This window comes from Paraburkholderia sp. BR14374, from assembly GCF_040948685.1.
Lineage (GTDB): Bacteria > Pseudomonadota > Gammaproteobacteria > Burkholderiales > Burkholderiaceae > Paraburkholderia > Paraburkholderia youngii.
Genome location: NZ_JBFPKF010000009.1, coordinates 57,672 through 259,174, shown reverse-complemented (window position 1 = coordinate 259,174; position 201,503 = coordinate 57,672). Strand labels below are relative to the sequence as shown.

172 protein-coding genes and 10 pseudogenes are annotated in these 201,503 nt (G+C 62.6%); 97 read left to right on the top strand and 85 right to left on the bottom strand.

What is annotated here, in order from left to right; genetic code table 11:
- From AB3X86_RS22550 to paaK, 4 genes are all read left to right on the top strand, one after another.
- On the top strand, positions 1–905 hold a 905-nt coding region (locus AB3X86_RS22550), incomplete at its 5' end, for a 2Fe-2S iron-sulfur cluster-binding protein (protein WP_368597707.1).
- 188 nt (positions 906–1,093) lie between these two features.
- Positions 1,094–2,296: a 3-oxoadipyl-CoA thiolase gene (gene pcaF, locus AB3X86_RS22545; RefSeq protein ID WP_368597706.1), complete on the top strand. Its 1,203-nt coding sequence runs from the start codon at positions 1,094–1,096 to the stop codon at positions 2,294–2,296.
- A gap of 14 nt (positions 2,297–2,310) precedes the next feature.
- Complete coding sequence (gene paaH / locus AB3X86_RS22540; RefSeq protein ID WP_368597705.1) at positions 2,311–3,870, top strand: 3-hydroxyacyl-CoA dehydrogenase PaaH; 1,560 nt, start codon at positions 2,311–2,313, stop codon at positions 3,868–3,870.
- Between the two features lie 37 nt (positions 3,871–3,907).
- Complete coding sequence (gene paaK, locus AB3X86_RS22535; protein ID WP_368597704.1) at positions 3,908–5,233, top strand: phenylacetate--CoA ligase PaaK; 1,326 nt, start codon at positions 3,908–3,910, stop codon at positions 5,231–5,233.
- Positions 5,234–5,311: 78 nt separating this feature from the next.
- On the opposite strand, the gene AB3X86_RS22530 is transcribed toward paaK, so the two are convergent.
- Positions 5,312–6,067, bottom strand: coding sequence for a TetR/AcrR family transcriptional regulator (locus tag AB3X86_RS22530; protein ID WP_368597703.1), 756 nt, complete (start codon positions 6,065–6,067; stop codon positions 5,312–5,314).
- Positions 6,068–6,183: 116 nt separating this feature from the next.
- On the opposite strand from AB3X86_RS22530, the gene AB3X86_RS22525 reads away from it, so the two are divergent.
- The 8 genes from AB3X86_RS22525 to AB3X86_RS22490 all read left to right on the top strand — a co-directional run bounded on the left by AB3X86_RS22525 (position 6,184) and on the right by AB3X86_RS22490 (position 13,937).
- The gene (locus AB3X86_RS22525; RefSeq protein ID WP_368597702.1) at positions 6,184–7,239 is read left to right on the top strand and encodes a VOC family protein; all 1,056 of its coding nucleotides are present in this window, start codon (positions 6,184–6,186) and stop codon (positions 7,237–7,239) included.
- A gap of 53 nt (positions 7,240–7,292) precedes the next feature.
- Positions 7,293–8,147 (top strand): 2-hydroxy-6-oxo-6-phenylhexa-2,4-dienoate hydrolase, encoded by an 855-nt coding sequence (gene bphD / locus AB3X86_RS22520; RefSeq protein WP_176111910.1) that lies wholly within the window; start codon positions 7,293–7,295, stop codon positions 8,145–8,147.
- A 107-nt stretch (positions 8,148–8,254) separates the two neighbouring features.
- Positions 8,255–9,793, top strand: coding sequence for a bifunctional 3-(3-hydroxy-phenyl)propionate/3-hydroxycinnamic acid hydroxylase (locus AB3X86_RS22515; RefSeq protein ID WP_368597701.1), 1,539 nt, complete (start codon positions 8,255–8,257; stop codon positions 9,791–9,793).
- Between the two features lie 29 nt (positions 9,794–9,822).
- Positions 9,823–10,626: a fumarylacetoacetate hydrolase family protein gene (locus tag AB3X86_RS22510; RefSeq protein WP_368597717.1), complete on the top strand. Its 804-nt coding sequence runs from the start codon at positions 9,823–9,825 to the stop codon at positions 10,624–10,626.
- A gap of 13 nt (positions 10,627–10,639) precedes the next feature.
- On the top strand, positions 10,640–11,590 hold the full coding sequence (locus tag AB3X86_RS22505; RefSeq protein WP_368597700.1) for an acetaldehyde dehydrogenase (acetylating): 951 nt from the start codon (positions 10,640–10,642) through the stop codon (positions 11,588–11,590).
- A gap of 13 nt (positions 11,591–11,603) precedes the next feature.
- Complete coding sequence (gene dmpG / locus AB3X86_RS22500; RefSeq protein ID WP_184227784.1) at positions 11,604–12,620, top strand: 4-hydroxy-2-oxovalerate aldolase; 1,017 nt, start codon at positions 11,604–11,606, stop codon at positions 12,618–12,620.
- 69 nt (positions 12,621–12,689) lie between these two features.
- Positions 12,690–13,781, top strand: coding sequence for a porin (locus AB3X86_RS22495; RefSeq protein WP_368597699.1), 1,092 nt, complete (start codon positions 12,690–12,692; stop codon positions 13,779–13,781).
- A gap of 30 nt (positions 13,782–13,811) precedes the next feature.
- On the top strand, positions 13,812–13,937 hold the full coding sequence (locus tag AB3X86_RS22490) for a hypothetical protein (protein WP_368597698.1): 126 nt from the start codon (positions 13,812–13,814) through the stop codon (positions 13,935–13,937).
- A gap of 15 nt (positions 13,938–13,952) precedes the next feature.
- Here the strand turns inward: AB3X86_RS22490 and AB3X86_RS22485 are convergent, their stop codons facing one another.
- From AB3X86_RS22485 to AB3X86_RS22455, 7 genes are all read right to left on the bottom strand, one after another.
- Positions 13,953–14,645, bottom strand: a complete 693-nt coding sequence (locus AB3X86_RS22485; protein ID WP_368597697.1) for a phosphatase PAP2 family protein — start codon at positions 14,643–14,645, stop codon at positions 13,953–13,955.
- Positions 14,646–14,894: 249 nt separating this feature from the next.
- On the bottom strand, positions 14,895–16,463 hold the full coding sequence (locus tag AB3X86_RS22480; protein WP_368597696.1) for a hypothetical protein: 1,569 nt from the start codon (positions 16,461–16,463) through the stop codon (positions 14,895–14,897).
- 522 nt (positions 16,464–16,985) lie between these two features.
- On the bottom strand, positions 16,986–18,305 hold the full coding sequence (locus AB3X86_RS22475) for an MFS transporter (RefSeq protein ID WP_176125537.1): 1,320 nt from the start codon (positions 18,303–18,305) through the stop codon (positions 16,986–16,988).
- A gap of 45 nt (positions 18,306–18,350) precedes the next feature.
- Positions 18,351–19,568 (bottom strand): tricarballylate utilization 4Fe-4S protein TcuB, encoded by a 1,218-nt coding sequence (gene tcuB, locus AB3X86_RS22470; RefSeq protein WP_368597695.1) that lies wholly within the window; start codon positions 19,566–19,568, stop codon positions 18,351–18,353.
- The gene (tcuA, locus tag AB3X86_RS22465; protein ID WP_368597694.1) at positions 19,555–20,964 is read right to left on the bottom strand and encodes an FAD-dependent tricarballylate dehydrogenase TcuA; all 1,410 of its coding nucleotides are present in this window, start codon (positions 20,962–20,964) and stop codon (positions 19,555–19,557) included. The genes tcuB and tcuA overlap by 14 nt, the downstream gene beginning before the upstream one ends.
- A gap of 52 nt (positions 20,965–21,016) precedes the next feature.
- Positions 21,017–21,982 carry a LysR family transcriptional regulator gene (locus AB3X86_RS22460; protein ID WP_176111901.1) on the bottom strand — a complete coding sequence of 322 codons (966 nt, stop codon included), beginning with the start codon at positions 21,980–21,982 and terminating at the stop codon, positions 21,017–21,019.
- Positions 21,983–22,107: 125 nt separating this feature from the next.
- Positions 22,108–24,156, bottom strand: coding sequence for an ATP-binding protein (locus AB3X86_RS22455; protein WP_368597693.1), 2,049 nt, complete (start codon positions 24,154–24,156; stop codon positions 22,108–22,110).
- A gap of 300 nt (positions 24,157–24,456) precedes the next feature.
- On the opposite strand from AB3X86_RS22455, the gene AB3X86_RS22450 reads away from it, so the two are divergent.
- Positions 24,457–25,575, top strand: a complete 1,119-nt coding sequence (locus AB3X86_RS22450) for a patatin-like phospholipase family protein (RefSeq protein WP_368597692.1) — start codon at positions 24,457–24,459, stop codon at positions 25,573–25,575.
- A 64-nt stretch (positions 25,576–25,639) separates the two neighbouring features.
- Here AB3X86_RS22450 and AB3X86_RS22445 read toward each other — a convergent pair whose 3' ends face one another.
- The 3 genes from AB3X86_RS22445 to hppD form a co-directional block, all read right to left on the bottom strand.
- On the bottom strand, positions 25,640–26,845 hold the full coding sequence (locus AB3X86_RS22445; RefSeq protein ID WP_368597691.1) for an amino acid aminotransferase: 1,206 nt from the start codon (positions 26,843–26,845) through the stop codon (positions 25,640–25,642).
- Between the two features lie 43 nt (positions 26,846–26,888).
- Positions 26,889–28,274: an amino acid permease gene (locus AB3X86_RS22440; protein WP_368597716.1), complete on the bottom strand. Its 1,386-nt coding sequence runs from the start codon at positions 28,272–28,274 to the stop codon at positions 26,889–26,891.
- 173 nt (positions 28,275–28,447) lie between these two features.
- A complete protein-coding gene (gene hppD, locus AB3X86_RS22435; RefSeq protein ID WP_368597690.1) occupies positions 28,448–29,521 on the bottom strand; it encodes a 4-hydroxyphenylpyruvate dioxygenase in 1,074 nt (357 codons plus the stop codon).
- A gap of 287 nt (positions 29,522–29,808) precedes the next feature.
- Between hppD and AB3X86_RS22430 the strand changes: the two genes are divergently transcribed.
- Positions 29,809–30,285, top strand: coding sequence for an Lrp/AsnC family transcriptional regulator (locus AB3X86_RS22430; protein ID WP_176383365.1), 477 nt, complete (start codon positions 29,809–29,811; stop codon positions 30,283–30,285).
- Positions 30,286–30,431: 146 nt separating this feature from the next.
- Here AB3X86_RS22430 and AB3X86_RS22425 read toward each other — a convergent pair whose 3' ends face one another.
- From AB3X86_RS22425 to AB3X86_RS22410, 4 genes are all read right to left on the bottom strand, one after another.
- Positions 30,432–31,184 carry a dTMP kinase gene (locus tag AB3X86_RS22425; RefSeq protein WP_368597689.1) on the bottom strand — a complete coding sequence of 251 codons (753 nt, stop codon included), beginning with the start codon at positions 31,182–31,184 and terminating at the stop codon, positions 30,432–30,434.
- 9 nt (positions 31,185–31,193) lie between these two features.
- Positions 31,194–32,621: a tryptophanase gene (locus tag AB3X86_RS22420; protein WP_368597688.1), complete on the bottom strand. Its 1,428-nt coding sequence runs from the start codon at positions 32,619–32,621 to the stop codon at positions 31,194–31,196.
- Between the two features lie 68 nt (positions 32,622–32,689).
- On the bottom strand, positions 32,690–34,222 hold the full coding sequence (locus AB3X86_RS22415; protein ID WP_368597687.1) for a radical SAM protein: 1,533 nt from the start codon (positions 34,220–34,222) through the stop codon (positions 32,690–32,692).
- A gap of 71 nt (positions 34,223–34,293) precedes the next feature.
- Positions 34,294–35,403 (bottom strand): hypothetical protein, encoded by a 1,110-nt coding sequence (locus AB3X86_RS22410; protein WP_368597686.1) that lies wholly within the window; start codon positions 35,401–35,403, stop codon positions 34,294–34,296.
- A gap of 526 nt (positions 35,404–35,929) precedes the next feature.
- Here AB3X86_RS22410 and AB3X86_RS22405 point away from each other — a divergent pair.
- From AB3X86_RS22405 to AB3X86_RS22355, 11 genes are read left to right on the top strand one after another with little or no spacing between them, the layout of a single operon-like run.
- Positions 35,930–36,700 carry a Coq4 family protein gene (locus AB3X86_RS22405; protein WP_368597685.1) on the top strand — a complete coding sequence of 257 codons (771 nt, stop codon included), beginning with the start codon at positions 35,930–35,932 and terminating at the stop codon, positions 36,698–36,700.
- Positions 36,701–36,717: 17 nt separating this feature from the next.
- Complete coding sequence (locus AB3X86_RS22400; protein WP_368597684.1) at positions 36,718–37,047, top strand: acyl carrier protein; 330 nt, start codon at positions 36,718–36,720, stop codon at positions 37,045–37,047.
- A complete protein-coding gene (locus AB3X86_RS22395) occupies positions 37,044–37,961 on the top strand; it encodes a hypothetical protein (protein ID WP_368597683.1) in 918 nt (305 codons plus the stop codon). The genes AB3X86_RS22400 and AB3X86_RS22395 overlap by 4 nt, the downstream gene beginning before the upstream one ends.
- Positions 37,962–37,987: 26 nt before the next feature.
- Entirely contained in the window at positions 37,988–39,070 is a 1,083-nt protein-coding gene (locus AB3X86_RS22390; RefSeq protein WP_368597682.1) for an SDR family oxidoreductase, read from the top strand.
- An 18-nt stretch (positions 39,071–39,088) separates the two neighbouring features.
- Complete coding sequence (locus AB3X86_RS22385; protein WP_368597681.1) at positions 39,089–40,750, top strand: nucleotidyltransferase domain-containing protein; 1,662 nt, start codon at positions 39,089–39,091, stop codon at positions 40,748–40,750.
- Between the two features lie 15 nt (positions 40,751–40,765).
- Positions 40,766–43,543: a phosphoenolpyruvate synthase gene (locus AB3X86_RS22380; RefSeq protein WP_368597680.1), complete on the top strand. Its 2,778-nt coding sequence runs from the start codon at positions 40,766–40,768 to the stop codon at positions 43,541–43,543.
- A gap of 55 nt (positions 43,544–43,598) precedes the next feature.
- Positions 43,599–44,603 carry a fatty acid desaturase gene (locus AB3X86_RS22375; protein WP_368597679.1) on the top strand — a complete coding sequence of 335 codons (1,005 nt, stop codon included), beginning with the start codon at positions 43,599–43,601 and terminating at the stop codon, positions 44,601–44,603.
- Positions 44,604–44,619: 16 nt separating this feature from the next.
- Positions 44,620–46,290, top strand: a complete 1,671-nt coding sequence (locus AB3X86_RS22370) for a fatty acyl-AMP ligase (protein WP_368597678.1) — start codon at positions 44,620–44,622, stop codon at positions 46,288–46,290.
- 2 nt (positions 46,291–46,292) lie between these two features.
- The gene (locus tag AB3X86_RS22365) at positions 46,293–47,399 is read left to right on the top strand and encodes an efflux RND transporter periplasmic adaptor subunit (protein WP_368597715.1); all 1,107 of its coding nucleotides are present in this window, start codon (positions 46,293–46,295) and stop codon (positions 47,397–47,399) included.
- Positions 47,396–50,641, top strand: coding sequence for an efflux RND transporter permease subunit (locus AB3X86_RS22360; RefSeq protein WP_368597677.1), 3,246 nt, complete (start codon positions 47,396–47,398; stop codon positions 50,639–50,641). Before AB3X86_RS22365 ends, AB3X86_RS22360 begins: the two co-directional genes overlap by 4 nt.
- A gap of 2 nt (positions 50,642–50,643) precedes the next feature.
- A complete protein-coding gene (locus AB3X86_RS22355; protein ID WP_368597676.1) occupies positions 50,644–52,197 on the top strand; it encodes an efflux transporter outer membrane subunit in 1,554 nt (517 codons plus the stop codon).
- On the opposite strand, the gene AB3X86_RS22350 is transcribed toward AB3X86_RS22355, so the two are convergent.
- Entirely contained in the window at positions 52,134–53,021 is an 888-nt protein-coding gene (locus tag AB3X86_RS22350; protein ID WP_368597675.1) for a class I SAM-dependent methyltransferase, read from the bottom strand. The genes AB3X86_RS22355 and AB3X86_RS22350 overlap by 64 nt on opposite strands.
- Before the next feature lie 231 nt (positions 53,022–53,252).
- On the opposite strand from AB3X86_RS22350, the gene AB3X86_RS22345 reads away from it, so the two are divergent.
- The gene (locus AB3X86_RS22345) at positions 53,253–53,609 is read left to right on the top strand and encodes a CPBP family intramembrane glutamic endopeptidase (RefSeq protein WP_176383344.1); all 357 of its coding nucleotides are present in this window, start codon (positions 53,253–53,255) and stop codon (positions 53,607–53,609) included.
- Between the two features lie 20 nt (positions 53,610–53,629).
- Here AB3X86_RS22345 and AB3X86_RS22340 read toward each other — a convergent pair whose 3' ends face one another.
- Entirely contained in the window at positions 53,630–56,923 is a 3,294-nt protein-coding gene (locus AB3X86_RS22340; RefSeq protein ID WP_368597674.1) for an adenylate/guanylate cyclase domain-containing protein, read from the bottom strand.
- A gap of 248 nt (positions 56,924–57,171) precedes the next feature.
- Here AB3X86_RS22340 and AB3X86_RS22335 point away from each other — a divergent pair, with 248 nt between their 5' ends.
- Positions 57,172–59,400, top strand: coding sequence for a SulP family inorganic anion transporter (locus AB3X86_RS22335; RefSeq protein WP_368597673.1), 2,229 nt, complete (start codon positions 57,172–57,174; stop codon positions 59,398–59,400).
- Positions 59,401–59,436: 36 nt separating this feature from the next.
- Here AB3X86_RS22335 and AB3X86_RS22330 read toward each other — a convergent pair whose 3' ends face one another.
- Positions 59,437–59,736, bottom strand: a complete 300-nt coding sequence (locus AB3X86_RS22330; protein WP_368597720.1) for a hypothetical protein — start codon at positions 59,734–59,736, stop codon at positions 59,437–59,439.
- Positions 59,737–60,035: 299 nt separating this feature from the next.
- Here AB3X86_RS22330 and AB3X86_RS22325 point away from each other — a divergent pair, with 299 nt between their 5' ends.
- Complete coding sequence (locus AB3X86_RS22325) at positions 60,036–62,642, top strand: PAS domain-containing protein (protein ID WP_368597672.1); 2,607 nt, start codon at positions 60,036–60,038, stop codon at positions 62,640–62,642.
- A gap of 43 nt (positions 62,643–62,685) precedes the next feature.
- On the opposite strand, the gene AB3X86_RS22320 is transcribed toward AB3X86_RS22325, so the two are convergent.
- The 15 genes from AB3X86_RS22320 to AB3X86_RS22250 form a co-directional block, all read right to left on the bottom strand.
- A complete protein-coding gene (locus AB3X86_RS22320; RefSeq protein WP_368597671.1) occupies positions 62,686–63,807 on the bottom strand; it encodes an asparaginase in 1,122 nt (373 codons plus the stop codon).
- Between the two features lie 74 nt (positions 63,808–63,881).
- The gene (gene aspA, locus AB3X86_RS22315) at positions 63,882–65,300 is read right to left on the bottom strand and encodes an aspartate ammonia-lyase (protein ID WP_368597670.1); all 1,419 of its coding nucleotides are present in this window, start codon (positions 65,298–65,300) and stop codon (positions 63,882–63,884) included.
- 95 nt (positions 65,301–65,395) lie between these two features.
- A complete protein-coding gene (locus tag AB3X86_RS22310) occupies positions 65,396–66,862 on the bottom strand; it encodes an aspartate/glutamate racemase family protein (RefSeq protein ID WP_368597669.1) in 1,467 nt (488 codons plus the stop codon).
- Positions 66,859–68,154, bottom strand: a complete 1,296-nt coding sequence (locus tag AB3X86_RS22305) for a dicarboxylate/amino acid:cation symporter (RefSeq protein ID WP_368597668.1) — start codon at positions 68,152–68,154, stop codon at positions 66,859–66,861. Before AB3X86_RS22305 ends, AB3X86_RS22310 begins: the two co-directional genes overlap by 4 nt.
- A 187-nt stretch (positions 68,155–68,341) precedes the next feature.
- Positions 68,342–69,262, bottom strand: coding sequence for a LysR substrate-binding domain-containing protein (locus AB3X86_RS22300; RefSeq protein ID WP_368597667.1), 921 nt, complete (start codon positions 69,260–69,262; stop codon positions 68,342–68,344).
- A 94-nt stretch (positions 69,263–69,356) separates the two neighbouring features.
- Entirely contained in the window at positions 69,357–70,817 is a 1,461-nt protein-coding gene (locus AB3X86_RS22295) for an NAD-dependent succinate-semialdehyde dehydrogenase (protein WP_368597666.1), read from the bottom strand.
- Between the two features lie 36 nt (positions 70,818–70,853).
- Complete coding sequence (locus tag AB3X86_RS22290) at positions 70,854–71,561, bottom strand: GntR family transcriptional regulator (RefSeq protein WP_368597665.1); 708 nt, start codon at positions 71,559–71,561, stop codon at positions 70,854–70,856.
- Between the two features lie 11 nt (positions 71,562–71,572).
- The gene (locus tag AB3X86_RS22285) at positions 71,573–72,661 is read right to left on the bottom strand and encodes an ABC transporter ATP-binding protein (RefSeq protein WP_368597664.1); all 1,089 of its coding nucleotides are present in this window, start codon (positions 72,659–72,661) and stop codon (positions 71,573–71,575) included.
- A 28-nt stretch (positions 72,662–72,689) separates the two neighbouring features.
- Positions 72,690–73,484: an ABC transporter permease gene (locus tag AB3X86_RS22280; protein WP_176111870.1), complete on the bottom strand. Its 795-nt coding sequence runs from the start codon at positions 73,482–73,484 to the stop codon at positions 72,690–72,692.
- A 1-nt stretch (position 73,485) separates the two neighbouring features.
- The gene (locus tag AB3X86_RS22275; RefSeq protein WP_176111869.1) at positions 73,486–74,370 is read right to left on the bottom strand and encodes an ABC transporter permease; all 885 of its coding nucleotides are present in this window, start codon (positions 74,368–74,370) and stop codon (positions 73,486–73,488) included.
- A 74-nt stretch (positions 74,371–74,444) separates the two neighbouring features.
- A complete protein-coding gene (locus AB3X86_RS22270) occupies positions 74,445–75,476 on the bottom strand; it encodes an ABC transporter substrate-binding protein (protein ID WP_176111868.1) in 1,032 nt (343 codons plus the stop codon).
- Positions 75,477–75,586: 110 nt separating this feature from the next.
- Positions 75,587–76,555 (bottom strand): flavin reductase, encoded by a 969-nt coding sequence (locus AB3X86_RS22265; protein ID WP_368597663.1) that lies wholly within the window; start codon positions 76,553–76,555, stop codon positions 75,587–75,589.
- Entirely contained in the window at positions 76,548–77,471 is a 924-nt protein-coding gene (locus AB3X86_RS22260) for an alpha/beta fold hydrolase (protein ID WP_368597662.1), read from the bottom strand. Before AB3X86_RS22260 ends, AB3X86_RS22265 begins: the two co-directional genes overlap by 8 nt.
- Positions 77,472–77,720: 249 nt before the next feature.
- Entirely contained in the window at positions 77,721–78,407 is a 687-nt protein-coding gene (locus AB3X86_RS22255) for a GntR family transcriptional regulator (RefSeq protein ID WP_368597661.1), read from the bottom strand.
- Between the two features lie 102 nt (positions 78,408–78,509).
- Complete coding sequence (locus AB3X86_RS22250; protein ID WP_368597660.1) at positions 78,510–78,800, bottom strand: DUF1330 domain-containing protein; 291 nt, start codon at positions 78,798–78,800, stop codon at positions 78,510–78,512.
- A 173-nt stretch (positions 78,801–78,973) separates the two neighbouring features.
- Here AB3X86_RS22250 and AB3X86_RS22245 point away from each other — a divergent pair, with 173 nt between their 5' ends.
- From AB3X86_RS22245 to AB3X86_RS22230, 4 genes are all read left to right on the top strand, one after another.
- A complete protein-coding gene (locus AB3X86_RS22245) occupies positions 78,974–79,576 on the top strand; it encodes an amino acid synthesis family protein (protein WP_176125497.1) in 603 nt (200 codons plus the stop codon).
- Entirely contained in the window at positions 79,545–79,769 is a 225-nt protein-coding gene (locus AB3X86_RS22240; RefSeq protein WP_368597659.1) for an alpha/beta fold hydrolase, read from the top strand. Before AB3X86_RS22245 ends, AB3X86_RS22240 begins: the two co-directional genes overlap by 32 nt.
- 73 nt (positions 79,770–79,842) lie before the next feature.
- Entirely contained in the window at positions 79,843–80,880 is a 1,038-nt protein-coding gene (locus tag AB3X86_RS22235; RefSeq protein WP_176111862.1) for an LLM class flavin-dependent oxidoreductase, read from the top strand.
- A 12-nt stretch (positions 80,881–80,892) separates the two neighbouring features.
- Positions 80,893–82,362 (top strand): aldehyde dehydrogenase, encoded by a 1,470-nt coding sequence (locus tag AB3X86_RS22230; protein ID WP_368597658.1) that lies wholly within the window; start codon positions 80,893–80,895, stop codon positions 82,360–82,362.
- Between the two features lie 155 nt (positions 82,363–82,517).
- Here the strand turns inward: AB3X86_RS22230 and AB3X86_RS22225 are convergent, their stop codons facing one another.
- The 6 genes from AB3X86_RS22225 to AB3X86_RS22200 form a co-directional block, all read right to left on the bottom strand.
- The gene (locus AB3X86_RS22225; RefSeq protein ID WP_368597657.1) at positions 82,518–83,924 is read right to left on the bottom strand and encodes a DNA-binding protein; all 1,407 of its coding nucleotides are present in this window, start codon (positions 83,922–83,924) and stop codon (positions 82,518–82,520) included.
- 149 nt (positions 83,925–84,073) lie between these two features.
- Positions 84,074–85,054, bottom strand: a complete 981-nt coding sequence (gene lipA / locus AB3X86_RS22220) for a lipoyl synthase (RefSeq protein ID WP_368597656.1) — start codon at positions 85,052–85,054, stop codon at positions 84,074–84,076.
- Positions 85,055–85,059: 5 nt separating this feature from the next.
- The gene (locus AB3X86_RS22215) at positions 85,060–86,169 is read right to left on the bottom strand and encodes an acetoin dehydrogenase dihydrolipoyllysine-residue acetyltransferase subunit (RefSeq protein ID WP_368597655.1); all 1,110 of its coding nucleotides are present in this window, start codon (positions 86,167–86,169) and stop codon (positions 85,060–85,062) included.
- 3 nt (positions 86,170–86,172) lie between these two features.
- Positions 86,173–87,177 (bottom strand): alpha-ketoacid dehydrogenase subunit beta, encoded by a 1,005-nt coding sequence (locus tag AB3X86_RS22210; protein ID WP_184227749.1) that lies wholly within the window; start codon positions 87,175–87,177, stop codon positions 86,173–86,175.
- 33 nt (positions 87,178–87,210) lie between these two features.
- Positions 87,211–88,194, bottom strand: coding sequence for a thiamine pyrophosphate-dependent dehydrogenase E1 component subunit alpha (locus AB3X86_RS22205; RefSeq protein WP_176111856.1), 984 nt, complete (start codon positions 88,192–88,194; stop codon positions 87,211–87,213).
- Positions 88,195–88,276: 82 nt separating this feature from the next.
- Complete coding sequence (locus AB3X86_RS22200) at positions 88,277–89,332, bottom strand: ATP-NAD kinase family protein (protein WP_368597654.1); 1,056 nt, start codon at positions 89,330–89,332, stop codon at positions 88,277–88,279.
- Positions 89,333–89,772: 440 nt separating this feature from the next.
- On the opposite strand from AB3X86_RS22200, the gene AB3X86_RS22195 reads away from it, so the two are divergent.
- Positions 89,773–91,713 (top strand): sigma-54-dependent Fis family transcriptional regulator, encoded by a 1,941-nt coding sequence (locus AB3X86_RS22195; protein WP_368597653.1) that lies wholly within the window; start codon positions 89,773–89,775, stop codon positions 91,711–91,713.
- Positions 91,714–92,036: 323 nt separating this feature from the next.
- Here the strand turns inward: AB3X86_RS22195 and AB3X86_RS22190 are convergent, their stop codons facing one another.
- Complete coding sequence (locus tag AB3X86_RS22190; RefSeq protein ID WP_368597652.1) at positions 92,037–92,396, bottom strand: hypothetical protein; 360 nt, start codon at positions 92,394–92,396, stop codon at positions 92,037–92,039.
- Here AB3X86_RS22190 and AB3X86_RS22185 point away from each other — a divergent pair.
- Positions 92,278–93,819 (top strand): hypothetical protein, encoded by a 1,542-nt coding sequence (locus tag AB3X86_RS22185; RefSeq protein WP_368597651.1) that lies wholly within the window; start codon positions 92,278–92,280, stop codon positions 93,817–93,819. The genes AB3X86_RS22190 and AB3X86_RS22185 overlap by 119 nt on opposite strands.
- 32 nt (positions 93,820–93,851) lie before the next feature.
- Here the strand turns inward: AB3X86_RS22185 and AB3X86_RS22180 are convergent, their stop codons facing one another.
- The 3 genes from AB3X86_RS22180 to AB3X86_RS22170 form a co-directional block, all read right to left on the bottom strand.
- Positions 93,852–94,142 carry a hypothetical protein gene (locus AB3X86_RS22180; protein ID WP_368597650.1) on the bottom strand — a complete coding sequence of 97 codons (291 nt, stop codon included), beginning with the start codon at positions 94,140–94,142 and terminating at the stop codon, positions 93,852–93,854.
- A gap of 219 nt (positions 94,143–94,361) precedes the next feature.
- Positions 94,362–95,774, bottom strand: a complete 1,413-nt coding sequence (locus AB3X86_RS22175; RefSeq protein ID WP_368597649.1) for an ammonium transporter — start codon at positions 95,772–95,774, stop codon at positions 94,362–94,364.
- 25 nt (positions 95,775–95,799) lie between these two features.
- Entirely contained in the window at positions 95,800–96,138 is a 339-nt protein-coding gene (locus tag AB3X86_RS22170; RefSeq protein WP_013094289.1) for a P-II family nitrogen regulator, read from the bottom strand.
- A gap of 442 nt (positions 96,139–96,580) precedes the next feature.
- Here AB3X86_RS22170 and AB3X86_RS22165 point away from each other — a divergent pair, with 442 nt between their 5' ends.
- Positions 96,581–96,979 (top strand): VOC family protein, encoded by a 399-nt coding sequence (locus AB3X86_RS22165; RefSeq protein ID WP_368597648.1) that lies wholly within the window; start codon positions 96,581–96,583, stop codon positions 96,977–96,979.
- Between the two features lie 79 nt (positions 96,980–97,058).
- Here the strand turns inward: AB3X86_RS22165 and AB3X86_RS22160 are convergent, their stop codons facing one another.
- The gene (locus AB3X86_RS22160) at positions 97,059–98,186 is read right to left on the bottom strand and encodes an aminotransferase class V-fold PLP-dependent enzyme (protein ID WP_368597714.1); all 1,128 of its coding nucleotides are present in this window, start codon (positions 98,184–98,186) and stop codon (positions 97,059–97,061) included.
- A 130-nt stretch (positions 98,187–98,316) separates the two neighbouring features.
- Positions 98,317–98,826 (bottom strand): DUF1269 domain-containing protein, encoded by a 510-nt coding sequence (locus AB3X86_RS22155; RefSeq protein WP_368597647.1) that lies wholly within the window; start codon positions 98,824–98,826, stop codon positions 98,317–98,319.
- A 238-nt stretch (positions 98,827–99,064) separates the two neighbouring features.
- Here AB3X86_RS22155 and AB3X86_RS22150 point away from each other — a divergent pair, with 238 nt between their 5' ends.
- The 21 genes from AB3X86_RS22150 (at position 99,065) to AB3X86_RS22050 (ending at position 117,545) form a co-directional block, all read left to right on the top strand.
- Positions 99,065–99,727: a dihydrofolate reductase family protein gene (locus tag AB3X86_RS22150; RefSeq protein WP_368597646.1), complete on the top strand. Its 663-nt coding sequence runs from the start codon at positions 99,065–99,067 to the stop codon at positions 99,725–99,727.
- Between the two features lie 50 nt (positions 99,728–99,777).
- A complete protein-coding gene (locus AB3X86_RS22145; RefSeq protein ID WP_368597645.1) occupies positions 99,778–100,725 on the top strand; it encodes a pseudouridine-5'-phosphate glycosidase in 948 nt (315 codons plus the stop codon).
- A gap of 48 nt (positions 100,726–100,773) precedes the next feature.
- Positions 100,774–101,136 carry a hypothetical protein gene (locus AB3X86_RS22140; RefSeq protein ID WP_368597644.1) on the top strand — a complete coding sequence of 121 codons (363 nt, stop codon included), beginning with the start codon at positions 100,774–100,776 and terminating at the stop codon, positions 101,134–101,136.
- Entirely contained in the window at positions 101,034–101,411 is a 378-nt protein-coding gene (locus AB3X86_RS22135) for a pyridoxal-dependent decarboxylase (RefSeq protein WP_368597643.1), read from the top strand. The genes AB3X86_RS22140 and AB3X86_RS22135 overlap by 103 nt, the downstream gene beginning before the upstream one ends.
- The gene (locus tag AB3X86_RS22130; RefSeq protein WP_368597642.1) at positions 101,408–101,818 is read left to right on the top strand and encodes a BON domain-containing protein; all 411 of its coding nucleotides are present in this window, start codon (positions 101,408–101,410) and stop codon (positions 101,816–101,818) included. Before AB3X86_RS22135 ends, AB3X86_RS22130 begins: the two co-directional genes overlap by 4 nt.
- A gap of 453 nt (positions 101,819–102,271) precedes the next feature.
- Positions 102,272–102,694 carry a hypothetical protein gene (locus AB3X86_RS22125; RefSeq protein ID WP_368597641.1) on the top strand — a complete coding sequence of 141 codons (423 nt, stop codon included), beginning with the start codon at positions 102,272–102,274 and terminating at the stop codon, positions 102,692–102,694.
- 39 nt (positions 102,695–102,733) lie between these two features.
- Entirely contained in the window at positions 102,734–103,444 is a 711-nt protein-coding gene (locus tag AB3X86_RS22120; RefSeq protein ID WP_368597640.1) for a M35 family metallo-endopeptidase, read from the top strand.
- On the top strand, positions 103,441–103,947 hold the full coding sequence (locus AB3X86_RS22115; protein ID WP_368597639.1) for a hypothetical protein: 507 nt from the start codon (positions 103,441–103,443) through the stop codon (positions 103,945–103,947). Before AB3X86_RS22120 ends, AB3X86_RS22115 begins: the two co-directional genes overlap by 4 nt.
- A gap of 238 nt (positions 103,948–104,185) precedes the next feature.
- Positions 104,186–104,386 carry a M35 family metallo-endopeptidase gene (locus AB3X86_RS22110; protein ID WP_368597638.1) on the top strand — a complete coding sequence of 67 codons (201 nt, stop codon included), beginning with the start codon at positions 104,186–104,188 and terminating at the stop codon, positions 104,384–104,386.
- Entirely contained in the window at positions 104,383–104,877 is a 495-nt protein-coding gene (locus AB3X86_RS22105; protein ID WP_368597637.1) for a hypothetical protein, read from the top strand. The genes AB3X86_RS22110 and AB3X86_RS22105 overlap by 4 nt, the downstream gene beginning before the upstream one ends.
- Positions 104,878–105,611: 734 nt before the next feature.
- Positions 105,612–105,875 (top strand): hypothetical protein, encoded by a 264-nt coding sequence (locus AB3X86_RS22100; RefSeq protein WP_368597636.1) that lies wholly within the window; start codon positions 105,612–105,614, stop codon positions 105,873–105,875.
- The gene (locus AB3X86_RS22095; RefSeq protein ID WP_368597635.1) at positions 105,865–106,686 is read left to right on the top strand and encodes a DeoR/GlpR family DNA-binding transcription regulator; all 822 of its coding nucleotides are present in this window, start codon (positions 105,865–105,867) and stop codon (positions 106,684–106,686) included. Before AB3X86_RS22100 ends, AB3X86_RS22095 begins: the two co-directional genes overlap by 11 nt.
- Before the next feature lies 1 nt (position 106,687).
- Complete coding sequence (locus AB3X86_RS22090) at positions 106,688–107,539, top strand: EamA family transporter (RefSeq protein WP_368597634.1); 852 nt, start codon at positions 106,688–106,690, stop codon at positions 107,537–107,539.
- Positions 107,540–107,820: 281 nt separating this feature from the next.
- Positions 107,821–108,978, top strand: a complete 1,158-nt coding sequence (locus tag AB3X86_RS22085) for a 2-aminoethylphosphonate--pyruvate transaminase (protein ID WP_184227735.1) — start codon at positions 107,821–107,823, stop codon at positions 108,976–108,978.
- Positions 108,979–108,989: 11 nt separating this feature from the next.
- Entirely contained in the window at positions 108,990–110,261 is a 1,272-nt protein-coding gene (gene phnA, locus AB3X86_RS22080; protein WP_368597633.1) for a phosphonoacetate hydrolase, read from the top strand.
- Between the two features lie 80 nt (positions 110,262–110,341).
- Positions 110,342–111,790, top strand: a complete 1,449-nt coding sequence (gene phnY / locus AB3X86_RS22075) for a phosphonoacetaldehyde dehydrogenase (protein WP_368597632.1) — start codon at positions 110,342–110,344, stop codon at positions 111,788–111,790.
- 61 nt (positions 111,791–111,851) lie between these two features.
- Positions 111,852–112,883 carry a 2-aminoethylphosphonate ABC transporter substrate-binding protein gene (locus AB3X86_RS22070; protein WP_176383923.1) on the top strand — a complete coding sequence of 344 codons (1,032 nt, stop codon included), beginning with the start codon at positions 111,852–111,854 and terminating at the stop codon, positions 112,881–112,883.
- A 22-nt stretch (positions 112,884–112,905) separates the two neighbouring features.
- Positions 112,906–114,081 (top strand): ABC transporter ATP-binding protein, encoded by a 1,176-nt coding sequence (locus tag AB3X86_RS22065; protein ID WP_368597631.1) that lies wholly within the window; start codon positions 112,906–112,908, stop codon positions 114,079–114,081.
- A complete protein-coding gene (locus tag AB3X86_RS22060; RefSeq protein ID WP_368597630.1) occupies positions 114,074–114,958 on the top strand; it encodes a 2-aminoethylphosphonate ABC transporter permease subunit in 885 nt (294 codons plus the stop codon). The genes AB3X86_RS22065 and AB3X86_RS22060 overlap by 8 nt, the downstream gene beginning before the upstream one ends.
- On the top strand, positions 114,942–115,742 hold the full coding sequence (locus AB3X86_RS22055; RefSeq protein ID WP_176123549.1) for an ABC transporter permease subunit: 801 nt from the start codon (positions 114,942–114,944) through the stop codon (positions 115,740–115,742). The genes AB3X86_RS22060 and AB3X86_RS22055 overlap by 17 nt, the downstream gene beginning before the upstream one ends.
- A gap of 165 nt (positions 115,743–115,907) precedes the next feature.
- On the top strand, positions 115,908–117,545 hold the full coding sequence (locus AB3X86_RS22050; protein WP_368597629.1) for a Na/Pi cotransporter family protein: 1,638 nt from the start codon (positions 115,908–115,910) through the stop codon (positions 117,543–117,545).
- Positions 117,546–117,575: 30 nt separating this feature from the next.
- On the opposite strand, the gene AB3X86_RS22045 is transcribed toward AB3X86_RS22050, so the two are convergent.
- Complete coding sequence (locus AB3X86_RS22045; protein ID WP_368597628.1) at positions 117,576–118,493, bottom strand: AraC family transcriptional regulator; 918 nt, start codon at positions 118,491–118,493, stop codon at positions 117,576–117,578.
- Positions 118,494–118,592: 99 nt separating this feature from the next.
- On the opposite strand from AB3X86_RS22045, the gene AB3X86_RS22040 reads away from it, so the two are divergent.
- Entirely contained in the window at positions 118,593–119,342 is a 750-nt protein-coding gene (locus tag AB3X86_RS22040; protein WP_368597627.1) for an SDR family oxidoreductase, read from the top strand.
- 38 nt (positions 119,343–119,380) lie between these two features.
- Here AB3X86_RS22040 and AB3X86_RS22035 read toward each other — a convergent pair whose 3' ends face one another.
- Positions 119,381–120,121 carry an SDR family NAD(P)-dependent oxidoreductase gene (locus AB3X86_RS22035; RefSeq protein ID WP_368597713.1) on the bottom strand — a complete coding sequence of 247 codons (741 nt, stop codon included), beginning with the start codon at positions 120,119–120,121 and terminating at the stop codon, positions 119,381–119,383.
- 121 nt (positions 120,122–120,242) lie between these two features.
- On the opposite strand from AB3X86_RS22035, the gene AB3X86_RS22030 reads away from it, so the two are divergent.
- Entirely contained in the window at positions 120,243–121,133 is an 891-nt protein-coding gene (locus AB3X86_RS22030; protein WP_176123553.1) for a LysR family transcriptional regulator, read from the top strand.
- Positions 121,134–121,166: 33 nt separating this feature from the next.
- On the opposite strand, the gene AB3X86_RS22025 is transcribed toward AB3X86_RS22030, so the two are convergent.
- Complete coding sequence (locus AB3X86_RS22025) at positions 121,167–122,057, bottom strand: LysR substrate-binding domain-containing protein (protein ID WP_368597626.1); 891 nt, start codon at positions 122,055–122,057, stop codon at positions 121,167–121,169.
- 101 nt (positions 122,058–122,158) lie between these two features.
- Between AB3X86_RS22025 and AB3X86_RS22020 the strand changes: the two genes are divergently transcribed.
- Positions 122,159–122,749 (top strand): LysE family translocator, encoded by a 591-nt coding sequence (locus AB3X86_RS22020; protein WP_176111831.1) that lies wholly within the window; start codon positions 122,159–122,161, stop codon positions 122,747–122,749.
- Positions 122,750–122,827: 78 nt separating this feature from the next.
- On the opposite strand, the gene AB3X86_RS22015 is transcribed toward AB3X86_RS22020, so the two are convergent.
- The 4 genes from AB3X86_RS22015 to AB3X86_RS22000 form a co-directional block, all read right to left on the bottom strand.
- The gene (locus AB3X86_RS22015; RefSeq protein WP_368597625.1) at positions 122,828–123,928 is read right to left on the bottom strand and encodes an NADH:flavin oxidoreductase/NADH oxidase; all 1,101 of its coding nucleotides are present in this window, start codon (positions 123,926–123,928) and stop codon (positions 122,828–122,830) included.
- 254 nt (positions 123,929–124,182) lie between these two features.
- Positions 124,183–124,380: a hypothetical protein gene (locus tag AB3X86_RS22010; RefSeq protein WP_176111829.1), complete on the bottom strand. Its 198-nt coding sequence runs from the start codon at positions 124,378–124,380 to the stop codon at positions 124,183–124,185.
- Between the two features lie 86 nt (positions 124,381–124,466).
- The gene (locus AB3X86_RS22005; RefSeq protein WP_368597624.1) at positions 124,467–125,816 is read right to left on the bottom strand and encodes an NAD(P)/FAD-dependent oxidoreductase; all 1,350 of its coding nucleotides are present in this window, start codon (positions 125,814–125,816) and stop codon (positions 124,467–124,469) included.
- 383 nt (positions 125,817–126,199) lie between these two features.
- Positions 126,200–126,670: a ribonuclease gene (locus tag AB3X86_RS22000; RefSeq protein WP_368597623.1), complete on the bottom strand. Its 471-nt coding sequence runs from the start codon at positions 126,668–126,670 to the stop codon at positions 126,200–126,202.
- Between the two features lie 247 nt (positions 126,671–126,917).
- On the opposite strand from AB3X86_RS22000, the gene AB3X86_RS21995 reads away from it, so the two are divergent.
- The 3 genes from AB3X86_RS21995 to AB3X86_RS21985 all read left to right on the top strand — a co-directional run bounded on the left by AB3X86_RS21995 (position 126,918) and on the right by AB3X86_RS21985 (position 129,910).
- Entirely contained in the window at positions 126,918–127,313 is a 396-nt protein-coding gene (locus AB3X86_RS21995) for an NnrS family protein (RefSeq protein ID WP_368597622.1), read from the top strand.
- A gap of 731 nt (positions 127,314–128,044) precedes the next feature.
- Positions 128,045–128,788, top strand: a complete 744-nt coding sequence (phbB, locus tag AB3X86_RS21990; protein WP_368597621.1) for an acetoacetyl-CoA reductase — start codon at positions 128,045–128,047, stop codon at positions 128,786–128,788.
- Between the two features lie 702 nt (positions 128,789–129,490).
- Positions 129,491–129,910: a DUF1810 domain-containing protein gene (locus AB3X86_RS21985; RefSeq protein ID WP_368597620.1), complete on the top strand. Its 420-nt coding sequence runs from the start codon at positions 129,491–129,493 to the stop codon at positions 129,908–129,910.
- A 72-nt stretch (positions 129,911–129,982) separates the two neighbouring features.
- Here AB3X86_RS21985 and AB3X86_RS21980 read toward each other — a convergent pair whose 3' ends face one another.
- Positions 129,983–131,029, bottom strand: a complete 1,047-nt coding sequence (locus AB3X86_RS21980) for a lyase (protein ID WP_368597619.1) — start codon at positions 131,027–131,029, stop codon at positions 129,983–129,985.
- 103 nt (positions 131,030–131,132) lie between these two features.
- Positions 131,133–131,249 (bottom strand): annotated as a pseudogene (locus AB3X86_RS21975) (quinone oxidoreductase); the annotation flags it as partial.
- Between the two features lie 233 nt (positions 131,250–131,482).
- Here AB3X86_RS21975 and AB3X86_RS21970 point away from each other — a divergent pair.
- The 4 genes from AB3X86_RS21970 (at position 131,483) to AB3X86_RS21955 (ending at position 134,306) form a co-directional block, all read left to right on the top strand.
- On the top strand, positions 131,483–131,842 hold the full coding sequence (locus tag AB3X86_RS21970) for a hypothetical protein (protein ID WP_368597618.1): 360 nt from the start codon (positions 131,483–131,485) through the stop codon (positions 131,840–131,842).
- Between the two features lie 237 nt (positions 131,843–132,079).
- Positions 132,080–132,349 carry a hypothetical protein gene (locus AB3X86_RS21965; RefSeq protein ID WP_368597617.1) on the top strand — a complete coding sequence of 90 codons (270 nt, stop codon included), beginning with the start codon at positions 132,080–132,082 and terminating at the stop codon, positions 132,347–132,349.
- A 74-nt stretch (positions 132,350–132,423) separates the two neighbouring features.
- Positions 132,424–134,109 carry an FAD-dependent oxidoreductase gene (locus AB3X86_RS21960; protein ID WP_368597616.1) on the top strand — a complete coding sequence of 562 codons (1,686 nt, stop codon included), beginning with the start codon at positions 132,424–132,426 and terminating at the stop codon, positions 134,107–134,109.
- Between the two features lie 5 nt (positions 134,110–134,114).
- Positions 134,115–134,306 carry a DUF2783 domain-containing protein gene (locus tag AB3X86_RS21955; protein WP_013094246.1) on the top strand — a complete coding sequence of 64 codons (192 nt, stop codon included), beginning with the start codon at positions 134,115–134,117 and terminating at the stop codon, positions 134,304–134,306.
- A gap of 7 nt (positions 134,307–134,313) precedes the next feature.
- Here the strand turns inward: AB3X86_RS21955 and AB3X86_RS21950 are convergent, their stop codons facing one another.
- Together AB3X86_RS21950 and AB3X86_RS21945 are read right to left on the bottom strand one after the other, a co-directional pair.
- A complete protein-coding gene (locus AB3X86_RS21950) occupies positions 134,314–135,168 on the bottom strand; it encodes an IclR family transcriptional regulator (RefSeq protein ID WP_176383904.1) in 855 nt (284 codons plus the stop codon).
- Positions 135,169–135,173: 5 nt separating this feature from the next.
- Positions 135,174–135,977, bottom strand: a complete 804-nt coding sequence (locus AB3X86_RS21945) for an IclR family transcriptional regulator (RefSeq protein ID WP_368597615.1) — start codon at positions 135,975–135,977, stop codon at positions 135,174–135,176.
- Positions 135,978–136,182: 205 nt separating this feature from the next.
- Here AB3X86_RS21945 and AB3X86_RS21940 point away from each other — a divergent pair, with 205 nt between their 5' ends.
- From AB3X86_RS21940 to AB3X86_RS21915, 6 genes are all read left to right on the top strand, one after another.
- A complete protein-coding gene (locus AB3X86_RS21940) occupies positions 136,183–137,142 on the top strand; it encodes an MBL fold metallo-hydrolase (protein WP_176383900.1) in 960 nt (319 codons plus the stop codon).
- 125 nt (positions 137,143–137,267) lie between these two features.
- Complete coding sequence (locus tag AB3X86_RS21935) at positions 137,268–138,593, top strand: MFS transporter (RefSeq protein ID WP_368597614.1); 1,326 nt, start codon at positions 137,268–137,270, stop codon at positions 138,591–138,593.
- A 301-nt stretch (positions 138,594–138,894) separates the two neighbouring features.
- Positions 138,895–140,757 carry an extracellular solute-binding protein gene (locus AB3X86_RS21930; protein WP_368597613.1) on the top strand — a complete coding sequence of 621 codons (1,863 nt, stop codon included), beginning with the start codon at positions 138,895–138,897 and terminating at the stop codon, positions 140,755–140,757.
- 16 nt (positions 140,758–140,773) lie between these two features.
- A complete protein-coding gene (locus tag AB3X86_RS21925; RefSeq protein ID WP_176383895.1) occupies positions 140,774–140,983 on the top strand; it encodes a hypothetical protein in 210 nt (69 codons plus the stop codon).
- Between the two features lie 128 nt (positions 140,984–141,111).
- Positions 141,112–143,007, top strand: a complete 1,896-nt coding sequence (locus AB3X86_RS21920; RefSeq protein ID WP_368597612.1) for an FAD-binding monooxygenase — start codon at positions 141,112–141,114, stop codon at positions 143,005–143,007.
- A 27-nt stretch (positions 143,008–143,034) separates the two neighbouring features.
- Entirely contained in the window at positions 143,035–143,475 is a 441-nt protein-coding gene (locus AB3X86_RS21915) for a MarR family winged helix-turn-helix transcriptional regulator (RefSeq protein ID WP_176123576.1), read from the top strand.
- Positions 143,476–143,515: 40 nt separating this feature from the next.
- Here the strand turns inward: AB3X86_RS21915 and AB3X86_RS21910 are convergent, their stop codons facing one another.
- The 3 genes from AB3X86_RS21910 to AB3X86_RS21900 form a co-directional block, all read right to left on the bottom strand.
- The gene (locus AB3X86_RS21910; RefSeq protein WP_368597611.1) at positions 143,516–144,139 is read right to left on the bottom strand and encodes a c-type cytochrome; all 624 of its coding nucleotides are present in this window, start codon (positions 144,137–144,139) and stop codon (positions 143,516–143,518) included.
- Positions 144,132–145,421, bottom strand: coding sequence for a sulfite dehydrogenase (gene soxC, locus AB3X86_RS21905; protein WP_368597610.1), 1,290 nt, complete (start codon positions 145,419–145,421; stop codon positions 144,132–144,134). The genes AB3X86_RS21910 and soxC overlap by 8 nt, the downstream gene beginning before the upstream one ends.
- 140 nt (positions 145,422–145,561) lie before the next feature.
- Complete coding sequence (locus AB3X86_RS21900; RefSeq protein ID WP_176111807.1) at positions 145,562–145,762, bottom strand: hypothetical protein; 201 nt, start codon at positions 145,760–145,762, stop codon at positions 145,562–145,564.
- 232 nt (positions 145,763–145,994) lie between these two features.
- On the opposite strand from AB3X86_RS21900, the gene AB3X86_RS21895 reads away from it, so the two are divergent.
- Both AB3X86_RS21895 and AB3X86_RS21890 read left to right on the top strand, forming a co-directional pair.
- Entirely contained in the window at positions 145,995–146,822 is an 828-nt protein-coding gene (locus tag AB3X86_RS21895) for a MetQ/NlpA family ABC transporter substrate-binding protein (protein WP_368597609.1), read from the top strand.
- A 104-nt stretch (positions 146,823–146,926) separates the two neighbouring features.
- Positions 146,927–147,892 carry a sulfonate ABC transporter substrate-binding protein gene (locus AB3X86_RS21890; RefSeq protein WP_368597608.1) on the top strand — a complete coding sequence of 322 codons (966 nt, stop codon included), beginning with the start codon at positions 146,927–146,929 and terminating at the stop codon, positions 147,890–147,892.
- A gap of 33 nt (positions 147,893–147,925) precedes the next feature.
- Here the strand turns inward: AB3X86_RS21890 and AB3X86_RS21885 are convergent, their stop codons facing one another.
- Complete coding sequence (locus tag AB3X86_RS21885; RefSeq protein WP_368597607.1) at positions 147,926–149,326, bottom strand: MFS transporter; 1,401 nt, start codon at positions 149,324–149,326, stop codon at positions 147,926–147,928.
- 239 nt (positions 149,327–149,565) lie between these two features.
- On the opposite strand from AB3X86_RS21885, the gene AB3X86_RS21880 reads away from it, so the two are divergent.
- From AB3X86_RS21880 to AB3X86_RS21855, 6 genes and pseudogenes are all read left to right on the top strand, one after another.
- A complete protein-coding gene (locus AB3X86_RS21880) occupies positions 149,566–150,114 on the top strand; it encodes a DUF488 family protein (RefSeq protein ID WP_368597606.1) in 549 nt (182 codons plus the stop codon).
- 45 nt (positions 150,115–150,159) lie between these two features.
- Entirely contained in the window at positions 150,160–150,786 is a 627-nt protein-coding gene (locus AB3X86_RS21875) for a uracil-DNA glycosylase family protein (protein WP_176366794.1), read from the top strand.
- Between the two features lie 387 nt (positions 150,787–151,173).
- On the top strand, positions 151,174–152,283 hold the full coding sequence (locus AB3X86_RS21870; protein WP_368597605.1) for a sugar ABC transporter substrate-binding protein: 1,110 nt from the start codon (positions 151,174–151,176) through the stop codon (positions 152,281–152,283).
- Positions 152,283–153,293 carry an ABC transporter permease gene (locus AB3X86_RS21865; RefSeq protein ID WP_368597604.1) on the top strand — a complete coding sequence of 337 codons (1,011 nt, stop codon included), beginning with the start codon at positions 152,283–152,285 and terminating at the stop codon, positions 153,291–153,293. The genes AB3X86_RS21870 and AB3X86_RS21865 overlap by 1 nt, the downstream gene beginning before the upstream one ends.
- The gene (locus AB3X86_RS21860; protein ID WP_368597603.1) at positions 153,293–154,123 is read left to right on the top strand and encodes an ATP-binding cassette domain-containing protein; all 831 of its coding nucleotides are present in this window, start codon (positions 153,293–153,295) and stop codon (positions 154,121–154,123) included. The genes AB3X86_RS21865 and AB3X86_RS21860 overlap by 1 nt, the downstream gene beginning before the upstream one ends.
- A gap of 303 nt (positions 154,124–154,426) precedes the next feature.
- Positions 154,427–154,747, top strand: a pseudogene (locus AB3X86_RS21855) (IS30 family transposase); the annotation flags it as partial.
- Between the two features lie 902 nt (positions 154,748–155,649).
- Here AB3X86_RS21855 and AB3X86_RS21850 read toward each other — a convergent pair.
- The 5 genes from AB3X86_RS21850 to AB3X86_RS21830 all read right to left on the bottom strand — a co-directional run bounded on the left by AB3X86_RS21850 (position 155,650) and on the right by AB3X86_RS21830 (position 162,722).
- The gene (locus tag AB3X86_RS21850) at positions 155,650–157,080 is read right to left on the bottom strand and encodes a mannose-1-phosphate guanylyltransferase/mannose-6-phosphate isomerase (RefSeq protein WP_368597602.1); all 1,431 of its coding nucleotides are present in this window, start codon (positions 157,078–157,080) and stop codon (positions 155,650–155,652) included.
- A 180-nt stretch (positions 157,081–157,260) separates the two neighbouring features.
- A complete protein-coding gene (locus AB3X86_RS21845; RefSeq protein WP_368597601.1) occupies positions 157,261–159,114 on the bottom strand; it encodes an alpha/beta fold hydrolase in 1,854 nt (617 codons plus the stop codon).
- 575 nt (positions 159,115–159,689) lie between these two features.
- A complete protein-coding gene (locus AB3X86_RS21840; RefSeq protein WP_368597600.1) occupies positions 159,690–160,694 on the bottom strand; it encodes a glycoside hydrolase family 26 protein in 1,005 nt (334 codons plus the stop codon).
- The gene (locus AB3X86_RS21835) at positions 160,695–161,885 is read right to left on the bottom strand and encodes a hypothetical protein (protein WP_368597599.1); all 1,191 of its coding nucleotides are present in this window, start codon (positions 161,883–161,885) and stop codon (positions 160,695–160,697) included. It lies immediately after the preceding gene.
- Between the two features lie 117 nt (positions 161,886–162,002).
- Positions 162,003–162,722, bottom strand: coding sequence for a polysaccharide deacetylase family protein (locus AB3X86_RS21830; protein ID WP_368597598.1), 720 nt, complete (start codon positions 162,720–162,722; stop codon positions 162,003–162,005).
- Between the two features lie 196 nt (positions 162,723–162,918).
- On the opposite strand from AB3X86_RS21830, the gene AB3X86_RS21825 reads away from it, so the two are divergent.
- Complete coding sequence (locus AB3X86_RS21825) at positions 162,919–164,094, top strand: glycosyltransferase (protein ID WP_368597597.1); 1,176 nt, start codon at positions 162,919–162,921, stop codon at positions 164,092–164,094.
- Between the two features lie 150 nt (positions 164,095–164,244).
- On the opposite strand, the gene AB3X86_RS21820 is transcribed toward AB3X86_RS21825, so the two are convergent.
- The 3 genes from AB3X86_RS21820 to AB3X86_RS21810 all read right to left on the bottom strand — a co-directional run bounded on the left by AB3X86_RS21820 (position 164,245) and on the right by AB3X86_RS21810 (position 167,310).
- Positions 164,245–164,688: a hypothetical protein gene (locus AB3X86_RS21820; RefSeq protein ID WP_176383863.1), complete on the bottom strand. Its 444-nt coding sequence runs from the start codon at positions 164,686–164,688 to the stop codon at positions 164,245–164,247.
- On the bottom strand, positions 164,688–166,595 hold the full coding sequence (locus AB3X86_RS21815; protein ID WP_368597712.1) for an RICIN domain-containing protein: 1,908 nt from the start codon (positions 166,593–166,595) through the stop codon (positions 164,688–164,690). The genes AB3X86_RS21820 and AB3X86_RS21815 overlap by 1 nt, the downstream gene beginning before the upstream one ends.
- A gap of 76 nt (positions 166,596–166,671) precedes the next feature.
- A complete protein-coding gene (locus AB3X86_RS21810; protein WP_368597596.1) occupies positions 166,672–167,310 on the bottom strand; it encodes an SCO family protein in 639 nt (212 codons plus the stop codon).
- A gap of 373 nt (positions 167,311–167,683) precedes the next feature.
- Between AB3X86_RS21810 and AB3X86_RS21805 the strand changes: the two are divergent.
- A pseudogene (locus AB3X86_RS21805) lies at positions 167,684–167,932 on the top strand (DUF6788 family protein); the annotation flags it as partial.
- A gap of 163 nt (positions 167,933–168,095) precedes the next feature.
- The gene (locus AB3X86_RS21800; RefSeq protein WP_368597595.1) at positions 168,096–168,497 is read left to right on the top strand and encodes a recombinase family protein; all 402 of its coding nucleotides are present in this window, start codon (positions 168,096–168,098) and stop codon (positions 168,495–168,497) included.
- Between the two features lie 720 nt (positions 168,498–169,217).
- Here the strand turns inward: AB3X86_RS21800 and AB3X86_RS21795 are convergent.
- The 4 genes from AB3X86_RS21795 to AB3X86_RS21780 form a co-directional block, all read right to left on the bottom strand.
- Positions 169,218–171,416, bottom strand: a complete 2,199-nt coding sequence (locus tag AB3X86_RS21795; protein ID WP_368597594.1) for a polysaccharide biosynthesis tyrosine autokinase — start codon at positions 171,414–171,416, stop codon at positions 169,218–169,220.
- Positions 171,417–171,925: 509 nt separating this feature from the next.
- Positions 171,926–173,386, bottom strand: coding sequence for an oligosaccharide flippase family protein (locus AB3X86_RS21790; RefSeq protein WP_368597593.1), 1,461 nt, complete (start codon positions 173,384–173,386; stop codon positions 171,926–171,928).
- Positions 173,383–174,678, bottom strand: coding sequence for a glycosyltransferase family 4 protein (locus AB3X86_RS21785; protein WP_368597592.1), 1,296 nt, complete (start codon positions 174,676–174,678; stop codon positions 173,383–173,385). The genes AB3X86_RS21790 and AB3X86_RS21785 overlap by 4 nt, the downstream gene beginning before the upstream one ends.
- The gene (locus AB3X86_RS21780) at positions 174,675–175,787 is read right to left on the bottom strand and encodes a glycosyltransferase (RefSeq protein ID WP_368597591.1); all 1,113 of its coding nucleotides are present in this window, start codon (positions 175,785–175,787) and stop codon (positions 174,675–174,677) included. Before AB3X86_RS21780 ends, AB3X86_RS21785 begins: the two co-directional genes overlap by 4 nt.
- A 1,130-nt stretch (positions 175,788–176,917) precedes the next feature.
- On the opposite strand from AB3X86_RS21780, the gene AB3X86_RS21775 reads away from it, so the two are divergent.
- Entirely contained in the window at positions 176,918–177,583 is a 666-nt protein-coding gene (locus AB3X86_RS21775; protein WP_368597590.1) for a transposase, read from the top strand.
- A 388-nt stretch (positions 177,584–177,971) separates the two neighbouring features.
- Positions 177,972–178,109: a hypothetical protein gene (locus tag AB3X86_RS21770; RefSeq protein ID WP_368597719.1), complete on the top strand. Its 138-nt coding sequence runs from the start codon at positions 177,972–177,974 to the stop codon at positions 178,107–178,109.
- A 110-nt stretch (positions 178,110–178,219) separates the two neighbouring features.
- Here AB3X86_RS21770 and AB3X86_RS21765 read toward each other — a convergent pair.
- Both AB3X86_RS21765 and AB3X86_RS21760 read right to left on the bottom strand, forming a co-directional pair.
- Positions 178,220–178,367 (bottom strand): annotated as a pseudogene (locus tag AB3X86_RS21765) (IS5/IS1182 family transposase); the annotation flags it as partial.
- A gap of 42 nt (positions 178,368–178,409) precedes the next feature.
- A complete protein-coding gene (locus tag AB3X86_RS21760; protein ID WP_368597589.1) occupies positions 178,410–179,636 on the bottom strand; it encodes a glycoside hydrolase family 26 protein in 1,227 nt (408 codons plus the stop codon).
- A 633-nt stretch (positions 179,637–180,269) separates the two neighbouring features.
- Here AB3X86_RS21760 and AB3X86_RS21755 point away from each other — a divergent pair.
- A pseudogene (locus tag AB3X86_RS21755) lies at positions 180,270–181,068 on the top strand (IS5 family transposase).
- Between the two features lie 780 nt (positions 181,069–181,848).
- On the opposite strand, the pseudogene AB3X86_RS21750 reads toward AB3X86_RS21755, so the two are convergent.
- The 5 genes and pseudogenes from AB3X86_RS21750 to AB3X86_RS21730 all read right to left on the bottom strand — a co-directional run.
- Positions 181,849–182,121, bottom strand: a pseudogene (locus AB3X86_RS21750) (IS110 family transposase); the annotation flags it as partial.
- Positions 182,122–182,159: 38 nt separating this feature from the next.
- Complete coding sequence (locus tag AB3X86_RS21745; protein WP_368597588.1) at positions 182,160–183,734, bottom strand: transposase family protein; 1,575 nt, start codon at positions 183,732–183,734, stop codon at positions 182,160–182,162.
- A gap of 658 nt (positions 183,735–184,392) precedes the next feature.
- Positions 184,393–184,689: pseudogene (locus AB3X86_RS21740) on the bottom strand (DDE-type integrase/transposase/recombinase); the annotation flags it as partial.
- Between the two features lie 43 nt (positions 184,690–184,732).
- Positions 184,733–185,170, bottom strand: a pseudogene (locus AB3X86_RS21735) (galactose oxidase); the annotation flags it as partial.
- Between the two features lie 179 nt (positions 185,171–185,349).
- Complete coding sequence (locus tag AB3X86_RS21730) at positions 185,350–185,478, bottom strand: RICIN domain-containing protein (RefSeq protein WP_368597711.1); 129 nt, start codon at positions 185,476–185,478, stop codon at positions 185,350–185,352.
- Between AB3X86_RS21730 and AB3X86_RS21725 the strand changes: the two genes are divergently transcribed.
- Positions 185,441–185,659 (top strand): hypothetical protein, encoded by a 219-nt coding sequence (locus AB3X86_RS21725; protein WP_368597718.1) that lies wholly within the window; start codon positions 185,441–185,443, stop codon positions 185,657–185,659. The two genes, AB3X86_RS21730 and AB3X86_RS21725, sit on opposite strands and share 38 nt — an antisense overlap.
- A 1-nt stretch (position 185,660) precedes the next feature.
- Here AB3X86_RS21725 and AB3X86_RS21720 read toward each other — a convergent pair whose 3' ends face one another.
- Positions 185,661–186,305 carry an SCO family protein gene (locus tag AB3X86_RS21720; protein WP_368597710.1) on the bottom strand — a complete coding sequence of 215 codons (645 nt, stop codon included), beginning with the start codon at positions 186,303–186,305 and terminating at the stop codon, positions 185,661–185,663.
- A gap of 1,271 nt (positions 186,306–187,576) precedes the next feature.
- Between AB3X86_RS21720 and AB3X86_RS21715 the strand changes: the two are divergent.
- From AB3X86_RS21715 to AB3X86_RS21695, 5 genes and pseudogenes are all read left to right on the top strand, one after another.
- Positions 187,577–187,765 (top strand): annotated as a pseudogene (locus AB3X86_RS21715) (IS110 family transposase); the annotation flags it as partial.
- Between the two features lie 280 nt (positions 187,766–188,045).
- Positions 188,046–188,399 (top strand): transposase, encoded by a 354-nt coding sequence (locus tag AB3X86_RS21710; RefSeq protein WP_368597709.1) that lies wholly within the window; start codon positions 188,046–188,048, stop codon positions 188,397–188,399.
- A 12-nt stretch (positions 188,400–188,411) separates the two neighbouring features.
- A pseudogene (locus AB3X86_RS21705) lies at positions 188,412–188,684 on the top strand (IS3 family transposase); the annotation flags it as partial.
- Between the two features lie 50 nt (positions 188,685–188,734).
- A complete protein-coding gene (locus AB3X86_RS21700; protein ID WP_368597587.1) occupies positions 188,735–189,697 on the top strand; it encodes a glycosyl hydrolase in 963 nt (320 codons plus the stop codon).
- Positions 189,698–189,736: 39 nt separating this feature from the next.
- On the top strand, positions 189,737–190,069 hold the full coding sequence (locus AB3X86_RS21695) for a hypothetical protein (RefSeq protein ID WP_368597586.1): 333 nt from the start codon (positions 189,737–189,739) through the stop codon (positions 190,067–190,069).
- A 13-nt stretch (positions 190,070–190,082) separates the two neighbouring features.
- Here AB3X86_RS21695 and AB3X86_RS21690 read toward each other — a convergent pair whose 3' ends face one another.
- On the bottom strand, positions 190,083–190,868 hold the full coding sequence (locus AB3X86_RS21690; RefSeq protein WP_368597585.1) for a hypothetical protein: 786 nt from the start codon (positions 190,866–190,868) through the stop codon (positions 190,083–190,085).
- Positions 190,869–190,958: 90 nt separating this feature from the next.
- Positions 190,959–191,831, bottom strand: a complete 873-nt coding sequence (locus AB3X86_RS21685; RefSeq protein WP_368597584.1) for an endonuclease/exonuclease/phosphatase family protein — start codon at positions 191,829–191,831, stop codon at positions 190,959–190,961.
- Between the two features lie 244 nt (positions 191,832–192,075).
- On the opposite strand from AB3X86_RS21685, the gene AB3X86_RS21680 reads away from it, so the two are divergent.
- Positions 192,076–192,768: a phosphatase PAP2 family protein gene (locus AB3X86_RS21680; RefSeq protein WP_368597583.1), complete on the top strand. Its 693-nt coding sequence runs from the start codon at positions 192,076–192,078 to the stop codon at positions 192,766–192,768.
- On the opposite strand, the gene AB3X86_RS21675 is transcribed toward AB3X86_RS21680, so the two are convergent.
- A complete protein-coding gene (locus AB3X86_RS21675; RefSeq protein WP_368597582.1) occupies positions 192,763–193,656 on the bottom strand; it encodes an SDR family oxidoreductase in 894 nt (297 codons plus the stop codon). The genes AB3X86_RS21680 and AB3X86_RS21675 overlap by 6 nt on opposite strands.
- Before the next feature lie 102 nt (positions 193,657–193,758).
- Here AB3X86_RS21675 and AB3X86_RS21670 point away from each other — a divergent pair, with 102 nt between their 5' ends.
- Together AB3X86_RS21670 and AB3X86_RS21665 are read left to right on the top strand one after the other, a co-directional pair.
- A complete protein-coding gene (locus AB3X86_RS21670; protein ID WP_368597581.1) occupies positions 193,759–194,616 on the top strand; it encodes a helix-turn-helix transcriptional regulator in 858 nt (285 codons plus the stop codon).
- A gap of 87 nt (positions 194,617–194,703) precedes the next feature.
- A complete protein-coding gene (locus AB3X86_RS21665) occupies positions 194,704–196,620 on the top strand; it encodes a potassium transporter Kup (protein ID WP_368597580.1) in 1,917 nt (638 codons plus the stop codon).
- 20 nt (positions 196,621–196,640) lie between these two features.
- Here the strand turns inward: AB3X86_RS21665 and AB3X86_RS21660 are convergent, their stop codons facing one another.
- Positions 196,641–198,227, bottom strand: a complete 1,587-nt coding sequence (locus tag AB3X86_RS21660; RefSeq protein WP_368597579.1) for an alpha-amylase family glycosyl hydrolase — start codon at positions 198,225–198,227, stop codon at positions 196,641–196,643.
- 48 nt (positions 198,228–198,275) lie between these two features.
- Between AB3X86_RS21660 and AB3X86_RS21655 the strand changes: the two genes are divergently transcribed.
- The gene (locus tag AB3X86_RS21655; RefSeq protein WP_368597578.1) at positions 198,276–199,940 is read left to right on the top strand and encodes an alpha-amylase family protein; all 1,665 of its coding nucleotides are present in this window, start codon (positions 198,276–198,278) and stop codon (positions 199,938–199,940) included.
- Positions 199,941–200,070: 130 nt separating this feature from the next.
- Positions 200,071–201,084: a Gfo/Idh/MocA family protein gene (locus tag AB3X86_RS21650; RefSeq protein ID WP_368597577.1), complete on the top strand. Its 1,014-nt coding sequence runs from the start codon at positions 200,071–200,073 to the stop codon at positions 201,082–201,084.
- Between the two features lie 62 nt (positions 201,085–201,146).
- Here AB3X86_RS21650 and AB3X86_RS21645 read toward each other — a convergent pair whose 3' ends face one another.
- A complete protein-coding gene (locus tag AB3X86_RS21645) occupies positions 201,147–201,494 on the bottom strand; it encodes a hypothetical protein (RefSeq protein ID WP_176123610.1) in 348 nt (115 codons plus the stop codon).
- Positions 201,495–201,503 lie beyond the last annotated feature (9 nt).

Below are 201,503 nucleotides of genomic sequence, written 5' to 3'. Positions count from 1 at the left end.
GCGTGGGCGTCACCGACTACGACCGCGACGGCGAGTTGCGCATCGGCATCAAGCGCGTGCGCGGCGGGCGTTTCTCGAACTTCGCGTTCGACACGCTGCAGCCCGGCCACACGATCGACGTGATGACCCCGGACGGCCGCTTCTTCACGCACCTGAACGCCGAACAGGGCCAGCAGTACCTCGCGTTCTCGGGCGGCTCGGGCATCACGCCGGTGCTCGCGATCATCAAGACGACGCTCGAAGTCGAGCCGCGCAGCACGTTCACGCTGGTGTACGGCAACCGCAGCGTCGACCAGATCATGTTCGCCGAGGAGCTCGAGGATCTGAAGAACCGCTTCATGAACCGCTTCGTGCTGTATCACGTGCTGTCGGACGACCTGCAGGACGTCGAGCTGTTCAACGGCGTGCTCGACCAGGAAAAGTGCGCGGCGTTCCTCGACCAGCTGCTGCCGGCCGACGCGATCGACGAGGCGTTCATCTGCGGCCCCGCGCCGATGATGGACGCGGCCGAGGCGGCGCTGAAGGCCGCCGGCGTGCCGCCCGCGAAGGTGCACGTCGAGCGCTTCGGCACGCCGCTGCCGCAGGCGGGCGTGCCGCCCGTCGAGATCACCGCGGACACCCCGGCGGCCGACCTCGAGATCGTGCTGGACGGCAAGCGGCGCAGGCTGCGCCTGCCGTATCAGGGCGTGAGCGTGCTCGACGTCGGGCTGCGCGCCGGTCTCGCGCTGCCGTATGCGTGCAAGGGTGGCGTGTGCTGCACGTGTCGCGCGAAGGTGCTCGAGGGCGAAGTGAAGATGGAAAAGAACTACACGCTCGAAGAACACGAGGTCCGCGACGGGTTCGTGCTGACGTGCCAGTGTCATCCGGTGAGCGACAGGGTCGTCGTCAGTTACGACGAACGATAAGCGCCAGCGCATCACACCCCCGTCTTCGATCAAAGTTCCATCTCATGTGTCATTCACTGTTCAACAAGCACCGACGGTAGGTACGGCGTCACGTGCCGCCGCGCGAAGCCGCTCATGTCTGATCGCACCGCGCAACCCTGTTGCGGATGCAAAGCCTGAATCGTTCAATTTCTCTACCGGAAAACACCATGACCGAAGCCTTTATCTGTGATGCCATTCGCACTCCGTTCGGACGTTATGCAGGCGTACTGAAGGATGTTCGCGCGGACGACCTCGGCGCCGTGCCGATTCACGCGCTGATGCAGCGCAATCCGTCGGTGGACTGGCAGCAGGTCGCGGACGTCCTCTACGGATGCGCGAACCAGGCCGGCGAGGACAATCGAAACGTCGCCCGCATGTCCGCTTTGCTCGCGGGCTTGCCGATCGACGTCCCCGGCTCCACGATAAACCGCCTGTGCGGCTCGGGGATGGACGCGGTGGGCAGCGCCGCGCGCGCGATCCGCGCGGGCGATGCCGACCTTTACATTGCGGGCGGCGTCGAAAGCATGACGCGCGCACCTTTCGTGGTCGGCAAGTCGGCGACGGCGTTCTCGCGCTCCGCCGAAATCCATGACACGACGATCGGCTGGCGCTTCGTCAATTCGCTGATGCGCAGCCAGTACGGCGTCGACTCGATGCCCGAAACGGCGGAAAACGTGGCCGACGACTTCGGCGTGGACCGCGACTCGCAAGACCGCTTTGCGCTGCGCAGCCAGCAACGCGCCGCGCGCGCTCAGGCGGACGGTACGCTGGCCCAGGAAATCACCGCGGTGCGCATTCCCCAAAAGAAGGGCGAACCCCTCGTGGTCGATCGCGACGAACATCCGCGCGAGACCTCGCTCGAGGCGCTGGCGAAACTCAAAGGTGTGGTGCGCCCCGACGGCACGGTGACGGCGGGTAACGCTTCGGGTGTCAACGACGGCGCTTGCGCGCTGCTGATCGCAGGCGAAGAGGCAGCGAAGCGCAACCATTTGACGCCGCGTGCCCGCATCCTGGGCATGGCTACGGCTGGCGTCGAGCCGCGCATCATGGGCATCGGACCCGCACCGGCCACCGAGAAGCTGCTTGCGCGCCTCGGCATGACGCTCGACCAGTTCGACGTGATCGAGCTGAACGAAGCGTTCGCGTCGCAGGGTATCGCGGTGCTGCGCCGTCTCGGCGTCGCGCAAGACGATCCCCGCGTCAATCCGAACGGCGGTGCGATCGCGTTGGGCCATCCGCTCGGCGCTTCGGGTGCCCGGCTGGTCACGACGGCGACCTACGAACTCGAACGCCGCAATGCACGCTTCGCGCTTTGCACGATGTGCATCGGCGTTGGCCAGGGCATCGCGATTGCGATCGAGCGCGTTTGAGCGGAGCCACTCGCATGTCGAACGTATTGAAGACTTCCACGATCGTCGGCATCGTCGGCGCGGGCGCGATGGGTGCGGGTATCGCCCAGGTGGCCGCGCTCGCCGGACACCGGGTCGCCCTGTTCGATCTCGATGCCGCTACGGTCGCAAAGGCCATCCAGGGCATCGCCGCGAATCTCACGAGGCTCGTCGACAAAGGCCGCCTCGACGCGACGGCTGCCGCTCAAGCGAACGGAAGGCTGTTTGCGGTCGACCAGTTGGCCGCGATGCGCGATGCGGGGCTCGTCATCGAAGCCGTCGCCGAACGGCTGGAAGTGAAGCGCAAGATTATTGCCGAGCTCGAAGAGCACGTGGACGACGCCTGCATTCTCGCGACCAACACTTCGTCGATTTCCGTCACGGCGATCGGTGCGACGCTGAAGATTCCGTCGCGCCTCGTGGGCATGCACTTCTTCAATCCCGCGCCCGTGATGGCGCTGGTCGAAGTGGTCAGCGGCCTCGCCACATCGCCGGACGTCGCGACCTGCGTGTACGAGACGGCCGCCGCGTGGGGCAAGACGCCCGTCTACGCGCGCTCGACGCCCGGCTTCATCGTGAACCGCGTGGCACGTCCGTTTTACGCCGAAGGTCTGCGGCTTTTGAACGAGCAGGCAGCGAGTGCCGCGTCGATCGACGAGGTGATCCGCGAGGCGGGTGGCTTCCGGATGGGACCGTTCGAGCTGATGGACCTGATCGGACACGACGTCAATTTCGCGGTCACCGAGTCGGTGTTTCGCGCGTATTTCAACGATCCCCGGTTCACGCCGTCATTGATCCAGCAGGAGCTGATCAATGCGGGTTTTCTCGGCCGCAAATCGGGACGTGGTTTCTACGAATATGGTCCGAACGCCGCGCGCCCGAGCCCGCGGCTTGCGCCACCCGCGGATTCTCCGCGGGTCGTCAAACTGTTTGCGCAGTCCGGCGTGATCGCGCTGCTTCAACAAAGGCTGCTGGATGCCGGGCTCGTTACCGCGACGATGCCAGAAACCGAACGCGCCGACGGTGTGGTCGCGCAAATCGACGACGCGCTGCTGCGACTGACCGACGGGCGCACGGCAACTCAATGCGCTCGCGACATGGATCACGACAACTTGGTGCTCGTCGACCTCGCACTCGACTACGCCGGCTGCAGCACGGTCGCGCTCGCCCGTGCGCGGCAATGCAGTGATTCGGCCTATGCGGCCGTCGTCGGCGCGATGCAGGCGGCCGGCTACTCGGTCGTGCCGATGGCCGATGTGGCCGGCATGATCGTGATGCGGACCGTCGCGATGCTGGTGAACGAAGCGGCCGATGCAGTCAATCAGGGCGTGTGCACGGCTGCGGATCTCGACCTGGCGATGGAAAAAGGCGTCAACTATCCATTGGGCCCGCTGAAGTGGGCGGATAACGCGGGCGTCGCTCTGTTCTCTACGGTACTGAGCAATCTCTGCACCCATTACGGTGAAGACCGGTACCGCATTTCACCGCTACTAGCCGCACTTTCGTGGTCGCGTGCGTCATGGCATGCCCGCGCTGCCATCGACAGCGCAGCCTGACTCGAATCAATCCAATTCCAGTATTCCGGAGACTCCCATGGTCCGACGCACCCCTCAATCCGACGAACTCGAACCGATCGAACGCGCCAGCCGCGACGAGCTGCAGGCTCTGCAACTGACTCGCCTCAAATGGTCGGTACGCCATGCCTACGACAACGTGGCGCATTACCGCAAGGCGTTCGATGCCGCTGGCGTGCATCCGGACGATCTGCAGGAACTGTCCGATCTGGCCAGGTTTCCGACCATGATGAAGAAGGACCTGCGCGACAACTATCCGTTCGGTCTTTTCGCGGTACCGCGCGACCAGGTGGTGCGTGTGCATGCATCGAGCGGGACCACGGGCAAGCCGACGGTCGTGGGCTACACCGCACGCGACATCGATACCTGGGCCGACATCGTCGCGCGTTCGATCCGCGCTGCCGGCGGCCGTCGCGGCGACACGCTGCACAACGCGTTCGGCTATGGCCTGTTCACGGGCGGGCTGGGCATTCACTACGGCGCGGAGCGGCTCGGCTGCACGGTGGTGCCGATGTCCGGCGGCCAGACGGAAAAGCAGGTTCAGCTGATCCGCGATTTCGAACCATCGATCATTCTGGTCACGCCGTCGTACATGCTTAACCTGATCGACGAGATGACGCGCCAAGGGATGAATCCGGCCGAATCGTCGCTGAAGGTGGGTGTCTTCGGCGGCGAGCCCTGGACCCAGGCCATGCGTAGCGAAATCGAAACACGGGCGGGAATCGACGCGGTCGACATTTACGGCCTCTCAGAAGTGATGGGCCCCGGCGTCGCGGCGGAGTGCATCGAAAGCAAGGACGGTCCGGTGATCTGGGAAGACCACTTCTACCCGGAAATCATCGATCCCGTTACCGGCGAGGTGCTGCCGGATGGAAGCGAAGGCGAACTGGTCTTTACTTCGCTGACGAAGGAAGCCATGCCGGTCATCCGCTATCGCACGCGCGATCTGACCTCGCTGTTGCCTCCGACTTCCCGCGCGATGCGCCGGCTCGCGAAGATCACCGGACGCTCGGACGACATGCTGATCATCCGGGGCGTCAACGTGTTTCCGAGCCAGATCGAAGAGCTGATTCTCGCGATTCCCAAGCTGAGCGCGCAATATCAATTGACGGTCAAACGCGACGGGCATCTGGATTCTCTGGCGGTGTGCGTCGAAGCGCGGCCGGAGGTCGGCGAGTCGTTGAGCGACCACGATCGGACAGCGCTCGCGCGCGAACTGCAGCATCGCATCAAGACGATGGTCGGCGTCTCGACGACGGTCTCGGTCGCGCTTGCCGGACATATTCCAATGACCGGCACCGGCAAGGCGAAACGCGTCGTCGATCTGCGGGGCGCGAACCTCTAAGCATCGATCAGAGGCGCTGCGCGCGGGGACTCGCGCAACGCCCGCTCTGCCCGTTCAACGTGGCCGCGCGAGGCTGAGTTAGCCAGCGATGCCGCCCTTTTGCACCGCTTTGCTTTTCGGCCGCTTCTCCGCCAGCAGGACAGAGTCCTTCGCCGGTTTAGCGTCGCGCTTGCGGCCCGCTGCCCGTGTCGCTTCCCGGAACGACGCGGCACGCGCCTCGCCTAGCGCAATCAGCGCATCGGTGAGCTGCGCCATATGCGTTTCCATCGATCTGTTGTCGCCAGATTGAAAGGAGACGAAAGCGCCGTCGAAGCCGAGCATGCCGAAATACGCCAGTTCGTCGGCGACCGCTGACGCCGCGGCGTCGCCTTCAGCGCTGAACGCGCTGCGGATCATCTCGCGCATATAGTCGCGGCCTTCGTTGCGCACCTCGATCACCGTCTGGATCGCCTCCGGCTCCGCGGCCTCGTTGCTCATCACCATGACGACCAACAGGCGCAGGAAGTTCTCGCGGTGCTGGAATACCTCCCCCGTCTTCTTCAGATACCAGCCCAGACGCTCGCGCGACGTGCCGCCCTCCGGGGCATTCTGGTGAGCTTCACGCATCGCGGCGAAGAAGCCCCGCGCGCCTTGGGCCATCACCTCCGCCAACAGCCCGGCCTTGGAGCCGAAATGATGATAAATCGCGCTCTTCGGGATTCCGGTTGCTTCGACCAGCGCCGACATCGAGGTGCCGGTGTAGCCATAGGCCGACATCACGCGGGCGGCCGCGTCGAGGATTTCCTGGCGCGATCTCTGGCCGCGTCGATTGCCAATTTGCTGTGTGGTTTCCATTCTAAAAGTATACCGCTTCGCCCCCTTTTCTAGCTTATTGGACCGATCGGTTCATTACTGGTTTGCCCTGGCTGTTCGCGATTGGACCGATCGGTACACTAATTCCAACTGTGGGAATGAGCCAGACCAGCATCCGGATCGGGCGTTGTTCCTCATCGCCCGATCCGGACACGAGCACGCACCGGAGAGTGCTTCGCAACATTTCCGGGCCAATGGCCCGTCAACAGAACTTGAACATAAGGAGAGCTATGCACAGCGTGTCGACACTGGGGTATATGGTCCTTGGCGTAAGCGACCTGGCGGCATGGGAGGGGTTCGCCGTCAACGTACTGGGTTTGCAGGTGGGCAGGCGCGTCGCCGGCGAATCGCTCGGCCTGCGTATGGATGATTACGAGCAGCGCTTCCTGTTGGTCAAGAGCGAGCTCGACGACTTCCTCGCCGCCGGCTGGGAATTCGAAACGGATGCGCAGCTCGACGCGTTCGTCGATCAGGCGCGTGCCCGCGGAGCCGGGATCGTCGAGGCGGATCGTGAAATCGCCGAGCAGCGCCGCGTAGCCCGCCTGTTCGTGTGCCACGATCCCGACGGCATCAGCCACGAGTTCTATAGCTGCGCGTACCGCGCTCACACGCGCGACGCATTCCGCTCCTCGGTACTGCGCGGAGCATTCAGCACAGGACGCCTGGGTGCTGGCCACTTCGTCACGGTGCCCAAGCAGAGTGCGCGCGCCAAAGCGTTTTGCCAGGACGTGCTCGGCCTGAAGCTCAGCGACTCCATCACTGGCGAAGCCGCACCGGGCGTGAACCTCGACGTCACGTTCTTCCACGCTCGCAGCGGACGTCACCACTCGATGGCGGTCGCGGAGGTGCCGTTCCCGGTCCCCAAACGTATCCACCACATCATGGTCGAGTGCACCGACGCCAACGACGTCGGCCTCGCCTACGACCGCTGCAAGCAGGCCGGCGTGCCGATCCTGATGGAACTGGGCCATCACCCCAACGACCAGATGTTTTCGTTCTACATGATCTCGCCGTCCGGTTTCGCGATCGAATTCGGCGCGGGCGGCATCGTGGTGAACGACGACACATGGGAAATCAAGCGCTACTCCGAACTCAGCGACTGGGGACACAAACTGAATCCGCCGCCCGGCGCGCCCGCCCCCAACGCGCATTGAATCCCGACTCATCACATAGCTTGACTGCAAGACCATATTCCTGGAGCCACAGTATGACCTTGACCGAAGCCAGCACCAGCAAGTTCGTGACGATCAACGAACCTGGTCTCGAGAACTTCACCATCCATTTCAACGACGCCGGCCACGGCCCTGCCGTCGCCATGCTGCACGGCGGCGGGCCCGGCGCAAGCGGCTGGAGCAACTACTACCGCAATGTCGACGCGCTTGTGAACGCGGGATTTCGAGTGCTGCTCATCGACAGCCCCGGCTTCAACAAATCAGGCGAGATCGTCAGCGACGTGCCCCGCAACCTGCTGAACGCGCGCGCGACCAAAGGGGTGCTCGATGCGCTTGGCATCGCCAACGTGCATCTGGTCGGCAACTCGATGGGCGGAGCATCGGCATTGAGCTTCGCGCTGGAGTATCCGGAACGCCTCGATCGCATGGTGTTGATGGGACCTGGCGCTCAGGGTCCGAGCATCCTCCAGCCTCAGCCGGGCGAAGGCATCAAACGCATGTTCAAGCTCTATGCAGAACCCACCTATGAGAACTTCGAGGCCATGCTCGAAGTGTTCGTGTACTGGCCTGGCGCAATCACCGAGGAGTTGCGTCGCGGACGCTGGAACAACATCGAGTCGAACCTGAACCACCTGAAGAACTTCATCGCGAGTTCGAAGCTTTGCCCCGTGACCACATGGGACCTGTCCGCACGCTTTCCGCAAATCGCTCACAAGACGCTGATCACGTGGGGCCGCGACGACCGCTTCGTGCCTCTCGATCACGGCCTGCGCATGATCAATACCTTGCAGGATGCGCGACTCCATATCCTGCCGCAGTGCGGCCACTGGGCTCAGTGGGAACACGCCGACGAGTTCAACCGCCTCGTCATCGATTTCCTGAACAACTGAGAGACGGGCGACGGCGGCGGTCGCCGTCATCGCGCTGGCCCTTGCGCTGCGAATACGCGCATCCCGCTGCCACGTTGAACATCCAGAATATCTAGTGGAGACAAGATATGACCAATGAGTACGACGCCGAGGTTGCCATCGTCGGCTATGGGCCAACCGGCGTGATCGCCGCGCTGACCCTCGCGAAACACGGCATTTCCACCATCGCGTTCGAGCAACACAAAGACATTTACCAGCGTGCGCGCGCAGTCACCGTCAACGACTGGACGATGCGCATCTTCCAGAATCTCGGCGTCGACGAACCGGTGCTCAAGCAGATCGATCCGCAACGCGCGCTACGCTGGATGCGCTATGACGGCACCGAGATTTTGCGCATCGAGCACCCGCCTTCGACACTCGGCATCAAGCCGCGCTTTTTCAACATCTATCAACCGACGATGGAGTCCACACTGCGCGAATGCGCGGCGAAGCGCGCCGAATACATCGACGTGCGCTACGGCTTCGAAGTCGTGTCGCTGGAGCAGGATGAAACCGGCGTCACGGTGACCGCAAGGGACCTCGCGACTGGCGAAACGGAACAGACCCGCGTGCGCTACGTGATCGGCTGCGATGGCGGCAGCAGTGCCACGCGCGGCAGGCTCGGCGTCAAGCTGCTGGGCGATACGCTCGACGTGCAGTGGATCGTGATCGACTGCCGCGTCAAGCGCTGGTGGCCGGACCGCAACCTGCTGACGTTCTGGTCCGACAAGGAACGGCCGGTGGTGGACATCGCGCTGTCTGGCGGCAACCACCGCTGGGAACTGCCGCTGAAGCCTACCGAGTCGGAAGCGGACTTCGCGACGAACGAGGACGTCTGGCCGCTGCTGAAAGCACTTGGTGTCACCGAGGACGACGTCGAAATCCACCAGTATGCGTTCTATCGCCACCATACGCGGATGGCCGACAAGTGGCGTGTCGGGCGCGTGTTTCTCGCGGGCGACGCGGCGCATCTGATGCCGCCCTGGGCAGGCGCGGGCATGCAAACCGGCATGCGCGACGCGTTCGATCTGGGCTGGAAGCTCGCGGGCGTGCTCAAGGGCACGCTGCCCGAGCAGTTCCTCGACACCTATGAAGCGGAACGTCGGCCCAATGCGGCGTTCTACACCGGCCTTGCCGTGCAACTCGGCCGCATCATCAAACAGGAACTCTCCGAAGAAGAACAAGCCGCGCTCAATGCACCGCCTCCGCCCGACGCGCCGGAGCAGCCGCTCATCGCGCCGCCGGTGCTGGAAGCCGGCTGGCTGCGCGGTCCGCTCGCTCACGACAGCATCGTGGGCCGCATGGTCCCGCAACCCGTCGTGGGCGATAACCGCGGGGTGATGGCACGGCTGGACGACCTGCTCGGCGACGGCTTCGTGCTGCTCGGCGACGACGTCGACCCCGCCACGCTGCTCACGCCCGATGAAAAAGCGGCGTGGGACCAGCTCGGCGCCCGCTACATCGCGCTGCGCCAACAGGATCAGCACACCAAGGGCTGCGACGAATTCGTCGACCTCGACGGCGTACTGCGCCCATGGTTGCGCAAGTACGGTGCGCGCGCAGTCGCACTGCGCCCCGATCGCTTCGTCGCCTCCGCCGACGTCAGCGGTCTTGCGGTACCTACCTGACACGTCTCAAACCAGGGAGAAACATGAACATGCATGACGCCAACGTCGTCAACGCGCTGGCCTCGCGCCTGCGCGATGCGGAAGCGATGCGCCAGACCGTCTCGCCCGTACGCGGCGACATCGCTGCGGGCGGCATCCCGCTCGACGACGTCGCCACCGCCTACGCAGTGCAGCAGGCGAACGTCGATCTGCGCGTCGCGAACGGCGAGCGCATCGTCGGCCGCAAGATCGGTCTGACGTCCGTTGCCGTGCAGAAGCAGCTTGGCGTCGATCAGCCCGACTTCGGCGCGCTGTTCGCCGGCATGGCCTACGGCGACAGCGAACCGATGCCGCTGTCGAAACTGATCCAGCCGAAGGTCGAAGCCGAAATCGCGCTGGTGCTCGAACACGACCTCACGCACGACAAGCACACGTTCGTCGACATCCTGCGCGCCAGTGCGTACGCATTGGCCGCGATCGAGGTTGTCGACAGCCGCATCGAAAACTGGGACATCCGCTTCGTCGATACGGTCGCGGACAACGCGTCGAGCGCGCTGTTCGTGCTCGGCAGCCGGCCGGTGCCGCTGTCGCGGATCGACCTCGCCGCGTGCGCGATGACGCTGTCGCGCGACGGCGAAGTGCTCTCACACGGCAGCGGCACGGCGTGTCTCGGCAATCCGCTGAACGCCGCCGTGTGGCTCGCGGATCGCATGGTCCAGCTCGGCACGCCGCTGCGCGCCGGCGGCGTCGTGCTGACCGGCGCGCTCGGCCCGATGGTCGCCGTCAAGGAGCCGGGCACTTACTGCGCGCAGATCGAAGGCCTCGGCAGCGTGCGTGCCACGTTTATCGCTTGAATCAGGACTTTATATGGCTTCCGAAAAACTGAAGGTCGCGATCATCGGCTCGGGCAACATCGGCACCGATCTGATGATCAAGATCATGCGCAACAGCCGGCATCTCGAGATGGCGGCGATGGTCGGCATCGATCCGAACTCGGACGGTCTCGCGCGCGCCGCGCGGCTTGGCGTCGCGACCACGCATGAAGGCGTCGAAGGTCTGACACGTCTGCCGGTATTCAATGACATCGACTTCGTGTTCGACGCGACCTCGGCCGGCGCACACGTGAAGAACGATGCGCTATTGCGAAAGCTGAAGCCTTCGATTCGCGTGATCGATCTGACGCCGGCCGCGATCGGGCCGTACTGCGTGCCGGTCGTCAATCTCGACGCGCATATCGGCGCGCCCAACGTGAACATGGTGACCTGCGGCGGACAGGCGACCATCCCGATGGTCGCGGCCGTGTCGCGCGTGGCGAAGGTGCATTACGCGGAGATCGTCGCGTCGATCAGCAGCAAGTCGGCCGGTCCCGGCACGCGCGCGAATATCGATGAATTCACCGAGACCACGTCGAAGGCGATCGAAGCGGTCGGCGGCGCAGTGAAGGGCAAGGCGATCATCGTGCTCAATCCGGCCGAGCCGCCGGTGATGATGCGCGACACCGTCTATACGCTGTCGGAGATGGCCGACCTCGACAAGGTCGAAGCGTCGATCGAGCAGATGGCCGCCGCGGTTCAGGCGTACGTGCCCGGCTATCGTCTGAAGCAGAAGGTGCAGTTCGACGAAATTCCCGCGAACGCGCCACTCAACATTCCGGGCCTCGGCCGCTTTAGCGGCCTGAAGACGTCGGTCTTCATCGAGGTCGAAGGCGCCGCGCATTACCTGCCAGCCTATGCCGGCAATCTCGACATCATGACTTCGGCCGCGCTCGCGACCGCCGAGCGTATGGCGCAGGCGCTCGTGCAGGCATCAGAGGCTTAAGGAGACTCCCCGCATGGACAAGAAACTGTATATCTCCGACGTGACGCTGCGCGATGGCAGCCACGCGATTCGTCACCAGTACTCGATCCAGAACGTGCAGGACATCGCACGCGCATTGGACCGCGCGAAAGTGGACAGCATCGAAGTCGCGCACGGCGACGGCCTGCAAGGTTCGAGCTTCAACTACGGCTTCGGCGCGCATAGCGACCTCGAATGGATCGAAGCGGTCGCGGATGTCGTCGAGCACGCGCAGATCGCGACGCTGCTGCTGCCCGGCATTGGCACGATTCACGACCTGAAGGCTGCATATAACGCGGGCGCACGCGTGGTGCGCGTGGCGACCCACTGCACGGAAGCGGACATTTCGAAGCAGCACATCGAATACGCGCGCGAACTCGGCATGGACACCGTCGGCTTCCTGATGATGAGCCACATGACCACGCCGGAGAACCTCGCCATCGAAGCGAAGAAGATGGAGAGCTACGGCGCGACCTGCATTTACGTAGTCGATTCGGGCGGCGCACTGACGATGAACGATGTGCGCGACCGCTTCCGCGCGGTGAAGGCCGTGCTGAAACCCGAAACGCAGACGGGCATGCACGCGCACCACAACCTGTCGCTCGGCGTGGCGAATTCGATCGTCGCCGTGGAAGAAGGCTGCGACCGCATCGACGCATCGCTCGCGGGCATGGGCGCGGGCGCGGGCAACGCGCCGCTCGAAGTGTTCATCGCGGCAGCGGAGCGCATGGGCTGGAATCACGGCACCGACCTCTACACGCTGATGGACGCCGCCGACGACATCGTGCGTCCGCTGCAGGACCGGCCGGTGCGCGTGGACCGCGAAACGCTCGCGCTCGGCTATGCGGGCGTGTATTCGAGCTTCCTGCGTCATTCGGAAGTGGCCGCGAAGAAGTACGGTCTGAAGACCGTCGACATTCTGGTCGAGCTGGGCAAGCGCCGCATGGTCGGCGGCCAGGAAGACATGATCGTCGATGTCGCGCTCGACTTGAAGCAGGCACGCCAGGCTTGAAGCGCGCGGACTAGCAGCCTCATTGAAGCTGCACAAAAGATCGATCAAATAAACTATCTGGAGACTGGAATGAAAAAACATTCCATTGCAATTCTTTTTGGATTCCTGCCTGTCGGATACGCGTTCGCCCAGAGCAACGTCACGCTGTACGGCCTGATTGACGGGGGCGTCTCCTATGTGACGAACCAGGGGGGGCATTCGGTCACGAAGTTCGACGACGGCATCTATACGCCGAACCTGTTCGGGTTGCAGGGCGCCGAAGATATCGGCGGTGGAAACAAGGTCATTTTCAAGTTGGAGAACCAGTTTCAGCTCGGTACGGGCGCGACGGTGCAGCCGGGCATCTTCGGGCGGAATGCTTACGTCGGTCTGGATAGTGCCAGCTTCGGCAAGCTGACTTTCGGCAATGTCTTAGATTTCATGACGACGTCGCTGACCGAGGCGGGCAATGCTCCTGCCGTGTTCACTGGCGGCTTGTACAACTTCGCGGCCGGCCCGTTCCAGAAACTGAACATTCCGCAAAACCCGACCGGCTGGTTCGACTGGAGCCGCATGAGCGGCATCCCGGCGGCCAATTCGATCAAGTATCAATCACCGGTGTTTGCGGGCTTGTCCGCTGGGGCAATGTATTCGCTCGGCGGAGTGGCTGGTTCGTTCGGGTCGAATTCAACCATGAGCTTCGGGTTGAATTACGGTGCCGGTCCATTCGGAGTCGGCGCCGCCTACACGAAAGCGAAATATCCCGGATCCAGCAACGGCTCGCCGCAGATTCCAATCACGAACTGGGGTTTCGGCGCTCACTATGTAATCGGACCCGTCTACACGGTCGCGAACTTCACGAGCGTGCGCAACTCGTTCAACGGCGCCGCGGCCTTTGCCGCACAAGTCGGCGCCAGTTGGCAGATCACTCCCGCGTGGTCGTTCGGCGGGAACTATATGTACCTGAAAGGTAACGAGGAACTCAACAACAACCACGCGCATCAGCTTGGTGCAACGCTGAACTATTCGCTCTCCAAGCGGAGCATGGTTTATGCGGAGGGGGTTTATCAGAAGGCGAGCGCAGGCTCGCAGGCTGCCATCAACGGCATCATGGGTCCCAACGGATCGTCTAGCACGACGTCGCAAGCCATTGCACGAGTTGGCCTTCGCACCGCGTTCTGATATCCGGCTGTTCTGGGCTGGAGGTGGCGATTGGCAACGCTTGCGGGCGGTGGCTCCGTCGTAGCCGCTTTCAACTCGATGCTGCTCGCCACACTGCACGACGCCTGCTACTACGCCGACGATTGCTCTGCCAGTTTCAAACGCATTGCCGATTGAATCAGGACGGGTAATTCATAGGTGTCTGATCACACTGCCGGCCAGCTTGCGCAGTTCGTCGAACTGCGTGGCGAGTTCGAGGCACAGCATGAACGCCAGCGATGCTGACGGTCCCGGGTAACGGTCCATCCAACGCAGCGCCGGAGTAGCGTAGCGCACGCGAATCGCATCTCGCGTCATTAGATAGGTGATTCCGGCGCCGATGAGCGCGCCCACCAACAAGTCGGACGGATAGTGAAAGCCGAGATAGGCGCGCGGCACGCAAATGACCAGCACCGCATAGATAAGCACCAGCACACCGACGGCCCGCCACACGAGGAAGATGCCAGTCGCGATCGCCATCCATAGCATTGCGTGATCGCTTGGGAAGGAACTCCATGTCGACAGCTGTGCGTCGTCGATGACGCGACCCGCGAAGCGCAGATGCAACTCGCTGCTAAAGACGGGACGCACTCGGAACGGCAACCAGTGAGTCAGCAGCCTTCCGATGAAGAGCGCCAGGAGGCCGCTGAGAAGCGTTGCGAGCACCATTTCCCGCCGCCATTCGCGGCGATCGCCACGCTGAAACCACATCCACCACAGCAACGGTATGAGTACGAGCCCTTTGAACGTGTAGAGGTCTGCAATGACCTCTATGGTTTGGGTCGTGAGATTCCCGAAGTGGATGTTGGATAGATATGTTTCGATAGATGAATCGATGCTGTTCATTGTCTTGTAAGAATATCGAGCTGGTCCCATCGGAAATCAGCATGGTCCATTGGATGTGCCACATTTCACGACGCTTACTTTCACCGACAACTTCTACTGCACAATTCCATCGCAAACTTTTGAGGACGGTCTACTACCTGAAGAGATCAACGAACAACGATAGTCTGCTCGATGCAACCCGTCGTATGATGCCTGGTAGAGATCGTATAACGCTCATGCGTCGTGGTAGCCTGCCGTCAAGATTCGAGCTCAGCGGGGGCGCAATTCATAGAGCCGATGTTCCGGCAAAGTCGCAACCAGTTGCCAACCATCAAGCGTCTCGGGTAGACGCCGGTACGGGTCGAGCACCGCAAGATAGACCGTCGTGAACCGGCTTTGAAGGTCCGGGAAACGATCCAGCAGTTCAGTCGACCAGGCGCGCAGCATCTCGCCATCTGCTAAGACATTCGGTTTCCGGGTGGAGCTGTCGTCCTGGAACTCCCTCAATGCTACGTTCTCGCTCCGGTAAAGCACGGGTTGCTGCCCCGGTTTGAGATACAAATCCGGCACCAGAACGCCATTCACCGTTGCGAGCGCCACCACCTTGTCCAGATATGGATTCCAGCGGTGGGGGTCTTTCCATGGAGACCGGTCGGCGGTGTCCTGCTTGTACTGGAACAACACCGAACCGGCCTTCAGCGAAGCGAACGTATTGCGGTAAGCCTCAATGACAGGCCTGTCGCCGCGCCAGTCTTCAGTCACCGTCAAGATCCGGAAAACAAAGACAAGCGTGAGCGCGACTGCGCCGATACGTTGAAAACGTGGCGCCACCGAGGGCCGTATGCCAAACAACGCAGTCAGCAAAAACGCGAAGCTGATCGCACATCGCTCGATCACACCGTAGGAAGCAAATGCGTCAAACGGTGCGAGTATGACTACCAGTGGAAGTGAAAACACGGTTATCCGGAACTCTGGCTCGCACGTCCACCATTTCAGAACGAGACCAATGGCCACGAACAGGCTCAACCCCGCCACGATCGCCACATCGCCCGCGCGATTGCCCACCGAGAAGACATTGATGCATAAAGCGAGCTTCGAAAGTACGTGGAGAAGGCCGAAGTGAGTTGACCCGTGAAGGCCACTGGTGCTGCTGCGGACCAACAGTGCAAGCGGAAGCAGCAACGGAACGACGCTCGCGGCCGCGTGGCGAGCCATTGATTGACTCGAGATCTTCCCCTCGCGAAGAAGACAGCCAAGTTCCCACGTGCCTATCACCAGAGCGAAAACGGCGAGTGGAAACAGATGGCAAAAGTAAATAACGAGGGCACTGCAGCACGAGACCACGATCCGTGCGAGGGTGGCTCTGCGCAACGCCACATGCGCGGCCATCGCCCAAAAGGAAATGCCAAGACCGAACAGAAAGTTATCGTAGCCGCGGATGAGTATCCAGTTATAGAGCAGCAGGAAGCTGACAAGCGGCAACCATGACCAGCGACCATTGGCAACACGGCTCAACACCAGGCAGCCCGACGTCAATAGTCCCAGTTCAGCGAGGGTAAATAGCCAGGCGGCCCATTCTACCGGTATGAGCTTCGTGAACCACGGGAGGGTCAAGTCCATGGCGAGGTCAGGCACGGCATCCCAATGAACCACAAAGTTTCTCGCATACGAAGCCGGATGAGAAAGGATATCGACCCTGACGATATTGTAAAAGTGTTGCCCAAGAGGCGGATATAGCGTGACGAGGAATGGCACCGACGCAACCACGGTCGCAACAAGCCACACACCCCACAGACGCACTAGCGAAATGCCAGTGTTCATCCGGTCGCTGACAGTCATCGAAACCTCGGAAGGTTGATTTGGAATTTGGAACCCTCCACGCAAGGTATTCTCGAATTGTTCTGTTCACCGAAATTTACGTTTCTCAAGGAAGCTGTCGCGCAGCTCTATTCGAGGACGCTTTCGGTCTCATAGTGCTATATATGTCATTTTTTTTACAAGCATACGCGCGCGCCAACGTAGCCATTTGTACGTCACCTCACACAAAGGCGAGGACATTCCTTCGGGTCTCGCTGACGAAGGCACCCGTGAGATTCCTGGACAGACGCAGCGCAGATGGAATGAAGCGATAAAGCAGACGAAATCGCTTTGTTACGATGAACGGCCCGACGTCGATACCGACCTCTGCACGTAATCCCGTTTCAGCAGGAATGCCTGGCTGCTAAGTAGATGTTCAAGGAAAGCACCGAGGGCTGGGATCGGATCGATCCGTTTTATCGGGAATGAGCGAGAGGGCGCCGCCAACCGTGGCGGCGCCCTCTCCATACAGCTCAGCACGTCAACGGCAACGCGCTAACAGCCTTACGCCGACGAACCAGTAGAAGCCGCCCGCTCCGCTCGCCGCCGATAGAGCCCAAGCGTCGCGCCAAGCCCGCACAGCGCGGCGAAACTTAGCCAGTAGCCGGGCGCGGCCTTGTCGTGTGTGGTTTCGATCAGGAAGGTCGACACGGCCGGCGTGAAGCCGCCGAACAGCGCCGTCGCGAGACTGAACGCCAGCGAAAAACCCGCGACGCGCACCTCCGCCGGCATGACCTCGGTGAGCGCGGCGACCATCGCGCCGTTATACATGCCGAAGAAGAACGAGAACCACAGCAGCACGCTCAGCATGCGGCCGAAGCTCGGCGCCGCGGCGAGCCACGACAGCGCCGGATACGCGGTGAAGATCGCCAGCACGGCAATGGCGAGCAGAATCGGCTTGCGGCCGATCCGGTCCGACAGCGCGCCGCCGATCGGCAGCCAGATGAAGTTCGACACGCCCACCAGCAACGTCACCATCAGGCTATCCGATGTCGACAGTTTGAGAACGGATTTGCCGAAGGTTGGCGTGTAGACGGTGATCAGATAGAACGTGGTCGTCGTCATCGCGGTGAGCAGCATGCCCGCGATCACCGTGCGCCAGTTGCTGAGCAGCATCGCGAAGATTTCGCGCGTCTGCGGATGATGCCGGCGCGCCTCGAACGCGGCGGTTTCCTGCAGCGAGCGGCGCAGCATGAACAGGAACGGCACGATCGCGCAGCCGATGAAGAACGGAATGCGCCAGCCCCACGCGCCGATCTGCTGCGCGCTCATCCAGTGATTCAATCCGTAGCCGAGCGCCGCCGCCATCACAATCGCGACCTGCTGGCTGGCCGACTGCCAGCTCGTGTAGAAACCCCTTGCGCCGGGCGTGGCCATTTCCGCGAGATACACCGACACGCCGCCCAGCTCCGCGCCCGCCGAGAAGCCCTGCAACAGCCGCCCGAGCAGAACGAGCGCGGGCGCGAGCAGGCCGATGGTCGCGTAACCCGGCACGCACGCGATCAGGATCGTGCCGCTCGCCATGATCGACAGCGTGACGATCAGGCCGGTACGCCGCCCCACCTTGTCGATATAGGCGCCGAGAAAGATCGCGCCCAACGGACGCATCAGAAAGCCCGCGCCGAACACGGCGAAGGTCAGCATCAGCGACGCGAACTCGCTCGACGCCGGAAAGAAAATCTTCGAGATCGACGTGGCGTAGAAGCCGAACAAAAAGAAGTCGAACTGCTCAAGGAAGTTGCCGCTCGTCACGCGCAGTACGGCCGCGGCTTTGGACGAGCGTGCCCCGACCGGCGTGCCGGCTAGTGGTTCGGTAGCGTTCATGAATATGTCCCCTGTTGTTATGCCAATATGCGGCGCGTGTCGCGCCTAGTCCGAGCCGAGACCCAAGGTATTGGGCTGGCGCTTTTCGATTGACGATTTGAGTAGCGCCGCCGAGCGGAAAATGCCGTGCGCGAACTTGCCGTACGGAAGCGTCGCGAACAAGGCGATCACGATGCCAAGATGCACCGCCAGCAGCCACGGCATCGCCGCCGTTTCGCGCAAAGCCAGCAGCCCGAGGCCCGACGCGCTGGTGAGCAACAGCAGCGCGATGAAGGCACGGTCCATCGGACGCTGGCGCGCATCGCCCTGCTCCGGATGGCGCTTCAGGTTGAGCCACAGCAGCCCCAAGGGCCCGACGATCAGGCCGATCCCGCCCGCCGTGCCGAGCAATACCGGCACGCTGAAGAACGGATACGGCGCTTCCTCGCCGAGCAGGTAGTGATAGAGCGTCGCCACCACCGTTGCCGCGAAACACAGCATGAACCCGTAGAATGTAAAGTGGTGAAGGCGCCGCCGCGCGAGCGTGAAGGCATCGTTGGATTCGTTGCAGCCGTCGCCATGGCCGCCGTCGAGATACTTGAGCGTCAGCGCGTTTTTCGCCGCTTCCGTCACGGCCGGCGTGCTCGCGTTCGCGCTTCCCGGCGACACGTCGCGCCAGAAGCGCGTCACGCCGCTGCCGAGCGCCACGATCGCGAACAGGAAGACCGCGCCGAACATCGCCGCCAGCAGGTTGTGCGGGAAGATCGCGTAGAAGTTCGCGGGCGCGACGTTACCGCTCAATCCGCCATGCAGGGCGGTGCCGAGCAGCAGAAACAGCGCGAGCCCCGCCGCCAGCGCGACCGACAGCGTCACGCCATTGCGCTTGTACAAGCCGCCCAGCGCCTTGGGCCACGCGTATTCGGTGTAGGTTTCGAGGCGCACTTGCGCCATCGCCTTCGGCACGTTGACCGCGAATTCGTGCGGCGGCGCGTACTGGCATGCGTGGTAGCAGGCGCCGCAGTTATGGCACAGATTGGCCAGATAGTTGACGTCGGCTTTGCCGAATTCGAGGCGCCGCGTCATCGCCGGGAACACCGCGCAGAAGCCTTCGCAATAGCGGCACGCGTTGCAGATCTGCATCTGGCGCGCCACTTCGCCTTCGCTTGCGGTCAGCGGCACGATCGGAATCACGCGCGAGCCGTCGCGCGTGCGTTGCATATCGTGCTTCGATTCGAACGCCGCGGCGCGCGTGCGTTCGGGCGCGAGCGTGTCAGTTTGCTGCACAGAAAACCTCCGTTGTCTGCAGTGCGGCGCGCGCGGCCTGAGTGCCGGCAATGCGCCCGAACGCCGTGCCGATCGACATGCCGACACCCGCTGTATAGCCCTTGCCGAGCACGTTGCCCGCCATCATCTCGCCCGCGACGAACAGGTTCTCGCTCGCCTCGCCGCCGAAGTGCACCTGGGCGCGGTCGTTGGTCTTCAGCCCGAGATACGTAAACGTGATGCCGGGACGCAATGCGTAGCCGTAGAACGGCGGCGTGTCGATGGGGCGGGCCCAGTGCGTCTTGGGCGGAGTGACGCCTTCCGTGTGGCAGTCGTCGAGCGAGGTGTGATCGAAGGTGCCGACCCGGCATGACTCGTTGTAACGCGACAGCGTCTCCACGAAGCGTGCTTCCGGCAGCTTCAGTTGGCGCGCGAGTTCGGGCAGCGTGTCGGCCTTCACGCCGGGAAACACCGGCGGCATGAAGCGGCCGATCGCCTTCGAATCGATGATCGAGTAGCCGATCTGTCCCGGCTGATGCGCAACGAGGCGTCCCCAGATCGCATAGCGTTTCGGCCAGAAGTCCTCGCCTTCGTCGTAGAAGCGCTCGGCCTCGCGATTGACGACCACGCCCAGCGACACGCAGTCGATGCGCGTGCAGATGCCGCCGTCATAGAGCGGCGCGCGCGCATCGATGGCCACGCAGTGCGACTGCGACGGATCGCCGATCATGTCCGCGCCGGCATCCATCATGTGGCGGATCAGCACGCCCTTGTTGAAACGCGTGCCGCGGATCAGGAAGTTGTCGGCGGGCCATTCGCCGCGCTCGTTTTGCCCCCAAGCCTCGCGCAGCCATTCGCGGTTCGATTCGAAGCCGCCCGCCGCCAGCACGCAGGCGCGTGCCTCGAAGCGCTGGCTGCCACTCCTGGCCGCGACGAAACGGCCGCCGTCCAGTTCCAGCGAATCGACCGGCGTGTCATAGCGAATCTCGACGCCCAGCGCCTCGGCACTGCGGTAATACGCATTCACGAGCGCCTTGCCGCCACCCATGAAAAACGCGTTGGTGCGCGCTACATGCAGCGCGCCCGACAGCGGCGGCTGAAAGTGGACGCCATGCTTTTGCATCCAGGGCCGGCACGACGACGACGCGCGAATCGTCAGGCGCGCGAGATGCTCATTCGTGATGCCGCCGGTGACCTTCAGCAGGTCTTGCCAGAATTCTTCTTCCGGATAGGCATCGACGAGCACGTCCTGCGGCGCGTCGTGCATGCAGCGCAAATTGCGAGTGTGTTGGGAATTGCCGCCGCGCCATTCGCGCGGCGCCGATTCGAGGAGCAGAACCGACGCGCCGGCTTCGCGCGCCATCAATGCCGCGCAGAGCGCCGCATTGCCTCCTCCGATTACGAGTACGTCGACCATCTTGTGGGCCTCCTTTCGGACGCACTCTAAAGGTCGCGCTCGTGCTCCGCCATCAGCGCGCCGTCAACAGGCCTTCAGTTTTTGTGAAGCCCTCCGACTGACGCAGGCGCGCGCCGGGCCAGCGGCCTTCGCGCACCAGTTCGCGCGCGACGTCGGCGAGCACCACGCGCGCGGCGAGCCCCGCAGGTGAAAGCTCGTCGTCGGAGATGCTCGCGATCATATTGGGCCGCACGGCGAAGCTTTCGGAAACGGGCACGCTAGCCAGTACCGCGTTCTCCGGCCGCGCGAGTGCGGCGCCGGGCTGGATGGTCGCGGCGATGCCCGTGCGCACGACGTCCATCAGCAGCGCGAGGCCGTCTACTTCGGCCGCGATGTTCGGTTCATATTTGGCCCGCTTGAACGCGGCGGACAGCAGCGAGCGCAGGCCGTGCGCGCCGCTCGGAAGAACGAGGGGAAGCTTGCCGAGTTGCCCGAGACGCACGCTCGCGCCCGACGGCATGCCTTCGAGTTCGTGCCGGCCGATCACGAACAGCCGCTCGTCGAGCAGCGACACGACGCTCCAGCGCTGCGCGGGCTCCGGACGAAACAGCACGGCAAGATCGATCTGGCGTGCGCTCAGCATCGACGCGAGATAGCCGGACAGGCTTTCGACGATGCGCAGCCGCACGTCGGGATAGCGCGCGCGCATGGCCTGCATGAAGGGGACCCCGAGCACGCTGGCGGTGCTGGGCGCCATGCCGACGCTGACGTGGCCCGAGAGCCGGGCAGCGCGCGCGGCGAGCGCCGCGTCGTCGATATGACGCAGCGCGAGTTGCGCCTGACGCCAGAACGCGAGACCGGCATCGGTCGGCACGACACCGCTGGAGGTGCGCTGCAAAAGGCGCGTCGACAGTTCGCCTTCGAGGCGGCTGATCTGCTGACTCAGCGCGGAAGTGACGACGCCGAGCTCCAGCGCGGCCTTCCCCATGCTGCCGTGTTCGACGACGCTGAGGAAATAGCGTAATTGTCTGAGTTCCATTTCACGATCGGCGTGGACGAGAATCGCGGCTATTGTCGCAGATTGGAAATGGGTACTGACGGCGGGTCACGGCTCGCGTTTACGTGAATACCTCGCGATCATCCGCCGGGGTGACGGTCGGTGAGTTATCCGCTCGCTTGGCGACGGAGGGCCGGATTTTCGCCGGTCATCCGCCTGATGATCGCGAGCAGTTCCTCGATATCGACGGGTTTGACGAGATGCGTATCGCACCCCGCCTCCGCTGAGTGAGCCACGTCCTCAGGCTGTCCGTATCCCGACACGGCGACGATTTCAACGCGCTTGCCGCCCGCCTGATGCTCCTTCAGCCGACGCGCCACCTCATAGCCGCTGATTCCCGGCAGCCCAAGATCGAGGAACACGATCTGCGGCTCGAACGCTGCGGCAATCTGAAGCGCGTCTTCCCCGCTGTGTGCGGTGCGCACATCGTGCGCGTCGAGAATCATGGCGAGCGATAGTGCGGCGTCGCTGTTATCTTCGACGATCAGAACACGCAATGGGTCGGACGCCGGTCGACCGGCCTCGGCACCGTCCTTCGCGTCCTGGTGGCGGGCCTGGCACACGGGTAGACGTATTTCGAATTCGCTGCCTCTGTTCTTGCCTTCGCTCCTCGCGGCAATGGTCCCGCCGTGCATTTCGGTCAGCGTCTTGCACACCGACAGCCCGATCCCAAGACCGCCCCTCGATGGCTCGCCGTGGCAGGAACCCTGTACGAACAGATCGAACACGTGAGGCAGTGCGTCGTCCGAAATACCCGTGCCCGTGTCCGACACCGTCACGGAGACTTCCTGCCCGACGAGCGTCGCGCATACGACGATCCTGCCACCGTCGTCGGTGTATTTGATCGCGTTATCGAGCAGATTCGAAAATGTCTGGGTGATCCGCGCCGGGTCGCCGTGCACGTACACCGGGTGCTCCAGCGGCAGACGCACGATGTCGTGATGCCGCTGCGACGCAGCCGGCATCGTGATTTCGAGAGCGTGGTCGAGTGCCAGCCTGATATCGAAGACCTCGCGCTTCAGCTCGATCTTGCCGGTGGTGATTCTCGATACATCGAGCAGGTCGTCGATCAGATGCGACAGGTGACCGGTCTGGCGTTCGATCACATTGCGCAGCCACTCGCGTTTGGCGGGATCGGCTCCGGCGCTGTGACCCAGCAGATGCGCGGCGTTGCGCACGGGCGCCAACGGATTGCGCAGCTCGTGCGCGAGCGTGGCCAGAAAGATGTCCTTGCGGCGATCGGCGTCGCGCAGTTTCGCCTCCGCGTCGGCCCGCTCCGTCACGTCGCACAAGCTGCCGATGAACGTGTAATCGTCCTGATGAATGGGCGGTCGCAGATACCCGAACATTTCGACGGTCCTCAGCGCACGATCGGTTATGCGGTGCAGCCGGAACGCGACATGCACCGGTTCGCCGGAGACCCGCCGGGCCTGGAAATGGCGTCGCAGCAGTTCGACATCGTCCGGATGAACGACCGACGTCATGAACTCGGTTTCCGTCAACGGGCCCCTGTCCTCGGGCTGCCCGGTGATTTCGTACATCCGGCGGTTTTCCCACACGCCTTGTCGCGACGCGCCACACCACTCGAAGATGCCGATGCCGGCCGCGCTCGTCGCGACACGCAGCCGCTCCTCCGTGAGCTTCAGCGCGGTCAGCGCCGTGCGCAGGCTGTCCTGTGCCGCCGCCACCTCGGCCGCCTGACGTTGCATGTAGGCCTCGATCGCGTTTTCGATCATCGCGCGAAACGTGCGCTCGACAATGTCGTGCGCCCGCATGTGAACATCGACGGAAGCGGCGACGGGACCGAAATACGCGCGGATCTCGTGCTTCAGAAAGCGCTGCATCAGATCCATGTTGCGAAACAGATCGGTGACCCGCCAGTCGTCCGGCCAGAACCTGCCGGGCTGCGCGATACCTACGTGATCGGTTAAAGACGCGTCGCTGTCGGCGACCAGCAAGGAAGCGCATACCTCGGCCAGCATGTAGGCGAAACAGGCAGTCAGTCCCTGCCCGCTGTCCGCACCGGGGTGCGCGCCCTGCTCCGAAGTCTCGGCGATCCAGCGCTGCATCAGCTGCTCACGGGTACGCCCCAGCCTGCGCGCCAGCCCATTTAGCGTGATCGCGCCTCGGCAATCCTGATCGAAATCCCGTTTCATCGAGGCGCCCCCGCACAAGCGCGGTGAGCCCGCGATGCCGCCCTGGCACGCTGGCTTATGTCATTCAACTTCTCTCTCATGGCCCGTTTTTTATCGGATATGTCGCTTGCGACTATTAATAGTATCGATCGGCCGAGGTTGGGCCCCGGCCCGCCGCAAATCGCCTCACACTGTACCTGCTGCCGGGCGGCGGTTTAACCGAGACAAACCCGCAGCCGCGTCTGGCGAGGCTAGACCAAACGCGTGACACTTACGGGTAAGATTGCCGGAACGCGATCAAGACGCGAAGGAGCCATGACGATGGAGGAACCTCGGAACTCGACGCGGCACAAGGGCCCCAAGGTCGCGTTTGCCCTGCAAGGCGGCGGTTCACACGGCGCGTTCACGTGGGGTGTGCTCGACCGTCTGCTGGAGGCTTCGTCGCAGGCAATGCCACTCGATATCGCGGCAATCAGCGGCGCGAGCGCGGGCGGCATCAATGCAACGCTGTGCGCGGCGGGTCTCGCAACCAGCGGGGCAACGAAAGCACGCGACATGCTGCGCGCCTTTTGGGAAGCGGTATCGCGCGCCGGCGCGCTGGCGGGGAACGCGCTCCTCGGCTTTTCCGAACCTGGCCCATTCGGGGGCTGGAATATCGACTGGAATCCCGCCGCCATCATGCTGGAGGCCGTCGGACTCGTCGCTTCGCCTTATGGCAATCCGTTCTACCGCGATCCGCTCGGGCCGGTGATCCGTTCCGCGCTCCCCGAGCACGATCTCGCCGCGCTCAATACGACGCGCGACGGCCCGCAACTATTCATTTGCGCAACCGACGTACGAACCAACCAACGCGCAATCTTCACCCGCCCCGCTATTTCGATTGACGTGTTGCGCGCTTCCGCATGCCTGCCGAACGAGTTTCGCACCGTCAGCGTGGACGGCATACCGTACTGGGATGGTGGTTATCTGGGCAACCCGCCTTTGGCGCCGTTGATCGAGCATGCCCAGGACCTGATTCTCGTGCTCGCGAATCCGTTCGTGCGCCACGATATGCCGCCCAAAGATGCACGGGGCATTCTCGAGCGGCTCAATGAAATCGGTTTCAACGCGTCCGTGGTGCTGGAGATCAACGCGATCGAAGCGGTCAACCACGTGCTCGATTCGGTCGGCAAGGAAGCGGCGAGCAAGAGCCGCTACAAGCCCGTCAGGTTTCACCTGATTCGCGACGACGAATTTTTGGCGAAGTTCGGATTCGTGTCGAAGAGCAGCACGTCCTGGTCATTGCTCAGCACGCTGTTCGAGCGTGGCCGTGAAGTCGCCGACGTATGGCTCGAGGGCGGCTACGCGAAGCTCGGGCAAGCGTCTTCGGTGGACGTCAAGGCTTCGTTGATCGATCCGACGCTCAAGCACAGCGGCAACGCGAGCGCGCGACGAAACTGACCTGGACGGACGGCGCATTTGACGATATCGCGTAGCAGGCTGGCGCGCTCAGCCTGCGGTGCTGTCAATCGCCTGCCCGCGAGATGACCTTGGCGATGGCCTGCGCCGCCGTCGCAACGTTGTTGTCATTGAGCGCGGCGACGCACATGCGCCCGGACCGGATCAGGTAGACGCCGTGCCGTTCGCGCAGCGTGTCGACCTGGTCCGTCGAGAGCCCCGTGTACGTGAACATGCCGCGCTGCTCGAGGTAGCGCGCAAGCAGCGTGTCCGGCACCTTGCCGCGCAGGCGTTCATGGATCTCCGCGCGCATGCGCATGATGCGCCGGCACATCGAGGCAAGCTCCTGTTGCCACGATTGGCGCAGCGCCGGTGTGGTCAGCACGCGCGCTACGATCTTCGCGCCATGCGTCGGCGGATTGCTGTAGTTCGCGCGCACCGCGCTCGTCAATTGACCCAATACGCGCGCGGCAATATCCGCCGACTCGCAAATCACCGACAGTCCGCCGCACCGCTCGCCATACAGCGAGAAGTTCTTCGAGAACGAATTGGCCACCAACGCCGGCACGTTCTGGCGCACCAGTTCACGAATCGCGAATGCGTCGGCGTCGATACCAGCGCCGAAGCCTTGGTACGCCATGTCGATAAAGGGCAGCAGGTTCCGCTTTCCAATGACCTCGATCAGTTGCACCCATTGCGCGTCGTTCAGATCGACACCCGTCGGGTTGTGACAGCACGCGTGCAGCAGGACGACGCTGCGCGCCGGCAGAGCGTCGATGGCCGATAGCATCTCTTCGAACTTCAGACCGCCGCTCGACTCGTCGTAGTATGGGTACGCATTGACTTCGAATCCCGCGCGCTCGAAGATGAAGCGGTGGTTTTCCCACGTCGGATCGCTGATCCATACCCGCGAGCCCGCAAAGTAGCGCTTGATGAAATCCGCACCGACCTTCAGCGCACCCGAGCCGCCCAAGGTCTGCACGGTCGCGATGCGCCCGTCGGTACGCGCCGCCGAGTCGTCGCCGAACACCAGCGATTGCACGGCATCGCGGTAGTGGGCGAAGCCCGCCATCGGCAGGTACGGCTTGGGACCGAGCTCGGCGAGCAGTTGTCCTTCGGCCTCGCGTACCGCTTGCATCACCGGCAAGCGGCCTTGATCGTCATAGTAAATGCCGATGCTCAGATTGACCTTGTGGTCGCGCGAATCCTTCGCGAAGTTTTCGTTCAAAGTGAGGATCGGGTCGCCCGCATAGGCATCGATATGTTCGAACATGCTAGTTCCCTGAATCAGGCCAAAAGATTGCAAAAGCGCGGTGCTAGCGCGTCGGCACGCCAACGGCAACCGAGGCGCCCGCCCGCCTGTTGCGCACGCGGTAGCCGACGCCCAGCGCAACGAGCCAAACGGGGATCAGGTAGACCGACATGCGCAGATCCGGTATCAGCCACATCACGACCAGAATGCCGGCAAGGAAGATCAGGCAAAGATAGTTGGTAAGCGGATAACCGAGGCTGCGGAATAGGGTCGTCTCACCGGCGCGCGCTTTCGCAGCGCGGAAACGCAAATGAATGATGCTGATCATTGCCCAGTTGATGATCAGCGCCGAGACGACGAGCCCCATCAGCAGCTCGAATGCCTTGCCCGGCATCAGATAGTTGATCACCACGCAGGCGGCCGTCGCCACGGCGGACACGCCCAGCGCGACGAGCGGAATCCCGCGCGCGTTGACCTTCAGCAGAGCGCGCGGCGCATTGCCCTGGCCTGCGAGGCCGTAAAGCATGCGGCTGTTGCAATAGACACCGCTGTTGTACACCGACAGCGCGGCGGTGAGCACCACCGCATTGAGCACGTTGGCGACGAAGTTGCTATTCATCGCGTGAAAGATCAACACGAACGGACTACCGCCCGTGACGACTTTTTCCCACGGATACAGCGACAGCAGCACGCCGAGTGCGCCGACGTAGAAAATCAGGATCCGGTAGATCACCTGGTTGGTCGCGCGCGGGATCGTGTGCGAAGGATCTTCGGCCTCGGCGGCCGTAATGCCGACGAGTTCCAGTCCACCGAACGAGAACATGATGACGGCCATCGCCATCACGAGACCCGACACGCCGTTCGGGAAGAAGCCGCCGTGGCGCCACAGATTGGTCACGCCCGCCTCAGGACCCGCATGGCCCGAAATCAGCAGATAGCCGCCGAAGCCGATCATGCCAACGATTGCCGCGACCTTGACGATCGAGAACCAGAATTCGAGTTCGCCGTACGACTTCACGCTCGTGAGGTTGATCGCGTTGACCACGCCGAAGCACACGAGTGCGGAGACCCACGTTGGCAGTCCTGGCCACCAGTACTGCATGTAGATGCCAACGGCCGACAGTTCCGCCATGGACACGAGCACGTACAGCACCCAGTAATTCCACCCGGAAACAAAGCCAGAGAATTGCCCGCAGTATTTTCCTGCGAAGTAACTGAAAGAACCTGCGACGGGTTCGTCGACGACCATTTCGCCGAGTTGCCGCATGATGAAGAAAGCGACGATGCCCGCGATCGCGTACCCGAGCAACACGGACGGCCCTGCCGTCTTGATGGTCTGCGCGATGCCGAGAAACAGGCCCGTGCCGATTGCGCCTCCTAGCGCGATCAACTGAATGTGACGATTCTTCAGGCCGCGCTTTAGCGTGCCCTGTTCCTGGTGTGCCACGATGTTGTCTCCTGTGTCCTGCGGTTGGTTCTGGACGCCACGCCTCGCATCTTTCGCCTGCTCGGGTCAGAGCAGGCGAAATATGCCGGGGCCTCACAGCCGACGCTTGTGACGCCGGTGCCGTGTCTTGCTGGGATAGGTATGGTTCAAGCGGCGATGAACGGGTTGCATGCGCGTCAAACTTTCAGCGTGCCCCGCTCGATCTGATCACGTTCGAGCGACTCGAAGAGTGCCTTGAAGTTGCCTTCCCCGAAACCTTCATCGCCCTTGCGCTGGATGAATTCGAAAAAGACGGGGCCAAGCAGCGGTTTGGAAAAAATCTGTAGCAACAGGCGCGGCGATCCATCCGCAGTCGTTCCATCGAGAAGAATGCCGCGCGACTGCAATTCGCCAACCGGTTGACCGTGGCCTGGCAGGCGGGTTTCGAGCGCATCGTAGTAGTAGCTGTTCGGCCCGGTCATCAGCGGCACGCCAGCCATCTGCAGGTTGTCGATCACCGCGATCAGATCGTCGGTCAGGAAGGCGATGTGTTGAATGCCCTCGCCGTTGAAGGCCATGAGGAATTCTTCGATCTGGCCGCTCCCCTTGCCGGATTCCTCGTTCAATGGAATGCGGATCTTGCCGTCCGGCGCCGTCATCGCCTTCGACGTGAGCCCCGTGTATTCGCCCTCGATGTCGAAGTAGCGTAGCTCCCGGAAGTTGAACAGCGTCTCGTAGAAGTTGGCCCAATACATCATGCGGCCGCGATAAACGTTGTGCGTCAGATGATCGACGAGGCGCAAGCCATGACCGGCCGGCCGGCGCTCGACACCTTCGATGAACTCGAAATCGATGTCGTAGATCGACTTGCCGTCTTCGAAGCGGTCGATCAGATAAAGCGGCGCGCCGCCAATGCCTTTGATTGCCGGCAATCGCAACTCCATCGGACCGGTTGCGATTTCGATCGGCTGAGCGCCCAGCGACAGCGCGCGGGCGTAGGCCTTGTGCGAATCCTTCACGCGAAATGCCATGCCGCAAGCACTCGGGCCATGTTCGGCGGCAAAGTAAGCGGCCTGGCTATTGCGCTCACGATTGACGATGAAGTTGATTTCGCCCTGGCGGTAAAGCAGCACATCTTTCGAACGGTGGCGAGCCACCAGTGTGAAGCCCATCTGCTCGAACAGCGGTTCGAGGACATTGGGTACGGGCGAGGCAAATTCAACGAATTCGAAGCCCATCAGTTGCATTGGATTGTCAAACAGGTCGGCCATGATTTCTCAGGTTCAGCGGAGGATGAATGATTGGTGGCGATCGACGGGCACTGACTTATGCGGAGGCATGTTGGAAAAATGCAAGAAAATTTCCCCATTGGTCACGCAGGGAAAGGCCCTCGAGCCGCCTGATCATCTGACCACTCGCCCAGCACATATGCTCGCGTCGTAGCACCATCTGGAATCAGTTTAATTTTTTATCGATGCAATAGGATTTCCTAGCAGACGCAGACAAACCCTGATTTGTGCATTAACATTTCATTTCACTGCGGAATGAGGAAATAAGAGTGCATACAATCGACATCGACCGAATCGACGTGCGTTTGCTGGAGATTCTTCAGTCGCGAGGGCGCATCTCCAATCTCGAGTTGGCGGAGGCAATCAAGCTTTCGCCCGCGCAAACGCTGAGGCGTCATCGCCGGCTCGAGGAAATGGGCGTAATCAAGTGCTACGAGACGCGGCTCGATGCGCAGCTGCTGGGCTTCGGCGTAGTGGCTTTCATCCAGGTGACGATGGAGCGAGGCCATGTGCGCGACCTGTCGAAGTTCAAGCGAATGATCTCGGAACTCACCCAGGTTCAGGAATGCTTCGTCGTAACGGGTGATATCGATTACATGCTCAAAGTCGTCGCGCACGACCTGAAAGCGCTGTCGGAGTTCCTACTGGATACGCTGATGCGTATTCCGGGCGTGAGCGGAGTCAAGTCCAGCGTTTGCCTCGATGAAATCAAATGTACAGGCGCTGTCCCGTTGGCAGCCTGGTGAATCGACTCAGAGACCGTACTGACGCGGGTTTGTTTCCATGCAACATGGTCCTGTCTCGAAGGATAGATGCTCACCAAGACGTGTCGACGTACATTTTGTCGCACACCTCGACGCCAGGACGCGGCGTGTCGGCGCAGGTCGAAGCCTCAGCATGCCGCCAAGGTTCGTGCAACGTGTTTCTCCGCGATAGGGCCCAACCGCCCCGCAACCCGTTCGATAGCCGCGATATGACTGAGTGCCGCGCGGTACGTCTCGTCGATACTCTGCTCCCCATCCAGCGCGACGACGCCATTGACGTCGAACACGGCGCGATAGGCCGCCACCTGACGCGTCAGAAAGCTCATCGGCGGCGGCTGGTCGTTCACGTCGTTCCTTGAGCGCACGCGGCGGTGTGAAGTCGCGCCGGAAACGTTCAAACCAAAGGCGACGTCGGGACGCAGCACATGGCCAGCGATGCTGCGGAGCACCGGCGCAGTCTCAGCCGCATCGGAACGCGTGCCGATCTCGGCCTGAGAGGTGAACACGTAGCGGTCGCAAAAGACTACGTCGCCGCGTTCCAGTGCCGGTATGACCGTGTCGGTCAGATGCTGGACGAGGTCGCCCATGATGGACAGCAGAATGCCCAGCATGTCGACGCGACGTACGCTTGCGTCGGACCCCAGGCTGGCTTTAGAAGCATGCCAGTGGCTGTCGACCATATCCCGGAACACTGCGTCCTTGCGGATGCGACTGGTCGGCGTAAACGTCGTCACGCAGTTGAGCCCGGCACAAGTGCACGCGCTTTCGAGCTTTTCCATCAGTGAGGACTTCCCGGCCCCATCCACGCCGCACAACGTGACCAGCACGCCGGGATAAGCATGCGGTTTGAGCTCGAGCGCTTCGAACACGGCATTCGACATGAAATCACCTCAGACCATCACTTCGCGACTCTGCGCAAACACCTCGTCACGGGCCTCGATCGGTGCGAGCACCGCGGTGAAGTGCTTGAGCATCGGCGGCGCCGAGACGATGCGCATACCGCGGATCGACTCGCGTCGCTGGTAGACCCGGATCAACGCCGCCGCAACCGCCGCGAGGTGGCTATCGGTGTAGACGCGGCGAGGAATGGCGAGCCTCAGCAGTTCCAGCCTCGGGGCGCTGAGCGCGCCCGTCGATGGATCTTCTTTCAGAAACGCCAACGAGCCCAGACCGACGGCGCGCACGCCGCCCTCCAGGTAAAGCTCGGAAGCCAGCGCCTCGGCTGGGAACTCCGAGCGCGGCACGTGCGGCAGGAAGGCGGCCGCATCGACATACACCGCGTGTCCGCCGGTCGGCCTAAGGATCGGAACGCCGCCGGCAAGCAGTGTGTCCCCTAGCCGTTCGACCTGACCCACGCGGTGTTGCAGGTATCTGTCGTCGACCATCTCGCGCAGACCGATCGCGAGCGCTTCCAGATCGCGGCCTGCCATCCCTCCGTAGGTGACGAAGCCTTCGTGCAGCACGAGCAGCGGCACGACCTGCTCGTAGAGCGCGCGCGACCGTGTCGCGAGCAAGCCGCCGATGTTGACCAGCGCATCCTTTTTGCAACTGAACGTGCAGCCGTCGGCGTAGGAAAACTGCTCCTTCAGAATTTCCGCCACCGACCGGTTCGCATATCCGCTCTCGCGCTGCTGGATGAAATAAGCATTCTCCGCGCAGCGCGCCGCGTCGAAGTACACGGGAATCGCAAACTCATCGGCCAACGCTTTCACCGCGCGCAGGTTCGCCATCGATACCGGCTGTCCGCCGCCCGCGTTGTTCGTCAGCGAGACCATGATTAGCGGAACGTTGTCGCGTCCTTCGCTCTCGATCACGTTGCGCAGTTTCTGCACATCCACGTCGCCCTTGAACGGATGCTCGACAGAGGGTTGGTAGCCGATTTCGGCGACACACGAGATCGCGGTCCCGCCGGCAATCGATACGTGCGCCTCGGTCGAATCGAACGGCGCGTTGAACGGCACCACTTGGCCGGGGCGCACGAGGGTTCGGAACAGGAAGTGCTCGGCCGGCCGTCCCTGGTGAGTCGGCAATACGTATTCGAAGCCGAGCATGTCCCGCACCGCCTGCGTCAGCTTAGTAAAGCTGCGGGAGCCGGCATACGACTCGTCGCCGGTCATGATGCCCGCCCACTGGTTCGCGCTCATTGCGGAGGTGCCGCTGTCCGTCATCAGATCGATATAGACGTCGTCGGCTTCGAGGCGAAACACGTTGTACCCGGCAGCGGCAAGCCGCGCCTGCCGTTGCTCGCGGTCGATCAGCCTGATCGGCTCGACCATCTTGATCCTGTACGGCTCAGGCTGGCTGTTTTCTAAAAGCATGCACTCCTCCTGCGTTGAAAGTACACGGGCCAGCGGATGGCTGGCCGCTTCGGGCATCACATCCCGCGTCAGACGCTTTGCTCGATCGGCACAATCTCGATCGGCGTCCAGTCCGGATCGCCGCCGTCCGCCGACGCGCGGTGACAAGCGCGCGCGTGATGGGCCGCTTCGAAGCGTTTCTCGATCCGGTTCAGGATCGACCAATACGCGCCGCGTTCGCCTTGCGCGATCGCTTCGACCAACGCGTCGTTCGCGTTGTAGTTGAACAGGCTCGCATTGGTCCCGAAGAACCGCCGGTCATTGCCGATCAGATCGGCAATGAACTGCTGCGGGTCCGGGCCCAATGCGGTCGGCAGATAAAACACCGGGTGCAGCAGATCGTCGTTGCCTTCGATATGGCCGTGCAGATTCGGATTCCCGGCATGGAGGCCTTCGCGGCGGATCATCTGCTCGAGCTCGGTGCCCGGAAAAATCCTCAGCCCGACCGTGACCGAAACACGCTCTGGATCGACCCGCTTGATGAACTCGATGGTCTCGCGAGCGGTCTCCTGCGTCTCGCCGGGTGCGCCGAACAGCAGTTCGATGATGTGCTCCAGACCGTGGCGCTTCGCGGTATTGACCGCATGTTCGATGTCGGGAGCACTGAAGGTGCGGCGCAGTATCTTCAGCATCGTTTCGCTGGCGGTATCGACGCCGAAGTTCATGCCGACGCAACCGGCCGCTTTCATCGCGGCCGCGAGTTCATCGGGAAACGGCCGCGGCATCCCGTACGCATACCACTGGATCTTTCCGGCGAGCCCGTGCCGGATGATGGCCGCGCACAACGCCATCGGATGCGCGACGCTCAAATTGAATTCCGAGTCGTTGATGTGAAAGACGTTGACCCCGCGCTCCTCGAGCGATGCCATCTCGGCGACGACGTCATCGGGTTCGCGCATGCGAACCGAGCGGCCTTTGATCAGCGGCTCGACGCAATAGATGCAGGAGCGATTGCAGCCGCGTTTCGTTTCGATGCCGATCTGGCCGCCTTTGGCGAAATAGTGCGGGTTGTTGACCAGCTCGCGTTTGTGAGGCCCTATGCTGGCCAACGGTCCGCATGTGTTGGGCGCGAGCGGCGTAGCGTGCACGCCGGCCGTATCGCGGTAGACCAAGCCGGGTATGTGCGTGAAACTCCTGCCTTCTTCGAGGCAGGTCAGCAGTTCGGGAAAGCTGAACTCGCCTTCCCGAACGATGCCGAAGTCCGCGTCGAGGTACGCAAGCAGTTTTTCCGGCATCACCGAATAGCCCGCGCCGCCCATCACGATCGGGACCGCGCGCGCACGCCGAAGCATCGCGACGATGTCCCTGATGCGCTCGAGAAAGCTGTAGCCGCTGGAGAAATAGACGTCGTCGGTATTTCGCAGCGTCACCCCCCAGTAATCCGGCGCGGCGGTGTGGCAGTGCTCGGCAATGGCCGCCTCGCAATCGTCGGAGAAGCACAGGTCGAGCAAGTTGAGCTCGAACCCTGCACGCTCCATCGGCGCCGACAGATAGTCGAAGGCAATCGGCGCAATCGCCGGCTTGATCTGGTTCGTGTTGACGAAGGTGACGCGCTTGGCCATGTTCGATCAGTCTCAGTGGAAAGTTTAGCGAGGGTTCGCAAGGGGTCGCAAGGGGTCGAAAAAGGGCGCGGCTAGACGGCGACGTCGATCGACATCTTCTGGCCCGCGCGGGCCACCGTCATCTCGCTCATGAATTCACTGAACCGATGCAGCATCACCGCCGAGAGGTGCTTCGCCTTTTCCTCGCAGTCGGAAAACGCATAGAAGCCCGGACCCGCGCTGCTCATCCCCGCGTACACCGCGCCCTCGCGTTGCATCGTCTCGTCGAACTCACGCATCACGTCGGTCCGGAAGATGCCTTCGAGCACCTTCATGTTGCTCATGCTGTTGAGTTCCCAGCCGTGCTTCAGAAACGCGAACAGGTCGTTGCGATGCAGCGCCGGTCGCAGTTTCTGTTCGATGAAGTTGCGCCACGCGGTGCCATAGCGCTTCTGCCACTCGACGAAATGCGTCGGCACGAAACCGGCCTCGGTGGTGCCGGACATGTCCGCGCCTTCGCCATGCGCACGCAGCGCTTCGGTCGATAGCGTGTCGTAGTTGCCAACGGCGGTGGTCACCCACAGGTTTTCCGAACTCAGGTTGCCGAGGAAACGGCCGTTGCCGTGTTTCTCGTCGACCCAGACCAGCCCGCCGAAGAACAGGCACGCTTCACCGACGCCGGTCTCGAGGCCGAAATACACGTGCTCGTCATCCTTCGCGGTCTCGACGTAGTTGCGGGTGATCATTTCCCACATGTCGTGCGGCGAAAACGGTGAGCCGAACAACGCGTTCAAGCCGGCGAGCGTCGCGGTGTTGAACGACACATTCGAGCCGAAGCCGCTGTGCTGATGCTGGATGCTGCGCAGCCGATCGACACGGATGTCGTCGCGTGCGTAGCCGACCGTTCGCTTGAACAACTCGAGCATGTGCCGCCCGCTTGGTACGTCGCAGCCGCCTTCGCCGTTGTTCGTCTTCGTGACGGTGATCTTGTGTCCGACCGTGCTCGTCGATACGCCGAGTCCGCCGCCTCCGAAGCCGGGCATCATTTGCATGAAGTCGAATACGGCGAAGTGAAGGCGCCCTGGCACCGAGACTTCGGCGCGATCGTAGCTCGGCACCGCGTCGCGCTCCCAGTGCGGCAGCACAGTCAAATTCGCCCCCGGCAGGAACTGCCCCGCTTTCGCCTTCCAGGCCTGATTCATTGCTCTACCTCCGTCCTCGTGAGTTCCAGGAATTCCAAAGGGCACCACCCATTGTTCGCGCTCCTAGTGCACTGTTCGTGCCAGGCATTCCTTTGCTGCGCGACGTGAGTCCCCGTCAGATGCAATGACGCAAGCAGGCAGCCAGATTTCAAAAGGCGCGACGATACATCCGCACATATAGATGTTTGGACGTCGACATGTGAACCGGGCCGGTATCAGACGTCGTGCAGTCGAGCGGCAACCAACAGATGCCCTTCACATGTTGGCCCGGCACCGACATTCGGCAGGCTGCGGGGGTCTCCACCCGAAAGTGCGTCGGCAAATCGCAGACACCGCTTCAATCCGCGCGATACCCGCGCCGCCTTTTCAGATCTGGGCACTTCGTTCCGTTCTTGCAGGGGATGAGGACGACTTGCGTGATGCCAATGAATCACTGGCATGAACCCTGCAAAAAGCGTCCGCAAGAAGTGGCACCGGTCGATCGCCACTCGTGACCCGCCCTCTTGATCTTTGCCGGGAGCCGCAGATGACAGCAACTTTGAAGGACGACGCGCTGGCGCGACGCCACATCGATTGGCCGCGCGCGTTGCGAGCGATCAAGGCGTTGAGGGAGAACGTGGACGACATTCAGCATGCCTACGAAGTGATGATCGCGCTCGACGGCGGTCAGATGGAGACGATGTACCAGCGCTTTCTGAGCGAGCCAGGCGCCGGCGCGCTGATTGCGGAGCAGCCGTCGCTGCTCGACACGCTCGCTGATTCCGACACGCTGCTGCGCTTGCCGCCCGGCTCGTTCGGCCGCGCCTACATGGCGATGATGGAGCGCAGCGGCTACAGCGCCGATGGTCTGCTGCAAGCAAGCCGGCTGGCCGCCGGTCTCGAAGAAATCCTGCCGGGCCCGGACCGTCAGTGGTTCATCGAGCGCAGCGGCTGCATTCATGACCTGCTGCATGTGTTGACGGGCTATGGACAGGACTGGGCCGGCGAGACCTCGCTTCTCGCCTTCGACTGCGGCCTCGAACCGATGCGTGCGCGCATCGTCGGTTTGCTCGGCACCGCGCTGACCGCGCCGTGGTGGCCGAACTTATGGGTCCATCGTTTTCTGCGCCGCGCGTGGCTGCGTGGCAAGCGCGCGCGCATTCCCCTCTCATACCGCTGGGAAGAAGCGTTGGAGCGACCGCTCGCACTCGTCCGCCTGCAACTGGCGATCGAGCCGGTCGCGCTCGCGCATCCCCAGGGCATCCTGGCCGGTGGCCAGACTCTGCCGTGGCGCTACGCCGCGCCGAGCAACGCGTGAACGGAAAGGAACCCACCATGGCCAGCACACCGAAAAATGCGTCGCTGCGCAACACCGTATTCGGCATCGTACGCACGCAGTTGCTGCGCGTCTGCCGCGAGCATCAGCGCAACTTCAACGCAGAGATTCACCTCGAGAGTTCGCTGATCGCCGATCTCGGCCTCGACTCGCTATCGCTCGTCGAAGCGGTGGTAGCGGTCGAGCAGGCGTTCGGCATCGACCGTCTGCCGCTAGAAGCGTTGAACGAAGAACACGCCGAAACGTATTTCACGGTCGGCTCGCTCGTGGACCTGTGCATCCGGCACGCCGCCATCCGCGTGGACGCCAACGAGGGGATGCGTACATGAGCCCGCGCCTTTCGCTGGCCACCGCGCAGGCAAGACGTGGCCGGCTTGCGGCCGCGGCAATTGCGCTCGGCAGCACGCTCGGCGGCTTGCCGCTGGCCGCCGAGGCGCTGCCGATCGCCGGCGCGTTCGTCTGCTCGCTGCTGCTGTACGGACGGATCGCCGGCGTCGCCGTTGAACCGGGCTGGCGTGTGCTGGCCGGCCTCGTGTCCTTTCTCCTGCTGTTCGTCCAGCTTCGCTTGATCGACGATCTCGACGATCTCGAACGCGACTATCCCGCCGGGCACGCGCTGTTGGCGCGCCGCGAGGCACGACGCACACGTCTCGTCGCCGGCCTCGCGACCAGCGCGCTGCTGCTCGTTGCACTAAACACCGGCATGGGGCACGCGAGGACGGCCGCCGTTGCCGCCACCGCCCTCGCCTTCGCCGCGCCGTTCGTATTCAAGCGCCTGCTCCCGAGCTGCCCGCTGCTGTGCTTTCCCGCATTCGAGGGGGCGCCCTTCGCGGTCTTCAAGTACGGCTATTTCTGGTGGCGCGACATGGCTGGCCGCGAACTGAGCTTCTATGTCGTGATGTGCGTAGCAGGCTCGATGTGGACCGGCTACGAATTCTGGAAGTTCTCGCGCAAAGTCGGCACCACCGCACTGCAGCCCTATCACCTGTCGGCGCGCGAAATCCGCGTCGCGCTGAATGTCCTGCTGATGCTGGCGCTCGGCATCAACGTGTCGCTGTCGCGCCTCGCAGGCCTGTCGCAAACCTATTCGATCTATGCGGCGACGCTGCCACTCGTATGGCTCGTCTGGCTCAACGCGAGCTGGCCGGGCCCCGCGAGCAGGCCGGGCCGCCCACGCTGGGCGGGCACGCGCTTCATCGTCGCCGTCGAGCTCGGACTGCTGGCCGAGATTCTCCTCAAATGACACGCAACCCTGGATGGTCACCCACGATGGATAAGCATGTTCTCGTCACCGGTGCGCGAGGTCTGTTGGGCGGCGAAGTGATCGCCCGGCTCACGGCAATGGGCTACCCGGTCGTCGCATTCTTGCGCTCCGAAGGACCGGTTGTCCGCAACGACGGCACGCCGCTCGCGGCAACCACGTACGACGGCCACACGCCTGCGGCCGGAAGCTTCGCGTGTGTGCGGGGAGACGTCGCCGAACCCCAGCTTGGGCTCGACCCGCACACCTACGAGGCGCTGCGCGCGACGACGGGCGCGATCGTCCACTGTGCCGCGCTCACTAGCTTCGGTCGCAAGCCCGAGGTCTACGACGCGATCAACTTTCGCGGCACCGAGCGCATCGTCGAGTTCGCGCAACCTCGCGACGACGCGCCGATTCCGCTGCTCTACGTGAGCACCGCCTATGTCTGCGGCGAACGCCCCGGCGTGTTCAGCGAGGACGATCTGGACCTCGGCCAGCGGCTGGGCAACCCGTATGAGCAGAGCAAGTACCGCGCGGAACAATCGGTGCGGGCGGCGATGCGCAACGGTCTGCCGGCCGCGGTGCTGCGCCCGTCGATCATCGTCGGCGACTCGGCGAGCGGCGTGATCCGCAAGTTCGACACGCTCTACACCGTCGTGCGCCTGACAGCCGCGGGACTCGTGCGCACGATGCCCGGCGACTACGGCGCGACGCTGAACATCGTGCCGATCGACTGGGTCGCCGACTGCGTCGTCGAGGCACTGGTGAAGTTCCCGCTGGTGCGCGGGCGCACGCTGCATCTGACCTCGGGCACGCCGACCACGCTGCGCGAAATCAACGACGTCTGCGCGGAGTTTCCGTCGTTTCACGTGCCTCGCTATGTGCCGCGGCATGTGTTCGACGCCGCCGCGATGAAACCGCTCGAACGCCGTTACTACGACGAGGTCGTGAAGCTGTACGAGTCGTACCTGACGCGCCAGGTGCGCTTCGCCCGCGACGCGACCGCCGCGATCCTGCCGGCCCTGCCTCGCGCGACCGGCAAAACGCTGCTGCGCAGGATCTTCCGTTATGGGATCGCGGCGGGCTACTTCGTGCCGCGCACGGCTTGACGCTCAGGGAGCCTAACCATGTTGATGACCGATCCGATGCTCGCCGAGCTCTGGCAGAAAGCGCGCACCGCTTTGAGCGCCCAGTTCGAACAGCGGGCACCGAGCGCCGTCTTTCTCGAAGGCTCGATCGCCGAAGGTTTCGGCAACGAGCGCTCCGATGTCGACTTCGTCGCGATCGTCGATAGCGGGCTGGAGCCGGCCACGATGCCGTACATCCTGTTCATCGACGGCCGCCGCATCGAAGTCAGGTTGCTGAGTCCGGCGCGCCTGCGCCGCGAGCTCGCGCAGGTTCGCGCAGCGCTCGGCAAAGGGCGTCGCGCGGTCGCGCGCCTGTCGTGGAATCTGCTCGAACGGTGCCAGCGCTTCATCGGCGCGCTGCCGATCGACAACCCGGCATTGATCGAAACGCTGCAAGCGGAGCTTGGCCGCGACGCGCTCTGCGAGGCGGTGGCGCTGTGGTTCGAGGATTTCGCGCGCCAGACCGGCCGCTATGCGGTCGCGATGTTCGCGCTCGGCGAGCCCGACTACGCCCGCGCCTGGATCAGAACCGCCGCGTTTCATGCGGCGAAGAGTCATGTGGCGCGGCTCGGCGAGTGCTACATGAGCCCGAAATGGCTGTCGCTGCAACTCGAACGCGCGGCTGTCGACGCGGGTCTCGCCGGCCGTCTGTGGAACCTGCTGCACGCGCCGCGCGAGCATGGCGCCGAAAGCGCGTTCCTCGCGGCAGGGGTCGCGCTGCTCCGCGAGTTCGGCGTCGGCGGTGTGAGCCTCGCGGCGGAGAACGTGCTGATCGGCCCAGGCAAGGACGCGACGACCTGGCAGATCGGCGAACGGGTCCATGTGCTGCGAGGCAGCGACGTCTTTGCGCTCGACGACGAAGCCGCCCAGGCCTGGCGTGCGATCACCTTCAATACCCCATGCACGGCCATCGCCAGCCGTGGCGGCGCGCAGGCAGCGAGCCGGCAGCGCGCGCTGATCGCGGACTTCAGCCGGCTGGGTCTCGTCAGCCTGCGCTGGAAGGGCAGCGGAGAAATCCACGCACGACAGCAGGCGACTTCGACGCCGGTGTCCCGTGCGCCGTTGATCTCGATCGACGGCGCACGCCTCGCGGCCGGCCGCGCGAGCGGTGCCCAGTTGCTGCCGATGCCCGCCGGGCGCTTCGCCGAAGCGGGCCTCGAGATGGTCTGGGCCAACATCGGCCTCGAAAATGCGCGCGAGGACGCCCAGGGCGCACTGCGGCGCGGCCAATGGAAGGTGCTCGAGTACGCGCTGCAACGGATGATGCAAACCGCCTGCATGGTCACGCTCGGCGCGCACGGCGTGACGCCGCAGTCGACGATGGAAGAAGCGACGCTCGACGCGATCCGGCTGCTGCCTCTCGATGCGGCGCTGATCGACGGCATCCGCGAACTCGAACAGTGCTCGATCGGATCGGCACCGGATGCCGAGCGTTACGTCGCGCTCGCCGATGAGCTCGCGCAGCGTCTGCGCAACCTCGGCGGCGACCCGCAGTTTCCGGCGAGCTTCGATACGGCGTCGGGCTGGCGCGGCACGATCCACGCCGCCTACGACTGGATCAACCTCGGTGCGCATCTGCACGCGCGCTTTCCGCAGACCGCTCACGGCGGGCGCGGTACCGCCGAGGAAGCAAGAGACCTGCTCGCTTCGTCGAGCACCTGAGCAACGGGGACCTCAATGAATTTCGACACCATTGCGCGCGCATGCGGCGAATTGGAAGCGGGCAAGAGCTACGCACAGCACGAGAGCTTCGACGCAAGCAGCAGCGCCGGCCCAACAGCATCGCCACGTTTGATCCTCACCGCGGCAAGTCCCGCCGAAGCCATCGAGCGGCTCGCCGGCAACAAGGGACGATCGCTCCATCGGCTGGCGAACCTCGGTGTAGCGGTGCCGCACTGGGCGATCCTCGGCACCGACTGCTTTGCGGAGTTCCGCCGCGACGGCGGCCTCGATCAAACCATCGCCACGCTGCTCAGCGACTTCACGCCCGTGAACGCCGCCGCGATCGCGAGCAGGATCTTCGAGGCCGTGCTGACGTGCGACATCAGCGCCGCGTTGCGCGCCGACATTGAACGCGCGCACGAAGCGATCGGAGACGGACCGCTCGCGGTGCGTTCGTCAGGTGTCGAAGAAGACAGCGCGAGCTTCTCGTTCGCAGGCCAGTTCGACACGTTCCTCGATGTACGCGGGCTCGACTCGACACTCGAACACGTGCGCCGGTGCTGGGCCTCCGCGTATTCCGAGCGCTCGCTGCGCTACCGGCATCAGCACGGACTCGACATGGCCGGCGCCGGCATGGCCGTGATCCTGCAGCGCCTCGTTCAGGCGGACACGAGCGGCGTCGTGTTCACGATCAACCCCGCCAACGGCAACCGCGACGAGCTGGTGCTGAGCGCCGTCTACGGGCTCGGCGAAGGACTCGTGTCGGGCGCCGTCGACGCCGACACGATCACCGTGGACCGCCACACCGGGCAGCACAAGCAGGTGGTGATCGGTGAAAAACGCGAGCGTCATGACGGCCGCCACATCCGCGAGGTGCCGGCCGCGCTGCGCGATGCTGCGGCCCTTTCCAACGACGAGATCGAGCGCGTCGTGGCAGCGGCCCGCACGCTCGAAAGCAGGTTCGGCGAGCCGCTCGATATCGAATGGTGTATCGCGGAGCACCAGTTGTGGATTCTGCAGGCGCGCCCGGTGACCACGCCGGTCGCACCGGCCGCATCGCGGACCGGCGAATTCCAGCTGTGGGACAACTCCAACATCGTCGAGAACTATCCCGGCGTGACCACGCAGCTGACCTTCACCTTCGCGCAACACGTCTATGCGCAGGTGTTCCGCGAGTTCTGCCGGCTGCTCGCGATTCCGCACAAGCAGCGGCGCGAGATGGACGGCTTCCTCGGCTCGACGCTCGCGTTCCTGAACGGGCGCGTGTACTACAACCTGCTGCACTGGTACAAGCTGTCCGGGCTCGCGCCGTTCCAGGACCTCGGACGCAAGATGATGGAAGTCCAGATGGGCGTCGACGAGCCGCTCGATCTGGCGAGCTTCGCCGAGCTGATCGCGCCGTACAAGGCCGGCTCGCGCGCTGGGCTCGCCTGCATCCGCGCCGTGAGCGGCACGAAGTTCGCGTGGCACTTCGCGCGGCTGGAGCGCAACGTCGAGCGCTTCCGCGCGTTCTTCTATCCGGTCTACGACGAGTTCAACGCGCTCGACTATCGCTCGCTTCCCGCCGATGCCGTCTATGCGCACTACTGCCGCTTCGAGCGGGCGCTGCTGGCACGCTGGGGCATGATGATCGTGCTCGAATCGGCGATCGGTCTCAGTTACGGCGTGCTCCGGCGCCTGATCAAGCGGTGGATTGCCGATGCGCCCGACTGGCTCGAAGTGGCGGTGATCGGCGGCATGGACGACATCGAGTCGATCGAGCCGGTCCGCAGGCTGGCCGCGCTGGCGGACGCCGTGCGGTCGAAGCCGCGGGTCGAAGCGCTGATCCGCAACACGCCGTCAGCCGACGCGTATGCGGCGCTGCGCGAATGCGGCGCGCCCGAGATCGTCGCCGACGTCGAGCGCTACCTCGCCGACTTCGCGTACCGCAGCAACAACGAGCTGAAGCTCGAAGAACCCGATCTGCGCGAAGACCCGGGCGTGCTGTTCGATATGTTGAAGGCCTCGCTCGCGCATCGCGCCGCAACGATCGATCGCAGCGCCACCGAAGCGCGCATCGACGCGTTGTTGCGTGAGCGGCTTAATCCGCTGCAGCGCTGGATTTTTGCCCGCGCACGCGGCCGCGTGCGCGCCGCGATCCGGGCGCGCGAGACCGTGCGCTTTTGCCGTTCGCGCGCGTTCGGGGTCGCGCGCCGGATGTTCCGCGCGATCGGCGAAGGTCTCGCCGCCGACGGCGTGCTGGCCACAGGCCGCGACATCTTCCATCTGCGTCTCGACGAAATTCGCGGCTGCTTCGAAGGCACCGTGTCTCACCGCGAACTGCGCCCGCTCATCGAGCAGCGCAAGCGCGACGACGCGAGCTATCGCGCGATGGATGACCTGCCGCCACGCTTCGTCACGCATGGCCCCGTAGCGGCCTGGCTCAGCAAGCCGGCCAACCTCGCCGCGCTGCACGCGGCGCCTGCTCATGCGGCCGGCGCGACGCTGCGCGGCACGCCCTGCTCGCCGGGCTTTGCCGAAGGGCCCGCGAAGGTCGTGCGCGAAGCGAACGAATTCGACGGCGGCATCCTCGTCACCTATCGGACCGACCCCGGCTGGGTCCCGGTATTCGCGTCGGCGACCGGCCTGCTGATCGAGCGCGGCAGTCCGCTGACCCATGCCGCGATCGTCGCACGCGAAATCGGCATCCCGACCGTCGTGCAGATTCCGGGTCTCACCACGCGCGTGCAGTCGGGCATGCAGCTCAAGGTCGATGGCCATAGCGGCGTGATCGAACTGCCCGAGCCGACCTGAAACGAATCCCCACCCCCTTGACTGACCACTGCAACCGCCCCTGAAGGAAACTGCCATGTACCGCCTGCTCAACGATCGTCGCGACCTGCCGCATCTGTGGCTCTACATCGAGTGCGCGCTGATATTCATCCCCGCCGCGGCCATGCTGTATTGGCTCGGCCACTTTCCCTGGTGGGCGGGCGTGGCCTATGTGGTCGTTTGGAACATGTTCGGCGACCGCTTCACGATGAGCTACCACTGCACGCTGCATCGGCGGCTCTTCAGGAAGAAGTACCGTGCGCTCGAAATCCTGCTCGACTGGGTGCTGTGCCCGTTCTTCGGCCAGACGCCGGGCACGTTCTATGTCCATCACATGGGCATGCATCACATCGACGACAACCTGCCACGCGACCTGAGTTCGACGATGCGGTTTCAGCGCGATAGCGTCATCGGCTTTCTGCATTACTACCTGCGCTTCGCCGCGCTGGTGCCGGTCGAGCTCAGCGTCTATCTGTGGCGCTCGCGCAATACGAAGCTGATGCGGCAACTGCTCGTCGGTGAGATCGCGTTCTACGCAGCGATCGGCGCGGCCGCGTACTGGAACCTGCGGGCGACGCTCGTCGTGTTCGTGTTCCCGTTCGTATTCGTGCGGCTGATGATGATGATCGGCAACTGGGTCCAGCACGCGTTCATCGACCCGGATCATCCGGACAACCCGTACACGAGCAGCACCAATACGATCGACTCGCGTTTCAATGCGCGCGTCTTCAACGCCGGTTATCACATCTATCACCACGTCCGCAAAGGCACGCACTTCAGCGAACTCACGAAGGAGTTCGCCGCGAACCTCGAGAAGTACGGTCACGAGGATGCGGTCGTGTTCGATGGAATCGACATCGCGCAGATCTGGCTGCTGCTCGTCACGCGCCAGCACCGCAAGCTCGCCAGGCATTTCGTGCGCTTGCCGGGCGCGCCGGTGCGCAGCGACGACGAGGTGATCGCGCTCTTGCGTCGCCGTCTGCAGCCGATCCGCGACTGGTCGCCCGCTGCTTCGCTCGATCACGGAATCTCGACCAAGTAAGCGGGGAGCCGTCACCATGAAACTGACGCTAGTCGATGCCGTTTCAGCGCTGCCGCGCGGCGACGCTCGAGGCCTTCGGTTTGTCTCCTCGCACAGCGACGAGCACTACTATCCGTATGAGGCGCTCGAGCGCGAGGCACGCAAGCGTGCGCAAAAGCTCGTGGCACTCGGCCTGAACAAGGGCGACCGTATCGCGCTCGTGATCCTCGACCCGGAAGCGTTCATCCTGAGCTTCCTCGGCGCGTCGTTCGCCGGTCTGGTGCCGGTTCCGATCTTTCCGCGCGGAAGCCTTAACTTCAGAACCCGCGCACGCTACGCCGAAACCGTCAGTCACATCGTGCGCTCGGCAGGCGCGCGGATGCTGCTGACGTCGAACTCGACACGCGAGACCATCGAGGACGTGCTGGCCGCCGACACCGGCCTCGAACGCATCGTGACCGTCGAAGCGCTGCTCGACGGCGAGCCGCCCGCCTGCGATTTGCCCACGCTGCATCCCGATGACCTGTGCTTTCTGCAATACACGTCGGGCAGCACGTCGCTGCCGAAAGGCGTGATGGTCACGCATCGCAATCTGATCGCGAATGCGACAGCGTTCCTCGGACCGCGCGGCATCGATCTGCACGAGCAGGACGTCTATGTGAGCTGGCTGCCGCTGCACCACGACATGGGACTCATCAGCGTGCTGGGCGCGCTGATCTGCGACTTGCCGAGCGTGCTGCTAGCAACCGAAGCATTCGTGCGCCGGCCTGGCCTGTGGATGGAGGCGATCACGAAGTACCGCGGCACGATCAGCTTCGCGCCGAACTTCGCGTACGCGCTCGCCGCGCGCCGCACCCGCGACCAGGACCTCGAAGGCCTCGACCTGAGTCGGCTGCGTGTGGCCGGCTGCGGTGCCGAGCCGATCAACGCACAAGCGCTGCGCCAGTTCTCCGCGCGCTTCGAGCCGGCCGGTTTTCGCGCCGAAGCGCTGCTGCCGTGCTACGGGATGGCCGAGGCAACGCTCGCGATCACGTTTCACGAGCACGGCCAGCCGATCGTCACCGACGTCGTCTATGCGGCACCGCTGGGGCTCGGTCGAGCGATACCGGCCGCGCGTGATACCAGCTTGCGCACGATCGAACTGGTCGGCTGCGGCCATTGCTTTCCCGGACACGAGCTTCGGATCGTCGACGAATCCGGGCGTGCGTTGCCCGAACGCTGCGTCGGCGAGATCGTCACGCGCGGACCCAGCATCACCGTGGGCTACTACGGCCTCACCGAAGCGAGCGCCGACGCGTATCGCGACGGCTGGCTGCAGACCGGCGATCTCGGCTACGTCGCCGGCGATCAGCTCTATATCTGCGGCCGCAGCAAGGACCTGATCGTGATTCACGGCTCGAACCTCTATCCGCAGGACATCGAATGGGCGGTGGCCGAGTTGCCGAGCGTGCAAAGCCGCGGCGTGATCGCGTTCAGCGTGATGCGCGACGGCGACGAGACGCTGGTCGTCTGCGCCGAGGGCAAGCCCGCGGAGGCCACGGCGCTGCGCCGTGCGATCGCGCAGAAGGTCGCCGAATGCGCGGGCCTGCAGGTCGGTCACGTCGCGATCGTGCAGGCGGGCAGCTTGCCGCGGACTTCGAGCGGCAAGGTGCAGCGCCGCCGGACCAAGGCGCAGTTCGAAGCCGGCGAGCTGGAGGAACACTCGTGAGCATGCGCTGGCGCGAGATCATGCTGACGGTGTCGGGCGCGCTCGCGCTCGCCGCCTGTCACGCGAAAGAAGCCGAAGTGACGCTGCCGCGCCCGGTCATCGCGGTGGTCGTGCATCGGGACAGCAAGCCCGTGCTCGCGACGCTGCCGGGCGAAGTCAACGCACGCTATGCGACGCCGCTGTCGTTTCGCGTCGCCGGCAAGCTGGTCGAGCGGAAGGTGCGGCTCGGCGATACGGTCACGGCCGGTCAGGTGCTCGCGCGGCTCGATGCCGACGACGCGCAGCGCAGCCTCGCGAGCGCGCAGGCCCAATTGATGGCGGCGCAGCATCGGCTCACCTTCGCCGAGCAGCAACTCGATCGCGACCGGGCTCAGGCGCAGGAACAGCTGATCTCGACGGCGCAGCTGGAGCAGACCCAGGATGCGTATGTGGCGGCCGCCGCGCAGCGCGATCAGGCGGTACAGCAGTTCGCGCTGCTGAAGAATCAGACCCAATACACGGTACTCACCGCGGACCATGCCGGCGTCGTCACCGCCGAAGACGCCGATACCGGGCAGAACGTCGCGGCGGGACAGCCGGTCTACCACCTCGCGTGGTCTGGCGAGGTCGATATCCTCTGCGACGTGCCCGAGAGCCTGCTGAACGCGCTGGCGGTCGGCAGCGCGGCCAGCGTGTCGCTGCCGGCCGTCACGGACCGACGCTTCACCGCGCACGTCCGGGAGCTGTCGCCGGCAGCAGACCCCGGCAGCCGCACCTATCGCGCGAAACTGACGCTCGATGCGCGAGGCCCCGAAGTCCGCCTCGGCATGACGGCCACCATCACCTTCGCCGACGCGTCCGGCGAGGCGCAAGCGGACGACCCGATCACGCTGCCCGCCAGCGCGCTCTTTCACGACGGCAACGCGCCGGCCGTCTGGGTCGTGCGGCCCGGCGACGAGGCGCTGGAACTGCGCCGGGTCCAGGTGGGCCGCTATGACGACCGCACGATCTCCGTCGCGCGAGGCCTCACGGACGGCGAGCGCGTCGTGCTGCAAGGCGTGCACACAGTCAGCGCCGGCGAAACCGTGCGCGCGGTCGCGCCGTTGCATCCCGAGGACTTCGCATCATGAGAGCGCTGTTCGGCCAGGGGCCCGACGGAGCGGGCGGCCCCGGTGAACCGGGTGGACCGCGGCGGCCAGCAGCGGACGACACCGGCCGCTTCAATCTGTCCGCGTGGGCGATCCGCAACCAGGCGCTCGTCTTTTTCGCCGTCGTGCTCGCGACGCTGTTCGGCGTGCTCGCCTATTCCCGGCTCGGACAATCCGAGGACCCGCCGTTCACGTTCCGCGCGATGGTGATCCGCACCTTCTGGCCCGGCGCGACCGCGCGCCAGGTCGAGGAGCAGGTGACCGACCGGATCGGCCGCAAGCTGCAGGAGACGCCGCATCTCGACTATCTGCGCAGCTACTCGCGTCCGGGCGAATCGCTGATCGTCTTCACGATGAAAGACTCCGCGCCGGTGAGCGAGGTGCGCGACACGTGGTACGAGGTGCGCAAGAAAATCGGCGACATCTCGGATACGCTGCCGCCCGGCGTGCGAGGACCGTACTTCGACGACGAATTCGGCGACGTCTACACGAACATCTATACGCTCGCCGGCGACGGCTTCTCGCCGGCCCAACTGCACGACTATGCGGACGAATTGCGCGGCGTGCTGCTGCGTGTGCCGGGTGTCGCGAAAGTCGATTATTTCGGCGACCCCGACGAGCACATCACGATCGAGATTCCCAACGCGCAATTGACGCGCCTCAGCATCACGCCGCAACAGCTCGCGCGGGCGATCAACGCGCAAAACGCGGTCACGCCGAGCGGCACGCTCACCACCGCGTTCGATCGCGTGTTCGTGCGTCCGAGCGGCCAGTTCACCGACCTGACGGCGATGAGCGACACGCTGATCGACATCAATCACCGCCTCGTTCGTCTTGGCGACATTGCGACGATCAAGCGCGGCTACGACGATCCGCCGGTCTCGCAGGTTCGCACCGACGGCCGCCCGGTGCTCGCCATCGGCATCACGATGGAGACTGGCGGCGATGTGATTCAGCTCGGCAAGCTGCTCGACGCGAAGACGGCCGAATTGCGCGCGCGTCTGCCCGCGGGGCTCGAACTCGTCCAGGTGTCGAGCATGCCGCACGCGGTCTCGCACTCGGTCAACGGCTTTCTGCGCGCCGCCGCCGAAGCGATCGTGATCGTGCTGGCCGTGAGCCTCATCTCATTGGGCTGGCGCGCCGGCGTGGTAGTGGCGATCTCGATCCCGGTCGTGCTCGCGGTCACCGCGCTATGCATGAATGGGTTCGATATCGGCCTGCACAAGATCTCGCTCGGCACGCTGGTCCTCGCACTGGGGCTGCTCGTCGACGATGCGATCATCGCGGTCGAGATGATGGCAGTGAAGCTCGAACAGGGATGGGGCCGCGCGAGGGCCGCGGCGTTCGCCTACAGCAGCACCGCGTTTCCGATGCTGACGGGAACCCTGGTCACGGTGGCGGGATTCCTGCCGATCGCGCTGGCGAAATCCGCCACTGGCGAATACACGCGCTCGATCTTTCAGGTGTCCGCGATTGCGCTGGTTGCTTCGTGGTTCGCGGCGGTCGTGCTGATTCCGTTGCTCGGCTATCACGTGCTGCCCGAACGCAAGGACATCGCGCGCGAGACGCCGCCTCGGCGCGCGCTTCGCAAGCTGCGCCGGCGCGACGACGCGCAGACGCGCCGCGCCCCGCTGGCGGCGCCGCGCGCGCCCCGCTTTCATGACCGCCTGCGCGACTGCATCGCGTGGTGCGTGAAGCGCCGCCTCATCGTGATTGGCGTCACGGCTGCGCTGTTCGTCGTCGCGTTGGCCGGCTTCGCGCTCGTGCCGCAACAGTTCTTCCCGAGCTCCGAGCGTCCCGAGCTGCTCGTCGACCTGCGGCTGCCCGAAGGTGCGTCGTTAGAAGCGACGCTGCGCGAAGCCGCGCGCCTCGAAAAGACGCTAGCCGGCCGGCCTGAGATCGATCATCTGGTCGATTTCGTCGGCACGGGCGCGCCGCGCTTCTATCTGCCGCTCGACGTCCAGATGCCCCAGCTGAACTTCGCGCAGCTCGTGATCACCGCCAGGTCCGTCGACGACCGCGCGAAGCTCGAACGCTGGCTCGCGAGCACGCTGCAAAACAGCTTTCCCGCCGTGCGTGCGCGCGTTTCGCCGCTGCAGACGGGCCCCTCGGTCGGCTATCCGGTGCAGTTTCGCGTCAGCGGAAACGACCTCGCCACCGTGCGCGAAATCGCGGAAAAAGTCGCGGCGACGATGAAGGCCAATGCCCGCACGACGGGCGTACATTTCGACTGGGACGAACCCGGCGAACGCTCGGTGCGCTTCGAGATCGACCAGCAGAAGGCGCGCGAGCTCGGTGTCACGTCGGAAGACGTGGCGAGCTTTCTCGCGATGACGCTGTCGGGCTATACGTTCACGCAGTACCGGGTGCGCGACCGGTTGATCAGCGTCGACCTGCGCGCGCCGCAGCGTGAGCGGGTCGATCCCGCCGAGATCGTGAACCTCGCGATGCCGACGCCGAACGGCCCGGTTCCGCTCGGCACGCTCGCGCACCTGCACAACGAACTCGAATACGGGGTGATCTGGGACCGCGACCGTCAACCGACGATCACGGTCCAGGCCGACGTGCGCGGCAACGCGCTGGACCTCGACGTGACCCAGGCGATCGATCGGACGCTTGCGCCGCTGCGCGCGTCGCTGCCGATCGGCTACCGGATCGAGACCGGCGGCGCGGGCGAGATCAGCGGCAAGGCGCAGGCGTCGGTGATCGCGCAGCTGCCGCTGATGCTCGTCGTGGTGCTGACATTGCTGATGATTCAACTGCGCAGCTTCGCGCGCGTGCTGATGGTCGTGCTCACCGCGCCGCTCGGGTTGATCGGCGTGGTCGCCGCACTGCTGCTGTTCGGCAAGCCGTTCGGCTTCGTCGCGATGCTCGGCGTCATTGCGATGTCCGGAATCATCATGCGCAACTCGGTGATTCTCGTCGATCAGATCGAACGCAATATCGCCGCGGGCCAGGGGCGCTTCGATGCGATCGTAAGCGCCACGGTCCGGCGCTTCCGCCCGATCATGCTGACCGCCGCGGCCGCCGTGCTCGCGCTGATCCCGCTGCTGCAATCGGCCTTCTTCGGACCGATGGCGACCGCACTGATGGGCGGCATCACAGGCGCCACCGTGCTGACGCTGTTCTTCGTTCCCGCGCTCTACGCAACCGCGTTCAAGGTGCGGCACTTCGAACGCGGTGTGCGAACCCCATCCTCGACAATCGAATACACGTGGAGCTGATCGTGCGCACAGACTGCAACCCTATCGACGGGCCAGCGAGCGCGCCGCATTTCACTTTCGCGCCGCGTCGAGCGCGCGCGGTGTCGATCCATCGCTGGCGCGCGGCGTTCGGCGCGGCCGCTGTGATCGCGCTTGGCGCATGCTCGTTCGGTCCGAGCGGCGAGCCGCCGGCGATGCCCTCGCCCGCCCATTACGGCGCCGAGCCGCAGCCCGCGCAAACCGTCGAGGCGCTCGGTGTCGCACAGCGCTTCACCACTGGCGCGCAGCCGGTGCCGCAATGGTGGCGGCTGTTCGGCTCGACGACATTGAATGACCTCGTCGAAGAAGGCCTGCGCAACAGCCCGACGCTCGCCGCCGCCGACAAGCACCTGGCCGCCGCGCATGAACAACTGCGCGCGCAGATCGGCGCCACGCTGCTGCCGTCGGTCGATCTGGTCGCGCAGGCCTCGCGCGGACGCGATCTCGGCATTCCGGTTGCCGGCGCGCCGAATACGCTGCTTTACAACGAGTTCATCGGCGTGGTCCAGGCGCAATACACGTTCGACCTGTTCGGCGCAGTGCGCAAGGCCAACGCGGCGCGCTCCGCGCGGGTCGACATCGATGCGTATCAACGCGAAGCCGCGCGCCGCGCGCTGGCCACCAACATCGTCACGGCGACGATCGAGGCGGCGATGCTGCGCGCCGAGATCGATGCGACCGAGCGCCTGATCGTGCTGGCGGGCGATCAGGCTCACGATACCGAACGGCATTACCAGCTCGGGTCGCTGACGCGCGGCGACGTGTCGACTGCACGGCAAAGCATCGCCGCGCTCCAGGTCAGCGTGGCCGATCTGCGGCAACGGCTGACCGTGACCCGACACGCGCTTGCGGTGCTGCTCGGCCGCACGCCCGACGCGGCGCCGCCCGAGCCCGATCTGGCGAGCCTGCATTTGCCGCAGGACGTGCCGGTCGTGCTGCCATCGGACCTGTTGCGCTCACGGCCCGATATCGCGGCCGCCGAGGCGGCGCTGAAAGCCGCCGCGAACGACGTCGGCGTCGCCACCGCACAGCTCTTTCCGAGCCTGACGCTGAACGCCTCGATGGGACAAGGCGGGTTCAGCTGGCCGCTCGCGCTGTCGGGCGCCGGCGCGATCTGGAGCATCGCCACGACGATGTCGCAAGCGCTGTTTCATGGCGGCGCGCTCGTCGCGCAGCGGCGCGCGGCAATCGACACCTACGAGGCCGCCGTGTTCGAGTACAAGCAGACCGTGCTGGCCGCGTTCGAGAACGTCGCCGACACGCTTGCGTCGCTCGAACACGACGCGCAGGCGCTCGAAGCCGCGAGCGGCGCTGCCCGCGACGCACGCGAAACGTTCGACGATGCCGCGTCACGTCACCGGCTCGGCGCGCTGCCCGCGGCATCCGCTCGCGGCGGCGAGCAGCAGTACGAAGCAGCGAGGCTGGAAGAAATCCGCCTGGTCGGCCGGCGCCTGGCCGATACGGCGACGCTGTTTCAGGCGATGGGCGAGTTGCCGCCGGGCAACACCCAGACACCCGAGCATCTGGCCGGCAAGTGATCCGCGCGCCGCGCCCGACGGCGCGCGCTTGCGTTCAAGCCTGCGGGTTGCCGCGGAACGCCGACAAGATAAGTCAGACCGAGCGGCGAGCCCTGCACCGGCAGCGTGCCGATGTCCCAATCGAAGCTCTGCTGATCCGGAATACTCGCGACCATCTCACGCAATTCGTCGGGGTTGTAGATGCGCAGCATCGACACGATGCCGTCGAACAGACACAGCAGCGGGATCGCCGGCAACACATAGGTGAGCGCTAGCCGCGACCAGCGAAACGGTCGGATCAGCGGAGTCAGCGCGAGCATCATCAGCGGCATCACCAGGACGAACACGATACCGAGCAGCCGGTGATCCGCACCCTCGACGACGACGATCGCGCGGCGTTTCGTCACAGCGTCGGCGAGGATCGCGCGCGCATCGTCCGGGCGGAAATGGTGGAACGAGTTGAACATCGTGCGCACGCCGTCGAATCTCGATGGCACGTTCATCGCGTCCACCGGTTCGCTCACATACGTGACACAGTCGGTCGCCCCGGCTGAGATCCGCTCGTACGCAGCGCGATTGGGATAGAAGTCCGTCAACTGCACCATCACGCGGCCGGACAGCGCGAGCAACGGTGCAAGCGTCTGCCATGGCCCGCCGCCGCCCGAGCACAGATCGACGATCCGGTCGCTGCCAACCCGGCGCATGGCCTCGCGCAGCTTGCCCGCGATCACGTTGAAGCCCTTGTGGGAATTGGCCAGAAAGTGCAGCCAGTCCGTCCCGCCGTCACGGAGGGCGCGTGGGCACCACGGCTGGTCTTCGATTTCGAGCAGATGCAGGCGTCGCATGATTACGCGGGCAACCGAGGTAACTGAAAACCACGCCGCTCGGTCAGCCTTCGCGAGCGGCAACTTACTACCGAAGTTAAACGAGCCAACGCGCGGGCTTCTTTAACGGCATCAATCGACTATACGCCGAGCCGCCCCGCGCCGGCGACGCTCGCCGTTCACATCCCGCATAATGACGACGGATTAGGACTTACCCGCATCAGCCGCCGGACGGCGGCCGGGAGATGAACGATGCAAAACGACAGACCGCCGCCGCGGCGGGTGACATATGAGAAAGGGATCCGGATCGGTGGCTCAGGCTGGTTCGGACGGTTGCTGACCGTCGCCCTGAGCGCGATCCTGTTCGTGGTGGCCGCGACGCTGTCGATCGTGCTGTTCGCCGTGCTGTTCGCGGTCGGCACGGTCGTGGTCGGCTATCTGTGGTGGAAGATGCGCAAGTTGCGCCGGCAGGCGGCCGCGTATGGCGACGACGGCCGCACCGTCGACATGGAGGTCGTTCACAGGGACACGCCCGACGACGACGGCCGCACCATCGACATGGAGGTGGTCCACAAGGACCCGCCCCGCGACGATTCCGCGCCACGCTGACGATCTGCTCCGCGCCTGTTTCAAGCCGCAAGGGCCGTTTCGACCGCGCTCACGTAGTTGCGAAAGCCGGCCTGCTGTAGCGCCTCGAGCAGCCGCAGCAGTTCATGTCGTGTGGCGTCCGTGAGCGGCGCCCGAAGCGCGAGCGCAAGCGCACGGCCACGCGCCGCGAAAAGCTCGGACCACGGCAACGGTTCGCGCTGCGTATAGGCCTCGAGTGCTTCCACGTAGTGCAGCATGCCGGCCGGATCGCCCGCCCCCAGCATCGCTTCGATGGCGTCGCGGTAAAACCACAGGTGATTGTGGCCGACCGCGCCAAGGCGCAACAGCGCCTCGCCTTCAGCCAGTAGCCGCGTCCGCTCGTCTTTGTCGTCAACCGCGCGGCTCAGCGCGCTCAAGGTCTTTGGTCCGGAAAACTGACTGCCCACCTCGCGTGAGATGGCGAGTGCTTCGCGCAGCGCCGACACCGCTTCGCTGCGGCATCCCTGGTCCAGTAACAGGCGTCCCTGCATCTCCAGGTTCTGCGCCTGGAAGCGGCGCGCACCCAGTTGCCGGATCACGCGCAGTTCCTGCGCCAGATGCTTGCTGGCCGCCTGCACGTCGCCCAATTCCTGGCACGCGAACACCCCCAGCGTCTCACCCAGCAATTGCGCGCGAGGCTGCCCGATCAACTCGGCGGTGCGGGCGGCGGCGATGGCGTCCTCGCGAGCCGGACCCGCGTCGTTCAGATAGATGCGGCTGAAGCCCTGCATCGACAGATTGGCGACCTCGATGCGGCCGAAGCCGTGCTCCCGGCTCATCGCCACGCATTCGCTGAAATGGTGGAACGCGGTGCGCATGCGTCCCTGCGCATACGCCGCATCCGCCAGGCCGCCGAGCGCGCGAGCCTCGGCCTCGGGCAGATCGAGGCGGCGCGCATAGGCGAGACCGCGCTCGTGTTCGGCGCAGCAGGCGTCGATCTTGCCGAGCGGAAACAGGATGTTGCCGCGCAAATAATGGAGGCTTGCCAGCTCGGCCAGCCGGTTGTCCCGCTCCGCGATCCGTTGCGCTTGCGCCAGCAGACCGAGTGCTTCGTCGAGACCCTCGCTGACCCGCAGACCTTCCGCGAGCCCGAGCTGGCAGTCGCATCGGGCGGTGTCGTCGGTGGCGGCGGCGAGTGCGGTGCGGTACGTCGCGATCGATCCCGCAATGTCGCCCAGGTCGCGCTGAAGCTCGCCCTTGCAGCAGCTCAGTGCATGCCGGTCCGCGTCCGACCGCGCGATCTCGATGCCCCGCTCGGCCAGCCGCAGCGCGGCTTCGAAACGATGAGCGGCGCGCTCAGCCACCGCCGCGCCCAGGTAGGCGTGCGGCGCATGCGGGTCTTCGGCGCGATCGAGATGCTGGGCGTGCAACGTGGCATCGCTCTTTGCGAACCATTCGGCCGCGCGCAGATGAAGTTCGCGGCGGCGCGCGCGCAACAACGTCGAATAGGCGCTCTCCTGGATCAACGCGTGCGCGAACAGGAAGTCCTCGCCTTCCGGCAGCACCAGTGCATTGACGAGCAGTCCGGCGCAGACATAGCCAGGATCGTCGACCAGTTCTCGCAGCAGCGCCAGGTCGAAGCGCTGGCCGATCACGGCGGCCGCCTGGAACGCCAGGCGGTCGCGAGGCGCGAGCCGGTCCATCCGCGCGAGCACCAGACTGCGGATCGACGCGGGTACGTTGCTGCCGCTGCCTTCTTCGGCGTTGCGCAGCAGTTGTTCGAGAAACAGCGGATTGCCGCCCGCGCGCTCGATGCAGGCGAGCGCGACACGCTGGGTCGCATCGATGAAATTGCCCGCCAGGCTCAGCGCCTCGTCCTTGCGCAGCGGTCCGAGATCGATCGTGGCGAACGGCGTGTCGCGGCAACGTGCGCGCCAACCTGCATCGATCGGATCGCCTTCCACGCGCGAAGTCGTCACCAGCAGGCCCGTACCGTTGGCAATGCCCGACGCGAACGCCGACAGGTAGCCGATGACTTCGGCATCGGCCCAATGCAGGTCCTCGACGACGATGAGCGTCGCCGCGTGCGCGCACACGTCCTCGGTCAGCCTCGCGGCGAGCGCCTGCTTGCCGCGCTTGCGCGCGCCGTGGTCCATAGCCTCGTAAATGGTTTGCCATTCGGCGCTCTGCGGGAGGTCGAGGAAGTCGTGCAGAAATACGATCTGCTCGGCCTTGACGATGCCTTCGGCCGCGACCTGCGCGGCGGCGGCCTGCCGTGCCTCGCTCGATGCACCGGCCGGCAAGCCGAGCAGGCTGCCGATGATGGTTCGCACCGGGTCCTGGCCCTTGCCGACGCCGAAATCGAGCACGAGGCTTCGATGGAGCGTGAAGCCCTGCGCCTGCGCATGGCGCCGCATCTCGTCGACGAGCCGGGTCTTGCCGATGCCGGCTTCGCCTCGCACATGCACGACGTGCCCCGCGCGCTTTGCCATGCACGCATGCAGGATGCCGTGAAACTGTTCGAGCTCGGCTTCGCGTCCGACGAAATGGCTGTGGCTCGTCCTGACCGGCTCGCTGCCGAGCGCGACGAGGCGCCATGGCCGCACCGGCGTGTCGATGCCCTTGAAGCGCCGCTCGCCGATTGCCTCGCAACTGGCGACGTCGCCGAGCGTGCGCGCCGCGTCGTCGGATAGCCAGGTTTCGCCCGCTGGCGCGGCAGCCACCAGCCGGGCGGCGAGGTTCACCGGATCGCCATGCACGGTGTAGTCCTGCGCGTCGGCGCGGCCCAGCGCGCCCGCGATGACCTCGCCGCTCGCAATGCCGATGTGCGCCTGCAACGCCCGTCCGGTCTGGGTGGCCAGTCGCGCCACTCCGTCGTGAATGTCGAGTGCGGCACGCGCGGCGCGCAGCGTGTCCGTCTCGTGCGAGCGGGGTGCGCCGAACAGCGCCATCACCGCGTCGCCGATGTGCTTGTCGATCGTGCCGCCATAGGCGAGCACGATCCCGTCGACCAGCGCCGTATAGCGTCCGATCAGCGCGCGCAGGTCTTCGGGATCGAGCGAGCGCGACAGCATCGTGTACCCGCACAGATCGGCGAACAGGATCGTGACCTGCCTGCGCTCGTCCGCGGGCACTTCGTGGTCGTCGGCCGTGGCGGGCGATAGCGGCGCCGCTGTCGGTAGCGATGCCGTCGCCGCGGCCAGAATGCGCTTACGGTGGCCGAGCGACTGTACGCCAAGCTCTTTCAGGTCCGCGTCGGTCAGCTGCCCGAGCAGCGACGTGTCGATGTCGTTTGCCGCGAACGCGTGGGCGTACTGCTCGAGCCCGAGGCCCCGCAGCCATTTCTCAATGTCCATGTTCGTCGCCCTGCCTCCGATGCGTGGTCCCGCGGGCAAAAACTCAGACGAATAACGCGCGTGACGGCCGCCGGCGCGAACGGCCCTGAGGCGCAGTGCATTCGCGTGGAGCCGCCAGCTACGAGGCCGATGAATAACCAGTGTAGGTGTCCGATCAGCACGCTGCATCGCGTTTGACAGCCGTTCGAGCCGCGCAGGATACTGGCTGGCGCGCCTCGCGGCGCCCTCGCATTCGACCGGGAATCCACGTGAAGCCGGGCAAGACCGTTTCCGTCTCCGACGTCGCGCTGCGCTCGCGTTTGGCGGGCCTGCCAGGCGACGTGGCGGCGGGCGCCGTTTCGACGCTCGTCATGCTGTGCTATGCGATGAGCCTCGGCACGATGATCTTTAGCGCCGATCTTGCGCGCTACGCGATGCTGGGCGTGCCCACCGCGCTCGTGAGCTGTGTCGTCACGGCGCTGGTGATCGCCTTGACGAGTTCGATGCGCATCAACATCGGTGGCCCCGACAGCAACGCGGCGGCCTTTCTCGCGGGCGTGGCGGCGGGTGTGGCCAGCAGCGTGCGCGCGGACGGCGGCTCACCGCAGACGCAGATCCTCACGGTGCTGATCGCCATCGCGCTTTGTTCGGTGATGACGGGCATCGCGCTCTATGCGATCGGCTCGTCCAGGCGCAGCCGCTCGTTGCAGTTCCTGCCCTATCCGGTGCTCGGCGGGTTTCTCGCCGGCACGGGCTACCTGCTGCTCGCCGGGGCGTTCCGCGTGCTGACGGGCCAGCCGCTGGAGTGGCACACGCTCGCGTTGCTCGCGCACCTTCACTGGATCACATGGCTTCCGGCGCTCGTCGTCGGCGTGCTCGCCACGGTGCTGATGCGTACGTGGCAGCACATTGCCGCGTTGCCGCTCACGCTGGCCTTCGGTGTCGTGCTTTTCTACGTTCTGCTACAGGTTGCCGGAATTTCGATCGACGACGCGCGCGGCATGGGTCTGCTGCTGCCGCGCGTCAAGCTGCACCTTGCCGGGCTGCCGGAGCTGCACCTGGCCGCGAGGCTCGGACAGGGCGCCATCGACTGGTCGGCGGTCGGCGCGCATCTTCCCGAGAGTCTGGTGGTGACGTCGGTGTCGGCCGTGACCATCCTGATGAATTCGACGGCGATCGGCACGGCCACCGGAGAGGACATCGACCTCAATCGCGAGATGCGCGCCGCCGGCCTCGCCAATCTCGCGAGCGGACTGCTGGGCGGCATGGTCGGCTACCAGTCGTTCAATCGCTCGATGCTCAATGCGCGGGTGGGCGCGACGAGCCGGGTGGCGGGCGTGTTCGCGTCGCTTGCGTGCGTGGTCGTGCTCGCCACCTCGCCCGACATCGTGGCGCTGTTTCCGGTGCCGGTGCTGGTCGGCCTTCAACTGTTCATGGGGCTGCGTCTGCTCGTGCATTGGCTCGCGGGCGCCTGGACCAGGCTCAACTGGTATGAGTATCTGCTCGTGCCCGTGATTCTCGGCACGATCGCGGCTTATGGCGTGATCGTCGGCGTGGTCGTGGGCGTCGTTGCGGCATGTGTGATGTTCACGCTGCTCTACGGCCGGGTCGGCTGCATACGCATGGAGTTCGACCTGCGCGCGCGGTCCTCGAATGTAGAGCGCAGCATCGAAGACACCCAGGCGCTGCGTGCCATCGGCTCCCAGGTATGCGGAATGTGTCTGCAAGGCTTCCTCTTTTTCGGCACGGCCAATTCGATTCTGCAGCGCCTGCGGGAACGCTTCAATGCAAACAGTCCCGTGCAAGTCCGTTTCGTCGTGCTGGACTTTGCGGCGACACATGGCATGGATGCTTCGGTATCCATCAGCTTCGTCAAGATCAGGCAACTCTGCGCGGCGAAGAACGCGGACCTCGTGTTGACCGCGCTGCCGCCGCGCTCGCGCGATCTGCTCGAGAAGACCGGCACGCTCAGTCTGAAGATCCATCAATTCGATACGCTCGATGCGGGTCTCGAGTGGATCGAAGACAAACTGCTAGCGTCGAGCTCGCTCGCGCTCGCGCATGGCGGCGATCTGCGTGCGATGCTCGAGCCGCATTTCACGGCCAGTGCGTTGAACGGCTTGGTCGCGTGTCTGGAGATGCGTGATCTGCCTTCAGGCCAGGCACTGTTTCGTCATCGCGAGCCGGGCGATGCGCTGTATTTCGTCGAGCAAGGACGTGTCGCGATCTCGCTGCCGCTCGCCGATGGCCGCTCGGCGCGTCTGCGCTCGTTCGGCCCGGGCACGGTAGTAGGGGAAATGGCGGTGTACACGCAGCAGCAGCGCAGCGCGGACGTGATTGCCGAGGCACCGACGCGCGTGTACGGACTGTCGATCTCCCGGCTGCTCGAACTCGAACAGCAGGACCCGGCAACCGCGCAACAGTTGCATCGGTTTCTCGTGAAGACGATTGCGTTGCGCCTTGCCGTTGCCGACGAGGCGCTACGCGCGGCTTTGTAACTTATGTATGCAGGACCGGCGCATCGCGCGCGATCGTCAGTTGTAGCCCAGGATCGCTGCGGTCGCGACATCCGTGCGGTCGATCGGGTTGCCAGCAAGCAGTACGGTCGGCTCTTTCAACAACAAACGGTATGACGGCACGTAGGTTTCGCTCATCGCAGCCGCATCGCGCGGCTGACCTTCCTGCGGCTTGCTGTTTTCGGGGTGATTCATCGTTGTCTCCTTCTGGATGGCCGGTGGTCCCGTCACGGATGCGTTCAAAGCGGAAATGAGGCACGCGTCCGTTGCGGCGAACCCGCCGGCTTGATATGCATAATTTAGCAAGTTCAATGCCATCGCGGCATCCGTCTGCAACGAAAGCAGGCAAGGACGGCACCGCGCGCTCGACGATGTGAATGTCATCCGGCACGCACGTCAAACACATCACAGCGTGAGATATATTTTTCCATAAACACACCGCTATTGCACGGCTATATCTCCGACTGTCTGGCTCGCCTTTACCGCATGAACATTCGCATGGTACAAACATCGTGTTTGGCAGTTCGGGCTAGCTAATGTAAGCAGGCACACCATGCGGGCAGCGCTGGATCATCCTCGGCGCCATGTCCGCAGAGGAAACCGATGCAAGGACGCTGATGAACGATCCTGCTCACTTCCTTCCTTCGTTCGTTTGGCGTGCCGATCGCGACGGTGTCGTCCGCTACGCCAACCCGTGGACATCACGGTATCTCGGCATTCCCGCCCTTGAACTGGTCGGGATGCACTGGAAGACCTTCGTTCATCCCGACGACATCGACCATGTGCTCGACGCAGTGCGGCAGATGCGGGACGGTCCGCTGCTCGGCAATGTCGAAGTGCGTCTGCTGCGCGCGGACGGCGAGTATCGCTGGCACGTGTTGCATCTTCAAGCCGAGCGCGACGCGAGTGGCCGCATCGGCGACACGGTGGGCGTCGCGACAGATATCCACGAAGCCCGTCACGCGTGGGCCATGTACGAAGCGAGCGAGCGACGCCTGAAGGCTGCCTTCCACGGCGCTCGCATGGGTGCGTGGGAATGGGACATGAAGAGCCGCGTCGTGCGAATGACCTCGCAACTCGCGGATCTATACGGTTTTCCGCCCGGCACCGATGCGCTTGCGCTATCCGATCTGGAGAACCGTGTCGAACCCGAGTATCGGGCGCTATTCCAGCGGAAGGTCGATGACGCTCTGCGACACGGCGGTCCCTTCGAATTCGACTTCGTGCTGAACGGTGGATCGCCTTCACCACGCTGGCTGCGCATGCGCGGCCACGCGGAATACGAGCACGGTACGCTCGCGCATGTGTACGGCGTCACCTTCGACATCAGCAAGCAGCGGGCAGCCGAAGAGCAACTCAGTCTCAGCGAACGGCGTTATCGTGTGCTGGTGGAATCGACGGGCGCGCTCGTATGGTCGGCCGAGCCGAACGGCGACATCCGGCCCGCAGGCGAGGACTGGAGCCGCTTCACGGGCGACCGCGTGGTCCGTCTGGCGGACTGGGGATGGCTCGACTACGTTCACCCGGACGACCGCGAGGCGGCAAGGCAAGGGTGGGTCGATGTGCTGCAGCGACGCGCGCCCGGATCGATCATGTTCCGCATGCGGCGTTACGACGGCCAGTACAGGATGATGCACGCGCAGGCGGCGCCCCTCTTCGACAGCCACGGCAAACTGCAGGAGTGGTTCGGCACCTCGACCGATGTGACGCCTCAATATGAAGCGCAATTGGCGATCGAAGCGCGCAACCTGCGTCTGTCCGTCGCGATGCAGGCGGCGCGGCTGAACATCGTCTGCTTCGACCTGACCTCGCGCACGCTGTCGTTCGAAGAGGGCCACGCACCGCGGATAGACCATGTGCTCAGCTACGACGAGGCGCTGCGCAACGTGCATCCCGACGACCGCGCGATGCTCGAACAATATGTCTGCCGACTGGCCGAAGGCCACGACCCGGTCGCGAACTTCGAATTCCGCTTGAAGAACGCGCACGGCGAACAATGGATGCACGGCAGCGCGCTGCTTCAGCGAGGCGCGGACGGCAAGCCGTTGCGCATCATCGCCAGCGTGATCGACATCACCCAGCGCAAGCAGCTCGAACTGATGCTGCGCGAAACCGATCGCCGCAAGGACGAGTTTCTCGCGATGCTAGCGCACGAACTGCGCAATCCGCTCGCGCCACTACGCACTGCCATCGCATTGCTCGACAAGCAGCCCGACACGGGCTCGCGCCCCCACGAGCTGATCAACCTGATGCGCCGGCAGGTCGAGCACATGACGCGAATCGTCGACGATCTGCTCGAAGTGTCGCGCATCACCCAAGGCCGCATCGTGCTGCAACTCGAGCCCGTTCTGGTCGGCACGGCCGTCTATCACGCTGTCGAGGCGATCGCGGCGATGGCCGAAGCTCGTCATCAGCAGTTGCACGTCAGTGTTTGCGATCCGACCACGTGGGTATGCGGCGACATCACGCGGATTTCGCAGATCTTCGTCAATATCCTCAACAACGCGAGCAAGTACACGCCGGAGAACGGGCATATCACGGTGAACGTGACGGCCGACGGCGAATGGGTTTCCATCGTCACGCAAGATACCGGCACGGGCATTTCGGCCGAGCTTCTGCCGAAGGTGTTCGAGCTCTTTTCGCAAGGCGAACGCACGCTCGATCGCTCGGATGGCGGCCTCGGCATCGGACTGTCGCTCGTCAAGAAGCTCGTCGAAATGCACAACGGGACGATCGCCGTGCATAGCGACGGCCCCAATCTCGGCACGACGGTGACGGTCCGACTGCCACGTTTGCACCATCATGAACGCCATTCGGCGGTCGCGCTGTCGGAGCCCGCGCCGGGGCACGCGCGAACCGCGTTGCACGTGCTGGTCGTCGATGACAATCGCGACGCCGCCGATTCACTCGCGATGCTGTGCGAATCAGAAGGACATGTGGCCCGCGTCGCGTATTCGTCAACCGAGGCGCTGGACGCGGCACCGTCTTTTGCGCCGGACGTGGCGTTGCTCGATATCGGCTTGCCGGATATCGACGGATACGCACTGGCTAGGCAGCTTCGCCGCAAAGGCGATGCGAAGCCCTTGCTGATCGCGATCACCGGATACGGTCAGACGGACGACAGGCTGCGCGCACAATCGGCGGGCTTCGACTATCACTTCGTCAAACCCGTCAATATCGACAGCCTGCTGAAGCTGCTTTCCTCGCTGATGGAGGGGGGATAGAGCGGCTATCCGTCGCTTGCGATGCCGCGCCGCCCCCAACCCATCACCACGTGCCGCTGAATGCCTGCTGCACCTTGACCGGATCGGTCACGCCGTTGGCCACCAGCAACTGCGTCAACAAGCGCGCCTTTTGCGGATTCAGATCGAGCGATGCGACGAAGCCGCGCTTGTCGTCGTCCACCTCGACGTTCCGGTTCACGAATCCCGACACGAGGCGCGTCGAACGAACCACCACGATGCCTTTTGCCGCCGCGCGGTCGAGCGCCGCGAGGGCCTCCTTCGACATGTCACCATCGCCTTCGCCAGCTACGACGATGCCCTTCGCGCCATCGGAGATCGCATGCTCGATCTGGCGGCCATCCATGTTGCTATGCGCATACACAATATCGACGCGCGGCAATTGCCCGTTCGCGGGCAGGCTCAGCGCGCTGCGCGTCGCTTGCACCGCCGGGATCACGAAGCGCACGCTGGCCGGATCGACATAACCGATCGCGCCCGCGTTCGGCGACGCGAACGCCTGTACCGCCGTGGTATTGGTCTTGGTGATCCAGCGCGGCGCGTGAATCTGATCGTTCATCACGACCATCACGCCCCGGCCACCCGACTGCGGGCTCGCCGCCACTTCGACGGCTTCGTACAGATTGTTGGGGCCGTCGGCGCTGGTGGAACCGCCCGGGCGCATCGAGCCGACCAGTACCACCGGCTTGTCGGAGTGCAGCACGTTGTTCAGGAAGAACGCGGTTTCCTCGATCGTATCGGTGCCGTGCGTAACCACGACGGCGTCGGCCTCGTTGCGCTCGAAAGCCTCGTCGATTCGCCGGGCAAGCTGCAACCAGATCTTGTCGTTCATGTCCTGCGAACCGACGTTCGAGATCTGCTCCGCGTTGATGCTCGCGAGCTTCTCGATGCCCGGCACGCCACGCACCAGTTCCTGCCCCTTCACGTTGCCCGAGTTGTAGCCGATTGCCGAGCGCGGATCGGCGGTGCCCGAGATCGTGCCGCCGGTGGCCAGCAGCAGAACGCGCGGCATTGCGGTGACGGCGCTTGCCTGTTGCGATGACGCGTCGGCCGCCTGCGCGCCGGTACCCGCGGCAAGTGCCACAATCAGCAGCGCCGCCGAACCGCACAGACGCATTGCTTTTCGATTGATCGTGTTGATGCTCATGTTTCGTCTCCACCATCGTTTAAAAGAGTCGCGTGCGTATACACGCGACCTGTCACTGGGAAAACCTTCGTCGCTCATTCCGCCGGGGACATTTTTCTCGGTTGCGTCAGCATGGCCGGTTGAAGGATCTGGTCGAGCTGCGCCTCGCTCAGCAGCCCTTTGTCGATCACGATCTGCGCCACGCTCTTGCCCGACGCCAGCGCTTCCTTCGCGACTTCGGTCGAGTGCGTATAGCCGATGTACGGGTTCAGCGCGGTCACGATGCCGATCGAGTTCTCGACGATCGCGCGCAGCCGTTCGCGATTCGCGGTGATGCCGTCGACGCATTTCGACGCGAGCGTGAGGCACCCCGCGCGCAGATGCGCGACGCTCTTGAACAGGCTGTGCGCGATGATCGGCTCGAACGCGTTGAGCTGGAGCTGACCCGCTTCGGCGGCGAAGCTCACCGTCACATCGTTGCCGATGACTTCGAACGCGATCTGGTTGACGACCTCCGGAATCACCGGATTCACCTTGCCCGGCATGATGCTCGAACCCGCCTGCACCGGCGGCAGGTTGATTTCGCCGAGGCCCGCGCGCGGACCGCTCGAAAGCAGGCGAAGATCGTTGCAGGTCTTCGACAGTTTGACGGCGACGCGCTTCAGTACGCCGGAAAGCTGCACGAACGAGCCGACATCCTGCGTCGCTTCGACCAGGTTCGGTGACGTGGTCAACGCAATACCGGTTATTTCGCTCAGGTGCCTGCAGGCAAGCTGTGCGTATTCCGGATGGGTGTTGATGCCGGTGCCGATCGCGGTCGCGCCGAGGTTGATCTCGCAGATCAGTTGGGCGGCCTCCTTCAGCCGCTCTTCATCTTCGCCGAGCATCACCGCGAAGGTGCTGAACTCCTGGCCGAGCGTCATCGGCACCGCGTCCTGAAGCTGCGTGCGGCCCATCTTCAGGTCGTTGCCGAATTCCACCGCCTTGCGTTCGAACGATGCGCGCAACACGCCCATCGCATCGACGAGTTGCATGATTCCGGCGTACGTGGCGATTTTCAGCGCGGTCGGATAAACGTCGTTGGTGCTCTGGCCGAGATTCACATCCTCGTTCGGATGAAGAATCGCGTATTCGCCGCGCTGTCGCCCGAGATGTTCGAGCGCGAGATTGGCGATCACCTCGTTCGCGTTCATGTTGGTCGACGTGCCCGCGCCGCCCTGAATCACATCGACGACGAAATGCTCGTGCGCGGTGCCTGAGCGCACTTGCCTGCATGCATGCACGATGGCCTGCATCTTCGCTGCGCTCAACAGGCCGAGATCGTGATTCGCAAGCGCGGCGGCTTCCTTCACGCTCGCCAGTGCATTGACGAGGTTCGGATACACGGAGATCGGAAGACCGGTGATCGGAAAGTTCTGCAGCGCGCGCAGCGTGTGTACGCCGTAGTACGCGGTCGCGGGCACGGCGAGATCGCCGAGAAGGTCGTGTTCGATACGTTCGGTCGGTGCAAGCATGAGTTCCTCTCAGGTTCTGAAAACGACAGGCGAGCGGGGTCATCCGGCACACGTCGTGTGCAGGTCCGTCGCGTTACATGGGTGATGCGGTTGGGTTATCGAGGCGGCGCGGTCGCGCAGGCGACGCACTGCTTCGCGAGCACATCGGTCGGATCGACGACGCTCACGCGCGCGCCGTTTGCGCCGATCACATAGGGCTCGCGCAGCAGCAGCGGCAGTTCCGTGCAGCCGAGAACGATCACTTCGACGCCCTCGGCGATGAGTCCGTCGATCGCCGCGGCGAGGTCTTGCTGGCACTGCCCCGCGGTGAATCCGGCCTTCACGCCTTCCTTGCCGTAGATCGCGTCCATCACGCGCGCCTGCAGCGCGGGTGCCGGCACGACCTGCCGCAAGCCCTGCGATTCGAGCGCCTTCTGGTAGACGCCGCTCGCGAGCGTGCCGGAGGTCGCGAGCACGCCGACCGAGCGCAGCGCGGGAAACGACTCGCGCAGATAACGCACGGTCACCGTCAGCATATTGACGATCGGCACGCCGAGATAAGGCTGGATCCGCTCGACGAAGGCATGCGCGGTATTGCACGGGATCGCGATCAGATCCGCGCCGCCCGTTTCGAGTTTCTTGCAGGTCGCGTACAGCGAGATGGTCGGATCGGGTCCATCGCCAATGAGATTCTCCGTGCGATCCGGGATCTGCGGGTTCTGCTCGACGAGCAGCTTGATGTGGTCCTGATCGCGCTGCGCGGGCGTCGCACGCACGATCTTGTGAATGAAATCGACGGTGGCCGCCGGACCCACGCCGCCCACCACGCCGACCTTGAAGATCGTCTCCGGCGTGTGGTACTGGCCGGACACGACGTATTGCGCGTAAGCCAGGTTCGAATCGACGAGCGGCACGCGCAACGCACCCAGTTCATCCGCGACCAGCGCGATTTCGGTGAGGCCCGGCACGATGACGTTGGCGCCCTGCGCGATCAACTCCTCGCAAGCCGCGCGCAGCAATTCGACCGGACGGCCACGCAGATTGCCGCTCTTCACGCCATGCTCGCCATAGACGGCTTCGGTGACGAAATCAGTGCCGTCGCTGATGCGCGGGTGGATCACTTCGAATTCGGGCGCCGCAAAGTACTTCTCGAACAGACGCTTGCGCCGCGTATAGGCCGATGCGAGCACGCCCACGCGGCGCACCGCGGGAAATCTTCTGCGCACGTGGCTACGCACCGCATCGACGATATCGACGATCTGCAGCGGCGAATTGGCTTTCAGTTCGTCGATGAACGTATGGCTAAGGAAGCACGGCAGCACGACCGTCGTCACGCCGCGCTTCTCGAAGCTGCTGATCAGATCGAAGATGTACAGCTTGCGCTGCGTCAGCGTCTCGCTGTCGGCATCGGCGCTGCGAAACGGCTGCTGCTCGAAGATCGCATCGAAGTGCTCGGCGTCGCGCGTGGCCGGCGTCGATTTGATCAGTTTGAAGAACACGTCCGCACTCGCGAGCGGGCCGAGCCCGCCCACCACGCCGAACTTGCGCGCGCTCGTGGCAGCCGTTGCATCGATGCCGCTCATTTCGTCTCGCCTTCGAACTGGCCGAACGAAGCCGTGGCGATCGCCGCGCGGCGCTGCTGGCGCGCCACGCGCTTGCCTTCCCACTTCGCGATGGCTGCCGTCGCGATGCTGTTGCCGATCACGTTGGTCGCGGTGCGCCCCATGTCGAGAATCTGGTCGATCGCGAGCACCAGCACGACGCCCGATGGCGGCAGGTGGAACATCGGCGCCACCGCCGCGACGACCACCACCGAGCCGCGCGCGACACCCGCCATCCCCTTGCTGCTCACCATCAGCACCAGCAGCATCACGATCTGCGTGCTGATCGGCATGTCGATGCCAAACGCCTGCGCGATGAAGATCGCGGCGAACGCCTGATACATCATCGAGCCGTCGAGATTGAATGCATAGCCGAGCGGCAACGTGAAGCCGACCACTTTCTTGTCGACGCCGAATTCCTCCAGCTTCTCCGTCAGGCGCGGATACGCCGCCTCGCTGCTCGCGGTGGAGAACGCCAGCATCGCAGGTTCACGGATCGCCTTGAGCAAGGCCCAGATCGGCTTGCCGAGAAAAGCGTAGCCGGCGAGGATCAACGCCGCCCACAGCAGCGCGAGCCCTGTATAAAAGCTCGCGACGAGCTTGCCGTAGGTGGTCAGCACGTCGAGGCCATGCACCGTGATCGCCGAGGCCAGCGCGCCGAACACGCCGAGAGGCGCGAGACGCATCACGTAATCGGTCAGTTTCAGCATGGTGGGCACGAGCGCTTCGACGCCCGCGATCAGCGGCGCGACGCGCGGGTCCGACTTGATCACGCTGAGCACGATGCCGAACAGCACCGAGAAGACGAGGATCTGCAGGATATCGTTGCGCGCCATCGCATCGATGATGCTGGTAGGGAACGCGTGGGTGACGAAGTCCTTGAAGTTGAGGCTGGACGTGTTCAGGCCGGTGGCCACGTCAGCGCTCGTCTGGGCCATGTGCAAACCCGCGCCCGGTTGCAGCAGATTCGCGAGCACGAGGCCGAGCGCGAGCGAGAACAGCGACGCGCACAGGAACCACGCGATCGAGCGCAGCCCGATGCGGCGCACGTCGCTGGTGCCTTCCATGCCGGCGAGGCCCGACACGAGCGTGGCGAACACGAGCGGCGCGATGATCATCTTCACGAGCCGCAGGAAGATATCGGTGATGATCGAAAAGTAGCCGGCGATTTCCTTCGCGTGCGCGGCATCGGCCGCCGTGCGATGGCAGACATAACCGACGGCCACGCCGAGCAGCATGCCGGCGAGGATGTAGAGGGTAAGCCGATTCTTCATGTGTCTCCGTCCAGGGATGGCGCACGAACGGTCGGCATCGACCGGCGCGCGCTCGGGAATGGCCGGCACATCGCATGTCGATGTACCGCTTTTTGTGTCTGGACGGAATTCTAGAGACGGCAGAACCGCCTTGAATGCTAGTGTTGCATATGGCTATGCAAGTTTCGCATAACGCGGGATAACCCTATCAGCGCTGCTCGGCGGGCCCCGACGAAGCCAGAAGATGCCGCCACAGCGTATCGAGAAGTTCGCTGCGATTCGTCAGGTCACGGTACACGCGCAACTCCAGTTGCAGTTGCCATTCCGAGCGGCCGGCGGCGACGAGTTCGCCGCTGTGGAGTTCGGCGGCGATCGAGCTCTTCGGCAACCATGCGACGCCCTCGCCTTCCAGCACGAGCTTCTTCACGACCTCGGCCATGTCGGACTCATAGTGAAGATGCAACGCGGGCGACGCTTTGCTCTGCTCCATCAGCAACGCGAAGCAGCGCCCAAAGTAGCTGGTCTCGGTGTAGGCGATGAACGGCATCGGATGTTCGATCACGCCGGGCAGACGGTACACGTGCGCAAGCCGCTGATTGGGCCTGCATACCGGCATGAAAGTGTCGACGCCCACGGTCACGCATTCGTACCGGGTCGGATCGAGATGCAACGGCAGATGCGGATGGTGATAAGCGAACATCAGCTCGCAGTTGCCGTTGACCAGCATCAGTATCGAATCGTGCACGTTCGCCGGAATCACGCGCGCGCGCACTTCGCCGACATGCTTCGACAGCGTGCGCAGCCACGCGGGCAGGAAGTTGAGCGCGATCGTGTGGCCCGCCGCGATCTGCAGGCTCGTGCCGGCAATGCGCTGTTCGGTGCGAATGATCGCTCGCGTATCGAACAGCTTGTCGAGGATGTCCTCGGCAGCGTCACGAAACAGTTGACCTGCCGGAGTCAAGGTCGGCGGAAAGCCGCTGCGATCGACGAGATCGGCGCCGACCCATTGTTCGAGCTGCTGAATCCGTCTGCTGAATCCGGACTGCGTGACGTTGCGAAACTCCGCCGCGCGGGAAAAGCTCTGATAGCGGGCGAGCGCGATGAAGTCTTCGATCCACTTGATTTCCATCAGCCATCGGTCTCCGGTCGGGCGACGAAACGGCTCGCCGCTGCGCCCGCAATTCTACGCTTGGCCGTGCCGCACGCTGACTATCGGATCGAGGTCAAACCGCCATGCACAGGTACTTGATCACGAGGTAGTCATCGATCCCGAAGTGCGAGCCTTCCCTGCCGAGACCCGACTGCTTCACGCCGCCGAACGGCGCCACCTCGTTGGAGATCAGGCCGGTATTGATGCCCACCATGCCGTATTCGAGCTGTTCGGCCACGCGCCAGATGCGGCCGATATCGCGGCTATAGAAGTAGGCGGCCAGTCCGAACTCGGTGTCGTTGGCGAGCCTCACCACTTCTTCGTCGCTCGAGAATCGGAACAGCGGCGCGAGCGGGCCGAAGGTCTCGTCTTTCGCCACGGCCATCTGCGCGGTGACGTTGGTCAGCACCGTGGGCTCGAAAAAGCCGTGGCCGAGCGCGTGGCGCTTGCCGCCGGTGACAAGCGTCGCCCCTTTGCCGAGCGCATCGGCGATGTGCGCTTCGACCTTCCTGAGCGCCGCGTCGTTGATCAGCGGACCCAGTGTGACGCCGACCTCCATGCCATGCCCAACCTTCAGGGCTTCTACTGCGGTAGCCAGCTTCGACGCGAACGCGTCGTACACCCGCTCATGCACGTAGAAGCGATTCGTGCACACGCAGGTTTGCCCGTTGTTGCGGTACTTCGATGCAATCGCGCCTTCCACCGCGGCGTCGAGATCGGCATCGTCGAACACGATGAATGGCGCATTGCCGCCTAGTTCGAGCGTGACCTTCTTCACCGTGGGCGCGCTTTGCGCCATCAGCAGTCTGCCCACCCCCGTCGATCCGGTGAACGACAGCTTGCGAACCACTGGGCTGCTCGTCATCGCGCCGCCGATTGCCTTCGGATCGCCGGTCACGACGTTGAGCACGCCCCTGGGCACGCCGGCCCGCTCGGCCAGAACCGCGAGCGCGAGCGCGGAGAACGGCGTGGCTTCGGCGGGCTTCACGACGATCGGGCAGCCCGCCGCAAGCGCCGGGCCCACCTTGCGGGTAATCATCGCGTTCGGAAAATTCCAAGGCGTGATCGCGGCGCACACGCCGATCGGCTCCCTGAGGACGACGAGCCGCTTGTCCGATGCCGGCGTCGCGAGCGTGTCGCCGGCCACGCGTTTGCCTTCCTCGGCGAACCACTCGATGAACGATGCGCCGTAAGCGATTTCGCCCTTCGCCTCGGCGAGCGGCTTGCCCTGTTCCGCCGTCAGGATCAGCGCGAGGTCGTCGGCGTTCTCGATCATCAGCTCGTACCAGCGGCGCATCACGACCGCGCGCTCCTTGGCCGTACGGGCTCGCCACGCTGGCCACGCGGCGTTGGCCGCATCGATCGCCAGCGTCGTTTCGGCCTCGCCCATCAACGGAACGCCTCCGAGCGTTGCGCCCGTTGCCGGGTCCAATACCTCGAAGCTCGCGCCCGAGTCGGCCGGGCACCATTGCCCGTCGATATAAGCCTCATGGCGCAGAAGCGCCGCGTCCTTCAACAGGGTCTTCAATTCCACGTTGCTTTCCTTCGTTACACAAAAATGCGGTTGATGCTAGCCCGCCTGACGCCACCCCGCCTGCTCATGCCCTTCGGCCAGCAGCTTGCGGGCGATTTCGGCCACCCGGTGCACATGCGCGATCGCGGCCTCGCGCGCGGCGGCGCTATCGCGAGCCGCGATGGCCGAGAGAATGCGATCCATCTCGTCGACGGCTTGGCGGCCGCGGTCGTCGGAAGCGATCGTCAGCGCTCGCAGACGGTTGATGCGCGCGGTCAACGACTGCACGATTTCCCAGGCCACATGCTTTTTCCCGCTGATGAACATGCGCTCGTAGAACGCCGAAGTGAGCGCCCTGACGGCCTGATGATCCTGCGCTTCGAACGCCTTCTGAATCTGGCCGATGAAACCAGCGAGATCGGCAACCGTCTGCTCGTCCACATGCTGCGCGCAGGCCATCGCCGCCTCGCCTTCGAGCAGCGCGCGTATTTCGTAGATCTCCGCCGCCGTATCGAAGTCGAGCACGGCGACGATCGGCCCCTGGTTCGGTATCGAGTCGACGAGCCCTTCCGTTTCCAAGTGCCGCAACACCTCGCGAACCACGGTGCGGCTCACGCCGAGAATCTCGCACAGCGAGCGCTCGACGAGCCGCTCGCCAGGATGGAAATGGGCCTCCAGGATCGCCGTGCGCATCTTCTCGAGCGCGAGTTCGCGCAAGGTGGTCGTCGGGCGCTGAACCTTCAGCGATGGCAGTGCGCCGCTCATGGCAGTCGCCGTCATGCTTGAGCGAACAGGCGCACATCGCGTGCATCCCAGTCGACGAGCGCCTGAGTACCGATCGCGATACCGCTGTCGTGCCGATGCGCGGCCGGCATCCGGATCGAGATTTCCTGCTGCCATGGGGTCGCCACCGCGTAGTGCATCGCGTCGCCGAGATACGTGATATCACGCACCGTCACGGGCAGGCCGCTCGTGCCGCTGGCAGTGTGCAGCGCGCTGATGCGCATCTGCTCGGGGCGGATCATCAAGGTGCCGTCGTCACCCGCGCTGAGCGCGGGACTGAAGGCGTCCGACGCGATCTCGTGACCGTTCGGAAACACGCCGTTCATGCGGCCGTCGCTACTCTTCGTGACCTTCACCGGCAAGAAATTCGAATTGCCGATGAAGCTCGCAACGAAGCGCGACGCAGGATTCGCGTACAGCTCCTCGCCGGTGCCCACCTGCTCGATGCGGCCTTTGTTGAACACCGCGATGCGGTCGGACAGGCGCAACGCTTCTTCCTGGTCGTGCGTGACGTAGAGGATCGTCACGCCGGTTTCCTGATGGATGCGGCGCAATTCGAGCTGGATTTCCTCGCGCAGCTTCTTGTCGAGCGCTGACAGCGGCTCGTCCATCAGCAGCACGGGCGGATCGTAAGCCAGCGCGCGGGCGATCGCCACGCGTTGCTGCTGCCCGCCCGACAACTGCGCGGGCATCCGGTCGCGGCACTCGGACAGATGCACGAGCTTGAGCATCTTGTCGACTTTCGCGTTGATCTCGGCTTCCGGGCGCCGGCGCACGCGCAGCGGAAACGCCACGTTCTCGCCGACGGTCAGGTGCGGAAACAGCGTATAGCGCTGAAACACCATGCCGATGTTGCGCTTGTTCGGTGCGACCGCCAGCAGCGGCTTGCCGTCGAGCAGCACGCGGCCGTCGGTGGGCTCCTGGAAGCCCGCGACGATATACAGCGTCGTGCTCTTGCCCGAACCGGACGGTCCGAGAAACGTCATGAATTCGCCCTTGCGCACATCGAGAGAAACCTGGTCGATGGCGACGACGTCGTCGTAGGTCTTGCGCAGACGCTGGATTTGCAGGAATGCAGTCATGGCTTGTTTACCTCGCTGATTACGTCGATTAGCGCGCGCGGCGCAGCACGGCGCCCGCCAGCATCAATACGGTCGTCAATGCGACCAGCAGTGAAGACGCCGCCGCAACGACGGGCGTCAGGTCCTGCCGCAGCGTCGACCAGATACGCACGGGCAGCGTTTGCAATGTCGGGCTCGACATGAAGATCGACACCACGACTTCATCCCACGACGCGAGAAACGCGAAGATCGCGGCGGCGAAGAGGCCGAGCCGGATCGCAGGGAGGGTCACGCGCAGCTTCACGGTGAGCGGCGACGCGCCGCAGATCAGCGCGGCATCTTCGAGCGCCGTATCGAAGCTCACCAGCGAGTTGCTGATGGAGATGATCGAGAACGGCAGCGCGATGATCAGATGGCCGAGCACGAAGCCGGTCATCGTGCCGTTCAGGCCGATGCGCAGAAAGAACGCGTACAGCGCGACGGCCAGAACGACGACGGGCAGCACCATCGGTGTCAGGAAGAAGCCTTTCACCGCTTCGCGGCCGCGGAACTTGCCGCGCACCAGCGCAAGCGACGCAAGAAAACCGAGCAGCACCGAAAGCGCCATCACGATCACGGCCAGCTTCGCGCTCGTCAGCAGCGAGTCGATCCAGCCCGCGTCCGTGAAAAGCTGCCGATACCACTCCAGCGTCCAGCCCGGCGGCGGGAAAATCAGCCACTGCGAATCGCCGAACGACAGCGCGACGATGAACAGGATAGGCAGCAGCAGAAACAGTGCGACGGCCGCGCCTATCGCCACCAGTGCCCAGCGAAGCCCGCCGAGACGATCGAAATCGAGCAACATGTCAGCGTCCTCCCTGAATGGCGCGCGCACTGCCGGTGAAGCGCAATTGCAACGCATAGAGCACGAGCGTCACGCTCAGCAGTACGAAAGCGGCGGCACCGGCGAGGCCCCAGTTCAGCAGTTCCTGCACGAGCTGCGCGATGAGTTCGGCGAGCATCATGTAAGACGGACCGCCGAGCAGCGCGGGCGTGACGAAGTAGCCGAGCGCCATCACGAACACCATCAGCGCGCCGGAGGCCACGCCCGGCATCGCGAGCGGCACGAGGATGCGCCAGAACGCCTGCCAGCGGCTCGCGCCGCAGACCGCGGCGGCACGCAGCGTCGACGGATCGATGCCGCGCAGCGTCGCGTGCAGCGGCATCACGAGGAACGGCAGCATGATGTACGTCATGCCGATCGTCACGCCGGTGAGGTTGTTCACGAGCGCGAGCGGCTCGTGAATCAGGCCGATCGCCATCAGCGCGCGGTTGATCGGACCGGTACCCTGCAACAGCACCATCCACGCGAAAGTCCGTGCGAGCAGGTTGGTCCACATCGACAGCAGCAGGATCGCGAATAGCACGGAGCTGAGCTTGCGCGGCGCGATCGCGAGCAGCCATGCCATCGGAAAGCCCACCAGCACCGTGACGACGGTCACGACCGTCGCGACGAGAAAGGTATTGCCGAAGACGCGCAGATATGTGGTCGAACCGACCAGTTGCTGATAGTTCTCCAGTCCCGGTGTCGGCTCGAGCACGCTGCGCAATAGCAGCGACAGCACCGGCAGCAGGAAGAAGATCAGCAGCAGCAGCATGGCCGGCGTCAGCAGCCAGATGCTGCGCCAGTCGCGCCGCTTGCGCGCGGCCGTCGCGGGCGGATGCGCGACGGTACTCATTACGTTGGGCATGATGTCTCCTGCTCGGTGTCTCTGTGCGCGCCGGTTCATTGCGCGGCCTCGGCTCTAACGTCGGTCGGCGCGGCTTATTTCGATTGCCACGCGTACCAGCGCTTCGCAATCGCGTCGCGGTTATCGGCCCAGTACTTCATGTCGAGATTGATCTGCGAGTCCTTGTACTGGTCGGGCAGCGTCTTCGCCATCGCCGCCGGCATCAGCGCGGCCGACTTCACGTTGATCGGCGCGTAACCCGTCTCGGCGGCGAATTTCGCCTGCGCCTGCGGGCTCGTCGCGGCCGCCAGATACTTCATCGCTTCCGCGCGATGCTTGGCGCCCTTCGGAATCACCAGCATGTCGGCGGCGGTCAGGTTCTGGTTCCATGAGATGGCCACCGGCACACCGGTCTGCGCGAGCGCGTGCAAACGGCCATTCCAGAACATGCCGATCGGCGCTTCGCCCGATGCAAGCAGTTGCTGCGACTGCGCGCCGCCGCTCCACCAGACGATGTCGCTCTTGATCGTGTCGAGCTTCTTGAACGCGCGGTCGAGGTCGAGCGGATAGAGCTTGTTCGGCGGCACGCCATCGGCGAGCAGCGCGATTTCCAGCACGCCCGGCGCCGACCACTTGTAGAACGTGCGCTTGCCGGGGAATTTCTTCGTGTCGAACAGATCTGCCCACGTCTGCGGCTGCGCGCCCGTGTACTTCGACTTGTTGTAGCCGAGCACGAACGAGTAATAGAAGCTGCCCACCGCGTCCGGCGTCGCAAAGCGCGGGTCCAGTTCGTCCTTCTTCACGACCGAGTAGTCGATCGGCTCGATCAGGCCGGCCTTTTGCGCGGCGTACGCGAAGTCGCCTTCCACATCGACGACGTCCCAGCTTACGTTGCCGCTATCGACCATCGCCTTCAGCTTGCCGTAGTCGGTCGGGCCATCCATCAAGACGGTGATGCCGCTCGCCTGCGTGAACGGCTGCGCCCAATTCTTCTGTTGCGACGACTGCGTGGTGCCGCCCCAGCTTGTGAAGACGATCGGGTCGGCGGCGAGTGCGGGCGCTGCCGCGAGCGCCGTCGCGCAAGCAACGAACAACGGCGCGATAAACGGAATGCTTCTGCTGCTCATGTCTGTCTCCGGGATACGGTTGGGTGTTGCTTCGTCGGTCCGACGGCGAGAAAACGCGCCGGCTTCATCGTTGTGAGTTGTGAGTTGTGGGTTGCAGCGGTGCCGTGCTGTCAATGCACGAGGCCGAGCGGCTGCACGGTGCCGGCTTCGCTATCGCCGACATAAATGCCGAACGCGTCCTGCCTGCGTTCGCGCTCATAGCGTTCGAGCATCGAGCGCACGGCGGCGTCGCTCACGTCGTCCCACGGAATCTGGGTCAGCGGCACGATGCGCACGCTGCTGTCGAGCCACGGCGAGCCGTTGGGAATCACGCGGCCGCGATAATAGATATGCACGCCGGGCTCCTTGCCGCTGCCGTCCTCGAATACCGCAAACAGGAAGTCGAGATGCACATGCAGGCCGAGCTTGGCGAGCACGCCGTGCAGGCTCGCGGGGTCGCTGGCCGGGTCGAGCTTGATGCCGGTTGGCAGCCCTAAGCCTTTGCCGGTGTCGACGAGCACCAGCCCGTCGCGGTGCTCGAGAATCGCGCCGACTTTCGCGCGCGCACCGGCCGCGGCCAGCGCGTCCTGCGACAGGCTGAAGTTCACGTATGCGCCGCGGCAGTAGCCAAGCGGCGACGAACTCGTTTGCACGAAGTCCACCACGCGACCGATCAGGATGATGTGATCGCCCGCATCGACCACTTGATGCGTCGTGCAGTCGAAGCTCGCGGCCGAGCCATCCATCACCGGCGCGCCCGTTTTGCGCGTGCTCCACGGCACTTGCGCGAACTTGTCCGCGGCCTTCGAAGCGAACACGCCGGACACATGCTTCTGGTCTTCGGCGAGCACGCTCACCGCGAAGCGGTGCGTGTCCGAGAACACCGCGTAACTCGCCGCCGTCTTCGCGATGCACACGAGAATCAGCGGCGGATCGAGCGACACCGAGGTGAACGAGTTCGCCGTGAAGCCGCGCGGCGAGCCGTCTGCCTGGATCGTCGTGACGACGGTGACCCCCGTCACGAAAGCGCCGAGCGCGCGTCGAAAATCGACGATATCGAAAGCGGGTTGCGCGGTCGGGGCGGTGATCGACTCAGCCATGGCGTTCTCCGGTTGGTACTGCGGTGGTTGCTACGGTAGTTGCCGCGGTCGTTGCGGGGCCCTTCCGTCGCAACCCCGATGCTTCGACGAGGAACGCGAGCAGGCTTGCGTTCACGCGCTCCGGGTCGGTGACGTTCATCATGTGGCGCGCGTTCGCGATCACTTCGGCGCGGCCCTGTGGTGCCGCCGCGGCCATCGCCCGGGACATCTGCGCGCTCGAATTCGGATCGCCCTCGCCGGTCAGAAATAGCGCGGGTATCGCGAGACTCGCGAGACGCCCGACATGCGCGTCGTCCGAGCAGGCGAACAGACGGTAGGTGCGCGCGTAGCCTACCGGATCGACGGCAAGCAGCAGCGCTCGCACCGCCCGCGCGGCCTGGGTCAGGTGTCCCGGAATGGGATCGCCGAACCAGCGCGACAGGGTTCCGTCCACCCCGGTGTCGGCACGCGCATCGCCGAGCGTGGCCGCGCGCGTCATCACCGCCTCGCGCTGTGCCGGCGTGCGGTCGTACACCGCGTTCAACGCGGCGACGCTCAGCGTGCGCTCGGGGTGGGTCAGCGCGAATTCCAGCGCGACCAGCGCGCCCATCGAATGCCCCACCACGTGCGCGCGCTCGATCCGCAGCGCGTCGAGCAGCGACGCGAGCTGCGCCGCATATTCGTCGAGAGAGGGCTCCGCGCTCGGCAGCACGCTGTCGCCGTGCCCCAGCATGTCGTAGACAACGACGCGGAACGATTCGCATAACGCATCGATCTGCGGCGCCCACACGCTCTGATTCATGCCTACGCCGTGGATCAGCACGACGGTTTCGGCTGCGGCGTCCGATTGCCGCGCGTAGACGCTGTAGCAGGTGCCGCCGGTGCGGCCACGCTGACCATGCGAGATCACGCGCGCAGGCGACATATCGGGGTTCATCGGACACGCTCCAGTTCGCACGTCATGGGGTTCTCCTTTCAGGCTTCGAGCCACAGATCAATATCGATGAGATTATGGTATGCCATCTTATGGCCTACAACAATGCATAGCGTATTATGGAATACCATGATATTGCGATGAATTACGCTGGCACGGTTTGGGCTAAGCGCGTGTTTGCTAGATCAAACAGACAAGAGAAAAGGCCGCCGACAGATGCCGGCGGCCTTGATAGGGGCGACTACGGATGGCTTAGGCGTCGCCGGTCGCTTCGTCCTGCTCCGCAAGAACCGTCAAAGCCAGTTCCGAGACCCGCTTGATATGCGCGAACGACGCTGCGGACGCCGCGTCACCGTCGCGCCGCTCGATCGCGTCGAGCAGCAGGTTCATTTCACGGTTCGAGTCGCCGCCTCGGCCCGGCGTCGCGATGGTCAACGCGCGCAGGCGGTTGATGCGCGCGTTCAGCGACGTGACGACCGCCAGCGACACCTGTTTGTTGGCGGCTTCGAACAGCGTTTCGTAGAAGCGCTCGGTGTATTCGAGCACGCGCGGCAAATCGCCTTTCTCGAATGCGTCTTCGATGATTGCGCGGATCTCGCGCAGTTGCCGCACGACTTCAGGCGTGGCGCGCTCGGCGCAGGCCCTCGCGGCGTTCGCTTCGAGCAGCCCGCGCAACTCGTAGATCTCGCCGACCTGCGCGGGGTCGAGCCGCGCGACGACCGGACCTTGCCGCGCGACGATCTCGACCAAGCCTTCGGTCTCCAGATGCCGCAGCACTTCGCGCACGACGGTGCGGCTCACGCCAAGCTCGTCGCACAGCGTGCGTTCGACGAGGCGGGTGCCGGGCCGGAAATACCCCTGGACTATCGCGGCGCGCAGTTTGTCGAGCGTGAGTTCACGCAAGGTTTTGACATTGCGGTCGATTTTGAGGTCGTGCATAGGCGGCAGTGGGACGATGGACGAGGGCCCGCACCGAGGTTGCGGGCGTGGAATGCCATATTATGACTCATCTGACTTTCAGGCTTGCACACGAGGGCACAATCAGCCGCCCAGGCCCTCGACGATCGTGATCTGTGCCCGGCAATGTCCATCGCGCTTCTGTTTGGCGGCCTGATACTCGGGCGAGTGATAGCAGTCGAGCGCCGTTTGCATGTCCCTGAAGCGAATCACGACGTGCCGCTCGAACGATTCACCTTCCAGCACCTCCGACGCGCCGCCGCGCGCGAGAAACACCGCGCCGTACTTGTTGAACGCCTGCGGTGCGAGGTCCGTGTAGCCCTTGTATTTCGTCGCGTCGAGCACGGTTACGTGGGCGATCCAATATGCAGCCATATCTCCTCCTTCTTAAATCCAGAATGCTTTGCGCCATAGCTGCCGCTTCGTTGATGGTCCGACGAGCCGCCACCGGACGTGGCTTCCGCCGACGCCCCGGGTTAACACTCATGGCATGCCGTAACATGGTATACCACAATGCCTCACACATCCAACCCACGCAGGAAGCTGCCATGAGCCTGATTCGCAAATCCATCCTCCATGTCGAGACCGTCTTCGTCGACGGCGACAAGGTCGCCGCCAAGCCGCTGAAAATGATCGGCGCGGCCGCCGTGATCAAGAACCCGTGGGCAGGCCGCGGTTATGTGGAAGACCTGTCGCCGGAGATTCGTGCGCTCGCGCCGCAACTGAGCGAGCACCTGACCAGGCTGATCATCGACGAAGCCGGCTCCGGCGAAGCGGTCGAAGCGTTCGGCAAGAGCGCGATCGTCGGCCTTGCGGGCGAGATCGAGCACGCGTCCGCGCTGATCCACACACTGCACTTCGGCAACACGTATCGCTCGGCCGTCGGTGCTAAGTCGTATCTGGCGTTCAACAACACGCGCGGCCCCGCCAATGCGCCGCTGCTGATCCCGATGATGGACAAGAACGACGAAGGCCGCCGTTCGCACTATCTGACGCTGCAGTTTGCGATTGCGGACGCGCCGGCCGCGGACGAACTCGTGATCGCGATTGGCGCCGCGACCGGTGGCCGTCCGCATCACCGCATTGGCGATCGCTACAAAGACCTCGCAGAGCTCGGAAATGACGTCAAGAACCCTGCAGCTGTCAAATAAGCGCATCGCGCACTATCTGGAGCAGGGCAGCGGCGAACCGCTGGTCCTGGTCCACGGCGTCGGCATGCAGGCGCTCACGTGGTATCCGCAGATCGAAGGGCTGTCGTCCGAGTTCCGGGCGATCTCGGTCGATATGCCGGGCCACGCGCCGTGGCCAGCATGCTGCACCGCTACCGCAAGGAAAGCCAGTTGAAGAGCTACGGGTTGTACTTCGGCGACCATAGCAACGGCACAGTCCGCCCGCTTCATTCCTGAAAGGTCACATCATGCGATTTTCCCTCTTCGTTCACATGGAGCGCGTCTCCGGGCAGACCAGTCAGAAGCAGCTGTATGACGAAATGGTCGAGCTTTGCCAGATTGCCGATCGCGGCGGCATGCACGCCGTCTGGACCGGCGAGCACCACGGCATGGACTTCACGATCGCGCCGAATCCGTTCATCAATCTCGCGGACCTCGCCAACAAGACGAAGCACGTGAGGCTCGGCACCGGTACGGTGGTGGCGCCGTTCTGGCATCCGATCAAGCTCGCCGGCGAAGCCGCGATGACCGACATCATTTCGAACGGCCGCCTTGAGTTGGGCATCGCGCGCGGCGCGTATTCGTTCGAATACGAACGCCTGCATCCGGGGCTCGACGCGTGGGGCGCGGGTCAACGCATGCGCGAACTGATCCCGGCCGTGAAAAAGCTCTGGGAAGGCGATTACGCGCACGAAGGCGAATTCTGGAAATTCCCTTCCACGACGTCTTCGCCGCTGCCGCTGCAGCGCCCGCACCCGCCGATCTGGGTGGCCGCGCGCGACCCGAACAGCCACGAGTTCGCGGTGTCCAACGGTTGCAACGTGCAGGTGACGCCGCTGCATCTGGGCGACGAAGAGGTCGAGAAGCTGGTTGGCCACTTCAACGCCGCGTGCGAGAAGTTCAGCAACCTGCCGCGCCCGCAGATCATGCTGCTGCGTCACACGTATGTCGCGAGCAGCGAAAACGACGCGCAGATCGCGGCCGACGAAGTGAACACCTTCTACAACTACTTCGGTGCATGGTTCAAGAACGAGCGGCCGGTGAGCCGCGGCATGATCAAGACGCTGAGCCCGGAAGAGATCGCCGCTCATCCGTTCTACACGCCCGCGGCGATGCGCAAGAACAACGTGATCGGCACGCCCGAGGAAGTGATTGCGCGCCTGAGGGCATACGAGGCGCTCGGCTTCGACGAGTACTCGTTCTGGATCGATACGGGCATGAGCTTCGAGCGCAAGAAGGCATCGCTCGAACGCATGATCAACGACGTGATGCCTGCATTCCGGTAAGGGGCCGACGCCATGGATTCGCGTTTTCAGCTGTATATCGACGGACAGTTCGAACCCGGCGCCGCCACGTTCGCGAGCGTCAACCCGGCCACCGGCAAAGCGTGGGCGCAAATGCCCGAAGCGCGCACGGAGCAGGTCAACCGGGCGGTCGAGGCGGCCAGCCGCGCGCTCACCGATTCCGCGTGGGCCGGCCTCACCGCGTCGGCGCGCGGCAAGCTGCTCTACAAGCTGGCCGGGCTCGTCGAACAGGCTGCGCCGCGACTCGCTGAAATTGAAACGAACGACACCGGCAAGATCATTCGCGAGACGTCCAGCCAGATCGCTTACGTCGCCGAGTACTACCGCTACTACGCCGGCATCGCCGACAAGCTCGAAGGGAGCAGCATTCCCGTCGACAAGCCGGACATGCAGGTTTGGCTCGAACGGCAGCCGGTCGGCGTGGTCGCCGCGATCGTGCCGTGGAACAGCCAGTTGTTCCTATCCGCCGTCAAGCTCGGGCCGGCGCTCGCCGCAGGTTGCACGGTCGTGCTCAAGGCGTCCGAGGAAGCCCCAGGACCGCTGCTCGAATTCGCGAAGCTCGTGCACGAGGCCGGCTTCCCGCCAGGCGTCGTCAACGTGATTACCGGCTTCGGGCCGGAATGCGGTGCGGTGCTCAGCAGCCATCCGAAGGTCGACAAGGTTGCCTTCACGGGCGGCCCGGAAACTGCGCGGCACATCGTGTCGAACACCTCGAACAATCTCGCGAAGGTGTCGCTGGAACTGGGCGGCAAGTCGCCCTTCATCGCGTTCGCCGATACCGATATCCAGAGCGCCGTGAACGCGCAGGTCGCGGCCATCTTCGCGGCGAGCGGCCAAAGCTGCGTGGCGGGCTCGCGGCTGCTGATCGAAGCCTCCGTGAAAGAGCGGTTTCTCGCCCTGCTGGTGGAGCGCGTGTCGCGCATACGCGTGGGTTCGCCCAACGAGATGGCGACCGAATACGGGCCGCTTTGCACCGAGAGGCAACTGCGCAACATCGAGAAGGTCGTCGCGAACTCGGTGCGCCAGGGCGCCAGGGTGCTCGCCGGCGGCAAGACGCTCGCGCGCGACGGCTACTACTATGCGCCGACGATTCTCGACTGCACCGGTGTGAGTGACGCCGACAGCATTACGACGGAGCTGTTCGGGCCGGTGCTTTCGGTGGATACGTTCACCACCGAAGAGGAAGCTATCGACAAGGCGAACAGCACCGCCTACGGTCTCGCCGCGGGCATTTTCACCACCAGCCTGACTCGCGCGCATCGCGTGTCGAAGCGCGTGCGCTCGGGGATCGTCTGGATCAACACCTATCGCGCGGTGTCTCCGCTGGTGCCATTCGGCGGCTTCGGCCTGTCCGGTCACGGCCGCGAAGGCGGGATGGCCGCGGCGCTCGAATACACGACGACGAAGTCGGTATGGCTGCGCACCTCGGACGAGCCGATCAGCGATCCGTTCGTGATGCGCTGAGTCCAGCGCGCGGTCCATTCCCCGCTGCACCGTTTCAAAGCCGTAGAGGGCAATGCCATGTCACGTCCATCGAACGTGGCATGGCGCACGCCTGTGCGACAAAGATGCAAACACTATGAAAAACCCGTCGAACGACAACAGCGTTCTGACCATTGTCACGCAGGCGAGCTTTCGGTGTTCAGCTTCGACACCGCACCCGTCTGCTCGTCGTAGCGGTAGCCTTGTTTCTCGAGGTGAGCGGTGATCGTTTCGACGATCACTTGCTGCTGGATCTCCTTGCGCAGCAATTCGTGCTGCGGCTCGACCCGACCGAGTTCAGCGGAAAGCCGGCGGCTCAAGGTCGCCTCGCCCGCGCCGCGGGCAAGGACGACCACCATTTTTTCATTCGCCTGAGTCAGCTGCTGCTTCAGTGCGTTCGAGTAGTCGGACCATTTCCTGACGGTCTCCCGCGCCTCGGCAATCGCTGCGGCATGCGCTTGCGCGTCGCGCGACATCTGCGCCTTCAATGCCTCGAGCTCCTGCGAGTCGACACCCGCCGGCGACGCCGATTCCGCGTCCTCGGCCTTCTCGCTCGCGGCCGCCGCGCTTTCGGCCAGTTCGGCCACGCGCTGCTGCTCCGCGTCGGCACGCTGCTGCGCTTCGGACAAGCTGGCCGACAACCTCGCGATTTCGGAAGCGTCCGCGTCGCGCTCGTCGCTCAGGCTGGCGATTTGCGTCTGGGCATTCTGCAATTCGAGCGCGGCGGCATCCCGTTCAGCCTGCGCACCCTCGACCTCTTCGCGTCGGGCCGCATGCGCTTCCTGCTCGGCCTGCAGTTGCGCGCGAATCGCTTCGAGCTCGCTCTGAAGACGAGCGACCGCTTCGGCATGCTCCGCTTCCAGCGCCGCGCGCTCTGCTTCGCCGGCCGGTGTTTCGACTACCGACTCAGCCGACTCGCTCGCCGCCTCGCCCTCGCCCGCGGCATCGCTCTCGTCGCCCGCAATCGCTCCACGCTGCGCGGCCTGTTCCGCGCGCTCCAGTTCCGCTTCGAGGTGCGAAACGCGGTCGGCAAGCTCCTGCGCGCGCTTCTCGGCCGCGTCGGTGCGTTGCACCGCGAGCGCGATGTCCTCTTCCAGCCCGGCCACGGCATCGACCTTCTCGTCGTAGGCGCTGGTCATCTTGTCCAACTGGACCTGCAGCGCATCGAGTTCCTGGACGGTGGTTTGCAGTTCGGCGAGCGCTTCGTCGCGCTCGTTGCTGGCGTCCTCGACACGCTGGCGCATCGCGGCGAGGCGTCGCGCCACTGAGCGTTCCGCTTCGTCCTGCGCCGACGTCCACAGCCGGTCGAGCGCCTCGCGCATGGTATCCGTCACGGTTTCCGGCAAAGCAGGACGTTCGACGACCTGCGGCACCCGCGCGGCGCGCGTTTCGCGCCACTTGCGCAATGCCGCGGACACCGCGACCACCGAACCGCTATGGACTTCGGACCAGATGGCGACGGGAGACACCTTCTGGCCCTCGTCGGCCATCCGGTTTGCGATTTCAGCTACGAGTTCGTCCGTGATCGTAATGTTGCTTGACATGTCTGCCTCGACAAAGTGCACGTGGTGACGAATACCGTTTCGTCGTCCGGGAGGCAGCCGCGCGCTGGGACTCGCCTCGTATAGCCACCAATTGTCGGCTACCTGGCTGGCGGCCAATCGGTCGAAAAGCCGAGGTTACGGGGAGGTATTCACGGGATTGGGGCGTGGCCCCGCGGCGTCCGATCCGCGTGATACGACGAGCGCACGAGCGGCCCCGCCACCACTTCGACGAACCCCATCTTCAAACCTTCATCGCGCAGCATGTCGAAAGTCGCAGGCGGCACATATCGCCGCACCGGCATGTGATACCGCGACGGCGCGAGATACTGACCGACCGTCAGTACGTCGACGTCGTGCGCGCGCAAATCGCGCATCGTGGCGAGCAGTTCGCTGTCGGTCTCGCCGAGGCCGACCATCAGGCCGGATTTGGTCGACGCCGCCGCGTTCTGGCGTTTCGCTCGCGACAGCAGTTCGAGCGAGCCGCGATAGTCCGCGCCTGCCCGCGCCGCCCGATACAGCGACGGCACCGTCTCGATGTTGTGGTTGAAGACGTCGGGCCACGCGCCGGACAGCGCATCGAGCGCGTGCTCGATTCGCCCGCGAAAATCCGGCGTCAGGATTTCGACGCGAATGCCCGGTACGCGCTCGCGCACCAGCGCGATACAGCGCGCGAAGTGCGCGGCGCCGCCGTCGCGCAGATCGTCGCGGTCCACCGATGTAATCACCACGTAGCGCAGCCCGAGCGCCGCGACGGCGTCGGCGAGCCGCGCGGGCTCGTCCTCGTCGAGCGCTTGCGGCCGGCCATGCGCGACGTCGCAGAATGCGCAGCGCCGCGTACAGATCCCTCCCATGATCATGAATGTCGCGGTGCGCTGCGCGAAGCACTCGCCGATGTTCGGACACATCGCCTCCTCGCAGACCGAATGCAACTTGTGCTCGCGCAGAACCGCCGCCATGCCCGCGACGGTTTCGCTCATCATCGGCCGAGCATGCAGCCAGGGCGGCTTCGGCAAGACGGCCGCATGGTCCGCCGGCACGATCTTCACCGGAATGCGGGCGAGCTTGTCGCGATTGCGCTTGCCATGCTGGCCAAGCGCCGTGACGCTGTCGGTATGAGAAGCGGCGTCCATCGCGGTTATCCGAAGAACTCGTTGAGCAGGCGGTTCACGTCCGATGCAGCCTCCATCTGCACCATGTGCCCCTTGCCGCCGAGTACGTGCACGCGCACCTGAGCGGGCAGCCCCTGTGCGTGCGCGGCCGGAATGATCTGGTCCTGCGCGCCCCAGATCACCAGCGTGCGCGGCGCGAGCGTGTCGAGCCGGTCGCGATAGACGCGGCTTTGCACCCCGCCTTCGAACGCGGATGCGGCAATCTTGCGCAGCGCGTCGTTCACGCCTTCGAGCCGCTTGTACTTGACGATGTCTTCGACCAGTTGCCGCGTGACCAGCGACCCGTCGGCGAACAGCTTCACCAGATGCGGCTTCAGCGTGTTGCGGCTGCTGCCCGCGACGAAGCCTTCGATGTACTCGCGGTTGATCTCGTCGCCGAGCCCCGCGCCCGCGATCAAGGCCAGCGACGCGACGCGTTCGGGCGCCTTCGCGGCGACCGTCATCGACACGGCGCTGCCCATCGAATGGCCGACCAGATGCGCGCGCTCGATGCCCCGGTCATCGAGAAACGCGATCACGCTGTCGGCCAGTTCGTCGAGGCTGCCCGTGTCGACCGCCTTGCCCGACTCGCCGTGCCCTGGCAAATCGAGCGCCCACACGGCGCGGTGCGCGGCGAGGTCCGCATGGTTGAAGAGCCAGTTGTTCAGATCGCCGCCGAAGCCGTGGATCAGCACAGCGGGCGTGCCGCCGTCGCCGATCTTCAGGTAACGCACGGTGCGCCCGCCGATCTGCGCTTTTTCCGGCTGCGGCCCCGCGTCCGCGGCATCCGCGGTGGCCGGCACGAAGTCGCGCTGGAACGCCTCGACGGCTGCATCGATGTCGGCATCGGACGTCTCGGCCTCCGCGACGACGCCGAGCAGCGCGCCGATCGGCAGCGTGTCGCCCTGCTGCGCGATCTGCCGGCGCAATGTGCCGTCGAAAGCGCACTCGACGCCCGACGATATCTTGTCGGTTTCGACGTCGAGTATCTCGTCGCCCTTCGCGACTTTTTCGCCGACCTCCTTCAGCCAGCCGTTGACCTGCCCCTGCTCCATCGACAGCCCCCACTTGGGCATCGTGATCATGTGAATCGGCATTGCTCAGCTCCTTACTTTCCGCACGGCCGCGGCGATGTTCTCCGCCGACGGGATATACATGTCTTCGAGCACGCCTGCGAAAGGCGCGGGCGTATGCGGCGCGGTCACGAGTTCGATCGGCGCCTTCAGCGAATGGAACGCGCGCTGCGCGACCAGCGCGGCGATATCGGTCGCAATCGAGCAGCGCGGATTCGACTCGTCGACCACGACGACGCGTCCGGTGCGCTCAGCGCTTTCCAATATCGTTTCCTCGTCGAGCGGCGAGGTCGTGCGCAAATCGATCACCTCGGCCTGGATGCCCTCTTTCGCGAGCGTTTCGGCGGCATCGGTCGCGTGATGAACCATCCGGCCATACGTGACAATCGTCGCGTCGTCGCCTTCGCGCACCACGTTCGCTTCGCCGAACGGAATCGCATACGATTCTTCCGGCACGTCGCCCTCGCGGCCATACAGCAGCTTGTGCTCGCAGAAGATGACCGGATCGTTGTCGCGGATCGCCTGGATCAGCAAACCCTTCGCGTCGTACGGCGTCGACGGGCACACCACCTTCAGGCCGGGTATGTGGGTGAACAACGACGTCAGCATCTGCGAGTGCTGCGCGGCCGCGCGCAGGCCAGCGCCCTGCATCGTGCGAATCACGACCGGCGTCACTGCCTTGCCGCCGAACATATAGCGAAACTTGGCGGCCTGATTGAAGATCTGGTCGAAGCACACGCCCATGAAATCGATGAACATCAGCTCGGCCACCGGACGCAGACCGCATGCGGCCGCGCCGACCGCCGCTCCGATGAAGCCGCCTTCCGATAGCGGCGTGTCGAGCACCCGCCCCGGATATTTGTGAAAAAGCCCTTTCGTCACACCGAGCACACCGCCCCACGCATCCTGCTCGCCTGGGGACCCGGCACCGCCCGCGTTGTCCTCGCCCATCACGATGACGGTTTCATCGCGCGCCATCTCCTGGCTCAGCGCTTCGTTGATCGCCTGAGAAAACGTGATCTTCCGTGCCATGACTGTCTCCTGATTGAATGATTCACGCTGCAATTACGGATAGGACACGTAGACGTCTGTCAGCAGGTCGGCAGCCGTCGGCAGAGGCGCGGCCTTCGCTTCCGTCACCGCGCCGTCGATCAACTGCTTCACCGTCGCATCGATGCCGCGCAGTTCGTCGGCGCTGAGCATTTCGGCGCGTACCACGCGCTCCTCGAAGCGCTTCAGGCAGTCTTTTTCGTCGCGCAGCTTCTGCACTTCGCCGGGTGCGCGATACGTTTGCGCATCGCCTTCGAAGTGCCCGAAATAGCGCGACAACTTCATTTCGACGAGCGTCGGACCACCGCCGCCGCGCGCCCGCTCGATCGCGGCGCCCAGCGCCTCGTGCACCGCGAAGAAATCGAAGCCGTCGACGATCACGCCGGGCATGCCAAAGCCGCTCGCGCGGTCGGCGATGTTGTCGGCCGCGACCGACCATGTCGACGAGGTCGCCTCCGCATAGCCGTTGTTCTCCGCAACGAAAATCGCCGGCAGGCGCCAGACGGAAGCGAGATTCATCGATTCGAAGATCACGCCCTGGTTCGACGCCCCGTCGCCGAAGAAGCACACGCCGACGCCGCCGGTCTTTTTTAGCTTCGCGGCGAGTGCGGCGCCGCACACGAGCGGACCGCCCGCGCCGACGATCCCATTGGCGCCGAGCATCCCTTTCGACAGATCGGCGATATGCATCGAGCCGCCTTTGCCACGGCACACGCCGGTGCTGCGGCCGTAGATTTCGGCCATCATGCCGCGCACGTCCACACCCTTCGCGATGCAGTGGCCATGACCACGGTGCGTGGTCGCGACATAGTCCGCATCGTTCAGATGCATCATCGTGCCGACCGCCGACGCCTCCTCGCCGGCATACAGATGCACGAAGCCGGGTATCTCGCCGGTCGCGAATTCGACGTGCAGACGCTCCTCGAACTCGCGGATCGTGCGCATCATCCGGTACGCTTCCAGCAGCTTTTCCTTGCTCAACTGCGTCGAAACAGACATGGTGTGTCTCCTGGGAATGATCTCGATGGTCACTGCTACTTCAGCCGGTTTTGCTTCCAGCGTTGGCTTCCTCCTGAGTTGATTAGCTCCGACGCGTCGCCGCTTCGCGCATCAACTGCCGCGACGCGCAAAAGCGCAGCGTGCGGCCGACATCGACCGTGAGCGGTCCCGCCCAGTCGAGCGCGATCTCGTAGCGGTCGTCGCGTTCGAGCTCGATCTCGCGCTCGCCGTCGAAGGCAAGCGTCCCTTGTCCGGTATGCAGCGGCGTCCAGCAACCCGCTTCGAAACGCTCGCAGGTGCGCATCGTCACCTGATCGACACGGCCCGGCGCGAGCGGCGCGAAGATCGGCACACCGGATTCGCCCGCACGCGCGAACGTCAGATGCAGCCCGTAGGGCGCGCCGCGCTCGACCGGCGCCCACGCGCCGCCGATCGACGACAGGCCGATGCCATCGGGCGCCGCGAACGTCAGGAACAGCGCTTCGAGATCCGTCGGCTCGCAGACCGCCCGCGCGCCGACGAACCGCTGCCGGCTCACGCACACATCGACCAGCGCGATTTCCTCGCGCCCCTTGTTCGGGCCCGCGACGCAGCGGACCACCAAACGCTTGTTGCGCGTCAGCGCGACCTCGGGCGGCACGAGCCCGGAAGCGGCGAGCGCGCCCGCGAGGCCCGCCACCGTCGCTTCGCGCAGTTCTGGAAACGCGTTGTTGGTGCCCGTCGACAGCGTCAGCAGCGGCACGTCGCCGCAATGCGCGGCCACCGCGCGATGCGTGCCGTCGCCGCCGAGCACCGCGATCAAGTCGACACCCAAGCCGACCATTCGCGCGACACCCGCGTGAGTGTCCGCCGCGCTGTCCGTGATCGGCAGTTCGAGGAATTCGACCTTCGGCCAGGGCTGCGGCTCGGCCACGGCCGCATGGGTTTCGAGCGCACGCAGCACCAAGGCGGCGACCCCGGTGCGGTCGCGCAAGGTCAGCACGCGAGCGACGCCGAACATGCCGAGGCCCGCGAGAAGGCGCACGACCATGTTCGCTTTCTCGGCGGTCGGAAACACCGAAGCGTGTGTGGTGAGGCGTCGAATATCACGGCCCGATGCCGGGTTCGCGATCACGCCGACGGTGATGGGCGATAACACTGGCTTGTCTCCGGTGCGCGAGTTGCGAAGCGGACTTGCTGGGGTGAAGCGCGCTTGCTGTCGCGTTTGCTTTCGTCTGTCAGCGATACTGCAAAGGTCGGGCCAGTTGCTTGCGCGCCGTGCGCACGCGCCGGAAACGTTGTATTCAAAGGGCAGACGCGGGGGCCCGCGTTCACGGCCGCTTTCATCAGACCTGCGCCGCGCAGTTCACTGTGTCTCACGAGCGCGCTTCGCGACGAGGCGCGAGGCTCGACACACGCCGCGGGGCTTGCGCGGCACCGCGCCTGACAAGGGTTTGCGCGATGCGACCAGCGTCTCGCCAGCCTCTGAGACGTTCGTCTCACGCGCCTCGGGTGCTGCGCCGCAATGTGATTGCTCGTTGCGGATGTGCTACAAGACAGTAACTCGCCTTACTCGGTGTCGCTCGCCTGGAGCCGGCCATGCCCTATGTTTCTCAAACGCAGCACGTCGATCGCGTACGCGGGGCCATCGAAGGACGCTTGCCCGCGCCAGCGAATTCGCCGCGCCTCGTGTCGTCGTGGCAGCGCTCGTACGAGCAGTACCGGCTCGACCCCAGCTCCGTGATCGGCCCGCGCGTGCTGTCGTCCGCCGAGCTGCGTGAAGTCCAGGGCAAGGAGGAAGCCTTTCTGCGCGCATCGGGCCAGTGCCTGACGCGGCTGCACGAAATGATCCGCGTCGCCGACTATTGCGTGATGCTGTCCGATGCGCACGGCGTCACGATCGACTATCGGATCGACCGCGACCGGCGCAACGATTTCAAGCATGCGGGGCTGCATATCGGCTCGTGCTGGTCCGAGCGCGAAGAAGGCACCTGCGGCATCGCGAACGTGCTCACCGATCTCGCGCCGATCACCGTGCACAAGACCGATCACTTCCGGGCCGCGTTCACGACGCTCACGTGCAGCGCTTCGCCGATCTTCGCGCCGACCGGCGAATTGATCGGCGTGCTCGATGCATCGGCGATCCGATCGCCGGACAACCGCGACAGCCAGGGGCTGGTGTTTCAACTGGTGCGGCAAAGCGCGAGTTTGATCGAGGACGGCTACTTCCTGAACCAGACCGCGCAGCACTGGGTGCTGTTCGGCCATCAAAGCCGCCATTTCGTCGAAGCGCAACCCGAAGCGCTGATCGCCTTCGACGAATGCGGCAACATCGCCGCCGCGAACCGCAAGGCGCATGAGAGCATCGCGGGTCTCGACGGTCCGCGCCACATCGACGAGATATTCGACACGTCCGAGGTACGTCTACACGACGTCGCGCGCACCGACATGATCGTGGCGCTGCGGCTGCGCGCGACCGGCGCGATGCTGTATGCGCGCATTCGCGCGCCGATGAGACGCGCGTCCCGCCCGCTCGTCACGACACGGCCGGGCGATGTGCACGCCGATGGCAGCATCGGCGCAATGAGCCGCTTTCTGCACAGCTCGGACGAACGGATCGCGCGCAACGCCGAAGTCGCCTTGCGGATCGCCGGCAAGCGGCTGCCGCTTCTGCTCCTCGGCGAAACCGGTGTCGGCAAGGAGGTGTTCGCGCACGCGGTGCACGACTCGGGCTCGCGGCGCACGCGGCCGTTCGTCGCGGTGAATTGCGGCGCGATTCCGGAGCCGCTGATCGAGAGCGAGCTGTTCGGTTATGCGCCTGGCGCGTTCACCGGCGCGCGCAGTCGCGGCGCGCGCGGCAAGATCGCGCTCGCGCATGGCGGCACGCTGTTTCTCGATGAAATCGGCGACATGCCGCTCGGCCTGCAAACCCGCCTGCTGCGCGTGCTCGCCGAGGGCGAAGTGGTGCCGCTCGGCGGCGATGCGCCAGTGCGCGTCGATATCGACGTGATCTGCGCGACGCACCGGGATCTGCTCCAGATGGTCGATGCCGGATCGTTCCGCGAGGATCTCTACTATCGACTGAGCGGCGCGACGCTGCGGATACCGCCGCTGCGCGAGCGCACCGACATCCGCGATGTGATCGATACGGTGTTCAACGAGGAAGCACAGGCGGCCAGCCATGTGCTGATGCTCGATCCGCAATTCGCCGAGCGCCTTGCCGCCTTCTCGTGGCCCGGCAATATCCGGCAGTTGCGCAACGTGCTGCGTTATGCGTGCGCCGTCTGCGATTCGGCTCGCGTCGAGTTGCGGCACGTGTCGCCAGACTTTGCCGCGCAACTCGCGCCCGCCGCGACGCCGGCTCTCGCGGTGGCCTCCACGTCGCCGGCCAGCGCCGACGACGAGCGGGCACGGATCGTCGCGGCGCTCACGCATTGCCAGTGGCGGCCTAACGCCGCCGCGCAGGCGTTGGGCATATCGCGCGCGACGCTGTACCGGCGCATCGCGCGGCTGGGCATCGTCGGGCCGCATCGCGCATAGCGTCCAAGTCCGCCGCCGCCCCCACCTCGCCCGATTCCCACCTCCTCACCTGGAGAGTGAAATCTTTCCGCCGTTCGTCCAATGCGAGCGAAAAGAATTTATTTCCGCCCCACCCTGCTCCCACGCGCAATTTGTGCCGACAGACAGCCATGACTTGCCGGACTCAGTGATCGGTCGCAACGAAAGACCATCCACTACCGCACAACGCATGCCCTGAACGGCTCACGCGACGCACTCGCGACCCGCAGGACTCCCCCTCTCTCTCCAGATTTTCTCGTGGGCCGCCTCGCGGCAGCCCGCGCTATTGTCATGATTGGACGACGTCAATTTCTTGGCTGTCTTACTGCGCTCGGCGGAACTGTCGTATTGACCGCGTGCGGCGGCGGTGGTGGTAGTAGTGGTACGTCGGATGCCGGCGGTTCTTCCCCGGGCAATTCCGCGAGTCCGTCGAGCACCGCGGCATCACCCTCTACCGGCACGGCAAGCTCCGGCATCGCGGCCTCGACGGGCACGACGGGCACGATCACCGCGAGTATTGCGCCCTCGACGGGTAGCGCGACCACGGTGGCGAACGGCTCGTCGCCGGCGCCATCGAATGGAACGGGACCCACCGATACGTCCGGCGCGAGCTCGGGCGACAGCTCCGGCTCTGCATCAGACCCGAACTCGGGGTCGCCCGGCAACGCTTCGAACGCTTCGCCACAGAACACGACGATCCCGCCGGCGACGGTAATCATCGACAGTCAGAACGCGTCGTGGACCCTGGTCGGCGGGTCTGTCTACAGGAACGGCGTCGCAGCGGGCTACACCTACAACGTTTCGTTGATCCTCTGGTACGGGAGCACGATCTATCACGAGGGAACCGGCGGTCAGTTCTACGGATGGAATGGGACGACATGGTTCGCGTGCAACGACCCGCGTTTGGGCGGCACCTCGGTCGACGGCGCGATGATCCCGCCCGCGACGTATCTGATCGATAAGGCCGGCTCGATATGGACCGTCGTGAACGGCGTCGTGTATCGCAATCGCCATGCCGTCGGCACGATGTCGAATGCGGCGCTGCTGCTATGGTACGGCGGCAAGTTCTGGGCACAATCGGCCGGCGGTCAGTTCTATGTATGCGGCGATGCGGACCAATGGTTGCCGTGCAGCGATCCGCGCATCGCGACCGCGGCGCCGGCCGGCTCGTTTCACGGTATCAACGGGCATTACGACTACCTGTATTCGACGTCACAGATCGTATCGATCATGCAAGCCCTCGGCTGCTCGACGTACCGGCTCAGCTGTACGGACTACGCACCGCAACTCGCCAAGGTCCTGGCGTTGGCGCAAGCATTCCAGCCGGCGGGCTTGACGCTTTTCGTGCTGATCGACGTCGGCATCTACGACGGCAACGGCAACCTGTTCACGAGTGAAGCGGCGGCCTATACGCGGGGCTTCAATTGCGCGGTGACTGTCGCGTCGGCATTGCAACCCCACGGCGTGACCATGTATGAATGCGGTAACGAACTGACCCGCGCGAACGGGATCATTCTCGACTCCACCAGCGCGGGAACGAGCGTACTCGACTTCAACAATGCGAACTGGCCGCTGATGCGCGGCGTGATGCGCGGCATGATCGACGGAGTGAAGTCGGTGCAGGCGGATGCTAAATGCGGCGTCAACTTTTGTGTTGCTGATATCGGCGCGTCCGACGCTCTGTGGGATGGCAAGCAGCCCGATGGCACGAGCGGCCATCCGACCGTGAGGTGGGACCTGACTACGTGGCACAACTACGAGGTGTACGGCGACATCTTCGACATCGGCACCGACGGGTCCGGCCCGGGCTTCGATTTGCCCACCTATTGCAAGGCCCGCTATGGCGTCCCCTTTGTGATCTCGGAATGGAACACTGGGCCGGAGAAGAGCGAGGCGTACCGGGCCAACTACATCAGCTCGCGTCTGCTCACTTACTATCAGGCGAGAAAGACGAAGAACATCCAATCGGCGATGTATTACGAGCTCGATAGCGGGGACTCCACCTACGGCCTGATGATCAACGGCACGGCGCTTGCGCTTCCATATAACGCGTTCGCGAGCTTTATCGCGAGCCATGCCGATAGGTGAGCGTATGTCGCGACGCGCACTTTCCGATCGGCTTAAACAAGGAGAATGGCCACCAACTGACCGGCAGTTGCAATAACGACAGCCAGCTCGACCGGATTGGCCAGAAGAAGGCCGAGAAAATCTGAATCGATACCGCGCGCGCGCCAGGTCCCGACAAAACCGACCGACAGAATCAGCCCGAATAAAAGGTCGAATCCAAATCCTGCGGCGATCCATTTGTTATGCCTGACGACATGCTCAGCGAATGCGAACATTGCCAGAAAGGCGATTTGGGATATGAGAACAACCAGTACCGCAATATGCTGCTGATTATCCTTTTTCATTGGCTGGCGGAAATCCGGTTGCTCGAAGCCGCTACGACCTCCTCGCTCGTCTGGCCGAACTTCGGCAATACGGGCGCCTACGGGGCAGACACCCGGGGCAGACACCCGCATGCCCTCAAGTACGAAGTTGGCTCCGGCTTCGGTCGTGGCCTGAGCGCTGTCAGCGCCAGGCCACGACCGACCGTGACCGTCGTACCTATTCCATTCGCGGCGCAACCGTTATTCGACCGCCTCGCCGTGCAGCACCAGGTCCAGTCCTTCGCGCTCTTCTTCTTCGGCAACGCGCAAGCCCATCACTGCGTCGATTACCTTGAGAAGGACGAACGAAACCACCCCGCTGTAGATCAGCGTCGTCGCGACACCCTTGAGTTGCAGCAGCACGTCACCGTCAGCGCCACCGATGTCCTTGACCGCGAACACGCCCGTCAGAATCGCACCGATGATCCCGCCCACGCAGTGCACGCCGAACGCGTCGAGCGAATCGTCGTAGCCGAGCTTGTGCTTGAGCCACGTGGCCGCCCAGAAGCAGACCACGCCCGCGACGATGCCGATCACCAGCGCGCCTACCGTGCCGACGAAGCCCGACGCCGGCGTCACCGCCACCAGACCCGCGACCGCGCCCGACACGATACCGAGCACCGACGGCTTACCCTTGGCCGCCCATTCGGCGAACATCCATGCGAGCGCCGCCGCGGCGGTCGCCACCTGGGTCGCGAACATCGCGAAGCCGGCCCGGCCGTCCGCCGCTACCGCCGAACCCGCGTTGAAGCCGAACCAGCCGACCCACAGCATCGCGCCACCGATCAGCGTCAGCGTCAGGTTGTGCGGCGCCATCGACTCCTTGCCGTAGCCGACGCGCTTGCCGAGCACCAGACAGCAGACCAGACCCGCGATACCCGCGTTGATGTGCACCACCGTGCCGCCCGCGAAGTCGAGGATACCCGCGGTCGCCAGCCAGCCGCTCGGTTCCCACACCATGTGCGCGATCGGCGAGTAGACGAGGATCGACCACAGCGTCATGAACACCAGCATCGCCGAGAACTTCATGCGGTCCGCGAACGCACCGGTGATCAGCGCCGGCGTGATGATCGCGAAAGTCATCTGGTAGACGAAGTAGACCGTCTCGGGGATCGTCGGCGCGAGATGGCTGACGGTCAGCGTCGTGGCCTTGTCGCCCTTGATGTAGTTCATGCCCGTCATGAACACGCGCGAGAAGCCGCCGATGAACGAGTTGCCCGGCGTGAACGCGAGGCTGTAGCCGACCACGGTCCAGACGATCGTCACCAGACAGGTGATCGCGAAGCTTTGCATCAGCGTCGCGAGCACGTTCTTCTTGCGGACCATGCCGCCGTAGAACAGTGCGAGGCCCGGGATCGTCATGAACAGCACCAGCGCGGTGGAAGTCAGCATCCACGCGGTGTCGCCGGAGTTGATCTTCGACGAATCGACCGAGAACGGTGCGGTCGGCGCGGCCGGCGCCGATGCAGCGGCATCCGCCGCGGGAGCCGCGGACGCTTGCGCGACGGGCACGGAGGCGGCCGCGGGTGCCGACGCGTCTTGCGCGAATGCGGGGCTCAGCCCGCCCGCGAGCAACGAGCCCGCCATCAACAAAGTCATCAACAGTTTGCGCATCTCTCTTTCCTCTTGTCCTGTGTCTTTATAGGGCGTCGGCGCCGGTCTCGCCGGTGCGGATCCGGATCACCTGCTCGATCGGTGTCACGAAGATCTTGCCGTCACCAATCTTTCCAGTGCGCGCCGCACGCTCGATCGCTTCGATAGCCTGATCGACGATGTCATCCGGTACGGCGACCTCGATCTTCACTTTCGGCAGGAAATCGACGACGTACTCCGCGCCCCGATACATCTCCGTATGGCCCTTCTGACGCCCAAAGCCCTTGACCTCCGTTACCGTGATTCCAGAGACGCCAAGCGATGACAAGGCTTCACGAGCCTCATCAAGCTTGAATGGCTTGATGACCGCACTTATTAGTTTCAATTTGCCTCTCCGTTGATCGCCCATCCCGATGCTGGCCGCCGTTGACGGTGGCTCAGCGCGCGGGGACGTTCAAAGCAACTGTCATGCCATCCGCGCGAACGGTATTGGAGCGGGAGAGTTATCGGAGAAGCCGCGCGTTGGGTTTTCGGCGATCAGATGGATGCAGTGAGAGACGGAGCGGGATTGAATGGCGGGACTGTCAGAAGGCTTCTTCGCGGTATGCGGCATGTACCCAGGCACCATGCGCGAGCGCGCTTTCCTGTTGTCCGTCCAATATGGGGCATGCGTGCACGGTTCTGTCGCTTGCTATTACAGATTCATTAATCGAAGCTTCCAGGTTTCCGCTCGCAGGCGCGGCACTCGCGGACGCCTGATTGGTCGAGCGCAACTCCGCGTGCTAACGTGAACAGACATCGCGACTCTCGAACAGGAACGCAGCAGGATGATTTCGCATGTATTCGTTGGGGTGAATGACTTTGACCGCGCGTTGAAGTTCTATTCGGCTGTCATGAGCGAGTTGGGACATCAACTGAAGTTTTGCGAGCCAGACAGACCGTGGGCTGGTTGGATGGCTGTGGGTATGCCGCGTCCGCTTTTCCTTATCGGCAGGCCATATGATGGCAACCGCGCAGAAAACGGGAACGGCCAGATGGTGGCATTGCTTGCGCCTGATCGTCGTTCAGTCGACAACGCACACGCTACCGCGCTGGCAAATTCAGGTTCTTGCGAAGGCCCTCCCGGTTTGCGCGCGCACTATCACCCGAACTATTACGGGGCGTATTTTCGCGACCCAGAGGGAAACAAGATTTGCGTGTGTTGTCATGATCCAGAGTGCGCATAGCTATTCCGGCAGGCTCCGGAGTCCTCCCGCCGATGCGGCTGCGAAGGCGAGCCATGCGCACATGCTTCGGAAAGACGCTCTAGACAATACGGTCCAGCGCCTTGGCGAACCTGGCGACCGAACCCTCGACGTCATGCAGTTTGTCCAGGCCGAATAATCCGACGCGGAAGGTTTTGAAGTCTTCAGGCTCGTCGCATTGAAGAGGAACGCCGGCCGCGATCTGCAAACCGGCATCGGCGAACTTCTTGCCGGATCGTATGCCGTCATCGTCCGTATAGCAGACCACGACGCCCGGAGCCTGAAAACCTTCGGCCGCCACGCTTTTGAAGCCTTCGTCACTCAGCAGTGAGCGAATGCGCTTGCCGAGTTCAAGCTGCTCGGCTCTCACTTTGTCCAAGCCATATGCTTCGGTTTCCTTCATGACGTCGCGCAGCGTCGCGAGACTGTCCGTCGGCATCGTGGCGTGGTACGCGAACCCGCCGTTCTCGTAGGCTTCCATGATCTGCAGCCACTTGCGAAGATCACAGGCGAAGCTGGTGCTGGTCGTCGCGTCGATTCGTTCGCGGGCGAGCGGGCTGAGCATGACCATGGCGCAGCAAGGTGACGCGCTCCATCCTTTTTGCGGTGCGCTGATCAGCACATCGATGCCACTGGCCTGCATGTCTACCCAGATCGTGCCGGAGGCGATGCAGTCGAGAACGAACATGCCGCCGACCGCATGCACGGCGTCGGACACCGCGCGCATATAGGCATCGGGCAGCATCATTCCGGATGCGGTTTCCACATGCGGCGCGAACACCAGATCCGGCTTGTGCTCCTTGATCGCGGCGACCACTTCTTCGATCGGAGCGGGTGCATAGGCGGCCTGCCTTTCCTGGCCGACCGGACGCGCCTTCAACACGATCGATTCGGACGGAATGCCGCCCATGTCGAAAATCTGCGACCAGCGGTAGCTGAACCAGCCATTGCGGATGACCAGACACTTCCTATTCGTCGCGAACTGCCGGGCGACGGCTTCCATGCCGAACGTGCCGCTGCCCGGGACGATTACGGCCGACTTCGCGTTGTAGACTTTTTTCAGGGCGCCGGAGATATCGCGTACGACGCCTTGAAAGAGCTCCGACATATGATTGATCGATCGGTCGGTGTACACGACCGAATATTCGAGGAGTCCCTCGGGGTCGACATCGGGAAGTAAACCTGGCACGTCCGCCTCCTGTAATTGACGAGTAAAAGAATCGAAAACAGATTCTAACGAAAGCAACCCGCAACGGCATCGGCCGAGACGCCTTCGTTACCCATCCGGCCGACGCCGATGGCCTCGTCTCAGCCGCTGCTCACGGGAAGATCGGTGTGGTGGGTTCCGCGCCCTCCAGATCGGCCTTCGGTACATGCTGCGCGACCATCTGCTCGATCTCCTCTTCTCGTGATCCAGGCACGTCGGCCATGATCAGGAACTGGCCGTCGCGTATGGCGCCGCGAAAACGCTCGAGTCGTGCGTTCGGTTCGCCGACGCCGATCATCGCGGCCGTCCAGGCCCCGAAGCCGGCTCCCGCCAACGTCAATGCGACGACGGCTCCGCCCGCAATGGCGAGCTCCGCGTGAGGAAACGCCAGCGCCACGAGGCCAACGAGCGCTCCAGTCGCACCGCCGAGCGCCACGCCGCGTTCGAGGGAGTGCACGACGTCGCTGCTTTGCAGCAAAGTTGCCTCGGGTAACTCTTCGAGTGCAACGCTGTGGTTCGCGAGAACATGGATATGCCGCCATGTGATCCGGGACCGCAGCAAGTCGTCTACGATCGCCTTCGCCGTCGTCGTGTCGGGTGCGAGGAAATAAAGGCGTCTCATCTCCATCCTCCATCAATCAAGCCGCCCGCCAACGGGACGATGCTGTTTATCGTACGCCTGCCGCAGGCAATACTGTGGGGGCGGACGATCACTGCTGTATGCCAGCTTGCAAATTCAGGAAATTCTCTTAAACACGTATGGTTAAGCATAAATCTGCTGCCCGACAATTTCGCGTAGTTCCGGCAACCATGCAGATTTACAGTCCACATTACGTTAGGCGTCCAATCGGAGGGAAACGATGACACGCGTTCGCGTTCAGGGCTTCACCATCTCGCTCGACGGATACGGTGCAGGCCCGAATCAGGACATTGACAATCCGCTCGGCGTTGGCGGGACGGAATTGCATCAGTGGCTAGTTCCAACCCGCACGTTCCAGCGGACCTTGTTCGGCAACGACCGCGGTACGACCGGCGTGAACGATGATTTCGCCGCCCGTGGCTTTGAGAATGTCGGGGCCTGGATTCTCGGCAGGAACATGTTCGGCCCCATTCGTGGGGAGTGGCCTGACACCAACTGGAAAGGCTGGTGGGGAGACAGTCCGCCGTATCACGTCCCGGTCTTCGTCCTGACCCATCATCCGCGTGCCCCGATCGAGATGAAAGGCGGCACGACGTTCCACTTCATCACCGGGGGCATTCGCGAGGCGCTCGACCGCGCCCGCGAGGCCGCTGCCGGAATGGACGTGCGGATCGGCGGTGGGCCGCAGACAATCCGGCAGTATCTCCGCGAGGGCCTCATCGACGAACTGCACATTGCCATCGCGCCGGTCCTGCTCGGCCGGGGAGAATCGCTGTTCGAAGGGATCGACTTGCGGGCTCTGGGGTACGAATGCGTTGAATTCGTCGCGTCGGACAAAGCCATGCATGTCGTTTTAAGGCGCCGGGGACACACGGACGCCTAACCCGGTCTCGTACCGCATACTTCGGTGAATCGCCCCCCGAAAGGATCGACATGGCTGCCAACCTTGCACGCTCCTGGTTGACCTGGAGCGCGCCTGCGGCCGCTGCGCAGGCCGCCGGTCGCCCGCTCGTGGCGCTGGAATCGACCATCATCGCGCATGGCATGCCCTACCCCGAGAACGTTCGCACCGCGCGCGAAGTGGAGGCGTTGATCCGTGACGCGGGCGCCGAGCCGGCGACGATCGCGCTGATTGGCGGCCGAATCCACATCGGCCTTTCGGATGACGAACTGGAAATGATCGGCCGTTCCGACCACGTGCATAAGGTCAGCCGCCGTGACCTGCCGGCGGTGCTGGCGGGCGGCGGCCTGGGCGCCACGACCGTGGCTGGCACGATGATCTGCGCGGCGTTGGCCGGCATCGAGGTCTTCGTCACCGGCGGCATTGGAGGCGTACACCGAGGCGCCCAAGACACCTTCGACATCTCGGCGGACCTGCAGGAACTGGCGAAGACCTCGGTCGCGGTGATCTGCGCCGGTGCGAAGTCCATCCTGGACATCGGGCTCACCCTGGAATACCTGGAAACCCACGGCGTGCCGGTGCTCAGTTGCGAACAAGACAATTTTGCGGCGTTCTACACGCGTGACAGCGGCTTTCGCGCGGACTTCAGGCTGGACGACGCGGCGGAGCAGGCACGTTTCATCCGCACCAAGTGGGACCTCGGCCTCGAAGGCGGTGTGGTGTTGAGCACGCCAGTGCCGGAAGCGGCAGCGATGCCGTCCGAAGAGATCGACGCGCTGACTCGCCAGGCGCTCGACGAGGCCGCTGCGCAAGGAATCACCGGTAAGGCCGTCACCCCGTTCCTGCTGGCGCGCATCAAGGCGTTGACAGGCGGGCGCAGCCTGGCGACCAACATCGCGCTCGTAAAACACAATGCCGAGGTCGGCGCAAGGCTGGCGCTGGCGTTGGCACGCTCGAAGCGCGGGTCGGGCGCGGCGTAACCGCGTGCTATCTTTGACGGATTCGAGACCTTCCGGTCAGGAGGGCTCGTGGACGTCGCCGTATGGCTGCACAGCCTCGGAATGGAGCGGTATGAACCGGTGTTTCGCGAAAACGCCATCTATCACGAGCTTGGCGACAATTCGATGCCCTATCCACTGGGCAACATACATCCTCGCTTCTGGTCCTGGTATATGGGCGCAAGCAACTTCACCGGGGCACTGGGAGACTTCCTGGCGGCCATTCTGCGTACTAACCTGGGTGGCGGCAATCATGCGGCGGCTTTGATGGATCGGCAGGTCGTCGGCTGGTGCCGCTCGCCCTCGATCCTCACAAGTGGTTGCACGCCCCGTTCGAGGTCGGCTGCGCGCTCGTTCGCGACGCCGCTGCGCATCGAGGCGCATTCGCGCTGACTCCGGAATATCTGCAACCCACACCGCGTGGAATCGCTTCGGCTCCCTGGTCATACGAGTATGGATTGCAGACGTCCAGCGGTTTCCGCCCGCTCAAAGTCTGGACGGTTCTGAAACAGCATGGCGTCGAGAAGTTCGGCCGTCTGATCGATCAAAACATCGCGCAGGGTCGCTACCTCAGTGTTGGTATGCTTAACGCTATGAACGGCGGAGCCGCGCCCCATCTTTCTGTCTTGAACCGCAAGGTCGACGGAACCCAACGGAGGGCAGCATGAATAAAAGCAATGCGAGCAGAATAATCGGCGCAACCTTAGTCGCGGCCATCGCGAGTGCCTCGGTCTATGCGAATGGGCAACCAGGTCTCAGCGCGACGACCGACGTTGTCGCACAAAAGGTGGCAGCCTCGAGCTCACCGCCTCGACCCAAGTCGGATACTTCGATAGTTCGCGACGTTCGCCGTGCCCTCAGGCGCGTACCCGATATGGATGATTCAAAGATTCATATCAGGGCGAGCCACGGCGTCGTTACGCTCACCGGGACGGTGCCGGAAAGCTGGCAGATCTCGCGCGCCGCCAATGCGGCGAGATCGGTGCTCGGTGTCAAGTCGGTGAGGAACAGATTGACCGTGCGAGAGAGCGACACAGCAACCATTGAGCAGCGTCCCGCGGCATCGGCCGGATAAGTAGGTGATGCTCGACAGATCGGACCGGATTGCACCTTTCGTGTGGGCCGGTCGCCTGCGTCTGCTCGCCCTACGTTGTACTCCACCCCAAACTGAATATCGAAGAGGTCTGGGTCGAAGGCCGCTCTACGCCAACGGGCTCCCCCTAGCGTCAACTGAAACCGGAGGACGTGGCAGCGATTCTCGCTGACGCTATGGAAGGCGTGAACGCGAAGCTGGCGGCGATAGACGCCTCATGGACGCAGCACTAACCATTTCGATTCCTGACGATAAAGGCGGCTTAATGCCGCCTTTTTTAATCCTGCACCGGCAGGAATATGCAATAGAAATCGAGATATCCGAAACAATCGTAAATAGTTGTCAAAACGGGCTTATCCCGAATTAAAGCGATTGATCGTGATCCGTTTCGATGATAATTCGCGAGGTATCGCCTGAAAACTCTTGAGGAGAGTAATGGAGCAACTGAAACAGCAAAGCGGTGAAACGGATTGGACAGTCGAGGAAGAATGCGATCTTCGCCGTATCACCTATTCGATCTACTCAAACTTCCCGCCGATGCCGTCGGCATGGGCCCTGAACGCCGAAACCGGCGAGTTCTTTCCGTTTGACAGGGTTCGTGAGCTGAAATCCGGCTACGCGATGGCCGAAGCGCTCGGTTACGCATGGGCGTGCAATTGTCGCGGGCGTGCCCCCAAACGGTTCAATAAGCAGTTCGAGCTAAGAGACTCCACCGGCAAGCGACAGGCGGGGGTGCGTTACAGGATTCGCGTCGGTTCGAGGGTCATCGCGAAAGGTGTCACCGATTTCCAAGGGCGTACCCAGCGCGTTTCGACAGATAACGCAAAACAGGTTTCCATCGAAGTTGCCGGGCAATAGGGGTGGAAAGCAGGTGAGTCTTCCATCACTGGTGAACACATGATGAATGAATTTTTGAAAAATGATAGCCAATATTTCAAGACCGACGAGAATGAAGAATGGACCGAGGTCGGCACAGCCATCACCAATACAACGCCTGGATCAATATCCAATGTCGTGATCAATACGACCCGTATCTGCCCCAACATGAGTAATAACGAGTTTAGAAAAGAGGTCATGCGGGCGCGCGATGCTGGTGCATCCTTAATCAAGGAGCGCATTGCTGCAGTAGCACGCTGGGACGCCAAAGAGCAAGACCGTGCCAAAATTTATTTCGCCCGCGCGGACGAAGAAATCCGAAGCACTCTGGCTGCTGGCCTGCCGCGCTTACTCGCCGCGATGCAAGAACTCGTGCCAGAAAAAATTGTGCGATGGGATAGCGAACTGAACAGGAGCCTTACATGTTCACCCAAACCGGACCACGGTGACAACGCGGCTGCTGTTTGCAAGCCCGACTCGCAGAACCGCGTTATTGCCATATATTCGAAGTTTTGTAGCTTCAAATTCGGCGCATTGTGGCGAGAATGTAAGATCAAAACGCTAATCCACGAATGTACTCACTTTACCGACACTTTTGACTCCCTTGACCGCGGGTATGCTGACACTGAAGCTGGTCTCAAGACATATGCGGAGAATCATCCCGACGAAGCGATCCGCAACGCGGACAACATCACCGGTTATATCGCAACATTCGACAGGGAAGTGACATGAGTACTATGCTAGATTTCAGCCGCCGTATTGCTGCCGTGTCCATCATATCCATGTGTCTTTATGGATCAGCTAGTGCATGCTCGATCTCAAAGGTAGCGGGACTCCAGTTACCATTCAGCACCACGGATCTTTCAAATGCAAATAGGCTGACCATTGCAGACGCAGTGATTACAGCAAGGCAATGGCCTGAAGTGCAAATTCAGGCAGTTGTAATTGCCGGCGCCTATATTAGCGAAGGCAATTTGGAACAGCTAAAAAAAGATCGTGCCGAGAACGTGAAAGCGTATTTGAAACAACTTGGTATCAGGAGTGAAAATATCATAATCGAGCCCAAGACTTTTACGGATCAAATGGTAGCAAAGCGCCCGGACGGCACATTGGACATTGAGCAGATCGTCGTGGAACTAACCCCGATCTGTAGCGGCGGCTGTGAACGACTATGCGACGGATCCGCACGTAGTGCCGACGAGCAAGGCTATCAGATAGAAATTCGCCCCGCTTAGGCGGGGGCTTTTACCTTGGGCACTTCGGCGTTGCAGATCGCGCGTCGTGTCACGCAACGACCGAACATGTCACCGATTTCCGGGGGCGTTGTGCGATTTGACAGCGAAACAAACAGGAAGCTGTCCTGTGCAGTCAGGCCAGATACGGGAGACAATCAGGCCGTAGTCTGCAAACCTGATTCGGAAAAAGCGTGTCATCGCTGTCTATTCCAAATTTTGCAGCAGTCCATTTGGTCAGTTGTGGAGCACGTGCAAGATAAAAACAATAATTCACGAATGCACTCACTTCACCGACACTTTTAATTCAGAAGACTGGGTTTACACCGATAAGGCATCGGGCGCACGGATATTCGCCGAAAATCATCCGGATCAGGCTATCCGAAACGCAGACAACATAACCGGCTATATCGCAACATTTGACGGAGTAAATCTCACATGAGTAGAAGGCTGAATTACAGGGCTGGCGCCGTGGCCGCACTGCTCGCCATCTCGCTCTGCTTTTTTGGATCAGTTCGTGCATGCACGATAGGAGAGAACGTAGCGATTGAGTTGCCCTTCAACGCTACCGCGCTTTCGACGGCGGATCGACGTGCAATTGCGGGAGCCGTAGGTGAGGCAAAGAAGTGGCCCAACGTGCAGATTCAGGCGATTGTTATGGCTGGCGCGTACATTGGTGAGCGCAATCTGGAAGAGTTGCAAGACCGCCGTGGTCAGGTTGTGAAAGCGTATTTGAGGAAGCTTGGCATCAGGAGCGAGTACATCATGATCGATCCCACAACTCTTACTGAGGGATATGTTGTGAAGCGCCCCGACGGTAGTCCGACTGTTCGCCAAATCGAAATCGAGTTGACTCCGATCTGTAAAGGTAGCTGCGCGTGGATGTGCGACGATCCCCGAGTCACGCCCCGTAGCAGAGTGATCAACCCGTAAGAACACGAACAGGCTCCCGCTTCGGCGGGACTCCGCAAAGTCGTGAGTCTTGCAGGCAAGCGGCACCACCATGACTGGGCATAGGCCACGTCCGCGCGTAGTGCCGCGAGTGAGTATCGAAATCGCGCACCCGCTTCGTCATGCGAACGTGCGCCACCCAACGGGAGATATCCGGCGAAGCAGTCTTTGTCGCCGACGAGCAGCCCGTCGAACTGCCCATGCTGTCGCGACAGACGATCACCTCTGGAGCCGGCCCGTCCATCACTGCGAGTGCCGCCGCCACGACGCTCTCAGCCGCGTTGGTCACGCTGCGGCAACCGGGCGTGTCCAGGTGCTGAATGACCGGCACACCCGAGAAGAAGCCCACCCGCGCGAAGCCACATGGATTGGGATTTCCGTGGACATCGGGCGACCTCGCTTTTTGCAAGTGTGTGGCAATGCGTGGAAAATGCTGTGGCCATGGACTGCAACAAAAAACGCAAAAAACAACATGAACCGGAAGTTGCCGGGAGGTTGCTGAGAGCGCGGACAGGTGAAGATTCGCCGCAAATCCTTGGGGTAATGGGACTTTGACGCATGTCCGGAATCCGCGAGACACCTACCCACCTCGACTTTTTCGAGCGGAGGCCGCGGGCATCGAACCGCAATAAAAATCGCGAACGGCGAGGAAACATGTGTTATTTTGTGGCACCGTGACGGCCGAAACCCGACACGCCGTAGCTCGCTGGTGCGCGATGAACGCCGACGAGATCGGCGTGCTGGTCACCGATGCGCCGCTAGATGCGCACTATGCCCAGATCTTCTCCGCGGCGCGCGTAGAGGTGCGCTATCCGGGCACCACGGCCGCGCCGATGACCGCTGCCCTCGCAGAAGAGACGGAAGGACCGGGCGAGGCAGCGCATCGATCGCCCCTGCGCGGTCTGCCCGACGCAACTTGCCAGGCAACCAGCGACGCCATCGCCGACGATGCGCACGGAGAGCCACACCATGCACGATAACCGCTCAGCGGGGCCCGTGCCCGCTTCATTGAACCCGAACCGCCGGCTCGCGATCGAGCGCATCGACTACATCGTGCAAAGCCTCGAGGCGAGCGGCTCGGTCAGCGTCGCGAACCTGTCGGCGACGCTCGGCGTGTCGCGCGAAACGATCCGCCGCGACCTGAAGATTCTCGCGGAACAGGGCCGCGCGAATCTCGTGCACGGCGGCGCGGCGAAGCGGCCCGTCGCCGAACCGTCGCTGGCAAGCCGCGAGGCGGTCAACGCGCTGGGCAAGGCGGCCATTGGTGCCGCGGCCGCGCGACTCGTCGCGGATGGCATGGTCGTGCTGATCGACTCAGGCTCGACTACGCTGGGCCTCGCCGAGGCGCTGCAGCATCATCGCGACCTGACCGTGATCACCAACAGCCTGCCGATCGCGCTGATGCTGTGCCGCGCGCCCGGCGTGAAGGTCGTCGTGCTCGGCGGCGACATCGACCCGAACGACGAAGCCGCTATCGGCGTCGAGACGATGACCGCGCTCAGCCATTTCCGCGCCGATCTCGTGTTTGTCGGCGTGGGCGGCATCTCGCCCGAAGGCGAATTCACCGACTACTCGCGGCTGGCCGCCGAGCAACGTCATCTGATGATGAAGTCGGGCAAGAAGGTTTACGTGCTCGCGGACCACAGCAAGTTTGAACAGCAGACGCCCGTGCTGATCGCGCCTGTGCCGCATATCGCCGGACTGATCGTCGACGCCGAGCCGCCCGCGGGCATCGTCCGCGCCTGCGCCGAACAACGCTGGGAAGTCATCATCGCCAATCGCCACAGCTAGCATGACGATGACACTTCCCGTGTTTTTCGCCGTGCTGTCGGCCGCGCTTTTGCATGCGGGCTGGAACGCGGTGATCAAGGTGCGCCTCGATCCTTTTCTGGCGATGACCCTGCTGTGCATCGCCTGCGGTCTGATCGCGCTGCCGTCGCTCCCGTTCACCGGATTCGCTCGGCCTGCAGCGTGGCCCTGGGTGGCGGGATCGGTCGCGCTTCATTTCGGCTACTACGTGTGTCTGAGCGAGGCATACCGTCGTGCCGACATGAGCCAGATCTACCCGATCGCGCGCGGCTCCGCGCCGCTGATCACCGCGCTCGTCTCCGTCACGATCTTGCACGAGACGATGAGCGCGGGCGCCATCGCAGGAGTCGTGCTGCTCGGCAGCGGCGTGTTGCTGCTGTCGCTGCGCGGCCGCCATCACTCCGCATCTGAAAACCGTGTCGCGCTGGGCTTCGCGCTGCTCACGGCGGTGACGATCGCGGGCTACACGGTCGTCGACGGCGTGGGCGCACGCGTCGCCGGCAATCCGAACTCCTACGCGGCGACGCTATTCGTGTTCGATGCGTTGCCGATGCTGACGCTTTGCCTGTATCGCTACGGGCCGGCCGGCATGGCGCCGATGCGGCATTTCCTGCTGCCGGGGTTCGCGGGCGGCGCGATGTCGCTCGCGGCGTACTGGATCGTGATCTGGGCGATGACCGTCGCTCCCATCGCCCTCGTTGCGGCAGTGCGCGAGACGAGCGTGGTGTTCGCCGGCATCATCGCCGTGTATGTGCTCAAGGAACCGTTCAGCCGCGTGCGAACCGCGGCCGCTACTTTGACGTTGGCTGGTCTCGCGCTGATGCGGCTGTTCTGATTCCGAGCGTGGGTTTCGGCGCTGACGGCAGGCCACTGGCGTTCTGACCGGTCACTCAACCGCCCCCGCTCATCACTCCCCTCCGGCCTCCCCATGCGGGTTTGTCCCGAGCGGAGGCCGCTTTCCCATATCCATCACGGACTTCGCCAACTTCCAGGCGGCGTTTCGCGTGTCCGACCGGAATGTGGCATTTTTTGGCATCTTGACTGTTTTTGTTGCAGCTCCTAGAGTGGGTCTCACGCACCTGCGCAGTACCCAAATCGACCCACAAGGAGACATCGATGACCGGTTCCACGTATGCATCGCCGGCTTGTTCCGAAACCGGCGATCCGCTGTTGCTGACCCCCGGACCACTGACCACGTCACGCACCGTCAAGGCCGCGATGGTTCACGACTGGGGCTCGCGCGACGCCAACTTCATCGAGATCAATCGCTCGGTGCTCGCGCGCCTTGCCGCGATCGCGAATGGCGCGCGCGATTGGGTGACGGTGCCGATGCAGGGTTCAGGCACCTTCGCCGTCGAGGCGATGCTCACCACTTTCGTGCCGCCCGGCGGCGAGGTCCTGGTGCTGATCAACGGCGCGTATGGCAAGCGCGCGAAGCGCATCCTCGAAATCGCCGGCCGCAAGGCCGTCGTGCACGAAACGGCCGAGGACACGCCGCCCGATCTCGCCGAGATCGACAAGGTGCTGGCCGCCTCGCCGTCGATCACGCATGTGTTCGCGGTCCACTGCGAGACCACCGCGGGCATTCTCAATCCGATTGCGCAGATCGGCGCGCTCGCGGCCCGCTACGGCAAGGGCTATCTGGTCGATTCGATGAGCGCGTTCGGCGCGTTGCCGCTCGACGTGCAGACGATGCATATCGATGCGGTCGCCGCGTCGTCGAACAAGTGCATCGAGGGCGTGCCCGGTCTCGGCTTCGTGATCTGCCGACGTGAAGCGCTCTCCCGCACGCAGGGCAACGCGACCACGCTCGTGCTCGATCTGCACGAGCAGTGGACCAACCTCGAAAAGACCAGCCAGTACCGCTTCACGCCGCCCACGCACGTGATCGTCGCGTTCCATCAAGCGCTGGAGGAATTCGATGCCGAAGGCGGCGTCGCGGGGCGCGGCGCGCGTTATCGCAACAACTGCCGGATTCTCGTCGAGGGCATGCGCGCGCTCGGCTTCAAGCCGCTGCTGGCTGAAGCACTGCAGGCTCCGATCATCGTGACTTTCCATATGCCCGAGGACCCGCGCTTCGAATTCCAGCGCTTCTACGACAGCCTGAAGGCGCGTGGCTATGTGATCTATCCGGGCAAGCTGACCGTCGCGGACTCGTTTCGCATCGGCTGCATCGGCCGGCTCGGCGAGCGCGAGATGCGCGCGGCGCTCGGTGCGATCAGTGAGGTGCTCGATGAAATGGGTATGAACGCGCCAGTCGCGAAAACGGCATGAAGGGGGACATCATGAGTACGCTGCAAGACACCGTGCTGAGCATCAATGGCCGCGACTATCGCTTTCCGGCGGAGCCGGTCGTGGTGATCTGCCTCGACGGTTCGGAGCCCGCCTATATCGAGCAAGCCGCGAAGGCCGGGCACGCGCCGCATCTCGCGAAGCTGCTGCGCACGGGCACGAGCCGCATCGCCCAATGCGTGATTCCGAGCTTCACGAATCCGAACAATCTGTCGATCGTGACGGGCCGTCCGCCGAAGGTGCACGGCATCGCGGGCAACTACTTCTACGACCGCGCGAGCGGCGAAGAAGTGATGATGAACGACGCCCGCTTCCTGCGCGCGCCGACGATCTTCGCCACGTTCCACGACGCCGGCGCGAAAGTCGCCGTCGTCACCGCGAAGGACAAGCTGCGCACGCTGCTCGGCAAGGGGCTCGACTTCACGAGCGGCCGCGCAATCGCCTTTTCGGCTGAAAAGGCCAACGAGGCTACCCGCGCCCAGAACGGCCTCGGCGACGTGCTCGCCTACGTCGGCAAGCCGCTGCCGGATGTGTATTCGGCCGACCTGTCCGAGTTCGTGTTCGCGGCAGGCGTCAAACTGCTCGACACGTTCCGGCCCGACCTGATGTACCTGTCGACGACGGACTACGTGCAGCACAAGGCGGCGCCGGGCTCGCCCAAGGCCAACGAGTTCTACGCGATGTTCGACCGCTACGTCGGCGCGCTCGATGCGGCAGGCTGCGTGCTGGCGATCACCGCCGATCACGGCATGAACGGCAAGCATCGCGCGGATGGCGCGCCCGACGTGCTGTACCTGCAAGACCTGTTCGACGAATGGACCGGTAAAGGCCGCTCGCGCGTGATCCTGCCCATCACCGATCCGTACGTCGCGCATCACGGGGCGCTTGGCTCTTTCGCCACCATCTATCTGCCCGAGGGGCTCGCAGCGGCTGAAGCAGCGGCGCTGCTCGAACGGCTGCGCCAGACCGAAGGCATCCAGCTCGCGCTGACGAGCGGCGAGGCCTGCGAACGCTTCGAGCTGCCGCCCGACCGTATCGGCGACGTCGTCGTGGTCGGCACACGCGCCAAGGTATTCGGCACCAGCGCCGCGCGTCACGACCTGTCGGGACTGACCGAGCCGTTGCGTTCGCACGGCGGGCTAACGGAGGAGAACGTGCCGCTGATTGTCAACCGCAAGACCGATTGGCCGGCGGACCGCGCGCTGCGCAACTTCGACATCTTCGATGTCGCGCTGAACCACGTATCGCAGTCCGCCGCGGCATAACGCGTCGCTCACAACAACCCGCGCGTCCCGCATCTCGCGGCGGCCTGCGGGCTCCACCCGATCATTGAACGAGGTATTCGATGAACGTCATGACCAAACCCGCCTTCAGGCAGGAATCGATGCGCATCGCCGGCCAACACACGAGCACCGACGAGCTGATCGAAGTCTTCAACCCGTACACGAACGAGGTCGTCGGCACCGTGCCCGCGGGTCGTCCCGAACACGTGCAACAGGCGTTCGCAAAAGCGCACGCATTCAAGCCGCGGCTCACGCGCTTCGAGCGTCAGCGCATCCTGCAGCGCACGGCCGAGATCCTGAGCGAGCGCAAGGAAGACTTCGCGCGCCTGATCACCGCGGAGTCGGGGCTGTGCTGGAAGGATGGGCTTTACGAGGCGAGCCGCGCCTACGACGTGTGGTCGTTCGCGGCGCAGCTCACGATCAAGGACGACGGCGAGGTCTATTCCTGCGATATCAGCCCGAACGGCAAGAACCGCAAGATTTTCACCACGCGCCTGCCGCTGCTCGGCGTGATTTCGGCGATCACGCCGTTCAATCATCCGCTGAACATGGTGAGCCACAAGCTGGCGCCCGCGATCGCGACCAACAACCGCGTGGTGCTCAAGCCCACCGAGCTCACGCCGCTCACCGCGCTCGCGCTTGCCGACGTGCTCTATGAAGCGGGCCTGCCGCCCGAGATGCTGAGTGTCGTCACCGGCAATCCGCGCACGATGGGCGATGCGATGATCACCGATCCGCACTGTGATCTCGTCACGTTCACAGGCTCCGTGCGGGTCGGCAAATATATCGCGCAGCACGCCGGCTATCGCCGCACGGTGCTGGAACTCGGCGGCAACGATCCACTGATCGTGATGGAGGACGCCGATCTCGACAAGGCTGCGCAGCTCGCGGTAACCGGTGCGACGAAAAATTCGGGGCAGCGCTGCACGGCGGTCAAGCGGATTCTCGTGGTGCAAAGCGTGGCCGACGCGTTCGTCGAGCGCGTGCTCGTGCATGCGAAAAAGCTCAAGTGCGGCGATCCGATGGACCCTTCCGTCGACTTGGGCACCGTCATCAACGAGGCCTCCGCGCAACTGTTCGAGCGACGCGTGGCAGACGCGCAGGCCCACGGTGCCCGGGTGCTTTACGGCGCGCCGCGCGAGGGCGCGCTGTTCCATCCGACCGTCGTCGATCACGTGCCGTACGACTGTGAGCTCGTGCGCGAAGAGACCTTCGGCCCGGTGATTCCGATCATCCGCGTGCCCGACGCGATCGAGGAAGTGATCCGGGTTTCGAACTCGACCGCATATGGCCTTTCGTCGGGTGTCTGCACGAACCGGCTCGACTACATCACGCGCTTCGTCAGGGAGCTGGAAGTCGGCACCGTGAACGTCTGGGAGGTGCCCGGCTATCGCACGGAGATGTCCCCGTTCGGCGGCATCAAGGATTCAGGCAATGGTTACAAGGAGGGCATGGTCGAGGCAATGAAGAGCTACTCGAATGTGCGGACCTGGTCGATGCCCTGGGAGTGACCGGCCGCGCGACCAAGTGAAATGCTGACCTCATCCGAACTCAACGCAAGGAAGGATGGATATGAAAACTCGTCTGATGGCTCTCGCCGCCTGCGCGCTCGCCATGGCAACGCCCCCCCTTTACGCACAGTCCGACGTCGTGACCATCTATGCCGCGGATGGTTTGCACGACGGTTCGCCGAGCTGGTTCGGCAATCAGTTCGAAGCCTTCACGAAGGCGACCGGCATCAAGGTGCAGTACATCGAGGCCGGCTCGAGCGGCGTGGTGGACCGGCTGAGCAAGGAGAAGTCGAACACCCAGGCGGACGTGCTCGTGACGCTGCCGCCCTTCATGCAGAAAGCCGCGGCTGACGGCCTGTTGCAGTCCTATTCGCCGGCGGGCGCCGACAAGATCGAGACGCGCGACAAGGACCCGAAAGGCCTGTACTACGCGATGGTCGGCAACTATCCGAGCTTCATCTACAACTCGGCGGTGCTGAAGAGCCCACCCAAGACCTACGCAGACCTGCTCGCGCCGCAGTTCAAGCAGAAGATCCAGTACTCGACGCCGGGCCAGGCTGGCGACGGCACCGCGCTGATGCTGCAGACCTTCCACGCGTTCGGTGGCAAGCCGGCCGGCTTCGATTATTTGCGCAAGCTGCAGACCAACAACCTCGGGCCTTCCGCATCGACCGGCAAGCTCACGGCGCTCGTCAACAAAGGCGAGCTCTTCGTGGCCAACGGCGATATGCAGATGAACCTCGCGCAGATGCACGACAACCCGAACGTCGCGATGTTCTTCCCGGCCGGTCCCGACGGCCGCCGCACGACCTTTGCGTTGCCCTACTACGTCGGCCTCGTGGCGAACGCGCCGCATGCCGGCAACGGCAAGAAGCTGATCGATTTCCTGTTGAGCGCGCCGGCGCAGCAGGAGGTCAGCAAGGTCGCGTACGGCTTCCCGGTGCGCACCGATGTTCATCCGTCGGACAGCAACTTCCAGACGTTAAACACGTTGCTGAAGGGCGTCGACATCTGGCAACCCGATTGGAACCAGGTGCTCCAGGAGCTGCGTCCCGACGTGGCCGCCTACAACCAGGCGATTTCCATCGACTAACCCAGCTACCGACGAGCGACTAATGGCAAACACCATGACCATGGAACGGGGGCCGCAGCGGCGCGCCTCCGCTGCGCCGACCGTCATCGCGCACGGAGCGAGCGGTATCGGTTTCGAAGGCGTGTCGGTGGCTTACGGCAGCCAGACCATTCTGGAGTCTCTGACGCTGACTGTGAAGCCCGGCGAGATCGTCGCGCTGATCGGCCCGTCCGGCTCCGGCAAGACGACCGCATTGCGCGCCGTCGCCGGCTTCGTTCAGCCGAGCGCCGGGCGTATCACCATCGGCGATCGCGACGTGACCCGGCTGCCGCCGTACGCACGCAACATCGGCATGGTGGTGCAGAACTACGCGCTGTTTCCGCATATGCGCGTCGAGGACAACGTCGCCTTCGGGCTGCGTGCCCGCGGCGCGGATGCCGAGGTGATTCGCGAACGGGTCCCCGAGTGCCTCGGCCTCGTCGGCATGGCGAAGTATGCGAAGCGCTATCCGCGCGAGCTGTCGGGCGGGCAGCAGCAGCGCGTGGCGATCGCCCGCGCGCTCGCGATCCGTCCGCAGGTGCTGCTGCTCGACGAGCCGCTGTCGGCGCTCGACGCGCAGATCCGCCGCTCGATGCTCGACGAACTCGCGAAGCTGCACCGCACGCTGCCGTCGCTCACGGTGCTATACGTGACGCACGACCAGACCGAAGCGCTGACACTCGCGAACCACATCGGCATCATGCGCGACGGCCACCTGGTCGCTTACGGCGACGCGCAAGGGCTCTATCGTCATCCGCCGAACCGCTTCGCCGCCGAGTTCCTCGGCCGCGCGAACGTGCTGCCGGCGCAGCAGCTCGAACCGATGGCCGACGGGCGCGCCCGCGTGCGCTTTCATGGTCAGCCGCTCGAAGGCTGCAACCATCACGGACTCGCGGCCGGCGCCGCCTGCTTCGTGTGCGTGCGGCCGCATCATCTGCAGTTCGTTGCGGGCGGTATTGCGCCAGGCGCCGACGGGCAACGCATGAACCAGATGACGGGGATCGTCGTGAGCGTGCAGTGGCTCGGCGAAATGCACAGCATCGTGCTCGATGTCGAAGGCGAGCTGCTGCGGCTCACCTGCGCGCCGCTCGCGGAACCGCCGGAGCCGGGCGCGGCGCTCAGCGTACGTTTCGATCCCGCGGATGTCACGCTCGTACCGGAGGCTGAACGTCATGGCTGATATCGTCATCGCGCCGCCGGCCCCCGCGCGAGCGCCCGGCGCGGGGCTGGGCCGCCTGTGGATCGCGCCGCCGCTCGCGGTGCTCGCCGCGCTGTTCTTCTACCCGTTCGGGCTGATCGTCGTGCAGGCGTTGGGCGGCGACCAGCATGTGCTGTCGTTCGCGAACTTCGAGCACGTGCTGCGCTCACGCCAGTTCCTGAGCGGGCTGTATCACACGATCGCGATCGCGGTATCGGCCTCGGCGGGATGCCTCGTGCTCGGCTTCGTGTTCTCGCTCGTAATCGCGTTCGTGCCATTTCCGGGCGCGCGTTTCGTGGGCCGGCTCATCGATACGTTCATCGCGCTGCCCACCTTCCTCGTCGCGCTCGCGTTCACCTTCGTGTACGGTTCGGCCGGACTGCTGAACCAGTCGCTGATGGAGATGTTCCATCTGCCGCTGCCGCCGCTCAACTTCCTGTACACGCAATGGGGTGTCGTGCTGTCGGAGATCACGGTCTATACGCCGTTCATCATGCGTCCGCTGCTCGCGTGCTTCTCGCAGATCGACAGTACGCAGATCGAGATGGCGGGCAGCCTTGGCGCGCGGCCGCTGCGCATCATCCGGCAGATCATCCTGCCCGCCGCGTTGCCGGCGCTGCTGGCGGGCGGCAGCCTGTGTCTGCTGTTGACCGTCAACGAGTTCGGCATCGTGCTTTTCATCGGCGCGAAAGACGTGATCACCTTGCCGCTGCTGATCTACGACAAAGCGATCCAGGAATTCGACTACACCACCGCGTGTGTGATCGCCGTCGTCAATATCGCGCTGTCGCTCGGGCTTTATGCCTGCTACCGGGCCGTCGTGTCACTTTGCGGAGGTCGCCGTGCTGCTCTGGGCTAAATGGGGTAAATGGCTGACGTGGGGCGGCACGGCGTTGCTGTTCTGCGCGGTCTACGGGCTGCCGGTCGCGATGATCGCGCTCGCCAGCATCAGCGGACAGTGGAACGGCATCCTGCCGAGCCACCTGACACTCGAACACTACGCGCGGGTGCTGCATACCGATTCGGCGAGCCAACTGCGAGTGAGCGTACTGACCGGCGTGGTTGCAAGCGTCGCGGCGCTCGTCAGCGGCACGTGGGCCGCGCTCGCGCTGCGCCGCATCAAAGGCCTGCCGCGCCGCGTGCTCGACGTGATCTTCTTCGTGCCGAGCGCGGTGCCGTCGGTTTCGATCGGGCTCGGGTTGCTGGTCGCGTTCAGCCGGCCGCCGGTGCTGCTCAACGGCACGGCGACGATCGTCTTCATCGCGCACTTCCTGCTGATCTCGGCGTTCACCTACGGCAACGTGGCGGCCGGGCTTGCGCGGGTCGCGCCCGAATACGGCGAGGTGGCCCAGAGTCTCGGCGCCCGGCCGCTCTACCAGCTCTCGCGCGTGACGCTGCCGCTCGTCGCGCCGTACCTGCTCGCATCGTTCAGCCTGAGCTTCGCGCTGTCGATGGGCGAGCTCGGTGCGACGCTGATGATCTATCCGCCGGGCTGGGTCACGCTGCCGGTGGGCATCTTCGCGCTGTCGGACCGTGGTGCGATCTTCGACGCCGCGACGCTCACGATGATCCTCGGTATCGGCACGCTCGCGGTATTGATGGGGCTCTCGCGCATCTCGAACCGCGCAATGGTGCGTGGATGACGGTGTCGCTTACCCTCAGGGAAAGAGTCGCGAGCTGACACTCACCTTCACAGCTGCGCAGATGCCGGAGGCGCCGCGCATTCTCGGGGAGGCAATCGCGGCGGGCGCTGAGCGGGCCTGAAAGATGCGCACGACAAAAAACATAAGGGGAGGTGCCGGATGATAATGATCGTGCTTCATCTCGCGGGTGGCGTCGCGCTGCTGACGTGGGGCCTTCATATGGTCGAGTCCGGCCTGATGCGCGCGTTCGGCGCGTCGCTCAAGCGCTTCATGGCGAAGAGTCTCGGCAACCGGCTGAACGCGTTCTGCGCCGGGCTCGCGATCACCGGCGCGCTGCAGAGCAGCACGGCGACCGGCATGATCGCGTCGTCGTTCGCGGCACGCGGTTTGATGCGGCCTGTTACCGGGCTCGCGATCATGCTGGGCGCGAACGTCGGCTCGACGCTGATCGTGCAGGCGTTCTCGCTCGATCTGAGCTGGATCTCGCCGGTGTGTCTGCTGGTTGGCATGACGCTCTTCGAGAAGGGCAAAGGCTCGCGCAATCGTGATCTCGGCCGCGCATCGATCGGGCTCGGCCTGATGTTGCTTGCGCTCACGCTGCTCGTCTCGACCGTGCAGCCCGCCGAGACCGCCCCTGCCCTGCGCACGGTGCTCGGCGCGCTGGCAGGCGAGCCCGTGCTGAATGCGGCGCTCGCGTGCGTGCTCACTTGGGCCGCGCATTCGAGCATTCCGGTCGTACTGTTCGTGATGTCGCTCGCCAACCTGCATGCCGTGCCGATGGACACAGCGATCGCGATGGTGCTCGGCGCGAACATCGGCAGCGCGCTCAACCCGTATTTCGAGGCCGCGAAAGGCGCCGACCGCAGCCGCCGGCGCCTGCCGGGTGGCAATCTCGTGCTGCGCGGCGGCGTGTGCCTGCTGATGCTCGCCGCGTGCTCGCCGCTCGCAACGTTGCTCCAGCAGGTCTACGGCAGCCCCGCCCGTGCAATCGCCGACTTCCACACGGGCGTGAACGTGGCGATCGCCGTGGTCTTCATCGGGCTGCTCGCCCCTGTCGCGCGCCTTCTCGAACGGCTGCTGCCGGCGCCGGGCGCCGCCGAGAACGGCGACGCGCCGCGCTACCTCGACGAAGCCGCGCTGCGGGTGCCCTCGCAGGCGCTCGCATGCGCGACCCGCGAATTGATCCGGATGGGCGATATCGTCGAAGCGATGCTGTGCGCGAGCGTGCCGGTGCTGATCGCAAACGACCGGCGCGCGGTGCACGAGATCGCGGCGCGCGACGATGCGGTGGATATGCTGCACGATGCGATCAAAAGCTACGTGACCGAGGTGACGCGCGAGTCGCTCGACGACGAAGACCGGCGCTGGGCCTCGGCGATCATGACCTCCGTGATCAACCTCGAACATATCGGCGATATCGTGGACAAGAATCTGATGGAGCTGGCGCAGAAAAAGATCAAGGCACAGGTGAGCTTTTCCGCGGAAGGCGCCGAGGACTTGCGCGCGCTGCACCAGTTGGTGATCGACAGTTTTCACCGGGCTCAGGCGCTGCTCGTGTCGGGAAGAACGCAGACCGCCGAGCAACTGCTCGAGGACAAACAGGCGCTGCGGCGTCTTGAACGCGCCGCGCGCGATGCTCATCTCGACCGCCTGCGCGAGGGCAAGCCCGACAGCATCGCGTCGAGCTCATTGCATCTCGACGTGCTGCGCGATCTCGTGCGGATTCAGTCGCACATCTGCGCGCTCGCTTATCCGCTGCTCGAGCGCGAGGCAGCTAACGATGGCGATGCGCAGGTTGCATGAGGCGAGACACGGCGCTTGCGCTACGAAGCTTCATCGAGCGATGACGACATTCGCCGCGTCTCGAGCATACTGCGTCGGCGGCAGTCCGACATGACGCGTGAACGCGACGCTGAATGCGCTTGCCGAGCTGTAGCCGACACGTTCCGCGACCGCCGCGATGCTGACTTCGTTCGAGCGCAGCAGATTCTTGGCGATAGCCATGCGCCACGACAACAGATACTCCATCGGTGCGACGCCGACCGCGCGGCTGAATCGATCGAAGAAAGCGGACCGTGAAAGCGCGGCGGCTTTTGCGAGTTGCGCGATCGTCCAGGGCTGGTGCGGGCTTTCGTGCATTTGACGAATCGCGAGCGCGAGACGGGGATCGGCGAGGCCGCGGACGAGTCCGGGCGATGCCCCGGTTCCCGTGGCTCGCAACGCTTCGATGAACAGCACCTCGAGCAGTCGCGCCAGCACGACCTCGCGCGCGGGCCGCTGCGCGCGCGACTCTTCCCTCACGAGCTTGACGAGTGTCGCGAGCCTGCGTTCACCGCGCACGTGCACGAGCTTGGGCAACAGCGAGACAAGCAAGGCCGCGTCCGGCGAACCGAACGCGCAGAGGCCCGCAAGCCATTGGGCTTCTGGCGCGACCGATGCATCGCCGAAACGAAAACTGCCGTCGGGCAGCGCCGCGGGCGCGCTATTGGAGACGCCGTCATCGTCGGGCGGATCGCTGCTCGTCATCGTGAAGCTGAAGACTTCGGGCACGAGCACGAAGTCTTCGGCCTGAAGAATCAGCGGCTCGCAACCATTGACGGATAGACGCAGCGACCCTTCGAGCACCACGCAGTAGAACGGCTGGCCGACTTCCGTGCGGCTCGCGCGCCAGCGCCCGGCGCCGCTGAGCACTTTCGAGAACGTGGGTGTCGGCTTGAGCAGTGTGACGATTTCGGCGAGCGGGTCGATCATGATCGGACGATTTCGAATGAAACCTGGACGCTCGATTGTAGCGAGTCCTCGCTGTCAGGACTTATTGTGTCGGGACTGTCACCAACCACAGGATTCGACATGAAGACCGTCTTGATTACCGGTTGCTCGTCCGGCTTTGGCCTCGAAATCGCGCGTTATTTTCTGGATCGCGACTGGCGCGTGATCGCGACGATGCGCACGCCACGTGAAGACGTGTTGCCGCGCTCCGATCGTCTTTCGATTCTCGCCCTCGATGTGAAGGACCCGCAAAGCATTCGCGCGGTCATCGATGCGGCCGGACGGATCGACGTGCTAGTCAACAATGCGGGTATCGGCTTTCTGAATGCGCTAGAAGGAACGCCGATGGACACCGTGCGCGATATCTTCGAGACCAATACGCTCGGCACCATCGCGATGGCGCAGGCCGTGTTGCCGCAGTTGCGCGAGCGCCGCGAAGGGGTGATTGTCAATGTGACGTCGACCGTCACGTGCAGACCGCTGCATCTGCTGTCGGTCTACACCGCGAGCAAGGCCGCGGTCAACGCGTTCAGCGAATCGCTCGCACTGGAACTGGAGCAGTTCGATGTGCGCGTGCGTGTCGTGCTGCCGGGACGCGCGCCTTCCACCCGCTTCGGCGAAAACGCGCGGGCACGCATGAAAGACGGATTTCCCGAGCCGTACGACGCGCTCGCGCAGCAGGTTTTCGCAAGGTGGGAGAAAGAAACGGCCGTCACGCATGCATCGGATGTCGCCGAAGCGGTTTGGCTCGCCGCGACCGATTCATCGAGCCCGTTCAACATCCCCGCCGGCGAGGACGCTGTCGAGTGGTACCACGCGCGCGTCAGATAGCAAACGCCGGGCAAACATCGCCGCGGCTTTTTCGACCGTCACACCTGGCCGATGCCACCGTCATTCATTAAATCGGCACCCGTCATATAGGAACTCTGTTCCGAGGCGAGAAAGAGCGCCGCGCTGGCCATCTCCTCGGCGCGGGCGAGTCGGCCGATCGGAACCATGCTCTTGTACATGCTCACCAGATCCTCGCGTGTCGCCGACTGGGAATCGAGTATCGGGGTGTCGGTGACACCAGGGCTCAGCATGTTGACGCGAATGCCGCGATCCTTGAATTCGGCTGCCCACGTGCGGGCATAGGACCGCAACGCGGCCTTCGTCGCCGCGTAGGCGGTGTGCCCTGGGATGCCCATCACGTGCATGGCCGACGAAACCAGAATGATCGACCCACCACCCGTCATCATCGGCAGCAGCTTCTGCACCAGAAAGACCGGGCCGCGCGCCATCAGGTTGAATGCCTTGTCGAAATGCTCAGGCGTGATGGTGTCGATCGAAGCCTGCTCGGTATAACCCGCGTTCGACACGATGATATCGACGACACCCTTTTCTTCCCTGACAACCGCAGCAACACGATCGAGGTCATCGAGATTCGCGGCGTCCGCCTGAATCGCGGTAACGTTGCGTCCGATCAGTTTGACGGCCTCGTCGAGCTGGCCTTGCCGACGGCCGAAGATAAAGACGTGAGCGCCTTCGGCGACGAACCGCTGGGCGATCGCGAAGCCGATACCGGTCGTTCCGCCGCTAATGACGGCGATCTTGCCTGCGAGAGTGCTCATTGGAACTTCCGTCCGATGTTGAATGGAAGTCTCATCGTAATTGCGGCCCCCACGAATGATAATCGGCGGATTTATCATAAGATCCATTCACCAAAAGAATAGGTCCCACGAGAGGAATGCAATGGATCGGTTTCACGAATTGAACGCCTTCTTCGCCGTTGTCGAAGCGGGCGGCTTTTCCGCTGCGGCGCGCAGAACCGGCGAGTCACAGTCCTCTATCAGCAAGTCGATCGGCGCGCTGGAAAAGCGCCTCGGGGTACTGCTATTCAACCGCAGCACACGCAGCGTGACCTTGACCGATCAAGGGCAGAAATACTACGAGCGGACCAAGCCGTTGCTCGACGAGATCGAGGTGGCCGACAGCGAACTGACCAGCAGCACGCTGGACGTCTCGGGCCTTGTGCGGATCGCCTGCGCTTCTACATTCGGCCGCCTGCACGTTCTTCCGCTGATTCCCGAGCTGCTGTCGCGCCATCCCGGTCTTCGGGTCGATCTTGTGTTGTCCGATTTCGTGCGCGATATGGTGGAGGATCGAATCGATCTCGCGATTCGAGTGGGCTCCGTCAACGATCCGGATTCTGTCGTGAAGCGAATCGCCAGCACGCCGCTGGTCTGTGTCGGATCGCGTCGCTATTTCGAGCAACACGGAGTACCGAGGGAACCTGCGGAACTCGCCAATCACAATTGCCTGCTCTACGGTGGTCTGCTGGAATCGGCGAACTGGCCTTTTCATGGGCCACGAGGCCGGTTCAGCGTGCCGGTGCGAGGCAACCTGTCGTCGAATAGCGTCGAGACGATCCGATCGGCCGTGCTCGGGGGCGTGGGAATCGGCCTCTTCGCGAAGCTCTCGCTTGCCGACGAACTCAAGCATCCGGACATCGTGACCGTGCTCGACGATTTCATTCGGGACGCCCGTGATGTGAGCATCATCTGGCCGCGGCGGCGTTTCGTGCCTGCGCGCGTGCGCCGGGTCACTGATTTTTTCGCGGCGGCGCTGCCGCAGCGCTTGTAGGAACGCTCCAGAACGCACTTCAAACGCAGTACGTCACGCGATGTTCGCTAGCGGCGCGCGTCGCGTGCTTGCGTCGCTCGACATCGACTCGCGTACATGGCGCACGAATTCCTGCGCCGCTGGCTGAACCGTCGCGGGCAAGCGCAGACATATCGCGAATGGAGGCAGTGCAGGCAAGCCGCTTACGCGAGGCGTGAGCGTCTCCAGATCGGCCGGCACCGTGGAGGCGAGCCAACTCGTTACCGCGAGGCCCGCGCGCACCGTTGCGGCGGTCGCCTCGATGTTTCCGCTCTCGAACACCGTTCGCCACGCGATGCCCTCGTTCGCGAGCGCACCGAGCACCACCGAACGGAAAGCACAACGCTCGTCTACCATCGACAGCGGCAACGGCCGCTTCTGCCACACCTCACTGCCGCGCCCCTTGACCCACACCAACGGCTCGATGCAGACCACTTCACCTTCGGCTTCGCTCGCGACATATTCGACCAAGGACACGTCCACGCGACCGCTATTCACCGCCTCGCTCAGTTCTGGCGACGCCGCGCACATCAAGGTTATTTCGACGTGCGGATGCGCGTCGGCGAATGCCTTCATCGCGGGCGCAAGCCGCGTCACGAGATCGGGAGGCACGCCCACACGCAAGGCGCCGCGCAACGGCTGCGCGGTCATGTCGGCCCAGATTTCATCGTTCAACTGAAGCAGCTTGCGCGCCTTCACGAGAAACTGCTCGCCTTGGCGCGACAGTTCCAGCCGGCGCGTCTTGCGAACGAACAGAAGGCAATCCAGCACATCTTCGAGGCGCTTTATCTGCTGGCTCACCGCGCCTTGCGTCATGTGCAGCAAATTCGCAGCGACCGTCATGCTGCCGCTATCGGCGACGGCAACGAAGGTGCGGATCAGGTCGAGGTCGAAATTTCGGCTCATCTATGCATTATGTCGCGTAATGTATCGCATCAATATTATTAGCTTTTACGATGCTTTGACGATCCGTACAGTGCAAATTCCTTGATTTCGAATTTGCACCGATGACCTCGATACTCCCGCTTCTGCTCTTCGTCGCCGTCGCGACCGCGACGCCCGGTGGCGCGACCACGCTCGCCACCGCGTCGGGCGCACGTTTCGGTTTCGTACGCTCGATACCGCTGATGCTCGGCATCGCTCTGGGCCTTGCGTTGCTCGCTGCGCTCGCCGCGCTCGGGCTGGGCGGTCTGCTTCTGGCGCTGCCGTCGCTGCAAACGGCGGTGAAAGCGCTCGGCTCCGCCTATCTGCTATGGCTCGCCTGGCGCATAGCGCGCAGCGGGCCGCCAAACGCGGGCAACGGCCCCGCGCGTCCGGTTACGCTCGTCAACGGTTTCCTGCTGCTCTGGCTCAATCCGAAAGGGTGGGCGATGACAGTCGGCGCGGCGGCGTCGTTCGCGCTGCTCGCAAACAACCCGAACCGCCTCGCGATGCTGCTCGGAGGAGCGTTCGGGGTGGCTGCCTGCGCTTCGCTCGCGCTATGGTGCGCGCTCGGCGTGCTGCTCGCGCGGCTCTTTCGGACGCCACGCCACTGGCGCCTTCTCAATCTCGCGATGGGCGTGCTGCTCGCCGCATCCGTCATTCCGACCTGGCGATGAGCCTGAAGCCGCGTTCGTCGATGCGTCGGATAGTTTGGTCGCCGCCCTGGTCGCCGCCCCGTTATCGACGAAGCCGATTCAAACGAACACCTTTCTCAGCCGACCAGGCTGAGAGCGAAGATACTGGTTCGGCGCCTTGACTTGAGTCCCAAAGTGACCGGCAGCGTGCCAGGGCCAGCGAGGGTCAAAGAGCACGGCCCGAGCAAGCGCGATCAGATCGGCGTCTCCGGTGCTGAGAATGGATTCGGCTTGTTCGAACTCGGTGATCATGCCGACGGCGATGACAGGGAGCGTCGTCGCCTGCTTCACTGCCCGCGCGAAGGGAACCTGATAGCCAGGCCCGATCGGAATTTGCGCGGCTGGGTTCGAACCGCCACTTGAGACATTGATTGCGGCGCAGCCTCTAGCCTCCAGCGCGTGGACAAAAGCGATCGCGTCCTGCACGGACCACCCGCCGTCCACCCAGTCGGTAGCGGATACCCGCATCGTCACGGGGCGATCATGCGAAAACGCTTCTCGCACGGCTTCGAAAACTTCAAGTGGAAAGCGCATCCGGTTTTCCAATGAACCGCCGTATTCGTCGTCCCTGTGATTTGACAGAGGCGACAGGAATTGATGGAGCAGATAGCCGTGCCCGCCAAGAATCTGAATGAAATTCAACCCGAGCCGGGAGGCGCGCTGCGCTGCGGCCGAGAACGCGTCGCGAATGGCGGCCAGGCCATTGCGGTCCAAGGCGGTGGGTGGTATCTCTCCGGCGGCAAAAGCGACCGGAGACGGGCCGTAGGTGTGCCAACCATTCGCGTGATCATAGGGAATCTGTGCGCCGCCGTCCCATAGTTTCTGTCGAGACCCCTTTCGGCCAGCATGGTTGAGCTGGATTCCAATCGGCGTGTCAGACCATCGCCGAATGCCGCCCAGCACTCGTGCCATGGAGGCTTCGCACTCGTCCGAATAGAGTCCGACGTCACCGTAGCTGGTGCGTCCGTCGGGGGTGACCGCCGTCCCCTCGATCGTGAGTGCCGCCGCACCTGAAAGCGCCAGGTGGCCGAGGTGAATCAGGTGCCAATCGTTCATCTGGCCGTGTTCGGCGGAGTACTGGGCCATCGGGGCGATCACGATCCGGTTGGCCAATTTCAGGTTGCCGACTTGTATCGGCGTGAATAGCGTTGGCTGATTCATATCGACTCCTTGACTCAACGCCACCGCAAACCAGGCTGACTCCGCGAATCTCGATGACCTCGACTATTGACGGCGATTTTGCCTGCGAGAGAGAGGCATGGAGATCTTCTGTCTGGTGATGGGTGAAAGCCAGATCGTAGTTGCAAGATCGGGGAGTGATAATGCGCCGATTCTTCATAAGGCCAATTCCTGACGAGAATAGCCGTGAGCTCCGGCTCAATCAGTGAGTTGGCCGTTTGATGACCCGAAGCGTGTCAGTTGTAGCCAAGAACAGCGGCAGACGACACGTCCGGCCTCTCAGGCACATTCGAGGCGATCGTCGATACCGTCGATGCAAGAAACGATCGGTACACGGAGCGCGATCGATTTTCAGAGCCATCCTTGCCGTTTCGAGCGCGCGTGGCGCCACTGCTCGAGTCGACGCTGAAAGGCGATTGGTCGAAGCTGTTCATGGTCTCTCTCCGGCTTGCTGGTGTTGGGAATCGGTTGATTTATTTGCCACGGCCAGACCCTTCGGCCATTTACAACGAACTGTTGCTCAGTGCAGTTTGACGTGCGGCGCCGTGCTTCGACGGAGCCGATGCGCGAGGGTATTGACGATCATGCGTGCATAGCCATGCAGCGCTGCAACGTGCATCCGATACAGCGACAGGTACATGAAGCGGGCAAGCAGTCCGTCCACGAGCATGCTGCCGCCGATAAGGCCTCCCATCAGACTCCCCACCGCATTTGCATGCCCGAGCGACACTAGCGAGCCGAGATCGCGATAGGCAAACTCCGGAAGCTTTCGTCCCTCGATGCGTCGCCCGAGTGCCTTGACTAAAAACGATGCCTGCTGATGAGCCGCCTGGGCGCGCGGTGGCACATTGCGCTCGAAGCCCAACCATGGACACGCCGCACAATCGCCGAATGCAAAGACATGGTCGTCCAGCTCGGTTTGAAGCGTGCGACGCACACTGAGTTGCCCCAGATGATTGACTGTCAGACCATCGAGAGTTGAAAGCACCGTGGGCGCCTTGATACCGGCGGCCCACACAGTGAGATCCGCACGTATCGTCTTGCCGTTTTTCGTGCGGATAAATCCGGGCGTGACCTCCGCGACCCGCTCGTCGACCATCAACTTGACACTGAGTTTGCCCAGCAATCTTGCAGCCGCGGCAGACACGCGTTCTTTCAACGCTGGCAGAATCCGCGGCCCTGCTTCAATCAGCACGATCCCGACGTCGTGTGTGGGGTCGAGCCGATGCAAGCCGTACGATGACAGTACCTTCGCGGTATTGCGCAATTCCGCGGACAATTCCACGCCCGTAGCGCCACCACCAACGATCGCGACCTGAACACGAGGCGCGCGTTCGCCAGGCACTCCGCCAGCATCCCGCTCACCTGCGTTTTGTGTTTGTTCGGCGCGAATGCAAGCTGCAATCAGGCGCTTTCTGAAGCGTTCCGCTTGAGCGACGTTGTCAAGCGCGAGCGAGTTCTCCGCCGCGCCCGGCACGCCGAAGTAGTGCGTTGTACTACCGATGGCCAGAATCAACGAGTCGTACTCGATTCGGCGCGGCGGAATCAGTTCGGTTCCGTCGTCGTCGAGCAGTGGCGAAAGCAGGACGTGTCTAGAGCCACGATCCAGTCCGACGAGTTCGCCCTGGATGAACTGGAAGCCGTGCCACTGTGCTTGCGCGGCATATGCCAGTTCCTGTGCGAATGGATCGAGACTTCCCGCTGCGACCTCGTGCAATAGGGGCTTCCAGATATGCGTCGGGTTGCGGTCGATCAACGTAACGGACGCACGTTGCGCCCCGCCTCTTCGTCGACCGCCATAACGATCGCCTAGCCTCGTTGCGAGTTCAATGCCACCCGCCCCTCCTCCCACGATCACAAAACGATGCACGAAGATTCTCCCTGGTCGACGACGCGCGGTACGGTAGGTAATCCAACACAACGGTTGAGAACCACTATCGCAGATGCCCGATGGCAGGAAAATCTCATAGTTCTGATGGTTGCCTTCAGCTTTTCTGATTGACCGATGGCGCCGTCTGAAAACCGCTTGAGATCGTCTGCTGGGAGATAAGGATCGTTGTCAACGCAGACCCATGGGACAACTTCGGTCAGCGCCAATGGGATGCGGTCGCGGCGGCCATCGAGTTATCCATTTCTCAAACACGACGACGCCATCATCGCCGGCGCAATCGGCATGGATCGCTAGCGCATGGTCAGGAGCGCGGGATTGATACGGTCGTCAGGCGTGCAGCGCTCGCGCAGTTGATTCCGTCTTTATTCTGCAATGCGCTTAAAGCTGGCGTAGTAATCGTCGGTGTAATAGCACTCGCCGATGTGCTTGCGCGGACCGCCACAGACTATCCGGCGTTGCCCGCGATCCGTCGCGCCAGGTGTGCGAACCGTATAGGTGTGGTAGTAGCCGCGCGGGTGTTTCGGCAGCAAGCCCGCGGTGTTACGAAACAGGACGCCGTCGTCGCTAAACGGGAAGGGGCCGCCTGCTTTGATCAGGCGCAGCGTTTCGGCAGCCTCCGCCGGCAACTGCGCCTTGGTGACAGTGACTAGCGCCACCGTGCCTTGCGCGCCCGAGGCGGCGGCCGCTTCGCTCGCGCTTTGTGCAGGTTGAACCGGCGCCGAGCTCGCAGATGCGCCCGATGCCTCAGTGGCGTTTTGCGGTCCCTGCTTGCCGCATCCGCCGAAGATCACGCTCAACGCGACGATGCAGGAGAAAGCTGACGCTCTCTTCACGAAACGGTTCTCCCTTCGTTGACCAGCGCCCGACGACCAGGATAGATGTAAAGGTATCTCTAATGACGGGGCGAATCAACGTCCGATCGGAGATTGGCACTTTTCCATGACAACCAGGCCGATGGGTTCCACCGCACCTGACGATGCTGTTGGTGAGGCTTCGTCTGGGGAGCGCCATCGGGCGGCCAGAGGGCTCCGCTGGCGCGAACATTCGTCGCATGTGGAGAAAAGGTCCTGTGTGTAAAAGATGAATCACCATCTAGTCGTCGTTTGGAGCAGTCATGAAGCGGACCGTCAGGATCGCAACAGGTCAAGTCGACACACCACCCCGCATCGCTCTGTGGGCGCTCGGATTCATACCTTCACGGTGGGAGTCATTGGAACCGCGATCATCGCGATGATCACGCGGACCGCACGCGCACACACCGAACGCGAACTCGTGGCCGGTAAGGTCGAGGTCGCCTGCTGCGGTCTGTTCATTCTGGCGACCTTGGGTCGGGTGCTCGGCCCCTGGCTCGCGCCGCAGTTCACGATGGCCTGGATATACGCATCCGGTCTATGCTGGGCGGCCGCGCTGGTTCTCGATTGCGTGCAATACGGAGCGTGGCTTGTCCTCGCCCGTGTCGATGGCAAGCCGGGTTGAAGAACTGGTCCCCCTCGAAGCGGCTAGCAAGCGAGACCCGTCGTAGCCGCTTCGAACGCCTTTATTTCGCCCCGACGCCCGCTCGCTCGCGGCGTTGCCATCGAACCCGTCGAAACAGAGCCCCCCTTCCCTGGCCCATCCGCTTTTGTGGTCGGACGACCGGACGCGCGAACGATCGTTCGCACTGACTTCACGAATGCGTGGGCGATAGTCAGTAGGCCCACAATGTACAAAAACTACATTTCTTTCGTTGCAGAGATGTAGTTTTTCTACTACTATCGCCTCGTCGGTCGAACTTACGGCCTTTGCGAGACCTAGCCGACACGGTGCGTCTATCGCAATCGAAGGGACAACAGACCGCTTCTTCGGACCTTCAATTGTTACCGGTAACACTAGGAGCACGGCAAGCGTACGCGAGGCGCGTTTTCTTGCGCAATCAGGTCTATGTCGAATTCCCTTCGCGGTTTCATCTGATTAATTAGTCGTGCCAATGACGCCATCAGAAACTGAGTTCTCGCCCCACTTGGTCAGCAGACGAATGCGTGCGCAACCCGCAAGGCAGGCCGTGCCATTTGTCCGCGACAGAGACAGAAGACCGATTCATTTTCGCCGGACCACCTGACGCAATTCAGTTGGCGGCAATACGTTGTGCCAAAGCAATGGCGGGTTGTGCGAGACGGCCATTGGGTTATTCACGTTCCTCGCAGATATGACGATCACGGATGGAAAGAATGACGAAACGAATTGCTGTAGTGACTGGCGGTATGGGCGGTCTGGGAGAAGCGATCAGTACGAAACTGCACGATGCAGGTTATGCGGTGGTAGTCACGCACTCGCCGAACAACACCGGCGCAGCGGCATGGCTCGCGAACATGGAAGCTCAAGGCAGGAACTTTCGCGCGTATCCGGTCGATGTCGCCGACTACGATTCATGCCAGCACTGCGCAGCCAAAATTCAGTTTGAAGTCGGCCCGGTCGACATTCTGGTGAACAACGCCGGAATCACCGAGGACATGACGCTCCGGAAGATGAACAAGGTCAACTGGGACGCAGTCATCCGCACCAACCTGGACTCGGTGTTCAACATGACGAAGCCGCTGTGCGAGGAGATGGTCGCGCGGGGTTGGGGACGCATCGTCAACGTTTCGTCCGTCAACGGCTCGAAAGGCTCGATCGGCCAAACCAACTACGCAGCTGCCAAGGCCGGCATGCACGGCTTCACGAAATCGCTGGCGCTGGAAGTAGCGCGTAAGGGCGTTACCGTCAACACGGTTTCGCCGGGATACCTGGCCACGAAGATGGTCACGGCGATCCCTCAGGAGATCCTCGATACGAAGATCTTGCCGCACGTTCCTGTGGGGCGTCTGGGCAAGCCCGAGGAAGTGGCGGCGCTCGTGCTTTACCTCTGCTCGGACGACGCCGGCTTCGTGACCGGCGCCAATGTTGCGATCAACGGCGGCCAGCACATGCAGTAACAGTCGCGCGACGCCCGCGCCAGCCGGTTCGTGCAGAGAGACCGCACGAACCGGCCCGAACCGCTTACGCAACACGCCTATGCCTCCCAGAGAGGAACGTGTGATGAGTGAAACCTGGATGGGCCTCGTGATCGGAGGCACGGCCCTTGGTATCGCAATGTTCATGGTCGTTAGCCACTATCGACGCGAGCGCATGCGGGCACGAATGCTGCGGGAACGGAATCGTCACGACTCGTGGCATCAAATGCGCGCACGAAAGTGATTGCACGCCGTACATGGATATCCACCAGCGCATATGTATTGCCTGAAAGAAAGCAGGCTCACCTGACGCCTGACGTGCAGACCGGATTCAGTCGGTCACCACATTGAGAGAAGTGGATGAAAACTAAAAGCAGAAAACCGTCTGGAGACAGAGCGAGCCCCTATTCGCCCCAGACTGCCGAGGATGCGATTTCCCATCTCGAACGGGTCCTGTCGGCGGGTGCCGCGAAATCCCTGTTCACCGGCGTCTACTGGCGCGCGCGGGTTCAGCAACTGAGCGCTACGCGAGGGCTGACTCCGTTGCAGCGAGCAAGGCTCGTGAGACTACTCAAGTCTCTTCCATTGCCGGTACGGGGCGAAGATCGATCGTAGACCTGCACGATCATGCGCGCGAGAATCGTGATTCAACGATAGGTTTCCACGTTTGCAGCGGAGTACGAAATGGACGATCCCTACGACCTTCAACGCTTCCTCGATGCACAGGACCCGGTCTACGCCCAGGTATGCGATGAACTGAAGCATGGACGTAAGCGAAGCCACTGGATGTGGTTCGTGTTTCCTCAAATCGAGGGGCTCGGCACCAGCGCAATGGCTCAGCGATTCGCGCTTTCGTCGCTGGCCGAAGCGCAAGCGTACGTGCGCCACCCGATACTTGGCGCACGGCTGCGCGAAACCACGCAACTGGTCAACCTCGTCAGCGACCGCTCCATCGAAGAAATTTTCGGCTATCCGGATCACCTCAAGTTTCGCTCGTCGGTGACCCTATTCGCGCACGCCACGAACGACAACGATGTATTTGTCGAAGCTTTGCGCAAATATTTCGGCGGCGAGGCCGATCCGCGAACCCTCCAACTGCTCTAGCCATTTTGGTAGCGGGCCCGCGCACGTGGGGCGCGGCGGACTGCGCAATTCCGTTCTCGGGGAAGTGTGGCGTCACTGCCGACCCGCACCGGCTGCACGGGAGCGGTAAAGCAGCAGATGATCGGTCGCGGATTCGGACAGCCAGACCTCGCCTGGACGGCCCATCATCTGACGCACGTTCGCGTGGTCACGCGGCAGTGGCAAGACGTCGAACCGCTCGGTACGCGGATCGAAGCGCACTAGCGCATTGGCGCTCCATTCACTGAGCCAGACGATGTCCTGGTCGTCGACGAATATTGCGTACGCGTGCGGACCGTTGCCGGGCAGCCGCCATTCGCGCCATTGCTGCGTTGCGGGATCGAATACGCCGACTTTGCCGGCGTTCCACTCGCTGATCCAGACGCGCCCGCTGGAATCGGCCCAGACGCGGCGCGCGCCCTGATTCGCCGTTGGCGGCTCGATGATCTCTGCCGTGCCCGTCGTCCGGTCGATGCGACCGAGGTAGCTTCCCGCCAGCGAAGCGAAATACAGATCCCCAGTGCGCGTCACGCAGATACCGTAGGGCCCCGCGCCGCGTGGAGCATCGAAGACGCGCATGCGTCCGCTTTGCGGATCGAGCTCGCCGTAGACACCACTTTGCCCGGTAAACCACAGATGCCCCTGTTTATCGAACACGGCGGTATTCAGATTGGCGTCTGACCGGTCCTTGGGCAGCGGAAAACGCGTGACGGCGAGCGTCTTTGGATCGATGCGCACGATTGCATTCTGGCCGCCGTCAGTGACCCACGCCGCACCATCCGGACCGACGATCACGCCATGTGGCGCCGATCCGGTGCCGAGCGCGATCGTGTCGATTTTGCCGCTGCGCGGGTCCAGCCGCCCGAGCGCTCCCCGCGCCTGGGCGGTGTACCACACGGTGCCGTCATGCGCCGGTGCGACGTCATGTGGTGCGCTGCCGGCCGGCACGACGAAGCTTTCGAACGACGATGGCCGCTGTGCTTGCGCCTGCGCGAGGCCAAGGTTGCCCGTGCTCACCGCGCAAGCGCTGGCGCAGATCGTGAAGGCAATCACAAACCGGGCGGTCGATCGCGGGGCACAGTTCGTGAGATGAATCAGCATCTGCGGTCTCCGTCGCTGTCTGTGTCAGCTAACGTATCACGAATACCACTTGCCGAGCTCAACCCGACGCTTCAGTGCCTGGCAGCGCTCTACGCGTCTGCTTTCAGCCGATTTCGATCACCGCCTTTGCTGCCTGCCGACGCTCCTCCAGCGCCGCATGCGCTTCCTCGACGTCCTCGAGCGTATAGCGGCCATTGATCTCGACATTGAGCGCGCCTTGCCGGAATTCAGCCCTGCCAGTAGAGGGTTTACCCTGGCAAATCTCACTGAAAGCCATTTGAAATGAATGTGACGTTCGTTAGAATGGGTCCTGTGCTGAGACGAATCCGAAAGAGTCCATCAGCGCCTCGCTGTACCGGAGGCAACCGCAGTCGGCTGACAACCTCACATCACTTATGACTTAGAAGGCAGTCGTCATTATTCAGTAGACCTCAATTGAACGGAGAGTAAATCATGAGCCGCCTTACCAACCGAATCGCCACAACGCTCGTCGTGCTCGGCCTGATGACTTCGGGCGCAGCTATCGCGCAGCAGCCAACCACGACGGCGCCCCCGGTCGCAGAGGTTGCTACCGTACCGGCGACTACCCACAATGACCCTATCGTTCAGAAGCGAAACGAGATTCGCGAGGCCAACCGCGAACAACGCGCCCGGACCGCGGAAGCCAGAAAGGCATTCAGGGCCGAAGCTCGCGATGCCCGGCAAGAACGCAACCAGGCGGCGAGCGAATCCCGCGAGCGCGCACGCGCGGCCTTGGCTGAATCGGCACAACCTGGCGCGACTCAGGCCGGCGCGGCGCATACCACCCAATGAGTCATAAACGCTACGGGGTTTGTTCAGGAAGAGCGGGGGCCGGTCCTCAGCGGAGAAGAATCCAATCGAAGATGATCAGTCGGCACCCGGCCCTTCCTACCAGCGGAGCCCTCGCATGTGCGAGCGGCTCCGCAATTTTTTATATGGCAGTTTTTAGCAACTTCACCGTAGCAAGCCGGCCGGCCACCTCACTCAAAACCTGAACTGTGCGACGCAGTCAACGAGGTTTGCAGCCTGTTGCCTCAAGCTCTCCGCCGCCGAAGCCCTTGCGTCGACGCGCGCTACGTTTTGCTGCGTTGTTTCGTCCATCTGATTGACCGCTTCACCGACCTGCCCGACGCCGACGCTCTGCTGCGCACCAGCGTTGCTGATTTCCGCGACGAGAACACTCACTCGCTGAATCGCCTCCACGACCTGCGGGTCAGCGATTTCGTTGCAAGGTCAGCACATGCGGGAGCAAACCGCACCAGGGTAAATACAGATTCGATCGCTCGAAAAGCTTTATAAAATGAGCAACATTAGCAAGGAGCAATACTGCTTGCTATAGATTAATGGAAGATATCCGCAAAACCGGAGACGTCATGCAGATCGACTACCAAACGATGCGCTTCGAGTACGAGCGAGCCGCCGACCACGATGCCGGTGCCCCGCGCACCTATCCGGTCATCGTGATCGGCGCTGGCCCGGTCGGGTTGTCCGCGGCCATCGATCTGGCGCAGCAGGGCGTTCGCACCGTGCTGCTCGACAACGACGACACGCTGTCGAGCGGCTCGCGCGCAATCTGTTTTGCGAAGCGCACGCTGGAAATTTTCGACCGCCTCGGCTGCGGCAAGCGGATGGTCGACAAAGGCGTGAGCTGGAACGTCGGCAAGGTGTTCCTGCAGGACGAGCTGATCTATACCTTCAACCTGCTGCCCGAAACAGGCCACGCGCGACCTGCGTTCATCAACCTGCAGCAGTACTACGTCGAAGGCTATCTGGCAGACCAGGCGAAGCAGACCGCGAATCTGCAAATGCGCTGGAAAAGCAATGTGATCGGGGTGACGCAGCAAGACGACCATGTCGAGTTGCAGGTCGAAACGCCCGACGGCATTTATCCGATGCGCGCTCAATACGTGGTCGCTGCCGATGGCGCACGTAGCTCGGTGCGCAAGGCGCTCGGTCTCGACAGCCACGGTCGAACCTTCAAAGACCGCTTCCTGATCGCGGATGTAAAAATGAAGGCGCCGTTTCCGACCGAACGCTGGTTCTGGTTCGACCCGCCCTTCCATCGCAATCAATCGGTACTGCTGCACAGGCAACCCGACAACGTCTGGCGCATCGATTTCCAGCTCGGCTGGGACGCCGATCCGGTCGCGGAGAAACAGCCTGAAAAAGTGATTCCGCGCGTCAAAGCGCTGCTCGGCGACGATGCCGAGTTCGAACTCGAATGGGTCAGCGTCTACACGTTTTCGTGTTTGCGGATGGACAGCTTCCGGCATGGCCGCGTGCTGTTCGCGGGCGATTCGGCGCACGGTGTCTCGCCGTTCGGCGCGCGCGGCGCGAATAGCGGCGTGCAGGATGCCGACAATCTCGCCTGGAAGCTGCGGCTCGTCGTCAACGGCGGCGCGCCGCCGGCGCTGCTCGATACCTATGCATCGGAGCGCGAATATGCGGCGGACGAAAACATCCTGAACTCATCGCGCGCCACCGACTTCATCACGCCGAAAAGCGCGGTGTCGCGTATATTCCGCGATGCGACGCTGAAGCTCGCGAAGGAGTGTCCGTTCGCGCGGCGCATGGTCAACAGCGGCCGTCTGTCGGTGCCGGCGATTCTGCGTGACTCGCCGCTGAACACGCCCGACGCCGACACGTTCACCGGCGCGATGGTGCCCGGCGCAGCTAGTACTGACGCGCCCGTCAAGGTGGCTGGCGAAAACGCCTGGTTCCTGAATCAGACCGGACATGGCGGCTTCACGGGTGTGCACTTCTGCGGCCAGGGAGACGACCTGACGAAATGCGCCGAACAGCTTCGCGCGCTCGCAGGTCTCGCGGTGCCGGTCCACTCGTTGATCGTCGTCCCACGCGGCGCGCCCGTGACCGCTTTGCCGGACATGCCTCACGTCACGGTGATCGAAGACGTAGAAGGCATCGTCACGCATCGCTTCGATGCGCGGCCTGGCACGTTTTATCTGCTGCGTCCGGACCAGCACGTCTGCGCGCGCTGGCGCGCTCTCGACACCGCATCGGTCACCAAGGCCGTGGATCGCGCAACCTGCAACGGATAACCATCATGACCAAGCTGAACATCGAAACGAACATGGCCGATCCCGATGCGTTCTATGAAAAACTCATCGACGCGCACAACGGACTGACCGACGAGCAAAGCCACTTCATGAACGCGAAGCTCGTGCTGCTGCTCGCCAACCACATCGGCGATGCCGACGTGCTGCTCGAAGCGCTTGCGCTGGCGCGCGCGGATTGAACCAGGTTCAGCGCCCAATCCAGCCGAATCGCCACGACAGCCGTCGTGTCGTGGCGAGCAGCCTCTGCGCGGTCGCGCCGCCCAGGCTGAAGTCAGAGCCGCCCGACGGACCGATCACCGCGACCACCAGACTGACGCTGCCTGTGTGATCGAACACGGGCGCGGCCAACGCGCCGATGCCCGGCACCGGCGCATCGAGTGCGTCATCGATACCGTCGTTGCGCACTTTCGCGCGGCGTGCCAGATAGGTCGGGACCAATGACGGCGCGCCCTTTTTCGACGACACGAACACCTCCGCGGCCGGCGCGCCAGCAAGTCTGATCGATTCCTGCGACAACAGCCCGACCAATACGTCGTCCGCGAGATGCGCGGCGAACACGCGCCCTATCGCCGTGTTGACGAGCGACATCACGGTGCCCACGCGCAGGCTCACGTGTTGCGGTCGCGCGGATTCCTCGAAGCGGATAACGGTAGGCCCCAAAGGTCCAAGAATCGCCACCGCGACGCTCATGCCGGACTCCGCCGCGAGCGTGACGATCTCCGGTTCGGCATCGCGAATCGGCGACATGCGCTGCAACGCGATCAGGCCGAGCTCCATGCCGAGCGGTCCCGCGCTGAAAAGACCCGCGTCGTCGCGGCTCAGCAAGCCCACCTTGAGCAGACTCACCAGATGCGGAAACGCCTTGGCGGCGGGCATATCGGCGGCGGCGGCCAGATCGCGCAGCGACAGCGGGCGGCCGGCGGCAACGAGTGCCAGCAGGAGATCACCGGTGTTGTCGAGCGCGCTGATGCCGCGCTGAGCTTTCGTATCGCTGAGTGGGGGCGTGTTCGCGTCGGACGCGTCCGGGGTTTCGATCTGCATGATTCTCAGGTGGGTATAACCAGCGCTTCGGTGATGCGTCGGGAAGTCTCGAGCAGCTGACGTGCGACCGCGCCATCCCACGCTACGTCGATCGAGCCCGACGAGCCGATCGCCGTCAACGCGAGCTGCATCCATTGGTCGCCATCGAACACCGGCACGCTCAGACTGCTGATGCCAGGACTCGGCGCATCGATACCGCGCTCGATGCCGCGTGCGCGGATCTCATCGAAGCGCTTGCGCCATTCGGCGCTAGCCGACCCTTTGGCAGCGCGGCCGCGCGCCGGCGTCGGCTCCGCCGACTGCGCCTGGCTTCGCGCCATTTCCGCGACCTGCTCGGGTGCGCAAAACGCGCAGAAGACGCGGCCAGTCGATGTCGCTTCGAGCGACATCACCGTGCCGATGTGCAGATTGACATGCAGTGGCGCACCGCTGCGCTCGTACCGGACGATGGTCGGTCCCTGCACGCCCGCCACGCAGATCGCGACGCAAAGACCGATCCGCTCCGCGAGCGCAGCCGCATGGGGCACCGCGATGCGATAGACGGGCTGCTGTTCGATATGCATGAGGCCAAGCCGCAACGATAGCGGCCCCGGCTCGTAGTTTCCGGTTAGCGCGTCGCGCTTGACGAGGCCGAGGCGCGTCAGGCTTACCAGATACGTATGCGCCTGCGCCGACGACAGCTGCGCCTCGCCGGCCAGTTCCGTCAGCCCGAGCGGCTCGCGCTGTCGCGCCAGCGCCTGCAGCAGCCGTCCGCCGACCTCGACGCTTTGAATGCCCCGCTGTTTCTTTTCGCTTGTCGTATCAGCCATCGTGTTGTCCGGTCTTGCCTCGAAGGAGATTCGGCCCGTTCGGTGTCGCCCGTGGAAGGCCTAGATGGTATCCGATCGGACCGTGCCGACCAACCAACCGAGTTTACCCTATCTTAGTTAATGACAAGGTATTTTGTCATTGACAAATATCCGTGCGACGACGACTATTAGTCATCCCCCAACGAGTCGCGAGACGGAGACAGACATGGCGAAGGCTTTCGCATCCCAGGCCGACCTGGAAGAAAAGAAGATCACGTGGACCCAATTGTCGGAAAACGCGTATGCGTACACGGCCGAGGGCGACCCTAACTCGGGCGTGATCGTCGGCGACGACGGCGTGCTGATCGTCGACACCACCGCCACGCCGGCCATGGCGCAAGACCTGATCGCGAAGATTCGCAGCGTCACCGACAAGCCGATCAAATACGTCGTGCTGTCGCACTATCACGCGGTGCGCGTGCTGGGCGCGTCGGCATACTTCAAGGAAGGCGCGCAACAGGTGATCGCTAGCCGCGGCACCTACGAAATGATCGTCGAGCGCGGCGAAGCCGATATGAAGTCGGAGATCGAACGCTTCCCGCGCCTTTTTGCAGGCGTCGAAACGGTGCCCGGCCTGACGTGGCCGACGCTGGTGTTCGAAAAGGAAATGACGCTCTTTCTCGGCAAGCTCGAAGTGCGCATCGCACATCTCGGCTCCGGCCACACGAAGGGCGACACGATCGTCTGGCTGCCATCGCAGAAGGTGTTGTTCTCCGGCGACCTGGTCGAGTACGACGCGGCCTGTTACTGCGGCGACGCGCAACTCGAACAATGGCCGGCAACGCTCGAAGCATTGCGCGCGCTGAATGCGGAGAAGCTGGTGCCGGGCCGCGGCCCCGCGCTGCTGTCGCCGGCGGAAGTGAACAAGGGCCTCGACTACACGAAAGACTTCGTCACCACGCTATTGCAGGCGGGCCGTGACGCATTCAGGGACAAGCTCGATCTGAAGGGTGCGATGGCGCTGACACGCAAGGCGATGGACCCGAAGTTCGGCAACGTCTTCATTTACGAGCATTGCCTGCCGTTCGACGTGTCGCGAGCCTACGACGAAGCAAGCGGTATCAGCCATCCGCGCATCTGGACCGCGCAGCGCGATAAGGAGATGTGGGACGCGCTGCAGAGCTGATCGCCCCACGCACTCCGGGAAAGACCGTCCGGTCTTTCCTTTTCCCCGTTCAAACCATGAAGGCGCGCTAGACGCCTCGGGCGCGCTCGTCTTCGCACAGGCGCGCTCCGCACCTGGAGCGAGACATGCAGCATTCCCTCGATGGCAACGCCATTGGCCACGCCGCGTCCGTCGCGAGCGACGATTCGATGTTCAGAAAGGTCGCGTGGCGCATCGTGCCGTTTCTGTTTCTTTGCTACGTCGTGTCGTTTCTGGACCGGATCAACATCGGCTTCGCGCAATTGCAGATGAAGCATGATCTCGGCTTCAGCGACGCGATGTACGGGTTCGGCGCAGCCGTGTTCTATATCGGCTATGTTTTGTGCGAGGTGCCGAGCAACATGCTGTTGGCCAAATACGGTGCGCGTAAAACCTTCATGCGGATCATGCTGCTGTGGGGCATCGCGTCGATGTGCATGATGTTCGTGTCGAAGCCCGCGCACTTTTACGTTCTGCGCTTCATGCTGGGCGTGTTCGAGGCGGGCTTTTTCCCGGGCATCGTGCTGTATCTGACGTACTGGTTTCCGGCCAGCCGGCGCGCCGCCGTGATCTCGGTGTTTTTCGCGGGCGTGGCGGTCGCGGGCGTGCTCGGCGGACTTTTCTCCGGCTGGATCATGCGCGACATGGGCGGCGTGCTGAAGCTGTTCGGATGGCAGTGGATGTTTGCGATCGAAGGCGCACCGGCTGTGATTCTCGGATTGCTGTCGTGGCGCTATCTGGTCGACAAGCCTCACGACGCGAGCTGGCTCACGCAGGCAGAAAAGGACCGGCTCGTCACGCTGTGCGCGCAAGGCCAGGCGAAACACAGCGGGCATGACGGTCTCAGCTTCGCTGAGGCGTTGCTCAATCCGCGCGTCTATCTGTTCGCGTTCATCTATTTTTCGCTGACCTGTGCATCGCTGACGCTCAACTTCTGGATGCCGTTGATGATCCGTGATTTCGGCGTTCAGGATGTGGTCGCGGTAAGTCTTTATACGGTGGTGCCGAATGCGATCGGCGCAGTGGGTCTGATTTTGATTGCGCGCCGCTCGGACCGAACTGGGGAACGGCGCAGGCATTTTGCTTTCTGCACCGTGGGCGGTGGTCTCGCGCTTGCGGCGCTTACGCTGCACCTGAGCAGCTTTGCTGCGATGCTGGCAATTTTGTCGCTGGCCTCTGTGTTGATCTTCGCGGCGCTGCCGATCTTCTGGGCGGTTCCTACCAGCTATCTGTCTGGCAAAGCGGCTGCATCTGGCATTGCGTTCATTAGCAGCATTGGCATCACCAGCGGCATCGTCAGCCCGTGGGTGATCGGGCAGATACGCACGGCGACGGGCAGTATGGATCTCGCCGTTTATATTCTTGCTGGGCTGCTTGTGCTTAGCGGGGGCGCGTTGATGGCGGGCGTCAAAGGCGATGTGATGCGACGGTGACGCGTGATTGACTGGTTGCCGCTGGCGTCGCAGAGTCAGGTTGCGCGCCGCGAAACGAGTGTTCGCGGCGCAATCGCAATAGACGATCCATTCAGGCACGGCTAATGCAGATCACGATGGCACCGGCCCCAGCATCGAAAGGAAAAGCCATGTCCACCACGCCATCCGCCATCAGACATCCAGCCGGACATCCGTCGTATCGTGATTTCGTGACGGGCGCGAGCGGCTGATGCGCGCCGCTCGATCGATTGCCGTGTGGATGCACCCGTGCGGATACCGGGACGCAGTTTTGACCGGTCCAATGATCCGCTCGTCCAACAGCTGGCGCTTGCTGCTCGCGCTCGTGCTGAGCGGATCGGCGCTATGGAGTGCCGACCCCGCTTATGCTGTCTACGCGATCGCCCAATACGGCGAGCCTAAATATCCCGCTGATTTCAAGCACTTCGACTACGTCAACCCCGACGCCCCCCGCGACGGCACGCTCGTGCTCTCGAATCCGAACCGGCTGACGAGCTTCGACAAATTCAACCCATTTACGCTGCGAGGCAATCCCGCACCGGGACTCGGACTGATGTTCGAAAGCCTGACGACCGGCAGTGCCGACGAAGTGGCGAGCGCGTACTGCCTGCTCGCCGACGACATCGACGTCGCCAGGGACGGCCTGTCGACAACCTTCCACATCAACCCGAAAGCGCGCTTCTCGAACGGCGATCCGGTCACCGCAGCGGACGTGAAGTTCTCGTTCGACACGCTGAAAAGTCCGCAGGCGCTGCCGCAGTTCGCGGTGTACTTCGGGCAGATCGCGCGCGCGGTGGTGATCGACCGGCTCACGATTCGCTTCGATTTCAAGGTCGCGACACGCGAGATGCCGCTGCTCGCGGGCGGAATTCCGGTGTTTTCGCACAAGTGGGGCATGCGGCCGGACGGCACGCGCATTCCTTTCGATCAACTCGCGTTCGAGAAGCCGATTGCAAGCGGCGATTATCTGATCGATCGATACGACAACGGCCGAACCATCAGCTACGAGCGCAACCCGAACTACTGGGGTGCGTCGCTGCCGGTCCGCGTGGGCACGCACAACTTCGCGCGCATCGACTACAAGCTGTATGCGGACGCGGTCGCGCAACTCGAAGCGTTCAAGGCGGGCGAGTACGACGTGCTCGTCGAACACACCGCGCAGAGCTGGGTGCGGCGCGATATCGGCAAGCGCTTCGACAGCGGCGAGCTGATCAAGCGCGAGTTTCCTCATCACAACGGCGTGGGCATGCAGGGCTTTTTCATCAACCTGCGGCGGCCGCTCTTTCAGGACGTGCGCGTGCGCGAGGCGCTCGATCTCGCGTTCGACTTCGAGTGGCTCAACCGGCAGCTTTTCTACGATCAGTACAAGCGCACCGACAGCTTCTTCGTCAACACGGACCTGCAGGCCAAGGGCAAACCCAGCGAAGGCGAACTCGCGATTCTCGAGCCATTGCGCAATCAACTCGATCCCGCCGTGTTCGGCGAGATGCCGCAACAGCCCAACACCGATCCACCGGGATCGCTGCGCGCCAACCTGATCAAGGCGCGCGAGCTGCTGGCCCAAGCGGGCTGGACGTATCGCGACGGCGCGCTGCGCAACGCGAACGGTCAGCCATTCGTCTTCGAGCTGCTCGGCGACACGGGCGGCGGCGTGTCGATGGAACCGGTCGCCGCTGCGTTCGGCCGCAATCTGCAGAAGCTCGGCATCACGATGAACTTTCGCACCGCCGATTTCGCACTGATTCAAAAGCGCATCGACGCGTTCGACTTCGACATGACGACCGTGCGCCTGCCCGACGTGCAGGTGCCAGGCACCGAGCAGCTATCGCGTTTCGGCAGCCAGTACGCGAACGAGCCCGGCTCCGACAATCTCGCCGGCGTGAAGTCGCCGGCCATCGACGCGATCCTGCGCAAGGTGCTGGGCGCGCAAACGGATGAGCAGCTCGTCGATGCGACCCACGCGCTCGACCGGGTGTTGATGAACGGCTACTACGTGATCCCGCACTGGTATTCCGCGGTTCATCGCATCGCGTACCGAAACAGCCTCGCTTATCCGGCGATGCTGCCGCTTTATTTCTCCGCCGACGAATGGGTTCTGTCGACGTGGTGGCAGAAGGCTGGACCGAATCTTGCACGCCCTCGATGATTGGAGGACAACGATCATGAGCAGACTACTCGTTGCAATCATCGTATCAGTCGGCCTCGCGGGCTGCGTCGTCGCACCGCCGCCGCCCAGCTATGGCTATGGGTATGAGCCGGCACCCGCTTATGGCTATGCGCCCGGGTACTACGTCGCACCGCCGTCCGTGAGCCTCGGCATCGGCATTGGCGGCTACTGGGGTGGCCATGGAGGCCATTGGCACGGCCATTGAATCAGACGGTCCAGGAGGGCTCTTCTAAACCAGGGTAAACATCCATCCTCGCACGAAGTACTTCAAAATGGTTGGGGTACGGAGTATATTCGCGTTCAGCAGATATTTACTGAACGGAGGAGGACGCTATGCAATTTCATCTCAACGGTTTCCGGGTCGGCGATCCGACGATCGAGCCAGCCATCGGCAACGCACATGCTGCGCAGATGCCGGAGACGGTCGACGTGCTGATCGTCGGCAGCGGCCCTGCCGGAGTCGTGCTGGCGGCGCAGCTGTCGCAATTCCCGTCGATCAACACGCGCATCGTCGAGCGTCGCGACGGACCGTTGCAGATGGGACAGGCCGATGGCGTAGCGTGCCGTACCGTCGAGATGTTCAATGCGTTCGGCCTCGCGGATCGCCTGCTGCAAGAAGCCTATTGGGTCAATGAAACGGTATTCTGGCGACCCGATGCAAATGACCGCGGCGCGATCAGTCGAACCGGCCGGGTTCAGGATACCGAAACGGGTCTTTCGGAATTTCCGCACGTCATCGTCAATCAGGCGCGTATCCAGGAGTATCTGCTCGACGTGATGCGTCGCTCCGCGCGCCGGATCGAACCGGACTACGGCCTCGAACTGGTCGACGTCCAGCGCGACGATACGAATGAATACCCGGTGCTGGTCACGCTGCGGCGCACCGATCCCGCGCGGCTCGACGAGACGGTGACCGTGCGCGCGCGCTATGTCGTCGGTTGCGACGGCGCGCGCAGCCGGGTACGCACCGCCATCGGACAAACGCTGCGCGGTGACGCGGCCAACCATGCGTGGGGCGTGATGGACGCGCTGGCCGTTACCGACTTCCCGGACATCCGGCTGAAAGCGGCGATTCAATCCGCGAGCAAGGGCAACCTGCTGATCATTCCGCGTGAAGGCGGATATTTGGTTCGCTTCTATGTCGACCTCGGCGACGTCACTCCGGAGAATCGCGACAACCTCAAGCAGATCACGGTCGATCGCATCATCGAGACGGCGCAAAGCATCCTCCATCCCTATACGCTCGACGTCAAGGAAGTCGCGTGGTTCTCGGTCTACGAGGTCGGTCAGCGTCTCACCGACCGCTTCGACGACGCGATCGCCGCCGACGGCACTTCGCGCGAACCGCGCGTGTTCATCGCGGGCGACGCCTGCCATACGCATAGCGCCAAGGCGGGCCAAGGCATGAACGTGTCGATGCAGGACGGCTTCAATCTCGGCTGGAAGCTCGGCGCGGTGCTGCAAGGCCGTAGCGACGCCGATCTGCTGCGCACGTATTCGGACGAGCGCCAACCCATTGCGCAGGAGCTGATCGATTTCGACAAGGAATGGTCGGCAATGATGGCCGCTCCGCCGAAGGACCCCAACCGGCCCGAAGCAGGCGGTGTCGATCCCGCGGAGCTTCAGGCGTACTTCGTTCGCGCTGGCCGCTACACGGCAGGCGTCGCGACGCGTTACCGGCCGGCCACGCTGACCGGCGAAGCGACGCATCAGGCGCTCGCCAAAGGCTTTACGATCGGCACGCGCTTTCACTCGTCGCCTGTGGTTCGCCTCGCTGATGCAAAACCGTTCCATCTCGGGCATGCGGCGCAAGCCGACGGCCGTTGGCGTCTGTACGCTTTTGCGGACGCGTCGGGTCGTGCGCTGAATGCGTTGTGCGAGCATCTCGACAAGTCGCCGGAATCCGTTTTGCGGCTCTTCACGCCGAAGGACGCCGACGTGGACAGCGTTCTCGATCTGCGCGCGGTATTGCAACAGCCGCATCGCGAAGTCCGTCTCCAGGACATCCCTGCTCTGCTGCTGCCGCGCAAGGGTCGCCACGGTCTGGTCGACTACGAAAAGGCATTTACGAGCGACGCGACGACTGATATCTTCGACGAGCGCGGCATCGATCGCGAACAAGGTGCACTCGTGGTGGTACGTCCCGACCAATACGTGGCCCATGTTCTCCCATTGAATGCGTACGCGGAATTGAACGCCTTCTTCCGGCCCATCTTTCGCGTGCGTTAAGCCATAACTAAATCCGACACTCCGAAATTGCCGATCAAACCTGAAGACGCCGGCGCGCTCCCCAAATTTACTGGCAGCCTGGTGCGCCGTGCCCAACAGCGCCATGCAGCGGTCTGGCTGAGTGAGGTCTCCGCCGAGATCACGAGCGTGCAGTACGCAGCGCTCGAAGTCTTGCACGAGACACCCGGCGTCAGTCAGCGGCAACTCGGAGATAAACTCGATGTGGATCGTTCGACGATCGCCGATCTCGTTGCACGTATGGTGCGCAATGGTCAGATCGAGCGCGCCGACGATCCTGTCGACAAGCGCAGTTATGTGCTGTATCTCACCGCTGCCGGTAAGAAGCAGCTTGCGGCCTTGCGTCCGCGCGTCGAGCAGGTCGAGCGCATTCTAACTGAACGGCTGACGGCAAGCGAATTGGCGCAGTTGCGCCGGCTGCTTGCGGCACTGTTGCCGCCGCAGGATTAATTCCCTTACTGCTCCAATAAGCCCGCCGGCCGAACGCCTGTCAAAGCTTGCCCGGTCGAGGGTCGGGCACGAAGCCATCCCGGTTCGGCATGCGGATAGCGGCGAGCGAATGCGCGTCGAGACGCGCATCGTCCGGCACGATACCGTTACGGTTCAAGATCCACGCGCTGAGCGCATACACCTCGTCCGCGCTCAGCGACTGCGGCGCGTTATACGGCATCGCCCGGTTTATATAGTCGAATAGCGTCGTCGCATACGGCCAGAAGCTGCCAACGGTGCGTTTCGGACTCGCGGTCGCGAGCGTGCCCGCCCCACCGATCAGTTGATCGCCGATCAGCCCCTCGCCTTTCGCGCCATGACAGGCCGCGCATTTCGCCGCGAAAATGCGCCCACCCGTTGCGACGTCGCCGCTGCCGTCGGGCAAGCCGTGGCCGTTCGGCGCGACATCGATATTCCACGCGCTCAGATCGGCTTCGCTGACAGGCTTGCCGATCGCGTCGACGGATGAACGCCAGCGCGCTTGCGCGGCGGCAGCGGACTGCGCGTCGCGCGTTGCATCGAATGAAGACGAACAGCCAGCGAGCAGACTGCTAGCCGTGACCCATGCCAGCAGAGCGCGCATCGTTTTCGATTTCGAAGCACCGAACCGCACAGGCTCACGCATTTTTAACGCTCCCATCGGCTTCGATGCGCCACTGCTGAATGCCGTTGTAGTGATAGTTCGAGTTCAGACCACGCGCTGCGACGAGCGCCTCGCGCGTCGGTTGAACGTAGCCGGTCGAATCCGTCGCGCGCGACAGGATGGCGGTCGGCGCACCGTTCCACACGAAGCCGGCCTGGAAGCGGGTCAACGCGCGATCGCGCGCAGGCTCGTCGAGCACTGCGGCCTGCCAGGTCGCTCCACTGTCGGTCGATACCTCGACCTTGCGAATCGCTCCGCGCCCTGACCACGCGAGTCCGACGATCGGATAGAAGCCCTGCACCGTGAGCCGCTGTCCCGCGGACGGCCGCGTGATCACCGACTTCGCGTCCATCTCGAATACGAACTGACGCGCTCGGCCATCGGGCAATATGCTCGTGTACTTCGACGTTTCCTCACGTGTCTGCAACGGCGCATCGACGATCTTCAGCCGCCGCAGCCATTTCACGTTCGTATTGCCCTCGAAGCCCGGCACCAACAGACGCACCGGATAGCCGTTCTCCGGCCGCAGGCGTTCGCCGTTTTGCGCATAGACGACGAGCGCGCGGTCCAAAATCCGATCGAGCGGCAAACTGCGTGTCATCGCGGCGGCGTCCGCGCCTTCGGCGAGCAGCCATTGCGGCGTTGCGCCGTCGCTGGTCAGCGTGCGTCCGCCGACGGCTTCGAGCAGCGTCGACAGCCTGACGCCGGTCCACTCGCAGCACGACAGCAGTCCATGCGTGATCTGTACAGGAAGCCCGCTCGGTCCTTTCCATTCGCTCCCCGTGTTGCCCGAACACTCGAGAAAATGAATGCGCGACTCCGAAGGCAAGCGCAGCAGATCGTCCATCGTGAAGAGCTTCGGCTCGCGCACGAGACCATGAATCACGAGCCGGTGCGCGTCGGGATCGATATCGGGCACCCCGGCACGATGCCGCTCATAGACGAGCCCATTCGGCGTGATCGAGCCATGCAGATCCGCGAGCGGCGTCAGCGACGAGGCGGCGCCCGGCATCGGCCATGCCCGCGCGGCACGACGAATCACGTTCGACTCGCGCGGCGACGGCAGCCCGTATGGATGCTCGAGAATCGGCGCGCCGGTAGTTTGTGTCCATGGATCGACGCCCAGCGGCTTCAGCAGCGTCGCCGCCTTCAGGTTCGGCGCGGCCAACGCGGACAGCGCGAGTCCGCCCAACAGGCGCCGACGCGGCGACGCGGGTTTCGACGCATCATGCGCGTCGCTAGTGATACGTGGAGCTCGCGACATGCTCGTGCCGGCGAGGCGGCCTGGGTTGATCGACAAGCGCACGAGTATAGGTAGTCTGCGCGCCCCGATCAAAGCCAATTGCGACTAAGGTTATGACGGCCGGCGATATGCCGCGCGCGCACAACTCACCGATGACACCGTCAATCCGGTGCGATTTCCGCGATCACGCTAAACGATTCGAGCGTATAGCCCATATTGAAGTATCCCGCGCGCGCGTAAGTCGCAATGCGCTCAAGTCGCTCGGGATCGTCGCGCGGCTGGTCGCGATGGACCCGCTGCCGCACGGCTTCGAAGGCAGCGGACACGGCCCGCCGATAGAACGATGCGAGATTCAATGACATCGTGCGCCCTCCTGCTGATGGCATGCATCGAATCTAGTCAGCAGCGCGCGCTCGTGCAAACAAGCATTTGTGCAATGCTTTGCGCCGCCGATGCAATGTCGGTCTGGCGGTGCCGACGAAACGGGTTATCCGCTTACGCTCAACCGCGATAACGATAGCGCTCGATATTATTTGTGCGCTAACGAGCGCCTCTCTACGATTTCCGGACCTTCACTTCGATCGCATTCCAGACATGACCACGACCAAAGCACTCAGGGCCGCACTCCTCTCGGTTCTCGTTACATGCGGCATCGTCAGCGCGCAACCGGCGCTTGCGGCAGGACAAACGGTCCGAGTCGGCATCATGTCCGGCGAGGACGAAGACGTGTGGCGTGCGGTCACCGCCAATGCGGCCAGGCAGGGCATCACCGTCAAGATCACGACCTTCTCCGACTATACGCAGCCGAACGAAGCGCTCGCCGAACACGACCTCGATGCGAACTCGTTCCAGCACAAGCCGTATCTCGATGCGCAGATCGCCGCGCGCCACTATCAGATCGTGCCCGTCGGCTATACCTACGTGCAGCCGATCGGTCTCTACTCGCGCAAGGTGAAATCGATCGCGGCGCTGCCGCAGAATGCGACGATCGGCGTGCCGAACGATCCGAGCAACGAAGGCCGCGCGCTGCTTCTGCTACAGGCGAACGGGCTGATCAAGCTGCGCCCCGACGTCGGCCTGCTGCCGACCGCGCGCGACATCGCGGACAATCCGAAGCACATCCAGATCAAAGAGCTCGACGCGGGCATCGTCGGCCGTGCGATCGGCGACCTCGACGCTGCGGTCGTCAATACCGACTGGGCGATCAAGGCGGGCATCAAGATTCCGCAGGAACGCATCGCGCAGGAGAAGGTACCGGGCAATCCGTATCGCAACTTCATCGCGGTCAACGCGAAAGACGCGAACGCTGCGTGGGTGAAGACGATCGTCGACAGCTACCAGCAGGCCAACGTCGCCTCGGCGATCCTGACCGTCTATCACGGCGCCACGCTGCCCGCATGGGATGGCGCGCCCCAGCACTGATCCGACACGCGAATCACGCACGAATCACTCGCGACTCGAGCGGCGGCGCTTCGGGCGCCGCGCATCCTGCCTTCTTCATTGCCCTCCCGATCGTATCGCCCGTCATGTCAATTACCAGAACGCTTCACGACCGCCGCACCTTCCTGAAACTTTCGCTCGGCGCCGCGGCGGCCGCGGCAGCACCGCTTTTGTTCGCGCAAGGCAATGCGCGCACGCTGCGCGTCGGCAACCAGAAGGGTTATCTGAATCTGCTGAAGGGCCGGGGTACGCTCGAGAAACGGCTCGCGCCGCTGAACGTATCGGTGACATGGACCGAGTTCGCGGCGGGCCCCGTGCAACTGGAAGCACTGAACGTCGGCTCGATCGATTTCGGCGACGTCGGCGAAGCACCGCCGATCTTCGCGCAGGCCGCCGGCGCACCGTTGGCCTATGTGGCGGCGACCGACAAGCGGCCGCAGTCGGAAGCGGTGCTGGTGCCGCCGCAATCGACGATCCGCTCGGTCGCGGACCTGAAGGGCAAACGGATCGCGCTCAACAAAGGCAGCAACGTCCACTACTTTCTCGTCAAGCTGCTGCGTCAGCATGGCCTGCAATACGGCGACGTAAAGCTCGTGTTCCTCGCGCCCGCCGATGCGCGCGCGGCGTTCGAGCGCGCGTCGATCGACGCGTGGGTCATCTGGGATCCGTTCTTCGCCGCGGCGGAGCATTCGCTCGGCGCTCGCGTGATTGCCGATGCGAGCGGCGTAGTCGGCAATCGCGCGTTCTACTTCTCGTCGCAGAGTTATGCGGCGAACAATCCCGACGTGATCCGCATCGTGATCGAAGAGCTCGACAAGGTCGATCAGTGGGGCAAGCAGAACAAGGATCAGCTCGCGAGCGAACTCGCGCAGCTATGGGGTCTGCCGAAGCAGGTCGTAGACGCGGCGGTGCGGCGTCAGCAGTTCGGCACGCAGCCGATTACCCGCGCGATTCTCGGCGAGCAGCAACAGATCGCCGATACGTTCCTCGATCTCGGCCTGATTCCGAAGCACGTCGACGTGCTGAAAGCGGCGCCTTCGAATCTCGCGTAGACGCACCGGCGGCACAACGACGCCGCCCCCCCGTCAACGCTCGGAGACCGGCCGCGTTGGTGTAGCCTGTGATTCCTGCGGGGCGTCGCTGTACTCCGTCATGCGCCGCACCGAACTCACGCAGGCCGCGATCAACGCGAGCGCCGCACCAATGCCCGCAATCAGCGTCAGGTGCCGGCCGTGCACGAGCCCGAACACGATCGACACCGCCACCGCGCCGCTCGACTGGCCGAGCAGACGTCCCATCGCTTGCAGGCCGGACGCGCCGCCGCTGCGATGCCGCGGCGCACTGCCGATGATTACGCGATTGTTCGGCGACTGAAAGATGCCGAAGCCGAGGCCGCAGACCGCGAGCCGCCACACGATGTCGAAACGCGTCGCCGTGTCGCCGAGCTGGCAGAGCATCGCGAGTCCGCAGCCGAACACGACGAGCCCGACGCTGCTGATGCGCCCCGGAGCCCACCGGTCGGACAGCCGGCCCGCAACCGGTGCGATCAACGCAGTCACGAGCGGCCACGGTGTCATCAGAAAGCCGGTTTGGGTTTCCGACAGCTTCAGCGTCTGCTCGAAATAGAACGGCAGCACGATGTACGCCATCGTCTGTGCCGCGAACGAGCAGATCGACGTGGCCATCGACAATGAAAACACCGGCATGCGCAGCAGGTCGATGGGCAGCATCGGCTTCGCGAGCCGGCTTTCGCGCCGCACGAACAGCACACCGGCCACCAGTGCGAGCGCGACCATCGCGGCGCCGCGCTGCGTCGCCCCCGGCTGCTTGAAAGCGGCGAGACCCGAGATCAGCAGGCCGAAGGTGAGCGCGTTGAGCAGGACGCTCAGGCCGCTCAGGCGAGCGCCCGATTCCGGTGTCACCGGCAAAGTGCGCGCGCCGATCGACAGCGCCAGCACGCCGAGCGGCACGTTGACGAGGAACAGCCACTGCCAGTGCGCGACCGACAGAATCGCCGACGCGATGCTCGGCCCCGCCGCCGACGAAACGGCCACCACCAGCGACGATAAACCGACGCCGACGCCAAGCCGTGCCTTCGGAAAAACGAAGCGCACCAGCGCGATACTCACGCTCATGATGCCGCCTGCACCGAAGCCCTGAAACACGCGCGCGACCGCCAGCACCAGCAGCGTGTGCGCATTCGCGCAGGCGAACGACGCCAGCGTGAAGAGCACGAGTCCATAGCAGTAGACACGCTTGTAGCCGAGGCCGTCGCCGAGCACCGCGAGCGGCAGCAAGGACACCGTGACCGCCAGCTGATAAGCGTTGACGACCCAGATCGCATTCGCCGGCGATACGGCCAGGTCGTTGCTGATGGTGGGCAGCGCGACGTTGACGATCGAGGTGTCGAGCACCGACATCGTCATCGCGATGGCGATCGCGAGGTACGCAAACGCGCGTTGGGGATTGGGCAGGCCGTCGGTCATGGTGCAAGCGGGGCGAAAGAAAATACGCGGGCGACGGCGTGCCGCGCGGCGGCCATCGCGGGTGCATTGTTGCAACTCTGGCTCGCGGGAGCAAGTTGCACCGGATACCGGGATGATGGCCACCCGGCTCGTCAGGCATGGCACGTGCGGCGCCTGAATCGGGACGCAGTTGACCTTACTGCGCCAAAGGTTGTAACCGTGTAGGAATCGTCGCCGCGATCGAGGTCGGCGAGGCACGCATGAAAACAAAACGCCCTTTTTACACGATCGGCCATTCGACGCGTCCGTTGCAGGAATTCGTCGACTTGCTGAAAGGCGAGCAGATCGCCTTGCTGGTGGACGTGCGCAGCATCCCGCGCTCGCGAACCAACCCGCAGTTCAATCGCGACACGTTGCCCGCCTCGCTCGCAGCGGAGCATATCGACTACGTGCATCTCGCCGCACTCGGCGGACGCCGCAGCAGGCGCAAGGACGACGCGCGTTCGCCGAATGCGTACTGGACGCATCCCGCCTTTCGCAACTATGCCGACTATGCAATGAGCGACGCGTTCCGCGAGGGACTGGCGCAACTGCTGACGCTCGGTCATCGGCAGCGCTGCGCGATCATGTGCTCGGAAGCGGTCTGGTGGCGTTGCCACCGGCGTATCATTACGGACTATCTGCTGATGCACGATGAAACCGTGCTGCACATCATGGACGCGCATCACACGAACGCCGCCACGATGACGCCTGGCGCCGAGGCCCAGGCCGACGGCACGCTGATCTATCCGGCAGAGGCGCAGAACTGAGCCGACTCACGACACGACTGCACGCCAGTCACTCCGCACCGCTTTATGGCCGTTACCACCAAACGTACGTCGAAACACGACACGTCGCTCGACACGCTGCTTCACGATATCCGCGCCTGCACGCTGTGCGCACCCATGCTGCCGCACGCGCCCCGACCCGTGCTTGCGGCGTCCGCGAGCGCGCGTATTCTGGTCATCGGGCAAGCGCCGGGCGCGCGCGTGCATGCGTCCGGAGTGCCCTGGAGCGACGCGAGCGGCGCGCGCCTGCGCACATGGCTCGGCGTCGACGACACGACCTTCTACGACGCGTCCAGGTTCGCCATCGTGCCGATGGGCTTCTGTTTTCCGGGCCGCGGCGCGAGCGGCGACCTGCCGCCTCGTCCCGAGTGCGCGAGCCGCTGGCATGGCCAATTGCTCGCGCGGATGCGTTCGGTGAAATTGACGCTGCTGATCGGACAATACGCGCAGCGCTTTGGTCTCGGCGACGCGTTTGGCCCGACCTCGACCGATACGCTCGTCAGATGGGCCGAGTTTGGACCCCATGTGATGCCGCTGCCGCATCCGTCGCCGCGCAATGTGGCGTGGTTCAAGCGCAATCCGTGGTTCGAAGGCGAAGTGCTGCCGACGTTGCGTGCGCATGTCGCGACGGTGTTGGCGGGCGAAACGCTTTGAGCGCCGCGCCCCACGAAGCGGCGGTCGCGTCCGCGTCCTAGGTGCTGCGGTGCGCCACCCGGTGCCGCGCCACCCTTTCGCCAGTCCGCCGACAGCGGCGCAGACCATCCATTGCACCCCGTCGGGCGCCACTATCCACAACTTCGTAACCCCGCCGTCCCACTCTTCGGAATGGTGCGGGTATACATGGATTAGGCGGTGCAACCGCACTGCACTAACATTTTTGCGGTACCGCACGGCGCGTATCGAGCGCCTCGAATCGGGGTTGCACGTCGCCACGCCAAAGTCTCGCGCTGCCCAGCGCACTCCCGGTGCCTTCCAGCATCTGCACACGATCGACGCAACGTCGAGCGCATCGACCAACGAAGAGAAGAATCGGAGGATGAGATGGCACAGCAACGGGATGACAACCAGCAACAAGGCAACAACTCTTTCAATCCGACTCGGCGCGGGCTAATGCAGGGCGCCGGACTCGGCGCGGCGCTTTCGCTGATGGGTGCGCTAGGCGGCGCGGGCGGGCTGGTCGGCAGCGCGCAAGCAGCGGAGTCGGCGTTTCCGTCGCACAAGAAGTGGAAGATCGTGTTCGTCAATCACGTCACCACCAACCCGTTCTTCGTGCCGACGCAATACGGCATTCAGGATGCCTGCTCGCTGCTCAACATGGATTATCAGTGGACCGGCTCGGCCACCTCCGACGCCGGCGAAATGGTCCGCGCCGTGAATTCGGCGATCGCCGCGAAGGCCGACGCCATCGCGGTGCCGATCGTCGATCCGAGCGCTTTCGACAAGCCAATCCAGGCCGCGCTCGACGCCGGCATTCCCGTGTTCGCCTACAACGCCGACGCGCCGCGCGGCAAGAAGAATCCGCGCCTCGCGTATATCGGCCAGGACTTGTATCTGTCCGGCTACCAGATGGGCGAGCGCATCGTGAGCCTGATCGACAGCGGCATGGTCGCGCTGTTCATTGCGACGCCGGGGCAGCTCAACATCCAGCCGCGCATGGACGGGGCGAGCGACGCGATCAAAAAGTCCGGCAAGAAGATCGACATCCAGACCGTGGCCACGGGCGCGACCGTCAACGAGGAACTGTCGAAGATCAAGGCGTTCTATCTGGGACACCAGGACCTGAAGGGCATGTTCGCCGTGGATGCGGGCAGCACACAGGGCGTCGCGCAGGTGATGAAGGAATCGAACCTGCCCGCGAAGGGCGTGCACGGCGGCGGCTTCGACCTGCTGCCGACCACGATCCAGCTGATCCATGAAGGCTACCTCGACTTCACCATCGACCAGCAGCCGTACGTTCAAGGTTTCTATACGGTGATGCAGGCGTTCGTGTTCCTCAGCTCGGGCGGCCTCGTCGGGCCGGCCGAAATCAACACCGGCCTGAAGTTCGTGACCAAGGAGAACGTCGAGCCGTACCTCAATACCTCGACGCGCTTCGAAGGCAAGACCGATAAGCAGCAAATCGTCCCGCGGTCCGGCGCAATCAAGTCCTGATGAATACAGTGAACGAAACCAGCAACACCGAAGCAGTCCGCGCGCCCCGGCGCGCGGGCGTTTCGTTCGCGTCTCAGTGGGCGGCCGAGCTGCGCATCCTGCACGTGGCCGTGCTGCTGGCCGCCTACTTCGAATTCGCGAACCACGATTTCCTGCTCACCAACGCGAGCCTCGTCAACCTCTCGCAGTTCATCGCGCCGGTGGCGATCATTGCGTTCGGCGAAATCATGTTGATGATCGGCGGCGACATCGATCTGTCGGCGGGCATGGTGTTCGCGTTCGCGCCATTCATGATGGTGTTCGCGAATGACGCGGGCGCGCCGATGTGGCTCGCCGTGATCGCGGGGCTCGTGGCGGCGGGCGCGGTCGGCTTCGTGAACGGAGCGGTGACGGTGTGGCTGCGGCTACCCTCGTTCGTCACGACGCTCGGTACGCTCTTTCTGATCAACGGCATCACGCTCACGATCTCGCGCGGCACGCCCGCCCCCACGCCCGGCTCGCCCGCGTTCGCCGCGGTCATGGGCGCGTGGGGCTACAGCGAGATCATCTGGACCCTCGTGATCGCGTTCGCGATGCACGTGCTGTTGCGGCATACGCGCTGGGGCCTTCACACGCAGGCCGCGGGTGCGAATCCGCTCGGCGCGAGCGAGGCCGGCATTCATGTGAAGCGGCTGCGCCTCGGCAACTTCGTCCTCGCCGCGGTGCTGGCGGGCTTCACCGGCATGCTCGAAGCCTTTCGCATTACTTCGATCGACCCGCAGGCGGGCGGCAACCAGATCATGTTCCTTGCCGTGGCCGCCGCCGTGATCGGCGGCACCCCGCTGACGGGCGGCTCGGGCACCATCGTGGGCGGTCTCATCGGCGCGGCGGTGCTCGGCATTCTCAACGACGGCTTTACACTGATCGGCATCAACGCGTTTACGTTCAACATCATTCTTGGCGCCGCGATTCTGGCGGCGATGATCTTCAACATCCACGTTGGGCGCATTCGCCGCAAGGGTGGACGCTGATGGACCAATCGCAAACCTCCTCGGCGGGCGCGAACGCCACCTCCGCTGCGCTCGGCGGCGCGAACACGCCGCTCGCGTTGCGAGGCGACAACCTCGTCAAACGCTTCGGCGCGGTGACGGCGCTCGACGGCGTCTCGCTCACGCTCGGCAACGGCGAGATCCTCGGCATCCTCGGCGACAACGGCGCGGGCAAGTCCACGCTCGTGAAGATCCTCACGGGCTTTCATCAGCAAACGAGCGGCACGCTCCACATCGACGGCGAAGAGACGCTGTTGCGCTCGGTCGATCATGCGCGCTCTCTCGGCATCGAATGCGTGTATCAGGATCTCGCGCTCGCGAATTCGCTGAGCATCTACCACAACATGTTCCTGAATCGCGAAATCGTGCGGCGCGGACCGTTCAGGCTGCTCGACCACAAGCAGATGCGCGAGCGCGCGGCGCAATGTCTCGACGATATCGGCGTGCACGTGCCTTCGGTGGATTTGCCCGTGGAACGTCTGTCGGGCGGCCAGCGCCAGGCGATCGCCGTGGCGCGCGCGGTGCATTCGAACGCGAAGATCCTGTTGCTCGACGAGCCGCTCGCCGCGATGGGCGCGCGCGAGGCGGGGCTCATCATCGACCTGCTGATGCGCTTGAAGGAAAAAGGCGGCCTGTCGATCATCATGATCATGCACAACTATGCGCAGACGCTGGATATCGCGGATCGCATCATGTTGATGCAGCGAGGCCGCGTGACCTACGAGCAACAGAGCGCGCTGACTTCGGTGGCGGAACTGATGGACATCGTGCAGCGGGAATACCGGGCCATGCGCGCCGGCGGCGCGCAGTGAGCCCGTTGCTCGGAATCAGAAATCGATCTTCGCGTTCACGCTGACCATGCGCGGACCGCCCGGGGCGATGTAGTCCGTGTACCGGAACAGGCGGATTCAACCGGTCGATGCAACACAATGAACGTCGCATGAGCGGCGGGAGTGTTGCAAATGAAACAGAGGCGCCGGATCTATTACAGCGAAAGCCAGAAGGCGTTGATGTGGGAACGCTGGCGTAAAGGCGAGTCGCTGCAGCACATCGCCCAGCTATTTAACCGCAATCATTCGTCGGTACAGAGAGTTCTGGCGCAAACTGGAGGAATTCAGATCGCGAGCAAGGACAGCGAGTCGGTTGTCAACGCACTCATCAAACACGCCGGCAAGTTGCCACAGGAACTCTATAAATCGCTGACCTGGGATCGGGGAACAGAGATGGCCGACCATAAACGGTTCACCATCGCCACCGACATTGCCGTGTATTTCTGCGATCCGAAACACCCCTGGCAACGCGGCTCGAACGGAAATACCAACGGCCTGTTGAGACAGTACTTCCCGAAAGGCATCGACCTGTCGGTCTGCTCAAAGGCCAGGCTTAACGCCGTGGCACGAAGGCTGAACGAGCGCCCGAGGAAGACGCTGGACTTCGCGGTGATTTGTGATGCCCGATGCACGGTTGACGCAATCCGGAACCCCGCAATTTGTCCGGGCCCGTTCTGCGAACGCAGCGGGAATGCACTCATCGAGGGGCAAGGAATGCGGAGTTTCGCGACATGATGATGGTGCGACGACGGCAAAGCACGAGTCGGTTCGCGTTGGCCGCATGGGAACGACCAACGTGCTGCGGGCCTCTGCTGATGCAGCTCAGTGTCCATCGCCGGGATTAGATGCTATGTGGGAGGGCAGCGGCAGGATGCCAGGCACACCGCCTTCAATACGGAGCAAGTGGCCTTCCCACACACGGGGCAATCGCGCGGTGACCTGCCGGTGAGCCGCTGGTAGCGGTCGCGGTAGTCTTCCGCGACGGCGGGTGATGCAGCGGCGGGCGCAATACCATTAAGTTGAGCGATGCGAACGTTGCGCGGGTAAGATGGCGGGCTTTTGGCAAGTGCGGGCAAGCGCAGTGGAAGGGCTGTTGACGGGGCTGCGGGAGTTGGTGGAATCTGTCGAGGACGTCGAGCGTAAGATCGGGACTTTTCCGTTCAATTTGACTCACGTGTAGATGTAAATGGTGGCACCCGAGAGTGCGACGAAAATCAGCAGGTTGGCCCGGCGGCCCAGGCGGTCGATCAGAAAAGCCGCGTTGGGGCACTCCGCGGTTTCCTCCATCGGGCCTATTCGACCCCTGCCGACACGCGCAAAGGCATGCACATTCCTGCGACCGATGGCAGGCATCGAATAAAGCTTAACGCTCTCGGTCGGATGCTCGCCGGGCAACGGTGGCCATCTCTACACGATCCTTAGCCTCGACTTTTCCGCCTTTAACCCAGATGCTCGGTAAGCCGCATGACCCATTCGATTTTCGAAATAGCCGCTAAACGCCCGACCCCTTAAACCTTCGCCACACGCCCATACGTATCCTCGAACCGCACGATGTCGTCCTCGCCGAGATACGCGCCCGACTGCACCTCGATCAACTCGAGCGGAATCTTGCCGGGGTTCAGCAGCCGGTGCGTGATGCCGAGCGGAATATAGGTCGACTCGTTCTCGGTCAGCATGATTTCCTTGTCGCCGTTCGTCACGAGCGCGGTGCCCTTCACGACGATCCAGTGCTCCGCGCGATGATGATGCATCTGCAGGCTCAGCTGCGCGCCCGGATTGACGACGATGCGTTTGACCTGGAAGCGCTCGCCGCTATCGATGCCTTCATACGAACCCCACGGCCGCACCACGCGACGATGCGTGACCGACTCGTGACGCCCCATCGCATTGAGCTGCGCGACGATCTTCTTCACGTCCTGCGCCTGATCCCGATGCGCGACCAGCACCGCGTCCGCGGTCTCGACGATCACGACGTTCTCGAGCCCGATCGCCGCCACGAGCCGATGCTCGGCGCGAATGTACGAGTCGCTGACCGCGTCGGTCAGCACGTCACCGATCAGCGCGTTGTTCTGCGCATCGCGCTCGGCGATGTCGGCGAGCGCGGTCCACGAACCGATATCGTTCCAGCCGAGATCGGCGACCGCGACTACGGCCGCGCTCTGGGTCTTCTCCATCACCGCGTGGTCGACGGAAATGTTCGGGCAGGCGGCGAACGCGTCGGCATCGAGCCACACAAAATCAAAATTCCGTTGCGCGCTTTGCAGGGACAGCTCGGCCTGACGCGCGATCTCCGGCTCGTAGCGGCGCAGCTCGTCCATATACGTCGACGCCTTCAGCATGAACATGCCGCTATTCCAGTAGTAGCGGCCTTCGTCGATAAAGCGCTGAGCGGTCGCGGCATCCGGCTTTTCGACGAACGAATCGACGGCGAAGCTCTGCGTGCCGTCGATCAGCGGCGCGCCCGCGCAAATGTAACCGTAGCCGGTATGCGGCTCGGTCGGTGTGATGCCGAATGTGACCAGACGCCCGTCCTTCGCGATCTGCGCCGCCGCTTCGACTGCCTTGACGAAGGCGGCCTCGCCCGCGATCACATGATCGGACGGCAGCACGAGCAGCAACGCGTCGGGCGTGTCGCGCAATGCGAGCAGCGCGGCCACGGCGATGGCCGGCGCCGTGTTGCGGCTTGCCGGTTCCAGCACGATGCTTGCCGACCCGACGTCGACCTGGCGCAGTTGCTCGGCAACGAGAAAACGCTGCTCGTTGTTCGTGACGACGATCGGCACGGTCACACCATCGATGCCACGCAGGCGCAACGCGGTTTGCTGGACCAGCGTGTGTTCGCCTGTCAGTGCGAGGTACTGCTTCGGGTAGCCGCCGCGCGACATCGGCCAAAGTCGCGTGCCGCTGCCGCCGCAAAGAACTACGGGATGAATGTGCATTTTTTCAGGTCCTCGCTCGTGTGTATCTGTTCTGCACTTGTTTGCACGCCGACGTGCTGTTCGCGCGTCGGCGTGCAACGCTCAACCGATCGTCGTGCCAGGCAACTGCATGACGGTCCCGGATGGCTCGCGTTCGCACCGCAGACGAGGCCGCCCTTCCCTTGTAACGTCCCACCAGCCTTATTCGCGAGCGAATGCCTGATTGAAAAACGTCTCGCACAATGCCGCAATCCGTTGCCGCGCCGCAGGATTCAACACTTCGTGGTCCATGTTCGGGATGACCATCGCGCTCGCGTGCAACAGCTTGTTGAGCCGCCGACCACCCCGGCCGAAGTGCATCTGCAGCTCGTCCAGCCCGCGATCCAACGGGCTGAACAATAGCCGGACATGCACTCCCCGTGCATCGAGATCTTTCATCCGCTGACGGGCGCGAGTGCCTTTATTCATCGCACTGCGGTTCGAATCGCCGGCCCACGCGGCGGAGTTACTCACGACGGCGTCAACGGCATAGCGGGACAGCGTCCGCAATACAGGCCGCAGGCCCACCTCGCCGCGCAGAACTTGTGACCATTTCTTTGTGCGAAGCATCGCCCGAAAAATGGCGCGCGTCGAGCGAGCATCGAGCTTGATCGCATCGCACATCCTGAAGTCCGCCGGAAAGTCGAATTTCTGAAGATTGACCAGCAGTAGCGCCGTTACGGAAGGATTTTTCGTGGCTGCGTGAAGCGCGAGATACGCACCCGAGCAGATGCCGAACACGGCAACCCGCGGATGCCCTCTGGCGAGGGCCCAATCGACCGCCAGCGACGTATCGGCAGCAAGTTGCTCGTAACTGAGCAAGGAAGGGTCTTCGACCATCCAGGCACCGCGGCTATCGCCAATGCCGTGCGCGTCGACTCGCAAGGACGCGATGCCCGCTCGTGCCAGCGAGCGGGCGAGCTCCACATTGAATCGACCGTCGCCGACATGGTGTGTCGCCGCCGTGTTGGCGATGACTACGAGCGGCGCACGCTCCGGACAGCCTTCCGGTTCGCATAGGATGCCGAACAAACGTCCATTAGCCAGATCCACCGGCGTCTCGACAGCGCCGCTCCAACCGCCTGACCGTCGGGGCGCAACGGGGGCCGCCGCCGCGTCGGATACTGCGGACCGAAGCGGTGCGGACGACGGTGCAAACTCGCGCGCGAACCATCCTTCGACGGAACCTAGTGTCGCCTGAGGCAACGTTGCCACCCACGACGGCTGCATCGCCTCCGGATATTCGGGAAACGGCAGCGAATCGACCTGTGCGCCCAGCGCACTATACGAGTCCGCGAGTTCGTGGCTGGGTCCCTGATTGCTGGGGTGAACGATCAACAGCTTGCTTGCCGGTGGCGACGTCATCCGGCGCAGATCACATTGCGTTATTGCGTCGATGGCGGCGCGGCTGAAGCGATGCCCGAGCACGTCGAACGCGCCGGTTGGCGCTGCATCATTGCGAATGTGGTGGCTGGCCTGGTCCAGCCACGTCCGCTGTAGCGCGTTCATTTCCCGCACGAACTGCCGGCCAGCGACGACCGGCGCGACAAGCGCCACGGTATCGACCCGCGCCGCACGCGCAGCCTGCGCGGCAACCATTGCGCCAAAGCGGAATCCGATTAGCGCGACACGCTCGACACCAGTCGTGCGCCTCATAAAATCCACGGCCTCGGCGGCCTCGTCGACCCATCTGCCCGGTTCGACGAGCTCACCCAGATCGATTGAGTCGCCGGTGCCGGCATAGTCGAATCTCAGTGCAGCGAATCCCCGGCCCGCGAGGCGGTCGGTGAGCGACCGCATGGTCTGATGCAGCCATAAAGCCTCATGTCCGAGGGGACCGCAAAGCACAATGCCTGCTTTGCCATTTTCGTTAGATTGCGGCCGCGGCTCATGAAGCCAACCAAAATGCCCGCCGAAATAGACGGGATGCATTTTGAAGTCCACTTTATTCGTCTCGCTATCGTCGCGGTCAATATCGATAATGGCCGCGGAAAGCTCTTCCAATACCTTGGTCATAGCAAGTTTCAGAGGCGGAGTTTGTGTGGAGTTTGGCTGTATTACGCAATATGACCATTTCGGGTGTCTGTGCGCTTGCGCACATCATGGATTGGTGAAGCTCGCCCGCGGCACCATGAGTTTAGCCCCGACTTGAGCACGCGGCGCGCGCAAGTCTTCGATTTGGCGCGGTTACGCGTGCCGGGAGGAGTCAGTTACTGGGTACAGGCGGGGTAAATGTTTAACAGGCGGAAGGCCTTTTCCTGAACGGGTGTGGGCCGCGTAGTCATCACGATCTTTGAGCTTGCCCCCGAAAAACGAATCCCTTGCTGAGCAGGTAAACTCAAGCAAGGAGAAGAACGATGACAAGCAAGGCAAAGCGAGCGCGGTGCTAACCAGGCACACACAATACCCTGCCGCGCGCCTTGTGGTTCCGGACTGATTTGCCTTTAAGCTGACACCGCAGATCCCGCCGGCCATCAAATCGGCGCCTTCTCCGCAAACGCAGTTGTTGGTATCACCGGGAATATTGATCGTCGGGATGCGGCGAGTTCGCCCATCGGTTGCAAACGATTCTCCATTCGGTATGCTAAAAACTATCGCTTACCGCCAAAAAGCTCCCGATATTTGTCGGCCGCTAGTGGAACGCGGCCCGATTGATCGCCGTAAATCACAGCGTTGGGACCGCCCAAGTGTGTGTTCCAGTATGATTGATACAGCACGTTCGGGGCACCGCTTTCGATCCAGCCATGGAAGTGTTCGATGAATTCCGGGTCGTCGCCATAGCCCTCAGGCCTCGTCGAGCAACCCCACTCCGGATAAGCCTCCGGTTTGCCGTGCGCCCGAGCAAACGCCCGAAACGATCTCAGTCCGGTCCGGGCGTTCAGCATATCGCCCCAGCCCTCGTGATACTCGTCGTAGACGTCCATCGACATGATGTCTACGACGTCGTCCCCTGGGTAGGCGCTCTGCCAGTTGAAGTTGCTGTGGCTCTGGAAGTCGGTGGTCCAGTCGAAGCGCAAGCCAGGGGCGACCTTTCGCATCACGTGTACAACGTGGCGATAAGCAGCCCTGTACCCTTCGGGATCCTTGATCGCGCTCCATCGGTACCAGTTACCGTTGTGCTCCCATCCAAGCCGGATGATGACCTGCTCAGGACGGCCAATCGCCTTAATGTTCCGCGCAAGACTTGCGAATGCGTAGTCGACTTTGCCACTCGTCACCGTCGCGAAGCCATGATCCGAAGCAAGAAGCAACGGGACGGACATCACCTCGACACGACGCGGGTCGCTATTGATCCAGCGTTGCGTTGTTGCGAGGTAATACGGCTCGGCGACATCTTGCCACTTTTCACGCGCGGTGAAGACGATGCGGTACTGCACCGGCTCGCCAAGCCATGCGCCGAACGAATCGTATTGGGCCGTGTACATGTCGCCTTCAGAATGCAGGCCTATCGCCGCGACTCCCGGTGATGCCGTCGAGTCGGACGCCGCATGCGTGATGACTGGCAACGCAGCTCCGAGCATCGCTAACGCGATGAGCGCGCGTTTAAGCCGAGGACGTCCGATCACCGCCGGTCTGGAGCGCACGGAAAGCACCACTTAGCCGCCCGCCAGGTCGACGTGTCCGGCCTCTGACGTCGTTTGGGGCAGACCGCCGCTCGATTGCACGGCAAAGAAGTAGAAAAGCGTGAAGACGGAGATCGGCTGCAGGAGGGCGCCCGAGAGGAAGAACTGCATACAGAAGAGCCCGACCGCAATCGGCAGGCTTTCAATGCCCGTGAAGATTCGAACCATGATCAACAGCAGCAGCGGAATGCCCCCGATCAGACCGTACTCGATGATCGCCTTCGGGATGGCTGGGAAGTTCGCGACTCTGTCGTCTACTCTGATGCGGTCCGCATTACCCGCACCATAGCCTATGAGCATGCTGGATGCGTCTTCAAACGCCAGTTCGCGCATGCGCTCATAAGGCGTGGAGAAGCGAATAGAAGCGCTGCTGCCCTGATCGTTGATTTCGCCCGAACGCTTGAGCACGGCCGGGTTCGACGCGACGGTGGCAGCGATAGCCACCACCGCAAGTCCCGCCAGGATTGCGGCCCGCCGATTGTGCAGGTTCGCGATGATGGCGAACGGGAGCGTAATTGCGATGAACAGCAGACCCGTTCCAGAAAAGGTCGTGGCGAGCGCGACAATCTGCATAGCAATCGCCGTGACGCGCCGGAACATCATGACCTCGATCAGCAGTGCGAGTGCCAGGAACTGTGAGAGAAACGACGGTTCGAGGAACACGTACGCGTTCGACTTGTAGATCTCCGATCCGTACTGGATCGGATAGCTCACTTCATAGTTGGACATCGTGAACTCTTTCGGCAAGCCGCCGAGAGGGTCGCTATATGGGATATGCAGGAACGCCTGACTGCCGTATTGATACAGCGCGACGGCTGCAAAGACGCACATCATGTTGGAGAACCACCGGTAGCCGTCGGCTGTGGTGGAATGCAAGGGCGCCCCGTCCGGTACGACGAAGGAGAAAGGCAGGTAGAGCACAAGCAGGTAAATCAGCGAATTCGCCGAAAACTCCCTGCCCGTGCAGATAGACGTGCCGATCAGTATGCACCCCACGCAGAGGACGCTCAGCAAGAGGCCCCGCCGGACGACCACTTCTCTGCGCACACAAACCAGCAGCGCGGCGCCAGCATAGATTGCCAACGCAACGGGAACAGGGTTCGTGCCAGGGATGAGCGACAGGCGTTGCGTGACGATGGCTAGAAAGAAGAGCCAAAAAGTCATCTTTTGTGATCGCGGAGTATGCATTGCGGTCTCGGCTTGTACATGGCGCGCTGGATTGCGCGCCCCGACGGTCATCGGACTGTAGCGGGCGCACCTATTGCGGTCGATGCTTCCCGCCTATCCGGGTTCAAAGCTGCGGTTTGCGTCCGGCGAACCCACCACCCTGGCGCAGATATCGAAGATAGTAAGCGAAATGATGGCGGGTGCGACCGAGCATCTCCTCGATCTCCTTTTTCGATCCGAGTAGTCCCTGCACTCAGCATCGTCGCAACGCGTCGGAATCGGATGAAAGCGGGTATGCGATTCGAAATCGACGTAACGGCGCATCGCCTGAACCTGCTCCGCGCTGAGTCCGCTGCCCTGGCTTTCTTCAGCAGCGGCGTGCTGCATGAAGCCAGCCGATTGCAGTCTTCCAAGGCGTTCTACATTCCTCATTGTTTTCAGTCGTTCGACACCCAGGTGCGCAACACCCGGATGAAGCCACCAGTGCGCGCGCGCCTGCCCGACGATGCTGCTGCATATGAAAATCGTCTGACGAACGTTGGGCTTGATGAAGACCGGCAGCAATTCTGCATTGCGCACGTGTCCGTCGTCGAGTGTGATGGCGGCGCGACGGCGGCCGCGTCCCCGTGCATTTACCTTACTGAACGGCACGATGTCGCAGACGGTTTTCAGATACATCAGATGAGCATCGAGCGACTGCGGCGACGGATCGTGATCGAGCAACACGGCGACCCGACCGCGCCAGAAAAGACGCCAGATTGCTGCCGCGATGCCGCTCGAGAAAGCGAAGCGCGTGAAGAAAGTTCGCAGGAACATCCTCGGCTTTGATGGCATTGTCAAGTCATAGCTAATCGTGATGTATTGGGTTTATACCAGTCGCTGCCGCAGTGCACCGTACGGTTTCGCACAGAGGTCGATTTTCACTCGGATTACGCTGCATTGTGCGACAGGCCGGTTTTATAAGTTCGCGCCATATTCAAGCTGGACATCGTTCGGGGCGACGTGTCTCGACGGAACATCGAGGAACAAAATGCAGCGCTCAAGGATCCTGGTCATTAACGATTACCGTGAGCTCGGTGGCGCGGAAATCATCTATCAGCTTTCCGTGGACGTTCTCAAGGCGACGCCGTGTGTCGACGTCGAATGCTTCGACCTGCAGAAAGCGTCCTTGCGCGGATCGGTTTTGACTAAGACGTGGAATTTCCCCGCCGCCGTGGCGCTTGCGAAAACGATCGAGGCGTTCCGGCCTGACCGCGTGCTGGTTCACAACTATCACAACGCGCTCTCTTCGTCCGTGCTGTGGGTGCTTCGCCGCTACAAGCGGAAATACGGCTTCCTCGCGTACATGACGTGTCATGACTTCTATCTCGTCTATTACAATGCCGCGCTTATGCACTACGTCGACGGCAAGAGCAAGCCGCTCGATCTCAACATCCTGCGAACACGACGCGCGCTGCTTGCGCGCAGCAGTGCGAGCGGGCCCGTGTACGACACGTTCAAGAAGATGCACTGGCACGTCGCCCGAATGCTCGGCAACCCGACGCGTCTGTTCGACATGTTCCTGTGCCCGAGTCCTTTTATGCAGGAAGCGTTGCACAAGGCCGGAATTCCGAATACCGCAAGTCTTTTTAATCCTTCGGTCATGAGCGAGCCACTGTCGCAGCCGAAGGTTTGCTCACGCGACAAGATCGTCCTCGCATTCGTCGGCCGCGTGGCGCCGGAGAAAGGTCTCAGCCAGCTCATCGGGCTCGCGCGGGCGACGAGTTTTGCGTACATCGATCACATCGCGGTCTACGGAGACGGACCGGGCCTGCCCTCTATAAGAGAATCGCATACGGACCTCATCGAGTCCGGGCAACTGGTCATGCATGGGGCGCTTCCGCGCGACAAACTCTTTGCCGAACTGCGGCGTTCGGCCGACGCGCTGATCCTGCCGTCGGTAGGTGCGGAAAACGCACCGCTCGTCGTCGTTGAAGCGGCTCAGATGGGCCTGCCCATGCTGGTCCACGATATCGGCAGCCTGTCGACTTTCGGCGAAGAGATCGGCAACAAGATCAAGTACTCGTTCCATCCGACGAGCTTTGTCAAGGCACTCGGAGAGGTCGTTGCGCACCTCTCCGATAAAAACCGGAAATACGATGTGAGTGCGTATTCGCTGCCCGCCTATGCGGTGCGGCTGGCGTCGCTGATGGACGTTGGTGAGTGAGTTCGTAGCGGTAAGCGACCGAGGATAGGCGGCAGCTCAAAGTCCGGACAAGCGATGACATCATTCGCTTGTCGGCACCGTCTTGGCGTGGCTCGTTTGAAGTTGCGCCGCGCCGGCATGCAATGCTCGACGCGCGGTATGCAAACACCGCTAACGATTCGTTAGATACTCCCAAAGCGCCTCGCATTCACTATCGGATAGCTGATACTGAGGCATCGCCTTGCGCAGCAACACGTTGGCTGGGTCGATCCCATGCCTGACCGCGCGACAGAAGCCCCCCGGCTGGTAGCTGCTGGCTGGGCCGCCTCGACGACTCTTTGCGTCGAGCAGGAGCGCCGCAGTCAGCGGCGGCGCGAAGGTGCCGGATTTATCGGTTCCAGCGTGGCAGTTCACGCACCGCGTCGTCCACGGCGGCAGCGGACGATCGTCGTCGCGCAGGTGCGCTGCGACCGCATGTTGGCCGTTGTAGATCGCACACCCCAAATCACCCGATTTACAGAGCTGCTGCTCGGCATGCGCCAGGCGCACTACGGCGGCCAGCCCCAGGCAGACCGCTACGCGCGCCGCCGGGCGCCGGAATGATAATGCCGCCATCAGTGAAGGCGCAGCGTGCGCGACACGCTCGGCACACCGTTCGCGTTCAGTGCGAAAAGCATGTAGTAGCCCGGTACCGCGACGCCAGGATCGGCCGGAATGTTCAGCAGGTACTCGCCGCCCGTGCCCACCGAGAACGTTACCGGCACGCGTCGCTGCTCATTATTGACCGTATGCGTTGCTGACGACAGGCGCATCAGTGCGAACGACTTAACACCGCTACTCGCTGCAACGGCGATGACGGTGCCTAGCGTGGCGTCGGTCGGTGCCGAACTCATGGTCGGACGCGTTGCTGCCGTTCCATCCGCGTTGAGCAGATAGGGCGGTGTCAGTATTTCGACGTCCGGGTGGTTGGTCGCGCAGCCGCCGCACAGCCCGCCGCCGCTGCTCAGGACGCGGCCGTCTGGAAGCAGCAGCGCAACGCTGTGGTAGACGCGCGGCACGGCTTGGGGAGCGAGTTGCCTGAAGACCTTCGTCGTCGGATCCCACAGTTCCGGCGTCAGCACGGCGGTATCGTCCGAAAACGGTTGCGCGAAGGCTTGACCGCCCACCACGACAACCTGCCCGTTCGGCAATACGACGCTGTTGCTGAATGCCCGCGCATAGCTCATCGGCGGTAGTGCGGTCGCGGTCGCAGTGCCGGTGCTGATATCGATGAGCGTGGCATTGGAAGTAGCGTTGGCTTGCTCGTAACTCGGCGCGCCGCCGACGGCAAGAATCTTGCCGATGTCGTACATGACGGCGTTGCCGTTCATCGCATCGGTGTCGTTTGCTCTATTGCCAGCATCAGTTACAGTGCCGTTGCCGGCCGTGTCAAACCAGTGCATCGCCACGCTTGGCCCAGCATGGAAAACCCGGCCGTTGGACACTGCAAACATCCACGCATGATTATCGGCGCGATAGATGCCCGCCGCGTCATTGGTGAGGATATAGTCGGCGAGCAGCGACCAGTTCACCATCCAGCCAGAACCGGACGTCCAGGTTTCACCGGTCTTGTTGCCCCAGCCTCCATTCCACGAGCCACCGATCACAAACACGCTGCCATTGCTCAACGTGACGCTGCTGTGATAGGCACGCCCGATGTTCATCTGGGCGCCGGACGACCACGCGCCGCTCGACTGCGAATAGAGGCTGGTCATGGCGCTGTCGGACCCCCCGGTCACAAACACACTACCGTCAGGGAGATTGGCGATGCCCGGGCAAAACATGTCGTGTCCAGTATTGCTGACTAGCGCCTGTTTACTGGTCAAGGTCTTCGGATTAAAGATTGCCGTGTACGTCCTGCCTGGCGTGACTTCGCCAGAGCTGAAGGAATTCGTGTAATCAGCCGACCAGAGCAATATGTTCCCGTTGGGCAAATTGGACGCCGCTGCCGGAACGATAGGAAGCGCGATCGGCGCAGTCCACTTCGAAGGCAGCGCTGTCACATTGATGCCGCTTACCGCCCAAGTCTGCGTGGCGTCGCCCCCGCAGCTCTGCTGCAGGACCTGCGGGCCCTGTGCGGTCGTGCCCGCCGCGGCCAGGCACAATCCGCTGTGCGACGGGACGATCGCGTAACCGCTGCCTTGCGGCGTCAAATTGAAAGTCTGGTTCGCTTGGCCGTTGCAGGTCCACTGGATCACGGGCGCGCCGGCTGTCACGCTTGCGCCCGACACGTCCATGCAAAGACCGCTGTGCTGATTGACGAATACGTACCCGGCGCCGGAAGGCGTGGCCGTCCAAGTCTGATTCGTTTCGTTGTTGCAACTCCACGTGATCACCGCGGTGCCTGGCGTGACCTCGTCGTTGTAATCGTCCGCACATAGAGTCGTGCCGCTCAGGGTTATTGTGCCCGTCGTCTGTGCCTGAGCGAGTCCAGGATGCGCGAAGAAGGACGATGCGAATGCCAACCCAATCAACGCATTCATACATCTTGCAAGCGATTGAGAGAACATCATGGCGAAACGGATTCGTGGCATGGTCTTATTCTCCGTTGAGGTCGAATTACACACGTCCCAGCGCAGCAAGCACATCACAGACATCTTCCAAGCGCGGAAGCTCGGCACTACGCCAGCGCAGGTTTGCGCTCGCATCGAAGCAGTAGATTTGCGTCGAATGACCGGCGAGATTGCCAAGGGCAAGCGGACTACCGGATAGCGCGATTCGCATCCGGTCGACGTTTTCCAAAGAGGGCGTAGCGGCATTCCATGCGGGGCCTGCATCAAAACGCAAAAGCCAGTCGCGTAAAGCGGATGGCGAATCTGAAAGCGGGTCAATTCCGATTGAGAGCAACTGAACAGGGTAGCGGGCGCGGATTTTTGGCAAATGTTCCTGAACAGCGCTGAACAGCGCTCCCTGTAAAGGGCATACCGAACTACATCCGGTATAGATCGTCTGCACCGCTGTGACGCCTTGAAGAAGAACAGCGTTAAGACGTCGCCGTTTAGCTGTCTGGTCGATCACCCAGAAATCGTCGAGACGAGCCGGCGGGCTGACAAGCCCCAGGTTTCCATGCTGAGCATATGAAGGACGGCAGATAGCGGCCATCGCAGCCAAGGCCATATTGGATAGCAAGGCGCGTCGACTCAGCTTTCGAGCCGGGAAATCGTGCTCGCGGCGCGCGCGAGTTATTTGATGGAGCATTGGCACCTTTCTCCGCAAATGTCTAATGGACAGCCAACTACACGCGGTTAGTAATGCTTCCGGCGCGACAGTCGTCGAACAAGGCGCGCAACCCTTCGCAACAGCTGCTTCTTCTCACTCTCGTACCTATGATTCAACCAGCCCGACAAGCGTAGCACGAGGGCTCCGCGTCGAGGCCGATTCTTAGGTGCACTATTTACTTTGGTTTGTGCGGTTGACCATACTCGGATATTCTGGGTTCCCTTAGCGATGGCTACTGGAAAGCAGTTTGAAAACTTTATTGTTTGTTATCTTTGATAAGAGTCAAGTAAGGACGCATTGATCAATAAGCTCCTCGCGCGTGTTCTCATCGCGGTCACAATTGCTGAAATAAATGCCAGCGTTAGAGACGCTCTTGCGCGGCTCGCTCATCGAGCGCTACAAGCGCTGCGGCAAACCGGGCTGCCGGTGCGCAGACGGCCCCGGCCATGGTCCCAAGTACTCCCTGTCCGTGAGCTTCCCCGGCCGCCGTCCGCAAATGGACTACGTGCCGCAAGCCGATTACACCGACGTCGCCGCGCACCTGGCGAACTATCACCGCGTTCGCGAGATCATCGAGGAGATCTGCGAGATCAACCGCGAACTATTGCGCCGCCGCGAGGCGCTCTTAGAGGCGCCGGTGAGCCAGTCGTCGCTGTCGCTCGCCAACTTCATCGATCCGCAATCGGCCGGCGTACTCGTCGCCAACATGCTCGAGGCTTGGCTCACTGCCGAGCCTGCGCTGGAGCTGGCCGAAGAGGCCTTCGATGAACACCAGGATCACCCCCCAACATCAAAGCAAGCCGGCCTACATATACATCCGCCAGTCGACGCTGGCCCAGGTGCGACACCATCAGGAGAGCACCGAGCGTCAATACGCGTTACGCGACAAAGCGCTGGCACTGGGTTCGCCGGAGACGGCGATCCGGGTCCTGGACCGCGACCTCGGTCAATCGGGGGCCCAGTTGACGGGGCGCGAAGACTTCAAGACCCTCGTAGCGGACGTCTCGATGGGGAACGTGGGTGCCGTATTCGCACTGGAGGTTTCCCGCCTGGCACGCTCGAATCTGGGACTGGCATCGCCCGCTCGAGTTGTGCGCGCTCACCCATACGCTCGTGATCGACGCCGATGGCTGCTACGACGCGGGGGGACTTCAACGACGGCCTGACACCTGGCCTCAAAGGTACGATGGCACAGGCCGGACTGCACTTCTTGCGCGGCCGCCTCCGGGGCGGCAAACTCAACAAAGCGAAGAAGGGTGAGTTGCGCTTTCCACTGCCCGTCGGCTTGTGCTGCGGCGATGACGGGCGCATCGTCCTCGTGCCCAACAGCTTCCCTCGCGGGTCACCTGCCATAGCCTGACTTTCGGCGTGGGCGGACTATTGGACTTACCACGTTCCCGTCCTTGCCGACCCAAATCTTCCCGGGCCTATCCGTTTAGCGCCTGCCTTTCCCCCGACAGCTCTTGTGACGACGTGCTTCCAATAGTGACGGAAACAACCGGCTGCATACCTTTTTGGTCTGGGCCTTTCAGCCGCATTGGCCCAATCGTCATAACGAGGGTTACAACAGTTCACTTATGTTGCGCATGCGGAACTTGCCTTGCACCTCACACCGCACGGCGGCTGGCAGTGTCGATCCCTTCCCTGTCACCGGGGTGAACCGTCAACCGAGAGGCACGTTGTCTCCAGAGCTTCACACGCACCCGTTACCGGGTACGCATGTCCAGATAGGCAACTGCTGGTCGTACAGCAGGTCACGGCACCGCGACCAATCTTACTATCGCCGCGCGTGACAAGGCAAAAACGAGCTTTACCGCCTACTATATGCCGCATAACGCGCGGCTGACGGCGACACGTGTCGCACCACCACTCTTGACGTTAGCTCCTCACGCGATACCATGCAGTCCAGCATAGCCATACTCGCCGAGATGCAGCTTGGCACCATTAAGGATCACGCCGGTAATACGCACGCCGCTACGATCCATGCGCTTCGCACACTCTTCAAGTTCAGCCAGCTTCGTGACTTCCGACATCGCGACCACAAATACAGTCCCTGCGTTCTGCGCAAGCACCGCCGCATCCGACACCGTTAGAATCGGCGGAGCATCGACGATGACGAGATCGTACTCCTGCGCGCAATCATCGAGCATCTGATTCAGGCGCGGCGAAAGCAGAAGTTCGCCAGGTTCCGCTGGCTGCAGTCCGGTCGCAACGAAGTCCAGATTCGACGCCGCGTCATGCTGAATGACCGCGCTAAGGCCTGCGCGCCCTTCGAGAAAATCGACGAGGCCCTGCTTATGCCCAGCGTTGAAGTACCTGCGCAGATGGCCATTTCTCAAATCTGCATCGATCAGCAGCACGCGCTTGCCCGAGGAGGCCACCACACGAGCGAAGTTGGCCGACACGAACGATTTGCCCACGCCTGGCGTCGCCCCGGTAACCAACACGATCTTGTTGGAAATGCCGTCCTTGCCGTGATTCAGCGTCATGCGAAGCGCGCGAAGGCCTTCAACTGCCGGATCTGCCTTGGATGCTTCCGCCAGCAAGGTCGCGTTCCCCTCCTTGCGCTCCGACTTCAGCATCACTCGCTGACGCCTGCTGTAAGGAATCGTCGCATAGACGTTAATGCCGAGCGCACGCTCGATTTCGCTGGGGGTCTTTACACCGCACAGGACCGTACTGCGTACGAACGCATATGCGAGGCCGCTCAGCAAGCCGAACAGCGAAAACAGCACGACGACGATCGACTTTTTCGGAAACACAGGATCTTCGGGAACCGCAGGCGTATCGATCAGGCGCACGGTCCCGACCTTCCCCGCCTTCACCAGTTCCAGCTGCTGCGCATTGTTAAGCAGCGCGGTGTACAAAGCGGAATCCACTTTGACCTGCATTTCCGAGCGAGCAACCTCCTGTTGCAAGTCAGGAAAGCGCGCCATTTGCTGCGCATAGAGGCTGATTTGCTCTTCAAGCCCTTTAATTTGCCTGTCGACCGACACGACGGACAGATAACTCGGCGCGAAGCGTGTGGCCAGGTCCCGGCGCTGCTGTTGCAGTGCAAGAAGCTGTGCCTTGGCCGCGCTCATTTGCGCGATCGCCTGCTTCGCCTCTTCCGGCAAGTCGACGACACCCGCCCTACGATGCAACTCCGTGTCGGCCTGCTGTGACTTCTCCAGTTGCGTCTTCAAAACGGGCAGTTGCCGTTTCAGAAAATCGAGCGAATTTGACGCTTCTAGCGACTTCCTCTCCATGTTCTGCAAGATGAACTGCCTGGCAATCTCCTTCAGCGTATCGCTGACGATCACCGGATCCTTTCCGCGCAGTTTCGCAACCAAAATGCCCGAATCCTTTACCTTCTCCTGAATGCTGAGCTGGCTCTGGATACGTTCGATCGTCTTCAGGCGCGAATTGCGATACAGGTCGAACGTGACTCCTGGCTGCCCGCTAGCGCCAGTCACCAGGAGTTGGATCGGGCCACGCGTTGTCGAGAACGACTGAAGCTTTCCAATTTCGCCTATGACGGGCGCATCAAGTGCGGGTCCGGACAGCGTGAAGCGGTGATTGGGCTCCAGAGTAAGCCGGAATTGCTTTCCCTCCAGCTTCGCGGGCACGTCGAACTTGTCGATCGAAAGCGACTCCCTGCCCCACGCAAACCCCCCGACACCGAAGATGCCCGGCGTCATGTCGCTTTCGAGGTATCGTGCGACCAGCGAGCCGATGACCGGAAATCGCCGGGGCTTCGCGTCGATGAAGAGCGCTTGCTTGTCGACCGCGCGGGTGACGATTGCGCGCGACGAAAGGATCTGACTTTCGGCTGCGGTCGTCGACTTGTTATCGTTGATGCTCGACACCGCATCCAGCATGCTTCGGTCAGACGTCGGGTCCGCACGAGTGTCGACCTGAATCATAATGTCGCTTTCATACACGGGCGGTGCAACCATCGCATAGACTGCGCCGAGCAGGGCGAAGGCAGCGGTACATGCCGCAATGCGCCAGCGGTTTTGTCGCAGCACGACAAGTATGCCGGGGAGGTCCATATCAGTGTTTGTGATGTGGACATCCTTAAAAGAAAGTTGCGCAGGATTCATGGTTGCCTTTTCTCGCCAAATAAAGCTGGTGGTCTCATTTGCATGTTGAATGACTAGTGGTCCGACGATACAGCCGGACTTCGACCGATGCCCGATGGAGGCGAAACCGATGATCCCAAAGCCGCAACATCGAACCCTCCGGTCCCAAGCGATGCAGTCTCCTCGCTGCAACGCTTCGGCCAAGATAAAATCAACGTGCAACGCGCCGCGTTGGAGTCGAGGTATGACGATTGACACCCCTGAACCATCTTTCCAGCGCCTCAGCCAACACTCGAAGAATACAAGCACTGGGAATCAATGATGTGCGTTAGCTCACCTTTCCAGGCCTTAAAGACGGATAAAATGCGTGACGCGCAAAATTTGCAGACACCGATAGTCGCGAGGTTCACGAGGACGCCCGTTGACTCGTCGTCAGGCATTCGCCGCGCAGGGCCGATCTGCGCGCATGGTCAACGTCGCAGGTCATATGAAAACCTCGGTTCTATACGACGCTGTTGCATTGCCCCTTGTCAACGCTGCCTCAGTCCACTGCCCGATGCGCCGTGCACAATCATCAGAGCAGAATTCCGCTCGCGGAGCGAAAAGACCGCGACGGCTCCAACAAAAATTGCCGCGCCCACGATTTCAAAGACGTTAGGAAGTAAAAGACTTCGCAACGCCCATATGATAGCGGCTGCGAGCGCGTAATAGAAAAGCACAGGAGACAAAATTCGCCGGAACACTTGCGCGGTCGTGAGCCCCGCCTCCTCGCGAAAAAACCACAAATGGTAGGACAATGCCATCGCCGCGTATGAAACCGACGCCCAAGAGAGCATCTTCTCCAGGCCGAGCGAAATCGTCGCCCACATCACCGCGAGCTGGACGATGACCTGAATCGACATCCAAGCAAGTGCCTTGAACGGCGAGCCGGTACTTTGCTGATAAGCGGACATCGTCGCGCCGGCAAAGGTCTGGAACGACCAAAGCACCGCGAACTGGATCAGCATGTCCGCATGCACCAGGAAACGCGGGCCGAGAACAGATTGTGTGACAAGTCGCGAGCCAATCGCCAGCGTGAGGAAGAAGGTGATATAGGCGGCGTTAGACCACACGAATACCGAAATTGTCTTGTCCGCGCGGGGGCGGTCGGACAGGCGGTCGCGCGAAAAATATGGCATCGTGAACCGGCGAATGAGCAACGAAGCGAACGACGTCCCTTGAACGACGAGTTGTTTGATCGAGGCGTAAATGCCGAATATCTCAAGCGACATCGTGGAAGCCACAATCAATTCGTCTGCCTTGCCGCCGAGAATGTTAAACAACTGCCCCGTCAGCTGGGTTCCCATATAGTAGTAAAGCCGCGTGGCACGCGCCCGTCGCGTCACGCTCACGAGCATCACCTTCAGCGTGTCCAACTGAAACGATGACATCAAGACAAATTTCGCTCCAATGGTGCAAATGAACCCTATCACCACGCAATTGAGCGAATCGAAATGCCACGCGGTTCCGACCGTCACGGCGACGCCGACCAGCTTGCTAAAGACTTCCGAAATGGCAAGCCGTTCGATATCCAGCGCGCGCACGGCGAAGCCTTGTAGAGCTCCGACCAGAACGACGAACGGCAGCGCGGGCGCGACCAATAGCAGGGTCACCCACGCAGTTTCTGCAACACCCAGTTCTCTAAGGGCCAGCGCGATCACGAGATCGACCACCGCCGCGAAACCAATCATTCTCGGCAACGCCGAGCCGAGAATGAGAGCGACACGCCGGCGAGTTCCGCGCTCCTGGATGATGAACCCTTCCCATCCGAAGTCGCAGAACGTCGTGAAAATCGATACGACGAGAAGCTGAGTGGAGACGATACCCAACTGCCGATAGCCAAAATGGCGCGACAAAAAAGCGATTTGCGCCAACGTCAAGACGCCCATCATTCCTGCCGCCAGTAACTGTACTGCGCCCTTGCGGGCCAACTGCAAAACGCCAAAATTCACTGTGCGCCTCCTAATACAGGAGCCGTCTTGGCGACCGGTGCAGCCAGGCAAGTTCTCAAGATATCCAGATACCGGTTTCGGTTGATGTCGAAATTGAACTGTTCAGACGCAAATCTAGCCGAGGCCTTGCTCAGGAGCCTGTACAGATTTGCATCACGCGCGAGGTCCACGCATCGTAGCGCGATCTCGTTGGCATCGGCGCAGATGAACAGTTCGCGGCCCGACTCGACGGACATCCCGATCACGCCATCCGCGGTTGTGATCGTCGGAATGCCTCTGGCGAGCGATTCGAGGATCTTCGTCTTTATTCCAGTGCCGCCAAACATCGGTGCAATATGGATGTGCATGCTGTCGAAAAGATCATCCGGATTGTCGAGGAAACCGGTGAAAAAAACGTCGGGGCGCTGGTAGCGCGCAATGAGCTCCGGCGGGCAACGACCGATCGCATGGAAGCGATAGTCGACGCCAAGATGAGTCAATGCGGGCAACACGCTTTCGAGCACGTAGCGCAGCGACTGTCGGTTCGCCGTCGTATGCATGTTCCCGAAGAACATCAAATTGATCCTGTCAGTTGGACTGGGAAGCAGGCGATCCGGTGCATTCCGAATTTTGGTCGTCGGCGGAACAGCATAGACGTTATCCGCACCCGTCATCTGTTTGAAGAGAGCTGCTTCCGCGTGCGACACGAACACCACGGCGTTGTGCCTGGTCGCGCTGTTGCGCTCCATCCGGCTGATAGCCCACCGCTCATATCTCAAAACGGTTCTAGAGAACCGGTTCGCGATCTTGGCGGCGAAGGCAGGCATGCGGTCCTCGTACGTACCGAGCAAACGATTGCCGACACTCGCGCGGATATTGTGGAGATAGCGCACCGAAAGCAGATCGTCCAGTTCCACGACTGAAATGCAGTCCTTGGTCTGGAATAGCATCGAAGTCCGCAGCATGTCCGCAATAACCAGCTTGCATTTCTGATCGTCGATGATGGAACGAATAAGTCGCTTCCCACTGCGAGACAGATACATTGCTACCTGCAAAGGCAGCGGGCGTGCGGTAATGATCCATTCAAGGATCCAATTGGGGGCCGTCGGCAAGTCAAGCAGATGAAATCTAAATTTAGGAAAGCGCGCATAATACCGCTGCAGGTCAACCAACTCGTTCTTCCCTTTGAAAATGACAACGCTTACTTTATGCTGGTTCTCGAGGAATTGGAGAGACTGGAAGATCATGTTTTCTCGTCCGCCAGCGGCCGGAATAAACGGTCGCGAAGCGATATACAAAATGGGAACACTCATTTACATTTCTCCAAAAATGATTTGAATTTGTCAAATGAAGAGTTCCGATCGAATATGTCCGAGTTTTCGGCAAGCACTGCCTTCCGGTCCAGTTGTGCCAGACGGTTTCGGTCATTCAAAAGCGCAATCCATTCGCTTTCCGAGTCGCTGACGATCACTGACGGGTCCTTGACCAACGGTATCCCCCGGACACCTTTGGACGTGCTGATTACCGATCTCCTGTTGTAAATTGATTCGGCGACTTTCACGTTCATTCCCGCGCCCGACACAATGGGCGAGAGAAAGACATTGGATTTGTTCCAAATCTCGGAAGATTGATCGACGAATCCATGTCCGATGACGTTTTTGCGTTGATAACGATCAGCTTCGGAGCCGGCACCCATCAAATGGAAAATAACTTTATTTTCGTCGATGTGTGGAATGATTCTGGAAAGTAGCCATTCGACAGCATCCTGATTCGGCCACCACTCCATGTTGCCAAGAAACGCGAGATGAATTGGCTTATCGGTTGCCGACGGCGCTATTCTTTCCGCTGGCATGTAATCGAAGGCCGGCAACATGCAAAAGCGATTGCCAAACGGCTCAAGGGCCGCGTCTTTGGCCAACTCGTCCGGGGAGATAAATACATGATTGCGGATCAGCGCGTTTGCGCGCTCCTGAAAGCGCCGCAATTTGCGGCACTCGGACTTCAGAACGGCTGAGGTGATCGGGTTGCTAATCTTCTTCAAGCGATCTTCATAAAGCGTCGCCTCGTCGTTATGCTGTATCAGAATCGAATTCGCGCCGATCTGGTTGCGAAGATACACGACTGTTTCCAAATGATCGAAAACGACTATGTCCGGTGTTACGCTTGCCGTTAGCCTCGACAACGCGCGGTGAGCGCTCGGTCGATCGAAATATAAAACCTTCGCCGGCAATGGACCGAACAACGACCGCAAAAACGAGAACGCGATTCTGAGTTTTCTCCACTTCGGCAAATCGTCATACACGTAGAGGACATCAACTCGAGCGCATACTCTCCGCAATTGCGAAAGAATCTGATTCGAGTAGACCATACCGCCATTCGATGACTTCGCATCATGCACATGCGACAAGAACAAGGCATTCATCTGTAGAATCCTATAATATGTCCAGATCGCACAAACATTGCAGAGGAAATACGCGGTCCCGGCACCCTTACGTCACATAGCAACGACCACCGTATTAACCGAAAATCTGTGGCACCGTTTGCAGTTACTTTGGACTCCTTTTTGTATACCGCATGACATGTCGCGTTAGTGTATTTCAGCAATGATCGCCGTTTATAGTCACTTCAGATTTTACGCCTTGGTCTTAAATGGCCGGCGATGTCATATGCGCAAGAGCATGCAATCGGAAGCCAATTCGCCTCTGTTAGCAAGCGCACATATCATATGTGAATCCAGACCACTTAAAACGCAAGGTGCGAAGTATTCCTCACAATTTACGGCAACGAAAACGGTACTGAATTCTCACCTAGGAAATCGCTTTGTTTTAACCGACCAAAGATCACTGCCGGACCCTGAAAAAACGCAATGAAAAGTCTGACATAATGTTACTGAAAAAATCTCGCCTCGCGAATCAAGCGCGAATTGAGCAGTTCTGGCTCGTGCTCGTCGAAGCGGAGCGCTAGCACAGCTTCGCCGTGCAAAAGAAAGTTCGCGTAACGAGATCCCTTAAATAAAATATCTTTTCGATAATTGTTTCATGGCACCGAGAGGGAATGCGAACGACCTGGCATGACGATAAGATCCTAAAATTGAACGCTCTGTGCGAAATAACACATTGCACGGCAGCTTTTGACGGCAATGGAAAATGACAGGCTTAGTTAATATTATTACCTGACCAGACACATTCCAATTTAAGTGTCCCGGGCAAATCTTTTCGGATTTCGCTAACCTGCCGCCGTAATGATGCTAGGGTAGCGGATGATGTGTGGTAGAGCTGAGGGAAGCCGAGGAAATGACGTTGCAGCAGCTGTCAATCGATCACATACATGGGGACACGCGCACGCGAGCGGCGGTCCTTTTGCTGCTTGGGCGGGGGGGGGGGTGCACCTATGTCGTTCGTCAAGCATTAGGGGCGGATTTTGGTTGATAGAGGGTGCCGTCGCGCAGCATTGCGAACAACACGTCGCAGCGTCGTCTGGCAAGGGCGATAAGCGCTTGATTGTGGCGCTTGGGCAATGTCAACTTGAAGGCGGGCTGGGTAGAATGGCGAAATGAAAAAGAGCACCTCGCCGTATCACGGTTTCCGTTTCCCATCCGCGGTCATCAGCTGCGCGGTACGCTGGTACCATCGCTTCAATCTGAGCCTGCGCGACATCGAGGAATTGCTGCCCGAACGTGGTGTGGTGGTCACATATGAGTCGGTGCGCAACCGGTGCGACCGGTTTGGTGCGACGTTCGCCTGCCGGGCCAAAGCAGTCCGGCCGCGATCGGGCACGACGTGGCATTTGGATGAGGTCTTCGTGAAACTGCGCGGGGAGCCATACGTGCTGTGGCGCGCGGTGGACGAACATGGGACCGAACTGGACCACCCGGTGCCCCGGAAGATCGTCACCGACCAGTTGCGCAGCTACCCGGCGGCAAAGGCCGAGGTGCCACAGCTGGCCAATGTGAAACACGTGTTCGTGAAGGGTTCGGCCCGGGTGAACGACCGGGCGGAAAACAGCCACCAGCCGACGCGCCGGCGTGAGCGCCAGATGCAGGGTTTCCGTGATCCACGACGCACGCAGCGCTTTCTGCCGAGCTTCGGACCGATCCGGCAACACTTCGCCTTACCCCGTCAACGCATGGACGCTGCTACTCACCGTGCCCATCTGAAGCAACGTGTCGACGGCTGGTATGGCTGGAGCGCAGCCGACCTGGTCAAGCACACCCGGTAATCAGAAGGAATCCTCCGGACTGCCAATTCGTACGGTCATCTTCCTTCAATTTGACAAGCCCCCAGCACGGCACGACGGAGAGGTTCGCGACGCCCACGACCGGACGTCCTGCTTGACGCTCTCCACACACTGCCCACAAAGGCCCCCTCGCTGGCTCAGGTAGTGTTATGGAGTGCCAGCCTCGGCGGCTATCTCGAATCGCAAGCATGATCGTCCCTCTCGACCAACGTCATATGGTGTGGCTTCCTTTCGCTGCGCGAGATTACTGAGATGTACCGGATATTTCGGCAAAACGAATGAACCTCGCAACGCTAAAGAAGTGGCTAACCCTCAGCTTGTGGGGCGAGAGTGACCATCTTTCTTCCGGACACCTCCGATACCCGAGAACTTGTCGCGCGAACATGCGCTCGCCGTCGTTGAAGTCATTGAGGCTCTGCGCGCGCGCATCGCACTGCATGACCTGCTGCACGAGCGGCATGCGCCTACCGACGATCCTCGCCTCAACCACAGCGGCGATCGCATTTGACGGGGAGTGGCTATCCCGACCGTCAACGGCGCTACTTCGTTGACGGTCCTGGTCAACCATGTGCCAATGACTTTCCACCTTGGGAACTGGTCTACCAGACGGTGCACCCGCCGCACGATCCAGCGCAGCGTGTTGAACATCTCGCGCAGTTCGTAGCGGCGCTGCGGTGCGGTCCTAGTTCATCAAGGTCAGGTACGAAGCAGCGAAGTATCACTCTTCATCCGATACATCCGTTGGGTATGGCCTGCGCTTTTTCATCGTGACAGGATACTTGGTCCGACAAAGGGCGCCTAACACCTTCTAGCGAGAGAACAAGGCTTTATATTGTGCTGCCGCCAACGGTACGTTCCCAGAGAGAGGCCCTTGAATAGCAGCATTGGGCCCACCCAGGTTCGTGTTCCAGTACGAATGGTAAAGGACATTGCTACCACCTGCCATCAACCAGTTGTACATGTTTGTGATGAAGGTGGGATTATCACCATGGCCACTCGCGTCGATTGAACAGGACCATTCAGGATAGGCTTCCTTCTTGCCGTGGGCAGCAGCAAAGGCGCGAAGCTGTGTGATATTTGCTGCTCCGCTAGTGATGTCGCTCCAGCCATTGGGATTCCACTCGTCGTAGACATCCATCGACACGATATCCACACTGGCGTCGCCAGGATAGGCCGTCTGCCAGTTGAAAGTGTCGTAGGCCTGGAAGTCGGTACACCAGTCGAATCGGAGACCGGGCGCGATGGCCTTCATCAGCTGCGCGACGTGCGCGAACGCCGCCGCGTAGCCATTAGGATCACTACGGGAATTCCATGCATACCAGTTGCCGTTATGTTCCCAGCCAAGCCGGATAATCACCTGGGCCGGATTCCCAATGGACTTGATGTTGTTGGCCAGTGCCTGCCATGTCGCATCCTGTGCCCCCCCTGCGATGCTTGCAAATGTATCCGATCCCAGCAGCAGCGGAACGGACATAACTTCATAGCGACCAGGCTGTGCAATCCATGTCTGTGTGGCAGACAGGAAATACGGTGTGGCTACGTCTGACCATGAATCGCGGGCGGTGAACGTCAGCCGATACAGGTCCGGCTTGCCAAGCCATGCACTGAATGCGGCATAAAGCGAAACATCGTTGTCGCCTTCACAATGTACGCCGATCGCAGGTCCCGTGGATGATGCGACGCGGGGGTCCGAGGAAGTGTTCCACGTACTGCCCGACCACACCCACCAGCTTCCATAGGCAGATTGGTAGATGTTGCCGCCGTACAGCAGCAGTAGGGTGACGTTCTGTGAGAACCCCGCCTTCGCGCTTCCCTTGTATATCACGCCGTTCTTTACCGTCCACGTATTGCCGGAGGCGTCGATGATCGACGAGGCGGGCGGAATGGTCGTGCCATCGGGTGACGGTCGCTGTGCGGCATTGGCTAATGCTTCTGGCGAAGCGGCTCCAGAGTCGGTTCCGCCCCCGCATGCCGTCAAGATATAGCTACTAACAACTGCTGTGGCACCAGTAAGAAATTGGCGACGTTTTAGCATATGAATAATCCTTTATGTAAATGCCATTAGTAGTCCAAATTACAAGCAAGATAAATTCGCCTGAGGCATCGGACCGGTCCGATGGCGCGATTGTCTAAAATTTCAGGGGGAGAAGCGCAGGCAACCGGCGCAGTGAAAACGTTCGCACCAAGATGAGTACTTGACCTCGGGACAAGCCTTCGCGGCGCGCGCTGCGGTCAGGGAAAAGAGAGCTGGTGCTCTTGTGCGGCATTGGCTAATACTTCTGCGAAGCGGCTCCAGAGTCGGTCCCGGCCCCGCATTGACGACGTTTTAGCATATGGATAATCCTTTTATGTAAGTTCCGTTAGTAGTCCAAATTAGGACCTGCCAGAACAGTAGATTCAAATAAGTCCGACTACGTTTGACTTCACCGCCGCTGGATCGAAATCACTAAGCCCATGGAACCAGAATAGGGCGAGCAACCCCGCGAAAACTATTTTACGAAAGTTGGCTGCGTCCCTACCCGAACATAAATGCGCTTACACGCTCGATAATCGGGAAATCCAGAAAGCTCGTTGACCGGGTACCTGCGAAGAAATCGCGACGTCATACAGCGGAAGTCGGTTCTAGACGGTGTTATGAGCTTTCGGCCAGGCCTGGTATCCTGGCCGGATGAAAAAATGCAGACCCTACCCAACGGATATGTCGGATGAAGAATGGTACTTCGCTGCTCCGTACCTGGCCCTTGATGAGCAAGGACGCGCCACAGCGCAGATACGAATTGCGCGAAATGTTCAACGCTTTGCGCTGGATTGTCCGCGCGGGTGCGCCGTGGCGTCTGCTGCCCAATGCCTTTCCGACTTGGAAGACGGTCTACCAGCAGACGCAACGCTGGATTCAGGCGGACTGTTTTGAAGCCATGGTCAATGACCTGCGCTCGATCATCCGGGTGGCGCAGGATCGTCGAGGTCAGCCCAGTGCAGTGATCCTTGATGGCCGGACGCTGCAATCGAGCGGACCGCGTGCAGGCTATGACGGGTACAAACGCAAGAAAGGCAGCAAGGTGCACATCGCGGTTGATACCTTGTGGCAACTGCTCGCAGTGCATGTGACGCCGGCCAACGAACAGGAGCGTGCACAGGTTGGAGAACTGGCGCGGCAGGTCCAGCAGGTTACGGGTCAGACTGTCAAGGTAGCATTCGCGGATCAGGCGTACACCAGCGAAGCGCCCGCGCAGGCGGCACTCGACGAGGGCATTGAGCTTCAGGTCATCAAGCTGTCCGAGGCGAAAAAGGGCTTTGTACTGTTGCCACGTCGCTGGGTGGTTGAGCGCAGCTTTGGCTGGCTTAACCGCTTCCGCCGATTGGCCAGGGATTACGAGCGATTGCCGGAAACCCTGGCTGGCTTGCACTTTGTCGTGTTTTCCGTGCTTATTCTTGGTCACTTTGCATCCCTTACCAAAAGTGCATAACACCGTCTAGACAGCGGTGATCCGTCTATTCCAAAGGAGTCGCCAACTAGGGGCCGTCGTCTTTCTGGGCTGCGCTTTGGAGTCCGCCTTACCGGCACGAACGGTAGGTAGATATCAAAGACCCGAGGCGACGCCAATACGTTAGGCGGAAGTACAAGGTTATTTCGCTTGCATTACGGAGTGCAAAATGAACTCCGTGTTGTCCCAAAAAACCTTGCGCCGCTCAGCAAGCTACTCGCCTTGACTTCGCGATTTAGGGGTAAATCCTACCTTCAACATCGGCGCAGGGAAAGACTGCAACAGTCTTTTTCGGCCAAAAAGCAGAATTTCTCTCTAATCTCCCGGTCCGATCGCAAAACATTTGGACTTTTTGTGGCGTTATGCGGGTGGGACGCCCCATCTCCAGGGCTTCGACTCAAGTAGGCCTCGTTTGCGCGACGCTATCAACTGAAGATTCGGCGATGAAATAGTGATATCCGTATCTAGAGCGCAGTCTTCGTAATTGAAGCGTGCCGCACCTTCCGACGCCAGCAGGCGATTCGCAACGCGCGCAAGTGAACCTACTCCGGGCGGCGCAGCTGTAGTGTCGACGGTAGATCCGGCTGATATCCGTGGGTTGGTTACCACATTACAGGGTTCCGTCTTGTGAACCTGCCGCGCTCTATGATCGAGAGTCTGCCCCGTGGGGTGTCTCGTAGAATCTTCGCGGATTGTTCCGGACCGTGCTGCGCCGTCCTCAGCAGACTCTTCTTCCTCCGTTGAATGCGCAATGTGCTGCGATCAGTGCGTGTACGGTTGCGGCTCAGGCGCGGGTGGGGTCATTCGCGCGAATGCGGCCAGCTCCCGGGCGATGGCGATTACGGCAACGTTGCGATGCTTGCCACGCGCAACCAGTCTTCGATATCGCTTGCACAGCCGCAGTTGTGCGTCCCGCGCGCGATCGATGATCGCCTTGGGTAAACCGTCGTGGCGTTGCTGGATGGCGGGGCTCACCTTGGCGAGGTGACGGTATGACCAGGCTGCTGCGACCAGCAGGTGACGCGTGTGGCGCGACAATCTGGATGAGAGACGTGTTGCCTCACGGGATGATGTTACTCCCGGGCAACTGTCGCTCTCCGGTTGTTTTGCGATGAAGGCTGGTGCTGCGTAGCAGCGCCAGCCTTCATCGCGTCGGCGTCGCCGAGTATCCTGATCACCAGTTCCCTCGCGCGATTCGATCTCCATGCCTTTACGCAGCGCTGCAGAGTACGCAGTTGGGCGCCAGAATACATTGCCGGTGCCATGGCGACTAGACGCTCATGTAGCTTCTTCGCCGTGATGCCGGGCTCTCCTTCAAGCCATTGCTGTACTGTCGGCCAGGTGTGCTCGAGCGGATCTTCCCGGCTGCGCCAGTCATGTGGCACGCGCGATTTTCGATGATGCGTCGGTCTTACCTCGCCGTCCGGCCACGCTGTCCCAAGACTCGCCAGGAAATCCGTGAGGGAGACGCGTCCAGGTTTTTTTGCCTCCTTCGGCGCAGTGCCTAATTCGCTGCATTTCGCGACATGCTGCTGCGCTTCGCGTATTCGGCTCACGAGGTCCAGCGGGTCGAGTGCCCGAAACTGAGCACGTAGTTTGCGTTTGGTTGCTTTGGGCACCGATGCCGAGCGCAGGACGCGCTCAAGTGGCGTCAAGGGCGCTTCATATCGCTTCGTGACCCTCGCGCCATGACGTGTCTTGGATTTCAGCTTGAATGAAGGCTGGAAGAAGTTAATGTACAGACGCGACACCTGGTAAAGGGATGCAAGGGTTTCCGTGGCTGCAAGTCCACGCAACCTGCCATACCCGACGAGGCGGCGCACGACTGATCCATTCTTTTGCTCGACCCACGCCTGGTCATTTTTCTTGTAGGCACGTGAGCGTGTCAGCTCGATACCAGTCGCCTTGCAGAAATCGAACATGGCCTCGTTCATGAAGGCTGTATCGTTATCGCAATCCAGACCGCGAAGCGGAAACGGCAAGACTCGGCTAACCCGTTCGATATGCTCGAGAACGAGCGCACCGCTTCGATAGGGCATTGCCAGGCATTGGGTCCAGCCGGTCGCGATATCGGTCATCACGAGACTGTGCACGAAGTCGCCGTCGATCTTGGTGCCACCGCAATGCTCGACGAAATCAATCTCAAGATAGCCGGGTAGCGGATTATTCCAGTCAGAGAAGGTCCGGATCGGCACCGCACGGCGTATCGCATTGCCGATTCCGCCAGCGCGCCGGCGTTGACCCGCAAAAGCCTGTTCGCGCACGTCACGCAGCAGCCGGTCAATGGTGGCGGCGCTGATCCGGTTCAGCCGCTGGCGAACCTCCTTCGAGAGCGACAGGTGACCATGCCTTGTCATCGCGTCGATCAGCGTTGCGATGAGCGCCTTGAGCCGTTTGCCGCAGATCCTGTCGGCAGCCTCCCACAGCGTGATCAGCGCGGCCCGCACCTCATCGTCATAGCGTCGCTGGGGGCCGGGCTTCTTCCTCGAAGCCGCAGGCTCGCGACACAGACACAGCACACGGATAGCGTGCTTGCGGTGATACCCAGTCACCTGAACAAACTCGTCCAGTATCTCGCGCTTATCGTTCCGGTCAGAACGGCGGTACCGCTCACCGACTGCCTCAGTCAATTCCCGTCGTGTTGTCATGCTGAGCCGCCTCGTCATAAGTCGTCCCCGCCAGCATTCTGACGGGTAACAAAATGGAAAGGACGCCTCCCCCCGCAAGGGCCGACGGATATATGGGCGATGAGGCGGCGAGGTGGGCGGTTTTCGCAGCCGACGACACCAAATGTGTGAAAGTGCCAGTTCTGAAACCACCACTCAAGCTCAAGAGAACACGAATGGAATTTACCGCTGTCGGCGTCGACGTTGCTAAACGAGTGTTCCAGTTGCACTGGGTCGAGCCGAAGACCGGGGAGATACGCTCGACGCCTCGCAGGCCTGCAAGGGCGCTCCCTGGGTCATCAAGGTTGCCGATCTGCAGCACCCTGAGGTACAGAGGGGTTCGTTCGGGACGTCGCGGCGCCCGCTACCAGAAGACCCGCAGCAAATTCCCCTTGAACTTCAGTAACGTGGTGAGGTGAGCACTATGTCGCGTACTCGGTTGGCCCCATGAGAATCAGGTTGGCGCCGTTGCGCAGCCAGCCGTCGCCAGCGCAAAGTGCCCAGACGTGCGCGCGGGCTTTGTCAAATTGAAGGAAGATGGCCGTAGGAATCGGCAGTCCGTAGGATTCCTTCTGATTACCGGGTGTGCTTGACCAGGTTCGGCTGCGCTCCAGCCATACCAGCCGTCGAGACGTTGCTTCAGATGGGCACGGTGAGTAGCAGCGTCCATGCGGTGACGGTGTAAGGCGAAGTGTTGCCGGATCGGTCCGAAGCTCGACAGAAAGCGCTGCGTGCGTCGTGGATCACGGAAACCCTGCATCTGGCGCTCACGCCGGCGCGTCGGCTGGTGGCTGTTTTCCGCCCGGTCGTTCACCCGGGCCGAACCCTTCACGAACACGTGTTTCACATTGGCCAGCTGTGGCACCTCGGCCTTTGCCGCCGGGTAGCTGCGCAACTAGTCGGTGACGATCTTCCGGGGCACCGGGTGCGAGCGCAGCCGTGAACGTCACGGGTACCCGCCGCTGCTCGTTGTTGACCGCGTGGGTCGACGAAGACGAGCGCATCAACGCAAAGGCCGTGATGCCACTGCTGCCCGTCACGGCGATCGATGTCCCGAGCTGTGCTGTGGTCGGCGCGGCCGTGAGGGTCGGTCGGGTTGCCGGCGAGCAGTCCGCGTTCAGCAGGTACGGCGGCGTCAGTATTTCGAGGTTCGTATGATTTGTTGAGCAACTTCCGCACAGTCCACCGCCGCCGCTCAATACGCGACCGTCCGGCAACTGCAGTCCGATGCTGTGATAGTTACGCGGCACGGCTTGCGGCGGGAGCACCGAAAAAGTCTTCGTGGTAGGGTCCCACAACTCTGGCGCCAGCACGGCAGTGTCGTCCGAAAACGCTATCGCGTACGCCTCTCCGCCTAAGACCACCACCTGGCCGTTCGGCAAGACCACGCTGGTGTGAAAGGCGCGGCGGTAATTCATCGGCGTAAGCGATTGCGTCACCGCGGTGCCGCTACTGATGTCGATTAGCGTGGCGTTCGCAGTCGCGTTGGCATACTCGTAGCTCGTCGCACCGCCTGCAGCCAAGATCTTGCCGATATCGTACATAACGGCGTTGCCGTTCATTGCATCGGTATCGCTGCCCCGGTTGCCGGCAAGCGTCAGGTTGCCCCCGCCGGCGGTATCGAACAAAGCCCGTTGTTCTGGGTCAGTGTCCAAAGCTCGTTATTCTGACCATTGCAGGTCCACTCGATGACCGAGGCGCCAGGTGTTGTCGATATGGCGCTCACATCGGCGCACAAGCTCGTGCCGTTAATGGTGATCGTGCTCGATGTCTGCGCGTCCGCCGTCGCGGGGAACATTGAAAGCACCGGCAAGAATGCAATTAGCAGCAATGCTCTCACGCACCTGTCGAATCACTGCGACATGAACCTAAGCGATTTTTTTCGTGACATGTTCTCAGTCCAATAGGTTACACACGCCCTAATGCGCCCAATACCTCGCAAACTTGATCCGCGCGGGGCAGGTCATCGCTCCGCCAGCGCAACATTGCGTTAGCGTCGAAGCAGTAGATTTGGGTCGAGTGATCGGCAATGTTGCCGAGTGGCAAGGTGCTGCCCGAAAGCGCTGTGCGCAGCCGGTCGACGTCCTGCAACGTCGGCGTGGCCGCCCACCATTCGGGTCCGGCCTGGAAGCGCTTGAGCCATGCGTGCAACGCAGGCGGCGAGTCGGAAAGCGGATCGATTCCGATCGACACCAACTGAACGGGATAGCGATGCTGCAACTGCGATATCCGTTGCTGAACGGTGCTGAACAGCGCACCTTGCAAAGGACAAACTGAACTGCATCCTGTGTAAATCGTCTGCAACGCAGTCACTTTCCGATGCAACAGGTCGGTTAGAAGCTGCTTCTGGCCGCTTTGATCGATCACCCAGTAGTCGTCGAGACGAATAGGCGGCGTGACGAGTCCCACGCTTGCGTGGTGCGCATATAGCGGAAAGGGAATGCCGGCTAACGCCACCGCCGATACTCCACGCAACAGCGCACGGCGACTCGGGCTTCGTACCGGCGCGCGCGCACGCAACGCCGCGCGACCCGGCGCGTGTTGATCAAACATGAATGTAATCTCCCGCAACGTGTAACGATCTTCAGAACTATTCGTCGCCATCTCTCACTGTTGTTACCCGCGCGGCAAATGTGCAGACGTCGCGCGCGACGGCTAACGGTCGCTCTCTCACTGGTGAGCGTAGCAGGGAACCTTCCGGAAAATGACAGCGTCTGGCCCGCGACTTGCTGCGTTTTGTGAGGTCGGCCACATAACCGTGAACCTCCGGGAACTCGCCGTTCAGAAGGCCCGAGCAAAGCTCTTTTTTGACTTGCAGCTCTCGAGTTGCGCACTGAATTAGTGAATGCGGGGAGTGGAGAAGCGCTTCGCGCCGATCTTTTATTTTCAAAAGCACTAAATCGAAGCGTCGTGAGATCAGCATTTCGCGATTTATTTATTGCGACTTGGGCAGTCCCACCGAAAGGCCTCGACGGCCTCTCTTTCTAAAAATCATACTAACGAATTCAACCAAGTTTTCAGCTATCCTTTACCGACACGCCTCCATCTCACAGATTTCGTTGTTACGCTTGGTTACGACCAGGGGCCAAGTTTTGCTCCGTTTCTGTATCATTCGTTTCGTCAGATCAGTCAGGGAAAACCTTGGTCGTTTCCATCAGTACAACTTCGCAATTTGCGACGAATCACCGAATCGTGCTTTTTGAATGTAATGCATTACGCGAGTCCGGCAACTGTGCCCTTGACAAAAGCGAATCATTAGTTAGTTATACTCCGTGTTGTTGCGTAATTATTCGTAGCGACGTCCTTATCGCCCGGACGTTGTTCGCTTTAGCGGCCAAGGTTCATCGACCTTGATAGAAAGATGTCCTCTTTCGGCAGACTCTCTCCAAGACTAAAACCATCATTCGTCAACTTCCTGAGATCGCAAAAACTGTTTCAGTACTTGCATTTACCGCGGGAGTTCTGAGCCTTGCAGGTTGCGGCGGTGAAACAAGCGATGATGGCAGCACGCAGTCCGTGACTGCCAACACCTCCCTCTCTGCCAACGCAGTCGCGAACGCGACTACGAATGCGTACAGCAACGGCGTAGTGCCCACCGATAACGGTTCGCCGCCGGTTCAGGCGAACGGTCAGCCTTATAACCGCGCCCAGGTCCAACGGGCGGGACAAGGCGATTGAGCCGTTTCGCGACGATCAAATACGAAAGCCGCATATCCCGCGCAAGACCATTTGCAATCGTGACGTCAGCGACAGTTGACTCACGTGTTTGACTGCTCCGCGCCGGCGTAGAAGGGACCGGCACCTATGGAGCGGGTTTGGCGCGCGTGCTGCGCGATCACGAGATTGAAGTACTTGAAGTCAATCGCCCCGACCGGGCGACACGTCGGTCTCGAGGGAAGTCCGATCCCACCGATGCAGAAAATGCAGCCCGCGCGGTTCTTTCCGGAAAAGCAACTGCTATTCCCAAGGAGCAGTCCGGCGCTGCCGAAGCAATGCGCGCCGTCTCCGTTGCCAGACGCAGCGCTGTAAAAGCGAAGACGCAGGCCATCAATCAGTTGCGGGCTTTGCTGGTCAGCGCGCCACAGGAAATTCGCGAGCGCCTTCTGAAAACGAAGACAGCGGAATGCGTTGCGAGCTGCGCCCGCCTGCGCTCGCTGGGCAACACGCCCATGTTGCAAACGTTGACGACCACGTTGCGCCTGCTGGCTAAACGCTGGCTGGCGCTGGCAGAGGAGCTCAACACGCTCGATGCCATGCTTGATCGCCTGACCAGCCAGCACGCCAGCCGGCTTCGTGAGAGATTCGGTGTTGGCCCACAGACCGCTGCAGTGCTCGTCGCCGTCGCAGGCGACAATTCCGAACGCCTCAAAAGCGAGGCTTTGTGGCACGAGCCCGTTGCAGGCATCGTCTGGCAAAACGGTCCGGCATCGCTTGAACAGGGGCGGCGACCGGTCTGCAAACAATGCCTTGTGGACCATTGCGATGGTGCGGATGAGAAGCGACCCTCGGACCCGTGCTTATGTCGAGCGTCGGACCAAAGAAGGCATGTCGAACAAGGAAATCCACCGCTGCCTCAAGCGCTATATCGTGAGGGAGCTGTACCCGCTCATCCTCGCGGATCTGGCCGAGTCAACGCGTGTCCCTTGACATAGGAGCGTCAATGCGCCCACGCAGAGCTTCTTCAATAGCCTGAAGAACGAACGGGTTCATGCCACTCGTTACCGGACGCATCGGGAAGCCGTTGCGGACTTGTTCGAATATATCGAGGTGTTTTATAACCGCAGTCGTCTTCATTCATCGCTCGGCTTTGTTTCTCCGACCCAATTCATGCAAGACTGGCTCAAGGCTCAGCAGGCGAAAGATACGGCTGCATATCCCGAGGGAGCGGGGATCAGACGGCGCTCAACGAATGCTCAAAAGACCTGGATCTGATTGCCGGATTGGGCGTCGGTACGGTTCGCCTCGGTGTTTCGTGGGACTTCATGACACTGGCCGACGGCAGCACGCTGGACCCCAATAAGGTGGCTTTTCTGAAGGGGCTTCTGAACGCCGCACGCACGCGCGGCATGAAGATTCTTTTCGAGGTGGGCATGTACGCGCCGTCTAGCGCATACCAATGCTCGGCCACCCAGAATCCGCCGAGCGGATCGTCGCCGCGACTCGACTTCTGCGACGCAACGTTCACCAAGTATCTCGGCTCGCTGATGGACGTCGTTCTGCCCTTCACGGCTGATATCGAACTGTTCAATGAGACCAACTGGTCGTTCTCCGCTTCGGACCCGTCTTACGGCGATCCGAACGGTATCTCCGGCTACATTCTGAATCGCAGCAAGACGCTCTATTCGGAAACCAAGCAGGTCCTGAACACGAAGAGCCAGTCGGGCTACAAAACGGTTCTGCACACTCAGGGCATCTCGTACTTCTACAACTCGGCGTATCCGAATAACGGCTGGCTACCGCCCGCAGGCAACCAATTGATCCAGGCGACCGACTACATCAATGCCATGGGCAACAACACGAAGAGTGCTTCCGGCCCGTTGAACACCACGATCGACGTCGTCGACGTTCACCCGTACTTCGGCAGCGCCGAGTACAACACGCTGGTGCAGGCATTCGTGACTACCGTGTCGAACCTCGTGAGCAGCGGTGCGAAGCCGATCTGGCTGACCGAGACCAACAATGGCACCAACGGTACGGACGCTGGACAAACGGCCGCATTCAATCAGTTGAAGATTCTGATGAACAACGGTTCGGTGGCAAAGGCGTTCTGGTATGTCGTGCGTAACGGCGATCCGAGCAATGGCGAGGGTGACGGCTACTCGATCTACGACTACAACCGTAACCTGATTCGCCCGCAGCTTGCAGCCGCGATTCAGGCCTACACGGCAACCATTCCGAGTTCGGAACGTTTCCTGTCGGGTTCTTATCTGACTCCGATCCAGTAAGCCTGCCCGTGTAGCCCATGAATGAAGGGAGCGCCGACTATGGCGCTCCCTTCTTTTTTGCCGTTTGGATACGCGCTGCGTGCGATCGCTCACGCCAGGCGGCGAACTCGTCCGGCAGGGGACGAGTCAACTCAGCGCCGTGCCTTTCTTCTTTTCTTCGGCTTCGGTTGCGTGAGTGCAGCGCTCCAAAACGCGGAGGCCGCGCGTTTGGCCGCCGCCGTCGTTCGTACCCGCGCCGAGTTGGCGATGGTATTGGCGCCGCTTAGCCACATGCTCAGGAACGGGTTCTTCCTGGTCCAGGGATTTTTCATGTCAGCCTCGATTAAACGAATGTCCAGCGAGCATGCAATGGCTATTCCCGAACATTTGTAGCCTCTTCGCTCTACTACCGCATCGCTCGCCCAGCAGGACGCTGCGGTAACCAAATCACGCACAGGGCCATGAACGAAACCAGAATCACCGATGCATAGAGTCGGCTGATCTCGAACCCACCTTGAGATACGGGTTTGTCGAGCAGATCTCCCAAGGTCGCGCCGAGCGGACGCGTCAGGATGAACGCCGCCCAGAAAATGGCGGTCCGCGACAGCCGCGACCAGTAGTACAGCGCGCCGACGATCAGCAGACCCGCACCGAAGATCAAAGCGCCGTTCTCATAGCCGAGCCCCAATCCGCCTTCGTCCGATCCCGCCATCCAATCGCCCAACGCCGTACCCAGTGTCTGCGAAAAGAGGATCGTCACCCAATAGAACCACTCGGCTCTCGGCGTGGTTACGCTCTGCACTGACACCGTACCTTCCGATTTGTACCAGATCCCCAAGCTCGCAACCAGAAGCGCGAAGACGATCATGACGCCGCCAGGATAGCCAACTCCCACGGATCGATCGAAGAAGTCGGCCAGCGTGGTACCGAGCGTGGTCGTTGCGACGATGGTCGCCCAATAAAGCGTGGCATTGAACCGCTCCGCCCTAATCAGCCCTGCGACCAGCGCAATAAAAATAACTGCAAAGATCCCGGTGCCGATCAGATAACCCAATTTGAGCGACATGGTCACCCAATCGCCGCCCGTTTCACCAAGTGTCGTGGCGGCGATTTTGATGATCCAGAAGCCCAGCGTGATCTGAGGGACTTTGCTGACTGCATGCGGGCGAATTTCCGATCGGCTGCTATTCATGTGAGGTGCGCACTATTCTGATAGCTTGAACATAGGCTCGACCATCGCAGAACAACTCTTAACAGGGCCTTAAGCATTCCCGCAGAAGTTTCAACGCAGTTCCAGCCACATCGGCTGATGATCGGACGAGCGGCTGTGCGGATCGACATCGCACGACGCAATGCGTGTGCCCAGGTCTTGCGTGACGAAAACGAAATCGCACGCGAATGGTCCGTCGGGCCATTGGTCGTGATCGTAAAGGCCCACCGTCGCAGCCCGCGGCTCGCCGGGGTGCGCGCGGGCCCACGCATCGACGAAGGTCGGCGCGTCGGCGATCGGTTCGAGCATCCGGCAAAACGCGGTGTCTTCGAACGCGCTGTTGAAGTCCCCGCAGACAACCGCGCTGAGCGGACGCGCCGTATCGGCAAACGGGCTGTCCGGCTTTTCACCACGCGCGGGAAAGTGCGCGTGATTGCATGCTTCCTGATGCAACTCGCGCAGTCTCGCCACTTGCGCGAGCCGCTGTTTCTCCGAATAGAACTCGAGGTGCGTGCTGATGACACGAATCGGACCGACGTCGGCTTCGAGCACCGCTTCGAGCGCGACGCGCAGCATCGACGGCTTGGCGGGATCGGCAGGCCACGGCAGCGAATGGCGCAGCACCTGACGAACCGGTAAGCGGGTCACGATGGCATTGCCGAACTGCCGGCGATGACGGCTTGCGCCCAGCGAAGGCAGGTCGGAGCCGATCGCATCGAGCACGGTCATTTCCGGAAGCAGAGCGGCAAGTTCGGCGAACTGATCGGACGACGGCGCGCCTTTCAATCCGCCTGCAGCCGGTGCTTCATTGAAGCCGCGCGTGACTTCCTGCAGACACAGCACGTCGAAGTCGCACAACGCGCGTGCTTCCCGCGCGATCCGGCCCAGGTCGACGCGGCCGTCGACACCGCAGCCCCACTGAATATTCCAGTCGACCAGTTTCATGATGGCCTCCTTGAAAGATCCGACTATCGGTCATCGCTGCGCTTGGCGCTGTTACGGAAACAACTTTCGACAGAGCGATTTCAACCCGTATTTCGCATTGTGATCAGCGATCGCCGGGTCACCGAAAGTTAGCGATGAAATTGCGGAGTAAAAGTTGTCAGTGAAAGTAAGCGCCAAAAAATGCCGTGCGCGCGATGAATTATGCTGATACTCATCCGCGACCGGTTCAATTCTTTAGAAAATAATGAATAGCTTCGATTTACCCATCGAAACATATCTATCCAACATACATTTCAGTCATTTCGCGACGCTATCCATACAAGCCATCGACAACCTGTACACCTTCAAAGGTCTCGTACTCGTTCCCGTGCTGTGGTGGATGTGGTTTCAGCAAGACGAATGCCGCGAATGGCGGCGAGAAATGGTTCTCGCGACGGTTGTCAGCGGCCTCGCGGCGCTCTTCGTCGGAAGAGTGCTGACTCACTGGTTGCCGTTCAGGGTGCGCCCCGTCTATGACCCCGAACTGCATCTGAGCTTCGCCAGCGGCGATATCAAGGACGCAGTGCTGACCAACTGGAGTTCCTTCCCGAGCGATCACGCGATGCTATGGATGGCTATCGCCACCGGCATCTTCCTCGTGTGGCGGGGCATCGGTGTGCTGGCGCTTCTCTATACCGCGCTGTTCATTTGTCTTCCGCGCGCCTATCTCGGCTTTCACTATCCGACCGATTTGCTGGTGGGCGCCGCGGTGGGGATCACGATCACCTTGATCATGACGCGCGACGCGATCCGCACGCGCTACGCGACGCCGGTGCTGCGATGGATGGACCGCCACCCGGGGCCCGCTGCGACGCTAGCCTTTATTCTGTGCCTCCAACTCGTGACACAGTTCGACGAACTGCGCAGGCTCGCGAGCGGCATATTGAAACATCTATGATGCAACGTAGCGCGCTTCGTTCAGATCCGACAGTAGCGTGGGACCGGTCGGCCGCCAGCCCAAACGCGCCTGCGTCTGCGCGCTCGATGCCGGCATATCGAGCGCGGCGAACATCGCCATCCATCCGAAGTACGCCTGCGCTTCGCCGCGCGCGATCGAGACGACCGGCAACTTCAGGCCGCGCCCCAGCGCTTCGGCGATCTCTCGTGCACTAACACCCTCTTCGCCGACCGCGTGATAGCGCGCACCGCGTTCGCCCTTCTCGATCGCAAGCCGGTACAGCCGCACGACATCCGACAGATGCCCGGCCGGCCAGCGATTACGTCCTTCCTCCACATACGCGCACACGCCTTTGTCCCGAGCGATCTGGATGAGCGGCGTGATGAGGCCTTGCCTGTATGGGTTATGCACTTGCGGCAAGCGCATCACCGACACGTTGACGCCGTCCTCCAGTAGCGCATTGCCGGCCATCTCGGAGCCGATGCGCGGGTTCGGGTGGCTGGTGTTGAACACGTCCTCGACGGCCGGCTGCCCGTTGTCCCGGCTGCCGACGCCCGTGCCTGAAGTGATCAGAAGCGGCCGATCCGAGCCCGCGAGCGCCGCGCCAAGTGATGCGATCGCACGCTTGTCCTTCTCGCAGTTCTCCACGAAGTGCGAGAAGTCGTGATCGAAAGCAAGATGTATGACGGCGTCGGCCTTCGCGGCGCCGCTGCGCAGGCTGTCGGTATCTTCGAGCGTGCCGCGATGCACCTCCGCACCCGCTGCGACGAGCGCCTGCGCGCCCTGATCGGAGCGGGTCATGCCGATCACCTGATGGCCGGCTTCGATAAGTTCGGGCACCAAAGCCGAGCCGATAAACCCGGTTGCGCCTGTCAGAAAGATTCGCATGGTCAAGTCTCCAGAATAGCCACCGACGCACTATGCGATCATTCGCTATGCTATTGAAGTAGTGAGCTTATCCCGGTAAAGCGACTAACAGGTTAACGCCCAATGAACACCGCCCAGTCCCTTGGAGACTTTCTGCGCAGCCGCCGCACGCGGCTCGATCCGGCCAGCTTCGGCTTCTCGGGCCGCAGGCGAACGCCCGGATTGCGCCGGGAAGAAGTCGCGCAGCGCGCGAATATCAGTTCGACCTGGTACACCTGGCTCGAGCAGGGCCGCGGCGGCGCGCCGTCCGCCGCGGTGCTGGAGCGCATCTGCGCGGCGCTGTTGCTGACCAACACGGAGCGCGAACATCTGTTCATGCTGGGTCTCGGGCGCCCGCCGGAAGTGCGCTACCGCTCCACCGACGCAGTGGACCCGCGCTTGCAGCGCGTGCTCGATTCGCTCGATCCGAGCCCGTCGATCATCAAGACCGCGACGTGGGACGTGGTCGCGTGGAATCGCGCGGCAGCCGTCGTGCTGACCGACTACAGCGCGCTGCCGCCGGGCCAGCGCAACATCCTGCGCTTCCTGTTCGGCGATCCCGACGCCCGCGCAAAACAGCATGACTGGGAGAGCGTCGCCCGCTCCGTCGTAGGGACGTTCCGCGCGGACGTCGCACGTGCGGGGCTCGCCTCCGAGGTGGGCGATCTGGTCGACGATCTGTGTCGCGAGAGCCCCGACTTCGAACGCATGTGGCGCGAAAACCAGGTATTCGGCCACAGCGAAGGCCGGCACGTTAAGCGCCTGCTGCATCCTGCGTTGGGAACCATCGAAATGGAGTATTCGCTGTTCGCCGTCGATGGCCGGCCAGACCTGAGCATGCTCGTCTACACCCCGCTCGACGCGCGAATTGCCGCGCGCATCCGTAGCGCCGTTTCATCGATGGACGAGACTGACAGCGCCGCGCCCCTCAGCACTGCGTGATCGGCTTCGACAGTCGAGCGCGGCCGACGGATCGCGCTTCGGCCCACAAATTGCTCGTACGGCATCGCACAACCTTCGTGTAAAAAAATGCCTGAGCAAAAGTGGGAGCAACGCGACGATTCGTCGTCTCGCCGCCAGCGCGGCGGCGGCACGCTCGTGCTAGGCGCACTGGGTGTCGTATTCGGCGACATCGGCACGAGTCCGATCTACGCATTGCGCCAAGCCGCCATCGAAACCGGTTCGATCGACGTGCAGGTCGTGATGGGCACGCTGTCGATGATCGTGTGGGCCGTCGTCATCGTCGTCATACTCAAGTACGCGTGGTACGTGATGGCCGCCGACAATGAAGGCGAAGGCGGCATCATCGCTCTGACGGCGCTGGTTCGATCGGGCTATGAGGACGAAGGGCGGCGGGTGCCGCGTGCGCTGCTGCTCGCGGGACTCTTCGGCGCCGCGATGTTCTATGGCGATTCGATGGTAACGCCGGCCGTATCCGTGCTGTCGGCCGTCGAGGGACTGAGCGAGATCAGTTCATCTTTCGATCCATGGGTCGTGCCGATCGCGGCAGCCATCCTGATCGCGCTCTTTTCGTTTCAGCGACGTGGCAGCTCGGTGGTCGGGCGCGCATTCGGTCCCGTGATGGCCGTGTGGTTTCTGTCTCTTGCCTCGGTCGGGCTGTATCGGGTCGCGCAACATCCCGTCGTGTTGCATGCGCTATCGCCGCGATGGGCCGTATCGCTGATGATCGGCCATCCCCGCATCGCATTCACGATTCTCGCCGCCGTGATTCTCGCGCTGACCGGAGCGGAGGCCCTGTATGCCGACATCGGTCACTTCGGACGCCGCGCGATCCGTATTGCGCTCTTCGCCATCGTGTTTCCGTCGATCATCATCGGCTACTTCGGGCAGGCAGCAACCCTGTTGTTCGTGCCCGGCTCTTTTCACCAGCCGTTCTTTCACGCCGCGCCGCCGTGGGCGCTCGTGCCGAGCGTCATCATCGCGATGCTCGCGACGGTCATCGCTTCGCAAGCGGTGATTTCAGGCGCATTTTCAATGACGAGTCAGGCGATCGAACTGGGCTTTCTGCCGCGCCTGCGGGTCGTCGAAACGTCAACAGAGCGGCCCGGACAGGTCTATTCGCCCGCCGTCAACCTGATCCTGTTCGTGGCGGTGCTGTTTCTCGTGCTGGCGTTTCGAAGCTCGTCGAACCTGACTTCGGCGTACGGCATCGCAGTCGCGCTGACGATGCTGATCACCACGATCCAGATGATCAGCGTGTCGCGCAACGTCTGGCATTGGCCCCGCTACGGCGTGGCGCTCGTGAGCGCGCCGTTGCTCGTCGTCGACGTGACGCTGGTATCCGCGAACGTGCCGAAAATCGCTTCCGGCGGCTGGTTTCCTGTCGCCGTCGGGCTGATTCTTTTCGTGCTGATGTCGACCTGGAATCGCGGACGCGAGATTGCCGCAACCCATGCGAACGAAGCCGATGCGCTCGACGCGTTCCTGCGCGACGCGCTAGCCGGTCCCGAACCCCCGGCGCGCGTGCCAGGCACCGCGGTTTATCCGGGCAACGCATCGGGCAAGACACCGGCGACATTCAAGAGCAACATCCGCCACAACCGCGTGCTGCACGAGACGACGATTTTCTTCGCCAACATTTCGGAGTCGGCGCCGCGTATCGATGACGAAACGCGCGTCGACGTGCGAGACCTCGGCAACGGATGCTTCGAGATCATTGCGCATCATGGGTTCGTCGAGCGCCCCAACCTGCCGCGACTGCTTGAATCGCTGGCGGGTCGGTTCGATGGCTGGCACTACGATCCCAGGCACACCACGTTTTTCCTGCCGCGCGATGAAGTGATCAAGGGACGTACGCACGGCAGCATGACGCGCTGGCGCGAGGCGCTGTTCGGACAGATGGCGTTTCATTCCACGCCCAGCGCGGAATACTATGGGCTTCGAGCGGAAGACGTCGTTGAACTGGGCATTCAGGTGGCGCTTTGAACCAGCGACTCATCTACCGTTCACGATGGCGAGTCGACGATCACGATGACCGCCTCGCTGGCAGCAAGCAAATTGGCGCCCTGAACGAAAGCGTCACCGATGCGCGTGGTCACCGTCGATAGCAGCACCATGCCCGCGCGCGATTGCACGGTGGCAGCTTCGGCACCCATGTTCAGCGCAATGAACAGACATTGATTGCCGGAGCGCCGCTCATAGGTCAGCACGTCGCCATCGGCAACGACATTCTCTATCGTGCCCCGCACGAGCGCGGCGCTGCTGCGGCGCAGGCTCAGCAAACGCCGATACAGCGACAACATGCTCGACATGTCGCCATCCTGTTCGCGTACGCTCGTCGCGGTCGCAATCGGCAACCACGGTCTGCCGTCCGTGAAGCCCGCATTCGGCAGCGCGCCATCCCATTGCATAGGCGTGCGCTCGGGATCGCGTCCCTGGCAAATGCCCGGTTGACGGAGCTCGGCCGGGTCCTGAATCTGATCGGACGGGATATAGCCGTCCGTCATGCCGATTTCATCGCCGTAGTAAAGCGTCGGCGTTCCTCGTAGTGTCAACAGCAGCACAGCGGCCACACGTGCCTGTGCCGCGCCGACGCGCGACGCAATGCGCGGATAGTCGTGGTTTCCCAGCACCCAGTTCGGCCACGCGTATTCGGGCAACGCAACGTCGTAATCGCGGATCATGCGGGCGATGTTCTCCGCATTCCATCTCGCGCTGAGCAACTGAAAATTGAACGGCATATGCGCTCCTTCGCCGTTCACGCCGTAATACTTCACCAGTTGCGCAACCGTCAGATAGATTTCGCCGATCAGCACGCGCTCGCCGTATTCGTCCAGCGTGGCTCGCATCGAGCGGACGAGTTCATGTACTTCCGGCTGATCCTCGGTGTAAATTTGCAACAGTCGATGATGGTCCGGCTCGCCGGGCAAATAGCCGGGATTGGGCGGATTGTCGCGAAACTGCGCGTCCTTGATCAACAGCCACAGCACGTCCACGCGGAAGCCGTCCACGCCGAGGTCGAGCCAGAAACGCAGCACCTGGTCCATCGCGCGGCGCACTTCGGGGTTCCGCCAGTTCAGGTCAGGCTGCTCGCGCAGAAACGCGTGATAGTAGTACTGCCCCGTCACCTCGTCCCACTCCCACGCCGAGCCGCCCATGCGGCTCAACCAGTTGTTCGGCGGTCCGCCATCGGGCGCGGGATCGCGCCACAGATACCAGTCCCGTTTCGGATTGTCTCGCGACGAGCGGCTTTGCTCGAACCACGGATGCCGGTTCGACGAATGATTCGGCACGAAATCGAGCAGCACCTTGAGCCCGAGCCGATGCGCGTGGCCCATCAATTGCTTGAACCCGTCCAGCGTGCCGAACATCGGATCGATGTTGCAGTAGTCCGCGACGTCATAGCCAAAGTCGGCCATCGGCGAGGGGTAGATTGGGGAGATCCACACCGCATCGACGCCTAGGGCCGCGACGTATTCAAGGCGCGCGCTGATGCCGGACAGATCGCCGATGCCATCGCCGTTACTGTCCTGAAACGAGCGCGGATAGATCTGATAGATCACACCGCGTTGCCACCACGCCAGCTCCGACATTGCAATTCCTCTCCACGATCGATTGTTTAGGCGCCCCGCGCGGAACCTATGCTTAATGACCTCTGGTACAAGAACACGATCATTTACTGCCTTTCGGTGGGCACCTTCATGGACGCGAATGGCGACGGCGTCGGCGACTTCCAGGGCCTGATGCGCAGGCTCGATTACCTGCAAGGGCTCGGCATGACGACGATCTGGCTGATGCCCTTCCACCCGTCGCCAGGACGCGATAACGGTTACGACATTTGCGACTATTACAACGTGGATCCGAAGTACGGCACGCTCGGCGATTTCGCCGAGTTCACGCATGCGTGCGCCCAGCGGGGCTTGCGGGTGATCATCGATCTCGTCGTCAATCACACGTCCGACCAGCATCCGTGGTTCCTGGAAGCACGCAGCGATCCCGCGTCGAAGTATCGCGACTGGTATGTCTGGTCGGACGACAAACCGCCCGATGCGCAACGCGGCGTGGCGTTTCCGGGCGTGCAGAAGTCGACCTGGAGTTTCGACAAGCGGGCAAAACGCTGGTACTTCCATCGCTTCTACGATTTTCAACCGGACCTGAATACTTCCAATCCGCATGTGCAGGCGGAGTTGCTGAAGATCATGGGCTTCTGGATTCAGCTCGGCGTGTCCGGATTCCGCATGGACGCGGTGCCTTTCGTCATCGCGACGAAGGGCCCGAAGCTGCGCCGCCCCGTCGAGCAATACGACATGTTGCGAACGTTTCGCGAGTTTCTGCAGTGGCGCGAAGGCGACGCGATCATTCTGGCCGAAGCCAACGTGCTCCCCAAATCGGATCTCCAGTACTTCGGCGACGAGGGCGAGCGCTTGCCGATGATGTTCAACTTTCGCGTCAATCAAAACACCTTCTACACGCTCGCGACGGGCAACACGAAGCCGTTGAAGGACGCGCTGCTGGCGACGAAACCACGGCCGCCGACTGCGCAATGGGGGGTGTTTCTGCGCAATCACGACGAACTCGATCTGGGCCGGCTGACGCCCGCTCAGCGCGCGGCAGTGTTCGCCGCATTCGCCCCGGACCCGGATATGCAGTTGTATGGGCGCGGCATCCGCCGCAGACTTGCGCCGATGCTGTCGGGCGACAGACGCCGTCTTGAACTCGCCTACAGCCTGATGCTGAGCTTGCCGGGCACGCCGGTGTTCCGATACGGCGATGAAATCGGCATGGGGGACGATCTGCGCCGGCCCGAGCGCCAATGCGCGCGCACGCCGATGCAATGGTCGGGCGAGCCGCAAGGCGGCTTCACCAGCCATTCGAACCCGTCTGTGCCGGCGATCTCCGGCGGGGCTTATGGCTTCGAGCGGGTCAACGTGGCGCAGCAGCGGCGCGATCCCGATTCGTTTCTCAACTGGACCGAGCGGATGATCCGCATGCGCCGGGAAGTGCCGGAGGTCAGCTGGGGGGACTTCGAAGTGCTGCCCACCTCGCGAAACGATGTGCTCGCGCTCGGTTATCACTGGCGCAACAACTCCGTGCTGTTTCTGCATAACTTCCGCGCCGAAGCGTGCACCGTCGAATTCCGCCTCAGCTCCAACGAACCCGGGCGGGATTCGCTGATCAATCTACTTTCCGACGACCACAGCGGCGCTGACGATGACGGCCGTCACACGGTGATGCTCGAGCCGTTCGGATACCGATGGTATCGAGTGGGCGGCCTCGACTATCTGCTCAAGCGGACCGAGGTCTAGCGACGACGAGCCACGGTTAAACTGATACGATCGCATGCTCCTGGTCGTTCGCGGACTCACGCGACTTGCCGACTCACGCGAATGCTCAGCCTGCTCGACTCATCGGATACGCAATCGGAAAAGGGATGTCATGGCAAAGGATCAAATAGTCTGGGGAATTTTGGGCGCCGCAAAGATCAACGACAAGGTGGTCGTGCCCATGCACAACGCGCCGAAGTGCCGGGTGAAAGGCATCGCGTCGCGCTCTCTGGAGAAGGCGCGGGAAGCCGCGGCCAAATATGGTCTGGCTGTCGCATACGACGGTTACGAGGCGCTGCTCGCGGACCCGGAAATCGACGCGGTCTATATTCCATTGCCCAATCATCTCCACGTGGAATGGACGATCAAAGCGGTCGAGGCGGGCAAGCACGTGCTGTGTGAGAAGCCGATCAGCCTAGATGCGCAACAGGTCGAACGGCTGATCGCCGCGCGCGACAAGAGCGGCCGATACATCCAGGAAGCCTTCATGGTTCGCACGCATCCGCAATGGTTGAAGGTGCGGACCCTGATCGACGAAGGCGCGATCGGCGAATTGCGGGCAGTGACCGGCGGTTTCACCTATCACAACACGAACGAAGACAATATCCGCAACAAGAGCGAGCTAGGCGGCGGCGGTCTACTCGATATTGGTTGCTATCCGATCACGACGTCGCGCTTCACGATCGGGTGTGAGCCACGGCGCGTAGTAGCGCTGGTGGAACAGGATCCTGCCTTCAAGGTAGACCGGCTCGGCTCCGTGCTGATGGACTTCGATGGCGTGCAGGCGAGTTTCTTTTACTCGACTCAGACCTATCCGTACCAGCGGATGCAATTTCACGGCACCAAGGGGAGAATCCAAGTCGAAATTCCGTTCAATGCGCCACACGACCGACCGACGCGTCTGCTAATCAGTGAGCACAATAGCGACGGTGTCGCGACTGATCGCTGGCTGGAAGTTCCGGTGTGCGATCAATACGGCGTAGCCGCCACCACGTTCGCGGAGGCGATCCTGAGTGGAGCCCCGCAAGCTATTCCGCTGGAAGATGCGCGCGCAAATATGCGGGTGATCGATGCCGTGTTCCGCTCGGCTCAGTCGGGCGCGTGGGAGAGCATCGCCCAAGGTTGAAGTGCAATGCTGGGGCCACTTGCGCGGGTCAACGCGCGGGAAGTGCCCCGGCTGTCTGATCTCTACTTGGCTGGCGCAGTCACATCGCAATCGCCCCCATGGGTGCCGCTGCCAGTGTTTTTCAGCGTCAGCACGAGTCTGCTGCCCCGGTTTGCCGTCATGATCTGACCGTAGCTAACGGTCGGAATGAACTGGATATCCGGCGCGACCGCCACGGGCGGATTTCTCGCCCCGTCGACGGTCAGGTCTAGCTCCACGGTGATCGAGTCGATTGCGGCGCCCAGGTCCTGCTTCCGGCCGGCCTGATCTTTGCGGAAATTGCACAGGCCCTGGAGAACCTGCTCGAGGGCAGTCGGGATATCGACCGGCTTGCCCGGTGCGATCGGAGGCGTGTTACAGCCGACGATCATGAACGGCAA

Coding starts and splice junctions, on each gene's coding strand:
- AB3X86_RS22425 (WP_368597689.1), bottom strand. CDS start 31,184: ATGTCGAATGCCGTGTTCGAAGCGCTCGAGCTCAAACCGCATGCTTAT.
- AB3X86_RS22235 (WP_176111862.1), top strand. CDS start 79,843: ATGCGATTTTCCCTCTTCGTTCACATGGAGCGCGTCTCCGGGCAGACC.
- AB3X86_RS22040 (WP_368597627.1), top strand. CDS start 118,593: ATGAAGACCGTCTTGATTACCGGTTGCTCGTCCGGCTTTGGCCTCGAA.
- AB3X86_RS21835 (WP_368597599.1), bottom strand. CDS start 161,885: ATGACTTTTTGGCTCTTCTTTCTAGCCATCGTCACGCAACGCCTGTCG.
- AB3X86_RS22270 (WP_176111868.1), bottom strand. CDS start 75,476: ATGAGCAGCAGAAGCATTCCGTTTATCGCGCCGTTGTTCGTTGCTTGC.
- AB3X86_RS21675 (WP_368597582.1), bottom strand. CDS start 193,656: ATGCGAATCTTTCTGACAGGCGCAACCGGGTTTATCGGCTCGGCTTTG.
- AB3X86_RS21895 (WP_368597609.1), top strand. CDS start 145,995: ATGACCACGACCAAAGCACTCAGGGCCGCACTCCTCTCGGTTCTCGTT.
- AB3X86_RS21870 (WP_368597605.1), top strand. CDS start 151,174: ATGGCACAGCAACGGGATGACAACCAGCAACAAGGCAACAACTCTTTC.
- AB3X86_RS21725 (WP_368597718.1), top strand. CDS start 185,441: ATGACCGAGGCGCCAGGTGTTGTCGATATGGCGCTCACATCGGCGCAC.
- AB3X86_RS21660 (WP_368597579.1), bottom strand. CDS start 198,227: ATGTCGGAGCTGGCGTGGTGGCAACGCGGTGTGATCTATCAGATCTAT.
- AB3X86_RS22415 (WP_368597687.1), bottom strand. CDS start 34,222: ATGGCCAAGCGCGTCACCTTCGTCAACACGAACCAGATCAAGCCGGCG.
- paaH (WP_368597705.1), top strand. CDS start 2,311: ATGTCGAACGTATTGAAGACTTCCACGATCGTCGGCATCGTCGGCGCG.
- AB3X86_RS21670 (WP_368597581.1), top strand. CDS start 193,759: ATGAACACCGCCCAGTCCCTTGGAGACTTTCTGCGCAGCCGCCGCACG.
- AB3X86_RS21830 (WP_368597598.1), bottom strand. CDS start 162,722: ATGCCATCAAAGCCGAGGATGTTCCTGCGAACTTTCTTCACGCGCTTC.
- AB3X86_RS21890 (WP_368597608.1), top strand. CDS start 146,927: ATGTCAATTACCAGAACGCTTCACGACCGCCGCACCTTCCTGAAACTT.
- phnY (WP_368597632.1), top strand. CDS start 110,342: ATGAACGTCATGACCAAACCCGCCTTCAGGCAGGAATCGATGCGCATC.
- AB3X86_RS21700 (WP_368597587.1), top strand. CDS start 188,735: ATGACACTGGCCGACGGCAGCACGCTGGACCCCAATAAGGTGGCTTTT.
- AB3X86_RS21655 (WP_368597578.1), top strand. CDS start 198,276: ATGCTTAATGACCTCTGGTACAAGAACACGATCATTTACTGCCTTTCG.
- dmpG (WP_184227784.1), top strand. CDS start 11,604: ATGGACAAGAAACTGTATATCTCCGACGTGACGCTGCGCGATGGCAGC.
- AB3X86_RS22095 (WP_368597635.1), top strand. CDS start 105,865: ATGCACGATAACCGCTCAGCGGGGCCCGTGCCCGCTTCATTGAACCCG.
- AB3X86_RS21960 (WP_368597616.1), top strand. CDS start 132,424: ATGCAGATCGACTACCAAACGATGCGCTTCGAGTACGAGCGAGCCGCC.
- AB3X86_RS22250 (WP_368597660.1), bottom strand. CDS start 78,800: ATGGCTGCATATTGGATCGCCCACGTAACCGTGCTCGACGCGACGAAA.
- AB3X86_RS21885 (WP_368597607.1), bottom strand. CDS start 149,326: ATGACCGACGGCCTGCCCAATCCCCAACGCGCGTTTGCGTACCTCGCG.
- AB3X86_RS22365 (WP_368597715.1), top strand. CDS start 46,293: ATGCGCTGGCGCGAGATCATGCTGACGGTGTCGGGCGCGCTCGCGCTC.
- AB3X86_RS22475 (WP_176125537.1), bottom strand. CDS start 18,305: ATGAACGCTACCGAACCACTAGCCGGCACGCCGGTCGGGGCACGCTCG.
- AB3X86_RS22085 (WP_184227735.1), top strand. CDS start 107,821: ATGACCGGTTCCACGTATGCATCGCCGGCTTGTTCCGAAACCGGCGAT.
- AB3X86_RS22485 (WP_368597697.1), bottom strand. CDS start 14,645: ATGAACAGCATCGATTCATCTATCGAAACATATCTATCCAACATCCAC.
- AB3X86_RS21850 (WP_368597602.1), bottom strand. CDS start 157,080: ATGCACATTCATCCCGTAGTTCTTTGCGGCGGCAGCGGCACGCGACTT.
- AB3X86_RS22100 (WP_368597636.1), top strand. CDS start 105,612: ATGAACGCCGACGAGATCGGCGTGCTGGTCACCGATGCGCCGCTAGAT.
- tcuA (WP_368597694.1), bottom strand. CDS start 20,964: ATGGTCGACGTACTCGTAATCGGAGGAGGCAATGCGGCGCTCTGCGCG.
- AB3X86_RS21970 (WP_368597618.1), top strand. CDS start 131,483: ATGAGCCGCCTTACCAACCGAATCGCCACAACGCTCGTCGTGCTCGGC.
- AB3X86_RS22510 (WP_368597717.1), top strand. CDS start 9,823: ATGCATGACGCCAACGTCGTCAACGCGCTGGCCTCGCGCCTGCGCGAT.
- AB3X86_RS22130 (WP_368597642.1), top strand. CDS start 101,408: ATGAATAAAAGCAATGCGAGCAGAATAATCGGCGCAACCTTAGTCGCG.
- AB3X86_RS21940 (WP_176383900.1), top strand. CDS start 136,183: ATGGCGAAGGCTTTCGCATCCCAGGCCGACCTGGAAGAAAAGAAGATC.
- AB3X86_RS22530 (WP_368597703.1), bottom strand. CDS start 6,067: ATGGAAACCACACAGCAAATTGGCAATCGACGCGGCCAGAGATCGCGC.
- AB3X86_RS22090 (WP_368597634.1), top strand. CDS start 106,688: ATGACGATGACACTTCCCGTGTTTTTCGCCGTGCTGTCGGCCGCGCTT.
- AB3X86_RS21665 (WP_368597580.1), top strand. CDS start 194,704: ATGCCTGAGCAAAAGTGGGAGCAACGCGACGATTCGTCGTCTCGCCGC.
- AB3X86_RS21795 (WP_368597594.1), bottom strand. CDS start 171,416: ATGAATCCTGCGCAACTTTCTTTTAAGGATGTCCACATCACAAACACT.
- AB3X86_RS22255 (WP_368597661.1), bottom strand. CDS start 78,407: ATGCACGACCTCAAAATCGACCGCAATGTCAAAACCTTGCGTGAACTC.
- AB3X86_RS22410 (WP_368597686.1), bottom strand. CDS start 35,403: ATGAATCAGGCCTGGAAGGCGAAAGCGGGGCAGTTCCTGCCGGGGGCG.
- AB3X86_RS22155 (WP_368597647.1), bottom strand. CDS start 98,826: ATGAGACGCCTTTATTTCCTCGCACCCGACACGACGACGGCGAAGGCG.
- AB3X86_RS21900 (WP_176111807.1), bottom strand. CDS start 145,762: ATGTCATTGAATCTCGCATCGTTCTATCGGCGGGCCGTGTCCGCTGCC.
- AB3X86_RS21985 (WP_368597620.1), top strand. CDS start 129,491: ATGGACGATCCCTACGACCTTCAACGCTTCCTCGATGCACAGGACCCG.
- AB3X86_RS21820 (WP_176383863.1), bottom strand. CDS start 164,688: ATGGCGGCATTATCATTCCGGCGCCCGGCGGCGCGCGTAGCGGTCTGC.
- AB3X86_RS22395 (WP_368597683.1), top strand. CDS start 37,044: ATGAGCCCGCGCCTTTCGCTGGCCACCGCGCAGGCAAGACGTGGCCGG.
- AB3X86_RS22445 (WP_368597691.1), bottom strand. CDS start 26,845: ATGTTCGAACATATCGATGCCTATGCGGGCGACCCGATCCTCACTTTG.
- AB3X86_RS22215 (WP_368597655.1), bottom strand. CDS start 86,169: ATGCCGATTCACATGATCACGATGCCCAAGTGGGGGCTGTCGATGGAG.
- AB3X86_RS22020 (WP_176111831.1), top strand. CDS start 122,159: ATGACCTCGATACTCCCGCTTCTGCTCTTCGTCGCCGTCGCGACCGCG.
- AB3X86_RS21785 (WP_368597592.1), bottom strand. CDS start 174,678: ATGAGTGTTCCCATTTTGTATATCGCTTCGCGACCGTTTATTCCGGCC.
- AB3X86_RS22345 (WP_176383344.1), top strand. CDS start 53,253: ATGCAAAACGACAGACCGCCGCCGCGGCGGGTGACATATGAGAAAGGG.
- AB3X86_RS22210 (WP_184227749.1), bottom strand. CDS start 87,177: ATGGCACGGAAGATCACGTTTTCTCAGGCGATCAACGAAGCGCTGAGC.
- AB3X86_RS21685 (WP_368597584.1), bottom strand. CDS start 191,831: ATGAAACTGGTCGACTGGAATATTCAGTGGGGCTGCGGTGTCGACGGC.
- AB3X86_RS22460 (WP_176111901.1), bottom strand. CDS start 21,982: ATGGAACTCAGACAATTACGCTATTTCCTCAGCGTCGTCGAACACGGC.
- AB3X86_RS21930 (WP_368597613.1), top strand. CDS start 138,895: ATGATCCGCTCGTCCAACAGCTGGCGCTTGCTGCTCGCGCTCGTGCTG.
- AB3X86_RS22195 (WP_368597653.1), top strand. CDS start 89,773: ATGCCCTATGTTTCTCAAACGCAGCACGTCGATCGCGTACGCGGGGCC.
- AB3X86_RS21865 (WP_368597604.1), top strand. CDS start 152,283: ATGAATACAGTGAACGAAACCAGCAACACCGAAGCAGTCCGCGCGCCC.
- AB3X86_RS22150 (WP_368597646.1), top strand. CDS start 99,065: ATGACACGCGTTCGCGTTCAGGGCTTCACCATCTCGCTCGACGGATAC.
- AB3X86_RS21760 (WP_368597589.1), bottom strand. CDS start 179,636: ATGCTAAAACGTCGCCAATTTCTTACTGGTGCCACAGCAGTTGTTAGT.
- AB3X86_RS22165 (WP_368597648.1), top strand. CDS start 96,581: ATGATTTCGCATGTATTCGTTGGGGTGAATGACTTTGACCGCGCGTTG.
- hppD (WP_368597690.1), bottom strand. CDS start 29,521: ATGGCCGACCTGTTTGACAATCCAATGCAACTGATGGGCTTCGAATTC.
- AB3X86_RS22450 (WP_368597692.1), top strand. CDS start 24,457: ATGGAGGAACCTCGGAACTCGACGCGGCACAAGGGCCCCAAGGTCGCG.
- lipA (WP_368597656.1), bottom strand. CDS start 85,054: ATGGACGCCGCTTCTCATACCGACAGCGTCACGGCGCTTGGCCAGCAT.
- soxC (WP_368597610.1), bottom strand. CDS start 145,421: ATGTCGCGAGCTCCACGTATCACTAGCGACGCGCATGATGCGTCGAAA.
- AB3X86_RS22045 (WP_368597628.1), bottom strand. CDS start 118,493: ATGATCGACCCGCTCGCCGAAATCGTCACACTGCTCAAGCCGACACCC.
- AB3X86_RS22015 (WP_368597625.1), bottom strand. CDS start 123,928: ATGAATCAGCCAACGCTATTCACGCCGATACAAGTCGGCAACCTGAAA.
- paaK (WP_368597704.1), top strand. CDS start 3,908: ATGGTCCGACGCACCCCTCAATCCGACGAACTCGAACCGATCGAACGC.
- AB3X86_RS22240 (WP_368597659.1), top strand. CDS start 79,545: ATGACGTCAAGAACCCTGCAGCTGTCAAATAAGCGCATCGCGCACTAT.
- AB3X86_RS21875 (WP_176366794.1), top strand. CDS start 150,160: ATGGCCGTTACCACCAAACGTACGTCGAAACACGACACGTCGCTCGAC.
- AB3X86_RS22455 (WP_368597693.1), bottom strand. CDS start 24,156: ATGAAACGGGATTTCGATCAGGATTGCCGAGGCGCGATCACGCTAAAT.
- AB3X86_RS22375 (WP_368597679.1), top strand. CDS start 43,599: ATGTACCGCCTGCTCAACGATCGTCGCGACCTGCCGCATCTGTGGCTC.
- AB3X86_RS22225 (WP_368597657.1), bottom strand. CDS start 83,924: ATGTCAAGCAACATTACGATCACGGACGAACTCGTAGCTGAAATCGCA.
- AB3X86_RS22205 (WP_176111856.1), bottom strand. CDS start 88,194: ATGTCTGTTTCGACGCAGTTGAGCAAGGAAAAGCTGCTGGAAGCGTAC.
- AB3X86_RS22420 (WP_368597688.1), bottom strand. CDS start 32,621: ATGCTTTTAGAAAACAGCCAGCCTGAGCCGTACAGGATCAAGATGGTC.
- AB3X86_RS22105 (WP_368597637.1), top strand. CDS start 104,383: ATGAGTAGAAGGCTGAATTACAGGGCTGGCGCCGTGGCCGCACTGCTC.
- AB3X86_RS22070 (WP_176383923.1), top strand. CDS start 111,852: ATGAAAACTCGTCTGATGGCTCTCGCCGCCTGCGCGCTCGCCATGGCA.
- AB3X86_RS22380 (WP_368597680.1), top strand. CDS start 40,766: ATGAATTTCGACACCATTGCGCGCGCATGCGGCGAATTGGAAGCGGGC.
- AB3X86_RS21860 (WP_368597603.1), top strand. CDS start 153,293: ATGGACCAATCGCAAACCTCCTCGGCGGGCGCGAACGCCACCTCCGCT.
- AB3X86_RS21995 (WP_368597622.1), top strand. CDS start 126,918: ATGAATCACCATCTAGTCGTCGTTTGGAGCAGTCATGAAGCGGACCGT.
- AB3X86_RS22285 (WP_368597664.1), bottom strand. CDS start 72,661: ATGACTGCATTCCTGCAAATCCAGCGTCTGCGCAAGACCTACGACGAC.
- AB3X86_RS21980 (WP_368597619.1), bottom strand. CDS start 131,029: ATGCTGATTCATCTCACGAACTGTGCCCCGCGATCGACCGCCCGGTTT.
- AB3X86_RS21950 (WP_176383904.1), bottom strand. CDS start 135,168: ATGCAGATCGAAACCCCGGACGCGTCCGACGCGAACACGCCCCCACTC.
- AB3X86_RS22385 (WP_368597681.1), top strand. CDS start 39,089: ATGTTGATGACCGATCCGATGCTCGCCGAGCTCTGGCAGAAAGCGCGC.
- AB3X86_RS22390 (WP_368597682.1), top strand. CDS start 37,988: ATGGATAAGCATGTTCTCGTCACCGGTGCGCGAGGTCTGTTGGGCGGC.
- AB3X86_RS21775 (WP_368597590.1), top strand. CDS start 176,918: ATGAAAAAGAGCACCTCGCCGTATCACGGTTTCCGTTTCCCATCCGCG.
- AB3X86_RS22065 (WP_368597631.1), top strand. CDS start 112,906: ATGGCAAACACCATGACCATGGAACGGGGGCCGCAGCGGCGCGCCTCC.
- AB3X86_RS22245 (WP_176125497.1), top strand. CDS start 78,974: ATGAGCCTGATTCGCAAATCCATCCTCCATGTCGAGACCGTCTTCGTC.
- AB3X86_RS22115 (WP_368597639.1), top strand. CDS start 103,441: ATGAGTACTATGCTAGATTTCAGCCGCCGTATTGCTGCCGTGTCCATC.
- AB3X86_RS22370 (WP_368597678.1), top strand. CDS start 44,620: ATGAAACTGACGCTAGTCGATGCCGTTTCAGCGCTGCCGCGCGGCGAC.
- AB3X86_RS21745 (WP_368597588.1), bottom strand. CDS start 183,734: ATGACAACACGACGGGAATTGACTGAGGCAGTCGGTGAGCGGTACCGC.
- AB3X86_RS21780 (WP_368597591.1), bottom strand. CDS start 175,787: ATGAATGCCTTGTTCTTGTCGCATGTGCATGATGCGAAGTCATCGAAT.
- AB3X86_RS22405 (WP_368597685.1), top strand. CDS start 35,930: ATGACAGCAACTTTGAAGGACGACGCGCTGGCGCGACGCCACATCGAT.
- AB3X86_RS22400 (WP_368597684.1), top strand. CDS start 36,718: ATGGCCAGCACACCGAAAAATGCGTCGCTGCGCAACACCGTATTCGGC.
- bphD (WP_176111910.1), top strand. CDS start 7,293: ATGACCTTGACCGAAGCCAGCACCAGCAAGTTCGTGACGATCAACGAA.
- AB3X86_RS21955 (WP_013094246.1), top strand. CDS start 134,115: ATGACCAAGCTGAACATCGAAACGAACATGGCCGATCCCGATGCGTTC.
- aspA (WP_368597670.1), bottom strand. CDS start 65,300: ATGCTTGCACCGACCGAACGTATCGAACACGACCTTCTCGGCGATCTC.
- AB3X86_RS21935 (WP_368597614.1), top strand. CDS start 137,268: ATGCAGCATTCCCTCGATGGCAACGCCATTGGCCACGCCGCGTCCGTC.
- AB3X86_RS22525 (WP_368597702.1), top strand. CDS start 6,184: ATGAGCCAGACCAGCATCCGGATCGGGCGTTGTTCCTCATCGCCCGAT.
- AB3X86_RS21825 (WP_368597597.1), top strand. CDS start 162,919: ATGCAGCGCTCAAGGATCCTGGTCATTAACGATTACCGTGAGCTCGGT.
- AB3X86_RS22060 (WP_368597630.1), top strand. CDS start 114,074: ATGGCTGATATCGTCATCGCGCCGCCGGCCCCCGCGCGAGCGCCCGGC.
- AB3X86_RS22515 (WP_368597701.1), top strand. CDS start 8,255: ATGACCAATGAGTACGACGCCGAGGTTGCCATCGTCGGCTATGGGCCA.
- AB3X86_RS22275 (WP_176111869.1), bottom strand. CDS start 74,370: ATGCCCAACGTAATGAGTACCGTCGCGCATCCGCCCGCGACGGCCGCG.
- AB3X86_RS22230 (WP_368597658.1), top strand. CDS start 80,893: ATGGATTCGCGTTTTCAGCTGTATATCGACGGACAGTTCGAACCCGGC.
- AB3X86_RS22120 (WP_368597640.1), top strand. CDS start 102,734: ATGATGAATGAATTTTTGAAAAATGATAGCCAATATTTCAAGACCGAC.
- AB3X86_RS21815 (WP_368597712.1), bottom strand. CDS start 166,595: ATGAATGCGTTGATTGGGTTGGCATTCGCATCGTCCTTCTTCGCGCAT.
- AB3X86_RS22320 (WP_368597671.1), bottom strand. CDS start 63,807: ATGAGCATCAACACGATCAATCGAAAAGCAATGCGTCTGTGCGGTTCG.
- AB3X86_RS22495 (WP_368597699.1), top strand. CDS start 12,690: ATGAAAAAACATTCCATTGCAATTCTTTTTGGATTCCTGCCTGTCGGA.
- AB3X86_RS21945 (WP_368597615.1), bottom strand. CDS start 135,977: ATGGCTGATACGACAAGCGAAAAGAAACAGCGGGGCATTCAAAGCGTC.
- AB3X86_RS22035 (WP_368597713.1), bottom strand. CDS start 120,121: ATGAGCACTCTCGCAGGCAAGATCGCCGTCATTAGCGGCGGAACGACC.
- AB3X86_RS21845 (WP_368597601.1), bottom strand. CDS start 159,114: ATGACCAAGGTATTGGAAGAGCTTTCCGCGGCCATTATCGATATTGAC.
- AB3X86_RS21650 (WP_368597577.1), top strand. CDS start 200,071: ATGGCAAAGGATCAAATAGTCTGGGGAATTTTGGGCGCCGCAAAGATC.
- AB3X86_RS22305 (WP_368597668.1), bottom strand. CDS start 68,154: ATGAAGAATCGGCTTACCCTCTACATCCTCGCCGGCATGCTGCTCGGC.
- AB3X86_RS22180 (WP_368597650.1), bottom strand. CDS start 94,142: ATGAAAAAGGATAATCAGCAGCATATTGCGGTACTGGTTGTTCTCATA.
- AB3X86_RS21720 (WP_368597710.1), bottom strand. CDS start 186,305: ATGTTTGATCAACACGCGCCGGGTCGCGCGGCGTTGCGTGCGCGCGCG.
- AB3X86_RS22480 (WP_368597696.1), bottom strand. CDS start 16,463: ATGACTGTCAGCGACCGGATGAACACTGGCATTTCGCTAGTGCGTCTG.
- AB3X86_RS21920 (WP_368597612.1), top strand. CDS start 141,112: ATGCAATTTCATCTCAACGGTTTCCGGGTCGGCGATCCGACGATCGAG.
- pcaF (WP_368597706.1), top strand. CDS start 1,094: ATGACCGAAGCCTTTATCTGTGATGCCATTCGCACTCCGTTCGGACGT.
- phbB (WP_368597621.1), top strand. CDS start 128,045: ATGACGAAACGAATTGCTGTAGTGACTGGCGGTATGGGCGGTCTGGGA.
- AB3X86_RS21680 (WP_368597583.1), top strand. CDS start 192,076: ATGAATAGCTTCGATTTACCCATCGAAACATATCTATCCAACATACAT.
- AB3X86_RS22360 (WP_368597677.1), top strand. CDS start 47,396: ATGAGAGCGCTGTTCGGCCAGGGGCCCGACGGAGCGGGCGGCCCCGGT.
- AB3X86_RS22505 (WP_368597700.1), top strand. CDS start 10,640: ATGGCTTCCGAAAAACTGAAGGTCGCGATCATCGGCTCGGGCAACATC.
- AB3X86_RS22280 (WP_176111870.1), bottom strand. CDS start 73,484: ATGTTGCTCGATTTCGATCGTCTCGGCGGGCTTCGCTGGGCACTGGTG.
- AB3X86_RS22030 (WP_176123553.1), top strand. CDS start 120,243: ATGGATCGGTTTCACGAATTGAACGCCTTCTTCGCCGTTGTCGAAGCG.
- AB3X86_RS21910 (WP_368597611.1), bottom strand. CDS start 144,139: ATGCGTGAGCCTGTGCGGTTCGGTGCTTCGAAATCGAAAACGATGCGC.
- AB3X86_RS22175 (WP_368597649.1), bottom strand. CDS start 95,774: ATGCGCAAACTGTTGATGACTTTGTTGATGGCGGGCTCGTTGCTCGCG.
- AB3X86_RS22260 (WP_368597662.1), bottom strand. CDS start 77,471: ATGAACCCCGATATGTCGCCTGCGCGCGTGATCTCGCATGGTCAGCGT.
- phnA (WP_368597633.1), top strand. CDS start 108,990: ATGAGTACGCTGCAAGACACCGTGCTGAGCATCAATGGCCGCGACTAT.
- AB3X86_RS22350 (WP_368597675.1), bottom strand. CDS start 53,021: ATGCGACGCCTGCATCTGCTCGAAATCGAAGACCAGCCGTGGTGCCCA.
- AB3X86_RS22290 (WP_368597665.1), bottom strand. CDS start 71,561: ATGAGCGGCGCACTGCCATCGCTGAAGGTTCAGCGCCCGACGACCACC.
- AB3X86_RS22340 (WP_368597674.1), bottom strand. CDS start 56,923: ATGGACATTGAGAAATGGCTGCGGGGCCTCGGGCTCGAGCAGTACGCC.
- AB3X86_RS22325 (WP_368597672.1), top strand. CDS start 60,036: ATGAACGATCCTGCTCACTTCCTTCCTTCGTTCGTTTGGCGTGCCGAT.
- AB3X86_RS22300 (WP_368597667.1), bottom strand. CDS start 69,262: ATGGAAATCAAGTGGATCGAAGACTTCATCGCGCTCGCCCGCTATCAG.
- AB3X86_RS21645 (WP_176123610.1), bottom strand. CDS start 201,494: ATGATCGTCGGCTGTAACACGCCTCCGATCGCACCGGGCAAGCCGGTC.
- AB3X86_RS21695 (WP_368597586.1), top strand. CDS start 189,737: ATGGCGCTCCCTTCTTTTTTGCCGTTTGGATACGCGCTGCGTGCGATC.
- AB3X86_RS22145 (WP_368597645.1), top strand. CDS start 99,778: ATGGCTGCCAACCTTGCACGCTCCTGGTTGACCTGGAGCGCGCCTGCG.
- AB3X86_RS21810 (WP_368597596.1), bottom strand. CDS start 167,310: ATGCTCCATCAAATAACTCGCGCGCGCCGCGAGCACGATTTCCCGGCT.
- AB3X86_RS22310 (WP_368597669.1), bottom strand. CDS start 66,862: ATGAGCGGCATCGATGCAACGGCTGCCACGAGCGCGCGCAAGTTCGGC.
- AB3X86_RS22050 (WP_368597629.1), top strand. CDS start 115,908: ATGATCGTGCTTCATCTCGCGGGTGGCGTCGCGCTGCTGACGTGGGGC.
- AB3X86_RS21925 (WP_176383895.1), top strand. CDS start 140,774: ATGAGCAGACTACTCGTTGCAATCATCGTATCAGTCGGCCTCGCGGGC.
- AB3X86_RS22265 (WP_368597663.1), bottom strand. CDS start 76,555: ATGGCTGAGTCGATCACCGCCCCGACCGCGCAACCCGCTTTCGATATC.
- AB3X86_RS21690 (WP_368597585.1), bottom strand. CDS start 190,868: ATGAATAGCAGCCGATCGGAAATTCGCCCGCATGCAGTCAGCAAAGTC.
- AB3X86_RS22330 (WP_368597720.1), bottom strand. CDS start 59,736: ATGGCATTGAACTTGCTAAATTATGCATATCAAGCCGGCGGGTTCGCC.
- AB3X86_RS22025 (WP_368597626.1), bottom strand. CDS start 122,057: ATGAGCCGAAATTTCGACCTCGACCTGATCCGCACCTTCGTTGCCGTC.
- AB3X86_RS22010 (WP_176111829.1), bottom strand. CDS start 124,380: ATGAACAGCTTCGACCAATCGCCTTTCAGCGTCGACTCGAGCAGTGGC.
- AB3X86_RS21880 (WP_368597606.1), top strand. CDS start 149,566: ATGAAAACAAAACGCCCTTTTTACACGATCGGCCATTCGACGCGTCCG.
- AB3X86_RS21800 (WP_368597595.1), top strand. CDS start 168,096: ATGAACACCAGGATCACCCCCCAACATCAAAGCAAGCCGGCCTACATA.
- AB3X86_RS22125 (WP_368597641.1), top strand. CDS start 102,272: ATGGAGCAACTGAAACAGCAAAGCGGTGAAACGGATTGGACAGTCGAG.